This is a genomic window from Rhizobium aethiopicum, assembly GCF_014197535.1.
GTDB lineage: Bacteria > Pseudomonadota > Alphaproteobacteria > Rhizobiales > Rhizobiaceae > Rhizobium > Rhizobium aethiopicum_A.
The window spans coordinates 165,056-390,544 of sequence record NZ_JACIFV010000001.1 but is presented as its reverse complement, the minus strand read 5'-3'; the positions used below and the strand labels follow the sequence as shown (position 1 = coordinate 390,544).

220 protein-coding genes, 8 tRNA genes, 4 pseudogenes and 1 riboswitch (2 of these 233 only partly in view) are annotated in these 225,489 nt (G+C 60.9%); of the genes and pseudogenes, 155 read left to right on the top strand and 77 right to left on the bottom strand.

The features are described from left to right. Both GGD53_RS02030 and GGD53_RS02025 read right to left on the bottom strand, forming a co-directional pair. Positions 1–56, bottom strand: the 5' end (the start) of a protein-coding gene (locus GGD53_RS02030) for a cupin domain-containing protein (RefSeq protein ID WP_184453084.1). 448 nt of this gene lie to the left of the window's left edge; only the first 56 of its 504 coding nucleotides appear in the window; its start codon is at positions 54–56; its stop codon lies beyond the left edge, outside the window. Positions 57–225: 169 nt separating this feature from the next. Further along, the gene (locus tag GGD53_RS02025; protein WP_184453082.1) at positions 226–585 is read right to left on the bottom strand and encodes a hypothetical protein; all 360 of its coding nucleotides are present in this window, start codon (positions 583–585) and stop codon (positions 226–228) included. A 345-nt stretch (positions 586–930) separates the two neighbouring features. On the opposite strand from GGD53_RS02025, the gene GGD53_RS02020 reads away from it, so the two are divergent. From GGD53_RS02020 to GGD53_RS02010, 3 genes are all read left to right on the top strand, one after another. After that, complete coding sequence (locus GGD53_RS02020; protein WP_184453080.1) at positions 931–1,386, top strand: 6,7-dimethyl-8-ribityllumazine synthase; 456 nt, start codon at positions 931–933, stop codon at positions 1,384–1,386. 3 nt (positions 1,387–1,389) lie between these two features. Then, entirely contained in the window at positions 1,390–1,872 is a 483-nt protein-coding gene (gene nusB / locus GGD53_RS02015; RefSeq protein WP_064706868.1) for a transcription antitermination factor NusB, read from the top strand. A gap of 197 nt (positions 1,873–2,069) precedes the next feature. Beyond that, positions 2,070–4,208, top strand: a complete 2,139-nt coding sequence (locus GGD53_RS02010) for a sodium-translocating pyrophosphatase (RefSeq protein ID WP_184453078.1) — start codon at positions 2,070–2,072, stop codon at positions 4,206–4,208. A gap of 101 nt (positions 4,209–4,309) precedes the next feature. On the opposite strand, the gene GGD53_RS02005 is transcribed toward GGD53_RS02010, so the two are convergent. Next, positions 4,310–4,843 (bottom strand): outer membrane protein assembly factor BamE, encoded by a 534-nt coding sequence (locus GGD53_RS02005; protein WP_184453076.1) that lies wholly within the window; start codon positions 4,841–4,843, stop codon positions 4,310–4,312. A 176-nt stretch (positions 4,844–5,019) separates the two neighbouring features. Between GGD53_RS02005 and GGD53_RS02000 the strand changes: the two genes are divergently transcribed. The 6 genes from GGD53_RS02000 to GGD53_RS01975 all read left to right on the top strand — a co-directional run bounded on the left by GGD53_RS02000 (position 5,020) and on the right by GGD53_RS01975 (position 9,450). Continuing rightward, the gene (locus GGD53_RS02000; RefSeq protein WP_184453074.1) at positions 5,020–5,610 is read left to right on the top strand and encodes a ubiquinol-cytochrome C chaperone family protein; all 591 of its coding nucleotides are present in this window, start codon (positions 5,020–5,022) and stop codon (positions 5,608–5,610) included. Between the two features lie 11 nt (positions 5,611–5,621). Next, positions 5,622–6,176 carry a YceD family protein gene (locus GGD53_RS01995; RefSeq protein ID WP_184453071.1) on the top strand — a complete coding sequence of 185 codons (555 nt, stop codon included), beginning with the start codon at positions 5,622–5,624 and terminating at the stop codon, positions 6,174–6,176. A gap of 99 nt (positions 6,177–6,275) precedes the next feature. Next, a complete protein-coding gene (gene plsX / locus GGD53_RS01990) occupies positions 6,276–7,322 on the top strand; it encodes a phosphate acyltransferase PlsX (RefSeq protein WP_184453069.1) in 1,047 nt (348 codons plus the stop codon). 20 nt (positions 7,323–7,342) lie between these two features. Then, the gene (locus GGD53_RS01985) at positions 7,343–8,314 is read left to right on the top strand and encodes a beta-ketoacyl-ACP synthase III (RefSeq protein ID WP_184453504.1); all 972 of its coding nucleotides are present in this window, start codon (positions 7,343–7,345) and stop codon (positions 8,312–8,314) included. A 105-nt stretch (positions 8,315–8,419) separates the two neighbouring features. Continuing rightward, positions 8,420–8,758 (top strand): integration host factor subunit alpha, encoded by a 339-nt coding sequence (locus GGD53_RS01980; protein WP_184453067.1) that lies wholly within the window; start codon positions 8,420–8,422, stop codon positions 8,756–8,758. Between the two features lie 149 nt (positions 8,759–8,907). After that, a complete protein-coding gene (locus GGD53_RS01975; protein ID WP_011424865.1) occupies positions 8,908–9,450 on the top strand; it encodes a MerR family transcriptional regulator in 543 nt (180 codons plus the stop codon). Here GGD53_RS01975 and GGD53_RS01970 read toward each other — a convergent pair whose 3' ends face one another. Continuing rightward, a complete protein-coding gene (locus GGD53_RS01970; protein WP_184453065.1) occupies positions 9,451–9,798 on the bottom strand; it encodes a response regulator in 348 nt (115 codons plus the stop codon). A gap of 269 nt (positions 9,799–10,067) precedes the next feature. Between GGD53_RS01970 and GGD53_RS01965 the strand changes: the two genes are divergently transcribed. Then, a complete protein-coding gene (locus GGD53_RS01965) occupies positions 10,068–11,714 on the top strand; it encodes an ATP-binding protein (protein ID WP_184453062.1) in 1,647 nt (548 codons plus the stop codon). Positions 11,715–11,750: 36 nt separating this feature from the next. Here GGD53_RS01965 and GGD53_RS01960 read toward each other — a convergent pair whose 3' ends face one another. After that, positions 11,751–12,065: a DUF1236 domain-containing protein gene (locus tag GGD53_RS01960; RefSeq protein ID WP_184453060.1), complete on the bottom strand. Its 315-nt coding sequence runs from the start codon at positions 12,063–12,065 to the stop codon at positions 11,751–11,753. A gap of 321 nt (positions 12,066–12,386) precedes the next feature. On the opposite strand from GGD53_RS01960, the gene bcsN reads away from it, so the two are divergent. The 6 genes from bcsN (at position 12,387) to GGD53_RS01930 (ending at position 22,187) form a co-directional block, all read left to right on the top strand. Beyond that, complete coding sequence (gene bcsN / locus GGD53_RS01955) at positions 12,387–13,367, top strand: cellulose biosynthesis protein BcsN (RefSeq protein WP_184453502.1); 981 nt, start codon at positions 12,387–12,389, stop codon at positions 13,365–13,367. 53 nt (positions 13,368–13,420) lie between these two features. Continuing rightward, positions 13,421–15,613 (top strand): UDP-forming cellulose synthase catalytic subunit, encoded by a 2,193-nt coding sequence (gene bcsA / locus GGD53_RS01950; protein WP_184453058.1) that lies wholly within the window; start codon positions 13,421–13,423, stop codon positions 15,611–15,613. Beyond that, complete coding sequence (locus GGD53_RS01945; RefSeq protein ID WP_184453056.1) at positions 15,610–18,042, top strand: cellulose biosynthesis cyclic di-GMP-binding regulatory protein BcsB; 2,433 nt, start codon at positions 15,610–15,612, stop codon at positions 18,040–18,042. The genes bcsA and GGD53_RS01945 overlap by 4 nt, the downstream gene beginning before the upstream one ends. Then, positions 18,039–19,085 carry a glycosyl hydrolase family 8 gene (locus GGD53_RS01940; protein ID WP_184453054.1) on the top strand — a complete coding sequence of 349 codons (1,047 nt, stop codon included), beginning with the start codon at positions 18,039–18,041 and terminating at the stop codon, positions 19,083–19,085. Before GGD53_RS01945 ends, GGD53_RS01940 begins: the two co-directional genes overlap by 4 nt. Next, entirely contained in the window at positions 19,082–21,442 is a 2,361-nt protein-coding gene (locus GGD53_RS01935; RefSeq protein WP_184453052.1) for a cellulose synthase, read from the top strand. The genes GGD53_RS01940 and GGD53_RS01935 overlap by 4 nt, the downstream gene beginning before the upstream one ends. 76 nt (positions 21,443–21,518) lie before the next feature. Further along, on the top strand, positions 21,519–22,187 hold the full coding sequence (locus tag GGD53_RS01930; protein WP_184453500.1) for an HAD-IA family hydrolase: 669 nt from the start codon (positions 21,519–21,521) through the stop codon (positions 22,185–22,187). A gap of 71 nt (positions 22,188–22,258) precedes the next feature. Here the strand turns inward: GGD53_RS01930 and GGD53_RS01925 are convergent, their stop codons facing one another. Next, positions 22,259–22,639, bottom strand: coding sequence for a hypothetical protein (locus GGD53_RS01925; RefSeq protein WP_064801724.1), 381 nt, complete (start codon positions 22,637–22,639; stop codon positions 22,259–22,261). A 526-nt stretch (positions 22,640–23,165) separates the two neighbouring features. Here GGD53_RS01925 and GGD53_RS01920 point away from each other — a divergent pair. Continuing rightward, positions 23,166–23,242 (top strand) — tRNA-Pro (locus GGD53_RS01920). A gap of 81 nt (positions 23,243–23,323) precedes the next feature. Here GGD53_RS01920 and GGD53_RS01915 read toward each other — a convergent pair. Continuing rightward, positions 23,324–23,956, bottom strand: coding sequence for a class I SAM-dependent methyltransferase (locus tag GGD53_RS01915; RefSeq protein ID WP_064801727.1), 633 nt, complete (start codon positions 23,954–23,956; stop codon positions 23,324–23,326). 536 nt (positions 23,957–24,492) lie between these two features. On the opposite strand from GGD53_RS01915, the gene GGD53_RS01910 reads away from it, so the two are divergent. Together GGD53_RS01910 and GGD53_RS01905 are read left to right on the top strand one after the other, a co-directional pair. After that, on the top strand, positions 24,493–24,714 hold the full coding sequence (locus GGD53_RS01910) for a hypothetical protein (RefSeq protein WP_184453050.1): 222 nt from the start codon (positions 24,493–24,495) through the stop codon (positions 24,712–24,714). A 248-nt stretch (positions 24,715–24,962) separates the two neighbouring features. Further along, the gene (locus GGD53_RS01905; RefSeq protein WP_184453048.1) at positions 24,963–25,175 is read left to right on the top strand and encodes a hypothetical protein; all 213 of its coding nucleotides are present in this window, start codon (positions 24,963–24,965) and stop codon (positions 25,173–25,175) included. Positions 25,176–25,229: 54 nt separating this feature from the next. On the opposite strand, the gene GGD53_RS01900 is transcribed toward GGD53_RS01905, so the two are convergent. After that, entirely contained in the window at positions 25,230–25,523 is a 294-nt protein-coding gene (locus GGD53_RS01900) for a helix-turn-helix domain-containing protein (RefSeq protein WP_184453046.1), read from the bottom strand. Between the two features lie 70 nt (positions 25,524–25,593). Then, entirely contained in the window at positions 25,594–26,775 is a 1,182-nt protein-coding gene (locus tag GGD53_RS01895; protein WP_184453044.1) for an ROK family transcriptional regulator, read from the bottom strand. A gap of 359 nt (positions 26,776–27,134) precedes the next feature. Here GGD53_RS01895 and GGD53_RS01890 point away from each other — a divergent pair, with 359 nt between their 5' ends. Further along, a complete protein-coding gene (locus GGD53_RS01890) occupies positions 27,135–28,892 on the top strand; it encodes a glycogen debranching protein (RefSeq protein WP_184453042.1) in 1,758 nt (585 codons plus the stop codon). 32 nt (positions 28,893–28,924) lie between these two features. On the opposite strand, the gene GGD53_RS01885 is transcribed toward GGD53_RS01890, so the two are convergent. Then, on the bottom strand, positions 28,925–29,527 hold the full coding sequence (locus tag GGD53_RS01885) for a GNAT family N-acetyltransferase (RefSeq protein ID WP_184453497.1): 603 nt from the start codon (positions 29,525–29,527) through the stop codon (positions 28,925–28,927). A gap of 169 nt (positions 29,528–29,696) precedes the next feature. On the opposite strand from GGD53_RS01885, the gene GGD53_RS01880 reads away from it, so the two are divergent. From GGD53_RS01880 to GGD53_RS01870, 3 genes are all read left to right on the top strand, one after another. After that, a complete protein-coding gene (locus GGD53_RS01880; protein WP_184453040.1) occupies positions 29,697–31,043 on the top strand; it encodes an extracellular solute-binding protein in 1,347 nt (448 codons plus the stop codon). Between the two features lie 125 nt (positions 31,044–31,168). Continuing rightward, the gene (locus GGD53_RS01875) at positions 31,169–32,062 is read left to right on the top strand and encodes a carbohydrate ABC transporter permease (RefSeq protein ID WP_184453038.1); all 894 of its coding nucleotides are present in this window, start codon (positions 31,169–31,171) and stop codon (positions 32,060–32,062) included. Next, positions 32,062–32,895 (top strand): carbohydrate ABC transporter permease, encoded by an 834-nt coding sequence (locus GGD53_RS01870; RefSeq protein WP_184453036.1) that lies wholly within the window; start codon positions 32,062–32,064, stop codon positions 32,893–32,895. The genes GGD53_RS01875 and GGD53_RS01870 overlap by 1 nt, the downstream gene beginning before the upstream one ends. A 27-nt stretch (positions 32,896–32,922) precedes the next feature. On the opposite strand, the gene GGD53_RS01865 is transcribed toward GGD53_RS01870, so the two are convergent. Genes GGD53_RS01865 through GGD53_RS01850 form a run of 4 tightly spaced genes read right to left on the bottom strand, consistent with a single transcriptional unit; the run spans position 32,923 to position 37,531 of the window. After that, positions 32,923–34,167, bottom strand: coding sequence for an O-antigen ligase family protein (locus GGD53_RS01865; protein WP_184453034.1), 1,245 nt, complete (start codon positions 34,165–34,167; stop codon positions 32,923–32,925). Then, positions 34,164–35,726, bottom strand: a complete 1,563-nt coding sequence (locus GGD53_RS01860; RefSeq protein WP_184453032.1) for an undecaprenyl-phosphate glucose phosphotransferase — start codon at positions 35,724–35,726, stop codon at positions 34,164–34,166. Before GGD53_RS01860 ends, GGD53_RS01865 begins: the two co-directional genes overlap by 4 nt. A gap of 56 nt (positions 35,727–35,782) precedes the next feature. Further along, positions 35,783–36,952, bottom strand: a complete 1,170-nt coding sequence (locus GGD53_RS01855; protein WP_184453030.1) for a glycosyltransferase — start codon at positions 36,950–36,952, stop codon at positions 35,783–35,785. 3 nt (positions 36,953–36,955) lie between these two features. Further along, entirely contained in the window at positions 36,956–37,531 is a 576-nt protein-coding gene (locus GGD53_RS01850) for a polysaccharide biosynthesis/export family protein (RefSeq protein ID WP_085777743.1), read from the bottom strand. 188 nt (positions 37,532–37,719) lie between these two features. Between GGD53_RS01850 and GGD53_RS01845 the strand changes: the two genes are divergently transcribed. Next, entirely contained in the window at positions 37,720–39,891 is a 2,172-nt protein-coding gene (locus GGD53_RS01845; protein ID WP_184453028.1) for a GumC family protein, read from the top strand. A gap of 61 nt (positions 39,892–39,952) precedes the next feature. Here the strand turns inward: GGD53_RS01845 and GGD53_RS01840 are convergent, their stop codons facing one another. Both GGD53_RS01840 and GGD53_RS01835 read right to left on the bottom strand, forming a co-directional pair. Beyond that, positions 39,953–41,194, bottom strand: a complete 1,242-nt coding sequence (locus GGD53_RS01840; RefSeq protein WP_184453026.1) for a GNAT family N-acetyltransferase — start codon at positions 41,192–41,194, stop codon at positions 39,953–39,955. 118 nt (positions 41,195–41,312) lie between these two features. Continuing rightward, a complete protein-coding gene (locus GGD53_RS01835; protein WP_003573983.1) occupies positions 41,313–41,522 on the bottom strand; it encodes a DUF2842 domain-containing protein in 210 nt (69 codons plus the stop codon). 115 nt (positions 41,523–41,637) lie between these two features. Here GGD53_RS01835 and GGD53_RS01830 point away from each other — a divergent pair, with 115 nt between their 5' ends. Beyond that, complete coding sequence (locus tag GGD53_RS01830; RefSeq protein ID WP_184453024.1) at positions 41,638–42,741, top strand: COX15/CtaA family protein; 1,104 nt, start codon at positions 41,638–41,640, stop codon at positions 42,739–42,741. 20 nt (positions 42,742–42,761) lie between these two features. On the opposite strand, the gene GGD53_RS01825 is transcribed toward GGD53_RS01830, so the two are convergent. The 7 genes from GGD53_RS01825 to GGD53_RS01795 all read right to left on the bottom strand — a co-directional run bounded on the left by GGD53_RS01825 (position 42,762) and on the right by GGD53_RS01795 (position 49,375). Then, positions 42,762–43,553 carry a sulfite exporter TauE/SafE family protein gene (locus GGD53_RS01825; RefSeq protein WP_184453022.1) on the bottom strand — a complete coding sequence of 264 codons (792 nt, stop codon included), beginning with the start codon at positions 43,551–43,553 and terminating at the stop codon, positions 42,762–42,764. Between the two features lie 4 nt (positions 43,554–43,557). Further along, positions 43,558–44,490 carry an N-acetyl-gamma-glutamyl-phosphate reductase gene (gene argC / locus GGD53_RS01820; protein ID WP_184453020.1) on the bottom strand — a complete coding sequence of 311 codons (933 nt, stop codon included), beginning with the start codon at positions 44,488–44,490 and terminating at the stop codon, positions 43,558–43,560. A 61-nt stretch (positions 44,491–44,551) separates the two neighbouring features. After that, positions 44,552–45,514 carry an agmatinase gene (gene speB / locus GGD53_RS01815; RefSeq protein ID WP_184453018.1) on the bottom strand — a complete coding sequence of 321 codons (963 nt, stop codon included), beginning with the start codon at positions 45,512–45,514 and terminating at the stop codon, positions 44,552–44,554. Between the two features lie 235 nt (positions 45,515–45,749). After that, on the bottom strand, positions 45,750–46,940 hold the full coding sequence (gene cml / locus GGD53_RS01810) for a CmlA/FloR family chloramphenicol efflux MFS transporter (RefSeq protein WP_184453016.1): 1,191 nt from the start codon (positions 46,938–46,940) through the stop codon (positions 45,750–45,752). A 308-nt stretch (positions 46,941–47,248) separates the two neighbouring features. Then, positions 47,249–47,716: a 30S ribosomal protein S9 gene (gene rpsI, locus GGD53_RS01805; protein WP_047616469.1), complete on the bottom strand. Its 468-nt coding sequence runs from the start codon at positions 47,714–47,716 to the stop codon at positions 47,249–47,251. 2 nt (positions 47,717–47,718) lie between these two features. Next, complete coding sequence (gene rplM / locus GGD53_RS01800) at positions 47,719–48,183, bottom strand: 50S ribosomal protein L13 (protein ID WP_012483399.1); 465 nt, start codon at positions 48,181–48,183, stop codon at positions 47,719–47,721. Between the two features lie 292 nt (positions 48,184–48,475). Beyond that, complete coding sequence (locus GGD53_RS01795) at positions 48,476–49,375, bottom strand: LysR family transcriptional regulator (protein ID WP_184453014.1); 900 nt, start codon at positions 49,373–49,375, stop codon at positions 48,476–48,478. A 72-nt stretch (positions 49,376–49,447) separates the two neighbouring features. Between GGD53_RS01795 and GGD53_RS01790 the strand changes: the two genes are divergently transcribed. Both GGD53_RS01790 and GGD53_RS01785 read left to right on the top strand, forming a co-directional pair. Beyond that, the gene (locus GGD53_RS01790; protein WP_184453012.1) at positions 49,448–49,678 is read left to right on the top strand and encodes a DUF1127 domain-containing protein; all 231 of its coding nucleotides are present in this window, start codon (positions 49,448–49,450) and stop codon (positions 49,676–49,678) included. Between the two features lie 82 nt (positions 49,679–49,760). Beyond that, complete coding sequence (locus GGD53_RS01785) at positions 49,761–50,588, top strand: enoyl-CoA hydratase (RefSeq protein WP_184453010.1); 828 nt, start codon at positions 49,761–49,763, stop codon at positions 50,586–50,588. Here the strand turns inward: GGD53_RS01785 and GGD53_RS01780 are convergent, their stop codons facing one another. Both GGD53_RS01780 and GGD53_RS01775 read right to left on the bottom strand, forming a co-directional pair. Next, a complete protein-coding gene (locus GGD53_RS01780; RefSeq protein ID WP_184453008.1) occupies positions 50,589–51,425 on the bottom strand; it encodes an EamA family transporter in 837 nt (278 codons plus the stop codon). 472 nt (positions 51,426–51,897) lie between these two features. Further along, complete coding sequence (locus tag GGD53_RS01775) at positions 51,898–52,221, bottom strand: hypothetical protein (protein ID WP_184453006.1); 324 nt, start codon at positions 52,219–52,221, stop codon at positions 51,898–51,900. Positions 52,222–52,337: 116 nt separating this feature from the next. Between GGD53_RS01775 and GGD53_RS01770 the strand changes: the two genes are divergently transcribed. Further along, positions 52,338–52,766, top strand: a complete 429-nt coding sequence (locus tag GGD53_RS01770; protein ID WP_184453004.1) for a CoA-binding protein — start codon at positions 52,338–52,340, stop codon at positions 52,764–52,766. Between the two features lie 119 nt (positions 52,767–52,885). Continuing rightward, entirely contained in the window at positions 52,886–54,169 is a 1,284-nt protein-coding gene (locus GGD53_RS01765) for an O-acetylhomoserine aminocarboxypropyltransferase (RefSeq protein WP_184453002.1), read from the top strand. 330 nt (positions 54,170–54,499) lie between these two features. Here the strand turns inward: GGD53_RS01765 and GGD53_RS01760 are convergent, their stop codons facing one another. Next, positions 54,500–54,802 carry a DUF982 domain-containing protein gene (locus GGD53_RS01760; protein WP_184453000.1) on the bottom strand — a complete coding sequence of 101 codons (303 nt, stop codon included), beginning with the start codon at positions 54,800–54,802 and terminating at the stop codon, positions 54,500–54,502. Between the two features lie 390 nt (positions 54,803–55,192). Between GGD53_RS01760 and GGD53_RS01755 the strand changes: the two genes are divergently transcribed. The 7 genes from GGD53_RS01755 to GGD53_RS01725 all read left to right on the top strand — a co-directional run bounded on the left by GGD53_RS01755 (position 55,193) and on the right by GGD53_RS01725 (position 62,144). After that, positions 55,193–55,510 carry a hypothetical protein gene (locus tag GGD53_RS01755; protein WP_184452998.1) on the top strand — a complete coding sequence of 106 codons (318 nt, stop codon included), beginning with the start codon at positions 55,193–55,195 and terminating at the stop codon, positions 55,508–55,510. 540 nt (positions 55,511–56,050) lie between these two features. Then, on the top strand, positions 56,051–56,245 hold the full coding sequence (locus tag GGD53_RS31560; RefSeq protein ID WP_246717682.1) for a hypothetical protein: 195 nt from the start codon (positions 56,051–56,053) through the stop codon (positions 56,243–56,245). Between the two features lie 1,338 nt (positions 56,246–57,583). Then, entirely contained in the window at positions 57,584–58,102 is a 519-nt protein-coding gene (locus tag GGD53_RS01745) for an AAA family ATPase (protein WP_184452994.1), read from the top strand. A gap of 86 nt (positions 58,103–58,188) precedes the next feature. Beyond that, entirely contained in the window at positions 58,189–58,566 is a 378-nt protein-coding gene (locus tag GGD53_RS01740) for a VOC family protein (protein WP_184453495.1), read from the top strand. A 289-nt stretch (positions 58,567–58,855) separates the two neighbouring features. Further along, positions 58,856–59,167 carry a DUF982 domain-containing protein gene (locus GGD53_RS01735; RefSeq protein ID WP_184452992.1) on the top strand — a complete coding sequence of 104 codons (312 nt, stop codon included), beginning with the start codon at positions 58,856–58,858 and terminating at the stop codon, positions 59,165–59,167. Between the two features lie 265 nt (positions 59,168–59,432). Continuing rightward, positions 59,433–59,783: a cupin domain-containing protein gene (locus GGD53_RS01730; protein ID WP_184452990.1), complete on the top strand. Its 351-nt coding sequence runs from the start codon at positions 59,433–59,435 to the stop codon at positions 59,781–59,783. A 231-nt stretch (positions 59,784–60,014) separates the two neighbouring features. Further along, entirely contained in the window at positions 60,015–62,144 is a 2,130-nt protein-coding gene (locus GGD53_RS01725; RefSeq protein WP_184452988.1) for a bifunctional diguanylate cyclase/phosphodiesterase, read from the top strand. A 61-nt stretch (positions 62,145–62,205) separates the two neighbouring features. Here GGD53_RS01725 and GGD53_RS01720 read toward each other — a convergent pair whose 3' ends face one another. Together GGD53_RS01720 and GGD53_RS01715 are read right to left on the bottom strand one after the other, a co-directional pair. Then, positions 62,206–63,450 carry a cytochrome P450 gene (locus GGD53_RS01720; RefSeq protein WP_184452986.1) on the bottom strand — a complete coding sequence of 415 codons (1,245 nt, stop codon included), beginning with the start codon at positions 63,448–63,450 and terminating at the stop codon, positions 62,206–62,208. A gap of 146 nt (positions 63,451–63,596) precedes the next feature. Then, positions 63,597–64,850, bottom strand: a complete 1,254-nt coding sequence (locus GGD53_RS01715; RefSeq protein WP_184452984.1) for a diguanylate cyclase — start codon at positions 64,848–64,850, stop codon at positions 63,597–63,599. 396 nt (positions 64,851–65,246) lie between these two features. Here GGD53_RS01715 and clpP point away from each other — a divergent pair, with 396 nt between their 5' ends. The 6 genes and pseudogenes from clpP to GGD53_RS01685 form a co-directional block, all read left to right on the top strand. Continuing rightward, positions 65,247–65,876, top strand: a complete 630-nt coding sequence (gene clpP, locus GGD53_RS01710; RefSeq protein WP_038688182.1) for an ATP-dependent Clp endopeptidase proteolytic subunit ClpP — start codon at positions 65,247–65,249, stop codon at positions 65,874–65,876. 302 nt (positions 65,877–66,178) lie between these two features. Continuing rightward, a complete protein-coding gene (clpX, locus tag GGD53_RS01705) occupies positions 66,179–67,456 on the top strand; it encodes an ATP-dependent Clp protease ATP-binding subunit ClpX (RefSeq protein WP_004680013.1) in 1,278 nt (425 codons plus the stop codon). Between the two features lie 403 nt (positions 67,457–67,859). Next, the gene (lon, locus tag GGD53_RS01700) at positions 67,860–70,277 is read left to right on the top strand and encodes an endopeptidase La (RefSeq protein WP_085777766.1); all 2,418 of its coding nucleotides are present in this window, start codon (positions 67,860–67,862) and stop codon (positions 70,275–70,277) included. A 206-nt stretch (positions 70,278–70,483) separates the two neighbouring features. Then, complete coding sequence (gene hupB / locus GGD53_RS01695) at positions 70,484–70,759, top strand: DNA-binding protein HupB (protein WP_003558438.1); 276 nt, start codon at positions 70,484–70,486, stop codon at positions 70,757–70,759. Between the two features lie 117 nt (positions 70,760–70,876). Further along, a riboswitch (FMN riboswitch) is annotated at positions 70,877–71,028 on the top strand. 80 nt (positions 71,029–71,108) lie between these two features. Further along, the gene (locus GGD53_RS01690) at positions 71,109–72,017 is read left to right on the top strand and encodes a DMT family transporter (RefSeq protein ID WP_432443120.1); all 909 of its coding nucleotides are present in this window, start codon (positions 71,109–71,111) and stop codon (positions 72,015–72,017) included. 93 nt (positions 72,018–72,110) lie between these two features. Beyond that, positions 72,111–72,645 (top strand): annotated as a pseudogene (locus GGD53_RS01685) (esterase-like activity of phytase family protein); the annotation flags it as partial. A gap of 299 nt (positions 72,646–72,944) precedes the next feature. On the opposite strand, the gene GGD53_RS01680 reads toward GGD53_RS01685, so the two are convergent. Further along, the gene (locus GGD53_RS01680) at positions 72,945–73,844 is read right to left on the bottom strand and encodes a LysR family transcriptional regulator (protein ID WP_184452980.1); all 900 of its coding nucleotides are present in this window, start codon (positions 73,842–73,844) and stop codon (positions 72,945–72,947) included. Between the two features lie 104 nt (positions 73,845–73,948). Here GGD53_RS01680 and GGD53_RS01675 point away from each other — a divergent pair, with 104 nt between their 5' ends. Beyond that, the gene (locus GGD53_RS01675; protein ID WP_184452978.1) at positions 73,949–74,938 is read left to right on the top strand and encodes a zinc-dependent alcohol dehydrogenase family protein; all 990 of its coding nucleotides are present in this window, start codon (positions 73,949–73,951) and stop codon (positions 74,936–74,938) included. A 71-nt stretch (positions 74,939–75,009) separates the two neighbouring features. On the opposite strand, the gene GGD53_RS01670 is transcribed toward GGD53_RS01675, so the two are convergent. After that, entirely contained in the window at positions 75,010–75,996 is a 987-nt protein-coding gene (locus GGD53_RS01670) for an aldo/keto reductase (protein WP_184452975.1), read from the bottom strand. 145 nt (positions 75,997–76,141) lie between these two features. Here GGD53_RS01670 and GGD53_RS01665 point away from each other — a divergent pair. Further along, positions 76,142–76,543, top strand: a pseudogene (locus tag GGD53_RS01665) ((R)-mandelonitrile lyase). 5 nt (positions 76,544–76,548) lie between these two features. Here the strand turns inward: GGD53_RS01665 and GGD53_RS01660 are convergent. After that, positions 76,549–77,154 carry a class I SAM-dependent methyltransferase gene (locus GGD53_RS01660; protein ID WP_184452972.1) on the bottom strand — a complete coding sequence of 202 codons (606 nt, stop codon included), beginning with the start codon at positions 77,152–77,154 and terminating at the stop codon, positions 76,549–76,551. A 162-nt stretch (positions 77,155–77,316) separates the two neighbouring features. Between GGD53_RS01660 and GGD53_RS01655 the strand changes: the two genes are divergently transcribed. Next, complete coding sequence (locus GGD53_RS01655; protein WP_184452970.1) at positions 77,317–77,670, top strand: hypothetical protein; 354 nt, start codon at positions 77,317–77,319, stop codon at positions 77,668–77,670. Positions 77,671–77,800: 130 nt separating this feature from the next. Next, entirely contained in the window at positions 77,801–78,349 is a 549-nt protein-coding gene (locus tag GGD53_RS01650; protein ID WP_184452968.1) for a glutathione peroxidase, read from the top strand. A 24-nt stretch (positions 78,350–78,373) separates the two neighbouring features. Here the strand turns inward: GGD53_RS01650 and GGD53_RS32225 are convergent, their stop codons facing one another. Together GGD53_RS32225 and GGD53_RS01645 are read right to left on the bottom strand one after the other, a co-directional pair. Continuing rightward, complete coding sequence (locus GGD53_RS32225; protein WP_348647394.1) at positions 78,374–78,586, bottom strand: hypothetical protein; 213 nt, start codon at positions 78,584–78,586, stop codon at positions 78,374–78,376. 284 nt (positions 78,587–78,870) lie between these two features. Next, a tRNA-Val gene (locus GGD53_RS01645) sits at positions 78,871–78,946 on the bottom strand. A gap of 413 nt (positions 78,947–79,359) precedes the next feature. Between GGD53_RS01645 and GGD53_RS01640 the strand changes: the two genes are divergently transcribed. The 25 genes from GGD53_RS01640 (at position 79,360) to GGD53_RS01520 (ending at position 103,260) form a co-directional block, all read left to right on the top strand. Further along, positions 79,360–79,436 (top strand) — tRNA-Asp (locus GGD53_RS01640). A gap of 51 nt (positions 79,437–79,487) precedes the next feature. Then, positions 79,488–79,564, top strand: a tRNA-Asp gene (locus GGD53_RS01635). A 247-nt stretch (positions 79,565–79,811) separates the two neighbouring features. After that, positions 79,812–80,177 carry an NADH-quinone oxidoreductase subunit A gene (locus GGD53_RS01630; protein WP_010055493.1) on the top strand — a complete coding sequence of 122 codons (366 nt, stop codon included), beginning with the start codon at positions 79,812–79,814 and terminating at the stop codon, positions 80,175–80,177. After that, on the top strand, positions 80,168–80,752 hold the full coding sequence (locus tag GGD53_RS01625; RefSeq protein ID WP_064801815.1) for a NuoB/complex I 20 kDa subunit family protein: 585 nt from the start codon (positions 80,168–80,170) through the stop codon (positions 80,750–80,752). The genes GGD53_RS01630 and GGD53_RS01625 overlap by 10 nt, the downstream gene beginning before the upstream one ends. A gap of 18 nt (positions 80,753–80,770) precedes the next feature. Further along, positions 80,771–81,373: an NADH-quinone oxidoreductase subunit C gene (locus tag GGD53_RS01620; RefSeq protein ID WP_184452966.1), complete on the top strand. Its 603-nt coding sequence runs from the start codon at positions 80,771–80,773 to the stop codon at positions 81,371–81,373. Between the two features lie 66 nt (positions 81,374–81,439). Continuing rightward, positions 81,440–82,630 (top strand): NADH-quinone oxidoreductase subunit D, encoded by a 1,191-nt coding sequence (locus GGD53_RS01615; protein ID WP_097598371.1) that lies wholly within the window; start codon positions 81,440–81,442, stop codon positions 82,628–82,630. After that, entirely contained in the window at positions 82,630–82,902 is a 273-nt protein-coding gene (locus GGD53_RS01610; protein WP_184452964.1) for a hypothetical protein, read from the top strand. Before GGD53_RS01615 ends, GGD53_RS01610 begins: the two co-directional genes overlap by 1 nt. A 16-nt stretch (positions 82,903–82,918) precedes the next feature. Further along, entirely contained in the window at positions 82,919–84,082 is a 1,164-nt protein-coding gene (locus tag GGD53_RS01605; protein ID WP_184452962.1) for an NADH-quinone oxidoreductase subunit E, read from the top strand. 10 nt (positions 84,083–84,092) lie between these two features. After that, entirely contained in the window at positions 84,093–85,397 is a 1,305-nt protein-coding gene (nuoF, locus tag GGD53_RS01600) for an NADH-quinone oxidoreductase subunit NuoF (RefSeq protein ID WP_003558451.1), read from the top strand. A gap of 2 nt (positions 85,398–85,399) precedes the next feature. Further along, the gene (locus tag GGD53_RS01595) at positions 85,400–86,077 is read left to right on the top strand and encodes a 5' DNA nuclease (RefSeq protein ID WP_184452960.1); all 678 of its coding nucleotides are present in this window, start codon (positions 85,400–85,402) and stop codon (positions 86,075–86,077) included. A gap of 223 nt (positions 86,078–86,300) precedes the next feature. After that, positions 86,301–88,382: an NADH-quinone oxidoreductase subunit NuoG gene (nuoG, locus tag GGD53_RS01590; RefSeq protein ID WP_184452958.1), complete on the top strand. Its 2,082-nt coding sequence runs from the start codon at positions 86,301–86,303 to the stop codon at positions 88,380–88,382. Positions 88,383–88,394: 12 nt separating this feature from the next. Continuing rightward, on the top strand, positions 88,395–89,438 hold the full coding sequence (gene nuoH / locus GGD53_RS01585) for an NADH-quinone oxidoreductase subunit NuoH (protein WP_064801830.1): 1,044 nt from the start codon (positions 88,395–88,397) through the stop codon (positions 89,436–89,438). 40 nt (positions 89,439–89,478) lie between these two features. Further along, complete coding sequence (nuoI, locus tag GGD53_RS01580) at positions 89,479–89,970, top strand: NADH-quinone oxidoreductase subunit NuoI (protein ID WP_004680064.1); 492 nt, start codon at positions 89,479–89,481, stop codon at positions 89,968–89,970. Between the two features lie 141 nt (positions 89,971–90,111). Continuing rightward, positions 90,112–90,726: an NADH-quinone oxidoreductase subunit J gene (locus GGD53_RS01575; protein WP_184452956.1), complete on the top strand. Its 615-nt coding sequence runs from the start codon at positions 90,112–90,114 to the stop codon at positions 90,724–90,726. A gap of 23 nt (positions 90,727–90,749) precedes the next feature. Then, entirely contained in the window at positions 90,750–91,058 is a 309-nt protein-coding gene (gene nuoK, locus GGD53_RS01570; protein WP_184452954.1) for an NADH-quinone oxidoreductase subunit NuoK, read from the top strand. Between the two features lie 7 nt (positions 91,059–91,065). Further along, entirely contained in the window at positions 91,066–93,066 is a 2,001-nt protein-coding gene (nuoL, locus tag GGD53_RS01565) for an NADH-quinone oxidoreductase subunit L (protein ID WP_184452952.1), read from the top strand. Beyond that, positions 93,066–94,577 carry an NADH-quinone oxidoreductase subunit M gene (locus GGD53_RS01560; protein WP_184452950.1) on the top strand — a complete coding sequence of 504 codons (1,512 nt, stop codon included), beginning with the start codon at positions 93,066–93,068 and terminating at the stop codon, positions 94,575–94,577. The genes nuoL and GGD53_RS01560 overlap by 1 nt, the downstream gene beginning before the upstream one ends. 18 nt (positions 94,578–94,595) lie before the next feature. Next, the gene (gene nuoN / locus GGD53_RS01555; RefSeq protein ID WP_184452948.1) at positions 94,596–96,041 is read left to right on the top strand and encodes an NADH-quinone oxidoreductase subunit NuoN; all 1,446 of its coding nucleotides are present in this window, start codon (positions 94,596–94,598) and stop codon (positions 96,039–96,041) included. Beyond that, positions 96,041–96,805, top strand: coding sequence for a biotin--[acetyl-CoA-carboxylase] ligase (locus GGD53_RS01550; RefSeq protein ID WP_184452946.1), 765 nt, complete (start codon positions 96,041–96,043; stop codon positions 96,803–96,805). The genes nuoN and GGD53_RS01550 overlap by 1 nt, the downstream gene beginning before the upstream one ends. A gap of 17 nt (positions 96,806–96,822) precedes the next feature. Next, positions 96,823–98,493, top strand: a complete 1,671-nt coding sequence (locus GGD53_RS01545; protein ID WP_184452944.1) for a ribonuclease J — start codon at positions 96,823–96,825, stop codon at positions 98,491–98,493. A gap of 2 nt (positions 98,494–98,495) precedes the next feature. Further along, positions 98,496–98,900 carry a methylmalonyl-CoA epimerase gene (gene mce, locus GGD53_RS01540; protein ID WP_184452942.1) on the top strand — a complete coding sequence of 135 codons (405 nt, stop codon included), beginning with the start codon at positions 98,496–98,498 and terminating at the stop codon, positions 98,898–98,900. A 154-nt stretch (positions 98,901–99,054) separates the two neighbouring features. Then, on the top strand, positions 99,055–99,330 hold the full coding sequence (locus tag GGD53_RS01535; RefSeq protein ID WP_184452940.1) for a DUF1467 family protein: 276 nt from the start codon (positions 99,055–99,057) through the stop codon (positions 99,328–99,330). Positions 99,331–99,919: 589 nt separating this feature from the next. After that, positions 99,920–101,242, top strand: coding sequence for a proline--tRNA ligase (gene proS, locus GGD53_RS01530; RefSeq protein ID WP_184452938.1), 1,323 nt, complete (start codon positions 99,920–99,922; stop codon positions 101,240–101,242). Between the two features lie 15 nt (positions 101,243–101,257). Further along, positions 101,258–102,562 (top strand): lipoprotein-releasing ABC transporter permease subunit, encoded by a 1,305-nt coding sequence (locus GGD53_RS01525; RefSeq protein WP_184452936.1) that lies wholly within the window; start codon positions 101,258–101,260, stop codon positions 102,560–102,562. Between the two features lie 14 nt (positions 102,563–102,576). Continuing rightward, complete coding sequence (locus GGD53_RS01520; RefSeq protein ID WP_184452934.1) at positions 102,577–103,260, top strand: ABC transporter ATP-binding protein; 684 nt, start codon at positions 102,577–102,579, stop codon at positions 103,258–103,260. Positions 103,261–103,270: 10 nt separating this feature from the next. Here GGD53_RS01520 and GGD53_RS01515 read toward each other — a convergent pair whose 3' ends face one another. Next, complete coding sequence (locus GGD53_RS01515; protein ID WP_184452932.1) at positions 103,271–103,735, bottom strand: DUF5680 domain-containing protein; 465 nt, start codon at positions 103,733–103,735, stop codon at positions 103,271–103,273. 515 nt (positions 103,736–104,250) lie between these two features. On the opposite strand from GGD53_RS01515, the gene dnaE reads away from it, so the two are divergent. Continuing rightward, entirely contained in the window at positions 104,251–107,748 is a 3,498-nt protein-coding gene (gene dnaE, locus GGD53_RS01510) for a DNA polymerase III subunit alpha (protein ID WP_184452930.1), read from the top strand. A gap of 58 nt (positions 107,749–107,806) precedes the next feature. On the opposite strand, the gene GGD53_RS01505 is transcribed toward dnaE, so the two are convergent. Both GGD53_RS01505 and GGD53_RS01500 read right to left on the bottom strand, forming a co-directional pair. Then, a complete protein-coding gene (locus tag GGD53_RS01505; RefSeq protein ID WP_184452928.1) occupies positions 107,807–109,063 on the bottom strand; it encodes a L,D-transpeptidase family protein in 1,257 nt (418 codons plus the stop codon). Positions 109,064–109,294: 231 nt separating this feature from the next. Further along, positions 109,295–110,587 (bottom strand): DNA polymerase IV, encoded by a 1,293-nt coding sequence (locus tag GGD53_RS01500; RefSeq protein ID WP_184452926.1) that lies wholly within the window; start codon positions 110,585–110,587, stop codon positions 109,295–109,297. Between the two features lie 76 nt (positions 110,588–110,663). Between GGD53_RS01500 and GGD53_RS01495 the strand changes: the two genes are divergently transcribed. Next, positions 110,664–111,251, top strand: a complete 588-nt coding sequence (locus GGD53_RS01495) for a GNAT family N-acetyltransferase (RefSeq protein WP_184452924.1) — start codon at positions 110,664–110,666, stop codon at positions 111,249–111,251. Here GGD53_RS01495 and GGD53_RS01490 read toward each other — a convergent pair. Further along, positions 111,226–111,900, bottom strand: coding sequence for a hypothetical protein (locus GGD53_RS01490; protein ID WP_184453493.1), 675 nt, complete (start codon positions 111,898–111,900; stop codon positions 111,226–111,228). The two genes, GGD53_RS01495 and GGD53_RS01490, sit on opposite strands and share 26 nt — an antisense overlap. Continuing rightward, positions 111,897–112,205 (bottom strand): DUF3572 domain-containing protein, encoded by a 309-nt coding sequence (locus GGD53_RS01485; RefSeq protein WP_184452921.1) that lies wholly within the window; start codon positions 112,203–112,205, stop codon positions 111,897–111,899. The genes GGD53_RS01490 and GGD53_RS01485 overlap by 4 nt, the downstream gene beginning before the upstream one ends. Positions 112,206–112,338: 133 nt before the next feature. On the opposite strand from GGD53_RS01485, the gene GGD53_RS01480 reads away from it, so the two are divergent. Continuing rightward, entirely contained in the window at positions 112,339–112,710 is a 372-nt protein-coding gene (locus GGD53_RS01480) for a response regulator (RefSeq protein ID WP_003547430.1), read from the top strand. Between the two features lie 18 nt (positions 112,711–112,728). After that, complete coding sequence (locus tag GGD53_RS01475; RefSeq protein ID WP_184452919.1) at positions 112,729–114,102, top strand: PleD family two-component system response regulator; 1,374 nt, start codon at positions 112,729–112,731, stop codon at positions 114,100–114,102. A gap of 745 nt (positions 114,103–114,847) precedes the next feature. Here GGD53_RS01475 and rpmG read toward each other — a convergent pair. From rpmG to GGD53_RS01430, 9 genes are all read right to left on the bottom strand, one after another. After that, positions 114,848–115,015: a 50S ribosomal protein L33 gene (gene rpmG / locus GGD53_RS01470; protein WP_003587245.1), complete on the bottom strand. Its 168-nt coding sequence runs from the start codon at positions 115,013–115,015 to the stop codon at positions 114,848–114,850. A 92-nt stretch (positions 115,016–115,107) separates the two neighbouring features. Beyond that, positions 115,108–116,292 (bottom strand): MFS transporter, encoded by a 1,185-nt coding sequence (locus tag GGD53_RS01465; RefSeq protein WP_184452917.1) that lies wholly within the window; start codon positions 116,290–116,292, stop codon positions 115,108–115,110. 250 nt (positions 116,293–116,542) lie between these two features. Further along, positions 116,543–116,995 carry a DUF983 domain-containing protein gene (locus GGD53_RS01460; RefSeq protein WP_184452915.1) on the bottom strand — a complete coding sequence of 151 codons (453 nt, stop codon included), beginning with the start codon at positions 116,993–116,995 and terminating at the stop codon, positions 116,543–116,545. A gap of 71 nt (positions 116,996–117,066) precedes the next feature. Next, positions 117,067–119,439, bottom strand: coding sequence for a ribonuclease R (rnr, locus tag GGD53_RS01455; RefSeq protein ID WP_184452913.1), 2,373 nt, complete (start codon positions 119,437–119,439; stop codon positions 117,067–117,069). A gap of 1 nt (position 119,440) precedes the next feature. Then, positions 119,441–122,095, bottom strand: a complete 2,655-nt coding sequence (gene topA / locus GGD53_RS01450; RefSeq protein WP_184452910.1) for a type I DNA topoisomerase — start codon at positions 122,093–122,095, stop codon at positions 119,441–119,443. 248 nt (positions 122,096–122,343) lie between these two features. Then, positions 122,344–123,486, bottom strand: a complete 1,143-nt coding sequence (gene dprA / locus GGD53_RS01445) for a DNA-processing protein DprA (RefSeq protein WP_184452908.1) — start codon at positions 123,484–123,486, stop codon at positions 122,344–122,346. Continuing rightward, the gene (plsY, locus tag GGD53_RS01440) at positions 123,486–124,106 is read right to left on the bottom strand and encodes a glycerol-3-phosphate 1-O-acyltransferase PlsY (protein WP_184452906.1); all 621 of its coding nucleotides are present in this window, start codon (positions 124,104–124,106) and stop codon (positions 123,486–123,488) included. Before plsY ends, dprA begins: the two co-directional genes overlap by 1 nt. Positions 124,107–124,182: 76 nt before the next feature. Further along, positions 124,183–125,472, bottom strand: a complete 1,290-nt coding sequence (locus GGD53_RS01435) for a dihydroorotase (RefSeq protein ID WP_184452904.1) — start codon at positions 125,470–125,472, stop codon at positions 124,183–124,185. Beyond that, positions 125,469–126,425, bottom strand: coding sequence for an aspartate carbamoyltransferase catalytic subunit (locus GGD53_RS01430; protein WP_184452902.1), 957 nt, complete (start codon positions 126,423–126,425; stop codon positions 125,469–125,471). Before GGD53_RS01430 ends, GGD53_RS01435 begins: the two co-directional genes overlap by 4 nt. 178 nt (positions 126,426–126,603) lie before the next feature. Here GGD53_RS01430 and GGD53_RS01425 point away from each other — a divergent pair, with 178 nt between their 5' ends. Beyond that, positions 126,604–128,262, top strand: coding sequence for an acyl-CoA dehydrogenase family protein (locus GGD53_RS01425; protein WP_184452900.1), 1,659 nt, complete (start codon positions 126,604–126,606; stop codon positions 128,260–128,262). Here GGD53_RS01425 and GGD53_RS01420 read toward each other — a convergent pair. Beyond that, a complete protein-coding gene (locus GGD53_RS01420; protein WP_184452898.1) occupies positions 128,244–128,462 on the bottom strand; it encodes a type II toxin-antitoxin system VapB family antitoxin in 219 nt (72 codons plus the stop codon). The genes GGD53_RS01425 and GGD53_RS01420 overlap by 19 nt on opposite strands. A 135-nt stretch (positions 128,463–128,597) precedes the next feature. Next, positions 128,598–131,471 (bottom strand): Rne/Rng family ribonuclease, encoded by a 2,874-nt coding sequence (locus GGD53_RS01415; protein WP_184452896.1) that lies wholly within the window; start codon positions 131,469–131,471, stop codon positions 128,598–128,600. Between the two features lie 622 nt (positions 131,472–132,093). Between GGD53_RS01415 and GGD53_RS01410 the strand changes: the two genes are divergently transcribed. The 3 genes from GGD53_RS01410 to prfB all read left to right on the top strand — a co-directional run bounded on the left by GGD53_RS01410 (position 132,094) and on the right by prfB (position 137,409). Next, positions 132,094–133,353 (top strand): N-acetylmuramoyl-L-alanine amidase, encoded by a 1,260-nt coding sequence (locus tag GGD53_RS01410; protein WP_184452894.1) that lies wholly within the window; start codon positions 132,094–132,096, stop codon positions 133,351–133,353. A gap of 363 nt (positions 133,354–133,716) precedes the next feature. Beyond that, positions 133,717–136,176, top strand: a complete 2,460-nt coding sequence (locus GGD53_RS01405; protein WP_184452892.1) for a penicillin-binding protein 1A — start codon at positions 133,717–133,719, stop codon at positions 136,174–136,176. Between the two features lie 101 nt (positions 136,177–136,277). Further along, a protein-coding gene (prfB, locus tag GGD53_RS01400; protein ID WP_164517776.1) for a peptide chain release factor 2 occupies positions 136,278–137,409 on the top strand; the annotation gives its coding sequence in 2 pieces (ribosomal slippage) (positions 136,278–136,346 and positions 136,348–137,409; 1,131 coding nt in all). Between the two features lie 50 nt (positions 137,410–137,459). Here prfB and GGD53_RS01395 read toward each other — a convergent pair. Genes GGD53_RS01395 through GGD53_RS01385 form a run of 3 tightly spaced genes read right to left on the bottom strand, consistent with a single transcriptional unit; the run spans position 137,460 to position 139,793 of the window. Continuing rightward, entirely contained in the window at positions 137,460–138,479 is a 1,020-nt protein-coding gene (locus GGD53_RS01395; RefSeq protein WP_184453491.1) for an alpha/beta hydrolase family protein, read from the bottom strand. 32 nt (positions 138,480–138,511) lie between these two features. After that, the gene (locus GGD53_RS01390) at positions 138,512–139,015 is read right to left on the bottom strand and encodes a hypothetical protein (protein WP_184453489.1); all 504 of its coding nucleotides are present in this window, start codon (positions 139,013–139,015) and stop codon (positions 138,512–138,514) included. 4 nt (positions 139,016–139,019) lie between these two features. Continuing rightward, the gene (locus tag GGD53_RS01385; RefSeq protein ID WP_011424966.1) at positions 139,020–139,793 is read right to left on the bottom strand and encodes an NAD kinase; all 774 of its coding nucleotides are present in this window, start codon (positions 139,791–139,793) and stop codon (positions 139,020–139,022) included. A gap of 157 nt (positions 139,794–139,950) precedes the next feature. On the opposite strand from GGD53_RS01385, the gene GGD53_RS01380 reads away from it, so the two are divergent. Continuing rightward, positions 139,951–140,026 (top strand) — tRNA-Thr (locus tag GGD53_RS01380). A gap of 206 nt (positions 140,027–140,232) precedes the next feature. After that, a complete protein-coding gene (locus GGD53_RS01375; protein ID WP_184452890.1) occupies positions 140,233–140,556 on the top strand; it encodes a hypothetical protein in 324 nt (107 codons plus the stop codon). A gap of 55 nt (positions 140,557–140,611) precedes the next feature. Here GGD53_RS01375 and GGD53_RS01370 read toward each other — a convergent pair whose 3' ends face one another. From GGD53_RS01370 to rlmB, 3 genes are all read right to left on the bottom strand, one after another. Beyond that, complete coding sequence (locus GGD53_RS01370; protein ID WP_184452888.1) at positions 140,612–140,770, bottom strand: hypothetical protein; 159 nt, start codon at positions 140,768–140,770, stop codon at positions 140,612–140,614. Positions 140,771–140,895: 125 nt separating this feature from the next. Further along, positions 140,896–141,588, bottom strand: a complete 693-nt coding sequence (locus GGD53_RS01365; protein ID WP_184452886.1) for an AprI/Inh family metalloprotease inhibitor — start codon at positions 141,586–141,588, stop codon at positions 140,896–140,898. A gap of 63 nt (positions 141,589–141,651) precedes the next feature. Next, a complete protein-coding gene (gene rlmB, locus GGD53_RS01360) occupies positions 141,652–142,542 on the bottom strand; it encodes a 23S rRNA (guanosine(2251)-2'-O)-methyltransferase RlmB (RefSeq protein WP_184452884.1) in 891 nt (296 codons plus the stop codon). 203 nt (positions 142,543–142,745) lie between these two features. Here rlmB and GGD53_RS01355 point away from each other — a divergent pair. The 14 genes from GGD53_RS01355 to rpoC all read left to right on the top strand — a co-directional run bounded on the left by GGD53_RS01355 (position 142,746) and on the right by rpoC (position 158,428). Further along, positions 142,746–142,830, top strand: a tRNA-Tyr gene (locus tag GGD53_RS01355). Positions 142,831–142,854: 24 nt separating this feature from the next. After that, a tRNA-Gly gene (locus GGD53_RS01350) sits at positions 142,855–142,928 on the top strand. 339 nt (positions 142,929–143,267) lie between these two features. After that, positions 143,268–144,443, top strand: coding sequence for an elongation factor Tu (tuf, locus tag GGD53_RS01345; RefSeq protein WP_184452874.1), 1,176 nt, complete (start codon positions 143,268–143,270; stop codon positions 144,441–144,443). 202 nt (positions 144,444–144,645) lie between these two features. Continuing rightward, positions 144,646–144,780 (top strand): hypothetical protein, encoded by a 135-nt coding sequence (locus GGD53_RS32095; protein WP_257784632.1) that lies wholly within the window; start codon positions 144,646–144,648, stop codon positions 144,778–144,780. A 174-nt stretch (positions 144,781–144,954) separates the two neighbouring features. After that, entirely contained in the window at positions 144,955–145,848 is an 894-nt protein-coding gene (locus GGD53_RS01340) for an NAD-dependent epimerase/dehydratase family protein (protein WP_184452882.1), read from the top strand. 166 nt (positions 145,849–146,014) lie between these two features. Next, positions 146,015–146,090, top strand: a tRNA-Trp gene (locus tag GGD53_RS01335). 193 nt (positions 146,091–146,283) lie between these two features. Next, on the top strand, positions 146,284–146,484 hold the full coding sequence (gene secE, locus GGD53_RS01330) for a preprotein translocase subunit SecE (RefSeq protein ID WP_003547514.1): 201 nt from the start codon (positions 146,284–146,286) through the stop codon (positions 146,482–146,484). A 17-nt stretch (positions 146,485–146,501) separates the two neighbouring features. After that, positions 146,502–147,032 carry a transcription termination/antitermination protein NusG gene (nusG, locus tag GGD53_RS01325; RefSeq protein WP_007791989.1) on the top strand — a complete coding sequence of 177 codons (531 nt, stop codon included), beginning with the start codon at positions 146,502–146,504 and terminating at the stop codon, positions 147,030–147,032. A 175-nt stretch (positions 147,033–147,207) separates the two neighbouring features. Next, the gene (rplK, locus tag GGD53_RS01320) at positions 147,208–147,639 is read left to right on the top strand and encodes a 50S ribosomal protein L11 (RefSeq protein ID WP_003547518.1); all 432 of its coding nucleotides are present in this window, start codon (positions 147,208–147,210) and stop codon (positions 147,637–147,639) included. Between the two features lie 4 nt (positions 147,640–147,643). Beyond that, the gene (rplA, locus tag GGD53_RS01315; protein WP_184452880.1) at positions 147,644–148,345 is read left to right on the top strand and encodes a 50S ribosomal protein L1; all 702 of its coding nucleotides are present in this window, start codon (positions 147,644–147,646) and stop codon (positions 148,343–148,345) included. Between the two features lie 329 nt (positions 148,346–148,674). Continuing rightward, positions 148,675–149,193 carry a 50S ribosomal protein L10 gene (gene rplJ, locus GGD53_RS01310; RefSeq protein ID WP_064801896.1) on the top strand — a complete coding sequence of 173 codons (519 nt, stop codon included), beginning with the start codon at positions 148,675–148,677 and terminating at the stop codon, positions 149,191–149,193. 58 nt (positions 149,194–149,251) lie between these two features. Continuing rightward, complete coding sequence (gene rplL / locus GGD53_RS01305; RefSeq protein ID WP_064801898.1) at positions 149,252–149,632, top strand: 50S ribosomal protein L7/L12; 381 nt, start codon at positions 149,252–149,254, stop codon at positions 149,630–149,632. 259 nt (positions 149,633–149,891) lie between these two features. Next, positions 149,892–154,031 carry a DNA-directed RNA polymerase subunit beta gene (gene rpoB / locus GGD53_RS01300; RefSeq protein ID WP_184452878.1) on the top strand — a complete coding sequence of 1,380 codons (4,140 nt, stop codon included), beginning with the start codon at positions 149,892–149,894 and terminating at the stop codon, positions 154,029–154,031. Between the two features lie 188 nt (positions 154,032–154,219). Next, positions 154,220–158,428 (top strand): DNA-directed RNA polymerase subunit beta', encoded by a 4,209-nt coding sequence (rpoC, locus tag GGD53_RS01295; protein ID WP_064801902.1) that lies wholly within the window; start codon positions 154,220–154,222, stop codon positions 158,426–158,428. A gap of 100 nt (positions 158,429–158,528) precedes the next feature. Here the strand turns inward: rpoC and GGD53_RS01290 are convergent, their stop codons facing one another. After that, a complete protein-coding gene (locus GGD53_RS01290) occupies positions 158,529–158,822 on the bottom strand; it encodes a hypothetical protein (RefSeq protein WP_064801904.1) in 294 nt (97 codons plus the stop codon). A gap of 496 nt (positions 158,823–159,318) precedes the next feature. Here GGD53_RS01290 and rpsL point away from each other — a divergent pair, with 496 nt between their 5' ends. The 32 genes from rpsL to GGD53_RS01130 all read left to right on the top strand — a co-directional run bounded on the left by rpsL (position 159,319) and on the right by GGD53_RS01130 (position 179,235). Beyond that, positions 159,319–159,690, top strand: coding sequence for a 30S ribosomal protein S12 (gene rpsL / locus GGD53_RS01285; protein ID WP_003547537.1), 372 nt, complete (start codon positions 159,319–159,321; stop codon positions 159,688–159,690). 78 nt (positions 159,691–159,768) lie between these two features. Then, positions 159,769–160,239: a 30S ribosomal protein S7 gene (gene rpsG / locus GGD53_RS01280; RefSeq protein WP_004669085.1), complete on the top strand. Its 471-nt coding sequence runs from the start codon at positions 159,769–159,771 to the stop codon at positions 160,237–160,239. A gap of 29 nt (positions 160,240–160,268) precedes the next feature. Next, positions 160,269–162,368, top strand: a complete 2,100-nt coding sequence (fusA, locus tag GGD53_RS01275) for an elongation factor G (protein WP_184452876.1) — start codon at positions 160,269–160,271, stop codon at positions 162,366–162,368. A 68-nt stretch (positions 162,369–162,436) separates the two neighbouring features. Continuing rightward, positions 162,437–163,612 carry an elongation factor Tu gene (gene tuf / locus GGD53_RS01270; protein ID WP_184452874.1) on the top strand — a complete coding sequence of 392 codons (1,176 nt, stop codon included), beginning with the start codon at positions 162,437–162,439 and terminating at the stop codon, positions 163,610–163,612. A 306-nt stretch (positions 163,613–163,918) separates the two neighbouring features. Further along, complete coding sequence (gene rpsJ / locus GGD53_RS01265) at positions 163,919–164,227, top strand: 30S ribosomal protein S10 (RefSeq protein ID WP_003547547.1); 309 nt, start codon at positions 163,919–163,921, stop codon at positions 164,225–164,227. A gap of 33 nt (positions 164,228–164,260) precedes the next feature. Further along, a complete protein-coding gene (gene rplC / locus GGD53_RS01260) occupies positions 164,261–164,902 on the top strand; it encodes a 50S ribosomal protein L3 (protein WP_004674916.1) in 642 nt (213 codons plus the stop codon). Positions 164,903–164,915: 13 nt separating this feature from the next. Next, positions 164,916–165,536 carry a 50S ribosomal protein L4 gene (gene rplD / locus GGD53_RS01255; protein ID WP_010028977.1) on the top strand — a complete coding sequence of 207 codons (621 nt, stop codon included), beginning with the start codon at positions 164,916–164,918 and terminating at the stop codon, positions 165,534–165,536. Then, positions 165,533–165,826: a 50S ribosomal protein L23 gene (locus GGD53_RS01250; RefSeq protein WP_003547550.1), complete on the top strand. Its 294-nt coding sequence runs from the start codon at positions 165,533–165,535 to the stop codon at positions 165,824–165,826. Before rplD ends, GGD53_RS01250 begins: the two co-directional genes overlap by 4 nt. Positions 165,827–165,837: 11 nt before the next feature. Continuing rightward, positions 165,838–166,674: a 50S ribosomal protein L2 gene (gene rplB, locus GGD53_RS01245; RefSeq protein WP_184452872.1), complete on the top strand. Its 837-nt coding sequence runs from the start codon at positions 165,838–165,840 to the stop codon at positions 166,672–166,674. 15 nt (positions 166,675–166,689) lie between these two features. Continuing rightward, entirely contained in the window at positions 166,690–166,968 is a 279-nt protein-coding gene (gene rpsS / locus GGD53_RS01240; protein WP_007531666.1) for a 30S ribosomal protein S19, read from the top strand. Between the two features lie 2 nt (positions 166,969–166,970). Next, on the top strand, positions 166,971–167,360 hold the full coding sequence (gene rplV, locus GGD53_RS01235; RefSeq protein ID WP_064801907.1) for a 50S ribosomal protein L22: 390 nt from the start codon (positions 166,971–166,973) through the stop codon (positions 167,358–167,360). Then, positions 167,360–168,094 (top strand): 30S ribosomal protein S3, encoded by a 735-nt coding sequence (rpsC, locus tag GGD53_RS01230; RefSeq protein ID WP_003573793.1) that lies wholly within the window; start codon positions 167,360–167,362, stop codon positions 168,092–168,094. The genes rplV and rpsC overlap by 1 nt, the downstream gene beginning before the upstream one ends. Before the next feature lie 38 nt (positions 168,095–168,132). Next, the gene (gene rplP / locus GGD53_RS01225) at positions 168,133–168,546 is read left to right on the top strand and encodes a 50S ribosomal protein L16 (protein ID WP_003573792.1); all 414 of its coding nucleotides are present in this window, start codon (positions 168,133–168,135) and stop codon (positions 168,544–168,546) included. A gap of 12 nt (positions 168,547–168,558) precedes the next feature. After that, positions 168,559–168,759 carry a 50S ribosomal protein L29 gene (gene rpmC / locus GGD53_RS01220; RefSeq protein WP_008521335.1) on the top strand — a complete coding sequence of 67 codons (201 nt, stop codon included), beginning with the start codon at positions 168,559–168,561 and terminating at the stop codon, positions 168,757–168,759. A gap of 12 nt (positions 168,760–168,771) precedes the next feature. Then, a complete protein-coding gene (gene rpsQ, locus GGD53_RS01215) occupies positions 168,772–169,011 on the top strand; it encodes a 30S ribosomal protein S17 (protein WP_004674926.1) in 240 nt (79 codons plus the stop codon). Between the two features lie 261 nt (positions 169,012–169,272). Beyond that, a complete protein-coding gene (gene rplN, locus GGD53_RS01210; RefSeq protein WP_003573790.1) occupies positions 169,273–169,641 on the top strand; it encodes a 50S ribosomal protein L14 in 369 nt (122 codons plus the stop codon). Between the two features lie 12 nt (positions 169,642–169,653). Further along, a complete protein-coding gene (gene rplX / locus GGD53_RS01205) occupies positions 169,654–169,962 on the top strand; it encodes a 50S ribosomal protein L24 (protein ID WP_004674929.1) in 309 nt (102 codons plus the stop codon). Then, positions 169,955–170,512, top strand: coding sequence for a 50S ribosomal protein L5 (gene rplE, locus GGD53_RS01200; RefSeq protein ID WP_011424985.1), 558 nt, complete (start codon positions 169,955–169,957; stop codon positions 170,510–170,512). Before rplX ends, rplE begins: the two co-directional genes overlap by 8 nt. Positions 170,513–170,544: 32 nt before the next feature. After that, complete coding sequence (gene rpsN, locus GGD53_RS01195) at positions 170,545–170,850, top strand: 30S ribosomal protein S14 (RefSeq protein WP_018115514.1); 306 nt, start codon at positions 170,545–170,547, stop codon at positions 170,848–170,850. 12 nt (positions 170,851–170,862) lie between these two features. After that, complete coding sequence (gene rpsH / locus GGD53_RS01190; RefSeq protein ID WP_004674934.1) at positions 170,863–171,261, top strand: 30S ribosomal protein S8; 399 nt, start codon at positions 170,863–170,865, stop codon at positions 171,259–171,261. A gap of 42 nt (positions 171,262–171,303) precedes the next feature. Then, positions 171,304–171,837 (top strand): 50S ribosomal protein L6, encoded by a 534-nt coding sequence (gene rplF, locus GGD53_RS01185; RefSeq protein WP_184452870.1) that lies wholly within the window; start codon positions 171,304–171,306, stop codon positions 171,835–171,837. A 12-nt stretch (positions 171,838–171,849) separates the two neighbouring features. Beyond that, positions 171,850–172,212, top strand: coding sequence for a 50S ribosomal protein L18 (rplR, locus tag GGD53_RS01180; RefSeq protein WP_011424987.1), 363 nt, complete (start codon positions 171,850–171,852; stop codon positions 172,210–172,212). Between the two features lie 133 nt (positions 172,213–172,345). Beyond that, entirely contained in the window at positions 172,346–172,915 is a 570-nt protein-coding gene (gene rpsE / locus GGD53_RS01175) for a 30S ribosomal protein S5 (RefSeq protein ID WP_003573784.1), read from the top strand. A gap of 13 nt (positions 172,916–172,928) precedes the next feature. Further along, a complete protein-coding gene (rpmD, locus tag GGD53_RS01170) occupies positions 172,929–173,138 on the top strand; it encodes a 50S ribosomal protein L30 (RefSeq protein ID WP_011424988.1) in 210 nt (69 codons plus the stop codon). A gap of 16 nt (positions 173,139–173,154) precedes the next feature. Next, positions 173,155–173,631: a 50S ribosomal protein L15 gene (gene rplO / locus GGD53_RS01165; RefSeq protein WP_064801911.1), complete on the top strand. Its 477-nt coding sequence runs from the start codon at positions 173,155–173,157 to the stop codon at positions 173,629–173,631. A 233-nt stretch (positions 173,632–173,864) separates the two neighbouring features. Beyond that, positions 173,865–175,205 (top strand): preprotein translocase subunit SecY, encoded by a 1,341-nt coding sequence (gene secY, locus GGD53_RS01160; RefSeq protein ID WP_085777822.1) that lies wholly within the window; start codon positions 173,865–173,867, stop codon positions 175,203–175,205. Then, positions 175,202–175,852, top strand: coding sequence for an adenylate kinase (locus GGD53_RS01155; RefSeq protein WP_184452867.1), 651 nt, complete (start codon positions 175,202–175,204; stop codon positions 175,850–175,852). The genes secY and GGD53_RS01155 overlap by 4 nt, the downstream gene beginning before the upstream one ends. Positions 175,853–176,074: 222 nt before the next feature. Further along, positions 176,075–176,443 carry a 30S ribosomal protein S13 gene (gene rpsM / locus GGD53_RS01150; protein WP_008521297.1) on the top strand — a complete coding sequence of 123 codons (369 nt, stop codon included), beginning with the start codon at positions 176,075–176,077 and terminating at the stop codon, positions 176,441–176,443. 133 nt (positions 176,444–176,576) lie between these two features. Further along, positions 176,577–176,966, top strand: a complete 390-nt coding sequence (gene rpsK / locus GGD53_RS01145) for a 30S ribosomal protein S11 (protein WP_003547577.1) — start codon at positions 176,577–176,579, stop codon at positions 176,964–176,966. A gap of 97 nt (positions 176,967–177,063) precedes the next feature. Further along, positions 177,064–178,074 (top strand): DNA-directed RNA polymerase subunit alpha, encoded by a 1,011-nt coding sequence (locus GGD53_RS01140; RefSeq protein WP_003547579.1) that lies wholly within the window; start codon positions 177,064–177,066, stop codon positions 178,072–178,074. A 176-nt stretch (positions 178,075–178,250) separates the two neighbouring features. Continuing rightward, positions 178,251–178,673 carry a 50S ribosomal protein L17 gene (gene rplQ, locus GGD53_RS01135; RefSeq protein ID WP_007626063.1) on the top strand — a complete coding sequence of 141 codons (423 nt, stop codon included), beginning with the start codon at positions 178,251–178,253 and terminating at the stop codon, positions 178,671–178,673. 160 nt (positions 178,674–178,833) lie between these two features. Beyond that, positions 178,834–179,235, top strand: coding sequence for a DUF2809 domain-containing protein (locus GGD53_RS01130; protein ID WP_184452865.1), 402 nt, complete (start codon positions 178,834–178,836; stop codon positions 179,233–179,235). Positions 179,236–179,244: 9 nt separating this feature from the next. Here GGD53_RS01130 and msrQ read toward each other — a convergent pair whose 3' ends face one another. Together msrQ and msrP are read right to left on the bottom strand one after the other, a co-directional pair. After that, positions 179,245–179,901: a protein-methionine-sulfoxide reductase heme-binding subunit MsrQ gene (gene msrQ, locus GGD53_RS01125; RefSeq protein WP_184452863.1), complete on the bottom strand. Its 657-nt coding sequence runs from the start codon at positions 179,899–179,901 to the stop codon at positions 179,245–179,247. Next, on the bottom strand, positions 179,901–180,848 hold the full coding sequence (msrP, locus tag GGD53_RS01120; RefSeq protein WP_184452861.1) for a protein-methionine-sulfoxide reductase catalytic subunit MsrP: 948 nt from the start codon (positions 180,846–180,848) through the stop codon (positions 179,901–179,903). Before msrP ends, msrQ begins: the two co-directional genes overlap by 1 nt. 340 nt (positions 180,849–181,188) lie before the next feature. Between msrP and ilvD the strand changes: the two genes are divergently transcribed. Continuing rightward, positions 181,189–183,027: a dihydroxy-acid dehydratase gene (gene ilvD / locus GGD53_RS01115; protein WP_184452859.1), complete on the top strand. Its 1,839-nt coding sequence runs from the start codon at positions 181,189–181,191 to the stop codon at positions 183,025–183,027. Between the two features lie 56 nt (positions 183,028–183,083). Here ilvD and GGD53_RS01110 read toward each other — a convergent pair whose 3' ends face one another. Together GGD53_RS01110 and GGD53_RS01105 are read right to left on the bottom strand one after the other, a co-directional pair. Then, a complete protein-coding gene (locus tag GGD53_RS01110; protein WP_086005019.1) occupies positions 183,084–183,434 on the bottom strand; it encodes a lysozyme inhibitor LprI family protein in 351 nt (116 codons plus the stop codon). A gap of 19 nt (positions 183,435–183,453) precedes the next feature. Next, on the bottom strand, positions 183,454–183,834 hold the full coding sequence (locus GGD53_RS01105; RefSeq protein ID WP_184452857.1) for a YkvA family protein: 381 nt from the start codon (positions 183,832–183,834) through the stop codon (positions 183,454–183,456). Positions 183,835–183,967: 133 nt separating this feature from the next. Here GGD53_RS01105 and GGD53_RS01100 point away from each other — a divergent pair, with 133 nt between their 5' ends. Both GGD53_RS01100 and GGD53_RS01095 read left to right on the top strand, forming a co-directional pair. Then, positions 183,968–185,371: a DegQ family serine endoprotease gene (locus GGD53_RS01100; protein WP_184452855.1), complete on the top strand. Its 1,404-nt coding sequence runs from the start codon at positions 183,968–183,970 to the stop codon at positions 185,369–185,371. Then, positions 185,368–186,684, top strand: a complete 1,317-nt coding sequence (locus GGD53_RS01095; RefSeq protein ID WP_184452853.1) for a replication-associated recombination protein A — start codon at positions 185,368–185,370, stop codon at positions 186,682–186,684. Before GGD53_RS01100 ends, GGD53_RS01095 begins: the two co-directional genes overlap by 4 nt. 12 nt (positions 186,685–186,696) lie before the next feature. Here GGD53_RS01095 and GGD53_RS01090 read toward each other — a convergent pair whose 3' ends face one another. From GGD53_RS01090 to GGD53_RS01080, 3 genes and pseudogenes are all read right to left on the bottom strand, one after another. Continuing rightward, positions 186,697–187,008 carry a DUF1883 domain-containing protein gene (locus GGD53_RS01090; protein ID WP_064801929.1) on the bottom strand — a complete coding sequence of 104 codons (312 nt, stop codon included), beginning with the start codon at positions 187,006–187,008 and terminating at the stop codon, positions 186,697–186,699. A gap of 85 nt (positions 187,009–187,093) precedes the next feature. Next, on the bottom strand, positions 187,094–188,098 hold the full coding sequence (locus GGD53_RS01085; RefSeq protein ID WP_184452851.1) for a ketopantoate reductase family protein: 1,005 nt from the start codon (positions 188,096–188,098) through the stop codon (positions 187,094–187,096). 154 nt (positions 188,099–188,252) lie between these two features. Continuing rightward, positions 188,253–188,954 (bottom strand): annotated as a pseudogene (locus tag GGD53_RS01080) (SDR family NAD(P)-dependent oxidoreductase); the annotation flags it as partial. Between GGD53_RS01080 and GGD53_RS01075 the strand changes: the two are divergent. Then, a pseudogene (locus GGD53_RS01075) lies at positions 188,949–189,764 on the top strand (LysR family transcriptional regulator); the annotation flags it as partial. The pseudogenes GGD53_RS01080 and GGD53_RS01075 sit on opposite strands and share 6 nt — an antisense overlap. 12 nt (positions 189,765–189,776) lie before the next feature. On the opposite strand, the gene GGD53_RS01070 reads toward GGD53_RS01075, so the two are convergent. After that, positions 189,777–190,340 (bottom strand): nucleoside 2-deoxyribosyltransferase, encoded by a 564-nt coding sequence (locus GGD53_RS01070; protein ID WP_184452849.1) that lies wholly within the window; start codon positions 190,338–190,340, stop codon positions 189,777–189,779. Positions 190,341–190,692: 352 nt separating this feature from the next. On the opposite strand from GGD53_RS01070, the gene GGD53_RS01065 reads away from it, so the two are divergent. Beyond that, positions 190,693–191,667, top strand: a complete 975-nt coding sequence (locus GGD53_RS01065; protein WP_184453487.1) for an alpha/beta hydrolase — start codon at positions 190,693–190,695, stop codon at positions 191,665–191,667. A gap of 33 nt (positions 191,668–191,700) precedes the next feature. On the opposite strand, the gene GGD53_RS01060 is transcribed toward GGD53_RS01065, so the two are convergent. Next, on the bottom strand, positions 191,701–192,324 hold the full coding sequence (locus tag GGD53_RS01060) for a carboxymuconolactone decarboxylase family protein (RefSeq protein ID WP_184452847.1): 624 nt from the start codon (positions 192,322–192,324) through the stop codon (positions 191,701–191,703). A 118-nt stretch (positions 192,325–192,442) separates the two neighbouring features. Beyond that, the gene (locus tag GGD53_RS01055) at positions 192,443–193,975 is read right to left on the bottom strand and encodes a PAS-domain containing protein (protein ID WP_184452845.1); all 1,533 of its coding nucleotides are present in this window, start codon (positions 193,973–193,975) and stop codon (positions 192,443–192,445) included. Between the two features lie 391 nt (positions 193,976–194,366). On the opposite strand from GGD53_RS01055, the gene GGD53_RS01050 reads away from it, so the two are divergent. The 12 genes from GGD53_RS01050 (at position 194,367) to GGD53_RS00995 (ending at position 210,376) form a co-directional block, all read left to right on the top strand. Beyond that, a complete protein-coding gene (locus GGD53_RS01050; protein WP_184452843.1) occupies positions 194,367–195,416 on the top strand; it encodes a substrate-binding domain-containing protein in 1,050 nt (349 codons plus the stop codon). 28 nt (positions 195,417–195,444) lie between these two features. Beyond that, positions 195,445–197,058, top strand: a complete 1,614-nt coding sequence (locus tag GGD53_RS01045; RefSeq protein ID WP_184452841.1) for an acyl CoA:acetate/3-ketoacid CoA transferase — start codon at positions 195,445–195,447, stop codon at positions 197,056–197,058. Beyond that, the gene (locus GGD53_RS01040; protein WP_184452839.1) at positions 197,051–197,830 is read left to right on the top strand and encodes an enoyl-CoA hydratase/isomerase family protein; all 780 of its coding nucleotides are present in this window, start codon (positions 197,051–197,053) and stop codon (positions 197,828–197,830) included. Before GGD53_RS01045 ends, GGD53_RS01040 begins: the two co-directional genes overlap by 8 nt. After that, positions 197,830–199,338 carry an aldehyde dehydrogenase family protein gene (locus GGD53_RS01035; protein WP_184452837.1) on the top strand — a complete coding sequence of 503 codons (1,509 nt, stop codon included), beginning with the start codon at positions 197,830–197,832 and terminating at the stop codon, positions 199,336–199,338. The genes GGD53_RS01040 and GGD53_RS01035 overlap by 1 nt, the downstream gene beginning before the upstream one ends. Positions 199,339–199,436: 98 nt before the next feature. Further along, positions 199,437–200,696, top strand: a complete 1,260-nt coding sequence (locus GGD53_RS01030; protein ID WP_184452835.1) for an ABC transporter substrate-binding protein — start codon at positions 199,437–199,439, stop codon at positions 200,694–200,696. 137 nt (positions 200,697–200,833) lie between these two features. Then, positions 200,834–201,787 carry a carbohydrate ABC transporter permease gene (locus tag GGD53_RS01025; RefSeq protein ID WP_184452833.1) on the top strand — a complete coding sequence of 318 codons (954 nt, stop codon included), beginning with the start codon at positions 200,834–200,836 and terminating at the stop codon, positions 201,785–201,787. Beyond that, positions 201,784–202,761, top strand: a complete 978-nt coding sequence (locus GGD53_RS01020; RefSeq protein WP_184452831.1) for a carbohydrate ABC transporter permease — start codon at positions 201,784–201,786, stop codon at positions 202,759–202,761. Before GGD53_RS01025 ends, GGD53_RS01020 begins: the two co-directional genes overlap by 4 nt. 3 nt (positions 202,762–202,764) lie before the next feature. Then, on the top strand, positions 202,765–203,880 hold the full coding sequence (locus tag GGD53_RS01015) for an ABC transporter ATP-binding protein (RefSeq protein ID WP_184452829.1): 1,116 nt from the start codon (positions 202,765–202,767) through the stop codon (positions 203,878–203,880). Positions 203,881–203,895: 15 nt separating this feature from the next. Beyond that, on the top strand, positions 203,896–205,434 hold the full coding sequence (locus GGD53_RS01010; RefSeq protein ID WP_184452827.1) for a GMC oxidoreductase: 1,539 nt from the start codon (positions 203,896–203,898) through the stop codon (positions 205,432–205,434). Between the two features lie 9 nt (positions 205,435–205,443). Further along, a complete protein-coding gene (locus GGD53_RS01005; RefSeq protein WP_184452825.1) occupies positions 205,444–207,099 on the top strand; it encodes a GMC family oxidoreductase in 1,656 nt (551 codons plus the stop codon). A gap of 12 nt (positions 207,100–207,111) precedes the next feature. Then, positions 207,112–208,281: a Gfo/Idh/MocA family protein gene (locus tag GGD53_RS01000; RefSeq protein WP_184452823.1), complete on the top strand. Its 1,170-nt coding sequence runs from the start codon at positions 207,112–207,114 to the stop codon at positions 208,279–208,281. Between the two features lie 13 nt (positions 208,282–208,294). Continuing rightward, complete coding sequence (locus GGD53_RS00995) at positions 208,295–210,376, top strand: FAD-binding protein (protein WP_184452820.1); 2,082 nt, start codon at positions 208,295–208,297, stop codon at positions 210,374–210,376. A gap of 18 nt (positions 210,377–210,394) precedes the next feature. Here the strand turns inward: GGD53_RS00995 and GGD53_RS00990 are convergent, their stop codons facing one another. The 5 genes from GGD53_RS00990 to GGD53_RS00970 form a co-directional block, all read right to left on the bottom strand. Then, complete coding sequence (locus tag GGD53_RS00990; RefSeq protein WP_064801965.1) at positions 210,395–210,577, bottom strand: hypothetical protein; 183 nt, start codon at positions 210,575–210,577, stop codon at positions 210,395–210,397. Positions 210,578–210,582: 5 nt separating this feature from the next. Next, positions 210,583–210,813, bottom strand: a complete 231-nt coding sequence (locus GGD53_RS00985) for a hypothetical protein (RefSeq protein WP_184452818.1) — start codon at positions 210,811–210,813, stop codon at positions 210,583–210,585. Between the two features lie 65 nt (positions 210,814–210,878). Continuing rightward, entirely contained in the window at positions 210,879–211,670 is a 792-nt protein-coding gene (gene xth, locus GGD53_RS00980; RefSeq protein WP_184452816.1) for an exodeoxyribonuclease III, read from the bottom strand. A 131-nt stretch (positions 211,671–211,801) separates the two neighbouring features. Further along, complete coding sequence (locus tag GGD53_RS00975; RefSeq protein WP_184453485.1) at positions 211,802–212,203, bottom strand: GFA family protein; 402 nt, start codon at positions 212,201–212,203, stop codon at positions 211,802–211,804. Between the two features lie 9 nt (positions 212,204–212,212). Continuing rightward, positions 212,213–212,698 (bottom strand): hypothetical protein, encoded by a 486-nt coding sequence (locus tag GGD53_RS00970; protein WP_184452815.1) that lies wholly within the window; start codon positions 212,696–212,698, stop codon positions 212,213–212,215. A 301-nt stretch (positions 212,699–212,999) separates the two neighbouring features. Here GGD53_RS00970 and GGD53_RS00965 point away from each other — a divergent pair, with 301 nt between their 5' ends. Continuing rightward, on the top strand, positions 213,000–213,506 hold the full coding sequence (locus tag GGD53_RS00965; RefSeq protein ID WP_184453483.1) for a hypothetical protein: 507 nt from the start codon (positions 213,000–213,002) through the stop codon (positions 213,504–213,506). Positions 213,507–213,554: 48 nt separating this feature from the next. Here GGD53_RS00965 and GGD53_RS00960 read toward each other — a convergent pair whose 3' ends face one another. The 3 genes from GGD53_RS00960 to GGD53_RS00950 form a co-directional block, all read right to left on the bottom strand. Next, positions 213,555–214,178, bottom strand: coding sequence for a LuxR C-terminal-related transcriptional regulator (locus GGD53_RS00960; protein ID WP_184452813.1), 624 nt, complete (start codon positions 214,176–214,178; stop codon positions 213,555–213,557). Positions 214,179–214,180: 2 nt separating this feature from the next. Next, entirely contained in the window at positions 214,181–215,569 is a 1,389-nt protein-coding gene (locus GGD53_RS00955; protein WP_184452811.1) for a sensor histidine kinase, read from the bottom strand. Between the two features lie 61 nt (positions 215,570–215,630). Then, positions 215,631–215,807: a hypothetical protein gene (locus tag GGD53_RS00950; protein ID WP_176439481.1), complete on the bottom strand. Its 177-nt coding sequence runs from the start codon at positions 215,805–215,807 to the stop codon at positions 215,631–215,633. A gap of 159 nt (positions 215,808–215,966) precedes the next feature. Here GGD53_RS00950 and GGD53_RS00945 point away from each other — a divergent pair, with 159 nt between their 5' ends. Next, complete coding sequence (locus GGD53_RS00945) at positions 215,967–216,818, top strand: methyltransferase domain-containing protein (protein ID WP_184452809.1); 852 nt, start codon at positions 215,967–215,969, stop codon at positions 216,816–216,818. Between the two features lie 97 nt (positions 216,819–216,915). On the opposite strand, the gene GGD53_RS00940 is transcribed toward GGD53_RS00945, so the two are convergent. Next, positions 216,916–217,188, bottom strand: coding sequence for a hypothetical protein (locus GGD53_RS00940; RefSeq protein WP_184452807.1), 273 nt, complete (start codon positions 217,186–217,188; stop codon positions 216,916–216,918). A 192-nt stretch (positions 217,189–217,380) separates the two neighbouring features. On the opposite strand from GGD53_RS00940, the gene GGD53_RS00935 reads away from it, so the two are divergent. The 6 genes from GGD53_RS00935 to GGD53_RS00910 all read left to right on the top strand — a co-directional run bounded on the left by GGD53_RS00935 (position 217,381) and on the right by GGD53_RS00910 (position 221,098). Continuing rightward, positions 217,381–217,779: a DUF1236 domain-containing protein gene (locus GGD53_RS00935; RefSeq protein ID WP_184452805.1), complete on the top strand. Its 399-nt coding sequence runs from the start codon at positions 217,381–217,383 to the stop codon at positions 217,777–217,779. A gap of 105 nt (positions 217,780–217,884) precedes the next feature. Further along, positions 217,885–218,046, top strand: coding sequence for a hypothetical protein (locus tag GGD53_RS00930; RefSeq protein ID WP_184452803.1), 162 nt, complete (start codon positions 217,885–217,887; stop codon positions 218,044–218,046). Further along, positions 218,046–218,627 (top strand): BA14K family protein, encoded by a 582-nt coding sequence (locus GGD53_RS00925; protein WP_184452801.1) that lies wholly within the window; start codon positions 218,046–218,048, stop codon positions 218,625–218,627. The genes GGD53_RS00930 and GGD53_RS00925 overlap by 1 nt, the downstream gene beginning before the upstream one ends. Positions 218,628–218,741: 114 nt before the next feature. Beyond that, positions 218,742–219,056 (top strand): hypothetical protein, encoded by a 315-nt coding sequence (locus GGD53_RS00920; RefSeq protein WP_184452799.1) that lies wholly within the window; start codon positions 218,742–218,744, stop codon positions 219,054–219,056. 63 nt (positions 219,057–219,119) lie between these two features. Next, a complete protein-coding gene (locus GGD53_RS00915; RefSeq protein WP_184452797.1) occupies positions 219,120–220,004 on the top strand; it encodes a hypothetical protein in 885 nt (294 codons plus the stop codon). Positions 220,005–220,105: 101 nt separating this feature from the next. After that, a complete protein-coding gene (locus GGD53_RS00910) occupies positions 220,106–221,098 on the top strand; it encodes a L,D-transpeptidase family protein (RefSeq protein WP_184452795.1) in 993 nt (330 codons plus the stop codon). 45 nt (positions 221,099–221,143) lie between these two features. On the opposite strand, the gene GGD53_RS00905 is transcribed toward GGD53_RS00910, so the two are convergent. Beyond that, positions 221,144–221,935: a phenylalanine 4-monooxygenase gene (locus GGD53_RS00905; RefSeq protein WP_184452793.1), complete on the bottom strand. Its 792-nt coding sequence runs from the start codon at positions 221,933–221,935 to the stop codon at positions 221,144–221,146. Between the two features lie 123 nt (positions 221,936–222,058). On the opposite strand from GGD53_RS00905, the gene GGD53_RS00900 reads away from it, so the two are divergent. Next, positions 222,059–222,520: an Lrp/AsnC family transcriptional regulator gene (locus GGD53_RS00900; RefSeq protein WP_184453481.1), complete on the top strand. Its 462-nt coding sequence runs from the start codon at positions 222,059–222,061 to the stop codon at positions 222,518–222,520. A 3-nt stretch (positions 222,521–222,523) separates the two neighbouring features. Here the strand turns inward: GGD53_RS00900 and GGD53_RS00895 are convergent, their stop codons facing one another. Further along, complete coding sequence (locus tag GGD53_RS00895) at positions 222,524–223,024, bottom strand: Lrp/AsnC family transcriptional regulator (protein WP_064801992.1); 501 nt, start codon at positions 223,022–223,024, stop codon at positions 222,524–222,526. 131 nt (positions 223,025–223,155) lie between these two features. On the opposite strand from GGD53_RS00895, the gene hppD reads away from it, so the two are divergent. Together hppD and hmgA are read left to right on the top strand one after the other, a co-directional pair. Beyond that, on the top strand, positions 223,156–224,265 hold the full coding sequence (gene hppD / locus GGD53_RS00890; RefSeq protein WP_184452791.1) for a 4-hydroxyphenylpyruvate dioxygenase: 1,110 nt from the start codon (positions 223,156–223,158) through the stop codon (positions 224,263–224,265). Between the two features lie 39 nt (positions 224,266–224,304). Beyond that, on the top strand, positions 224,305–225,489 hold the 5' portion of the coding sequence (hmgA, locus tag GGD53_RS00885; protein WP_184452789.1) for a homogentisate 1,2-dioxygenase. 177 nt of this gene lie beyond the right edge of the window; only the first 1,185 of its 1,362 coding nucleotides appear in the window; the start codon lies at positions 224,305–224,307; its stop codon lies beyond the right edge, outside the window.

Sequence of the window (225,489 nt, the reverse complement as noted above, 5' to 3'; positions counted from 1 at the left end):
CAGTGGTCGAGCTTGAGATCAGCGATATTGATGACTGCTTTCGATTCCGCCGCCATGATGTCCTCCTGTTGCAGGAAGAGAAGCTATCATCTTGCCGGAAAATTCAATGGCGATCGCGCGCTGACCCGGGAAAATCCTCGGCATGGGCGGAGAGGAGAACGCCGCCCATGCTTCGAGCGCCGCGCTTCGGATGGATGCGCCGGACGCTCTGTTGTTGTCGTGACCTCAGCGGACGTAGAAGGTCACGCTTCCGTCCGCCGCCTGTTCGGCATTGACGATGTTGCGGACATCGACGCCCTCATTGTTCAGACGGTGGGCAAGCGATCTGTTGGCATCGATCGAGGCCTGGATGCCGCGTATGGCCTGGCCGGAGCGTTCCGGGGCCGAGCGCGGACCTGTCGTCTCGTCGTCGAGATTGTGCCAGTTGCGGACCTGCTCGACATTGAAGTCATTGCCCCGGAAGGTCCTGAGCGTCTGCTCTATGCCCTGCGCGGAGTTCATTCCGAAGCTCTCGGCCCGGCTGACGCCGGCAAATGCGAGGGAGGAGAGGGCTGCGGCGATGGTGATTGTGACAACGCGGTTCATGATTTAATCCTTTCATCTGCTTTGACGGTCGGCTGTCGTGCAGGGGATCGTCTGCGTCACGAGATGGAATTGGCGCTGCCGCTTTCGCGATTCAATGGGTTAAGTGACTGAAAACGCATTAAAAATTCTTCATGAAAACGGCCTTCGAATTGCCGTTTTCCGCGCTTCCGGAAAAGCGGATTTCGAGGGCGTGGCCGGCTCGGCAAGGATGGTGCGGTTATCCCTTTGTCGATATTTCCTCTTTCGCAGTTGCGGCACCGGCCGAAAGTGCTTGCCATTCCGATGAAGGCATGTTTTGACCGCGGGCTGTCGAGTGGAAAAAGTGCCGCCAACCGAAGGTAAACAATGTCGAGAGAGACCGCTCCCCATATTTTGATCGTCGAGGCCCGCTTCTATGACGACATGGCCGACGCACTGCTCGAAGGCGCGACCTTTGCCCTCGAGCAAGCCGGCGCCACCTATGAGGTCGTCACCGTTCCCGGCGCGTTGGAAATTCCGGCAGCGATTGCCATGGCGCTCGATGGGGACGACAATGGCGGCACGCATTATGACGGCTATGTCGCTCTCGGCATGGTCATTCGCGGCGAGACCTATCATTTCGATATCGTATCGAACGAATCCTCGCGCGCTCTGATGGATCTAGCGGTCAGCGAATCCCTTGCCATCGGCAACGGCATTCTGACCGTGGAAAATGGCGAACAGGCTTGGGCGCGCGCCCGCCGTTCGGACAAGGACAAGGGCGGGTTTGCCGCTCGTGCGGCGCTGACGATGATCGCGCTGAAGCAGAAACTGGGTGCATAACGAATGAACGACGACAAGACGGAACGGCCGGTCAAGACTGCGAACCAGCGGGGCGCTGCCCGCCTGGCGGCCGTTCAGGCGCTTTATCAGATGGATGTCGGTGGCACCGGCGTTCTGGAAATCGTCGCCGAATACGAGGCGCACCGCCTCGGCCAGGAACTCGACGGCGCGACCTATCTGAAGGCCGATGCCGCCTGGTTCCGCTCCATCGTCTCCGGCGTCGTGCGTGATCAGGTCCGTCTCGATCCGCTGATTGCTGCAGCGCTGCAGGATGATTGGGCGCTGTCGCGCCTCGATAGCACGGTGCGCGCCATCCTGCGTGCCGGCGTTTTCGAACTCCTCGATCGCAAAGACGTACCGGTGGCGGTCATCGTCACCGAATATGTCGAGATCGCTCGAGCCTTTTTCGATGACGACGAGCCGAAGCTCGTCAATGCCGTGCTCGACCGCATCGCCAAGCAGGTCCGCGGTGAGGCGAAGAAGTAACTCTTTATCCGCCGAACAATCTCCCTACGTCTTTCTTCGTACCGCAATGGTTTTCGGCCTTTGCGGGCTTGACGCCACGTGATCGACCACGCAATCTCCGCACCGCTTAGCTGTGCATTTCTGTGGAGAGGAAGGCGAGTCGGCGGCGTATCTGCCGGAGAAGGAGTGAGCTCCGGCCTATGGGAGGAAAGAGCGAAATGACCATTCTTTTGTGCGTAATCGCATGCGGTCTGCTCTCGGTGGTCTATGCCGCCTGGGCAACCCGGTCGGTGCTTGCCGCTGATCAGGGCAATAGCCGCATGCAGGAGATCGCGGGCTATATCCGCGAGGGCGCCCAAGCCTACCTGACACGTCAGTATAGAACCATTGCGCTTGTCGGCGTCGTTGTTTTCATCGCAGCCTGGCTGCTTCTCTCCGCCACCGCCGCCATCGGTTTCCTGATCGGCGCCGTACTGTCCGGTGCTGCCGGTTTCATCGGCATGCACGTCTCCGTCCGCGCCAACGTGCGCACCGCCCAGGCGGCGTCCGCCAGCCTTTCCGCCGGCCTCGACATCGCCTTCAAGTCTGGCGCGATCACCGGCATGCTGGTGGCGGGCCTCGCGCTGCTCGGTGTCTCCATCTATTATACGATATTGACCGTCGGGCTCGGACATGAGACCGGCTCGCGCGAAGTCATCGACGCGCTGGTGGCGCTCGGCTTCGGCGCCTCGCTGATCTCGATCTTCGCCCGTCTCGGCGGCGGCATCTTCACCAAAGGCGCCGATGTCGGCGGTGACCTCGTCGGCAAGGTGGAGGCCGGTATCCCCGAAGACGATCCGCGCAACCCGGCGACGATCGCCGATAATGTCGGCGACAATGTCGGCGACTGCGCCGGCATGGCCGCCGACCTTTTCGAGACCTATGCGGTCTCCGTTGTCGCCACCATGGTCCTCGCAGCGATCTTCTTTGCCGGCGCGCCGATCCTCCAGTCTGCGATGATCTATCCGCTGGCGATCTGCGGCGCCTGCATCATCACCTCGATCATCGGCACCTTCTTCGTCAAGCTCGGCTCGAACGGCTCGATCATGGGTGCGCTGTACAAGGGTCTCATCGTTACCGGCCTGCTGTCGATTGTCGGCCTCGGCGCCGCCACCTCGCTGACCGTCGGCTGGGGCTCGCTTGGCACGGTCGCCGGCGCCGACGTCACCGGTACGAACCTCTTCGTCTGCGGTCTCGTCGGCCTCGTCGTCACCGCCTTGATCGTAGTTATCACCGAATATTATACCGGCACCGGCAAACGCCCCGTCGTTTCGATCGCCCAGTCTTCGGTGACCGGTCACGGCACCAACGTCATCCAGGGTCTTGCGGTCTCGCTGGAATCGACCGCCCTGCCGGCCATCGTCATCGTCGGCGGCATTCTCGCCACCTATCAGCTCGGCGGCCTCTTCGGCACCGGCATCGCCGTCACCGCCATGCTCGGTCTTGCCGGCATGATCGTTGCGCTGGATGCTTTCGGCCCAGTTACCGACAATGCCGGCGGCATCGCCGAAATGTCGCATCTGCCGCCGGAAGTGCGCAAGTCGACTGACGCGCTCGACGCCGTCGGCAACACCACCAAAGCGGTCACCAAGGGTTACGCGATCGGTTCTGCCGGTCTCGGCGCGCTGGTGCTCTTTGCCGCCTACGCCAACGACCTGCAATATTTTGCGGCCCACGGCGACCAATATCCCTACTTCGCCAATATCGGCACGATCTCCTTCGAGTTGTCGAACCCTTACGTCGTCGCGGGCCTGCTTTTCGGCGGCCTGATTCCCTATCTATTCGGCGGCATCGCCATGACAGCCGTCGGCCGCGCCGCCGGTTCGATCGTCGAGGAGGTTCGCCGGCAGTTCAAGATGAAGCCCGGTATCATGCAGGGCACGGAAAAGCCGGATTACGGCAAGGCCGTCGACCTGCTGACCAAGGCCGCCATCCGCGAGATGATCGTACCTTCGCTGCTGCCGGTGCTTGCCCCCATCGTCGTCTATTTCGGCGTGCTTCTGATCTCCGGCTCCAAGGCCTCGGCCTTTGCCGCCCTCGGCGCATCGCTGCTCGGCGTCATCATCAACGGCCTCTTCGTCGCCATCTCGATGACCTCGGGCGGGGGCGCCTGGGACAATGCCAAGAAGAGCTTCGAGGATGGTTTCGTCGACAAGGACGGCGTGCGTCACATGAAGGGCTCGGATGCGCACAAGGCCTCCGTCACCGGTGATACCGTCGGCGATCCCTACAAAGATACCGCCGGCCCCGCCGTCAACCCGGCGATCAAGATCACCAACATCGTCGCGCTGCTGTTGCTCGCCGTTCTCGCGGGTTGATGCAGATCGCAAAAGCGCCGCGGGCCGCCGCGGCGCCAAAATGCGCCCATTGAAAACCCGCCGGATCGCTCCGGCGGGTTTTTCGTTGAAGGCATGTCCGATCAGCGCAGGCTGCTCGGATTCTGCGGTGTGCCGCCGGCGCCGCCGCCGAACAGGCTTCGGGCAGCACTTGCTGCGCTGCCGCCGGAGAGCATCTGCTGCAGGAAGGTGAGTTCCTTGCCGCCGGTCGGCGTGACCCGCGCGATGGTATCGAAGACCTTGCCGTCCTGGAGTGTGTAGTTGGCGCGGCGGGTGACGACGCCGTCCTTGTCGAAATAGATGGCCAGAACGGTCTGGTCGACGACCTTCAGCTTCTGGAAGGCGACGGCGCGCGTGCGCCGCTGCGAAATATAATAGAAGACCTCGCCGTCGAAGGTCGCCGTCGTCGATGGCGTGCCGAGCGAAAGCAGGACCTGTTCGCGGCTGGAACCTTCCGGAACGAGATTGAGCGACTGCTGATCGACGACATAGCCGCCGTTGAGCACGGTGCCGGTCTGGCAGCCTGAAAGAGCTGATGTGGAGGCGATTATGAAGGCAATGGCCGCGCTGCTGAAGAGTTTCATGTCAGCCTTGAAATACCGTTTCTTCAACGACATCTACTCCCTTGGGTGTCGATAGCAGCCATTTTGGGCCTTGCACGCTTTCCTCCTGCAAAACCATTGTGGCCATTCCGGGTCGAGTTTCCCGAATTCGCTTCGAAGGCGTCGTCCCGAAGCTGGCCACGAACGGCATTGCAATTCGCGCCTGCTTCGGTAAACCAGCTTTCGAAATCATGCAACAAGGCCGGACGCCAGCCGGCGTGAAGAATGAGGCATTTCCGGAAAAAACAATGATCTTCGGGCTCTTCCGCAAGAAAAACAACAATCAGGTGATCGTCGACAGGCAATATGCGGCGCTGACCGCAGCCGCGCGCATGCCCGATCTCTATGAGCGGCTCAATGTACCGGATACGGTCATGGGCCGCTTCGAAATGCTGTCGATCGTGATGATTCTGTTTTTTCGCCGCACGCGCGCCTCGGCCGTCAGCGGCCAGGAGATTGCCCAGGAGATCGTCGATGCCTTCTTTCAGGACATCGACTATTCGATCCGCGAGCTCGGCATCGGCGACAACAGCGTGCCGAAACGCATGAAGAAGCTCGCCGGCATGTTCTACGGCCGGCTCGAAACCTATTCGAAGGCGATGGACGCCGGTGATGCCGAAGCGCTGGCTCTTGCATTAGCGCGCAATATCTACCCGGAAACCGAGACACCGGCCGATATGTCCGGCCTGTGCAGCTGGATGATGGCCGCAGAATCTCATCTGTCCGCCGTTCCGGAAGATCTGATCGCCAGCGGTTCGGCAACGCTGCCGCCGGTCGCCTGAATGAGGAAACGATGAAGAACGATCGGGACGATGTTCCCTTCTCCTATCACGTCAAGGTCGGCCACATCTCGGCCAATCCCGTCGAGGTTCATATCGAGGCCGATGCCAGCGAGTTGAAGGCGCTTGCCGAGGCCTGGAGCGTCGTCTCCGTCGACGATCTCAGCGCCGATCTGCAGATCGCCCGCTGGAAGCGCGACGGCGTGCGTGTCAAGGGCCGCGTACAGGCGAAGATCGTCCAGTCCTGCGTCGTGACGCTGGAACCGGTCGAAGCCGTGATCGACGAAAGTTTCGAGCAGATCTTCGTGCCTGAGGGTTCCAAGCTTGCCCGCCAGCCCGGCAACGACGCTGGCGAGATGCTGCTCGATCCCGATGGTCCCGATCTGCCCGAGACCTTTGTCGGCGACACGATCGATGCCGGCGAGGTGGTTACCGAATTCGCCGCGCTCGCGATCGATCCCTATCCCCGCAAGGAGGGTGTCGAGTTCAAGGGCCATATCGAGGATAGCGGCGAAAACGACAAAAAGCCCTCCGCTTTCGCGGTCCTCAAGGACTGGAAAAAGGACTGAAGCACCTCTGGCATTTGACATAATTCAGTTGTATGCGACGCCAAAACCGGTATTTTGGCCGAAATTTCGCCCCTCGGCGAAAAGAAGGATCAGGGACGCGTGATCAGAATATCTCTCGACCTCATGGGTGGCGACTTTGGTCCCCAGGTTGTCATCCCCGGCGCCGCCAAGGCGCTGGACCGGCATCCGGATATTTCCTTCGTTTTCTACGGTCTTAAGGAACAGTGCGATCCCTTTCTCGCCAAGTTCCCGAAACTCAAGGAAAAATCGGTCTTTCACGACTGTGAGCTTGCTGTCAGCATGGAAGAGAAGCCGAGCCAGGCGCTGCGCCGCGGCCGCTATGTCTCCACCATGTGGCGCTCGATCGAGGCGGTGAAGACGGGCGATGCCGATGTCGCCGTCTCGGCCGGCAACACCGGCGCGCTGATGGCGATGGCGAAATTCTGTCTTCGCACGATGGCCAACATCGAGCGCCCGGCGATCGCGGCGATCTGGCCGACGATGAAGGGCGAGAGCATCGTGCTCGATGTCGGTGCGACGATCGGCGCCGATGCACAGCAACTGATGGATTTTGCGCTGATGGGCGGCGCCATGGCGCGCGCGCTTTTCGAGATAGAACGCCCGACGATCGGCCTTCTGAACGTTGGTGTCGAAGAGGTGAAAGGCCAGGAAGAGGTCAAGGAGGCCGGCCGGCTGTTGCGTGAGGCGAATATCGATTCGCTCGAATATTCCGGTTTCGTCGAGGGTAACGACCTCGGCAAGGGCACGGTCGACGTCGTCGTCACCGAAGGCTTCTCCGGCAATATCGCGCTCAAGACCGCTGAAGGCACCGCCAAGCAGATCGCCGAATATCTGCGTGCCGCCATGTCGCGCACACTGCTCGCCCGGATCGGCTATCTATTCGCCAAGAGCGCCTTCGATATGCTCCGTGAGAAGCTCGACCCGAGCAAGGTCAATGGCGGCGTGTTTCTCGGGCTGAACGGCATCGTCATCAAGAGCCATGGCGGGGCCAATGCCGAAGGCATCGCTGCTGCCATTGAGGTCGGCTACGACATGGCTAAGAACGGCCTCAATCAGAAAATAGAAAACGATCTTAAGAAATATCATGCCAAGCGGCTGCCTCCCATAGGCCCGGAAGCGGCATGAGCTATGGGGTTCAATCGAACATGATCCGTTCAGTGGTTCGCGGATTCGGAGCCGCACTTCCGAAGCGCGTGATGACCAATCGTGATATGGAGGCCATCGTCGATACGTCGGACGAATGGATCGTCCAGCGCACCGGCATCCGCCAGCGTTACGTGGCCGGCGACGACGAGACGACGGCCTCGCTCGGCGAAGCCGCCGCGCGTGCGGCGCTTGCCAATGGCGGCCTGACGCCCGCCGATATCGATCTTATCATCTGTGCCACCTCGACGCCGGACAACACCTTTCCGGCAACCTCGGTCAACATCCAGAACCGTCTCGGCATGAGCCACGGTTTTGCCTTCGACGTCCAGGCCGTCTGCACCGGCTTCGTCTATGCGGTCACGACCGCCGACGCCTATATTCGCGGCGGCCTTGCAAAGCGCGTTCTCGTCATCGGTGCCGAGACTTTTTCGCGCATTCTCGACTGGAACGACCGCACCACCTGTGTGCTTTTCGGCGATGGCGCCGGCGCGATCGTGCTCGAGGCGGCAGAAGGTGAGGGCACGTCTGCCGATCGCGGCGTGCTGACCGCGCATCTGCGCTCCGACGGTTCGCACAAGGACAAGCTTTATGTCGATGGCGGACCGTCGACGACGGGCAGCGTCGGCAAGCTGCGAATGGAAGGCCGCGAAGTCTTCAAATATGCTGTAGGCATGATCACCGACGTCATTCAGGCCGCTTTCGATTCGACCGGAACAACTGCCGAAGACCTCGACTGGCTGGTGCCGCACCAGGCCAATCGACGCATCATTGACGGTTCGGCGAAGAAGCTGAACATCGATGCGGGCAAGGTCGTCGTCACCGTCGACCTGCATGGCAATACCTCGGCCGCCTCGATCCCGCTCGCGCTTGCGACAGCCGCCGGCGACGGCCGCATTAAGAAGGGCGACCTCGTGATGCTCGAAGCGATGGGTGGCGGCTTCACCTGGGGCGCTGTTTTGCTGCGCTGGTAAGCGCGAATCCTAAAAAACTGGCGGCGAACAAGAGCTTGACCGTGAGGCGCAAGACAAATACTCTTCGTTCGCTTTCAAAAAATATTTTGTAATGGGCGGGGAACCATGACCGGAAAAACAGTGACGCGAGCAGACCTGGCGGAATCCGTTTTCCGCAAGGTTGGTCTTTCCCGGACCGAATCCGCTGAACTTGTGGAAACTGTCATCGACGAAATCTGCAACGCCATTGTGCGTGGTGAAACCGTCAAGCTTTCCTCCTTCGCCACCTTCCAGGTTCGCGATAAGAACGAGCGGATCGGCCGCAATCCGAAGACCGGCGAGGAGGTTCCGATCTCTCCGCGCCGGGTGATGACCTTCAAGGCTTCGAACGTGCTGAAGACGCGCATCCTTAAGGCGCATGTCTCCCGCAAGATCAAGCTGAAGCCGCAGAATCCGGCTCTCTGAGATCGGACTTCCTCCTCTCGGAGCGGTGTTTTTTCTCGCTCTGGCCGATCCCCTGTGCGCAACGTCGAGACATGACTTGAATTGTCGACGCCAAACCTTTGAAATATGGTGAGTCGCCGTTGGATTGAGCCTGCGAGGTTGCGTAGCATATGACGTTGGACAAGAGCCCCGATGCCTTTCGCACCATCAGCGAAGTCGCAGACGATCTTGATCTGCCGCAGCATGTGCTGCGCTTTTGGGAGACACGGTTTCCCCAGATAAAGCCGATGAAGCGCGGCGGCGGCCGTCGTTACTATCGGCCCGAGGACGTCGACCTCCTCAAGGGCATCCGGCATTTGCTCTATGATCACGGCTATACGATCAAGGGCGTGCAGAAGCTTCTGAAGACCAACGGCAACAAGTTCGTCATCTCGGTCGGCCACGGCGATCTCGCCAGTGTCGAGGCGCTTGCCTCGGGTGCGCAGGAGGCGGGCGCCGGGGAACCACGTGTCGGCATGGCCGAGGAGGACCAGATTGTCGGCCGGGCCAAGCCGCCGATCACCCGCCGGTTCTTCAATTTCGTCGCCGGCGACGACGAGCAGCCGGAAGTCTCGATCGGCAAATCGAGCGTCGGCAAGGAAGACAGGGCGCTGCTCCAGGAGGCGCTCTACGACCTTCTGGAATGCAAGCGTCTGCTCGATCAGGTTCGCTGATTACGTTCCGCAAAGCTGCTTCATCGCCTGTTCGAGCTCGCTGAGCTGGAACGGCTTTCGCAGCACCGGGAGCGCGCTGGGGCTGCTGCCTTCCGGGGCGCTGCCATATCCCGTTGCGTAGAGATAGGGCTTGCCGCGTTCGTCAAGCAGCTTTGCGACCGGCAGCGAGCTCCGGCCTGCGAGGGAAACATCGAGGATTGCAGCATCGAATTCTGCGTCCCTGGCCGTTGCGAGCGCCCGTTCCAGATCCGGCGCGCTCGCACAAACCCGATAGCCAAGATCGCTCAGCATGTCCTCGAGCAACATGGCGATCAGCGCATCGTCCTCGACGATGAATATGTCTTTCATGATCCCGTCCCCCATTCCCCTGCCGGGCACGAAGATTTATGTGGACCGCTCGCGAAGCTCGTCAAGACGCCACGCGCAGTGGTGGAAAACTTGTCGCACAAAACAGTGCAGCCGTTTTGAGACGCCGATGTGTGTAAACATAAAAATCCAAGGTGCGGCAAGCGAATCTGAAAGATCGCGTCGCGCTTTGGAAACAGCATATTGCCCGGCGAAATTCGATGTGCAAAACCTGGGATGCCGTTTCCGCGACGGCCGAGAAGGGGTGTAGAATGGATTTGTTGAGTGCCACGGATTGGCTGCGTCACAGGCCGGGCTATACCTATCCGCTGGCCGTTGCCTTCGTCGGTCTGACCTTTCTTCTAAGACTTGCCGCCAGTGATTATCTCTCCGGGTTTCCTTTCCTGAGCTTCCTTCCGGCGATCTTGCTTGCAAGTTTCATCGGCGGCGCCGGGCCGGGCTTCGTAGCGGCCATGCTCGCCGGTTTCCTCGTCCAGCAGTTTTTCGTCGAGCCGCACGATGCCTTCTGGCCGGTGAGCGCCGGTCAATGGATCGGCCTTGCGACCTTTCTCATCAATGCCGTGATCATCATCGGACTGATGGAGACGATTATTGTCGCCCAGGGCAGGCAGAGTCGACTCCGCAGCGAACTCAACAGCTTCAACGCGCGCCTTGAGGAAACGGTGGTGCAGCGCACTGCCGAACTCAGGCATGAGATGGAAGAGAACGCCGCCGCCCAGGCGCAGGTGCGCCAGTTGCAGAAGATGGAGACGATCGGTCAGCTCACTGGCGGCGTCGCCCATGATTTCAACAATATGTTGGCGATCATCATCGGCAATCTCGATCTCGCCCAGCGGCGGATGACCGGACACGAGGATCCGCGCCTGCTGAACTCCCTTCAGAACGCCAGAGACGGCGCCCAGCGAGCCGCGGTATTGACCGCACGTCTTCTCGCCTTCTCACGTCAGCAGCCGCTGGCCCCGGAGGTGATCGACGTCAACAAGCTGGTCGGCGGCATGTCGGAGTTGCTACGGCGCACGCTCGGCGAACATATCCGAATCGAGACCGTACTTGCCGGTGGCCTCTGGCCGACTTTCGCCGATCTCAGCCAACTCGAAAACGCCATGCTGAACCTTGCCGTCAATGCGCGCGACGCCATGCCCGGCGGCGGTCATCTGACGATCGAGACCGCCAATACCGAGCTTGACGAGCGATATTCGCGCATGCATTCGGAGGTCGAGGCGGGCCAGTATGTAATGATCAGCATCACTGACACCGGCATCGGCATGTCGGCCGATGTAATCGACCGAGCCTTCGACCCGTTTTACACCACCAAAGGACCCGGCAAGGGAACCGGTCTCGGGCTGAGCCAAGTCTACGGCTACATCAAACAGAGCGGCGGCCACATCAAGATCTATTCGGAGATCGACCGGGGAACGACGGTGAAGATCTATCTGCCGCGTCATGTCGGCAAGGCGGATGCTCGCTTGGCCGCCGTCGGCGCCCAGCCGATTCCTCAGGGAAGCGTTAACGATACTATCCTGGTGGTGGAGGACGATGAACATGTCCGCACCATGACCGCCGAAAGCCTCCACGAACTCGGTTACAGCGTGTTGCAGGCGGCAAGCGGCGTGGAGGCGCTTCTCCTTTTGGAGGAGAACCCCGACGTCGATCTGATCTTCACCGACATTGTGATGCCGCAGATGAGCGGACGTCAGCTTGCTGATGCCGTTCAAGAAAAATGGCCGGCGATCCGAATTCTTTACACCACGGGTTACACGCGCAACGCCATCGTACACAATGGCGTGCTCGACCACGGCGTCTCGCTGCTCGCCAAGCCATTCAGCCTGGAGCAACTCGCCCACAAGATCCGTGAACTCTTGAACGTGCCGGTGAGCGCGGCAGATGAGGGGACGTGAAGTCGTGCAGGACTATGCGTCTCCAGCCCCAATCCCTTATTCGAGAACCTGGATCACGCGGTGCGTCTTCGGCTCGACGATCACGCGCCGCTCGTTGACGACGGTGTAGGCATAGCCGTCGACATTGGGCACGGTATGGACTTCAATTGTATCCGGCAGCGTCGCGCCGACCGTGATTTCGCCGTCATAGACGACGGATGGCGTGTTTTGCTCCATGACATAGGTGCGCACCTCGCCGGGCAGGACGACGGAACCAGTTGGTGCGGGATCGGTGACAACCACCGTGCTCTGTGCAAAGGCGGCCGAGCAGATGGTCAGCATGGCGACCGTAGCCAGCGTGATCTTGCGCATGGGATGTTCTCCTTTTTGAACTCTGAACATCAAGGCAACGCCGGCCATACCGCATAGTTCCGCTGCTACCGCCTTGATGTCGTGGCAGAGGTCGGCGCGCCGATTGTTTGTTGCTAAACCGGTTTATGCACCATACGGTTGATCTGTCCGAATCACGTTCAACGCGAGTCGTCTGGTGGCACCAGGGTCGGGCTCTTTACTCTTCGTTAACCATGTCGGCGATTTATGTCAGGTGAACGGCCGGGTGGCCGTTGATTCGACGGTCCGTCGCGTTTCGGTCTGCGAATGGATATCTGGAAAGACGATTACGGCGGCTCGCGCATGCGCTTAGGGAAGACGATATCGCTGCTGGCGGTGGCGGGTCTGATGGCCGGCTGCACGTCAACAGGCGGTGTGCGACAGCCTTCCGGACCGGAGACCGTGGCGCCTGAAAAGGCGCTGGTCCTGCCGCCGCCGGGCGGGCCGTCGATTGTCAACGTCGTCGAGCGCAAGCGCGGCAATGGCGTCGAGCAGACGATCTCGCTGTTCACCTCATCTTCCGTACCCGGCCAGAATTTTCTGAAAGCCGAGTTCTTCGGCGCTTCCGGGGCCAATCCGGGAATGGGCAATGCCAGCTTCAGCATGATCAACGAGAGCGGCATTGCTCGCGAGGTGGCCCGTTCGGCTCCCGGCGTGCCGATGGCGACATCGGCGACCTTCCTGCAGAACGCCTATGGCCCCTTCGGCTATGCTTCCGGCCGCAGCCGCGTCGGCGATACCTGCATCTATGCCTGGCAGCAGATCCGCTCGAGCGCGGCCGCCAATACCCAGGCCCGCAATTTCGGCATGATCCAGCTGCGCCTGCGCCTGTGCGATGCCCGCGCCACCGAGCGCCAGCTGCTCGGCATCGTCTACGGCTATACCATCACCGGCACCTTCGACGGCCCGACCTGGAATCCGTACGGTAACCCGCCCCCAGCCAGCGCGGCGCTCGGTCGTACCGGTGAACCGATCTATCCCGATGAGAGCGGATATCGCGCCAGCCCGATGCCGATCGGCTATGAGCCGGCGCCTGCCGTAGTCCGCCTGCCGCGGACAGCTCCGGTTCGCAGCGCCCCAAGCCAGCAACCGGCGCAGGACGCCGCACCCTTGCCGACGCCGATCGGCCCGCGAGTGCCGCTGCCGAGCGAGGCGCCACAGACGAGTGCTGCGCCGGATCCGGCCGCCGCGCCGCTGGAACAATCGGCAAGAGCGATCGGCGTCACGGTGCCCTCGCCGGACTGCATAGGCGACGCGGCTATGAGGGCCGTCTGCCGGAGATAGAGTATGCCCCGGGGTAACAGACGGTGCCCCGGCGCAATTTCGAAGGAACGTCGATGCGCAAAGCCCGCAGTGTCTTCATATGGGCCGTTGTTTCGCTCTGCATGATCGTGCTGATCACTCTGCCGGTTAATCTGCAGACCCAGCTCATCACCAGCATTGCGGTCGTCACGGTGATGGCGCTCATTAAGATTCTGAAGGGCGAGGGGACATGGCGCCTGGTGGCGCTTGCCTTCGGAACGTCGATCGTGCTGCGCTACGTCTATTGGCGCACCACCAACACCCTGCCGCCGCTGAACCAGCCTGAGAATTTCATTCCCGGCTTGCTGCTCTATCTTGCCGAAATGTACAGCGTCGCGATGCTGGCGCTCAGCCTTTTCATCGTCGCGACACCGCTTCCGTCGCGCCCATCGCGAGCCGCCAATCCCGGGCGTTTGCCCCATGTCGATGTGTTCGTGCCTTCCTATAACGAGGATGCCGGCCTTCTCGGAAACACGCTGGCTGCCGCCAAGGCGATGGACTATCCGGCCGACAAGCTGCATGTCTGGCTGCTCGACGACGGCGGCACCCTGCAGAAGCGCAATTCCGGCAAGTTGCTTGAGGCTCAGGCGGCGGCGGCCCGCCATGTCGAGCTGAAGCAGCTCTGCCAGGATCTCGACGTCACTTATCTCACGCGCGACCGCAACGAGCATGCCAAGGCCGGCAATCTCAACAACGGCATGAAACATTCGACCGGCGAACTCATCGCCGTCTTCGACGCGGACCACGCGCCGGCTCGCGATTTCCTGCTCGAGACAGTCGGCTACTTCGAAGACGACCCGAAGCTCTTTCTCGTCCAGACCCCGCATTTCTTCATTAATCCTGATCCGCTCGAACGCAATCTGCGCACTTTCGAAAAAATGCCGAGCGAGAATGAGATGTTCTACGGCATCATCCAGCGCGGCCTCGATAAATGGAATGCCGCCTTTTTCTGCGGCTCGGCTGCAGTCTTGAGCCGCAAGGCGCTCGAATCCCAGAACGGCTTTTCCGGTATCAGCATTACCGAGGATTGCGAGACGGCGCTGGCTCTCCATGGCAGCGGCTGGAACAGCCTCTATGTCGACAAGCCGCTGATCGCCGGGCTGCAACCGGCCACCTTCGCAAGCTTCATCGGCCAGCGCAGCCGCTGGGCGCAGGGCATGATGCAGATCCTGCGCTTCCGCTTCCCGCTTCTGAAGCGCGGCCTGTCGATCCCGCAGCGCCTGTGCTACATGTCATCCACGCTTTTCTGGCTCTTCCCGTTCCCACGTACGATCTTCCTGTTTGCGCCGCTCTTCTACCTGTTCTTCGACCTGGAAATCTTCACGGCCTCCGGCGGCGAATTCCTTGCTTATACGCTTGCCTATATGCTCGTGAATTTGATGATGCAGAACTACCTCTACGGATCCTTCCGCTGGCCCTGGATTTCCGAACTTTACGAATATGTCCAGACCGTGCATCTGCTGCCGGCCGTCGTCTCGGTCATGCTCAATCCGCGGAAGCCGACCTTCAAGGTTACCGCCAAGGATGAATCGATCGCCGTCAGCCGCCTGTCTGAGATCAGCCGTCCCTTCTTCGTGATCTTTGCGGTGCAGATCATTGCGCTCGTCATCACCTTCTACAGGATTTATGCCGAGCCCTATAAGGCCGACGTCACGCTTGTCGTCGGCGGGTGGAACATCATCAACCTGATCATGGCCGGCTGCGCGCTCGGCGTCGTGTCGGAACGTGGCGAGCGCGCTTTGTCCCGCCGCGTCCGCGTCAACCGGCGCTGCGAGTTTTGCGCCAACGGCAAGTGGTATGCGGCCTCGATTGAGGATGTCTCCGTCCACGGCGCAAGGCTGCATATCTTCAACAAGCATCTCGATGAGTTGCTCGTCGGCGCCCCCGGCGAGATGCGCTTCCGGCCCTATAGCGGCGCAGATCTGGAAACCCTGCCGCTGATCGTCCGCAACATCGAGCCATCAGGCGATATCAGCAATGTCGGCTGCCAATACGTGCCGAAAAGCGCGCTTGATCATCGCCTGATCGCCGATCTGATGTTTGCCAATTCCGATCAGTGGACCCAGTTCCAGGAATCGCGCCGCCGCAATCCGGGCCTCATCCGCGGCACCATCTGGTTTCTTGGCCTGTCGCTCTATCAGACCAGCCGCGGCCTGGTTTACCTCTTCCGCAGCATGCGGCCGGAGCGGGAGGCGCAGCAGCGGGCGGCAAAGGTCAATGCCGGATGAGAAAGATCGTCGCCGCCGCGCTTCTCCTGTTGCATGCCCCCGCTGTCACCCAGGCGCAGACGGCGCCATTCGACATGTCCGGCGAGCGGCCGCCCGACGCGTCCACCGCCCCGAGATTGACGCCGCCCGTTCCGCCCGCAGCGACGGCGCCGGTACCTGTCATGCCACCCATTTCCGTAACGCCCGCGCCCGCTCCTGCGCCGATCACTGTTGTGCCGCAGCCGGCAGCGCCGGCGCCTCAGTCTGGCGCGGCGGCGAATGCCGCTTCGCAGCCGCGCCACCGCGATAGCAGGCGTTATCTCGTGCCATTTTCGAAATTCAGTCTCAGCGGCGAATATGACCGCCGGTCATGGTCTGTCTATCTGACTCCCGAGCAGGCGGCCGCCAAGGCAAGTTTCACCTTCGCCTATCAGAATTCGATCGTCGTCGCGCCGGAAGCCTCCGCGCTGACCGTCTATCTCAACAATCGTCCGATCGGTCAGCAGCGGGTCAGCTCGGCGGACGGCTCATCCGCCGTCACTTTCGAAGTTCCCCCCGGCCTGTTGCAGCCGGGCGCCAATCTTGTGACCTTCCAGGCAGAGCAGCGCCATCGCACCGACTGCAGCATCCAGTCCACCTATGAATTATGGTCGAATATCGATCCGGCCGGAACCTATCTGAGCTTTGCCGGCGGGAATGCCGCGGAGCTTTCGAGTGCCGACGCGATCCGCGCCATCGGCGTCGATGGCGCCGGCAGCACGGAGTTCGATATCGTCGTCCCGGCGCTGGAGCAGCCGGGGACGACCAAGCCGTTGTTGCGGCTGGCACAGGGTCTGTCGGTGCTGAGCAGCATGCCGAACCAGATATTCGCCTTCAGCACCGCCTCGCTTCCGGCCGCCGGTCCTGGCAAGCTCGGTGTGCTCGTCGGGACCGCCGCGGAACTGCGGCCGTTCTTTCCCGACCTGCCGCCCGGGGCCGAAAGCGCACCGCTCGCGGCTTTCGTGACCGACCCGCGCAACGGCTCGCCGCTGCTTCTGATCAGCGGCCCCTCCTGGCAAGCCGTCTCCTCGGCGATCGATACGATCGTTTCGCCGACTGACAGGTCCGCGGATGTCCGCCGCGATGCGCTGACCACCGAGCGCTGGAGCGCGCCGAATGCGCCGCTGGTCTTTTCCGACACCAGCATTGCCCTCTCGCAACTCGGCGTGAAGACCACGGAATTTTCCGGCCGGCGGTTCCGCACCAGCTTCAATGTCGCCGTGCCGGCCGATTTTTATGCCAACGCCTATGGCGAGGCGAAGGTGCTGCTCGATGCCGCCTATACCGATAACGTGCTGCCCGGCAGCCATATCGATATTTACGTCAACGACAACATCGCCTCCACCGTGCCGCTTACTTCGACCACCGGCGGCATTCTCCGTCATCTGCCGATCCGCGTGACGATGCGCCACTTCAAACCCGGCCTCAATACGATTGGGATCGAGACGATCCTGATGACGAAGGACGATGCCGCTTGCGCTCCAGGTGCTACCGCCGGCGCCAATCCCCGATTTGCCCTGTTCGATACCTCCGAAGTGCACATTCCGGATTTTGCCCGCGTCGGGCAGCGTCCGAACCTGGCCGCCATTTCCGGCACGGCCTATCCCTATGGCCGGGCGACGGAACCGACGCCGCTGTTCATCGATCGCGTCGATGCCGATACGCTTTCGGCCGCGGCTACGCTGCTCGGTCAGATGGCGGTGATGGCCGGCCATCCGATCGCCGTCGAAACCGTGGCGTCACCGAATACAATCGGCGATCGGGACGCCATCTTCATCGGCTCGATTTCGCAGATGCCGGCAACCGCGCTGACGCAAGCCAACATCTCGACGGCGAGCCAAGCCTCGTGGCGTCCGGTGGCCGACACGCAGCCAGGCGTCGTCGATACCGGCACGGCCTTCGAGGAGTGGAATTCCAAGGTGAGCGGCGGTATCTTGCGCAGCCGCATCACTGCCTTCCGTGAATGGCTGGGGCGCAATTTCGACATCACCCGCAGTTCGCTGCAGTTCATCCCCGGGGCCGAGACGGTCTTCACCCCCTCCAACGCCGACACGCTCGTGGTTGCGCAAGGCTCCAGCCCCCTGGGAGAGGGTTCGTGGACCGTGGTGGCGGCACCCTCGGCAAAGGATCTGCGCGAAGGGCTCGAAGTGCTGACCGGTCAGTTGAACTGGCCGCAGATATCAGGCCATATCACCACCTATTCGAGCAAGACGGGCAAGATCGATGCGGTGCCCGTCACCCGCTTCGATTTCGTCCCATCCACGCCGTGGTCGATCGCCAATTACCGCTTGATCGCCGCCAATTGGTTGTCGACGAATATCCTCTCCTATGCTTCGCTGCTCGTCGTCTTCGTGCTGCTGATCGGCGTCGCTACCTCGCGCATGCTCAAAACGCTGGGCCGGTCCAAATGAGGTGGTGGCGCGTGCTTCTGCTTGCGGCGACGGCTGCATTCGCCCCTGCAAGCCCGTCCGCCGCCGCGCAGCCGGCGATGATCAATGCCGATGCGTGGTCCGCCTACAAGGCGAAATTTCTCGATGCGACCGGCCGGATCATCGATAACGGCAACGGCAATATCAGCCATAGCGAAGGGCAGGGCTATGGCATGCTGCTCGCTTATCTCTCGGCGAGCCCCGCGGATTTCGAGCAGATCTGGTATTTTACCCGCACCGAGCTGCTGTTGCGCGACGATGGCTTGGCCGTCTGGAAATGGGATCCCAACGTCAAGCCGCACGTGTCCGACACCAATAATGCCACGGATGGCGACATACTGATCGCCTATGCCCTGGCGCTTGCCGGCACCGCATGGAAGCGCAACGACTATATCCTCGCCGCCTCCCGCATGGCGCAGGCGCTGCTTGCGAAAGCCGTCGTCCGCTCGGCGGGCCGGACGCTGCTGATGCCGGGCAGCGAAGGTTTTGGCGCTGCCGATCGTGACGACGGCCCTGTCGTCAATCCTTCCTATTGGATTTACGAGGCAATGCCCGTCATGGCAGCGCTTGCTCCCTCCGATGCCTGGAAAAAGCTGTCGGACGACGGCGTGGCGCTGTTGAAGACGATGCAGTTCGGTCCGCGCAAGCTTCCTGCCGAATGGGTCAGTCTCAGCGGTCCGCCTCGGCCAGCAGAGGGTTTCGACGCCGAATTTGCCTACAATGCCCTTCGCATTCCGCTTTATCTCGCGCGCGGCGGCATCACAGACAAGGCGCTGTTGAACCACCTGAAAATGGGGATGTCGCAGAATGGCATTCCGGCCACGATCGATCTGACCACCGGCCGGCCGAAGACCGTGTTGCCGGACCCGGGTTATAGAATTGTTAACGATGTTGTGGCCTGTGTAATCGACGGGACGAGGCTGCCGCTCTCGGCTCTGCAATTCGCACCCACGCTCTATTATCCGTCCACGCTTCAACTGCTGGGGCTGGCCTATATCGGGGAGAAGCATCCGGAGTGTCTGTGAAAGCTTCTCTCGTGGCGATGTCAGCGGCAGTCGTGGTGGCGACCCTCGTCACCGGATTGAAGGATCGTGCGGCCCTGCAGCAAAAGCTCAGCCTTGGCTCCGCAGACAGGCCGGCGCCGGAACTGTTGATGATGGGCCGCATCAAGCCGGACGACGCTCCCGCGGGCAATCCCGAATTCAATGCCGAGAGCGTCGCCGACCGGATCGAAGCGATCACTTCGTCGCCGCCACCGGCACGGAGCAGCGATGAGCCGAATGCCGCTGCAGAGCAGCCGGCAGCACCGCAACGCGATGCGCCTCAGACAGCTGCGGAGCCGGCCCCGCTCGCGCCGCCGACCGTTTCCGACCCGCCGGCGCCTCAAAAGGCCGCGGCGCCCGCGCCGCCTGCCGTCGATGAAAGCGCGCTTCGCTATTTTGCCAGCCGCGGCGACAAAGTCCGCCTGCAGGCCGAAATCTCCCGGCTTCAGGCGCTTTATCCGAATTGGGTTCCGCCGGCCGATCCGCTCGCCGTGCCGCAAAACGGCGACAAGCAGCTCGAGGCCATGTGGAAGCTTTATTCCGATGGCCGCTATGCCGAGTTGCGCAAAGCGATCGCTGACCGTCAGGCCACCGACGCCGGATGGCAGCCGCCGGCCGATTTGCTCGAGCGGCTTGGTGTCGCCGAGGCCCGCTCCCGCCTCATCAACGCTTCGGATCTCAAGCAATATGCGACCGTGGTCGATATCGCCGCGGCGACTCCGAGCCTGCTCACCTGCAGCGAGGTCGACGTGCTCTGGCGTGTCGCCGAGGCCTTCATCCGGACGGAGAGGGCGCAGCGCGGGCAGGATGCTTATGCCTATATCCTGAAGAACTGCACCGACGCTGCCGAACGGCAGGCGACGGTCGAAAAAGCCTCGACGCTGCTTGCCTATCAGCCGATGCAGGCGCTGCTAGCGCTGGAAAAGCCCGCTGTCGACGGCAGCAGGGAATTCGATGCAATCCGCGACGACCTTGCCCGACGCTTCGTCGCTGAAAGCAATGACGATCCGAAGCTCGCCATCGCGCCGAATTATATCGCTCACCTCGAAAAGCTCGCCGAAAGCCAGGGACTGGCCTCCGATGCGCTGCTGCTCGGCTGGCACCACCTTCGCCGCAACAATCCTGCCGTTGCCGAAAAGTGGTTTCGTGCCGCCCGCGACAGGGAGGATACGGCCGCCGCCTCGCAGGGGCTGGCGCTGGTGCTGATCGCCCGCAAGGTGCCTCAGGAAGCCGAGGACGTGATGTTCCGCTGGCGCGCCGATTCCGATGATGCGACCGCGACCTATCTTGCCGCCACCGCCAATCTGATGGCGCTGCAACCGCCGGCCGATCTGACCGAGGACGTGCTTCATCGGATCGCAGCCGAAGTCATCACCCGGAAATATGTGCCGACGGCGCAGCAGTTCGGCTGGTATGCCCGCTCCCTCAACCAGTTCCAGACCGCCGCGCGCTGGTTCGAAACCGCGCTTGCCTGGAAACCGGACGACGAACCGTCCGCCTACGGCCTTGCCGTCACGCGTGAGCAGCTGAACGACCGCAAGGGCGTCCTCGACCTCCAGCGCGGCTGGGCCGGCCGGTCGGCGCGAATCGCCAATCTTCAGGACACTTCCTTGCCGGCATCGAGCGCCGATACGCAGTCTGCAAAGGCGCCGCTCGCGCCGCAGCAGCCGGTAGAGCCGCCGCAGCGTCCGGCCGCTTCCACGGCGCCGCTTCCGGCCGAGCCGCCGACTGTGCGGCAGCCGGAACCGGAAGTCGCCATCCGCGCCGCAAGGCCGGCGATGCCTTCGGTGACTGTCGAGCGGGGTCCGCGCCAGGCGCGGGGCTGCTCGACGACCATCGACGCGGGACGACTCGGGCCGGGCGAGGCGCTGTCGCGCGGCTGGTGCCTGATGGATATCAACCGGCCGATGGAGGCGGTCTCGGCCTTCGAGACGGCGTTACAGAGCCCGATCCGCAAGATCCGCGAAGACGCAGCCTATGGTCAAAGTCTCGCCTATCTGCGCGCCGGTCTTTCCAGCAATGCCGCCGTTGCGGCAACCAAGGCGCCGCAGAGCCGCCAGCGCGCTGCCGAACTGCAGGTGGCGATCCTCGCCGATCGCGCCCTGTCGGCCTTCGACGCGGGGCGTTACCGTGAAACCCTCATCTATCTCGACCAGCGCGCCCAGGTGCAGCAGGAGCGCATCGATCTGATGGTTCTGCGCGGCTACTGCTATCTCAATCTGAAAATGTACGATGACGCGATGCGGATCTTCGAAGCCGCCGCTGCGACCGGCAGTCGCGACGCCGCACGTGGTCTGGCCGATGTTCGCAACGTCACGCATCCTGATGTCAACGACTGACGTTGACGCCGTCGCCGCTCTCGGCTACTCGCCTGCCGGAGAGGCCGCGCTGCCTCGCGCTCGCAAGGAAACACCCGTGCCCGGTCACCACGACGTCCTCGACAGATCCTATGACGCCTTCCTCTTCGATATGGACGGAACGCTGCTGAATTCCATTGCCGTCGTCGAGCGCGTCTGGAGCGAATGGGCAAGACGCCATGGTTTTGAGCCGGAGGTTTTCCTGAAAACGATCCACGGCATCCGTGCCTCCGACGTGATCCGTGGCCTCGGCTTGCCGGGTGTCGATCCGGTGCACGAGGCGGATCTGCTGCTGGCCGACGAGATGGAGGACGTCTCCGGCATCGTCGAAATTCCCGATGCCGTCCGCTTCCTCAACGCCATCCCCGACGGCAGATGGGCGATCGTCACTTCCGCGCCGATCGAACTCGCCAGGCGTCGCATGGCTGCAGCCGGTATTCCGATGCCGAAGGTGATGGTCAGCGGTCGGGAGGTCGGAGCCGGCAAGCCCAGCCCCGAGGGTTATCTGCTCGGTGCAAGCCGCCTCGGCGTCGACCCGGCAAACTGCCTGGTCTTCGAAGATGCCGTTGCCGGCATTCTTGCCGGCGAGGCCGCCGGCGCCGACGTCACCGTCATCACCGAAACCCACGCCACGCCTTTCGAAACCCCGCATTTTTCGATTGCCAACTATCGGGCGTGGCAGCCTCGCCAGACCGCCGAAGGTCGGCTGAAGGTCGTCGCAATCTGAACGTTATCGGGCGCACTGCTTCCTTCGCGAAACGCTTCATCTCCACCCATCATGCCGAGCACGGCGCCATCCTATTTCTCAGCGCGGTTGAGGAGAATGCGCATTTCGTCGAAGCGGCGCTTGCGGTCACCGTCATCGGCGTTCGGTGAATAGCACGTGCTCGACACGCAGAAGCGCGCCAGGTTGTGCGGCTTGTCGGCCTTGTCGAACTCGCATTCGAATATGTCGGTCATTTCGGCCGGCGCGGTTCCCTGCCGCGTCGAATACGACATGCGGACACCCGGCGGCTTCAACTCGGGAAAGGATTGCACGGTGCCGATAGCGAGCTGATCGGTCATGAAGAAGCTCTTTGCCACGGATTTGCAGGTATCCTCGAGCTCAGGCGACTGCGCCATCGCATCAGCGGGTAGGGCGAACGCGGCAAAGGCAAATAATATGATCGGCTTACGCACTGCGGCTTCCTCCACTGTCTCTGTCGATTGAGGTAGAGCGGTGAGACCAAAAGCAAATGGTAGTCTGCCTGCGGTGAATCCAACAACCCAGCCATGTCCGCTTGTGGTGACAGCGGACTTCAGTCTCTGTTTCGCGATTGCGTTCCAACATCAAGTGTCTGTTGGCGATCAGGATATTGGGAGAGGCAGAAGCGCAAAGATGGCGGTAGTCAAAGCCATCGCTGATGAAAAGAAAGCTGCAATCGCCAAAGGTCGGGCGCAGATTTGCAAATGAGAACGCTTCTACTGCAGACGACGAGACTCCGGTCATTGAAGGCTGAGCACGCCTTGCGATTCAAATCGAAAGGATGGTCAACCGAATTCGCTCTCGGAATGCATCGGAAACAGCGCGTGGGACTTTCGTGGGACTGTTTGCGCCGATCTGTGCTTTTCGACGCCTTCCGTTCTATTTTTATTCCACGACCATCATTTTCCCCTTGCGCTATGAGGGCCGATTTCATAAAGCAATCAAGCCGTTTCGGCAGGTCGGGGCGTAGCGCAGCCCGGTAGCGCACTTGACTGGGGGTCAAGGGGTCGCTGGTTCGAGTCCAGTCGCCCCGACCATTTATCCCCTTGAAATCCCAGTCAGAACATCACGTTAACGGTGAATGCAGCGCGTGCGTGGCTTCGGTAGAGAACGGGTCGTCAGTGCGGTTTCTGCGCGATTGCAATCATCGATTTTGCCAGAAGCGGAATTCTCCCGACATATTCGAAGTCGACGTCTTCGAAACCTGTGTCGAGCAGCAGCGTGCTCAGTGTCCCCGGAGACCAGAATTTGATGTGGCCGTGATCTTTGAGCGGCATGAAATGGTCATCCATCTTTCCGCTTACCGCCAAAGCCAGATTTTTCCAGTAACCGTGAAAAGGCGTCGACACGACCGCGATGCCCCCCGGTTTCACCAGATCGTACATGGTCGCCGAGAAAGCCTTCGGGTCGTAAACATGCTCCACGACCTCTATGCTGATCACCGCATCGAAGGTCCCGTAGCGGCTGGAAAGATCGTCGTAGCCGGAACCGATTTCCAGCGGAAGATCGGGATGGACCGCTTTCGCTTTCGCAATACCGTCCTCCGACGGATCGACGCCGACGACGTCGTAGCCTTTCTCCACAAGCACCGAGGCAGCGCCGCCGGTGCCGCAGCCGAGATCAAAGACCGCCGTTTCGTTTGCCTCGTGGAAACTGTTTTCAAGAACGTCGACAACGGCCGGCAGGATATAGGAATGAGCGGTCGTCGGCTTGGCGTGAACGTAGGTAGTAGCGTCCAGTTCGATAGACATTTTACCTCCTGAAAAAATTGAACGCGCCGAGGCAATGGTACGGCGGACTTTGACGGCAGTGTGGTGCCGTTATGGTAATAAGGTGATCACGCCGGTAGGCATTCGCCGCTTCCTCCGATGCCCAACGGCCGAACCGCTTTAAGCTCCTCTTCACCACGACGCGATTGATGGTCATGCTCGCGCCGGGAATACCTCGAAGCTGATTGACAGGGTGGCGCGAAGATGCTGAAAACGGCCGGGCTTCGGGTCTATGCCATTGGGCAGAGAAATTGTCAGTGTATCGATTTTGACCATTTGAAGTAAATCATCCAATGAAATACTCCCTTAACGGGAGTAATTGAAAAATAATTCTTCTAGATATTTTTGAGAATCCATCAATAGTACGGACTGATGTTTGATTATTTTGTTAAGGTTATACAGAATTTTACGCTGAATAGTCTGGTTTTAAATTTCAGAGAACCTTTTTGGTGCTTCGCATTTTTGCGAATATGTGTAGATTAGGATTGTTCCTCTCAGAGATGGCCTGGTGCGAGCGCATGGCGGATATGAACCAGAACCTAACTTGCAGGCAGGCCCTTGCCGATGCTTTCCAAGCTCTGTCGGACGAGGCGGTCAAGGCCGGCTGGCCAGAGGGCGACGTTGCCCTCGCGCTTGCCGAACTTGCCGAGGAACGAGTGATCGAGCTGACCGCCACGGTGATCATGGAAGGCTTCATCGATCCGCCGTTCATCGCCGCTGGCGGCCGCCGCAACGGCTGAAGCATGTTGCGGTAACGCCAGATCAGGATGAACCCGAACGGCGGATCTGAAAGATCGCAACACGCCGGAGCCGGTTCGGATCCCTGCTGCAAAATGCGCCAGACGTGCGGAAGGAAATTTTGTTCCGCAGGAGTTTGCGCAGTTGCTAAAGTTCGGACCCTCACGCATAATAACTTCATTGCCGGTTGCGGAGGGCGGCCGGCGATGCAAGCGTGTAGGCGTTTGCCCTCGGAGGGAAGTGCGGCGTGATGTTACGGTCATCAATTCATCCGCATGATTTACCGCTCTTTTCGGAAGATCTCGATCTGCTTTCGCAAGTGCTCGACAAGGTCTGCAACGAACGCGGCCTGGTCAGAACGACGCCGGAGGCCGAGAGGATCGGTGCGGTTATCATTCAGCTTTACAGACAGGGCGTGAGAGACGGCGGCAAACTCGCCGACCTTGCCAAGACCTATCTCTGACACGCGGTTCCCGCAATATAGGATGGGACCGCGAAACCTGACAGACGGATCTGGTCAGTCGTCATTGGCGGCATTGAGATTTTCCGGCCGGATGCCGTCATCGGTTGATATGCGTGCCCGCAACCGGATGCCGGGGCCGCCTTCATCTTGATTGCCGCTCGAAAGGAAGATAATGCCATGCGCCTCGAGCGTGCTGCGCACGTCGAACAGCGCATGCGGCTCACCCTCAAATTCGCCCTTTTCCAACGCCGTCACGGTCTCGACCGGCAGGCCGCTTGCGGCGGCGAGCTCTTCGATGCTCATTCCGATCATGGCGCGCGCGCCGCGTATCTGCGTTGCTGTGATCATGGTGCAAAATCTAGCGCATTTGCCGCGCTTCGCAAGTGGCGCAGCGGCTGATTGCGAGCTGCTGCGATCTTCAAGCGTCCTGCAATTTTACACCGAACAGATCGTCATGCATGCGCTCGACGGCGATACCCATGCCTCCCATGAGAGCGGCGCGGTTGCCGAAGCGGCTGATCTCGATGCGCGGCGGGTAGGGGGTGCAACGCGGCAGAAAAGCGCGGATGGCATTTACGAGCTCCGGCCTTGCACCGATACTGCCGCCGGTGATCACCAGTTCCGGGTCGAGAGTTGCTCCGATGGCGGCAATAGCGATCGCCACCAGCCTCGCCGTCTCTTCGATTGCGGCGATGGCGCTCGTTTCGCCTGCATTGAACGCAGCGAAGAGGTCGGCCACGGTAGAGGCGTTGCGCCCGCCGAAACCGGTATAGCGCCGCAGCATGGCGACGCTGCCGACCGCGCTCTCGAAGGTTCCCAGCGTAAAACCGCCTGGATCAAAAGCATCGCCGCCGAGTGGAAGATAGGCAATTTCGCCGGCTGCGCCGCGCGCGCCGCGCAACAGCGCGCCATTGGCGATAATGCCCATGCCGACGCCCGTCCCAAGAGCCACGAAAGCAAAATTGCCGACCTCGACGCCGTGTCCCCGCCATCTCTCTCCTTGCGCGGCGAGGTTGACGTCATTTTCGATGATCACCGGTATGCCCATCTTGTCGCTGAACGCTTGCCGCAGATCCATTGCGTCGACGCCGGGAATGTTCGGCGCGACGTTGATATGTCCAGTAGCCGGATCGAGGACGCCGGGACTGCCGAGAACGACGAGGCGCAGCTTGTCGGCAGTCGTGCCCGCCGCAAGCGCGAGTTGAGTGATCAGGTCGCTGAACTGGCTAACGAGATGCGGTCCGCCGCGTGGGTCGGTGGGTACGTTGGTTTCCGCAACGACGTTACCCAACAGATCGCAGATAGCCGCAGCGATCTTGGTGCCTCCGAGATCGATGGAGACCGCGAGGCCCGCGCTTGCGTTGATTTCATAGATGATCGCATTCCGGCCGGGGCGACCATCGGTCTGCCCGACAGGTTTCAGCCACCCATCATCCTCAAGATCGCGCACGACATCGGAAATCGTCTGTTTCGACAAGCCGGTCAGCTTGGCAATATCGGCGCGAGAGATCTTCCCCTTGGCTAACACGGTCCGGATCACCGTGTTGGTCGAGATTTTTCTGGCGATGGGAGTCTGTACGATAGACGACGTCGTTGCCATCCGGCTGCTCGTTCCAATTAGTTCGAGGTGTATCCCTAATGTAAGGTCGGTCCGATTCTCAACCACGGCGAAATGATGGGTTTAGTCCTCAACCCTCATCTCCATAGTCGAGTTCAGTACACGGAAGCTGACAATTTGTCTACGTCCTTGACAAAAGAGGAGCCGCCTGTAGGCTGGGATCAACGCGTAATCAAATGCGCGATTGAAAGAGGGTCGAGGACAAGTATGCACCGTACATATTGTCTGGGTCGGCGCGCACGCGCCAAGATCGCCCGAAGAGGAATCGGCTCAGGCTGGTTCGGCTGTCTCTCCGTTTCGCATTCTGCGGGTTCCTCAACGCGGCTGTCGGGGACCTGTCTATGATAAAGCCTTCGACCGACGGGCAGCTTTCAGCCGACGCCAGTGTCTTGCTGCCTATAATGGCGCCACGCCTTCAGGCGGATGTTCATCCGGACGGATATGCCGATCTTGCCCTTTGGGGTGCCGGCAGCCTGGGGCGTGTGCGGTTTTCTCCGATCACCGGCCCCTATATCTACGCTCCGAACCGGCTCGTCTCGAAACAGGGCGGCGTTTTTGTCGCGCAGTCGCTGCCGGTGATGCTGATCAGTGGAGTGAGCCTGCAGGGCGTCTATCCAGCGCGCCGTTGCGCCTGGTGGCACGAGCCGGATGGGCGAGACGCGAAAGCGAAGGTGTCCCGCAGCGCTGATCGGCAGATTTTCGAAATGGGCTGGGGCGCCCTTATCGTGGAGGCTCGAGATTCCGATCTGCGGATTGCCGGCGGCGCCTCGAGAGACGAAGCCGAGAGAGCGCTCGATCTCACCAGTGAAGCCATTATCACCGAAGCCGCGGAATATGTGGCGCGTTGCGATGTGATGCCTGAGGCCGACCCGCTGATGCGCAGCATGGTCAGCCAGGGCATACATGCGGCCCTTTCCAGCATAAGGCGCGACGAAAATGGCGCCTTCGCCGGCCTTGCCGCCGGGCAGGCCTATAGCGCTCCGGCGCGGACCTATTACCGCGACGGCTATTGGACGATGCAGCCTCTTCTGACGCTTGCTCCGGAGGCGGTGCGCGACGAGATCCGGCTGCTCGCCAAGGGAATCCAGCCCGACGGAGAGGCCCCGAGCGGCGTTATTCTGACGGGACCGGCGCAATCAGATGCCTGGCAGCGCTTCGTCGCCGACTGCAAGGCCAATCCCAAAAACCACAAAAGAGCGGTTCCGGAGTACCATAACCGTCCGCAGGATTGGTGGAGCGACCACTTCGACAGTCCGCTTTTCTTCATTCTGTTTCTGGATGACTATTTCGGCGTTACGAAAGACGCGGCCGAAGTGCAGCTTCATTGGCCGACAGTGAGGGCGATCATGGATCGCTATATCAGTCTGGCCGGTCCCGACAGCGTTCTGCCGCTGAAGCCGCGCAACGACCGAGATTGGGCCGACAATGTCTTCCGTGACGGCCTTGTCTCCTACGATCTCGGCCTCTTCGTCGGCGCGATGGATGCGGTGGCGAGACTGGGCGAGGGGCACGATCCGAGCCTTGCCGGACATGCGCGCAAGACCGCAATACTTGCTCGCCGGGAAATCGAAGCCAAGCTCTTCGTGCCGGCAACGGGAGGATATCTCGACTACGGAACGCCTGGCTCTTTTGTCGAGGATCATGTGGCTCTCGACAGTCTGACCTTATCGCGATTTAGTGCTATTTCAGAGGAGAGGGCTGTCGGCCTCCTGAGAGCGTTTGAAACCAGGCTGGAAACGCGTCACAATCAGGAGCAGCCCTATGGCAGTTGGGGTGTGATGTGCGCCTATCCGCCATTCAAGCGGCAAAGCGATTTGCGATCCAAGACCGCCTTTCCCTACCGCTACCATAACGGCTCGGACTGGCCTTATTGGGACGGCGCCTATGCCGAAGAACGCCTGCGTCTCGGACTTGGAGGCGCCCGCTACGCGCTGACACGCTGGTGGGAAACCTGCCTCGACAATGGCTGGATCGGTGCGGTGGAATATTTCTCGCCGCCTTACGGGCGCGGGTCGCTGCTTCAGGGCTGGAGCGCCATGCCGGCGGCGGTGGTTCTGAAATATGGGCTGGACGCCGCAAATGCGGAGCCGATGTCATGAACTCTACGGCGTCGTCGGCTCTAGCCGAATCCCTAGTCGATCCGCATTGCGAAGGCGACGCCGCCATCCCGTTCGAATTCCGAAAAGCCGAGGTGGCGGTAGAAGCCTCTGGCGCGTTCGTTGTTCGGATCGACGCCGAGATGTACGGCTCCGACCCCATGATTCCTAAACGCCTGAAGCTCGGTGCTGATCATCCTGCGTCCCCAGCCGGCTGCCTGACGCCCGGGAAGAATATTGATGTGGAGATGCGCGGGGTACTGGTCTTGAAGCCACGCCGTTCCGCTGCGGGGATTGTGAATTCGCTCGATCACGTCGGCGTCGCGAGGACGGGCGGGCGTCAGGCCCGCGATCTCCCGGCGCACGAACGGCCACCAGTTTGCCTGCAAGTCTCTGTCGAACGCGCTGGTATCCGGCGTGCCGACGACATAGCCGACCGGGCGGTCGTCCTGAACAAGAACAAAGGCGAAGTCTTTGGCGAATTTGAGATAGGGTACCGACCAGATGTAGCCCGGCAGATGCGGGTCGCTGTAAAGCGCGCTCGCATCGTGTCCGCCATTCGCGGTTTTCAGGCAGATGTCGAAAAGGGCGTCGATATCCGCATCAATCGCCGGACGGATGAAGCAATTGGTGTCCATCACGTTGCCACCTCCTGCGTGGCGCTTTGTCATTTCAGGCCGCGAGAAAGGCTGATGCATTGACGATTACCTCAGATTCGCCAGCCCGGCAAAGCTCTGAGGGAAGAAAACGTTCGGCCGGTGCGTGGCGCCCGGCCTGAACGGGGAGTGGAGAATAAACCGAATAAAGGTGGAACAGAGGAGAAGTAGCGTGAAATCGATCAACATTCTGTCGGCAAGCCAATGGAAAGCAGCTGTCGCGCTGACCGGCGCGGCGCTTGTAAGCTTCAGCCTTTCGGCGGCGGCGCGCGCTGACGATCTGGCTGTATGGGACGACCAGACCTATGAAGGTCAGAGTGCGGTCATCGAGCAATTGAACAAGGACTTCGAGGCTGCGCATCCCGGCGTTACGATCAAACGTACCGCCCGCACCTTCGATGACATGAAGTTGACGCTGAAGCTTGCGGTTTCGGCAGGGAACGGCCCGGTCGTCACGAAAGTCAACCAGGGCGCCGGCGACATGGGCGCAATGGTCAAGGAAGGGCTGCTCCTGCCGGTTGACGACTACATCAAGAAATACAGCTGGGATAAGCGGCAGTCTGATTCCGTGCTGGCGCGAGATCGCTGGGATGGGCCAAAGTTTGGCGTCGGTAAGACCTACGGCATATCAGGCCTCGCCGAGATCGTTGGCCTCTACTACAACAAGAAGATCCTCGACGATGCCGGCATAGCGCTGCCGAAGACCTTCGAGGAACTCCTGGCCGATCTCGACAAGCTGAAGGAAAAGGGCGTTGCGCCCTTCATGATGGGCAGCGCAAAGCAGCATCTCGCCCTCCACATGATTGGCGCCATCGATCAAGCCCATATCGACGCAAGCAATCGCGCCGAGCTTGATGATCTGATCTACGGCAGGGGCGGCTCCTGGAACACCAAGGGCAACATCGAATCCGCAAAACTGGTGCAGAAGTGGGCGCAGGGCGGCTATTTCTATCCGGGTTTCGAGGGCATTTCGGGTGACGACGCCGTCCAGCTCTTCATATCGGGGCAGGGCGCCTTCCTGATCTCGGGAACATGGTATTTCGGTGATATGCAGCACAACCAGGATATCGGCTTCATGGCCATTCCTGCCCCGAAAGGCAGCACCAAGCCGCTGAGCGTCGGAGGCGTGGATCTTGCCTGGGCAATAACAAGCCTTGCCAAAGACCAGAAAACGCAGGACCTGGCCGGTGAATATATCGACTACATGGTCTCGGAAAAAGCTGCCGAAGCCTGGGCAAATGCCAGCTATCTTCCGGCAACGTCGCTTGCGGCGGATGCGAAGCCAAAGCTCACGCCGCTGCTGAGTTCCGGCATCGAGATGTGGAAGACGCTCAACGCCAACGACGCTCTCGGCCACTATCCCGATTGGTCGAGCCCGACGATGCTGAAGACAATCGACGATAACACGCCGCTTCTCCTGTCCGGCAAGATCACGCCTGAAGCCTTTGTCGACGCTATGGACAAGGATTATCAGGCTTACCTGAAGGGTCAAAAATAAATGGCGCGGACGCAGGCCGCGACCGTTCGCGGCCTGCGTCTCGTCGACATCATCTCAAGAAAATCAGCACCGCGTCTCAGGCTTGCTGCACGACGACGATAGCTTTGGCTTCATGGAGTACCGGAATGAAGCGCTCCCCACTTGATGGCTCCGAACATACCAATTGGATCTATCTATTCCCCGGATTGCTGCTATACGCGGCCTTTGTTTTCGGGCCGATTGTCGCGGCTTTGGGGTTGAGCCTGACCAGTTGGGACGGCTTGACCGTGCCCAAGTGGGTTGGCTTCGGCAATTACGTCGATCTCTTTTCCGATGATCGTTTTTACATCGCCTTGCGCAACAATGCCGAGCTGATGATTTTTTACTGCGTCCTACCGCTCGGGCTTGGCATAGGTCTTGCCGCCTGCGTCTGGAATCTGAAGCAACGGGAACAGCTCGCCCTGCGGACATTCCTGTTCCTCCCATATATCATGCCGACTGCCGTGTTGGGCATCATCTGGGCATGGCTCTACAATCCTGCATTCGGCCCGTTCAACCAGTTTCTGAGAGCGGTGGGCTTGGGCATGTTCGCACTCCCTTGGCTGGGAGATTTCAACTTCGTGCTTCCCGCCGTCGGGATCGTTGCGACCTGGTATTTCTTCGGTTTTTGCATGGTGATCTTCCTCACGGGAATTCAGCGCATCGATCCCTCGCTCTTTGATGCTGCGAAAGTCGATGGCGCTTCGGCGCGAAAGACATTTTTCTGGATAACGCTGCCGCTTCTCATGCCGGAGATCAGGGTGGTTTTGCTGCTGACGGTCATCGCGTCGATCAAAAGTTTCGACCTGATTTTTACAATGACCCGCGGCGGGCCCGCCAACGCCACGCTCGTGCCGAACATCTACATGTATCAGCTCGGTTTCGAGCTCAATCGGTTCGGCGCGGCAGCGGCCATCGCCATTGTCGGCGCGGCCCTGACATTCATCATCAACTATGCAATTCACCGGTTTGTCGGCTCGCAGAACAAAGGGGTGGCGTGATGAGGCGTTCGTCCAATATCCCCGTTACCACGGTCCCTCTTCGCATTCTCCTCTGGCTTCTCGCATTCGTCACGATCACGCCATTCCTGCTTCTGCTGCTGACGTCAATAAAGAGCAAGGCCGACGTCCTGAAGGGTGCGTTCGCCTTGCCGGCATATCCGCACTTCGAAAATTACCTTGATGCCTGGAATGCCGGGCATTTCAACATTTACTTCTGGAATTCGATTATTGTCGTCATACCCGTTGTCGCCGCGAGCGTCTTTCTGGGCCTGCTGACGGGTTTCGCCTTCGCTTTTCTGTCTTTCCCGCTCAGGCGTATGCTGTTTGCCATCCTGACGCTCGGCATGATGGTGCCGGCAGAGGCTTTCATCATCCCGCTTTATTATGAAATGCGGTATCTGGGGTGGATCAATACCTATGCCGCCGTGATCGTGCCGCAGATCGCGATGTCGATCCCATTCTCGACGATCTTCCTCGCCAGCGCGATGCAGCAATTGCCCGAAGAGATTCTCGAAGCGGCGGTCCTCGACGGCGCCGGGCGCTTCTATATCCTTCGCAAGATCGTCGTACCCCTGATGGTGCCGGCAATGTCGACGCTGGCGCTGTTCCTGTTCATCTGGACCTGGAATGAGTTTCTGATTCCCTTCATTCTGGTGAACGACGATGCCTATCGGACGCTGCCCCTCGGCATGCTGTTTTTCCAGGGGCGCTACACCGTCAACACGCCGGTTCTGACCGCCGGGGCGGTGATCGTCATTGCCCCGCTCATCCTGACCTATCTCATTTTCCAGCGGCGGTTCATCGCCGGCTTGACGGCCGGGACGACGAAATAGGCAGCCCAAGCCATCGGCGGCAAGGCTTCAAGCCGCTCCGACGAGATTTCGGCCGCGCCTGTGACGCGCTTCCAGCGCCGCGCAGCCCCAGACCGTGCCGAAGAGCAGATAGACATGCCGCCAGTGGTCGATGTCGATGACATTGCCGATCGCCGCATGGCCGAGAACGGAGATCCAGGCAATCATCAGGAAGGGTTGCCACGGCCGGTCGTGAAGCAGGTTCCGGAAACCCAGGATGAGCGTCCAAAGGAGCATTCCGACATAGCTGACGAAGCCGATCCAGCCATAGGAGGTGAGCGACTTCAGCCAGATATTATGCTCGTCCTCGGGAAACATCGTGCCGAACACGAGCGGACCGATGCCGAGCGGGCGCTCCATCATCATGGTAAAACCGATCCTGTGGCGCTCGAAGCGACCGAGATGTTCGCCGTCATACTGCTGCACGAGCTGGGCGCGTGTCGAAAACAACTCTGCGACCTTCGGAATCTGCAGCGCCACGAGCAGCGATGCGACCAGCATGATGATAGCCGCCAGTGACAGGATCAGCACGCGCAAGCGGAAGGCGCCGCTGCGCTCCTTCAGCAGCATGATGAAAATCAAGAGCACCACGCCGAGCGCAAAGAGACCCCAGGCGGCGCGGGAAAAGGAGAGAAAGATGCCGAGGGCAATCACGAGAAGGGCGGCTGCCTTCAATGGCGATTTCTTCAGATCGCCGACCAGAATGCCGTGGATGAGATGGAGCGACGGCGGCACCAGGAAGGGGCCGAAGACGTTCGGATCCTGGAACGCGCCTTTGGCGCGGTCATAGAGAGTGAACAGTTCCGAGCCCGGAAAGGCGTGGAAATAGCCGAGCACGCCAAGCGCCGACGTGACGACGGCAGCCAGGGTCCAGGCGTTGAAGATCAGCGGCAGCCGCTTATGGCTGTCCTCGATGATCGCCCCGTAGAAAACCGCGGTCAGCGCCAGGAAGATCGAGACGGCGATATACATCGGCGCCGTCGCAAGATCCTTCATCTGCGTCAGCGACAGCATGCCGCCGATATTGAAAGTGAGCAGCAGCGCAAGCAACGGCGCGACGCTGCGCGAAATCCTGAGACCAAGGATGAACCAGAGGCCGATCAGCCCCGCCATCCAGAGTTCATAGGGCGCCGGCTCATCGATGACGAAGCCGGAGAGGAAAACGCCGAAGGCGACGAAGGCCGAGCCGATCAGCCGCAGCGTTGTCCGCCGCGGCTGGGCGACACGCGAATATGTCGCCTCGATCGTGCTCAATAGGCATTTTCCGTGTTGAACAGCCGGACCGGAGTCAGGAATAGGATTTTGAGATCGAACCAGAGCGACCAGTTCTCGATATAATAGAGGTCGTAGGCCGTGCGGAACTTGATCTTCTCGTCATTGTCGACCTCGCCGCGCCAGCCGTTGATCTGCGCCCAACCGGTCACACCAGGCTTGACGCGATGGCGGGCGAAATAACCTTCGACGACATCAGCGAAGGCGCGGTCGCGCGCCTGGGCAAGAACCGCATGCGGACGCGGACCGACCAGCGAGAGGTCTCCCCGCAGCACGTTGAAAAGCTGCGGCAGCTCGTCGATCGAGGTCTTGCGGATGAACCTTCCGACACGGGTGACGCGCGGATCGCCCTTGGTCACCGCGGCCTTGCCTGAGGGGTCGGCCATATTGGTGTACATCGAGCGGAACTTGAAGACGTTGATGACTTCGTTGTTGAAGCCGTGACGCTTCTGCATGAAGAAGACAGGACCTTCCGAGGTCGCCTTGATGGCGATCGCGGTTGCAGCCATCAGCGGCCAGAGCAGCGCAAGCGCGACCAGGGTGAAGAAGATGTCGAAGCCGCGTTTGGCGACGGAGTCCCAGTCGCGGATAGGCACCTTGAAAATGTCGAGCATCGGCACAGCGCCGACATGCGAATAGGCGCGTGGCCGGAAGCGCAGCCGGTTGGCATGCGCCGCAAGCCGAATATCGACCGGCAGGATCCAGAGCTTCTTGAGGAGATCGAAGATGCGCGCCTCAGCCGAAAGCGGCAGGGCGATGATCAGCATGTCGATGCGCGTCAGCCGCACGAATTCGACGAGTTCCGCCACGGTGCCGAGCTTCGGGTAACCGGCGACCATGATCGGCGAGCGCTTCTCGCCGCGGTCGTCGAAGATGCCGCAAATCCGGATGTCGTTGTCGGCCTGCTGTTCGAGGATGCGAATCAGCTCCTTGGCCGGTTCGCCGCCGCCGACGATGACGGCGCGCCGCTCCATGATGCCGTTGCGCGCCCAGTTGCGGATGCCGTACGCGACGAGGAAACGCTCGGTCGCGAGAAAGAGCACGCCGGCGGCGAACCACGGGACATAGGCATCGACCATCGCCCATGTTGTGCCACGAATGAGCGCGAACAGGCCGATGGTCAGCACAAGCGCGATCGTCCAGGAGGCGAGAATGCGGGGCATCAGCCGCAGCTTCGCCCGGAGCGCGGGAATGGTGTACGTGTCGGCAAGCTGCAGGGCGACGACGGTCGCGGCTGAAGCGATCGCCGCCATGCCGACCCGCACCAGCAGAGGATCGCTGCCGTCGCCCGGCCAGAAGTAGTGGACGATCAGGGCAATCGAAAACAGTGCCAGGAATTCCAGCAGCCGCAATTGGCCGATTATAATGACGGGCGAACGGGTGCCGTCGCGGAACTGTTCGGCAATCTGCCGGGCATAGGGGTTGATTTCGATCGGTTCGGCGGAGTGCGCCTGACCTGCGTTGCGGTGCGCCTCGATCTCGGAAATTTGCTTGCGCAGCGCTTCCACGTCGAATTGATCGCTTTTTTCCAATTTGTTCATGGGGTTTTGTCGCTCGTTGTCAGCAAGCGAAATACCAGAAAGCCCCTAAGAAATATTTACGGGGTAACGAACACTGCTTGTTCGGCGGCGGGACCGACGAGCTCATGGTATAATTGCAGGACATCCCGCGCCATCACGGTCGAGGAAAACACGGCCTTTACTGCCTCATGCGACGGCATTGTTCTGGCGTGCCAGCCGGGCGTGCTGAGCGCTTCCGCCATGACGCGGGCGAGATCGTCGGAATTGCCGGGCTCGACAAGAGCCGGACTGTCCTTGCCGAGCACCTCGGGAATGCCGCCGACGCGGCTGGCGATGATCGTCTTGCCGGCCCCCAACCCTTCGAGCACGATATAGGGCATGGCTTCGGCGCGAGAGGGGACGACGAGATTTTGCGCCATGGCAAAGGCCTCGTGGATGCGCATTGCCGGCAACATGCCGATCCGTTTGCCGAGGCCGCGTTCGATCATCATCTCGCGGTAGCGATCGCGGTCAGGTCCGTCGCCGATCATCAGCGCCGAAAGCGGCCTGCCAAGCAGTCGCTCGGTCTTGGCGAAGGCATCGACAAACAGATCGGGACCCTTGAGGTCCCGAAGCATCCCGACATAGATGAAATGCACAGCATCCGACCGGGTGTGGATCGGCTCGAATTCACGCTCTCCGATGCCGTTATAGATCAGTTTCGTCTTCGTCCGCGGCATGCCCACCTTGCGGGCATAGGTGTCGCGCTCGTATTCACAGATGAAAACCAGCGCATCGGTGAAGTATTCCTGCAGGCGCTCCATCCTGAGGACGAACTGTCCTGTGAATGAGGAGCGCGAATAATGCAGGCTTCCGCCATGCGCGGTATAGAGGCGGGCTACGCGATACCTGTTCACCCGCAGGGCTGAGCCGGCAAGTCGCGCGAGCACGCCGCCCTTGGCGCCGTGCCCGTGCAGCACGTCCGGCCGCAAACTTTTAATCTTCTTGTACGTATCCCACATCGTCGCGATATCGGAGGGGCTGACCGAGCGGCGGATCGGCACGCGCGTCAGGCCGAGAGACAGATATGGACGGATATCATCGAACAATCTGTCCTCGTGCTCGCCGCCGGTCGAGCTGTCGCAGAGAATGCCGATGTGATGACCGGCCTTGCTATGTTCCTCAACCAGATCGCGGACATGGCGGAAAATCCCGCCGACCGGCGATCTGAAGCAGTGCAGAATGCGGAGCGGCCTCTCTCTTGCCATTGCTCAAAAGAGCCGTTCGCGAACGTAGATCGTGTCGCCGGCGATGATCGGGCCGGATATGTTGATGCGGCCGGTCAGCACCTGTCCGTTTATCTTGCGGGTGACGTCGACCATGCTCTGATTGGCGCGACTGGAGAAGCCGCCGGCAACCGCGATGGCGTTCTGCACGGTCATGCCCGGAACATAGGCATATTGGCCGGGTTGGCCGACTTCGCCCATGATGAAAATCGAGCGGTAGCGGTCGACGTCGATGGTGACATCGGGATCGCGAAGATAGCCCTGCTGCAGTTTCTGAGCGATCTGCCCTGAAAGTTGCTGCAGGGTTCGGCCGCGGGCAGGGACCTGACCGATAAGGGGGAAGGCGATATAACCGGCCTGATCGACGGTGTAGGTATTGGTCAGGCTCTGCTGGTCGAACACGGTGATGCGCAGCCGGTCTCCGCTATCAAGCGTATAGGGCTGGATGGTCGCCTCGTTGAAGGCTTTCGGAGCCGGCTTATACGTCGTGCAGCCGCCCAATGCTGCCGTTATGGCTGCAAGGCTCAGGGCCAAAAGGATTTTGGGCGGGGCGACAGACATCCGCTTGTGCTCACAGAAAATGAACTTGGTGCAGCTGTTATCGATCCGTTAGGGTTAATGCCCGGTAAAAGGCACATGGCAATTCCCCAATTCTTTGCCGATCTCCTCTATTTCTTGGCGAGATCGAATTAACCGTTGCGTTACCATGGTCGTTTACGCTTGCGGCACCTTTGTTGTGGAGTAAGAGCATGTCCGGCGTAGTGCGTGATCAGGATGTGGATATCGACCTCGGCCAGTTGGTTCGCGCCGTCTGGGCGCGCCGGCTCAGGATTCTGACGATCACGCTCGCGGCAGCCGGCGTCGCCTTTGCCGGCGCCAAGATCATCTCGCCGCAATATCGCAGCGAAACACGCATCCTCATTGAACCGCGCGCGCCAGCCTTCGCCAGCACCCAGCAGGCGAACGAAGCTGGCGGGCCGCTGATGGACGAGCTGAACATCGCGAGCCAAGTGCAACTCCTGCAATCGGCCGATCTCCTCAAGAAGGTGATCAACGACCTGAAGCTCTACAATCTGCCGGAATTCGACGATGCCGCCAACGGCTCGGCGATGAGCAGCATCCTGGTGAAGCTGCATCTGAAGAAGAACCCGATGGAGAATCCGCCGGAAGAACGGGTAATCGACGCTTTCGTCGAGCGGCTGCAGGTCTATCAGGTGCCGGGTTCGCGCGTCATCGGCATCAATTTCACGTCGAAGGATCCGAAGCTCGCAGCCGCCATCCCGAACGCTATGGCGAATGTCTACCTTTCCACCCAGAGCGGCGCCAAGCTCGCCTCCAATTCGGAAGCGACGCGCTGGCTTGAGCCGGAGATCGAAAACCTGCGGCAGAAGGTCGGCGAGGCCGAGAAGAAGGTGGCGGAATATCGCACCAACCACGGTCTGCTGCAAACGAACGGCACGACCACATTCCCCGCCCAGCAGCTTAATGACATCTCCGCAGAACTCACCCGCGTGCGGGGCGACAAGGCCAATGCCGAGGCGAGGGCGCAGGCGGTGCGCAATGCGCTGTCATCGGGTGAAGCCTCCGATACGTTGCCTGACATCATGTCTTCCCAGGCGATCCAGCGGCTGAAGGCGACGGAATCGGGCCTGCAGTCGCAAATATCAGATCTGCAGACCAGCCTTCTCAACAGTCATCCCCGGCTGAAGAGCCTGCGCGCCCAGCTCTCCGATATTCGCGGCCAAATCCGTCAAGAGACGCAGAAGATTTTGGCAAGCATCGAAAACGAGGCGAAGGTTGCCGATCTCCGCGCAAGCGAGCTCGAGCGCCAAAAGGACGCGGTTCAGGCCAACAGCGCCCGTGCCGGCGAAGACGAGGTTGGCCTCAACGCGCTGGAGCGCGAGGCAAACGCTCAGCGCCAGCTGCTCGAAACCTATCTGGTACGTTACCGCGAGGCCGCCTCGCGCGCCGACAGCAATTCCAGCCCGGCGGACGCCCGTATCGTTTCTCGGGCCATCGAACCGGTCGATCCTTATTTCCCGAAGGTGGTGCCCATCGTTGTCGTCGCGGCCGTCGCGACGCTGATCCTGAGCGCCATCGTCACCATGCTCGCCGAACTCTTCAGCGGCCGGGCGCTTCGTGCCGTCGATGTGTCCCGTGACAGGTTCGAGGCGGAAACGGTCGCCGAAGACAAGAATGTGCCGCAGGCCGCCCCGGGTGTCGCTGCCGTCAGAAGGCCCGTCCAGCCGAGTATGCTCGCTGTTGTCACGGAGGATGACGGAAAGGACGTGATCGAAGAAACGGCGGCCGCCGAAGAGGCGCCGGAGGACGACAATGAATTTTCCATTGCCTCGGTTGCGGACTACCTCACGGGCAGCCGCGCGCCGCTGGCAATTGCCATATCCCCAACTGGTGACAATGGCTCGGCGGCGACGGTTGCGTTGGCGCGCATGCTCGCCGATGCCGGCCGCCGCGTCATTCTGATTGATATGACCGGCTCCGGTTATCCCACAGAACTGATGGCCGAGAACCTGATCGCGGCTGGCATCACCGACCTGCTGTGCGGCGAAGCCGCCTTCGGCGACACGATCCATGGCGATCGCCTTTCCGATGCTCATCTGATCCCGCAGGGTCAGAGCGACGTGCGCCGCGCCATGCGCGGTGTCGACCGGCTGTCGCTGCTGCTCGATGCGCTCGCCGCCGCCTATGACCTGGTGGTGGTCGAATGCGGTGCGGCCGATGTTGCCGGCGTCTCGCGGCTGACGCGCAGCCGGGATGTCGAGATCGTCCTCTCCCTTCCGGAGATGGACGAGACTATCTTTGTGACCTTGATGACGGAATTCCAGACTGCGGGCTATGAGCGCGTCGTGCTGATGTCGGGCGGCGAAGGGGCCGAGCAGGCGCTCGGCCAGGCCGCCTGAAGATGTCGCGCAAAAGTGTGCAGCGGTTCTGCGAAGAACGACATACGCAAGACAAAGACGCTCAGCCGATCCGTGCGCGGATGTTCTGGGCGAATTTATAGAGCTTCGGGCGCGCCTTGATATGCGCCTTGCCCCGGGTAACGATCCGGTGTGCCGCGCCGGCGGCAAGGCCAAATGGTGAAACCGGCAGCACCACGTCGTAATGAGCGGTCTCGACCGGCGCCCAGGATCGTTTGTAGGTCTGATCGCCGAGGCCAAAATCGAATAGCGCGACGCCACTGCCGTGCAGTCCCGAAATGATTTGCCAATAGAGGAATTCGCCGGGGCTGGTATCGGGCACAAGATCTTCATCGATCGCCCCGAACTGGCAGATGACGTGATCGCCCTTGCGCGAAATGCCCGAGATCGCAGCGATCCGGTCCTTGTTCTCGCCCTTCAGCCGCAGCGCATGCATCTGCAGGCCGAAATACTGTCTTGCATCATCCCGCTTGTCGATGAGGCCGTGCAGGAAGATCTGCGTTTCCCGATCGGCGAAGACGTCGGGGAGGCCGAGGTCGGCGAAGCGGATACTCTTCAGGTGGAAGAAGATATCGAGCAGGCGGTGCTGTTCTTCCGATGTTTCCGGGATGACATATTCGACGCCGCCGGCCGCGTCCAGGCGCCTTGATTGAACGCGGAATTTCTTACGCCGGCTCTTGGCGTTGAGCTGCTTCAGCGTCTCCTCGAAATTGGAGAGGAACGGCAATTGATAGGCGTGGTTCTGGTTCTGCACCATCGGCAGTCCGGTGAGCGGGGTCTGCCGCCCGCGCCATTCCAGCGGAAGGTTTTGCAGCAGCAGCAGATCGGCATGGCCCTTCAAGACCTGCCGAAGCTGCCCCGCGAACTTCTCCGCGTCGATGCTGCCGCCGCTTTCGGCAAAATTGCCGGAGAACAGACCGGTATTGATATTGCTGTGGTCGGCCGCGATGAACTTGGCGACGGCCAATCCGCGGGACGTGACGATCTCGATCGGCAGAATGAAGGCCGTCTCCCCGGCATAAGTGCCCTTGAGGATCGCCAGCGGCCGCCGAAAGCCTTTGACCCAGGCGGCGCACCAATCATAGCTCTGATGAAGTGAGTGGAGATCGTCGGTCTCCAGAGCCCGCCAATCATCCTCCAGCGGCTGCATCGCGTCGAATACCGAGATGTCGATTTTTGCCATGGCAAGTTTCATGCTCACCTGGCGTAGGCGTGAAATCGCCATATCGGGCAGCGCGCCATCATCGGACGGCTGTTCATCAACATCGAGCTTTTGCGTCTGCACGGGAACTCTCCGGTCAAAATGCTGAACGGGAAGGTAGGTGTGCAGGACGTATATTTGGTTTAACCGCCGCCCATCGGCGAGGTTTTCCGCCGATCACGGTTATTCGGCCGTTAATGGCCTATTGCTGCCGCGGTCCGGCCATCCACTTGATGATCACCATTGCCGGCAATACCCAAAGCAGGCCGGTCAGCAGGAAGTAGAGCAGGTGCCCCCACCAGGGGGCGTTGCCGAGCGTCGCCACCGCGATCGTGTTCGCCACCAGCGCATAGACGAGCACAAGCACGATGATAAGGATCGTGCCGATGAATTTGCGGAGACGGACGGGCATTGTTTATCTCTTGTCTGAGGTAGCGCGGAGCGGCGCGACGGCATGCCGCAAAGCTTCGGGGCTTGTTTTGCATGAGCCGGTGAGGCAAATCAACTGCCGGATAGAAGGAGACATCATGGCCGTCGCGAACCCCACCATGGAACAGGCGATCCTGAGCGAAGTACGCAAGCAGCACCGCAACCGCCGCGCCTTGCGGCTATGGCTCGGCGTCGTGCTTTTGGCGCTCTTCTGTCTCGTGCTCGTCGGAGGGGCAACGCGGCTGACCAATTCCGGCTTGTCGATCACCGAGTGGAAGCCGATCCATGGCGTCATTCCGCCGCTGTCGGCCGTGGAATGGGAAGAGGAGTTCCGCCTCTACCAGCGCATTCCCGAATTTCAGCAATTGAACAGTTCCATGACCGTCGACGAGTTCAAGGGCATCTTCTGGTGGGAATGGGCGCACCGGCTGATCGCCCGTGGCATCGGCATGATCTTCGCGCTGCCGCTCCTTTATTTCTGGCTCACGGGGCGGATCGAGAAACGCCTGCGCTGGCCGCTGGTCGGCATCCTGGCGCTCGGCGGCCTGCAGGGTTTCATCGGCTGGTGGATGGTATCGTCAGGGCTGTCTGCCCGCACCGACGTCAGTCAGTACCGGCTGGCAACGCATCTCGTCATGGCCTGCCTGATCTTTGCCGGCTGCATGTGGATCATGCGCGGGCTGTCGCCGCACTCCAACGATCCGGCGCCGGCACGCAGTTCGCGCGGCTTCGCTGCGACAATCGCTGTTTTCGCGCTGTTCCAGATCTATCTCGGTGCCCTGGTGGCGGGACTCGACGCCGGTTTTTCCTACAATACCTGGCCACTGATGGATGGCGCCGTCATTCCCTCCGATCTGCTCATTCAGCAGCCCTTCTGGATCAATGCCTTCGAGAACCCGAAAACCGTGCAGTTCATCCATCGCATCGGCGCCTATACGCTCTTCGCGCTGACCTTGATCAACATGGTGATCGCCCTTCGCGCCGCACCCTGGACCACCCATGCCCGCCGCGCCGTCCTGCTTTTCGCGCTGGTGACCGCTCAGGCGGCAATCGGCATTGCCACGCTACTGATGCAGGTGCCGCTTCACTGGGGGCTGCTGCATCAGGCCGGCGCGCTTGTTGTATTTGGATTCGCCGTCGCCAACTGGCGCGGCTTTTATGGCGAATACCCGCACGAGACGATGATCACCGAGCGCGATTGAAGCGACAAGCCTTATTCGTTCTAACGCAGCACGCCGTCGAGCAGCGGCATGCCGATAATGGCAGCCGCCGCGATCAGCACGTAGCAGGCGATGCGGAAGGTCCGTTCCTCGGCAAGCCCGAACAGTTTCGAGCCGCCATAGAGACCGAGCGCATAACTCGGCAGGACGACGACGGTGAGCGCGAAGACGGCGGGCACGAACAGTCCGCCGATATAATAGCTGATGGCGCTGAACACCGACGAGATCGAGAAATACAGCACGACATTCGCTCTGACACGCGCGAAGTCGGTCTTGCCGCCGAGCCAATAGGCGACGACAGGCGGTCCGCCGAGCTGCGCGGCGCCGCTGAAAAGTCCGGCGATCAAGCCGACGCCGCTGCTGAGCGGCGCTGACGGCGCGCCGTGGTAGCGCCATCCCGATACGAGAAGCGCGAGCAGAGAGATGGCGATGATCGTGATGCTCCAGCGCAGCAGCGTCGGGTCGAGCAGCGCCAGCAGCGCCGTGCCGGCCGGGACGCCGAGCGCCGCACCCGCGGCCATGACGAAGACTTCGGATCGGTTGGCGTCGCGCCAGGCGGGTGGGATCATGCCCAGTGTGGCGATGCCGTCGATGACGAGCAGGATCGGCGAGACCAGCTTCGGCCCGACGATGGCGCCGCCGAGCGGGACGAAGATCAACGCTGCGCCGAAGCCGGAAAAGCCACGAGCTAGCCCGGCGATCAAGGCAAACGCCATCAGCGCATAAATGCCGTGGCCGGGTAGGGCGGCGGCAAACCACGCCTGCATGTCGGCGACAAGCCTATCCAGCATCATGGCCTCAGCTGGCGAGCATCAGGTCCATGTTCTGCACGGCAGCACCCGAAGCGCCCTTGCCGAGGTTGTCGAGCAGCGCCACCAGATTGACCTGGGAACCACCCGGCGTACCGAAGACGAAGAGCTTCATCGTGTCCTTGCCCTCGAGCTCGACGGCGTTGACGCGGGGGAGCGCCTTGCTTTCGGCGAGCGGCACGACGGTCACGATGTCCTGTCCGGCATAATGGGCAACCAGTGCCGCGTGAATGCTTTCCATCGTCGCGCCCTCGGCGAGATGGTCGAGATGCAGCGGCACCTGCACGATCATGCCCTGTGCGAATTTGCCGACCGACGGCGAGAAGATCGGGGCTCGGTCGAGCAAGCCGTGCACGGTCATTTCGGGCACATGTTTGTGTGTTAGCGGCAGGCCATAGAGGAAATGTGGCGCGGTGATCGCATCCGGATGATCCGGGTTTTCCATCTGCGCAATCATCTGCTTGCCGCCGCCGGTATAACCGGAGACCGCGTTAACCGCCACCGGATAGCCATCCGGCAGAATGCCGGCGGCGCGGAGCGGCCGGATGAGGCCGATCGCGCCCGTGGGATAACAGCCGGGGTTCGAGACAAAGCGGGCGGAAGCGATTTTCTCGGCCTGCTCCTTGTCCATTTCGGCAAAGCCGTAGGCCCAGCTGGGATTGACGCGAAATGCCGTGGAGGTGTCGATAACGCGGACGTTATTATTGGCCGAGACCATCTGAACCGCTTCCTTCGACGCGTCATCGGGCAGGCACAGGATGGCGATATCGGCGCCGTTCAGCATGTCCTCGCGCATGGCGGCATTGCGCCGCTCGGCCTCGGGAATGGACAGAAGCTCGACATCGCGGCGGCCGGCCATGCGCGTGCGGATCTGCAGACCCGTTGTGCCGTGTTCGCCATCGATGAAGATTTTCGGTGCCATGTTAGACCTGCGCTTTCAATGGGTTCTGAGGATTTCCGGATTCAATTCGAACGATGATAAATCAGCCTTGTGACACCGCAATGGCGCGTCGCTCGGCACGAAGGCCAAGCATATACATTGCCACCGTTGCCCCCGCAATGGCGGTGATATCGGCATGGTCGTAAGGCGGCGACACTTCGACCACGTCGGCGCCGCGGATATCGAGTTGGTGCAGACGCTGCAGCACCGAGAGGATCTTGGCGCTCGACGGTCCGCCGGCAACTGGCGTGCCGGTACCCGGCGCAAAGGCCGGATCCAGGCAATCGATATCGAAGGTGAGATAGGCGGGGGCGCCGCGCGTATGAGAGATGATTGCCGAGGCGATGTCGCCGGCATTCATGTCTTCGACCTGATGACCATAGAGAATATTGATGCCGCAATCCTCCGGCGCATGGGTGCGGATGCCGATCTGGATCGAGCGGTCAGGATCGATGATGCCCTCGCGCACGGCCCGCGCCACGAAGGAGCCGTGGTCGATACGCCGCTCTTCGTCGAACCAGGTGTCCTGGTGAGCGTCGAACTGCACGAGTGCAAGAGGCCCGTGTTTTGCCGCATGAGCTTTTAGCAGCGGCCATGTGAGGTAGTGATCGCCGCCGAGTGTCAGCAGAAAGGCGCCGCTGTCGAGGATCGCGTTTGCCTGGCGTTCGATGGCACCAGGTGTGTCCTGATGATTGCCGTAGTCGAGCAGGCAATCGCCATAGTCGATCACCGCCATGTCGGCAAACAGTTCGCGGTTGAAGGGATATTGCGCATCATTGTCGAATATCGCCGAGGCGCGCCGGATCGCCTGCGGGCCGAAGCGCGTGCCCGGCCTGTTCGATGTGGCGGCGTCGAAGGGGATGCCCCAGACGGCGACATCGACGCCGGTAAGCTCCTTGGTGAAGCGGCGGCGCATGAAGGACAGCGCGCCGGCAAAGGTGGGATCGCTGGCGGCCGAAGTGAGGGTGGTCGCCGTGAAGGCATGATCGATGGTCTTGTTCGCCAAGGGGGGCTCCTTCTCTGTGGGCGCTAACGTAGTCGCGTTCGATGTCACCCTATATTGCCTAGCCACCGGTCACGACCAAACCGCCTGATCGCGTCCGCCCGATCCTGCCCCGAAAGGAACGGATGTTTCCTTTCGGGGCAGGTAAGGGGTAGGCGAGGTGCGCCGAGATTTCAAGCGATGGCTCGCTTGACGACCGCTCTGCGTTTTAAGCTGCCGCCATTCCTCGGCAAATTCCTCAGACGGCCTTCCGCGCTAGCTGGCGCAATCCGGCCAGCGTTATCAGCGCTGCTGCGCCGGTATAGGCTGCGAGCGGCCAGGCCGTGTTCCCGTCGAGCAGAACCACGAACAATGTGCCTGCAACAGCGACCAGCAGGCCTTCGACGCAGAAGTAGAGCGCCACGGCTGTTCCCGCGGTATTGCCGAAAGCAGCAAGCGCACCATTGGCCGTGACGGCTGTCGCAAAGACAATGCCGATCGCGATGATCCACATCGGCAGGATGAGGCCGATAAGCGGTGCCTGCAGAAACATCTCTCCTGTGGCAAGCAATACCGCGCCGATAAGCAGCATCGCCATGCCTCTTGCGAGACTGCCTGCGACGCCCCAGCGTGTGACGAAGCGGCTGGCAAAGCGCGTTGTCACGATCATCACCAAGGCCACCGAGGCAAAGATGAAGCTGAAGGTGATGCCGGAAAAGCCGGCCCGATCGATCAGGATGCGGGGTGCGGTCGAGAAGAAGACGAAGAAGGCTCCCATCGCCGCGCTGAAGCCGGTCGTGTAGATCCAGAAGGGCAAGCTCGCGAGGATCGGGCGTATGGCGATGGTTGTCGCCGTCGTAGCGGGGCGGGTTTCATGCCACCGCATGCCGGCATTGAGAATGGCGACGATCGACAGCAGGCCGATGACGAGAAAGATGGCTCGCCAGCCATAGTGGTCGGCAATCACCGCGCCGACGATTGGCCCGAACGCAGGCACAAGCGATAGCAGGGAACCGAGCAGGCTATAGATCACGCTGCTTTCCGGCCGTTCGGCGTAGACGTCGCGCACTGTTGCGAAGGTGGCGACAAGAGCCGCTGAGGCGCCGATCGCCTGCAACAATCGCAAGGCCACGAAGAGGAGTGCGGATGAGGCCCCGGCAAGCAGAAGGGAGGCAAGGGCAAAGAGTGCCGCACCAGCGAGAAGAACGGGCCGTCGCCCGACGATATCGGAGACCGGACCAAAGACAATCTGGCCGACGCCGAGCACAAGCATGTAGAGGCTGAGGGTCAACTGGATGACTTCAGGCGAAGTGCCGAGCGCCTGGGGCATCGTCGGCACGACCGGGAGATAGATGTCCATGGCAAGCGACGCCAGGATGTCGAAAGGAGCCATCAGCAACAAGCTTGCCGGCAAGGAATAATTCCACGACGGAATTTTCGGATAAGACATGGGTAAGATCCGCTCAAATGATTTTCATTCGGCGGCGATCTGTCTTTCATCAGTATCGGATTTGCTGGGACAGATGCCGCAACAACAGCGCAAAGTTGTTGCGGCTTAGTTGTCTGCGGACTTGGTTGTTCCCATGATGCGACCTTGATTGGGGCTCCGCTCGTTCGCGAAGCGTTTGGTCGAATTTCTACCAGCAGAACCGGAGTGCGGCAATGGCGACCGGCGAGGCGATGCCGGGATTCATCGAATGCCCAAACAAAAAGGCCGGGTTTCCCCGGCCTTCGTAAATTCCCGTCTGTCCGAAGCGATTAACGCTTGGAGAACTGGAACGAGCGGCGGGCCTTCGCCTTGCCGTACTTCTTGCGTTCGACGACGCGGCTGTCGCGGGTCAGGAAGCCGCCCTTCTTCAGCACCGAGCGCAGGCCCGGTTCGAAGTAGGTCAGCGCCTTGGACAGTCCGTGGCGAACAGCACCGGCCTGGCCGGAGAGGCCGCCGCCGGCAACGGTTGCGACGATGTCGAACTGGCCGTCACGGGCAGCCGCGACGATCGGCTGGCGCAGGATCATCTGCAGCACCGGACGGGCGAAATATTCCGCGAATTCCTTGCCGTTGATGATGATCTTGCCGGAGCCCGGCTTGACCCAGACTCGGGCGACGGCGTTCTTGCGCTTGCCGGTGGCGTAGGAGCGGCCGAGCGAATCGACCTTGCGGACGTGGGCCGGAGCAGCAGCTTCGGAAGCCGTGCCGAGATCCTTCAGGGAGGAGAGGTCAGCCATGATCAGGCGCTCCTTACGTTCTTTTTGTTGAGCGCGGCAACGTCGAGGGCGACCGGCTGCTGGGCTTCATGGGGATGGTTGGAGCCGGCGTAGACGCGCAGGTTCTTCATCTGGCGACGGCCGAGCGGGCCGCGCGGAACCATGCGTTCGACGGCCTTTTCGAGGACGCGCTCGGGGAAGCGGCCTTCGATGATCTGGCGTGCGGTGCGTTCCTTGATGCCGCCGGCATAGCCGGTGTGCCAGTAGTAGACCTTGTCGGAATACTTCTTGCCGGTGAAAACGACCTTGTCGGCATTGATGACGATGACGTTGTCGCCGTCGTCAACGTGGGGCGTGAAGGTTGCCTTATGCTTGCCGCGCAGGCGCATAGCAATGATGGAAGCGAGACGGCCAACGACCAGCCCTTCGGCGTCGATGATCACCCACTTCTTCTCCACCTCTGCAGGCTTCTGTGAGAAGGTTGCCATAGTGAATACTCTCTTTTAGGACCCTTGGCCCGAGGGCTTTAAGGGCGTTTCTTGTTGCTTGGATTGGCAAGCGCGAACCTGCCAAAAAGAAAGCAGCCCGGACAGGCTGCGTTCTGGCGCGGTGTATAAAGGCAATGTGACACAGGGTCAATATCGGCCTTCGCGACGATCGGAAAAAAGAACAAATGAAAACAAGTGGTTAGCTGTGTGGTGTTGTGATACCTCACATTCGGGCTGAATATTTGCCCCGTTTAATGTTTTTAGCGTTGCCCGTCTGGGATCGAAACCATCGCTAATCCTCAAAGGCACGCAGGCATTTTATCATTTCACGAAGGCCGCGTGTCAGATGTTTGTCCCGGCGAAGAACGATGCCCAGGCGGCGTGTCAGCTTCGGCCGCAGCGACGATGTCGTCAGGAGACCGGCGCGGTCGCGTTTCACCGCCAGCCCCGGCAGGATTGACCAGCCGAGTCCGACGGCCACCAGTTCCTTGATCGCCTCGATACTGCCGAACTCCATCGCCGGTCGGATCCTCGTATCCGGGGCGGCCAGCCAGGCGTCGATTGCCCGCCTCGTATTGCCGCCCTCGTAAAGCAGCAGCGTCCTGTCGCGCATGAAGGCGGCGTCCGGCCCACCCTTGGGCACCGGGCTGCCCGCAGGGGCGACAGCCAGCAATTCCTCCTCGTAAAAGGGTTCGATCTCGAAGTTCCGTCCCGATGCCGGCAGGGCCACGACGGCGATGTCGAGACTGTTGGCTTCCAGATTGCGCAGAATATCGTCGGCATTGCCGATCGAGACGGTGATTTCGAGGCCGGGCATGGACTGCCGGGCGGCGGCGATGGCGCGGGGAAGCAGATGGATCGATGCCGTGCCGCCGCTGCCGATGCGCACCCGGCCGCTGGAGCTATCCCGGTGGGGCATCATCGCTTCTTCCGCCGCGGCTGCCTGCTGAAGCAGACGCCTTGCATGCGAAAGCAGGTCGATGCCCGCCGCGGTCGGTTGCGCCTGCCGCCCGACGCGCTCGATCAGCCTGACGCCGAGCCGCTGTTCGAGCCCCTTGATCTGCAGGCTGACGGCCGGCTGCGTCACGCCTTCCTTGTCGGCCGCAGCCGTAAAGCTCCCGAGGTCGGTGACATTGATGAAGGTTGCGAGCTGATCGAGATTGAGGAGCATGCCAAAGAAATCCTTATGCATATGATAATATCCATAAGCTTCTTTCGCTGCGCCTTCCAGCGCATCTTTCGTCCATCAGGAAAGGATGAAGAGATGACCGTGGAATTCGACGAAAGCTTAGAGATACCGCTCAGCGCCCTTCGGCTGAAACGCCGCGAGACGGCGCGCTGGGGCAGGCGGCTGCTGGCGGCCATCGAGTGCCGGCTCGAAAAGCGTCGCAGCCGCCGCAAGCTTTCGGAACTCACCGTTGACGAGCTTCGCGATATCGGTCTGACCCCTGCGCAGGCGAGGGCAGAGAGATCGAAATCATGGTTCTGGTTTTGACCGCGACGGCGGATCCTGCTCGAAATTGGCGGCGCCTTGTGGCAGAACGGATGTGTGGAAATCGAGCGCAGGGAGCAGCATCATGGCCGAAATCGTATCCTTCCGAAAGGAAACGGACGGGACGGATGGATTGTTGCTCCGCTCGTTGCGCGACGGCGTGCTGCGGCTCGTGCTTAACGACCCGCCGGCCAATGTGCTTTCGATCGCGCTTCTCGAAGCGCTGATGGCTGAGCTCGAAAAGGCGGAGGCGGATTTGGATGTGCGCGTCGTCGTCATCGCCTCCACCGGCGTCGTCTTTTCCGCCGGCCATGACCTCAAGGAACTCACGGCCCATCGCGTCGACGAAGATCAGGGCGCCGCTTTCTTCGAGAAAAGCTTCCGGCTTTGCGCCGATTTGATGCTGAAGATCGCGCATCTGCCAAAACCTGTCATCGCCGAGGTCGATGGGCTTGCAACGGCTGCGGGCTGTCAACTCGTCGCCTCGTGCGATCTGGCGATCTGCACCGACACTTCGACGTTCTGCACGCCGGGCGTCAATATCGGCCTGTTCTGTTCGACGCCGATGGTGGCCGTTTCCCGTGCCGCGCACCGCAAGCAGGCGATGGAGATGCTCTTGACCGGCGAGACGATCGATGCCTCGACCGCCAAGGATTTCGGCCTCGTCAACCGCATCGTGCCGAAGCAATATCTGGCACAGGTCGTTTCCAAATATGCCGCCGTGATTGCCGGCAAATCGCCGCTGATCCTGAAAATCGGCAAGGAAGCGTTTTATCGGCAGCTCGAACTGCCAGTGGAGGCGGCCTATGACTATGCCGCCAGGGTGATGGTGGAAAACATGCTGACTCAGGACGCGCAGGAAGGGATCGGCGCCTTTCTCGGCAAGCGTAAGCCGGAATGGAAGGGCGAATGATCAGGCGAGTTTCAGAACCAGCACGCCGATCGCGATGACGACCCCGGCGACGTAACGCCAGATGCCGGCTTTTTCCTTGAAGACGGCAACGGAAAGCACCAGCGCAAAGAGGATCGAAGTTTCCCGCAGTGCGGCAACGGTCGCCACCGGCGCCTTTGTCATCGCCCAAAGTGCCAGTCCATAGGATGCAATCGATCCCGCGCCGCCGATCAGGCCGCGCCACCAGTTGCGGCGAACGTGATGCAGCACCATCAAGCTGCCGCGCTGCGACGCCGCCCAGGCAAACAGCAGTATCGGCGGCAGCAGCGACATCCACAACGTATAGGAAACCGCATTGCCTGAAAGACGTGCGCCGATGCCGTCGACATAAGTGTAGCTGGCGATGACGAAAGCATTCGCAATGGAGAAGGCGACCGCATGGCCGCTGCTGCGCCGAGCTTCCAAGGCGAGCGTCAGGACGCCGGCTGAAATCGTCATGATCCCGGCAAGAGCGGCGCCGGAAAGATTTTCGCGCAGGACGACACCGCTTGTTGCGGCGACCAGCAACGGCGCGCAACCGCGCATCAGCGGATAGACGAGGCCGATATCACCGGCTCGGTAGGCGGCGGCAACCAGCTGGAAATAGGCGAACTGCAGGATGGCCGAGGCGCCGATGAACGGCCAGGCCGCGCTTTGCGGCAACGGCAGAAATGCCAGAAACGGCAACGCGGACACTGCGCCGCCGGCCGAAATCAACGCCGCATCCAGGGATTTATCGCTTCCCGCTTTGACGATCGCGTTCCATGTCGCATGCAGCAGCGCACCGAACAGAACGAGCAGGATGACGTCGAGAGGCAAGGGATAAATCCGGTGCTGCGGAGGAAGGCCAAGCGCCTCGCCTCGACGGGGCAGAATTCTGGAAAGACAACTGATATTTGCACGAAAATGCATTGCCGCGGTGCGGATGCGTTTTCGGGTTCAATATCATCCTTTCAGTATGCAAACAATGGCGGGGCCTGACGACAAGTTTTACGTGCGCGCGATATGCGTTCAATCCACGCGATCTCCTCAACTATGAGATGTTTCTAATGGACGAGAGAACGCATCGTGATCTTATGGGGAACCGAAGGAGAAAACGGCTGGGGGAAATCCGGAGCGGTTCTTTCTATGCTGCTGAAATACAGATATTATTCTATAACTTTGACATACACGAAAAAAGAAGCTTTAGATTGTATATTCTCGGAGAAATCGCAGCGCGCGATTGAACTCTAAGCCTGTTTGCAAGCGCGAAAGGCGAACGGTGCCTGCAGGGCGCGCGGCGGCGGCGACGTCAGAGCTGATGATGCGGAATGACGAGCATCCCGTCAAGGTTGTCTATGCTCTGGCAATTCAGAACCGGGCAGCGGGGATCATCCTTTGCCGGGATATGAGTCCATTCCGCATAATCGGTTGCGTCGCAATAATTGCTGTTGCGGACGTAGCGATCATAAAGCGGCAGCCCGCGGGGAGATTGGTAGCGGAAGATGACGGCGCCCTGATTGTGGATGGCCGCCCGCACGTTGGCGCAGCTCATGGTGAGCGGATTGTAGCGCGAGATCGCCGCTGCCGATGATGCGGCGAGCACAAGCATGACGGCAAGAGCAATTTTTCTCATTGAATCATCCTCAGGGCCATTCAACTCCTATATACGCAAAACACGTGCAGCCGGTTTTGCCGAAATGCAAAAAATGCCGGCGGGCTCAAAGGCATTCCCGGAATGGAGAAACGGAAATGGATCACGACGCCTACACGGATGATTATCTCGCCGGAATCCTGCAGTCGGTAAAGACCATCGCGCTGACCGGTGCCTCGCCCAATCCGGCCCGGCCGAGCAACGGCGTCATGGGCTATCTGCTGTCGCGCGGCTATGAGGTCATTCCCGTCAATCCGGGGCAGGCGGGCAAACAGATCCAGGGCCGCACCGTCTACGCCCGGCTTGCCGACGTTCCGGTGCCGATCGATATGGTCGATGTCTTTCGCGCTGCCGAATATCTCGATGGGGTCGTTGAGGAGGCGTTGGCGCTAAGGCCGTTGCCGAAGGTGATCTGGGCTCAGCTTGGCGTCCGCGACGATGCCGCGGCGGCAAAGGCGGAGGCTGCCGGCATTAAAGTGGTGATGAACCGCTGCCCGGCGATCGAATATCCTCGTCTCATTGCCTGAGCAGGGCTGCCCTGAGACGGATTTTCCACCGAACGCCAAAGGGTTGAAACGGATCGCGATTAACTTTCGTAGGCGACAAGCTATGATCCTGCCCCGTGAGCAACAATTCGGAGGGCGACATGGCCAAGAACGATCCTGGATTCAACACCTTGGCGGTCCACGCAGGCGCACAGCCCGACCCGGCGACCGGCGCACGGGTGACGCCGATCTACCAGACGACCGCTTTCGTCTTCAACGATTCCGATCACGCCGCCGCCCTCTTCGGCCTGCAGGCCTTCGGTAATATCTACACCCGCATCATGAACCCGACGCAGGCCGTGCTCGAGGAGCGCGTCGCCGCGCTGGAGGGCGGCACGGCGGCCCTTGCCGTCGCCTCCGGCCATGCGGCGCAGATGATCGTCTTCCACACCATCATGCGCCCGGGCGAAAATTTCATCGCCGCCCGCAAGCTCTATGGCGGCTCGATCAATCAGTTCGGCCATGCTTTCGAGAATTTCGGCTGGCAGGTGCGCTGGGCCGATTCCGCCGATCCGGCGAGCTTCGAAAGCCAGATCGACGACAAGACCCGCGGCATCTTTATCGAAAGCCTTGCCAATCCGGGCGGCACCTTCGTCGATATCGCCGCCATTGCCGACGTCGCGCATCGCTGCGGCCTGCCGCTGATCGTCGACAATACGATGGCAACACCCTATCTCATCCGTCCGATCGAGCACGGCGCCGATATCGTCGTGCACTCGCTGACGAAATTTCTCGGCGGCCACGGCAACTCCATGGGCGGCCTTGTCGTCGACGGCGGCACCTTCGACTGGTCGAAGTCAGGCAATTACCCGATGCTGTCGAGCCCGCGCCCGGAATATAACGGCATGGTTCTGCACGCGACTTTCGGCAATTTCGCCTTCGCGATCGCTGCCCGCGTGCTCGGCCTGCGCGACCTTGGCCCGGCGATTTCGCCCTTCAATGCCTTCCTGATCCTGACCGGCATCGAGACCCTGCCGCTCAGAATGCAGCGCCACAGCGACAATGCCACCGCCGTCGCCCGGTGGCTGAAGGCGCACAGCAAGATCGCCTGGGTGAATTATGCCGGTCTCGAAGACGATCCGAACCATGCCCTGCAGCAGCGTTATTCGCCGAAGGGCGCGGGCTCCGTCTTCACCTTCGGTGTCCGGGGCGGTTATGAGGCTGGCAAGACGCTGGTGGAAGGACTTGAGCTCTTCTCCCATCTTGCCAATGTCGGCGACACCCGCTCGCTCGTCATTCATCCGGCCTCGACAACGCATCGGCAGCTGAGCGACGAGCAGAAGATCGCCGCCGGTGCCGGAGCCGACGTAGTGCGCCTTTCCATCGGCATCGAGGACGTCAGGGACATCATCGCTGATCTTGAGCAGGCGCTCTCGAAGATCTGATTGTCCTTCGCAGCAGATGTCTGCAATTTCGCAGACTACGTTTGTCTAATGCAGCCATAGGATCAGCGTCCGATTCGAACAGACTCGGGCGTTAATTTCGTTTTGGAAGGGCGGAAAAATGCGAAAAAGTGGAGCAGTATACCCCTATACGTATCCCTCGGGAAAACAAAGGAGCCTTGCACCTGCGGCTTCTGTCCGTTGCGAAAACTCGACTGCAAGGGACAGAGCACCTTCGCCATCCTCTCGATTTTCGACAGTCTGAGCGGCTGCAATGCGGACGGCTCTCATTTCTTACGTTCTGATATCGACCTAGCATCATCGATGATCAGGTCAAAAGGAGCGACTCGCAACCACCCGCTCCTTTTGCTCGCTGTGAACGACGGTCAGAGCAGCGATGCCGGCTTCATCGGCCGCACGCAGGAACGCGTCCCAAAATTGCTCCGGAGCGATCTGACCGCTGATCGCATCGACGCAAGCCTTGACAGCAGTAACATATTCTTCGCCGTCATCGGAAGGCCAGTCCTTGAGCAGCATATATGCCGCGTCGCCGAGGGTGCGGACGATCCTGTGAGCTGGCTGGCCGCGAAGAGCCAGCCCGACGGGCGTGAATGCAGAGGTTGCGTCCCAGTCCATTGTCCTCAACCCGCTCAAGGCAGGGATTGTAATCCCGAAGTCTAATATACGCGTGTATTCCAAATTCGTAATTGACGATTGGTTACCCACCGTGACTTGGTGTGAAGGTATGCCGCTGGAAAGGAGTGGGCGCTCTAGGATGTCGGAGCGCCCCAAGCTGCATCGGCTATTGTTGCGATGATGGCCGATGGCAGACGCTCTGATGACGGGATTGGCCAGGTTTTGCAACGCAATCCTCATGCCTCGCCTTCGACTAGTTCCTGTCAGCCATTCTTCCTTCGGTGTAATTGCAACTTTACTATTTCTCCTGTGCCGACATTTGCGGCGTCGAAAGTTGTCCGCCTCTCTTGCCGACTACCGTTTAGCAGCTGTTAAAGGATTCGCCTTGGTATGCTGATGTTGTTCTTTATCCTTTTTGTTTTGCCGTACATCGTCGGTTTCGTCGCGCTCGCGTTCTGGCGACAGGGGTGGACGCTTATGACGGCAACTGTCGCAATGGTTGTTGTCTATTTGTTTTCCAGAGGAACAGGGGATGGCCCTGGCGCGTTTGCGGCGGATGCCTTTCCAGCTGTCCTCGGGGTTGGAATTGCAGCCGGGCTAATAACCAGCGTCATTGCCATGACGTCGAACTATCGAACTGGCTACATCGTGGCGACAATGTTCCCTCTCGGATATATCGCTGGTTATACCGTAATCAGGTACTTCTGAAGCCGTCAGGACTATCGCTACTGTCTGGAAGGGTTACCTGGCGGACCATCGCTCCTAGTATTCAGCGATTAACCCCCACGAGGCTTGGTGCTTGTGCACTATCGTTCGTACATGGCGTTCAAACAATACCTTCCAGCCAAATTACGGCCCCGTCGCCAAAGCTTCGGCCCCTGGCGGTCTTTCGACGATGCGGCCGGACGAACGTACATCATTTGTTACTTCGCACATGCGGTAATTGTCATACGATTCAAAACGCTAAATAATCACAAAAATCAGTTGCTTGCTCGAAGTTCTCGACTACGTTTTTTATAGAAGAGTTCCGAAATAACCGGCCCTCGCCAGCGATACTCAGCGGTGGTTTGACCTTGCTTGAGGGAGGATGATGACGTTGTTTGTCCGACTTCGTTTCTTCGCAATGGTGCAGCGAATGCGTGATCTCGTCTCGATCCGATACCGACCTACGACGGCATCTGACGCGTCGTAACCCTTTCTTCCACTTTTCTAAGATGGTGCTCCCGTGTGGCGCGCCTGAGGTTTGTTATGCAAAAGCAAGCTGTCGTATTCAATGGTCAGGAAGTCGGGATCGCGGTCCCTGTCGAAAACCGCCTCAAATTCATCGCTGTCCGCTTCAATGTCATCGACCTGGACAACAGGCTCTTCGACACGGTTATCGAAATCCGGCGCGCCATTACAGAGCATCTCGCCTCCAGCGGTCGTGCGATCAGCTCGCACTGAGTGGCATAAACTCTGATCACCATCCCGAAGCGGGACTTCGAACGCCTTCAAGTACGCTTTCCCGAACGACGAAGGCGGAAGCGTCGAGATCACATTGACCTCGGAAGGAGCAGACATCCTGCTCACCGTGGCTGACACCGTGGCAGGGTGCCCGCCGACCTTGGCGACGGGATCGGATCGAAACTCGCCAAGCTGATGGCGGCGCAGTTCAACGGCGAGGTGATAAGGCATCCCTCGGACGGACGGCAGGCTTTGTTCGATTGTGTCGAATATGGTTGTCGGGGCAGGGATTCGAACCCCGCGTCACAGCTCGAAAGCTGGAAGCAACCTCGGATACCCGAGGGATGGGGAGAGCGCCGCGCTCCAATTACGCTTACGCCCGACTGAAGCATAAACCTCCGAGCCTTGCGATTGTTCCTAATGGGATATTCTGCTGCGAAGATGATTGTAAGCTTCCTGCGCATATCGCCCCAGGCTATCGAACAACGCCAATATACAATTCAGCCTCCGATGCATAAAGAGCGACGGCGTCGTCAATACTAATGGTGCATAACGCCGTCGATACAGTTGATTTCTGATGTATGGGCGAATAGCCTCAGCTTATTCGTCAGGCGGGCCAGACGAATCAGAACATGAGGCAGACGAAACTGCCCGAAGAATCTCCAAGCGGCAACCAAGCCGCCCGCCATTCCCTACTAGGAACCGAGCTTACTTCGTTCACGGCGCGCTCATGGCGGTTTGGAGATGACAATGAAATTCGCCCTCGTAGAAGGAATCCGTCAAGAAGCGACGACCGGCACCCGTGGAACTTGTCCCGGATGCGGTTCACCGACGCTCGCCAAGTGCGGTCTCAAGCGCTTGCATCACCGGGCGCATGTCAGCAACCTCTGTTCGTCAGCGACAAGCAGATCGGCTTTCCTATCTGCACCTTCGTGAGGCTACGCTGGTTGATCCATTGTTGGCGGAAGGAAATTGGAGCTCGGGTTCCCAAGGCGGCCGGCGCAACCTCCTGACCCCGGCACCAGCTTCGCTCCAGCGGACAAGCGCATGATATTCTTGGTCGCAATGTAGGCTTTTCTCTGGTTGCAAAACTGAACATAGGTATGCTGCGAAAGCCCTCGAGCTGAGCAATAGTATGCTGCGAAGGTGTTGAACGTATGCTGCGAACGCGCATGAAAAATCCAACAATTTCAATCGTGGCACATACAAACGTTTGCTGCGAAGGACACTGATTGTCGTTCGCGGCAGACGTTGTAATTTCGCAGACGACCATTGTCGAAATACAACCAGCGGCCACCTTGCGGATGCCTTCCGCTGGCCGCCATTGCGGGAACAGTCATGCCACTCGTCATTCTCACCGGTGCATCGGGAGCCGGGAAAACTACCATTGCCGAAGCTATCGCCCGCCGGCATGGGCAAGAGATCGACGTCTTTTACAAGGACAGCATCGGCGTTCCGCCTGTGCAAGAGATGGTTGATCAATTCGGCTCCGTCGAAGGATGGCAGAGAGCGGCCACTTTCGCATGGATGTCGCGACTGTCGCCGCTCCTGGCAGAAGGGCGTAGCATCCTATTCGAGGGGCAGTCGCGTTTTTCCTTTCTGGCCGAAGCCGCCGAAGGTGCCGGGATCGGTGCGCATTCCTGTATTCTGATCGATTGCGACGACGACACCCGAGCCAGGCGCCTTTCGGTTGATCGAGGCCAACCTGAGTTGGCAAATCCGGATATGATGAACTGGGCCGCCTTCCTACGCCATGAAGCAGCGGCATACAGATGCGAAATTCTCGACACATCGAACCTGACGCTGGAACAGGGAGTTGAACGAGTCCTTCGCGAATTGCGGCGGCAGCGTGTTTGATCCGGGCCAGGCAGTTGAAGTTTGGCCAGTGCGGCGTTCGTCCGCTTCTTCTGGTAAGCATAGAATTCATGCAGAGGGAGGTCCAGTTGCACCTGCCTTTGGAGTTGTTTGTCCAAACGCCTCGGACATCGATTGATTTCTACCAGCGAGTCCTGGGCTTTGAAGTCGAGGGCTCGACGAGCACGGAATATACGATGTTGAGAAACGGCGACGCCGTCATCGCGATCAATTCGCGAAGCGTCCTTTCGAGCGATCATCCATTACGCGGCGCAATCGGCGACAGGGTCGGCCTCGGCGTCGAGATCGTCCTGAAGGTCGCTGATGTCGAGGATGCCCATCGCAAGGCGGACGAGAGCGGCTGGCCAATTTCCGCTCTCGCGATGCAGCCCTGGGGACTGCGCGACTTTCGTCTTGTCGATCCTGACGGCTATTATGTCAGAGTGACCAGCACCCATAGGAACTGACTGGTTCGTCATGGCGGCTATGGGCTTCGTGCCAAACTCTGAGCGGCTGCGCCTCCGTGGCCACCAGTTGCAAATCGGTCGTATCGGTTGCTGCCCTCGTGATCGGCGCGACCCATATCGCCCGCGTCTCAGGGCGTTCGGACAGGAGGTCCTTGAGTCCCTTTCTTTAGCCTCCGCTACTTCACGTTGAAGCAGTTTTATCGCTCAGTTTTCAATTCCAAATTTCAGAAAACAAGCGTATGTTGCACGGTTAGGATTGCAGTAACCATGCCTTGAGGGGTCGGGGACGATGTGCTGGGATACATCATCGGCATTCACGCCGGTCGCGCTTGCTTTGCGCGGTCCGGCAACACGCAAGATCGTCCGGACGCTCGGCGATGCGGCGCATCTCCTGATCAATGATTGGCCTTCTGATGACGGCGAGGAATACGTCGCTGCCGTAAAAGCCTGTGTCGATGCAATTACCGGGAAAATTAGCCCGGAACGATTCCGTGAGGCGCTTCTGCTTGCAGCCGATGAAGCGGGTATCGCTGCTCTGACAGTCGTCCCCGTCGGAGTGACAGAGCGGCGACCGGACCTGCGCTCGGCCGTGCCAAGATAGCCCCCATTTCAAGCGGCTCCTTATCAGCCTGGCATTGCGTCAGATGCGGCCGCGGCCAAGGCAGGCAAAACTCTCACAAACTGAAAGCACTGCCGTCAATTCTAACCGCCATCTTCACAAATGTCGCTCAAGGTGATGGGAGAAGGGGCTCCTGGAGTTCCCAAGCGCGGTCAATGCCCTGTGTGACGAGAGACAAATTGAAAAATTTCAAACAATCGCGCGCAGACCCTTGCCGCTTACGACACTGATAGCGGAGAAGTCCACGATGGCCGTAACGAATTTCATCACCTTCAACATCGATGGCGTCGAACCCGAGTTCGGCGCCCCGGAGCCCGCTCGGATCATCTCCGGTGATCCGCAATTTCGCACCTGGAATCTGGAGGAGGGAGACGGCGGCCTCTATTCCGGCATCTGGGAGGCGACAGCCGGCAAGTGGCGGATCGTTTACGAGGAGTGGGAATATTTCAGCCTGCTGTCAGGCCATTCGATCGTCACGGAGGACGGCGGTGAGCCGGTGCATTTGAAGGCGGGCGACCGGATGATCTTGAGGCCGGGCTTCAAGGGAACCTGGGAAGTCATTGAAACGACTCGCAAGGACTATGTAATCAAGGTCTGAACAGCGGCTGCGAGCCGGCTTTGGCGATGGCGGTCTGTCCCGGTTTGCGGCGATTATTGTGCGTTTCCCCCGAAATACCGCATCTCTTTCGCGGATAGACGGCATTTGATCTTTCCCATTAAGGAGACCTACATCGTCAAGTGCTAGACCTTATCTGCAGCGCATTGCGGACATGATGTCTCCTGCCGTCACCACAGACATGGTCTCACAGTTCATCTTTTCGGGATTGGCATGTCGTCGAATCTTGCGGGTAGGCACGTTCGAACCCAAACGTCTTCCATCATTGCGACAACCGTTTTCTTCCTCGTCGTCGCGCTCGTCTTGACCGGCCTCATGGCGCATGTCGTCGCCACGATGACGCGGTCGGCGAACGAAATCGACGATGCCAGGGCCATTCGCGCCTCCCGCGCGGCGATCGCAGCCTTTGTCAGCCGCCTGAGCGCGACGACGACGGATAACGCCGTATGGGATGATGCCTATAAGGCGATCGCATCTCCCGGCGCCGCGGATTGGGCTTATGAGAACTGGGGTAAAACCAGCGAGGATTATCCGCTCTATGACGGCGCCATCGTGACCGGTCCCGACCGCTCGTCGATCGTCTCCGCCTATGCCAAAGGCAAGCCCTTCCAGCCGAGCGCCTTTTTCGGCGAAGCCTTCTACCGGCAGATCAATACGGCCACCGATTTCGGACAGGCGCCGGTGATCAATTTCATTAAGACGGAAACGGGCATCGCCCTCATCGCGTCACAGCCGATCCAGCCTTATCGAGCGGAAGGCGAGCTTCCGACGAAGCTCAGCGTGCTGAGCTTCTACAAGCAATTCAACTCGGACGTTCTCAGCACGCTTTCGAACGAACACGAACTCGAGGGCTTGCGCCTTGCCGCCGCGCCCGAGCCGGGTCTGCTGAACACACCGATCACGGATATGAAGGGTGGCGTGATCGGCCATCTCGTCTGGCCAAGCAAAGCGCCGGGAAGCGCCGTGTTCCGACAGGTCTACCCTTTCGTTGCAGCCGCCATCATCATCCTCGTGCTGTTCCTGGCCGGCGTTCTGCTAGTGGGCGCAGCCGAAGCGCGGCGTCTTCGTCAACTGGCGCAAGCAGCGATTTTCGAAGCGAACCACGACAGTCTGAGCGGCCTCCTGAACAGGCATGGGCTTCTCACCCTGCTGGAGGACCTGGAAGGCTCGGACCTTTTGCCGCCTCGGCTCTACCTGGTCGATCTCGATGGTTTCAAGGCGGTCAATGACGCCTGGGGGCATGCGGTCGGGGATGATCTGATCCGGATCGTCTCGAACGCGCTGATCGCCTGCCACCCCGAAGTCGTTGCCGTGGCTCGGTTGGGGGGCGACGAGTTCGCTCTGGTGCAGGTCGGAACGGCCGCGCGTCAGGAGATAGAAGAGACGATTCTGGCGCTGTTTGCCGAACCTTTCAAAATCGATGGACGAACGATCGAGGTCGGTGCGAGCATCGGCGCTGCTGCGCGTGACGCAGACATCGAGGCTCTGGAGCTTTTACGCAGGGCTGATATGGCGCTCTACCGCGCCAAGGAAAATGGCAGAGGCCGGGCGATCGAATACGACCCCGAGCTGGATCGGGAGCGCCAAAGGGTCGCCGAACTGGAAACTCTGTTGAAAAACGCCATCGGCAATGGTGCGATCGAAGCCGTTTTCCAACCTCTCGTTTCTGCGACGACGGGCGTTGTCACCGGTCTTGAAGCGCTGGCCCGCTGGCGGACTGCGACAGGAAATATCAGTCCGGAGATTTTCATTCCGCTTGCCGAAAGATGCGGCCTCATTGATGCGCTCGGCGGTCACATGCTGAAAACATCGATCGAGCACGCCAAGAATTGGCCTGGTCTGGCGTTGTCCGTCAACGTTTCGCCGGTCCAGCTTTGCAATCCGGAATTTGCCGCCGAAGTCATATCCCTCCTGCAGGAACTCGATTTCGATCCGAGGCGCCTGACATTGGAAATCACCGAAGGCGTCCTCATGACCAATCCGGATCAGGCGCGTCGATCGATAGATCACCTCAAGCAGGTCGGTATCAAATTCGCGCTCGACGACTTCGGCTGCGGCTATGCAAGCATCGGTGCATTGCGGCAGTTCGGCTTCGATCGGATGAAGATCGACCGCTCACTGGTCTCCGCTCTCGACCAGGCCTCGAATGGCGCCGATGTTCTCAAGGCGACTATCTCTTTGGCAACCGCTCTGCAAATTCCCGTTACCGCCGAAGGCATCGAGAATATCCGCCAGGCAGCGGTCTTGCGCGAGGCCGGCTGTGACCAGCTGCAAGGCTATTTGATCGGAAAACCCATGTCGGCGCTTGATATAACCAGCCTGCTTCACGAACAGGCAGCGTAATGCCGCGAGATCGCGCCGGCACACTGCGCAGAGCTTCCGCTGATCTGCCGTCCTGAGCGGATCACCACCGGAGATCCAGCCGGTCGAGCCCGTGGAAATGATAGACGTCCTTTACGACGGGCGTCTTCGCCAGCCTGAGGCCGGCAAGCCGTTCGAACAGGATCGGCAGCATGACGTTGAGCTCCAGCCGCGCCAGCGGTGCGCCGATGCAGAAATGGATGCCGGCGCCGAAGGAGAGGTTCGGCGCCTCGTTGCGGTCGGGGCGGAAGGCGAGGGGATCGGTGAATTTCGCCGGGTCGAGATTGGCGGCGGCGAGGATGAGGCTTACCTTGTCGCCGCGCTTGAAGGAAACGCCGTCGATCTCCGCGGGCTCGAGCGCCCAGCGCTGGAAGATGTGGACGGGCGCGCAGATGCGCAGGGTTTCCTCGACGGTGCGCTCCGTCGCCGCTTCGTCCCGGAAGAGTTCTGCCGGATCGCAGCCGCTGTCGAGGATGGTGTGCACGGAGTTGCCGATCTGGTGCACGGTCGCTTCATGGCCGGCATTCAGCAGCACGATCGTCGTTGAAATGAGCTCTTCTTCGGTGAGGTATTGGCCCTTGTGCTCTGTGTGGATCATGTGGGTCAACAGGTCATCGCGCGGCTCGGCCCGGCGTTCTGCGATTATCCCCCTGACATAATCGGAAAATTCTCTGGCCGCCCGTTCGGCCTCTTCTTCTTGCCGGCGGGTGCGGCCGAACATGTACATGCGGACATAGGCATGCGACCAGGCGAGCAGCTGCGGCCCCATCTCTTCGGGGATGCCGATCATCCGGGCGATCATCGTCACCGGGATGATGTCGGCAAAGGCCGAGAGCAGCTCGACCTCGCCCTTGTCCGCGAAGCCGTCGATCAGCCGGTTGGCAAGCTCGGCGAGCTCCGGCTTCATCTTTTCGACATGGCGGGAGACGAAGGCGCGGTTGACGAGCGTGCGCAGCCGCGTGTGCTCCGGCGGTTCGAGCTCGAGCAGGGAATAACGTTCCGAGAGATCGAAACTTTCAAGATGCGCCATCGGCTCCGCAAGGCCGAGCTCCTCGCGGCTGGCGATGTGCAGGATCTGCCGGCCGAAGCGGCGGTCGCGCAGCAACCCGTTCACATGGTCGTAACCGGTGAAGAACCACTGTTTCTGCTCGGTCCAGTAGAAGGTCGGACAATGGGCGTGAAGCGTGGCGTAGACGGCATTCGGGTTGCCGTAGAAGGCCGGCTTGCGGGCGTCCAGCGAGACGTGGCGGAGGGCGGGGTCGATCGAGAGAAACGGCGGTATCGTCATGAACCGAAGGCTTAGCGGATTTGCCGGCCCTCGAAAAGATGTGGGTGAGGAGTGTTCGGCCGGAACCAGGCGCGCCCGATCGGACGCGCCAATGGCTTTAAGATCCGTGTCAAACCTAGGGATTGATTCTGCTTTTTGACTTACGGCTAGCCGGCCCGTGACAGCGCGCCCATGCGCCGCAGCGCCTCGACCTGGTCGTCGACCGTCGGCACGAGCTCGCCAGCGGTGGTGCTCGGCGTGGCCGGCGCCGGGGCCGCCGCTTCCTCTTCGCCGAAGGTGACCGTGCAATTGCGGCCGGCGGCCTTGGCCGCATAGAGCGCCCGGTCGGCGGCTGAGATCAGCTTGTCGATATTGGCTTCGATCGAGGAGGCGAGTGCGATACCGATGCTGACCGTGACCGGAACGATCGCTTCGCCGGTGCTGACGGGAAGGCGGCAGAATTCGGTGCGGATCGCTTCGGCGATCGCCTCGGCTTCCGTCTGGTCGGCGACGGCCGCGAAGGCGGCGAATTCTTCGCCGCCCATGCGGCCGAAGATGTTGTTTGGAATATATTGCCGGGCCATGCGTGCGAAAGCGGTAAGCACGGCGTCGCCGGACTGATGGCCGAAGCGGTCGTTGACGCGCTTGAAATGGTCGAGGTCGAAAAGGATCACTGCGACCTGCCGCTGCTCGCCATGGGCTCTCTCCTGGATGGACTCGAAATAGCCGAGCAGGCCACGGCGGTTGAGCACGCCGGTCAGGGAATCGGTCAGCGTCATTACGCGCAGATGCCGTTCGGAGCGCTCCATCACCAGTCGGCAGGTGAGCGCGAAGGCGATGGTGAGCAGGAAGGCGCTTGCCATGGCCGAGACGCCGCCGAGATTGGTCGCCTCGATATCGCTTGGCAGCGTCACCGCCATCGTCAGCGCCGAGCCGAAACACAGGCCGCCCTGGATGACGAACACGCCCATCAGCTTGATGCGGGTGCGCTCGCGGCGCATGTCGCCGGCGGCGACCGCCATGGCCAATGCCGTGGCGCCCGTCGCCGAAGCGAGATTATAGAGCACGACGCGGTTGGAATAATCGGTGTTGACCCAGGGCAGAAAGACCCCGGCCAGCCAGATTGCCGGTGGCAGCAGAGCCCACCATTCGATCTTCTTGCGGTCGAGTGCGAGAAAGCCTGCCACCCAGGCGCTCTGGCCGAGCAGCGCGATGGCATTGCCCACCTCGATGGAAAGCAGACTGGGGATTTCGCTGCGCAACGAGATCGTCGCAAAGCCGATGGCGGTCAGAAAGAAGCCGAGGCCCCAATAAAGATAGGCTTCGTTTCTGACATTGTGGCGCCAGGCGACGAAAAGCACCAAAGCGAGCGTCATGGCCTCCGAACACCAGATGGCGAGACCTGTAGCGATATTGAACACGGCAGCAACCCCTTGCCCGTCGACCTTGTCTGTTGGCCCGCATCCTTGCGGAGGAAGCTCGCCAGTTCCTTAATGTCGTTGCACTGCGGCATGATTTTCGGCCGGTATCTAGCGATAGGCTTTCCGTTGGGTAAACGTGCGTGAGCGCTGCCGAATGGAGTAACCTTTCCTTCATCCTGTCGTGGAGAAAAGCGGGGGGAGACGCCATCGAGGGCTCGCGGCCAACAGGCGTTTGCGAGAAAGAGGCTGCCGGCGTCGAATCCTCGCCGTCTTGCCCCGCCTTCTTAACGTTATCCCAAGGCGTGTCTTGAAGAGGAGGGCAGGGACACTCTATGTAGGGATAAGACATTTTCTTTGATTCCCGGCCTGCCGGCATGACGTTGACAAAGGACGCACATGAGAAACCCAGTTGATACCGCAATGGCCCTGGTGCCGATGGTCGTGGAACAGACCAACCGCGGTGAACGCTCCTACGACATCTATTCCCGTCTGTTGAAGGAACGCATCATCTTCCTGACCGGCGCCGTCGAGGATCATATGGCGACGCTCGTCTGCGCCCAGCTTCTCTTCCTCGAGGCGGAAAACCCGAAGAAGGAAATCGCTCTCTACATCAATTCGCCGGGTGGCGTCGTCACCGCCGGCATGGCGATCTACGACACGATGCAGTTCATCAAACCTGCTGTGTCGACGCTCTGCATCGGCCAGGCCGCGTCCATGGGTTCGCTGCTGTTGGCGGCCGGCCATAAGGACATGCGCTTCGCCACCCCGAATTCCCGCATCATGGTTCATCAGCCCTCGGGCGGCTTCCAGGGCCAGGCCTCGGACATCGAGCGCCACGCCCGCGATATCCTCAAGATGAAGCGCCGGCTGAACGAGGTCTATGTCAAGCACACCGGCCGCAGCTACGAGGAAGTTGAAAAGACGCTCGATCGTGACCATTTCATGGATGCGGACGAGGCCCAGGGTTGGGGCGTGATCGACAAGGTTCTGACGTCACGCCTCGAGATGGAAGGCGAGCAGGCCTAGTAATTAATTGGGATGGTGTTTTCCTCGCCACAGTTCTATCTCATTTGTGATCGAACAAGGCTTTCAACTGGCGACGAAGACGCTAATAGTAACTATTAATGCTATGTTGAATTTTTATGACATAGCATTCGGCATTCGAAGGGGAATTCGTTGCCGCCGGAACCCGGACATGGTTGATTGGGACCGGTTCGTAGCCCCTGAAGCCCTTCTCGGCAAAGGCTCCGGAAACGGAGTGCCGCCAGGAGCTGATAGAGTGGACCGCGATTTCGCCTTGAAATGCGGCGTGCTGGAAGGAAAGTGATATGAGCAAGGTCAGCGGCAGCAACGGCGGCGACTCCAAGAACACCCTCTATTGTTCGTTCTGCGGAAAGAGCCAGCACGAAGTCCGGAAACTGATTGCCGGACCGACCGTCTTCATCTGCGATGAATGCGTCGAATTGTGCATGGACATCATCCGCGAGGAGAACAAGTCCTCGATGGTCAAGTCCCGCGACGGCGTTCCGACGCCCCAGGACATCATTAAGGTCCTCGATGAATACGTCATCGGCCAGCGGCAGGCAAAGAAGATCCTGTCGGTCGCCGTTCACAACCATTACAAGCGCCTGGCGCACGCCTCCAAGAACGGCGAAGTCGAACTGGCGAAGTCGAACATCATGCTCGTCGGCCCCACAGGCTGTGGCAAGACCTATCTGGCCCAGACGCTCGCCCGCATCATCGACGTTCCCTTCACCATGGCGGATGCGACGACGCTGACCGAAGCCGGTTATGTCGGCGAGGACGTCGAAAACATCATCCTGAAGCTCCTGCAGGCCGCCGACTACAACGTCGAGCGCGCGCAGCGCGGCATCGTCTACATCGATGAAGTCGACAAGATTTCGCGCAAGTCTGACAATCCGTCGATCACCCGCGACGTCTCGGGCGAGGGCGTGCAGCAGGCGCTCTTGAAGATCATGGAAGGCACGGTTGCATCCGTTCCGCCGCAGGGTGGCCGCAAGCACCCGCAGCAGGAATTCCTGCAGGTCGACACGACGAACATCCTGTTCATCTGTGGCGGCGCCTTCGCCGGTCTCGACAAGATTATCTCCGCCCGCGGCGAGAAGACCTCGATCGGCTTCGGTGCGACCGTCAAGGCCCAGGACGACCGCCGCGTCGGCGAAGTCCTGCGCGAACTGGAGCCGGAAGATCTGGTCAAGTTCGGCCTCATTCCCGAGTTCATCGGCCGTCTGCCGGTTCTGGCGACGCTCGAGGACCTCGATGAGGACGCGCTGATTCAGATCCTGTCCGAGCCGAAGAACGCGCTGATCAAGCAGTATCAGCGGCTGTTCGAGATGGAAGATGTGGAACTGACTTTCCACGAAGATGCGCTGCGCGAAATCGCCCGCAAGGCGATCGTGCGCAAGACCGGCGCCCGCGGCCTTCGTTCGATCATGGAAAAGATCCTGCTCGACACGATGTTCGAACTGCCGACGCTGGAAGGCGTGCGCGAGGTCGTCATCTCGGAGGAAGTGGTGCGCGGCTCGGCTCGTCCGCTCTACATCTATGCCGATCGTCAGGAAGAAAAAGCCAACGCTTCCGCGTAATCTTATGGTTTTCACACCATTATTTTAAGGGGCTTGCCATGGGCGAGCCCCTTTCTATTTGAAAAACCATGCGAGGCGCTGTTAGTATTTTGGTGGTGGGAACTGGAGCTTGCCTTTGCCGATGTTGCGCAAGGGGCGGTGCTTGGCAATGATGCAGTGATTCCGTGAGTGTATTGCTGGCGTTGTATTTAGCCGGGTCGGAAGTGGTAAGCGCCGGTCCAGCCACGCGTTTCATAGTGCTGGTGTTCCGTTGTAACGAAGCTGTCATATCCGGGGAACGCGGGCGTTAGCGTGGCTTGAAAAGCGTAGTCAGAACCTCCACTTGTAGGCCAAGTGAGAGTGCCGGCCGATCCCAAGCGGCCGTGCAGAGAGCCCGGCAACGGGACGATGGAAAGGATAAAAAATGACGAAGAAAACGTCTGTAGCGAGCAGCACTGCCTACCCTGTTCTGCCTTTGCGTGACATCGTGGTTTTCCCGCATATGATCGTGCCGCTGTTTGTCGGACGGGAAAAGTCGATCCGTGCGCTCGAAGAGGTCATGGGCTCGGACAAGCAGATCATGCTGGTGACGCAGATCAACGCCAGCGACGATGATCCGGACCCTTCGGCGATCCATAATGTCGGCACCGTGGCAAACGTGCTGCAGCTGCTGAAGCTTCCTGACGGCACCGTCAAGGTTCTGGTCGAAGGCCGCGCCCGCGCCGAGATCGACACCTATACGAGCCGTGAGGATTTCTATGAGGCGCTCGGCCATGTGCTCGAGGAGCCGCATGACGATCCGGTCGAACTGGAAGCCTTGTCGCGCTCGGTCGTTTCCGAATTCGAAAGCTATGTGAAGCTCAACAAGAAAATTTCGCCCGAAGTGGTCGGCGCCGCCAGCCAGATCGACGACTATTCCAAGCTCGCCGATACGGTCGCCTCGCATCTGTCGATCAAGATCACCGAGAAGCAGGAGATGCTGGAGACGACCAGCGTCAAGCAGCGTCTCGAAAAGGCCCTCGGCTTCATGGAAGGCGAGATTTCGGTCCTGCAGGTCGAAAAGCGCATCCGCTCGCGCGTCAAGCGCCAGATGGAGAAGACCCAGCGCGAATACTATCTCAATGAGCAGATGAAGGCGATCCAGAAGGAGCTCGGCGACGGCGAGGAAGGCCGCGACGAGATGAGCGAACTGGAAGAGCGCATCTCCAAGACCAAGCTGTCCAAGGAGGCCCGTGAAAAGGCCGAGGCGGAGCTGAAGAAGCTGCGCCAGATGAGCCCGATGTCGGCCGAAGCCACCGTCGTGCGCAATTATCTGGATTGGCTGCTCGGTATCCCGTGGGGCAAGAAGTCGAAGATCAAGGCCGACCTCAACAATGCCGAGAAGATCCTCGAGGCCGATCACTTCGGTCTCGACAAGGTCAAGGAGCGCATTGTCGAATATCTCGCCGTGCAGGCCCGCGCCACCAAGATCAAGGGCCCGATTCTCTGCCTCGTCGGCCCTCCGGGCGTCGGCAAGACCTCGCTCGCCCAGTCGATCGCCAAGGCGACCGGCCGCGAGTATGTCCGCATGGCGCTCGGCGGCGTTCGCGACGAAGCCGAAATCCGCGGTCACCGCCGCACCTATATCGGCTCGATGCCCGGCAAGGTCATCCAGTCGATGAAGAAGGCGAAGAAGTCCAACCCGCTCTTCCTGCTCGACGAAATCGACAAGATGGGCATGGATTTCCGCGGCGATCCGTCTTCGGCCCTGCTCGAAGTGCTCGATCCGGCGCAGAACTCGACCTTCATGGACCACTATCTGGAAGTCGAATACGACCTGTCGGATGTGATGTTCATCACGACGGCGAATACGCTGAACATTCCTGCGCCTTTGATGGACCGCATGGAAATCATCCGTATCGCCGGCTACACCGAGGACGAGAAGCGTGAGATCGCCAAGCGGCACCTGCTGCCGAAAGCTATCAAGGAACATGCGTTGCAGCCGGAAGAATTCTCGGTCAGCGACGACGCCCTGATGGCGATCAGCCAGCAGTACACCCGCGAGGCCGGTGTCCGCAGCTTCGAACGCGAATTGATGAAGCTCGCCCGCAAGGCGGTCACCGAGATCATCAAGGGCAAGACGAAGTCCGTTCACGTGACGGCCGCCAACATCGCCGACTATCTCGGCGTCCCGCGCTTCCGCCATGGCGAAGCCGAGGGCGAGGATCAGGTCGGCGTCGTGACCGGTCTTGCCTGGACGGAAGTCGGCGGCGAACTACTGACCATCGAAGGCGTGATGATGCCGGGCAAGGGCCGCATGACGGTTACGGGCAATCTGAAGGACGTCATGAAGGAATCGATCTCGGCGGCGGCCTCTTATGTCCGCTCGCGCGCTGTCGATTTCGGCATCGAACCGCCGATGTTCGAAAAGAACGACATCCACGTGCACGTGCCGGAAGGGGCGACGCCGAAGGATGGCCCGTCGGCCGGTGTCGCCATGGCAACCGCCATCGTTTCGATCATGACTGGCATCCCGGTGAACAAGCATGTGGCCATGACCGGTGAAATCACCCTTCGCGGCCGGGTGCTGCCGATCGGCGGTCTCAAGGAAAAGCTGCTGGCAGCGCTTCGCGGCGGCATCAAGAAGGTGCTGATTCCGGAGGAAAACGCCAAGGATCTGGCGGAGATTCCGGACAACGTGAAGAACAGCATGGAGATCATCCCGGTGTCCCGCATGGGCGAGGTGATCAAGCATGCGCTGATCCGGCGGCCGGAGCCGATCGAGTGGGATGGCACGGTGGAAACGCCTGTCATCACGTCGGTCGAAGGCCTTGATGATACGGGCGCAACCATCGCGCATTGAGTGGCATTTGCCACATTTGTGCCCCAATGGCGCAAAAGACGCGAAAAGGCTGGCGGAAACGCCAGCCTTTTTTGTGAAAACGTCATGGAGACGCTTGCTTTTCCTTGATTTGCAGGGCTTTTGGGTTCCCGGCGGGCCTGATGAAACCTAATCTGCGCCTAGCTTAGATTTGAGTCGTTTCATACCATTTAGAAAGGGGTGGAAACATGAACAAGAATGAACTCGTGTCCGCAGTCGCCGAAAAGGCAGGACTGACGAAGTCTGACGCGGCTTCCGCTGTTGACGCGGTTTTTGACGTTGTCCAGGCCGAACTCAAGAACAAGGGCGACATCCGCCTCGCTGGTTTCGGCAGCTTCACCGTTTCTCATCGCGCTGCAACGAAGGGCCGTAACCCGTCGACCGGCGCTGAAGTCGATATCCCGGCTCGCAACGTGCCGAAGTTCACGCCCGGCAAGGGCCTGAAGGACGCCGTCAACGGCTGATTTGATCTTCCGCCGGCCGTAAACGAGAACGGCTGAGCAGGATTTCGAGGGGTTCGGCACTGCCGGACCCCTTTTGTTTTGCCGCTTGCCGCAGGCAGCGCTTTGTTTTACGAACGATTCTGTTCTCAGGGCGGGGTGAAAGTCCCCACCGGCGGTAAGGGCTGCGGCCCGAGCCCGCGAGCGCCTTCCGAAGCTTTGGCCGGGGAGGGGTCAGCAGATCCGGTGTGATTCCGGAGCCGACGGTATAGTCCGGATGAAAGAGAATGAGCATGACCGCAAGCTGGCAGGGGACTGCCCGCCTCCGCGTATCGTCGCTCATGCGTCCTGATTTGTGTTGGTCCCTATTCGGATGGAAGACATGAATCAGAATTCCCTTGCAGTCTCGCGATCTCGCACCATTGCCGGCGCCGTTTTCATGGTGCTTGGAGGCGTCGCCTTCTCGCTGCTCAACGTCGTCACCCAATGGCTGACCATGAAGCTCGCCTTTCCGCCAGCCTCCGCAGCCTTTTGGCAATATGCCTTCGCCTTCCTCTTCTCCATGCCCTTCCTGCGCAAATCCGGCCTTGCGGCCATGCGGACGGACTATCCGTTGCGGCACGTCGTGCGCGTCGTCTTTGCCGCGCTCGGTGTCGAGGCCTGGGTTTCCGGTCTTGCCTCAGTGCCGATCTGGCAGGCGATCGCGCTGGTCATGACCTCACCCTTCTTCATCATTCTCGGCGCCCGCCTGTTCCTCGGTGAGCGCGTCGGCCCGGCCCGCTGGGCAGCGACCGGTGTCGGCTTTGCCGGCGCGATGATCATCCTCCAGCCATGGTCGGACAGCTTCACTTGGGCAGCGCTCCTGCCGATACTCTCGGCGCTGCTCTGGGGTGCCTCGTCGCTCATCACCAAGAGCCTGACCGGTATCGAGAGGCCGGAGACCATCACCGTCTGGCTGTTGGTGCTGCTGACGCCGATCAACGGCGGTCTGGCGCTTGCCGCGGGCTTCGCAGTGCCGACAGGCACGACACTCGCGCTCTTCCTCCTGGCGGGCCTCCTGACGGTGGTGGCGCAATATCTACTGACCCTTGCCTATGCCAGCGCCGACGCCGCCTATGTCCAGCCCTTCGATGATCTGAAGCTGCCGCTCAACGTTCTCGCCGGTTGGCTGTTCTTCGGTTATGCGCCCGCCGGCTATCTGTGGTTGGGCGCTGCACTCATTCTTTCCGCATCGCTCTTCATCATGAGGAATGAGATGCGGCGGGAAAGGCAGGCAGCCTGACGCCGACCCTCTGAAATCTTGCCGGCTGTCATGTCTCTGTCATGGCAGTCCCGCAAAACCCCTCTGTTCGATCTTTCGACATTGGGGGTCTCCATGACAATTTCATCCCGCAAGGCAGCGCTTGCTGCCGTGCTTCTCGCATCTGTTGCCTTTCCCGCTGCGGCCGAGCCGGTCTTCAACCGCATCGCCTCCTTCCCGGGTCGCCCAGAACCTGCCTGGTGACAAGGACAAGCTGTCGGTGACATCTGCAGAAATCATCACCGCGACCGACGACGGCAACACCCTGATCTATAGCGACAGCCCGCTCGGTGCGATCGGCTTCATCGACATCACCAGCGCCAAGGCCCCGAAAGCCGCCGGCGCGCTGATGATGGATGGCGAGCCGACATCGGTCACCTCGAGCGCCGGCAAGGCGCTGGTTGCCGTCAATACCTCCGAAAGCAAGGCCAAGCCCTCCGGCCGCCTCGCAATCGTCGACGTGGCGACGACGAAGATCGAGAACACCTGCGATCTCGGCGGCCAGCCGGATTCCACCGCCCTCAACAAGGAAAAGACGTTTGGTGCCATCGCGACCGAAAACGAGCGCGATGAAAACGTCAATGATGGGAAGATCCCGCAGATGCCGGCCAAGCTCGGGGGCGAACTGCCGGTTGCGAAGAAGACCGAAGCGCACGATTTCCTCGGCGAACTGAAGACGGCGACCAACGGCTATGTGCTCGACAAGCTCGAAGGCTTCGCCTTCGACGCATCGGGCAAGCCTTACGCTGTCACCGATAATGACGGTATGAGCGACTCGTCCGGGGAAACCCTGTTCTTCCCGGTCAACTTGACCGCCACGAACGGAGTTCGCGTTCCCATCATACTTAAAGGCCGGGTTTTGCTCCCGGCCTTTTTCTTTGGCCGATTCGCCCCTGAACGGCCGATGGCCTACGTCATGAATTTGGGCAAGACAGCCGCCAATGCGTCGACCGCAAGACGAGTCCTGAGCGGCAGGTGCGATGTCTGTAGCCACAGCGCATGACAATCATACGGGAATTCCGGCTCGTCCGGCAGCACCACCACCAGCATCCCTGCCTGCACACGGTCCCGGATAAGCCAGGAGGGCAGCCAAGCGAGCCCCATGCCTGCCGTTGCCGCATCGGCAATGGCATCGAGATCATCGAGCCTCAAACGGCTCTTGGGCCTGATTTCAATCGGTGGCTCTTCGCCGCGTGGAAAAAGCCACGGACGGAACCGGGCGGAGCGGGCATAGACGATAGCATCGTGCCCGCCGAGATCCTTGAGCTGCTCAGGTCTGCCGTGGTCATCGAGATAGGTCGGCGAGGCGCAGACCACCATGCGCTGGCGCGCGACACGGCGTGCAATGACGCCCGATCTATCCTCCAACTCGCCGGTGCGGATCGCGAGATCGTAGCCGCCCTCCGCGAGGTCGACGACAGGATCGCTGAGCGATAGATCAAGTTCGAGGTTCGGATGCCGCTGAGCGAGTTCGATTAGGATCGGGACCACGCAGCGCCGACCGAAATGAACGGGCATGGTGACGCGCAGCCTTCCGCAGGGTTCGGAAAGATGATCGACTGCAAGCGCATCCGCAGCCTCGGTCTCCGCAAGGATCATCCGGCAGCGCTCGTAATAGGCGCGTCCGAAATCCGTCAGGCTCTGGCGCCGCGTCGTCCGGTTGATGAGGCTCACACCCAGGCGCTCCTCGAGAAAGCGGATATGCTTGCCGACCATCGGTCCGGACAGGCCAAGGGCCGCGGCGGCCGCTGCGAATGAGCCCAGATCGACGGCCTTCACGAAGACGGCCATGCTGGTGAGACGATCCATATTGCAAACTCTTGGTTTCTTCTGTCTTACCTGCGGGCCAATTTATCTTCTGGAGGCGGCTTGGCATAGATCATTCGGTTCAATCATTTTGGAGTTGATATCGAATGCCACGCGTAATCCGCTTTCATGAGCTTGGCGGTCCCGAGGTTCTCCGCATCGAGAATGTAGTGATTCCCGCGCCCCAGCCGGGGTTGGTTCAGATCCGTGTCAAGGCGCTGGGCATCAATCGCGCTGAAGCTTTGTTGCGGTCAGGCGCCTATATCGAAACTGCGCCGCTGCCCTCGGGCCTCGGCCTCGAAGCGGCCGGTATCGTCGAGGCGGTGGGCGAGGGGGTGGATGGTTTTATGCCGGGCGACCGCGTTAGCATCATCCCGCCCATCTCTATGGTCCAGTGGCCGGCTTATGGGGAACTCATAACTTTTCCCGCCGAATTTGTCGTCAGGCATCCGCCGACGCTGTCCTGGGAGGCGGCCGCTGCCGTCTGGATGCCGTTTTTGACGGCCTACGGCGCACTCATCGACACTGCCGGGTTGAGCAAAGGTGATTTCGTCGCCGTTACCGCTGCCTCGAGCAGCGTGGGACTTGCTGCGATCCAGATTGCCAACAAGGTCGGTGCGACGCCGATCGCGATTACCAGGACCTCCGTAAAGCGTAAGGCATTGCACGATGCCGGTGCTGCGCATGTCCTCGCTTCACAGGAGGAAGATCTGGAAACGAAGCTGAAGGCCGTCGCCGGCCGGGATGGCGTGCGGGTCGTCTTCGATGCCGTCGCCGGCCCCATCTTCGAACCGCTGAGCGCGGCAATGTCATCGGGCGGCATTCTCATCGAATATGGCGGATTGAATCAGGAGCCGACGCCGTTTCCGCTTTCTGCGGTGCTCGGCAAAGGCCTGACGCTACGCGGTTATCTCGTCCATGAGATCCTCCGCGATCCGGCGCGGCTGCAGGCTGCAAAGACCTTTATTTTCGAAGGGCTCGCGTCCGGCGCGCTGGAGCCTGTCATATCAAGGACATTCCCTTTCGAGCAGATCGTCGAGGCGCACCGCTTCTTGGAATCGAACGAGCAGTTCGGCAAGATTGTCGTGACGGTCTGATCCGGTCCTTCTTGGGATGATGTCTCAGGCCCGGCCAGGCGGCCAGCCGGGCTTGAACGGTCCATCAGGGCTTACCAGCGCTGATGCACATGCGGCGCGATCAGCCGCTCGTAGATTTCACGCGTCGTCGCCATGACATCCGCTGAAAGCGGCGCAAGGTCGGCGGCAGCCGCGTTGGCTCTCGCCTGTTCGGCATTGCGGGCGCCGGGGATGACGACGGTGACCGCATCGCTCATCAGGATCCAGCGCAGCGCCAAGGCGGCCATGGTGGCGCCGGCCGGCACCAGCTTGCGTACTTCCTCGACCGCCTGCAGCCCGACCTCGAAGGGTACGCCCGCAAAGGTCTCGCCGACATCGAAAGCTTCGCCGTGGCGGTTGAAATTGCGGTGGTCGTCGCTGGCAAACTGCGTCTCGCGGCTGATCTTGCCGGAGAGAAGGCCGCTTGCGAGCGGCACGCGGGCGATGATCGCCACGTTCCTGCGGCGCGCCTCGGCGAAGAACAGATGGTCGGGGCGTTGGCGGAAGATGTTGTAGATGATCTGGATGCTGACGACGCCGGGATATTCGATCGCCTTCAGGCCGTCCTCGACCTTTTCGACGCTGACGCCATAACCCTTGATCTTGCCGGCTTTCTGCAGCGTGTCGAGGCTCTCGAAGACCTCGGGCTGGTAAAGCACCTCGCGCGGCGGGCAGTGCAACTGCACGAGGTCGAGACTGTCGACCGCAAGATTCTCCAGGCTGCGGTCGATGAAGCCTTCGAGATTGGCCTTGGTATAACCTTCCGCGACATGCGGGTTGAGGCGGCGGCCTGCCTTGGTCGCGACCATCGGGCGCTCGTCGCCGCGCGTCTTCAAGACATCGGCAATGATCTTTTCCGAGCGGCCGTCGCCGTAAACATCCGCCGTGTCGATGAACGTCATACCGGCATCGAGCGCGGCATTCAGCGCCGCCCGCCCGTCTGCCTCGCTGATATCGCCCCAGGAGCCGCCGATCTGCCAGGCGCCGAAGCCGACATTGGTGACGGTGAAAGGCATGCGGCCAAAAGCATGGTGTTTCATGAACATCTCCCCAGGTTATGAAAGTGGCACTGGCCTATCAGGCGGGCAACTGTGCGGCAATTGCCGATCCGGTCTTGATCGCTCGCCTCAATCAAATATCGTCCAGAGACAAGGCTTCAACGCTATTGGATGGAAAGGAACGATCATGGAGATCAAACCCGTCGGCTCCAGCCCCTCGACGAAACCGCCGGCCGACTATTTTACCGGCGCCGTTCGCCAGGATCCGCTGATCGAGCCGCCGGCGCCGGCCCGGGTGAGGGCAACCTCCGTCACCTTCGAACCGGGCGCCCGCACGGCTTGGCACACGCATCCGCTCGGCTAGACGCTGGTCGTCACCTCGGGCAAGGGCCTCGCCCAGAGCTGGGGCGGGGACATCCGCGAGATCCGCACCGGCGACACCGTCTGGTTTGCGCCGGGCGAAAAACACTGGCACGGCGCCGGCCCGGACACGGCGATGACGCATATTGCCATTCACGAGGCATTGGACGGCAGTCATGTCGACTGGATGGAAAAGGTCAGCGACGATCAATATTCCGGCAAGGCGTGAGCTGATCAGAGGCGCTTCAGGCAGTAGGAAAAATGCGCGTGTGATTCGACCGTCAGGAATTCGAATTGCCAGCCATAATCCTTGCAGAATTTCGTAACCGCCTCGACGACACCGTAGACGATCGGTTTGACCGTGTTGCCTGTGCAGAAATCGTGGCCGGCAATGCGTCCTGTCCGCTTCACCTTCTTCTCGCAGAGCAGGAGCTCCTGCCAGGTGAGCTCGAAAGAATGGTCGGTGTCGATATAGGCCCAGTCGAGGAAGTCGTCCTCGAATTCGGCGAGCTTGTCGAGCGATGTGCCTTGCATCAGGTGCAGCCGGCCGGCCTCGATCTCGGCGGCGAAATTCGTGTGAATCGCGTCGATCCCGGAGCTGTAGCGATCCATCGACCACGGATCGATGAGATAAAGCTGCGCCGGGCGATTCTTTTCCAGGATCTCCGCCGTATATTCGCCGAAGGCTGCACCCACTTCGACGCCGATGCCGCCATTTGGGATCCGGTAGAGCAGTTCGCCGCGATCAGGCAGCAGGCGGGCATGTTCCATATGATGGGCGCTGAGCGGGGTGCGCGGCATGCTTGCCCGCAGCGCCTGCCTTTCTTCACGTGTCTTCATCTCTGATCTCGGGATTGGGGCGGCTGACGGCCCTGATGCGGTATGACGGGAACGTAGGAGCAGCCGAGGCGGATGACAACCGCATGACAGGAATTTGCTTCTTTCGAACAAATCGCTAAGTTTCACCTGTGGACTGACGAGAGCCCCGGGAGGAGCGATTTCATGAGACGCATGTGGCCTGAAGAATTCAACGCCATCATCAACGGAGCCGAGGAGGTGACGTTGGAAGCACCCGCCGAGGCCGGCGAAGCGCCGCTGCACCGTAAGGCGCTGAAGGCCCGCATCACCATGGGAGATTACGAGCGGATCTGGCCGCTCGCCGAGATGCGCTTCCGGCTTGGCGAAAAAGATGGCAAGGCCATCACCCTGATCACCACCAATCCTCATTACCACCCCTGGCACCCGAAGGACGGCGGCAGCGTGGAATCCGTGTCGGACAGCGGCCGCCACTACAAGACGGATTATCTCGTCGTGCACTTCCTGCTGGACGACGTGAAGGAAACATCCCCCGCCTGATAGGCGAAGGCCGGTGCCGCCGCAACGCGGTCCCGGCCTCTTCTAACGCCGAATTGATTCTGACGCGGATGACAACGACGGCGATATCGCTAAGTTCGGCGAAAATGTTCCCATCAAACTGGAGGTTCCCGTGACGGGCAATGTGCTGGATATCCCGGTCAAGACTGTGGATGGTCGTGACATCACGCTGAACGAATACAAGGGCAGGGTGCTTCTGATCGTCAATGTCGCCTCGAAATGCGGGCTGACCCCGCAATATGAGGGGCTTGAAAGACTCTATGGCGAAAAGCGCGAGCGCGGCTTCGTCATCGCCGCTTTCCCCGCCAATGACTTCAAGGGCCAGGAGCCCGGCACCGACGCCGAGATTCTCGATTTCTGCACCACCACTTACGACGTCACCTTCCCGATCTTCTCGAAGATTTCGGTCAAGGGCGAGGCCCAGCACCCGCTCTACCGGCAGTTGACCAAATCGGGCGTGAAGACGACGGGCGAGGGTCCGATGCGCGAACGCCTGAATGCCCACGGCATATCAGGCGGCGACGAGGACGACATTCTCTGGAATTTCGAAAAATTCCTGATCGGCCGCGACGGCAAAATCGCCGCCCGCTTCGCGCCCGATGTGACGGCAGATGATTCGCGGCTGGTTTCCGCGGTGGATCAAGAACTGGCGAAGGGATGATTTGCTAGGAGCCCAGCAGGATCTTCAGATCCCGAGCACGGTCACAAGCGGGGGCGTAAAGTCCTTGAAACCCAGTCTCGGCTGGTCGCACCTTCTGTCAAACTTTGTCTTCGGTACCTGGCGCTGGCAATTCGGATTCGTTTTGAACGCGTATCCGGGCAGGCTGACATATGTGGCGCTTGGCGCGCCAAGGGCGATCGCGATGCACAGCGTCAATGCGGAGCATAGAGTTCTCATGGCACCCCCCGGCACCGTAAGCCTTCAACTGCGGAGACTTCCGGGCGACGAATAATCTCACTTTTGCCCGCCCCCATCCATTCGCCCAATAGGAGGTGGCGTGGCGGCCGGGGGTAGTCCGATTTGGTGGAGCACTGGCTTTCAGGGGGCGGCGCATCTGGAGCTGTCGGGCGCCTCGATTGGATCGGCTGCGCAACTGGAATTGCAAATATGGTGACGAAGCAATGCCGGCGTTCGTCTGCGAAGCCTCGGCGTTATTCAGCTGCTTGGCACTTTGGAAAAAATGGTGGGCGATGAGAGACTCGAACTCCCGACATCCTCGGTGTAAACGAGGCGCTCTACCAACTGAGCTAATCGCCCATCGCTGGCGAAGCCGTATCGGCCTGCTGCGTTGGTGGCCGTGATCTATGCGGATCGCGGCAAAACCGCAAGAGTGTTTGTGAAGAATTTTTGATTTTTTTGGCGGTCGTCTGCTGGTCTGTGCTGCCGATCGCGCTCGGTCGGCCTGTGGATAAAGGGGAGGGCAGGCAGCGGACTTATCCGTTTTGCCTGCGCCGTCGGCTCCGATCGTGCCTCAGTGCCGCTGCGGAGGTTGGAATTGCCGGCTTTCCGTTCTTCCTGCAGCGGCTCTGCCGAAACAATTCAGCGACTGTCATGGTTTTGTCTCCAAACCTGCTTGACACTAAAAGGCGAACCCCGTAGTTAGCCGCTCATCGAAACGGCCAGCCGTTTTGGTGAGGGTGCGAAGGCATCCGGATTGCTTGAAATGAAGTGCGGGTGTAGCTCAGTCGGTTAGAGTGCCGGCCTGTCACGCCGGAGGTCGCGGGTTCGAGCCCCGTCACTCGCGCCATTTCAAAGCAGGCGTTCAAGCGCTGCCGTCCGGCTCTTCCGTCCATCATGCGCGGGTGTAGCTCAGTCGGTTAGAGTGCCGGCCTGTCACGCCGGAGGTCGCGGGTTCGAGCCCCGTCACTCGCGCCATTCTCTTCCGAAAGCCATGCAGTTTCCAAGGGTCAGGCATGCAGCTTGAATCGACTTCTGCGGATTTGTCGCGACATCGTTGCATCTGCTTGATAATGTCCGCGCGCGACGCGTCGAATTGCCTCTGTAAAAGTCTTGCGCCGGGGCGTCGCCTGCGCTAACCACGGCTTGTTGCAACGCACGTTCGCTTGTCGGGCAATTGCCCAAATGCGCCGCCTGGCGCCTCCGGCAAGCAAGGATGAACATGATGACTGAACTGCTCAGTTCCTATATTCCGATCGCTATCTTCATCGCCATCGCGCTCGTTATCGGCCTGGCGCTGCTCATTGCGCCGTTCGCCGTGGCTTTCAAAGCGCCCGATTCGGAAAAGCTCTCCGCTTACGAATGCGGCTTCAATGCCTTCGACGACGCCCGCATGAAGTTCGACATCCGCTTCTATCTCGTGTCGATCCTCTTCATCATCTTCGACCTCGAGGTCGCCTTCCTCTTCCCCTGGGCCGTTTCCTTCGGCGCCATCGGCTGGTTCGGCTTCTGGTCCATGATGGTCTTCCTCCTCGTGCTGACCATCGGCTTTATCTATGAATGGAAGAAGGGAGCCCTGGAATGGGAGTGACCCCTGTGAGCAATCAGCCGCTCGTCGCGCCGCAACCGAAGGGGATCATCGATCCGTCGACCGGCAAGCCGATCGGCAGCAACGACGCGTTTTTCGGCGAGATCAATAACGAGCTCGCCGACAAGGGTTTCCTCGTCACCTCGACGGACGAACTGATCAACTGGGCTCGCACCGGCTCCCTGATGTGGATGACCTTCGGTCTTGCCTGCTGCGCCGTCGAAATGATGCAGCTCTCCATGCCGCGTTACGACGTCGAGCGCTTTGGTTTTGCGCCGCGCGCTTCGCCGCGCCAGTCCGACGTGATGATCGTCGCCGGCACGCTGACTAACAAGATGGCGCCAGCTCTGCGCAAGGTCTACGACCAGATGCCCGAGCCGCGTTATGTCATCTCGATGGGCTCCTGCGCCAATGGCGGCGGCTACTATCACTATTCCTATTCCGTGGTGCGCGGCTGCGACCGCGTCGTGCCGATCGACATCTATGTGCCGGGCTGTCCCCCCACGGCGGAGGCACTGCTCTACGGCGTGCTTCTGCTGCAGAAGAAGATCCGGCGCACCGGCACGATCGAACGCTAAGGGTTAAGGACAAGGCATATGAGTGAAGCCCTGACTGAGCTTGCCTCCTATCTTGGCGAAGCGCGCGGCAACCTGATCGCCGCTTCGCAGATGAAGTATGGCGAGCTGACGCTGACGGCGACGGGTGAAAACCTGATCCCGCTGCTGACCTTCCTGCGTGACGACGCCAAATGCGGTTTCGTCAACCTGATCGACATCTGCGGCGTCGACTGGCCGCAGCGCGAACTGCGTTTCGACGTCGTCTATCATCTGCTGTCGCCGAAGAAGAACCTGCGCATCCGCGTCAAGGTCGCGACCGACGAGGATACGCCGGTTCCGTCCGCCTGCGCCGTCTATCCCGGCGCCGACTGGTTCGAGCGTGAGACCTGGGACATGTACGGTGTGCTGTTCACCGGCCATCCGGACCTGCGCCGCATCCTGACCGACTACGGTTTCGAAGGCCACCCGCTGCGCAAGGACTTTCCGACGACCGGTTTCGTTGAAGTTCGCTATGACGATGCGGCGAAGCGCGTCGTCTACGAGCCGGTGGAACTGAAACAGGAATTCCGCAACTTCGACTTCATGTCGCCATGGGAAGGCACGGAATATGTGCTTCCTGGCGACGAAAAAGCGAAACAATAGTTCAAGGCGGCTGGCGGGCTCTGCGCCCGTCATTCACTGGTTATCTGAGAACGCGAGCCCATCGCCATGACCGAACATAACGTCCGTAACTTCAACATCAATTTCGGACCGCAGCATCCGGCGGCGCACGGCGTTCTTCGTCTTGTCCTGGAGCTTGACGGCGAAATTGTGGAGCGGGTCGATCCGCATATCGGCCTGCTGCACCGCGGCACCGAGAAGCTGATCGAGACCAAGACCTATCTTCAGGCCGTGCCCTATTTCGATCGCCTCGACTATGTCGCGCCGATGAACCAGGAGCATGCCTATGCGCTGGCCGTCGAAAAGCTGCTCGGCATCCAGATCCCGATCCGTGGCCAGCTGATCCGCGTGCTCTACTCGGAAATCGGCCGCATCCTCTCGCATCTCTTGAACGTCACGACGCAGGCCATGGACGTCGGCGCGCTGACACCGCCGCTCTGGGGCTTCGAAGAGCGCGAAAAGCTGATGGTGTTCTATGAACGCGCCAGCGGTTCGCGCATGCATGCGGCTTATTTCCGTCCGGGCGGCGTCCACCAGGATCTGCCGGAAAAGCTCGTGCAGGACATCGGCGACTGGTGCGATCCCTTCCTGAAGGCGCTCGATGACATCGACGATCTTTTGACCGGCAACCGTATCTTCAAGCAGCGCAACGTCGATATCGGCGTCGTCTCTCTGGAAGATTGCTGGGCCTGGGGCTTCTCCGGCGTCATGGTGCGTGGTTCGGGCGCTGCCTGGGACCTGCGTCGCGCCCAGCCTTACGAATGTTATTCCGATCTCGAATTCGACATCCCGATCGGCAAGAACGGCGACAATTACGACCGCTACCTGATCCGCATGATCGAGATGCGCCAATCGGTCCGCATCATGAAGCAGTGCGTCAATCGCCTGCTCTCGGATGCCAAGACCGGTCCTTTCTCGTCGATCGACGGTAAGGTCGTGCCGCCGAAGCGCGGCGAGATGAAGCGCTCGATGGAAGCGCTGATCCACCATTTCAAGCTCTACACCGAAGGCTACCATGTGCCGGCCGGCGAGGTTTATGCCGCCGTCGAGGCGCCGAAGGGCGAGTTCGGCGTCTATCTCGTCTCCGACGGCTCGAACAAGCCGTATCGCTGCAAGATCCGCGCTCCGGGTTACGCCCATCTGCAGGCGATGGACTTCATGTGCCGCGGCCACCAGCTTGCCGATGTCGCTGCTGTCCTTGGCTCGCTCGATATCGTCTTCGGCGAGGTGGACCGCTGATGCAGCTTCTGCCGCTGGCCGTCGCAATTCTTCTTGCGGCATCCGAGGTTTCGGCCCAGGAGGCCGACACCCTCGGCACGCCGCTGGGTCATAAGGAAGTGACGCCGCCGGGGCAGCAATCGTCCATGGGCGAGCTTTTGTCCAAGGGCTATCAGATCAAGGCCGCCGTTCCGAACGGCGGAAAATTCGTCGTATTTATGCAGAAAGACCAGTCGGCCTATGCCTGCGAAATGCAGTCTTTGACCGCTTCGCGGTGTGGAACCCTAAACTGACAAGGCGTGAGGAAGAATGTCCGTTCGTCGATTAGCCGAAGATCAATTTCAGCCTGCCGCATTCGCTTTCAGCGATGAAAATGCGGTCTGGGCGGACAAGACGATCCAGAAATACCCCGCCGGCCGCCAGCAATCGGCGGTCATTCCGCTGCTGATGCGGGCGCAGGAACAGGACGGCTGGGTCACGCGCGCGGCGATCGAAAAGATCGCCGACATGCTCGACATGGCCTATATCAGAGTGCTTGAGGTCGCGACCTTCTACACGCAGTTCCAGCTGCATCCCGTCGGCACGCGCGCCCACGTCCAGGTCTGCGGCACGACGCCCTGCATGCTGCGCGGTTCGGAAGCGCTGATGTCGGTCTGCAAGAGCAAGATCCACGCGCACCCCTTCGAACGCAATGCCGAAGGCACGCTCTCCTGGGAAGAGGTCGAATGTCTTGGCGCCTGCGTCAACGCCCCGATGGTGATGATTGGCAAGGACACCTACGAGGATCTGACGCCCGAACGTCTCGAAGAGATCATCGAAACCTTTGCCGCCGGCAATGGCGCGAGCATCAAGCCGGGCACCCAGATCGACCGGATATTCTCAGCACCTGAAGGCGGCCCGACCTCGCTGACGACGGAAGAGCCGAAGGCAAGGACACGCGCCAAGAAGACCGATGCCGAAAGCGTGTCGGCGCCGACCGACGGCGCGCCGATCCCGCCCTCCGAGGCCGGCCGCCCGAAGAGCACCGATGCCGAGACCAATGCGACCTTGAAGACGCCGGCAACGGCGCCGAAGGCAGCTGCGAAAAACGCCAAGGCAGCCGAGCAGCAGCCGGTTTCCGGCACGGCGCCTGCCGAGCCGGCGCCCGCTGCCGCCAAGGCGGAAGCCGCCCCGGCGGCCAAGCCAAGCCTGACCGACAAGAACCGTCCGGCCGGCATCGAAAAGCCCGCAGCACCGGATGACCTGAAGATGATCTCCGGCGTCGGTCCGAAGATCGAGGCGACATTGAATGAAATCGGCATCTTCACCTTCTCGCAGGTCGCAGGCTGGAAGAAGGCCGAGCGCGAATGGGTCGATGGCTACCTGAATTTCCGCGGCCGCATCGAGCGTGACGACTGGGTCAAGCAGGCCAAGGCGCTCGCCAAGGGCGGCGAAGCGGAATATATCAAGGTCTTCGGCAAGAAGCCGCGGTAAGAGGTGAAGCATGTTACAAGATAAAGACCGCATCTTTACCAACATCTACGGCCTCAAGGACAAGTCCCTGAAGGGCGCGATGAGCCGCGGCCATTGGGATGGCACCAAGCAGATCCTCGAAAAAGGCCGCGACTGGATCATCAACGAGATGAAGGCCTCTGGCCTTCGCGGCCGCGGCGGCGCCGGCTTCCCCACGGGCCTCAAATGGTCCTTCATGCCGAAGGAAAGCGACGGCCGCCCGCATTACCTCGTCGTCAATGCCGACGAATCGGAGCCCGGCACCTGCAAGGACCGCGACATCATGCGCCACGATCCGCACACGCTGATCGAGGGCTGCGTCGTTGCGAGTTTCGCCATGGGCGCCAATGCCGCCTACATCTATGTGCGCGGCGAATATATCCGCGAGCGCGAAGCGCTGCAGGCGGCGATCGACGAATGTTATGATTACGGCCTGCTCGGCAAGAACAACAAACTCGGCTGGGACATGGACATCTTCGTCCATCACGGCGCCGGCGCATATATCTGCGGCGAGGAAACCGCGCTGCTCGAAAGCCTGGAAGGCAAGAAGGGCCAGCCACGCCTGAAGCCGCCGTTCCCTGCCAATATGGGCCTCTACGGCTGCCCGACGACCGTCAACAACGTCGAATCGATCGCCGTCGCGCCGACGATCTTGCGCCGCGGCGCCGGTTGGTTCTCCGCCATCGGTCGTCCGAACAATGTCGGCACCAAGCTGTTCATGCTCTCCGGCCACGTCAACAAGCCGTGCACGGTCGAAGAGGAAATGGGCATCACCTTCCGCGAGCTGGTCGACCGCCATGCCGGCGGCATCCGCGGCGGTTGGGACAATCTGCTCGCCGTCATTCCGGGCGGCGCATCCTGCCCGATCGTTCCGGCCAAGGACATCATCGACTGCCCGATGGATTTCGACGGCCTGCGCGGCGTCGGTTCCTCCTTCGGCACGGCCGCCGCGATCGTCATGGACAAGTCCACCGACGTCATCAAGGCGATCGCCCGCATCTCCGCCTTCTTCAAGCATGAGAGCTGCGGCCAGTGCACGCCCTGCCGTGAAGGCACCGGCTGGATGTGGCGCGTGATGGAGCGCATGGCCAAGGGCAATGCCCAGAAGCGCGAAATCGACATGCTGTTTCAGGTGACGAAGCAGATCGAAGGTCACACCATCTGCGCCCTCGGCGACGCCGCCGCATGGCCGGTGCAGGGCCTGATCCGTAACTTCCGTCCCGAGATCGAAAAGCGCATCGACCAGTATACGGCAAGTGCGCTGGACCACGGCGCGGTTCTGGAGGCGGCTGAATAATCATGGCGGCATCGAAGAGTGGAAAGAAGGAAGGGACCGCCGATTTCGCGGCCGGCTTCGGCCGTCTTGCCGCCGAGATGCTGGAAAACGCCCAGGCAATGCCTGTGCATCCGCTGATGGCGCACCCTGCCGCAGCCTTTGCCGCCGCAACGGCAATCGGCTTTGGCTTCTCGACGCAGATGGCGGGCGCCTTTTTCGGAGCCTTCCAGGGCGCTCTGGAAACCACCGGCAAGCTCGCGGCCGCCCTCGATGACACGCCGCCGGACGAACCGGCGCCCGCAGTCGATATCCGGCCGGAGAACATCCGCCCGGCCGTCAGGGCTTTCAGCAAGCCCGTGGCCGACAAGCCGGCGGTCGAGAGGAAGGCTGTGCCGACGCTGACAGTCGTCAAGTCGGCGAGCGAGCCGACCCCGGCAAGCCAGCCAAAGCCCGACGTGAAGGTGAAACCAGTTCAGCGGGCTGCAAAGGCTGACGATCTCAAGCTGATTGCCGGCATCGGTCCGAAGCTGGAGCAGGTGTTGAACACCAAAGGCATTCGAGGCTTCGCCGAGATAGCCGCCTGGACCGACGACGATATCGCCCGGCTCGACGCCGAGCTCGGCCTTAGCGGCCGCATCGCGCGCGACGACTGGATTGGTCAGGCGAAGGTTCTGGCGGGGCGGGGCCGCAGAAGGAAATGAACTGTCCGGCCGTGCAAACCGGCCGGAGATAGGGCGGATCGGCGCAGAGGCGGGGGCCTCACGCTGCAGATGCCGGTGCGGGTTCCGCGTCTGGAACGCGCGACAGACAATTTGGGCGACATCAGATGCCGGCAGGACGAAAGATCCGGCTCGGCAAAGAGAATGTTGCAAAAACAGGTTTGTTTGCCGTCATCAGGCAAACGGGAAACAGGACTGAGCGACGATGGCAAAACTGAAGATTGACGGCAACGAGATCGAAGTTCCGGATCATTTCACGCTATTGCAGGCGTGTGAGGATGCCGGCGCCGAAGTTCCGCGCTTCTGCTTCCACGAGCGCCTGTCGGTTGCCGGCAACTGCCGCATGTGCCTTGTCGAGGTGAAGGGCGGCCCGCCGAAGCCGCAGGCTTCCTGCGCCATGAGCGTGCGCGACATCCGCGGCGGCCCGAACGGCGAACTGCCGGAGGTCTTCACCAACACGCCGATGGTCAAGAAGGCCCGCGAAGGCGTGATGGAGTTCCTGCTGATCAATCATCCGCTTGATTGCCCGATCTGCGACCAGGGCGGCGAATGCGACCTGCAGGATCAGGCGATGGCCTTCGGCATCGACACCTCCCGCTACCAGGAAGACAAGCGCGCCGTCGAGGACAAATATATCGGCCCGCTTGTCAAGACGGTGATGAACCGCTGCATTCATTGCACGCGCTGCGTCCGCTTTACCACCGAGGTCGCCGGTATTTCCGAACTCGGCCTGATCGGTCGCGGCGAGGATGCCGAGATCACCACCTATCTCGAACAGGCGATGACCTCCGAACTGCAGGGCAACGTCGTCGACCTCTGCCCGGTCGGCGCGCTCACCTCCAAGCCCTTCGCCTTCACGGCGCGCCCCTGGGAATTGAACAAGACCGAATCGATCGACGTCATGGATGCCGTCGGTTCGGCGATTCGCGTCGACACCCGTGGCCGTGAGGTCATGCGCATCCTGCCGCGTGTCAACGAGGCGATCAACGAAGAATGGATTTCCGACAAGAGCCGCTTCATCTGGGACGGCCTAAAGACGCAGCGCCTCGACCGGCCTTACGTCCGTCGCGACGGCCGCCTGCAGCCGGCGAGCTGGGCCGAGGCCTTCGGCGCCATCAAGGCTGCTGTGAGCGCCACTTCAGGTGAGAAGATCGGCGCGATCGCTGGCGATCTCGCTTCCGTCGAGGAAATGTATGCGCTCTCCGAACTGGTCAAGTCTCTGGGCTCTGCCAATCTCGACTGTCGTCAGGATGGGGCGGCACTCGATCCGTCGCTCGGCCGTGCAAGCTACCTCTTCAACCCGACGATTGCAGGCATCGACCAGGCCGACGCGCTGCTGATCATCGGCGCCAATCCGCGTTTCGAGGCGGCTATCCTCAACGCCCGCATTCGCAAGCGCTGGCGCCGCGGCAAGTTCCCGATCGGCGTGATCGGTGAGCCCGGCGAACTGCGTTACAGCTATGACTATCTCGGCGGTGGTCCCGACACACTGAAGGATCTGGTCGACGGCGGTCATGCCTTCGCTGATGTTCTGAAGAATGCCGCCAAGCCGATGATCATCATCGGCCAGGGCGCGCTGTCGCGCAGCGACGGTGCCGGCGTTCTCGCAAGCGCCGCCAGGCTTGCCGGTTCGGTCGGCGCGGTCGTCGAAGGCTGGAACGGCTTTGCCGTCCTCCACACCGCCGCTTCGCGCGTCGGCGGCCTCGACCTCGGCTTCGTACCCGGTGCCAAAGGTGTCAGCGCCGCCGAGATGCTGACGGCAATGGACGTGCTCTTCCTGCTTGGCGCCGACGAACTCGACTTCACCGCCAAGAAGGCCAAGCTCACCGTCTATATCGGCTCGCACGGCGATAACGGCGCCCACCATGCCGACGTCATCCTGCCGGCCGCAGCCTATACCGAAAAGTCCGGCACCTGGGTCAATACCGAAGGCCGCGTCCAGATGGGCAACCGCGCAGGCTTTGCGCCGGGCGATGCCCGCGAGGACTGGGCGATCATCCGCGCCCTGTCCGACGTGCTCGGTAAGAAGCTTCCCTTCGATTCGCTGAGCGAGTTGCGTGGCCGGCTCTATGCCGCTTTCCCGCATTTCGCCGCCATCGACGAGATCGCCGAAACCGATAGCGCCCAAATTGCCGCAGTCGCGAAAAAAGCCGGCAAGATGAACAAGTCAGGGTTTGCGTCGCCGGTCAAAGACTTCTATTTGACGAACCCGATAGCGCGCGCCTCGGCTGTCATGGCCGAGTGCTCGGCATTGGCCCGCAACAACTTCAAAGTCGCGGCAGAGTAAGGGCAGGAACTCATGGATTCTTTCTTCTCAACCTATGTCTGGCCGGGGATCATCATGATCGGTCAGTCGCTGCTGCTTCTCGTCTGCCTGCTCGTCTTCATCGCTTATGTGCTGCTTGCCGATCGCAAGATCTGGGCGGCCGTGCAGCTGCGCCGCGGTCCGAACGTCGTCGGTCCCTTCGGCCTGTTCCAGTCCTTCGCCGACCTTCTGAAATTCGTCTTCAAGGAGCCGATCATTCCGGCTGGCGCCAACAAGGCGGTGTTCCTGCTCGCTCCGCTGGTGACGGTGCTTCTGGCGCTGTCGACCTGGGCGGTGGTGCCGCTCGCCGACGGCTGGGTGATCGCCAACATCAATGTCGGTATCCTCTATATCTTTGCGATCTCCTCGCTCGAAGTCTATGGCATCATCATGGGCGGTTGGGCGTCGAACTCGAAATATCCGTTCCTCGGCGCGCTGCGCTCGGCCGCACAGATGGTGTCCTATGAAGTCTCCATCGGCTTCGTCATTGTCACCGTTCTGCTCTGCGTCGGATCGCTCAACCTGACCGACATCGTCAATGCGCAGCACAATGGCCTCGGCACCATGCTCGGCCTACCGGCCTCGTTCCTCGACTGGCACTGGCTGTCGCTGTTCCCGATGTTCATCGTCTTCTTCATCTCAGCGCTTGCCGAGACGAACCGTCCGCCTTTCGACCTGCCGGAAGCCGAATCGGAACTGGTTGCCGGCTTCATGGTCGAATACGGTTCCTCGCCATACATGATGTTCATGCTTGGGGAATATGCGGCCGTCTGCCTGATGTGCTCGCTGACGACGATCCTCTTCCTCGGCGGTTGGCTGCCTCCGGTCGATATCTGGATCCTCAACTGGGTCCCCGGCATCATCTGGTTCATGCTGAAGGCCTGCTTCGTGTTCTTCATGTTCGCGATGGTCAAAGCCTTCGTCCCGCGCTACCGCTACGACCAGCTCATGCGCCTCGGCTGGAAGGTCTTCCTGCCGCTGTCGCTCGCCATGGTCATCATCGTTGCATTCGTGCTGAAACTGATGGGATGGGCATAATGATCCCAGCTCTCGTTTCCGGCAAAATTGGAGGTTGAAGATGGCAAGCTTGTCCAGCTCCATCAACTCGCTGTTCCTCAAGGAATTCTTCGGCGCGTTCTTTCTGTCGATGCGCTATTTCTTCCGCCAGAAGGCGACCATCAATTACCCCTTCGAAAAGGGCCCGGTCTCCCCGCGCTTCCGCGGCGAGCATGCGCTGCGCCGTTATCCGAACGGCGAGGAACGCTGCATCGCCTGCAAGCTCTGCGAGGCGATCTGTCCTGCCCAGGCGATCACCATCGAGGCCGGTCCGCGCCGCAACGACGGCACACGCCGCACCGTGCGCTACGACATCGATATGGTGAAGTGCATCTATTGCGGCTTCTGCCAGGAAGCCTGCCCGGTCGACGCGATCGTCGAAGGTCCGAATTTCGAATTTGCGACGGAAACCCGCGAAGAGCTCTATTTCGACAAGGCGCGCCTTCTGGATAACGGGGACCGGTGGGAGCGTGAAATCGCCCGCAACATTGCGATCGACTCGCCGTACCGCTGATTGAGATCTGAAATGCCGCGATGGAGCTGCTCGCTCCCGTCGCGGTCAATATGCACAGGAGCTTTGCCGGCGAGTGCCGCGAAGCTCCATCGGGCAGGGAAAACTCCCGGCTGCCCGGGGGAAGATGAAAAAGGCACCAACATGGGTCTGCAGGCTCTATTTTTCTACCTTTTCGCCTTTGTCGCGGTGGCGTCGGCGTTCATGGTCATCTGGGCGAAGAACCCGGTTCACTCGGTTCTGTTCCTGATCCTGGTGTTCTTCAACGCGGCCGGCCTGTTCCTGCTGCTCGGCGCCGAGTTCCTGGCGATGATCCTGCTCGTCGTCTATGTCGGCGCCGTCGCCGTCCTCTTCCTCTTCGTAGTGATGATGCTCGACATCGACTTCACCGAATTGAGGGCAGGCGTGCTCGAATATGCGCCGATCGGCGGGTTGATCGGGATCATCCTGGCGGCCGAGTTGATCGTCGTCATCGGCGGCAGCGTCATCTCGCCTGAGATCGCCAAATCAGTCGCCATGCCGATCCCGGCGCTCACCGAGCGCACGAATACGGCCGCTCTCGGCGACGTGCTTTACACCAACTACGTCTATTTCTTCCAGATTGCCGGCCTGGTGCTGCTGGTCGCCATGATCGGCGCGATCGTGCTGACGCTGAGGCATCGCACCAACATCAAGCGGCAGAATATTTCCAGGCAGGTTGCCCGCACGCCCGCCACCGCCGTCGAGGTGGTTACGGTCAAGCCGGGGCAGGGCGTCTAAAGGCAGGTCAAGGAACAAAGAACATGGTCATCGGACTTTCCCACTACCTGACGGTCAGCGCCATCCTCTTCACGCTCGGCGTTTTCGGTATCTTCCTGAACCGGAAGAACGTCATCGTCATCCTGATGTCGGTCGAACTGATCCTGCTTGCCGTCAACATCAACATGGTCGCCTTCTCTCACTTCCTGAACGACATTGTCGGTCAGGTCTTCGCGCTGCTCATTCTGACGGTTGCGGCTGCCGAAGCGGCGATCGGTCTTGCAATTCTCGTTGTCTTCTACCGCAACCGCGGCTCGATCGCGGTCGAAGACGTCAATATGATGAAGGGCTGAGTGGCTCATGTTCCTCTATAAGGCTATTGTCTTTCTTCCCTTGATCGGCGCGATCGTCGCCGGCCTTTTCGGCCGCGCCATTGGCGCCAAGGCTTCGGAATATGTCACCAGCGGCCTGATGATCATCGCTGGCATCCTCTCCTGGATCGTCTTCTTCAACGTCGGCATGGGCCATCTCGAAGGCGGGCCGATCAGGGTCGAGGTGCTGCGCTGGATCCAGTCCGGCGGCATTGACGTCTCCTGGTCGCTGCGCGTGGATACGCTCACCTCAGTCATGCTGATCGTGGTCAACACGGTCTCGACGCTGGTGCATATCTATTCGATCGGCTACATGCATACCGATCCGCATCGCCCGCGCTTCTTTGCCTATCTCTCGCTCTTCACCTTCGCCATGCTGATGCTGGTGACGGCCGACAATCTTGCCCAGATGTTCTTCGGCTGGGAAGGCGTCGGTCTCGCCTCCTATCTGCTGATCGGCTTCTGGTTCAAGAAACCGTCGGCGACAGCCGCGGCAATGAAGGCATTCATCGTCAACCGCGTCGGCGACTTCGGTTTCGTGCTCGGCATTGCCGGCGTCTTCGTGCTGTTCGGTTCAATCAACCTCGATACGATCTTCGCCAATGCATCGAACTTCGCCCCGCATGAAGGCGGCGGCGAGGCGAGCGAAGTGATCCTCAACCTCTTCGGCATGCAGCTCGACAAGGCGCATGCGCTGACCGGCATCTGCCTGCTGCTGTTCATGGGCGCCATGGGCAAGTCGGCGCAGTTCCTGCTGCACACCTGGCTGCCGGACGCGATGGAAGGCCCGACCCCGGTCTCGGCCCTCATCCATGCCGCCACCATGGTCACCGCCGGCGTCTTCCTCGTCGCCCGCATGTCGCCGCTCTTCGAACTGTCGCCGGACGCACTGACCGTCGTTACCGTGATCGGCGCGATCACCGCCTTCTTCGCGGCAACCGTCGGCCTGGTCCAGAACGACATCAAGCGCGTCATCGCCTATTCCACCTGCTCGCAGCTCGGCTACATGTTCGTGGCGCTGGGGGTAGGGGCCTACGGCGCAGCGATCTTCCATCTGTTCACGCACGCCTTCTTCAAGGCGCTGCTCTTCCTGTGCGCCGGCTCGGTCATCCATGCCGTCGATGGCGAGCAGGACATGCGCTACATGGGTGGCCTGTATCCTCACATCAAAGTTACCGCCGGCCTCATGATCATCGGCACGCTGGCGATCACCGGCGTTGGCATCCCCTTCACGCCGTTCGGCCTTGCCGGCTTCTTCTCCAAGGACGTGATCATCGAGGCGACCTATGCATCGCACTCGCCGGTCGCGGGCTTCGCCTTCTCGCTTCTGGTCATTGCGGCTCTTTTCACGAGCTTCTATTCCTGGCGCCTGATCTTCATGACCTTCTTCGGCAAGCCGCGCGCATCGCATGAGGTCATGCACCACGTCCATGAGTCGCCGCAAGTTATGCTGGTGCCGCTCTATCTACTCGCAGTTGGAGCGGTTTTGGCCGGCTACTTCTTCGAGGGCCGGTTCTACGGCGAGGAATATGCCGAGTTCTGGAAGGGCGCGCTCTTTACCGGCGCCGAAAACGAACTCGTCGAAGAATTCCACCACGTGCCGGCGCTCGTGGGCTTGAGCCCCTTCATCGCCATGGTGCTCGGCTTCGTCATTGCCTGGTACATGTATATCCGCTCGCCGCAGACGCCGCGCGTCCTCGCCAAGCAGCATCGGGTGCTCTACCACTTCCTGCTCAACAAGTGGTATTTCGACGAACTTTACGACTTCCTCTTCGTCCGCACGGCGAGGGCGCTTGGCCGTTTCCTGTGGAAGAAGGGTGACGTCGGCGTCATCGATACCTATGGCCCGAATGGTGTGGCCGCCCGCGTCGTCGCCGTCACCGACCGCGTCGTCCGCCTGCAGACCGGTTACCTCTATCACTATGCCTTCGCCATGCTGATCGGCATTGCGGCGCTTGTTACCTGGATGATGCTCGGGAGTTCCTTCTGATGACCGATTGGCCTATTCTTTCAACGGTCACCTTCCTGCCGCTCGCCGGCGTGGTGCTCCTGCTCTTGATGAATGGCGACAGCGAAAGCGGCCGAAAGAACGTGCTGGGGATCTCGCTGTTCACCACCGTCTTCACCTTCATCGTCTCGCTCGTCATCTGGATCGGCTTCGACAATGCCAATCCCGGCTTCCAGATGGTCGAAAAGCATGACTGGCTCGGCACCGGCATTGGCTACCACGTCGGCGTCGACGGCATCTCGATGCTGTTCGTCATCCTGACGACCTTCCTCATGCCCTTCTGCGTGCTGGCCAGCTGGCTCTCGATCGAAAAGCGCCTGAAGGAATACATGATCGCCTTCCTCATCCTGGAAACGATGATGGTGGGGGTTTTCGTCTCGCTCGATATCGTGCTCTTCTACGTCTTCTTCGAAGCGGGCCTCATCCCGATGTTCCTGATTATCGGCGTCTGGGGCGGAAGAGATCGTGTCTATGCGAGCTACAAGTTCTTCCTCTACACGCTGCTCGGCTCGGTGCTGATGCTGCTCGCCATCATGGCGATGTACTGGCAGGCCGGCACGACCGATATTACCGCGCTGCTCGCCTACAAGTTCCCGCCGGCGCTGCAGACCTGGCTCTGGCTTGCCTTCTTTGCCTCCTTCGCGGTGAAGATGCCGATGTGGCCGGTTCATACCTGGCTTCCGGATGCGCACGTTCAGGCGCCGACGGCGGGCTCGGTGATCCTGGCCGGCGTGCTCCTGAAGCTCGGCGGCTACGGTCTCATCCGCTTCTCGCTCGGCATGTTCCCCGTCGCCTCCGACTATTTCGCGCCGCTGGTCTTCGCCATGTCGGTCATCGCCATCATCTACACCTCGCTGGTGGCGATGATGCAGGATGATATCAAGAAGCTGATCGCCTATTCCTCCGTGGCGCACATGGGCTACGTGACCATGGGCATCTTCGCCGCCAACATGCAGGGTGTTCAGGGGTCGATCTTCCAGATGCTGTCGCACGGCATTGTCTCCGGCGCGCTCTTCCTCTGCGTCGGCGTCGTCTATGACCGTACCCACACCCGCGAGATCAACGCTTATGGCGGCCTCGTCAACAACATGCCGAAATATGCCGTGGCGATGATGGTCTTCACCATGGCCAATGTCGGACTTCCCGGCACGTCGGGCTTCATCGGCGAATTCCTGACGCTGATCGGCGTCTTCCGCGTCAACACCTGGGTCGCGCTCTTTGCCGCCACCGGCGTCATTCTCTCGGCCGCCTATGCGCTCTGGCTCTATCGCCGCGTAATCTTCGGCGCCCTGGAGAAGGAAAAGCTGAAGGCGCTGCTCGATCTTTCCAGACGCGAACAGCTGATCCTCTATCCGCTGGTAGCGCTGACCATTTTCTTCGGCGTTTATCCGGCTCCGGTCTTCGATGCGACGGCCGCCTCGGTGGATCTGCTGGTCAACAACTACACGGCCGCCGTGCACGCAGCGCAGAACGTTGCGCTGTCTATGAAATGATGACGGGACTTATCGGACATGACCGCTGAAACAATTCTCCTCAGTCTGCATCTTTCCGCGCCGGAGCTCATCCTCGCGGTCGGCGCCCTGGTCCTGTTGATGGTCGGCGTCTTCTCAGGCGAGCGGTCGGGCCTTGTCGTCACCGGCCTCGCCATCGTCCTGCTGCTCGCATCCGGCCTGTGGCTGCTCTTCGTGCCGGCGGAAGGCCTCGCCTTCGGCGGCGTCTACATGGCTGACGGCTTCTCGCGCTTCATGAAGCTGGTGGCGCTCATCGGTTCGCTGGTCGCCCTGTTCATGACGATGGGGCACGCCCGCGAAAATCAGCTCGACAAGTTCGAGTTCCCGGTTCTGCTGGTGCTTGCGACCCTCGGCATCCTGCTGATGATCTCGGCCAACGACCTGATTTCGCTCTATCTTGCGCTGGAACTGCAGTCGCTGGCGCTTTATGTCGTCGCCGCGATCAACCGCGACAGCCTGAAGTCGACCGAAGCCGGCCTGAAATATTTCGTGCTCGGCGCGCTGTCCTCCGGCATGCTGCTCTACGGCATGTCGCTGGTCTACGGCTTCACCGGCCATACCCATTTCGCCGAGATCGCCCAGGCGCTTTCGGTCGAGGGCGCGCGTTCGCTCGGCCTCGTCTTCGGCTTGGTCTTCATCCTCGCCGGCATCGCCTTCAAGATCTCGGCCGTTCCCTTCCACATGTGGACGCCGGACGTTTATGAAGGCGCGCCGACGCCGGTCACCGCCTTCCTTGCCGCAGCCCCTAAGGTTGCCGCCATGGCGATGATGACACGCATGGTTATCACCGCTTTCCAGCCGGTTCTGGCCGACTGGCAGCAGGTCGTCGTCTTCATCTCGATCGCCTCGATGCTGCTCGGCTCGTTCGCCGCGATCGGCCAGAAGAACATCAAGCGACTGATGGCCTATTCTTCGATCGGCCACATGGGTTATGCGCTGGTCGGCCTTGCCGCCGGCAACCAGACCGGTGTTTCCGGTGTCATGCTTTACATGGTCATTTACATGATCATGACGCTCGGCACCTTTGCGATCATCATGTCGATGCGCCGCAAGGACGGCACCGTCGTCGAAAACGTCGACGATCTCGCCGGCCTTTCCACAACCAACCCGTTCATGGCTGTGGTGCTGACGGCGCTGATGTTCTCGCTCGCGGGCATTCCGCCGCTCGCCGGTTTTTTTGCCAAGTACTTCGTCTTTGTTGCTGCGATCGAAGCCAAGCTTTATGCGCTTGCCATCATCGGCGTTCTCGCCTCGGTCGTCGGCGCTTACTATTATCTGCGCGTCATCAAGCTGATGTGGTTCGATGAGGCGACCGGCGAATTCGCCCGTGTCTCTTCTTCCCTGCGGCTGGTCTTCGGTCTCTCCGGTCTCTTCGTCACCGCCTATGTGCTCATCGGCGGCCCGATCGGTGGCGCGGCAGAGCTTGCCGCCGCGACGCTCTTCTGATGGCCTCCGACGGACGACGCCGGATATCGCTCGGCGATATCAGGCATGAGGCTCTGTCGGAAACATCGTCCACCAATAGCGAATGCCTCGCCCGAGCCCGGGCGGGGGATCCCGGCAATCTCTGGGTGACGGCCGAAAGGCAGACCGGCGGCCGCGGCCGTCGCGGCAGGCTCTGGGTTTCCGAACGCGGCAATCTCTACGCGTCTCTTCTGCTGATCGACCCGGCGCCGATGGAGCGCCTCGGCTCGCTGCCGCTGGCGGTTGCCGTTGCCGTTCACCAGGCCATCCGCAGCGTACTGCCGCCTGGCGGCGAACCGCTTGAGGTCAAATGGCCGAACGATATTCTCATCGGCAGAAAAAAGACCTGCGGCATCCTGGTCGAAGGCGAAGGGCTGCCGGATGGCCGTTATGCGCTGATCGTCGGCATCGGCATCAATGTCTCGGTCATGCCGGACAATCCGCTTTATCCCGTCACCTGCCTGCGCCAGCATGCGAGCGCGGCTTCGCCGGAGGAACTCTTCGCTCATCTCTTCGCGGCGATGGCGGATGTGCTCGAAATTTGGGATCAGGGCCGCGGCATTGCCGAGATCACTGCGCGCTGGCGCGCCATCGCCTGTGGCGTCGGGGAAAAGATCACGGTCAATTTACCGGACCGGTCGATTTCCGGACAATTCGCCGGGATTGATGATAATGGCTTGTTGATGCTCGATACCGGCGCTGGCAGGATCATGTCTATTGCCGCCGGTGATGTGTTTTTTGGATAGCGGAAAAAACGAAAATTATGGCGAAACAGGACGAATTGGTATTCCTGCCTTTGGGTGGCGTAGGCGAGATCGGGATGAATCTTGCCCTTTACGGCTACGGCCCGCCCGAGCATCGCCAGTGGATCATGGTCGATTGCGGCGTCACTTTTCCCGGACCTGACCTGCCGGGCGTCGATCTCGTACTGCCCGATATCCGCTTCCTCGCCAGCGAGCGCAAGAACCTCAAGGCGATCATCATCACCCATGCCCATGAAGACCATTACGGGGCGCTTGCCGACCTCTGGCCGGGCCTCAACGTTCCGGTTTTCGCTTCGGCCTTTACATCGGGCTTGCTTGAAGCCAAACGCAACTTCGAGAAGGCGACGATCGGCGAAGTGCCGGTGACGCCGTTCAAGGCGGGCGATACGATCAATGTCGGCCCCTTCAGCATCGAAGGTGTGGCCGTCAACCATTCGATCCCCGAGCCGATGTCGCTGATGATCCGCACGCCGGCCGGCAACATCATCCATACGGGGGACTGGAAAATCGATCACGAGCCTTCGCTCGGGCCCCTGACCGATGAGACTCGCTTCCGCCAGCTCGGCGACGAGGGCGTGCTGGCGCTGATGTGCGATTCCACCAATGCCCTGCGCGACGGTGTTTCGCCCTCCGAGAAGGATGTGTCGGAAAGCCTGCGCAAAATCATCGAGGATGCCGAGGGCCGGGTGGCGATCACGACCTTCTCGTCGAATGTCGGGCGTATTCGCACCGTAGCCGAGGCTGCCGAGGCGGCCGGCCGCGAAGTGCTGTTGCTCGGCAGCTCGCTGAAGCGCGTCGTCGATGTCGCTAGCGATATCGGCCTGATGGAAGGCGTCAAACCTTTCATCTCCGAGGAGGAGTACGGCTATATCCCGCGCGACAAGGTCGTCGTCATCCTGACCGGCAGCCAGGGCGAAGCGCGGGCAGCTCTTGCCAAGCTCTCCCGTGACGAGATGCGCAACGTGGCCTTTGCGGCAGGCGATATTGTCGTCTTTTCCTCGCGTGCCATTCCCGGCAACGAGAAGGCGATCCAGGATATCAAGAACGGCCTCGTCGAACAGGGCGTGCATATCATCACCGATACCGAGGCACTCGTCCACGTCTCCGGCCATCCGCGCCGCAACGAGTTGCAGAGGATGTATGAGTGGACCCGGCCGAAAATCGTCGTGCCGGTGCATGGCGAGGCGACGCATCTGACGGCGCATAAGGAGCTGGCCGAGCAATCCGGCATCGCGATCGTGCCGCGGGTGCGCAACGGCGATATCCTGCGGCTGGCGCCAGGGCCGGTCGAGGTGATCGGCGAAGCACCGCATGGCCGTATCTACAAGGACGGCCTCCTGATCGGCGATTTCGACGAAATGGGCATCGGCGAGCGCAAGAAACTCTCCTATGTCGGCCATGTCGCGGTCAACGTCGTGCTCGACGCGCGTTATGACATTCTCGGCGATCCCGATCTCGTCTCGATCGGCCTGCCGGTTTATGACGACGAAGGCGAGGAGATGGAAGACACGCTCTACGATGCGGCGATCAGCGCCATCGAAAGCATTCCTCGCGCCCGCCGCAAGGATATCGACATGCTGCAGGAGGCCGTGCGCCGTGCCATCCGCGCGGCCGCAAATCACGCCTGGGGCAAAAAGCCCATTGTCACCGCCTTCGTCACCAAGGTCTGACCATGCTTGGCCGGGTAAACCACATCGCCATCGCTGTCCCCGACCTCGCATCGGCGACGGCCGCCTACCGCGACACGCTGGGGGCCGCCGTATCGCAGCCGCAGCCTCTGCCGGAACACGGGGTCACCGTCGTCTTCGTCGAATTGCCGAACACCAAGGTCGAATTGCTGCAGCCGCTCGGGCAGGACTCGCCGATCGCAGCCTTCCTCGAAAAGAACCCGTCCGGCGGCATGCATCATATCTGTTACGAGGTGGACGATATCATCCTCGCCCGTGACCGGCTGGTCGCCGCCGGCGCGCGGGTGCTTGGCGATATCAAGCCGAAGACCGGCGCGCATGGCAAGCCGGTGCTCTTTCTGCACCCCAAGGATTTCTTCGGCACGCTGATCGAACTCGAACAAGCCTAAACCAAATACAATCGGCACTGCGGCAGAGTGACCGGCAGGCGGCGAAATCTGTCGTTCGCTTTGAATTGGACGCTATTCCGCCGTATAAGTGCGCCAGCTCCAAGCGGCACTTCGCTTCACGCGTTCTGTCGGCAAGACACCACCGGGAAAGATAATGCTCCAGACCTTCCTTCAGGGATTCGCCGTCTACTTCATCATCTGGTGGATGACGCTGTTCGCCGTTCTGCCGATCGGCCTGCGCACCCAGGCGGACGACAACGATATCGTGCTCGGCACGGTGCCAAGCGCACCCACCCGCTTTCGTGCCGCCTTCGTCTTTTCGCTGACGACGCTGATCTCGGCGCTGATCTATGGCATCTGGTATGTCTGCGACACCTATTTTGGCTGGGGCTTTGACGCCCTTCCACAACTCGGGCCTAGCTTCTATTGAGATAGCTTTTGCTCAAACTTTGAGCATATGCAAATCTTATCATGGAAATCCAGCTCGCATATTGGCGTCTGGTGTTGCGTTTAGAGAGCTCGCCTAACGGAATGAGAGGACTCACCTTACGGAAGCCGTCTGGAGTTTGAACGGGAGGAGAGGGCAAAAAACCAAAAAAAAACAAGGCTAAAAGCCTTGTTTTAAGTATCGCGTGATCTGTAACCGTTGCCGGGGCTGCGACGAGCGCGCCTAAGATCTGATCCTCCCAAGACTTGACCGCGAAATGGCAAGAATTAACTTCCTTGCCTGTTTTGTGAGCTAAAGCTAGCTCAAACATTGGGCTTTGTCATTAGCTTTTTTTGCATTTTTGCTACACACCAGCAAAATTTTTCTGTTGACAAGATTTTCGTTCAAGTCCTTATAAACACGCGCTTTTTCACGCCCTTTCATTTTGCGGGTGCGAACTAACGTGTCCGGGAGGCGACCGACAGCAGTTGCGGGTTTCCTTCCCCCCGCGAAGCGGCTATGAACGCTCCCACATTCACAATGTATCTTCGATTCCGCTCGCCAGCGGGATCTCAACTGCTCCGGAATCGCCATGCGTCTGTCTCGCTACTTCATGCCCATCCTTAAGGAAAACCCCAAGGAGGCGGAAATCGTCTCTCATCGGTTGATGCTGCGCGCCGGCATGATCCGCCAGCAGTCTCAGGGCATCTATTCCTGGTTGCCGCTCGGCAAGCGAGTGCTTGACAAGGTCAACGCCATCATCCGCGAGGAGCAGAACCGCGCCGGCGCCATCGAGCTTTCGATGCCGACCCTGCAGTCGGCCGAGCTGTGGCAGGAAAGCGGCCGTTATGATGCCTATGGCAAGGAGATGCTGCGCATCAAGGATCGCCAGGACCGGCCGATGCTCTATGGTCCCACCAACGAGGAGATGGTGACGGACATTTTCCGCTCCTCGGTGAAATCCTACAAGGATTTGCCGCTCAACCTCTATCACATCCAGCTGAAATTCCGCGATGAGATCCGGCCGCGCTTCGGTACCATGCGCTCGCGCGAATTCATGATGAAGGACGCTTATTCCTTCGATCTGACGCGCGAAGGGGCGGAGCATTCCTATAATAAGATGTTCGCCGCCTATCTCAGAACCTTCGATCGGCTTGGCCTTCGCGCCATCCCTATGCGCGCGGATACCGGCCCGATCGGCGGCAATCTCAGCCATGAATTCATCATCCTCGCCGATACCGGCGAATCCGAAGTCTTCTGCCATAAGGACTTCGTCGGTTTCGATATTCCCGGCGAAAACACTGATTTCGACAGCGTCGAAGGCCTGAAGGCGATCTTCGACAAGTGGACCTCGCTCTACGCGGCCACCTCGGAAATGCACGACGAGGCTGCCTTCAACGCCGTTCCCGAAGCCGAGCGCCTTTCCGCCCGCGGCATCGAGGTTGGCCATATCTTCTACTTCGGCACGAAATATTCCGAGCCGATGGGCGCGAAAGTCCAGGGGCCCGACGGCAAGGAACACTTCGTCCACATGGGTTCCTACGGTATCGGTCCGACACGCCTTGTTCCCGCCATCATCGAAGCATCGCATGATGACAACGGAATCATCTGGCCGGCATCGGTCGCACCCTTCGATGTCGTCGTCATCAACATGAAGGCGGGCGATGAGGCCTGCGACGATACTTGTGAGCTGATCTACGCCGCGCTGAGAAAGGCCGGCAAGGATGTGCTCTATGACGACACCGACGACCGGGCCGGCACGAAGTTCGCGACCGCCGACCTGATCGGCGTACCTGTCCAGATCATCGCCGGCCCGCGTGCGGTCGCGAACGGCGAGGTCGAAGTGAAGGACCGCAAGACCGGCGCTCGTGAAACGATGACCATCGAAGCGGCGATCAACAGGTTCGTGGCTTAAGGAAACGGAGGCGAAATGGCAGAGGCAGCAGTGGACCGGAGTTCAAAATCCGGCTTGGGTCCGGCTGGCAAGCCATTTTCCACCTTTGAGCGCCTCGTGGCGTGGCGTTATCTGCGCGCCCGCCGCAAGGAGGCCTTCATTTCGGTGATTGCCGGCTTCTCCTTCGTCGGCATCATGCTCGGCGTTGCGACGCTGATCATCGTCATGGCCGTCATGAACGGCTTTCGCACCGAACTCGTCTCGCGCATCCTCGGCATCAACGGTCATATGATCGTGCAGCCGGTCGACGGCCCCTTCACCGATTATGCCGACCTCACCAGCAGGTTCGCCGCCGTGCCCGGCGTCAAGATGGCGTTGCCCTTGGTGGAAGGCCAGGTGCTTGCCTCCGCCCAGGCCGGCGGCAGCACCGGCGCTTTGGTGCGTGGCGTCCGCGCTGAAGACCTGACCAAGCTCAAAGCGATCTCTAATAACATCAAGTCCGGCGACATGGTGGGCTTTGCCTCGGGTGAAGGCGTGCTGATCGGCACCCGCATGGCCGATCAGATGGGTCTGCGCGTCGGCGATCTCATCACCCTGACCTCGCCGGAAGGCGACATCACACCGATGGGCGTCAATCCGCGAGTCAAATCCTACAAGATCTCCGGCCTGTTCGAGATCGGCATGTCGGAATATGACTCGTCGATCATCTTCATGCCGCTCGAGGAAGCGCAGCTTTACTTCAATGCCGCCGGGCTGGTGCAGTCGATCGAGCTCTTCGTCGATCACCCCGACGATATCGACGCCCTGAAGCCCAAGGTGGAGGAGGCGGCCGGCCGCCAGATCAACCTCACCGACTGGCGCCAGCGCAACCAGACCTTCTTCTCCGCACTCCAGGTCGAGCGCAACGTCATGTTCATGATCCTGACGCTGATCGTGCTCGTGGCGGCGCTCAACATCATCTCCGGCCTCATCATGCTGGTGAAGGACAAGGGCAGCGATATCGCCATCCTGCGCACCATGGGAGCCAGCGCCGGCGCCATCATGCGCATCTTCTTCATGACCGGGGCGGCGATCGGTATCGTCGGCACCCTTGCCGGCGTGCTGCTCGGCGTTCTCGTCTGCGTGAATATCGAATCCATTCGCCAGTTCTTCTCCTGGATCTCCGGCACCGTGATTTTCAATCCGCAGGTCTATTTCCTCAGCCAGCTGCCGGCCGAGATGGATATCAGCGAAACGATCTCGGTGGTCATCATGGCGCTCAGCCTCTCCTTCATCGCCACCATCTTCCCGGCATGGCGCGCCTCCAGGCTCGATCCGGTGCAGGCCCTGCGCTACGAATAAGGAATGCCGCATTCATGAATCGAAACGTCGTCCTCAATCTTACCGGCGTCGAGCGCCATTACGGGCAGGGCGATACGCTGCTCACGATCCTGAAGGGAGCGGATTTTTCGCTGTCGAAAGGGGAGATTGTCGCCCTTGTCGCCCCCTCCGGCACCGGCAAGTCGACGCTGCTGCATGTCGCCGGCCTGCTCGAGCATCCCGACGGCGGCGAGGTTACCATCAACGGTCATGCCTGCGATGGCCTTTCCGATGAGAAGCGCACGGCGATTCGCCGCCGCGAGATCGGCTTCGTCTATCAATTCCACCATCTCCTGCCGGAATTTTCGGCGCTTGAGAACATCATGATGCCGCAGCTGATCGCCGGTCTGTCCTGGAAGGAAGCCCGGGAGCGAGCCGGCCAGCTTCTCGATTATATGCGCATCGGCCATCGCGGTTCGCATCGCCCGGCTGAACTTTCCGGAGGCGAACAGCAGCGCGTCGCGATCGCCCGTGCCGTCGCCAATGCGCCGACGCTGCTGCTTGCCGACGAGCCGACCGGCAATCTGGATCCGGAAACGGCAAGTTACGTCTTCGATGCGCTGGAGGCGCTGGTGCGCCAATCCGGCCTTGCTGCCCTCATCGCCACCCACAATCACGAACTCGCCGGCCGCATGGATCGGCGCGTCACGATCTCCGATGGCAAGGTCGTAGAGTTTTAGTCTAAGGCGATTACGGGGTCACAAGCCCGCCACGGTAATCGAGCACATAGGCCTTCCGGCCGGCGACCATGATGTATTCATGGCCGCTGAATCGCTCGCAGCCACCTTCGCTGCGGTCGACATAGCGGCCGAACGGATGATTGAATTCCATTCCGCCGAGAAAGCGGCCCTCCCGATACATTGCCGACAGCGCCGCCTTGATCACCGTTCCGGCGGCTCTGCCGTCGATGAGATCGGACGCGACGACGCAGCCGAAATAATTCATCGCCCAGACGGGTTCGCCGGCAAACCAAACCACTTCCTGTCCGGCGAAATCGGTGCCGCCGAAATAGCTGTCGAGATAACGCCAGTCGCCGCTGAAGTAGCCGATATCATGGGCACCCAGCCGGCAGGGCGGGCGAGGCACGCCGCCGCCGACATAGGTCGCGGCTTTCGCCTCTACGATGAAGTCGCTCAGCATTGCGGTGTCGATCATTATCATCTTCCTCCCAGCCTCACTGATACGGATATAGCAGAACATTGAGAACAAAAGAAGAACAAAAGAGCGAGCATTGCTCGATCGCCTTGGGGCAGGTGCATCAGACATCGGATGCGCTGTACGGATCCGTTCGACAGGCGATGCCGAGCCGGTCGCGCAAAGCATGTTCAAAGCCAGCGCCGAGGCGGGGCTCGATTCGCAGCCGGGAATCGGCATTTTTCAAACGCAAGCGCGGAGGAAAAGATTCCTGTTGACATAGGAACATAGATGGAACAAATTGAAAACATAACGAGTAAAGGAGAGCCAGATGACTGACATGATCCGTGATATCGCAGCATTCACCTCCATCGCAATGTTCGTTGCCAGCTTCTCGCTTATCGTCATCGCGATCTAAAGTTTTCAGGGGATCGCATGGCAGTCATGCGGTTCGCACGCGGGTCTTCGTCTGGACATCATCGCCCTCAATGCCGACAATGCATCCGATTCATTTCGGCTGACTGGGAAGGCATATCATGGCGGAGACGGAAAAGGGTTCAATGGGTGAGGCGACCGGCGGCACGCCGGGCTTCATCCACCTGAGGGTCCACTCCGCCTATTCGCTTCTCGAGGGCGCGCTGCCTCTGAAGAAGATCCTCTATAAGGCGACCGGCGACAGTCAGCCGGCGATCGCCATTACCGACACCAACAATCTCTTCGTCGCCCTTGAATTCTCCCAGAAGGCAATGGACGAGGGCCTGCAGCCGATCATCGGCTGCCAGGTCTCGATCGACATGGAAGACGGATTGGAAAGCGAAAAGCGCGGCGGTCAGCCGGCCCTGATCAAGCTGCCGTCGATCGTTCTTCTTGCCGCGACGGAGGCTGGTTACGAAAGGCTGGTCGATCTCGTCAGCCGCGCCTATCTCGGCGGCGATAGCAACCAGGCCATTCATATCAGAGCCTCTTGGCTGGAAGAGGCAGGCACGGAAGGGCTGATCGCCTTGACCGGCGCTCTGACCGGGCCGGTCGACGCGGCTGTCAGGGAAGGCCATTCCGCCCAGGCGGAAGCCCGGCTGCTCACGTTGAAGCGTCTCTTCGGCGACAGGCTCTATGTCGAGTTGCAGCGGCACGGCACCTACGACAAGCGACATGAGCAAAAGATCGTCGGGCTTGCCTATGCCCACGATCTTCCGCTGGTCGCCACCAACGAAGCCTTCTTTCCGACCCGCGACGATTACGACGCCCATGACGCGCTGATGGCGGTCGCCCACAACGCCATCGTCTCCGACGACAGCCGCTTTCGCCTGACGCCGGATCATTATCTGAAAAGCCGGGCCGAGATGGCCAAGCTCTTCGCCGACCTGCCGGAAGCGCTTGAGAATACGATCGAGATCGCCAGGCGCTGCTCCTTCGTGTTGAAGACCCGAAAGCCGATTCTGCCGCGTTTCACGGGCGCCACCGACGAGGCCGAGGAGGCCGAACGCGCCGAGGCGGGCGAATTGCGCCGTCAGGCTGTGGAAGGGCTGGACATGCGGCTTTCGACACTCGGCATGTCGCCCGGTTATGAGGAAAAGGATTATCGCGAGCGGCTGGAGTTCGAGCTCGGCGTCATCGAGCGCATGCGCTTCCCGGGTTACTTCCTGATCGTTTCCGACTTCATCAAATGGGCCAAGCAGCATGATATTCCAGTCGGTCCCGGTCGTGGCTCGGGCGCCGGTTCGCTGGTCGCCTATGCCTTGACGATCACCGATGTCGACCCGCTGCGCTTCTCGCTGCTGTTCGAGCGCTTCCTCAATCCGGAACGCGTCTCGATGCCTGACTTCGACATCGACTTCTGCCAGGACCGCCGCGAAGAGGTGATCCGCTACGTCCAGGCCAAGTACGGCCGCGAGCAGGTGGCGCAGATCATCACCTTCGGTTCGCTGCAGGCGCGCGCCGCACTTCGCGACGTCGGACGCGTGCTGGAAATGCCTTACGGCCAGGTCGACAAGATCTGCAAACTCGTGCCGAACAATCCGGCCAATCCGACGCCGCTCTCCAAGGCGATCGAAGAGGAGCCGAAGCTGCAGGAGGAGGCGGCGAAGGAACCGGTGGTCGCGCGGCTGCTCGACATCGCCCAGAAGATCGAAGGGCTTTATCGCCACGCCTCGACGCATGCCGCCGGCATCGTCATCGGTGACCGGCCGCTGTCCAAGCTGGTGCCGATGTATCGCGATCCGCGCTCCGACATGCCCGTCACCCAGTTCAACATGAAATGGGTGGAGCAGGCCGGCCTCGTCAAGTTCGACTTCCTCGGTCTGAAGACGCTGACCGTGCTGAAGGTCGCCGTCGATTTCGTCGCCAAGCGCGGCATCAAAGTCGATCTTGCGGCCATTCCTCTCGACGACAAACTCACCTACGAGATGCTGTCGCGCGGCGAGACGGTCGGCGTGTTCCAGGTGGAAAGTGCGGGCATGCGCAAGGCGCTGATCGGCATGAAGCCGGACTGCATCGAGGACATCATCGCGCTGGTGGCACTTTACCGCCCCGGCCCGATGGAGAACATCCCGACTTACAATGCCCGCAAGCACGGCGATGAAGAGCTGGAATCGATCCATCCGATGATCGACCACCTGCTCAAGGAAACGCAGGGCGTCATCGTCTACCAGGAACAGGTGATGCAGATCGCCCAGGTCCTGTCGGGCTATTCGCTTGGCGAAGCCGACCTTCTGCGCCGCGCCATGGGTAAGAAGATCAAGGCGGAGATGGACCAGCAGCGCGAACGCTTCGTCGTCGGCGCCGTCAAGAACGGCGTATCGAAGCCGCAAGCCGACAACATCTTCGAACTCTTGGCGAAGTTCGCAAACTACGGCTTCAACAAGTCGCACGCCGCCGCCTACGCCATCGTCTCCTACCAGACGGCCTACATGAAGGCGCATTATCCGGTCGAATTCCTCGCCGCCTCGATGACGCTCGACATGTCCAATACGGAAAAGGTCAATGATTTCCGTCAGGACGCCAAGCGGCTCGGCATCGAGGTGATCGCGCCTTCGGTGCAGACCTCCTTCCGCCATTTCGAGACCGGCGACAATCGTATCTACTATGCGCTGGCCGCCCTCAAAGGCGTCGGCGAATCCGCCGTCGACCACATCGTCGAGGTGCGTGGCGACAAGCCTTTTGCCAGCATCGAGGATTTCTGCCTGCGCATCGATCCGCGCCAGGTGAACCGCCGCGTGCTCGAAAGCCTGATCTATGCCGGCGCCTTCGATTGTTTCGGCACCGACCGAGCCCAGCTTGCCGCCGGCCTCGACCGCATCCTCGGTTATGCCCAGCGCGCGCAGGAAAACAAGCTGAGCGGCCAATCGGACATTTTCGGCAGCGCATTAAACTCAGGCCCGGAGAAGATCTCCTTGCCGCCCTATTCACCCTGGCTGGCTTCTGAGCGGCTGCTTAAGGAATTCCAGGTGCTGGGCTTCTATCTCACAGCCCACCCGCTCGATTCCTACAACAACATCCTGCAGAAGATGCGTGTGCAGACCTTTGCCGAGTTTTCTCAGGCGATCAAGCAGGGGGCTGCCAATGCGCGCCTTGCCGGAACCGTCATCTCCAAGCAGGAGCGTAAGACCCGCACCGGCAACAAGATGGGCATCATTGTCTTTTCCGATTCCTCGGGCCAGTTCGAGGCGGTGCTGTTTTCTGAGATGCTGAACCAGTATCGCGACGTGCTCGAGTCCGGGAAATCCTTCCTGCTGACCGCGACCGGTGAGGAGCGACCGGAGGGTATCGGCCTTCGCATCCAGACGATCCAATCGCTGGAGGAAAAGTCGCTGCAGATGCAGAAGGCGCTGCGCGTCTATGTCAGAGATTCCGGGCCACTGAAAATGGTTGCCGGCCATCTGAACGCCAAGGGCGACGGTCTGGTTTCCTTCATTGTCATCAAGGAAGAGGGCAAACGCGAGGTGGAAGTGGCGCTGCCGGAGAAATACCGCATCACGCCGGAGATTGCTGCCGCCCTTCGCGCCGCCCCCGGCGTCGTCGACGTCGAGCTTGTCTGATCAACCCGATTGATCCTGATCAACCCAGTTGATCCTGATCAACACCGGGTGACAGTCATCACCCCCGGGTGATCGTGATGAAATCCGTGCCTTCGCCGGTTTCGCGGCCAAGGCCGGTATCGGAGATCGTCAACGTCGAGCCGGGCGCGATCAGCGCGTCGATCCTGCGGCGTGTTTCGTCGGGGATCGTGATGCGGCTGAGCGAACGGGCGATCGGTCTGCCTGTGACGATCGAGCTTTCCTGATTGGTGATCCCGAGCCGCTTCATCGTCTCGCGGGAGAGATTGTTCTCGAGCGTGATGCCTAGCCAATCCGCCGTGCCGGCCTGTTCATCGACGGCATGCAGCGTAAAGAAATGCGTGCCGAGCGCCAGTCCCGGATCGGCGATCGTTACCGGCGCTTCGAAGATTGGCTTGAAGGCCTGCCGCACCATAATGACGCCGTTCGGCGGCTCGCCCTTGCCGGTTGCGGCATAGACGGATTTGAGCAACGCGTCGGAGACCAGGCTGCTGTCGCCGGCAAATTCCGCCGGCCGCAGCATCTTGAAGGCGTTGATCGCCTGCACGGTCGACGGACCGAGCAGGCCGTCCGGATCGCCGGCGGAAAAGCCGAGCTGATTGAGTAGCGTCTGGATGTCGATCACCGTCTCGCGCAGCGTGCGTCGCGTGACCAGCATGCTGATCGGCTCGGATGGCGGCCGGATCTCCGGCGCGGTAACCGGCGACACCGCCGGCATCGGCATCGCGGCGCTGTCGTTCATGGCCACCTGCACCGGTGTCCCGGGACTGACGGCTATGGACGGCCGCAGTTCGACATCCGAAAGCAGCGGCATCGCTGCCGGCGCATCGGGGCGGAAAAGGTTCGGATGGTCGATCGGCTGCGGCACCAATTCGTCGTCGCTGATGATGACGGGAATGCCGGGCTCGGTCATTCGGTAGAGCATTTTTGCGAAGGCGCCGGGCATGCGCACGCAGCCGTGCGAGGCCGGATAACGCGGCACGGAATTGGATTCGTGCAGCGCGATGCCGGACCAGGTCAGCCGTTGCATGAATGGCATCGGGGCGGCCGAATAGAGGTTGGATTCGTGGTATTTCTGCTTTTCGAGCACCGAGAAGATGCCGCTCGGTGTCGTATGGCCGTTCTTGCCGGTCGAGACCTTCGAGGTCGCGACGACCTCGGTGCCGTCATAAACCGCAAGCGACTGCTTGTTCTTCGAGACGAAGATCTGCAGCGTGCGTGCATCCGCGGCAAGAGCAGGGTGCACGAGTGCGGTGGCCGACAGCAAGCCCAGGCCGAAGACGAGACGCGAAAACATGATACCCAACCATACGCAATACTGGTTCGGCACATTACGGGACGAAGTTTAAGGAAGATTTTAAAACCCGGACTCGTCGGCTCGCCCGGAGCGGTGCAGCGCTTCCGCGATAACGACACGCATAAGATAAAAGGCAAGCATGTCGCATGAATCAAAGTTTGAGTTGTCTATCTTAAGGCATTGTTTTTCGAATGCATTTCGAAAGCCGCGGTACGCTTTACGCGAGATGTTCTAGTGATCGCGCTTGCTGCTGCCGAAGGTGTAGCCGGTCTCGACCGTGTTCTTGCCGAACTTGTCGCGCAGCTTGTCCATCGCCGCTTCGGCCGCTGCCCGCCGGCCTGACTGCCGGTCGATCAGGTCGGGCGGATCGGCGCGAGCGGCATCGCCGAGATCGGTGACGCCGATGCCGATCAGGCGGAATTTCGTCCCGTCCGTTTCCTTTTCGAGAAGCTCGAGCCCGATGCGGAAGATCCTGTCGGCAAGCTGGGTCGGGTCCTCGAGCTTGCGGTTGCGGGTGCGCGTCTTGAAGTCGGCGCTCTTCATTTTCAGCACCACGGTCTGGCCGGCGATATCGTTTTTCTTCAGCCGCCAGGAAACCTTTTCGGAAAGGTTGCGCAGGATCGGCACCAGATCGTCGTGGCGCGAGATGTCGTCGAAGAAGGTCGTTTCGGCCGAAACGCTCTTGGCGGCGTCGTTGAGATGCACCTCGCGGTCGTCGATGCCGCGCGACAGCCGGGCGAGCCGCTGGCCGATGCTGCCGTAGCGGCGCATCAGGTCGTTCTCCTCCATTTGCTGCAGCTGGCCGATGGTGCGGATGCCGTCCGCCTCCAGCGTCGCGGCAAAGGCCTTGCCGACGCCCCAGATGGTGGTGACGGGACGCGGCGCCAGAAATTCCACCGCTTCTTCACGGCCGATGACGGAAAAGCCGCGCGGCTTCTGCAGGTCGGAAGCGACCTTGGCGAGGAATTTGCAATAGGAAAGCCCGACCGAAACGGTAATGCCGATCTCCTTTTCGATGCGGCGAGCGAATTTGGCGAGCGTACGCGCCGGTGGATCGTGATGCAGCCTCTCCGTGCCGCCCAGTTCCAGGAAGGCTTCGTCGATCGAAAGTGGCTGCACCAGCGGCGTCAGATCCTGCATCAGCGCGCGCACCTGGCGCCCAACCTGGACATATTTCTCCATGTCCGGGCGTATGACGATGGCCTGAGGGCATGCCTCCAGCGCCTTGAACATCGGCATCGCCGAACGCACGCCGTGGATGCGGGCGATATAGCAGGCAGTGGAGACGACACCGCGTTTGCCGCCGCCGATGATGACCGGCTTATCGGCAAGTTCTGGATTGTCACGCTTCTCGACCGCCGCGTAGAAGGCGTCGCAATCGATATGGGCAAGTGTCAGTCGATAGAGTTCGCGATGGCGCACCAGGCGCGGGCTGCCGCAGGATAGGCAACGGCGCGCCTCGCCCTTCTGCTCGGCAAGGCAGTCGCGACAGAAGCCGGGTGTCTTGTCAGGCGCGGGCATCATGGTGAGAACAAAGGTTGAACGGCGCGACACTACGCCTTAAGCTTATGAGTCACAAGAGAGGACGGGAGCTTTGCCTTTGGATAAAGATCTTCGTTTCGAGCCGGTGACGGCAGACCGATGGGGCGACTTCGAGACCCTGTTCGGCCCGCAGGGGGCTTTTTATAATTGCTGGTGTGTCGCGCTGCGCTTGCCGCATGCGGTGAGGACGACGATGACGGCCGACGAGCGCAAGACGCATATGCGCGAACGGATCGGGGCGGGGCCGCCGCCGGGGATCCTCTGTTATGCCGATGGCGGACCGGTCGCCTGGGTGCAGGTCGGGCCGCGCCACGACGTGCCGCAGTTCAATTCACCGCGCACCGTCTCGCGGCCGCTGGAGGAGGAGGATGCGCGTGATCCCTCTATCTGGGCAGTCAGCTGCTTCTTCCTGCTGCCGAAACTGCGCGGCAGGGGATTAAGTCATCGCCTGCTCGTCGGCGCGATCGATCATGCCCGGCGCCAGGGCGCGCGACTGCTCGAAGCCTGTCCGATCGATCATGTGAAGCAGTCGAAATCGGTGACGCTCTGCATCGGCTCGACGGCAATCTTCGACGCAGCCGGTTTCGAGACGATTGCCAGACGCAAGGACGGCCGTCCGCTCATGCGGCTGGAACTGCGCGGTTGACGGTACCGGAAAGGAAATGGGCCGCGATCAGCTCGGCCGCATGCGCCCAATCTGTGGCGCGGGTGATGTCGTCGGCTGCCGCCGGCGCGAAACGATGGACGGGCGAGTCCGGCATCAGGTGAATGAGCAGGCAATCGGCCATGTGTTCCCTGACCGAATGCAGATTGTGCGCCATATCGTCTATGAAAGCGACGGGAAAGGAGCGGCTGGCATGCAGTGCATGGACGATCGGCCCCTTGGGTTGCTCGCTGGCAAGCAGCGGAAAGAGCAGGCCGGCGCTGTCCAGCAGGCGGCGGCGCTGATCCTGGAACCGTGGCGGCATCGCCGTCAGGAAAAGGATATCGGCGTCCTGCGAAAGCCGGCCGAGCGTTTCGACGACGCGGTCGACCGGCGTCTGCCACAATTCCTGCGCTTCGAAAAAATCTTCGATCAGCCGGCTGACCTGCCGGCCCTCGATCTCCGTGCCGTCCGCTTTCGAGACAATGTTGCCGTGGAGCCGGAACGATCGCGGCAGGAATTCGTGACCCAGGCTTTGGAGAAAAAGCTGGAAGGGGTCGATGAACCGCAGCACGACATCGTCGACGTCGCAGACGATCAGCGGCCGCTCGCCGAGGCGGATGTGCGAAATATCGAGCTCTGTCACGCTCAGTATTCTCCCGAATCGAGCCCCGGCGAAGAGAAATGCCGCCAGGCGGCGGTTATCGTCTCCGGGCTGAGGCCGCTCGCCGAGCAGAAGGCCATCGCCGTCGGTTCGTGGTTCATCAGGAAGTCCATCATGCCTGACAGGAACCCCGGATCGTTGACCGCGTTGCGCACTTGCTCGGGCGCCACGCCGGTGAGTGCGAGGAAGCGGCCGAACATGTCGGGATCGGCGGCAAGCCAGCCGAGCACGGCGATCGCCGTCTCGTGCGGGTCGGCCGCCTGTTGTTTCGAAGTCTTGAAGTTGCTTTGCATTTCGAGGGGTAAGTTACCTTTTCTTCAACCAAATACCGGTAGCGTGCACTATCGGTTTCACGGAGCTATTCATCCGCATGTGCCTTTCTCATGGGACGAACCGCTGCGCGAACGGACGTAGGGACAGCTTGTCATGCCCAAACAGGTGATGATTGTAGAAGATAACGAGCTCAACATGAAGCTCTTTCGCGACCTCATCGAGGCGTCCGGCTATACCACCATCCAGACGAGAAATGGCATGGAGGCGCTCGATCTGGCGCGCAAGCATCGTCCCGACCTCATCCTGATGGATATCCAGCTTCCCGAGGTCTCCGGCCTCGAAGTCACGAAATGGCTGAAGGAAGATGACGAGCTGCACGTCATTCCAGTCATCGCCGTCACGGCTTTCGCCATGAAGGGCGATGAGGAGCGGATCCGCCAGGGCGGCTGCGAAGCCTATGTTTCCAAACCGATCTCGGTTCCGAAATTCATCGAGACGATCAAGACCTATCTGGGCGATGCCTGACGCATCGGAAAGACGCTTATGACCGCGCGAATACTGGTGGTTGACGATATTCCGGCCAACGTGAAGCTGCTTGAAGCGCGGCTGCTCGCGGAGTATTTCGACGTGATGACCGCTGCCGACGGTCACGAAGCGCTGGCAATCTGCGAGCGCAACCAGGTCGACCTGATCCTGCTCGACATCATGATGCCCGGTATCGATGGTTTCGAGGTCTGCGAGCGGCTGAAGGCCAGTCAGAAGACCGCCCATATTCCGGTCGTCATGGTCACCGCACTCGACCAGCCGGCCGATCGCGTACGCGGTCTGAAGGCCGGCGCCGACGATTTTCTCACCAAGCCGGTCAACGATCTGCAGTTGATCTCGCGGGTGAAGAGCCTCCTGCGGCTGAAGACGTTGAGTGACGAGCTGCGCATCCGCGCCGACACCGCTCATACGATGGGCATGGGCGATCTGATGCGGGCAGGCGAAGGCCGTGGCGACGAGGCCGGCCAGGTGTTGTTGGTCGATGGCCGCGCCAATTCGCAAGAGCGCATCGTCAGGGCGTTGAAGCCCGTCGCCGATGTGCTTGCGCTCTCCGATCCGCAGGCAGCCCTCTTCGAGGCGGCCGAAAACACGTTCGATCTCGTCATCGTCAATGCCAATTTCGACGATTACGACCCGCTTCGCCTCTGCTCGCAACTTCGCTCGCTGGAGCGCACACGCTTCCTGCCAATCCTGATCATCACCGAGCAGGGGGCTGACGACATGGTCGTTCGCGCGCTTGATCTCGGCGTCAACGACTACATCATCCGGCCCGTCGATCCCAACGAGCTCGTCGCCCGCAGCCTGACGCAGATCCGTCGCAAGCGTTATAACGACCGCTTGCGCGCCAGCGTCAAGCAGACGATCGAGCTTGCCGTGACCGATCCGCTGACTGGCCTTTACAACAGACGTTATCTCGACAATCACCTGAACGTGCTCTTCAACCGGTCGATGGCGCGGGGGCGGCCGCTTTCGGTGCTGATCACCGATATCGACCGTTTCAAGCAGGTGAACGACACGTATGGCCATGATGGTGGCGACGAAGTGCTGCGCGAATTCGCAAACCGCGTCCGTTCGACCATCCGCGGCGCCGATCTCGCCTGCCGTTACGGTGGGGAGGAATTCGTCGTGGTGATGCCGGACACCTCGCCGGAAGTTGCCGCCGCCGTCGCCGAGCGCCTGCGCGCGGCTGTCGAAAGCGCTCCCTTCCTGCTGAAGCGCTCAAGTGAAGCCCTGAGCGTCACCGCGTCCTTCGGCATCGCCTCGCGCATTGGCGCGGTGCTGACCCCGGACCAGCTGATGAAGCAGGCCGATCTTGCTCTTTACGAGGCCAAGAATACCGGCCGCAATCGCGTGGTCGCAGCGGCTGCCTGACGAATCACTTGGGTGCCATACGCGCCATTTGCGGGTTTTCCACTGCGGTAAGCGATTTATTACCGATTTTTAACCTTCGCCTGTGCGACTCGGGCCCAAATTTTGCAGCCCGGTAGCCCAAAATGGACTCCCGGCGTTGCTGTGGATATGGTGCGGCGCGACAGTCTCCGGAATGCCGGAGCCTAGCCCGAAATGAAATGAAGACTATAAAAAACGCCCGCCGCCAACAGGGTCAAATAAAGCGTGGCGACATCACCTCACGTAAGGGGAGGGGCTGCTTAAGTTATCAAGTTATATTGTCGAACTTCTTCGAGCCCGTCGTCATTAGGCTTAGCCGTCAAGTTGGAGCCGTCGAATCTTTGTATGTTCCAAAACTGGACTTTTAACCATAGAATCAAGCTCGGAAAATTCATCATTAAGAATTTGTTGATTTTCTTTCATTTCTGCGCAAATTATCGCTCATAAAAGAAGCGCTCCCGCAGAGGAGCTGTCGATACCCCATGATGCTCAGGTCCGCCGCATCTCCTGGGTCGTGGGGTCGGTCGGCTAGTAGGCAAGTCATAACGGTTCCTCGTGCCGTTTTGCATGCTGGCCGACCCCCTTTCAAGAAAACGCCGCCACTTCCCGAAGATGGAAGGGCGGCGTTTGTCTGTTTGCGCTATCATTTTCCAAGGCCATCCTGCGGGCAATAAAAAACGCGCAACCCAGAGGCGCGCGCTTTTTTTAAATCCCTCAGGCCAAGTGATTACTTGATCTTGGTTTCCTTGAACTCGACATGCTTCTTCGCAATCGGGTCATACTTCGTCTTCGTCATCTTGTCCGTCATCGTACGGCTGTTCTTCGTCGTGACGTAGAAGAAACCGGTGTCGGCTGTCGACAGCAGCTTGATCTTGATTGTTGTAGCCTTGGCCATGGTCGTCCTGCCTTTAAGAAAATGAAAGCCGTGGAAGCCGGAAGGGCTCCACGGCAAATTCTGGCGCGAAACTACGAATCCCGCCCGAAAAGTCAAGTCCGTTTTCGAACGAACATCAATCTGATGCCGGAAAGTAGGGCATAAAGACCGAAGAAGGCGGCAATCGCCCAGGCAAAACCATTGTTTCCGGCGACGTCGATTGCTGCGCCGATCACCTGTGGCCCAGCCACGGTTCCCATCGCATAACAGAAGACGAATGCGGCATTGGCGGCAGCCAGATCGGAGCCCGTCAGCCGCGAACCGAGATGGCTGAGCCCGACCGTGTAGAGGCCGGAGACGCAGCCGCCCCAGAAGAGCAGCATCCCGGCCATCAGCAGCCAGTTGTTGACAAGGATCGGCAGCGTCATCGAGCCGATAAAGCCCATCAGCGCCATCCCTGCCAGAAGCGGTCGCTTGTCGCGGATACGGTCGGAGAGTAGGCCGAGAGGAATCTGGAAGATGACGTTGCCGACGCCCATCATGGTGAGCAGCAGCGCCGCCTGCGATTCGGTGAATTGGGCGCGCACGGCAAAAATCGGGAAAAGTGACAGCCCGCCAGCTTCGACCGCGCCGAAGATGAAGACGGCCGCCGTCGCTGTCGGCACCAGCAGGACGTAGCGCATGAAATGCAGCTCCGGTTTTTCCTCGAGCACCGGGCTTTCGTCACGGGCGATGAAAATCGGAATGGCGGCAAGCAGGATGGCGCCCGCGCCGACCAGGAAGGGAAAGATGCCGTCGCTGCCGAGTATCGAAAAGAGCAGGGGGCCTGCGGCGAATCCGAGGGAAAGCACGGTCGCATAAATGCCGAGCACAAAGCCGCGCTTGGATGGCGGCGAGGCGGCGTTGATCCAGAATTCGGAGAGGATGAACAGCGTCGTCGTTGCGCCATGGAAGGCGAAACGCAGCGGAAACCACATCCAGAAATCCTCGGCATAATAGAAACCGAGCGCACTCAGCGCCGAAATCAGCACCGCCCAGAGCATCGTCGGCGCAACGCCGTATTTGTGAGCGAGCTTGGTGGTAACGGGTGCCGCGGCCATCGCCGAGATCCCGGCCATCGCCGTGTTGAGCCCGATCAAAGTGGATGAGATGCCGCGTTTTTCGAGGATGATGCTGAGAAGCGGGAGTCCGAGACCGATTGCTATGCCGACGGCTGAAATGGACGAGATGGCTGCCACCAGAGAAGGCCAATGGATTTCTTCGACATCGCCCGGTGTGCCGGTTCTCGGCTGAGACATTTATCCATCCTTAGAAAGCTGCGCGAGCGAATCGACCTCTCGCCTCACATAGAAGGGACACAGATGTGCCAAATCCAGGTGACGGGCGGCGTTTCGCAGTATTTCCGATGTGATCTGCGGAATGTAAAGCCTGTTCAGACAAGAAAAGCTTACCGTGTCAAGTCGTTGAAGATCGTTGACTCCCGCGTGTCGGTGGTGGTCGGTGGAGCGCTGGCACTACACGCTAAATATGTCTGGAAGGTGAAGGCGCTCAATCCGGCCGCCGTGGAAGCTCGTAATCATCGGGACTGTCGCTCTCGCCGCCGAAACCATGCATGCGCAACGCCCATTGCAGGCCGATGACGCCGCCCTTGATCGGCTGGATCGAGGCGAGCGCGGCGATGACCGTGATCGGCGCCCATATGGCAAGATGGACCCATACCGGCAACACGAAGGTCAGATCGGTCAGCATGTAGCCGCCGACGAGGACGTGGCCGAGGACCAGGATGACGATATAGGGCGGCAGGTCGTCGGAGCGATGGTGATGCATCGCCTCGCCGCAGGCGGCGCAATGATCGACCGGTTTCAGGAAGGCGCGGAAGAGCTTGCCGTTGCCGCAGGCCGGGCAGCGGTTCATCAGACCGCGCATGATGGAACGTCCGAGCGGGCGCTCGGCCTCGGGTCCATCGCCGTAGCGGACGACCGGATCGCTCGGTGTGTTCATTGCATCTTCCTCTTTCAGGCAAAAAGCATGAAGCGCCGCAATGGGACCACTGCTGCTTTCGGCACAGCGGCTTAGCTGCGTCCGCGCGGGGGACGCGTTCCCGGTTTCTTGCGAACCTGGCCCCTGTCGCGGCGGCCGGCCTTATGGAAGGAACGCACCGCCGCCGGCATCTCGCGTCCTTCGCTCAGCATCTCGAAACGCAACGCCCCGGCAAGCGGGATTGCCTCCGCAAGCTTCACTATGACGCTGTCGCCAAGACGATAGCCGAGGCCCGTCTTTTCACCCGACAGTGCCTGATGCGCCTCGTCATAGATGAAATAATCGGTGCCGAGCGTAGATATAGGAACGAAACCGTCGGCGCCATAGTCCGGCAAGGTGATAAAGAGCCCGGATTTCGTAACTCCGGAGACGCGGCCGGCAAACTCCTCGCCGACGCGGGTGCTCAAATGATGGGCGATCAGCCGGTCGATGGTCTCGCGCTCGGCTGCCATCGCCCGGCGCTCGAAGGTCGAGATCTCGGCGGCGATATCGTCGAGCGAGGCTTCTTCGTCGGGGGTGATGCCGCCTTCGCCGAAGCCGAGCGAACCGACCAGCGCCCGATGCACGATGAGATCGGCGTAGCGGCGGATCGGCGAGGTGAAGTGGGCGTATTTCATCAGATTGAGGCCGAAATGTCCGATATTCTCGGGACTGTAGATCGCCTGGCTTTGCGAGCGCAGCACCATCTCATTGACCATGGTCTGGTGCGCCGTGCCGTCCGCCTTGGCCAGAATGCCGTTGAAGCTGTTGGCGCGCATGTTGCCGCCCTTGGCGAGCGAGATGCCGAGTGTCGCCAGGAACTCGCGCAGCACTTCCTGCTTGGCAAGCGTCGGGCCGTCATGGATGCGGTAGACCAGCGGCTGGCGCTTCTTTTCAAGGGTTTCGGCGGCGCAGACATTCGCCTGGATCATCATCTCTTCGATCAGCTTGTGCGCATCGAGCCGCGGCGGCACGAAGACCCGGTCGACTGTGCCGTCTGATTTCAGCAGGATCTTGCGCTCCGGCATGTCGAGTTCCAGCGGCTGGCGCCGGTCGCGTCCGCGCTTCATCACTCCATAGGCGTGCCAGAGCGGTTTCAGGATCGGCTCGAGCATCGGTCCGGTCTTGTCGTCGGGATTTCCGTCGATTGCCGCCTGCGCCTGCTGATAGGAGAGCTTGGCGGCACTCTTCATCATGATGCGATGAAATGTATGGCCGATCTTGCGGCCTTCGCCCGAGAAGCTCATGCGCACGGTGAGCGCCGGGCGGTCAACGCCTTCCTTCAGCGAGCAGAGATCATTGGAGATGCGCTCGGGCAGCATCGGCACGACGCGATCGGGGAAATAGACGGAATTGCCGCGCTTCAGCGCTTCGCGGTCGAGCGGCGATTTGGGGCGGACATACCAGGAGACGTCGGCAATCGCGACGGTGACGATGACGCCGCCAGGATTGTCGGGCGAGGGGTCGAGCTCGGCGTAAACTGCGTCGTCATGGTCCTTGGCGTCGGCCGGATCGATGGTGATCAGCGGCACGTCGCGCCAATCTTCACGATGCGCCATCGTCGCTGGCTTTGCCGCTTCCGCCTCGGCGATCACGGCCGGCGGGAAGATATGCGGGATACCGTGCGCATGGATCGCGATCATCGAGATCGCCTTTTCCGAGCCGACCGAGCCGACAACCGAGAGAACCTTGGCGCGCGGCAGGCCGAAGCGGCCGAGGCGCGCGACTTCGATCTCCACCAGGTCGCCGTCTTTGGCGCCGCCGGTGAAGTCGGGGTCGATCACCATCTCTTCGCCGCGCCGTTCGATCGGCAACAGGCGGCCGCCACCGCCCGGCGCGCTGCGGAAAACGCCCATCGCCGCACCGCGGCGCCTGTCGATCACCTTGATGATACGCGCCGTATAAGCCGGGCCGCCGCGATCGACGGCCGGGAAGATCTTCGCCAGGATTCGGTCGCCGAGCCCGGCGACGGGCGCCTTGCCCTTACCTTGGCGGCCTGCGGGCGATTGCTGGCGGATGGCGACGGCAGGTGCCACACCCTGCTCCTCCGGCCATTCTGCCGGCCGGCCGATGAGGTCGCCGTCCTTGTCGCGCGTCGTGATATCGAGAACGGTGACGGGCGGAAGAGCGCCGGGACGAATGAGCGACTTGCGGCTCTTTTGCAGCATGCCTTCCTGTTCGAGCTCCTGCAGCATATGCTTGAGCTCGACGCGGCTGTCGCCTTTCAGCCCGAACGCCTTGGCGAGTTCACGCTTGGAAGCCTTCTGCGGATGATCGGCGATGAAACGCAGGATCACCTCGCGCGAGGGCAGCGTGCCATGGACGATGTTCAGCGGTTCGACGGCGGAAGCATCCCTGCCGGCGCGGCCGATCTTGCCCGGGCGCTTGCCCGCGAGGTTCGTTCTGTCGCGCGGTGTCCTGCTCACGTCAGCTCTTTTTCGATTTCGCGGGCGCCTTGGCCTTCGCTGCTTTCGGCTTGGCGGCCGTCTTGGTTGTCTTGGCTTCGGCGGCGGCCGCCTTCGGCTTGGCTTTCCCCCTGGCCGTTTTGCCGGCGGGAGCCTTGCCGGCCTTTTCCGTGATCAGCGCAAGCGCCTCCTCGGTGGTGATCGCTTGCGGATCCTTGCCCTTCGGCAGCGTGGCATTGACCTTGCCCCAGTTGACATAGGGGCCGTATTTGCCGTCGCGAACAGTAATGGCGCCGCCGTCGGGATGATCGCCCAGGGTCTTCAGCGCCGCCGGCGTACCGCGCGCGCCCCGGCCCGGCGCCTTGTTGGCTTTTTCGGCAATCAGCGTCACGGCGCGGTTGAGGCCGACGGAGAAGACATCCTCGACGGTTTCCAGATTGGCATAGGAACCGTCATGCAGGAGGAACGGCCCATAGCGGCCGATGCCCGACGAGATCATCTTGCCCGTTTCGGGGTGTTTGCCGATATCGCGCGGCAGCGAGATCAGCGCCATCGCCTTTTCATAGTCGATATCCTCAGGCTTCCAACCCGTCGGCAGCGAGGCGCGTTTGGCCTCCTTGCCGTCGCCGCGTTGGATATAGGGGCCGAAGCGGCCGGAACGGAGCGTCAGTTCCTCGCCAGTCGTCGGGTCGGTGCCGAGGCTCTTCGGTTCGTTGAGCGCGACACCCTCCGCTTCTCCGCCGTTTTCGGAGGAGAGCTGGCGGGTGTAGTTGCATTCCGGATAGTTCGAGCAGCCAACAAAGGCGCCGTATCTGCCAAGCTTCAGCGAAAGGTTGCCGGTGCCGCAGACCTGACAGATTCTGGGGTCGCCGCCATCCTCCCGTTTCGGGAAGACGAGCGGTGCCAGCGCCTCGTTCAGCGAATCGAGCACGTTGGTGACGCGCAGTTCCTTCGTGTCTTCGATTTGCGCGAAGAAATCCTTCCAGAAATCGCGCAGTACCTGCTTCCAGTTCAATTCGCCGGCGGAAATCCGGTCGAGCTTTTCCTCGAGGTCGGCGGTGAAATCATATTCGACATATTTGGTGAAGAAGCTTTCGAGGAAAGCCGTCACCAGCCGGCCCTTGGCCTGCGGGATGAGTTTACGCTTGTCGATCGTTACATAGTCGCGGTCGCGCAGTGTCGCCAATGTGGCGGCATAGGTCGAGGGACGGCCGATGCCGAGCTCTTCCATCTTCTTGATCAGCGAAGCTTCCGAATAGCGCGGCGGCGGCTCGGTGAAATGCTGGGTCGAATTGATCTTCTGCTTGGCGAGCGTCTCGCGCGCATTGATCTCCGGCAGGCGACCATCCTCGTCGCCGTCATCGCTCTGCTCGCCGTCCTCCTTCTGGTCGGTATAGGCGGCGATGAAGCCGTCGAAGCGGATGACCGAACCGACGGCGCGCAGGCCGGCCTTCTCGCCCTTGTTGTCGGCGGTGATTTCGGCCGTCGTGCGCTCGATCTCGGCCGAGGCCATCTGGCTGGCGATACCACGCTTCCAGATCAGTTCGTAGAGCCGGATCTGGTCGGCGTCGAGGAATTTGCGCACGCGGTCAGGAGAGCGGTAGAAATCGGTCGGGCGGATCGCCTCGTGCGCCTCCTGGGCGTTCTTCGCCTTGGTTGAGTAGAAGCGGGCCTTCTCAGGCAGGTAGCGTTCGCCGAACTGGTCGAGGATGGCACGCCGCGCTGCGTCTATTGCCTCCGGCGCCATCTGCACGCCGTCGGTTCGCATATAGGTGATGAGACCGACCGTCTCGCCGCCGATATCGACGCCCTCATAGAGCTTCTGGGCGATCTGCATCGTGCGCGAGGCGGAGAAGCCGAGATTGGAAGAGGCGGCCTGCTGCAGCGTGGAGGTAGTGAACGGCGGTCCCGGGTTGCGCTTGACCGGTTTGGCCTCGACCGTGTCGACGATATAGCTGGCGCCTTCGAGCAGGGCCTTCAGGCGGCCTGCATCCTCGCCGTTGCCGATCGCGCGCGGCTGCAGCCGCTTGCCGTGCGCCGAAACCAGCCTTGCCTCGAACTCGTCGCCGCGCGGCGTCTTCAGCAGCGCCGAGATATTCCAGTACTCTTCCGAAATGAAGCGCTCGATTTCGGATTCGCGATCGCAGACCAGACGAAGCGCGACCGACTGGACGCGGCCGGCCGAACGCGCGCCCGGCAGCTTGCGCCACAGCACCGGCGAAAGATTGAAGCCGACGAGATAGTCGAGCGCGCGGCGCGCGAGATAGGCGTCGACCAGCGGCACGTCGATATCGCGCGGATCGGCCATCGCATCGAGGACGGCCTTTTTGGTGATTGCGTTGAAGACGACGCGCTTGACGGACTTGCCGTTCAGCACCCGCTTCTTGTTCAGCATGTCGAGGACGTGCCAGGAAATCGCTTCTCCTTCGCGATCAGGGTCGGTCGCGAGAAACAGTCCGTCGGAGGACTTCACCGCGTCGGCGATGTCCTTCATCCGCTTGGCCGAAGCGCCGTCGACCTCCCAGAGCATTTCGAAATCCTGATCGGGAAGAACGGAGCCGTCCTTGGCAGGCAGATCGCGCACATGGCCGAAGGAGGCGAGCACTTTGTATCCCGAACCCAGATACTTATTGATCGTCTTGGCCTTGGCAGGCGATTCCACCACTACAACATTCATGATGATTCTCTAAAAAATAGCTACGCCGGCGTGGAAGCCAGCGCAACACGCAGCGCAACATTGGATACCGGCCCTCCGACATGGACAGGGAAATCGCTGCGGTCAAGGGGTTTGCAACAATTTTACCTCTTCCGCCCGTTGCAATCGAAGCGAGATTGCCGGCTTAAAGCAATTTTAAATTGCGGAATGGCGGTTTTCGACGCACCGTTCCGCAGTTCGCAAAGCCGCTCCCTCGTGCCGGGCAAGCTTCAATCGGAAAGCGAGACGAGACCGCCCTGATGCCGATGCAGCCTGCCTAATATATCGAGTTCCAGAAGGATGAGATAGACGGCGGAGGCCGGAAGGCCGGCGTGGCGGATGACATCGTCGATCTCGACAGGCGTCGGCCCGAGCGCGCCGATGATACGCATCCGATCCGAATCGCCGGGTGGCATCGTTATTGCCCGGCTCTCGCGTGCCGGCTCCTCGGCCATCGACAAAGGGAAGAGGTCGAGTTGCGCAAGCGGCGCCAGGGCTTCGATGACATCGGCAGGTTCGGTAACGATCGAGGCGCCATCCTTGAGCAGGCCATTGGTGCCGTGACAGCGCGGATCGAGCGGCGAGCCGGGCACCGCAAACACCAGGCGGCCGAACTCGCCGGCGAGGCGTGCCGTGATCAGCGAGCCCGAGCGCATCGCCGCTTCGATGATCACCACGCCGAGGGCGATGCCGGCAATCAGCCGGTTCCGGCGCGGGAAATCGCGGGCGCGGGGCTCCCAGCCGAAAGGCATTTCGCTCACCGCCAGGCCGTTGCCGGCGGTTATCTCTTCGATGAGACCGATATTCTCCGGCGGGTAGGGCTTGTCGAGGCCGCCGGCAAGGGCGGCGATCGTGCCCGTGCCGAGGCTTGCCCGATGCGCCGCCGTGTCAATGCCGCGCGCCAGGCCGGAGACCACCGTATAACCCGCCCGGCCGCAGTCGCGCGCCACCATCGCAGCGAATTTGGTGCCTGCGGCCGACGCGTTGCGGGAGCCGACGATGCCGACGGCCGGTCGTTTGGCGGCAGCAAGTGCGCCCTTGACGGCAAGAAGCGGCGGCGCGCCGTCGATCTGTTTCAGCGCCTGCGGATAGTCCGGCTCGCCGATCCCGACGAAGCGGGCGCCGAAACGATGCGCCGCTTCCAGTTCCCGGTGTGCCTCGGCCTCGCTGGCAATGCGGATGGCCCGTGTCGCGCCGCCGCGCGCCGAAAGCTCCGGCAGCGCCGCGAGGGCCGCCTCGGCCGAACCGAAATGATTGATGAGATCGCGAAAGGTTGCAGGGCCGACATTGTCGGAACGGATCAGGCGCAGCCAGGCGATCCTCTGCCTTTCGCTCAGCACCGTACCTGTTGATCCCGCGCTCGGCGCGTCCATTAACCCTTCGCCCCGATCTTGCTTTCCGTTCCGCCCATCAGGCGCGAAATATTCGCTTTGTGCTTCCAATAGGAGATGAGCGTCATGATCGCCATGACGGCCGCGACCTTTTCATTGCCCAGAATCAACATGGCAACCGGAATGACGAGCATGGCGACGAGGGCCGACAGCGAGGAATAGCGGGTGGTGACGGCGACCGCCAGCCAGATGGCGGCAAAGAGCACCACCATAATCGGCGCGACGCCGAGAAGCGTGCCGATATAGGTGGCGACACCCTTGCCGCCCTTGAAGCCGATCCAGACGGGGAAGAGATGGCCGATGAAGGCGAAGAAGCCGGCGATGATCGCGGCCTCCTCACCGAGGAAATAGCCGACGATCCAGGCTGCCGCCGATGCCTTCAAGGCGTCGAGCAGCAGGGTTGCCGCGGCGAGCTTGCGGTTTCCGGTTCTGAGCACATTGGTCGCGCCGATATTGCCGGAGCCGATGCTACGCACATCGCCAAGGCCGGCGGCGCGGGTGAGTATCAGGCCGAAGGGGATTGAGCCGAAGAGATAGCCGATGACGGCGGCCGCAAGTGCGATCGGCAGCGTGATCTGCCATGACATGAGATTGGATAACATGTTCCCCCTCAGCCCTCCGTGGCTATCCTCAAGTCCGGCCTTTTCCCCTCTGGGATGAACGGCGATGGTGTCGATTCTAAACTGCGTGGACAAGCTTTCCCGAAACGTAAGTCGCAACCGCTCGCCCGCTGAAGCGCGCATCCTCGAACGGCGTGTTTTTCGAGCGGGAGAGAAGCATGTCTTTGGCGACAAGCCAAGGCTCATCGAGATCGATCAGCGTGATATCGGCCGCAGCACCCGGCTTCAGCGTGCCGGCTTCAAGGCCGAAGATTTGTGCCGGGCGGGTGGACATGGCGTCGATCAGCCGCATCAGGCCGACTTGGCCGCCATGGTGAAGCCTGAGGGCCGCCGCCAGCATCGTTTCCAATCCGACTGCGCCATCGGCCGCCTCTGCGAACGGCAGGCGCTTCGTGTCGACGTCCTGCGGGTCGTGCGAGGAGACGATGATGTCGATCGCACCGTTGGCAAGCGCCTCGGCCATGGCGACCCGGTCGTCCTCCGGGCGCAACGGCGGATAGAGCTTGAAGAAGGTGCGGTATTCGCCGATGTCGTTCTCGTTGAGGGCCAGATTGTTGATCGAGATGCCCGAGGTCACCTTGGCGCCGCGGCTGCGGGCGCGTTCGATGGCCTCGACCGATTCAGGCACGGAGATCATCGCGGCGTGATAACGGCCGCGCGTCAGCTCTGCCACCCTAAGATCGCGTTCGAGTGGGATCAGCTCGGCTTCCTTCGGAATGCCGGAGAGCCCCAGCCAGCTGGCGAAAAGTCCCTCATGCATGACGCCATTGGCGCCGAGATATTTGTCGCGGGTCTCGCAGGAGATGACGGCGCCGAATTCGCGCGCATAGGTCATGATCCGGCGCAGCACCTGCGTGTTGTGGACGCTGGAATGGGCATCGGTGAAGGCGACGGCGCCCGCCTGCATCAACAGGCCGATCTCCGTCATCTCCTCGCCGGCAAGACCCTTGGTGAGGGCGGCCGCCGGATAGACGTTGACGGCGGCCGTGTCCCGCGCCGTCTTCTTGACGAATTCGACCAGCGCGATGTCGTCGATGACGGGATCGGTGTCCGGCATCATGATGACCGAGGTGATGCCGCCGGCTGCCGCCGCCCGGCTCGCCGAGGCGATCGTCTCACGGTGCTCGCCGCCGGGCTCGCCGATATGGACGCGCGCATCGACGAGGCCGGGCGTTGCCACGAGGCCGGTGCAGTCGCGCACGACGGCGCCTTCCGGCGCGCCCTGGTTCTGGGCCCCGCTGCCAGCAGCAAGAATCACGCCATTTTTGGCGATGATCGTTCCGATCTCGTCGAGATTGTGCGAGGGATCGACGATGCGGACATTCTTGAGGACGATCGAATTGCTCATGCCATCATTCCGTCGGTTCGGGGACCTTGGTTCTGCGAGACGAGCAGCGTCTCCATGACGGCCATGCGCACGGCGACCCCCATTTCCACTTGTTCGGCGATCACGCTCTGCGGACCATCGGCCACCTCGGAGGCGATCTCGACACCGCGGTTCATCGGCCCGGGGTGCATGACCAGCGCATCATCCTTCGCCGCTTTCAACGTTTCGGCGTCGAGTCCGTAGAAGTGATAATACTCGCGCACCGACGGCACGAAGGCGCCGGACATGCGTTCGCGCTGCAGCCGCAGCATCATCACGACGTCGGCGTCCTTCAATCCTTCCTTCATCGAGTGGAACACCTCGACACCCATCTCGGCGATGCCGGCGGGCAGGAGGGTGGCGGGCGCGACGACGCGCACGCGTGCGCCCATCGCGTTCAGCAGCAGGATATTGGAGCGCGCCACGCGCGAGTGCAGCACGTCGCCGCAGATCGCCACGACGATGCGCGAAAGCTTGCCCTTGGCGCGGCGGATCGTCAGCGCGTCGAGCAGCGCCTGGGTCGGATGTTCGTGCTGCCCGTCGCCGGCATTGACGACCGAGCAGGAGACTTTCTGGGCGAGAAGCGCGGCCGCACCGGCGCTTGAATGGCGGATCACCAGCACGTCCGGGCGCATCGCATTCAGCGTCATCGCCGTATCGATCAGCGTCTCGCCTTTTTTCACCGAGGAATTGCCGACCGACATGTTCATCACGTCGGCGCCAAGCCGCTTGCCGGCAAGCTCGAAGGAGGCCTGTGTGCGGGTCGATGCCTCGAAGAAGAGGTTGATCTGTGTCAGTCCGCGCAGCGTCGACGTCTTCTTCTCTCTCTGGCGGCTGATCTTGACGGCTTCGTCCGCCTTGTCGAGAAGATAGGTGATATCCTGCTCGGTGAGGCCCTTGATGCCGATGAGGTGGCGGTGGGGGAAAAAGACCATGACCCTGCCTCTTGCTGTCTCTTGCGGGTCTATAATGAGTGCCGCCCGCCGGGGCAAGCACGCGCTGTGGGCAAAGGCTTATGTCCCCATGCATTTTCGCCCAAATTCCGATAGAGCAGAATAAAGCGAATCATAACTTCCGGTTTTCCTTGCCGGGTTCTTGCACTAGAAGCGAACAATGACCTCCGCAAACCGGACTGACGACAAACTCGCAGAACTCAACCAGCCGAGCCTGTGGTCCGGCATCAATGCCTATCGATCCGATCCGCTGATTGTCGATCTGACGGCGGCCTTGCCGCGCGGCATCCGTGAAGACCTGGAAAATATCGGCCGCTACGTCACCTCGCCGGAGGCACAGGAGTTGGCGCGCATGGCAAACCAGGGGGCGCCACAGCTGCGCACCCATGGTCCGCGCGGCGAGCGTCTCGATGTCGTCGAGTTTCATCCCGCCTGGCACGCGCTGATGCGCCGCTCCATGTCGGTCGGCCTGCATTCCTCCGTTTGGGATCCACAGGCCGATATCGAGGCGAAGGACGCAGGCCACAGAGTCCGCGCCGCGCGGTTTTACCTGACGGCGCAGCTGGAATCCGGCCATCTCTGCCCGCTGACGATGACGAGCGCTTCGGTGGCCGCGCTGTCGGCGTCCCCTACGGTGCAGAAGGACTGGGCGCCGAAGATCCTGTCGCGCAAATATGATTCGTCCAACCGGCCCGCCATGCAGAAGTCTGCGGTGACGATCGGCATGGGCATGACCGAAAAGCAGGGCGGCACCGATGTCAGAGCCAACCGCAGCGCTGCCGAAAAGGTCAGCGAAGGCATCTACCGGCTCTCCGGCCACAAATGGTTCATGTCGGCTCCGATGAGCGATGCCTTCATCATGCTGGCGCAGACGAAGGAGGGCATGGGCTGCTTCCTCGTGCCGCGCCTGCTGGAGGACGGGTCGGCGAACGGACTGCAGTTCCAGCGACTGAAGGATAAGGTCGGCAACCGCTCCAACGCCTCTTCAGAGGTGGAGTTCACCGACACCTTCGGTTTTCTGCTCGGCGGCCCGGATGCCGGCATCCGCACCATCCTCGACATGGTGACGTTGACGCGGCTCGATTGCGCGCTGGCCTCCTCAGGCATCATGCGCGCCTCGCTGGCCGAGGCCGTGCATCACACGCGCGGCCGCAGCGTCTTCGGCAGGATGCTCGTCAACCAGCCGATCATGACGCGCGTGCTCGCCGACATGGCGCTCGATGTCGCAGCCGCCACCGCGCTGTCCTTCCGTCTTGCCGATGCTTTCGACAAGGCGCGCGGCAATGCCGAAGAAGCGGCCTATGCCCGCGTCATGACGCCGGTCGCCAAATACTGGTGCTGCAAGATCGCGCCCGCGCTGATCTATGAGGCGATGGAATGCATCGGCGGCAACGGTTACATCGAGGAGCGCCCGATCGCCCGCCATTACCGCGAGGCCCCCGTCAACGCCATCTGGGAAGGCTCCGGCAACGTGATGGCGCTGGATGTGCTGCGCGTGCTCAACCGTGGCAAGGACCTCTTCGAGACGGTCTTCGCAGGTCTTGCCCGCGACCTCGGCCCTGCCGGCAAGAAGACGATCGACGTATTACGCGCAGCAATCGCGCTTTGCGAACAGGACGAGGGCGCGGCGCGCCTGCTCGTCGAGCAGCTGGCACTTGCCGCCGGCGCGGCGGAACTCTATCGGCTCGGGGCAGGGCGCATCGCCGATGCCTTTATCGAGACACGCCTTGCCGGCGGCTGGCGCTCCACTTACGGCATGCTCGATTCCCGCTTCGACGCCAGCTACATCGTCGATCTGCTCTACCCGCCGGCGGCCTGATTGTCAGCGGGGGAATGACGTATCTCGTCGAGGTCGCCTTCCCAGCCGATCCCTGCGAGATCTGCGATCGCTTTTTTCTGACGGTGCTTGTCGACGAGGCTTCGCAAGGCCTGTTCGATCGTAGCCTTTTTCGTCGCCAATCCCGTGGCGGCCATTGCCACGTCGAGCAAGCCCCTATCGATATCCGGAGTCGTTCGCACGGTCGCGTCCCATGTGTGTGATCTCAACAATACACATACTCGCACTGCCTTGAAAATCGATGCTGAATGCCGCCATAAAAAATCCGGCCGCGTCGCCGCAGCCGGATCTCATCATTTACGTCCGAAAATCAGCGTTCAGAAGAAGCCACGGCGCTGCCACCAGCCGGCTTTCTTCGGCTTGCCTTCGTCGCTTTCGCCATTTTCGGTGCGGGTGGATTTCACCGTCGGCTCTGAGGAAGAAATATTGGATTCGCGGTTGGCGCGAACCGGCTTTGCTTCTTCCTGCGCGGGCGTTGCGAGATCGGCCGAGGCTTCGACCACCTCCGGCTCTGCTTCTACGGCTGGTGCCGCTTCCGCTACCGGTTCTTCGACCGGCGCTGCGGCGGGCTTCCGGCGGCCGCGGCCACGGGCAGGCTTTACTTCTTCGGCGACGACAGCCACGTCCTCGACGGCAGCCGTTGCAGCTTGGCTCTCGCTGGCCTGTTCGGCAACCGTCTCGACAATTGCGGCTTCACCGGGAGCGACGTCATCCGAAGTGCCGTCGTCTTCATCCTCGCTGCCGCTGTCTTCGCCGGCTTCATTCGCCGTCAGCTCGGAGCCGTCCTCCCGGTTGCGGCGACCGCCGCGCTTGCCGCGGCGACGGCGCTTGCGGCGCTGCGATTCCTCGGTTTCGGCGCGGCTCTCGGGTGCAGCAGCGGCGGTTTCGTCGCCGTCAGCGCCCTCGTCGTCGCCGTCTTCCTCTTCGTCGCCGGCTTCGCCTGCAGCGGCTGCTGGCTGCTCGGCATTGCCGTTGCGGCCACGACGGCGGCGGCGGCGCTTGCGCTTGCGGTTGCCTTCACCTTCGCCTTCCGAACGCGCCGCAGCGGGACGTTCGGTCGCGGCAGCCTTTTCCTCGAGTTCTTCGTCTTCGTCCTCGTCAGCCTCGATGACGATGTCGTCGTCCTCATCCTCGGGGATGGCTGCGAAATTGAAGAGGCTTTCGATCTTGACCGGGTTTTCCACGGGCTCGCCGCGGTCGATCGCGAAGTGCTGCGCGCCGACCGAACCGTCGGCATCGATGATGATCGCTACGCCAAAGCGCGCTTCGTAATCGACGATCGTCTGGCGCTTGTGGTTGAGCAGGTAGAGCGCGATGTCAGGCGTGGTGCGCACGGTGATGTTGTGCGTCGTGTTCTTGAGCAGATATTCCTCAATGCCACGCAGCACATGCAGGGCGACGGAGGACTGTGAACGGACGTGGCCGGTGCCGCCGCAATGCGAGCAGACCTGGGTCGTCGACTCGAGAACCGAAGCGCGGATGCGCTGACGCGACATTTCGAGCAGGCCGAAATGCGAGATCCGGCCGACCTGGATGCGGGCGCGGTCGTTCTTCAGGCATTCCTTCAGCTTCTTCTCGACGGCGCGGTTGTTGCGCTTCTCTTCCATGTCGATGAAGTCGATGACGATCAGGCCGGCAAGGTCGCGCAGGCGAAGCTGGCGGGCGATTTCTTCCGCGGCTTCGAGGTTCGTCTGCAGCGCGGTGTCCTCGATCGAGTGTTCGCGCGTCGAGCGGCCGGAGTTGACGTCGATCGAAACCAGCGCTTCCGTCTGGTTCATGATCAGGTAGCCGCCGGAACGCAGCGTCACCTGCGGCTGCAGCATGCGGTCGAGCTGGGCCTCGATGCCGGAGCGCGAGAAGATCGGGTGGATGTCGCGATAGGGCTGAACCACCTTGGCATGGCTCGGCATCAGCATCTTCATGAAGTCTTTCGCTTCACGATAGCCTTCTTCGCCGGCAACGATGATCTCGCCAATATCCTTGTTGTAGAGGTCGCGGATCGAGCGCTTGATCAGTGAGCCTTCTTCATAGACGAGGCAGGGAGCGGTCGACGCCAGCGTCAGCGTGCGGACGTTTTCCCACAGGCGCATCAGATATTCGAAATCGCGCTTGACCTCGACCTTGGTGCGGTTGGCACCGGCGGTGCGCAAGATCACGCCCATGCCTTGCGGCACTTCGAGCATGCGGGCGATTTCCTTCAGGCGCTTGCGGTCCTGCGGATTGGTGATCTTGCGGGAAATGCCGCCGCCGCGCGCCGTGTTCGGCATCAGAACCGAATAGCGGCCTGCAAGCGAGAGGTAGGTGGTGAGAGCGGCACCCTTGTTGCCGCGCTCTTCCTTGGCGACCTGAACCAGCAGGATCTGGCGGCGCTTGATGACTTCCTGGATGCGATACTGCTTGCGCGGCTTGCGCTGCACGCGGTCCGGCACCTCTTCCATTGCGTCTTCGGCGCCAACGGATTCGATGACTTCCTCTTCGCCGTGATCATCGTCGTCATCGTCGTCATCGTGGCGACGCTTGCTGGTGTCGATGTCCTCGGAGATGGCGTCGGTTTCCACCATCGCGGCCATCGTGCCGCCGGCAGGGGCGTCATCGTCGTTGTCGACACTCGAAGCGCCTTCCGCTTCGACGTCTGTCGGAACGGCATCTTCCGTCGCGGTTGTTTCGGCGACCTTCTTGCGGCTGCGGCGTGGTTTGGTCTTTTTGGCCGGGGCTTCTTCGGCGGCCTCGGGCGGAGCTACGATCTCCGGCGCTGCAGCAACCTCTTCGGTGGTTGCCTCGTCGGCTGCGACAACCGGCTCCGGCGCTTCCGCCGGCACGATGCCGACATCCGGCTGGTCCTGGGTCGAAAGGTCGACCATGGGCGCGGTTTCGACGTGCTCGACGTCTTCGTCGCGACGGTGCTCTTCGGCCTCGGCCCGAAGCAGCGCCTGACGGTCGGCGAGCGGTATCTGGTAATAGTCAGGATGGATTTCGGCGAAGGCCAGGAAGCCGTGCCGGTTACCGCCGTAATCGACGAAAGCGGCCTGCAGCGAGGGCTCGACCCTCGTTACCTTTGCAAGATAGATATTGCCGCGGATCTGCTTCTTGTGCTGCGACTCGAAGTCAAATTCTTCTATGCGGTTCCCGCGAACGACAACGACGCGCGTCTCTTCCTCGTGAGACGCATCGATAAGCATTTTGTCTGCCATGTAAGCTGTGCTCCTCGGCGTGGCCGCGAGAGCGCATTCCCGACTGCTGTTGAAACAGAAAGAATGCGGTCCACCGTGGCCGCGCCGGATAATGAAAGTCGCGCTTGACGCGAAGGGAAGAGCAGCAGCCAGACCGCAGCCGGAACCGTTTCGGTCCGGGGCCTGTACACTTCAGATAAAACCTGCTGCGAAACCATCAACAACCAAGCGTGATCGACAAATACGAAGACCCGGTTCGGGTCCGATGAGGTTGCTCCCTGAGAGCGTGGTGGCTGATCCACCAATGAAGTTCCGACAGAAGCCGGAAAATCAGGATCCAGTTCCCGGGTTGAAGCGCATGAGACGGCGGACGATGACCGATGTGGCGCCAGGTCCAGATCTGGCTGGCAGCCTTTGCGGCGACTCTATCCCGTCAACACTTCTACCCTAAAATGCGTTGTATGTTTTCTCTGTCACAATAGCAAGGGAAAAGCCAAATGTGCCATAATATTGATGGATTTCGAATCGCATAGAAACTGGGGGCAGGTGACCGCGATTCGGCAGGCGGCAAGGCGTTTCGCTCTCGGGCGTCCGTTCCGGCCAATCAGGTCCATCGCGGTTATAAATAGGGTGTGGCGGTTGATTGTTTAAGAGGGCTCGGATCGCGGCGCAGTCCGCAACGCGGCGATCGACATTCGCAAGGCGGGTTCAGACGGCGGTGCTCATTGCAGCTTGCCTCCTGCCTGGCCTCGCGGGTTCGGCCGAGACGAAGGATCCGCTGCTCGCTTATGGGGCGCGCATCATCGGCGATGACGCCAGGACGCGCATTGTCATCGATTTCGACCGCGAACCGCGTTTCTCCGTCCATTATATCGCCAATCCGGAGCGGATCGTCGTCGATCTGCCGGCCACCGCCTTCGGTTTCCCGGGGAAGGATTTGGCCGCTCGCGGCCTCTTCAAGGATATCCGCTACGGCAAGATGGATGAGGAGAGCGCCCGCATCGTGCTGACAGCGGCAAGGCCGGTGAAGCTCTCGCTCGCCAAGGTGCAGGCCGACGAGGCGGGCAGGGGTCATCGCCTGGTGCTCGACGCCGAAATGATCGATAAGGAGGCCTTTGCCGAACTGGTGAAGACACAATCGTGGGATGATCGGGCCGAGGCGGCTCAGACGACGAGCGCCATTCCGGCGCCAGAGAAAGCCACCCCCGGCGATTTCGTCATTGCCGTCGACGCCGGCCATGGCGGCATCGATACCGGCGCAATCGGCGTCGACACGAAGACCGAGGAAAAGCAGGTGACGCTTGCCTTCGCCAGGGCTCTGGCCGACCGGCTGAACAAGGAGCCTGGCATCAAGGCGTTCCTGACGCGCAGCGACGACGAGTTCCTGTCGCTTTCCCAGCGCGTGCTGATCGCCCGCCAGAACCATGCAGGCCTGTTCATTTCACTGCATGCCGATACGCTGAAACAGAAGGATATCCGCGGCGCGACGGTCTATACGATTTCGGACAAGGCCTCCGACAAGCTCGCAGCCGATCTTGCCGAGCGCGAAAACCTTTCCGACCAGATCGCCGGCAAGGAGGTAGTCGCCGAGCCCCCCGAGGTCGCCGACATCCTGCTCGATCTGACGCGGCGCGAGACGCAGGCCTTCTCGATCTCGCTGGCCGAGAGCGTGCTGAATTCCTTCAAGGACCAGGTCGGCACCATCAACAATCCCCACCGCCACGCCGGCTTCCGCGTGCTGCAGGCGCCCGACGTGCCGTCGATCCTGCTCGAGCTCGGGTTCCTGTCGAATGCCGAAGACGAAAAGCTGCTGCTCGACGAAACCTGGCGCACCAGGATCGCCGATCTCCTGACCGAGGCGGTGAAGCGATACCGCACCGGCGTCGTGGCGAATGGCGGCTGATGGACGCCGTTCAAAAAATCGCTAGCGGCTGCTGGAACGGCGGCAGCTTGAAAAACAGAGACTTAGCCTGCCTCGTCTGATTCAAATTCTGAGCAAGATGTTTCAATCAGGAACAGAACGGGCGTTGCTTGGATGTGACAGTCCTGATGAAACGCTGCCGCGGCGGTGATTGCGGCGGGCAGAGCCCTATTTTGCTCACATTCGCGCCGTTACTCCGGCTTATGTTTCCTAGCTTGAGGCGCGGAATCGGCTTGTGGCGGTAGCGCTCATGGAGTAAGCCGCGCGCAACGTGCAAATTGTCTCGATCTGTGCAATCGTTGCGTCTGCGCCGATTGCAGATCGAAGAGACCGGTAGCTGAAAATATGCTTAGACTTCTTGGATATTTCTTCGGAATGGCCTGCGTCCTGTTTCTGGTCGCGGCGGCGGGTATCGCCATCTATCTCGCCAATGTCGCCAGGGATCTTCCGGACTATGCCGTTCTGAACAGCTACGCGCCGCCGGTGACGACCCGCGTCCATGCCGGCAACGGCGCTCTGATGGCCGAATATGCCAAGGAAAAGCGTCTCTTCCTGCCGATCCAGGCCATTCCCGACCGTGTCAAGGCCGCTTTCCTATCAGCCGAGGACAAGAATTTCTACAACCATCCGGGCGTCGATCTCACCGGTCTCGGCCGCGCAATTCTCGTCAACCTGCAAAATTTCGGTTCCGGCCGCCGTCCCGTCGGCGCTTCCACGATCACCCAGCAGGTGGCTAAGAACTTCCTTTTGAGCTCGGACCAGACGATCGACCGCAAGATCAAGGAAGCAATCCTCTCTTTCCGTATCGAGCAGGCCTACAGCAAGGACAAGATTCTCGAACTCTACCTGAACGAGATTTTCTTCGGGATGAATTCCTATGGCATCGCCGGCGCAGCACTGACCTATTTCAATAAGTCGGTCACCGAACTGACCGTCGCCGAGGCCGCCTATCTGGCATCGCTGCCGAAGGGGCCGGCCAATTATCATCCTTTCCGCCATCCTGAGGCGGCGCTCGAGCGTCGCAACTGGGTTATCGATCGCATGGTCGAGAACGGCTATGTCAGCCAGAGCGACGGCGCGGAAGCCAAGAAGCAGCCGCTCGGCGTTACCGCCCGCAGCAACGGTCCGTCGCTCTTCGCGTCCGATTACTTCGCCGAAGCCGTACGCCGCCAGCTAATCGACCAATATGGCGAGAAGGTCCTCTATGAGGGCGGCCTTTCCGTGCGCACATCGCTCGATCCGCAGATGCAGCTCGCCGCCCGCAAGGCGCTGCAGGATGGCCTGGTGACCTATGACGAGCGCCGTGGTTTTCGTGGGGCCATCAAGCAGATCGACCCAAGCGGCGACTGGGGCAAGGCGCTTGCCGATATTCCCGCGCTATCCGACGTTCCGGAATGGCGGCTCGCCGTCGTGCTCGCCGTCTCCGACGACAACGTCGACATCGGCCTGCAGCCGGCCAAGGACGGGAGCGGCAAGGTTGCGGCGGACCGTCTGCGCGGCACCATCGACGCCAAGAACATGCAATGGGCCTATCGTTCGGCGGATGGCTCGCGCAAGACGGCGAAATCGCCGGCCGGTGTCCTGAGCCCGGGCGATGTCATCTATATCGAGAAGCTCGGTGACGACGCGTCGACCTCCTATCGCCTGCGTCAGCCGCCGAAGGTACAGGGCGGCCTCGTCGCCATGGATCCGAAGACCGGCCGCGTGCTCGCGATGGTCGGCGGCTTCTCCTATGGCCAGTCCGAATTCAATCGCGCCACTCAGGCGATGCGCCAGCCGGGCTCCTCCTTCAAGCCCTTCGTCTACGCAGCGGCGATGGACAATGGCTATACGCCGGCCTCCGTCATCATGGATGCGCCGATCGAGATCGTCTCGGGCGGCCAGGTCTGGAAGCCGGAAAACTACGGCGGCGAATTCGGTGGCCCGTCGACGCTACGCTCGGGCATTGAGCATTCGCGCAACCTGATGACGGTGCGCCTCGCCAACGATCTCGGCATGAATATCGTTGCCGAATATGCCGAACGCTTCGGTATCTACGATCACATGCTGCCGGTTCTCTCGATGTCGCTCGGCGCCGGCGACACGACAGTGCTGCGCATGGTCTCGGCCTATTCGGTCATTGCCAATGGCGGCAAGCAGATCAAGCCGACGCTGATCGACCGTATCCAGGACCGCTACGGCAAGACGATCTTCAAGCATGAGGAGCGCCTCTGCGAGGGCTGCAATGCCGGCGACTGGCAGAACCAGGAAGAGCCCAATGTAGTCGACAACCGCGAAACCGTCCTCGACCCGATGACCGCCTACCAGATCACCTCGATGATGCAGGGCGTCATCCAGCGCGGCACCGCCGCCGGCAAGATCGATCTCGGGGGCCGCGACGTCGCCGGAAAGACCGGCACCACCAATGACGAAAAGGATGCCTGGTTCGTCGGTTTCACCCCGGATCTCGTCGCCGGCCTTTATATGGGCTTCGATACTCCGGCCCCGCTTGGCCGCGGCGGTACCGGCGGCGGTCTCTCCGCCCCGATTTTCAACGAATTCATGCAGGCCGCCGTTAAGGACATGCCGGAATCGAAGTTCGTCATTCCGCAGGGCATGAACCTGATCCCGATCGACCGCAAGACCGGCATGGCCGCCGCCGACGGCGATCCGAACACGATCGTCGAAGCCTTCAAGCCCGGTACCGGACCCGCCGACAGCTTCTCCGTCATCGGCATGGACAGCACCATGGCGCCGGAGGAGATCCTGAAAACCTCGCCGCAGGCCAACCAGGCCGTTCAGACCGGCACGCCAGGCCTCTTCTGAGCCTCATCCAATTTTGGAAGCCCGCCCCGGCTCTTTACATCCGCGGCGGGCGTCTCTATGTCACCAGCACTTGAAGAAGACCGTTACAGAGAAGCAGGGAAATGCGAGCCGAAATCGAAAACGTAGTCGATGAAACCAAGCAGGCTATCACCCTGCTGAGGAGGCATCTTTGACTGGGACCAGGCGATAAGACGACTGGACTGGTTGAACAACAAGGCAGAGGATCCGAACCTCTGGAATGACGCTGCCGAAGCTCAGAAGCTGATGCGCGAGCGCCAGCAGCTCGATGACGGCGTTAGCGGCGTCCGGCAGCTGGAACAGCAGCTGAAAGACAATGTCGAGCTGGTCGAGCTTGGCGAGGAAGAAGGCGACGAAGGTGTCGTCAAGGAAGCCGAGGATGCCTTGAAGGCACTGAAGGCCGAGGCCGCGCGCCGCCAGGTGGAGGCGATGCTCTCCGGCGAGGCCGACAGCAACGACACCTATCTCGAAGTCCATTCCGGCGCCGGCGGCACCGAGAGCCAGGACTGGGCGAACATGCTGTTGCGCATGTACACCCGCTGGGCGGAACGCCAGCGCTTCAAGGTCGAGCTTCTCGAAGTCCATGACGGCGAAGAGGCGGGCATCAAGTCCGCGACCCTGCTAGTCAAGGGCCATAATGCCTATGGCTGGCTGAAGACGGAATCGGGCGTGCATCGTCTGGTGCGCATTTCCCCCTACGACAGCAATGCGCGCCGCCATACGTCCTTCTCGTCGATCTGGGTCTATCCGGTCGTCGACGACTCGATCAATATCGACATCAACGAAAGCGATTGCCGCATCGACACCTATCGTTCGTCGGGCGCCGGCGGCCAGCACGTCAACACGACAGACTCGGCCGTACGCATCACGCATATCCCGACCGGGATCGTGGTGGCCTGCCAGCAGGAACGTTCGCAGCACAAGAACCGCGCCAAGGCCTGGGAAATGCTGCGTGCCCGCATGTACGAAGCAGAGTTGAAGAAGCGGGAGGAGGCCGCGAGCGCCGAAGCCGCTTCCAAGACGGATATCGGCTGGGGTCACCAGATCCGCTCCTACGTGCTGCAACCCTACCAGCTGGTCAAGGACCTGCGCACCGGCGTTGCCAGCACCGCTCCAGACGATGTGCTCGACGGCGATCTGAACGAATTCATGGAAGCGGCCCTTGCCCACCGCATCAGCGGCGCCGCCGATGCGGTCGTCGAGGATGTCGACTGACAGTCAGCATCGTGGAAATCAGAAAGCCCTGGAGACGGGGCTTTCTTTGTTCAGCCTATCGCGCCGGCGTCGCCGTCATGAAACAGCGCTGCCGATAGAGCGGCAATCTCGTCATGAACCGCCCCGCGTTCGATGCCCGGCGGATCGGTGAAGAGCTCGGCGGCAAAGGCCATGCCGAGCCCCGTGCCCTCCGGCACAAAGATATAATGCCCGAGGCCGCCGCCGAAGATTTTCAGGGCGCTGCCGGTCAGCCGCTCATGCAGCCAGGAAGAACATTCCTCGGCTGGCGCCGCCTTGTCGGCATCGCCGACAAGGATAAGAGCGGGTGCCTCGACAGTTTTCAGGCTTTCTTCGCTGAAACCGAGAATGGAACGACCTGGTGCGCACAGGAGCGCCGCCGTGATCCGGTCGTCCCGGTAGCATTGCGACATGCGGGACCAAGACTCGCGAAACACCTCGCTGGTGCGGAGCAATGACGGGATATGATCGGCAAGGTCGGGAAATTCCCTTGGGCCGAGTGGACCACCCGGCTTCAGCCTTGACGGTTCGAACTGCGAGAATTGGGTGACAGCGCCGAGAAGCAGCATGACGCTATAGGCTCCGGCTGAAAATCCGGCCGCGAATACACGGTCTGCATCGATCCGACCCGCAAGATCGCCAAGCCAGTCATGTCGGCGGTCGAGCATCAAGCTCAGATCCGGCGCCCGTTCCCAGAGAGAGGCAAAACCTTCAGCGCGATAATCCTCACTGCCGGTATTGCCGTGATGGTCGACGCCGAGCGCTGCAAATCCGCGATTGACCAGGCGTCGCGCCAGCCATTCCAGTCCGGCCGCAGAACCGCCGGTGCCGTGTGACAGCAGGACGAGGGAATAAGGCCTGTCTGAAGGCCGAATCGGTGCATCGCGAGCGACCGCCGCCTTCCGAAACCAGCTTCTCTCCTGGATTTCGCATTCCCGCGCGTCATCGGCAGCCGGATACCATAGCGACCAGCGGACGGGCCTTGGGCCGGCTGCGTCCCAGTCCGGTCTCCGGTCGTCATAGAGGATGCCCTCGCGAAAGCCGAGTTTCATCTGCGTCGCCTGTGCGAACAGGGTCTCGCTGCTCAATTGGTCGCTTTCTCGATGGTGATGTCGCCCAGTTCGTCGATCAGCACGGTCCAGCCGTCCGGCTCGGCCGCCGGATCGGTCTTCAGATAGATCGTGGCGAAGAGGCCGGGTTGCTTGATGATGCCGCTCGAGTTTTCCGGGCGGATATCGGTCACGTAAGGCTTCAGGTCGCTGATCTCCTGCAGCTCGATGGTCGAGGCAATCGTCGGACCGGTCTCGGTCTGGGCAATCTGCTGAAGATAGACTTTCGACGTCCTGTCCGGCTGACGCACGGCAAAGAGCTTATAGTAACCATGGCGCTTTTCCCGGGAATCGGAAACGCTTTCGGCCTTGGTGGGCGCCCGCTCGACATCAGGTGCGTTGCCGTCGTCCTCCCAGTAGCCGGTGCTGGTCGCAAAAATCACAGAAGCCGGCAGGATGCCGTCCTGCGTGGGAACGGCGATCGCGGCCGAGCATCCGACGAGGAAAATCGTGGCCATCAATGTCAGGCGCATTGCCATCATCTCAATCCTTGAACTGCTCGGCGAGAATGCGGTCGGACCAGGAGCGGTCCGGATCGGAGAGGATACGCGCCGTCATATGCTCCGACTGGGCGATGCGGACATGCAGCACCGATTTGACTTCCGTATTGTCCGCCACCGCATTCACCGGCCGCTTCACCGGCTCGAGCACGTCGATATCGACAGTCACCTTGTTCGGAAGCAGGGCGCCCCTCCAGCGCCGCGGCCTGAAAGCGCTGACCGGCGTCATGGCGAGCAGTGGCGCCTCGAGCGGCAGGATGGGACCATGGGCGGAAAGATTATAGGCCGTCGATCCGGCAGGGGTGGCCACCATCAGCCCGTCGCAGATCAGCTCCTCCAGACGCACGCGCCCGTCGACCACGACCCTGAGATTGGCGGCCTGATAAGACTGGCGGAAAAGGTAGACTTCGTTGATGGCGAGCGCTGTCGAATTGGTACCGTCGGCATTGGCCGTCGTCATCTTCAACGGACGGAAGGCGTTTTCGACGGCGACGCAGATACGCTCCTGAAGCCGTTCCGTGCTGTAATCATTCATCAGAAAGCCGACCGAGCCGCGATTCATGCCGTAGACCAGCTTGCCCGAGTTCATGGTGCTGTGTAGCGTCTGCAGCATGAAGCCATCGCCACCCAGCGCGACGATGACATCAGCCTTATCCTGCGGCACGTCGCCATAGATGCGAATCAGCTCTTCGCGCGCTGCGAGCGCCTCCATCGTCGGCGAGGCGATAAAGGAAAGCGTCTGGAATGAACGGCCCATGCAATGCCCTTTGTGAAGCTGCTCTAGCTAAAGGATAAATGGCAGTTGCTACAAGGCCGTTTTGCACGACAAGGCGTTTTGGATACACGCCGACTTGTCCGCGCCGGCACGGATTTTTCTTTACAGGATCGCAGAATCTGTTAGTTGGGCAGCTATTGCCCTTGTAGCTCAGTTGGTAGAGCACCTGATTTGTAATCAGGGGGTCGCGGGTTCGAACCCTGCCGGGGGCACCAGCCTGCGCTCTGTTAGCTTCGGCTCGGCGAGCCGAAGAGAGCGGCCAAGCAAAGGCTGTCGCGCCGTAGTTCCGTTGGGAACAAGGCGGACCGGTTCCGATAATGCTCCGGCGCTTTTCCTTGATGAACCCTATCTGAAGGACTGCTTCAGCAGCAATTCAGCCGTGGTGGCGCAGTGTCTCCTCATCGTCAATGAGGAAGCAGCCATGAAGTTCGCGCATATTTTCCTGACCGCAGCCATTTCTCTCGGTGCGGCCTTTGCTGCCGTTGCGCCCGCCGCCGCCGCCATGTCTGTCGACCGGCCGCCGCTATCCGTGCGAAGCGACGTCGTCGAGATTCATGACAGCTGGCGACGCGACCGCTGGCGTGACGACCGTGACTGGCGGAGTGATCGTGATTGGCGGGATGGCCGCGATTGGCGCCGGTCCGAATGGCGCTATGAACGCCGCCATTGGCGGCCGTGGCGCTGGGAAGAGCGTCGCGAGTGGCGCCAATTTGATCGCGACATGCCGCGGTTCTATCGCAGCTGAGGATAGTCGTTCGGTTGGGGATTAACGCGCAATCGCCGTCCGCGTCTCTCTCGACCTATTGCACCGGCCCCGGCGTCGCGGGGCCGGGCGCCGTCGGCGACAGGGGGTCGGGCTGGTGGACGGGATGCGACGTGTCCACCCAGATGATGCTGAGGATGATTCCCACAAAGACCGCGATGAAGAGGATACCGAAAATCAGCGGTCGAATGGCCATGATGGGAATCGCTCCTTCTTGCTTGTGACCGTTCGTTAAGGATCGGTCGCCGCCAGATCATAATGCTCCAGAAGGTCATTCCAAGGCAAAAAGTGGATTTCTCCGGATCGAGCCCTGCGCCGCGATCAGTGGCGCACGAGCGAAAGCGGCTTGCCGCCTTCTTCGCTGGACTTATCGAAATTGCCGTCGGGGCGCATGTCGAAGCTGAGCGACGAGCCATCATGGCTCATCAGCGTCAGCCCGAAACCTTCGATATTCCAGACGGCGAGCTTGAGCCCGGCGACATTGGCGGCGCAGTCTCGGGAAAGCGATAAGGGTGCATGGCCGTCCGTATCGACAGTGCCGTCGAGTGTCACGCTGCAGAGATTTTCGCCGCCCGGTCTTTGCATCGTCCATGTCCCGGCAAGGCTCCTGAAGGTCGGCAGGCGATCGACACTTTCGGGTGCCGAGATCAGCAGGAGCGGTATTTCGTCTTCCGTCTTCATCGGCGAACCCTCGTTCTCGACGAAACGGGCGATGACCTTGCGCATCGCATCGATCAGAATGAGACCGCCATTGCCGTCGAAATTCCAGGCATAGGACTCGGCAAGCGCCGGCAGCGGCTTAGTGCAGGACTCCTGGCCGGAAAGCGAATAGCCGCCGATCGCTGTACCGGTTTCAAGCGTCATCCGGCATCCCGCGCGGCCGTCTTGCGGGGCAAAGAGATAAGTCCCGGCCTGCGCTTTGAGAATATCGGCATCGATCTCCTGTCCCCGGGCCAGGCCACAGGCAAGGAGGGCTGCTGCCGCAGCCGCGAGCCGGACGACGAAACGGATCATGACACTTCCCCCTTGGCGTGATGACTGCGGTCGTTTGAATTGAGCTGGTCGCCTGTTGCCCGCTTATGGCTTCAGATAGAGCCGCGCCGCGTAGAGCGCGATTGCCGCTGCATTCGAGACGTTCAGCGATTTGATCGCGCCGGGCATGTCGAGGCGGGCAAGCGCGTTGACGGTTTCGCGCGTCTTCTGCCTGAGCCCCTTGCCCTCCGAGCCGAGCACCAGCGCCACCTTGTCACCTGAGAAGGTGCCTTCGAGCGGCGCCGGCCCTTCCGAATCGAGGCCGATGGTGGAGAAGCCGAGCTTGTGCAATTCGCCGAGCGCGTCGGCGAGATTGGTGATCTGTATATAAGGTATCAGCTCCAGGGCGCCGGAGGCGGACTTGGCGAGCACACCTGACTCGGTCGGGCTATGTCTCTGGGTGGTGATAACGGCCCCGGCATTGAAGGCGACGGCCGAGCGCATGATCGCGCCGACATTGTGCGGATCGGTGACCTGGTCGAGCACCAGCAGGAGAGGGCTGTCCTTTAGCGCTTCGAGCCGGCGCACCGGTAGCGGCCGCGTTTCCAGCATGACGCCTTGATGGATCGCCTCGGGGCCGAGCACCTTGTCGATCTCGTGCGGCGAGACGATTTCGAAGGGAATACCGAGCGTCTCGACGTCGATTTCCAGACGCGTGAGCGCATTCTGCGTCGTAAACAGCTTGATCTTCTTGCGCTCCGGATTGTCGAGGGCGGCGCGCACCGTATGCAGGCCGTAGAGATATACCTGGTCGGGCGCGAGCGCCGGCGGCTTCCAGTCCTCAGCCCCACGCCGGCGCTTCTGTGGCTGGGGTGTCGGGATCTCGCCGCGTTCGCGCTTGGCGTCGCGGTGCGCGCGCCTCAGATTGGCGTAGTGCGTATCCTTGGCGGATGGGTCTGTCGCGGCCTTGCCGCCGGATTTATTGTCTTTGCTCATGCGGCTTTATAGCCATGGCGTTCGCTGCCGCATAGGCTTTCTTTCATGTGCCGGCTTTCGGCGGCGAATGAAATTTTTCGTGTTTTTTCCATTGTCATCGTGTTGACAGACGGAAATGCTCCGGTCATATACGCGGCGCAGACGACGGGCGGCAACGCTTCGAAGTCTGACGAACTTGGTCTTCAAGATCCGGACGAAAAACTGGAGAGATGCCCGAGTGGTTAAAGGGGACGGACTGTAAATCCGTTGGCTCAGCCTACGTTGGTTCAAATCCAACTCTCTCCACCATTCGTCATCGGATCTGACCATCCCGCGGGTATAGCTCAATGGTAGAGCAGCAGCCTTCCAAGCTGAATACGCGGGTTCGATTCCCGCTACCCGCTCCAGTCTTCCTTAAAGCCGGTTGATGCGATCGCAGTCGCGATCGTCGCGTGCGCTGTTTCCAGCCGTGGCGGGGACGCCGACCGCTGTTGCCGCAGGCGAGGGATGTCAATGCCGGCGGCCGCGGTTATCCTTGGCGATCCGTGCGATTTTCTCTGAGATTCCAGCGATTTTTGGAGGGGCCGCGGCGAATCGCCTTGCAGGCGGCGAATTGTCTCCCATATGCGCTGTCACGCCAAGATTAGCGTCTGCAATTAAGTCTTGCGCAATTTCGCCGAAAGCCTTAAACGGCGGCACTAAACCGGTTCGCCGGGGCCACCATTTCGTTCACAGGAAGCATTCAAATGGCAAAGAGTAAGTTTGAGCGCAACAAGCCGCACGTCAACATTGGCACGATCGGCCACGTTGACCACGGCAAGACGTCTCTGACGGCAGCGATCACGAAGTACTTCGGTGAGTTCAAGGCGTACGATCAGATCGACGCGGCTCCGGAAGAGAAGGCGCGCGGCATCACGATCTCGACGGCGCACGTTGAGTATGAGACGCCGAACCGTCACTACGCGCACGTCGACTGCCCCGGCCACGCCGACTACGTCAAGAACATGATCACCGGTGCGGCGCAGATGGACGGCGCGATCCTGGTTTGCTCGGCTGCTGACGGCCCGATGCCGCAGACGCGCGAACACATCCTGCTCGCCCGCCAGGTCGGCGTTCCGGCGATCGTTGTGTTCCTGAACAAGGTCGACCAGGTTGACGACGCCGAGCTTCTCGAGCTGGTCGAGCTCGAAGTTCGCGAACTTCTGTCGTCCTACGACTTCCCGGGCGACGACATTCCGGTCGTCAAGGGTTCGGCGCTTGCCGCTCTTGAAGATTCCGACAAGAAGATCGGCGAAGACGCCATCCGCGAACTGATGGCAGCGGTCGACGCCTACATCCCGACGCCTGAGCGTCCGGTTGACCAGCCGTTCCTGATGCCGATCGAAGACGTGTTCTCGATCTCGGGCCGTGGTACGGTCGTGACCGGCCGCGTCGAGCGTGGCATCGTCAAGGTCGGTGAAGAAGTCGAGATCGTCGGCATCCGTCCGACCTCGAAGACGACGGTGACCGGCGTTGAAATGTTCCGCAAGCTGCTCGATCAGGGCCAGGCCGGCGACAACATCGGCGCGCTGATCCGCGGTGTGAACCGTGACGGCGTCGAGCGTGGTCAGATCCTGTGCAAGCCGGGCTCGGTCAAGCCGCACAAGAAGTTCAAGGCAGAAGCCTACATCCTGACGAAGGAAGAGGGCGGCCGTCATACGCCGTTCTTCACCAACTACCGTCCGCAGTTCTACTTCCGCACGACGGACGTGACCGGCATCGTGACGCTGCCGGAAGGCACGGAAATGGTCATGCCGGGCGACAACGTCACGGTTGACGTCGAGCTGATCGTTCCGATCGCGATGGAAGAAAAGCTGCGCTTCGCTATCCGCGAAGGCGGCCGCACCGTCGGCGCCGGTATCGTTGCTTCGATCGTCGAGTAACCTTTCAGGTTATCCACAATCAGGAAAACCCCGCTGGAAACAGCGGGGTTTTTCGTTTTTGATGCATCTAAGCCGTTTAACAGGTGTTGTAAAAATATCGTTAAGAATGCCCGTCACAGTATTTTGTTCATCTCACGTTCAGAAAGCAGTTGTGATTGGCTCATTTTAGTCCAGACTCCTCATTGTAAAGAGGAGAGTCGGGATGATTCCAAAGGCCACATTCGTTGCGACGATATTCGCGATGTATGTTTTCACGATGTTTTTCATCGCTGCGATTCCGCAAGAGGTTGTTCAATCGGCCGGAGTGCAGATCAATGAGGTAAGCGTCGTCAAGTGACGAGCTTTCCAGTTCATCGCACGGGGCTGCGGTGACAGGGCAATAATGGCCAGGTGCTCCCGGATAGGGTGCTCCTGGCGCGGCGGGGTGAAACCCCTCGCAAGACGCTCGCTTGCTCTTCGCGCGGAAGCGTCTAACTATGCCTCCGGTTTTTATGATGCGGAGGACTTTTCCATGAAAAAGCGGATTCTGTTCACAGGCGGTTCCGGCAAGGCAGGTCGCCATGCCGTGCCATGGCTCGTCAATGCAGGGTATGAGGTTCACAACCTCGATCTCGTGCCTCTGGATAGCCCCGGCGTCACCAATCTCATCGCCGACATCACCGATAGCGGCCAGGTCTTCAACGCGCTGTCGATGCATCGCGATTTTCCCGATCTGGACGCGGGCAGGGGCGTTCAGCCCTTTGATGCGGTCGTGCATTTCGCCGCGATTCCGCGCATCCTGATCAAGCCGGACAACGAGACCTTCCGCATCAACGTGATGGGCACTTACAATGTCATCGAGGCGGCGGTGAAGCTCGGCATTCGGAAGATCATCGTCGCGTCGAGCGAAACGACTTACGGCGTCTGTTTCGCCGAAGGGCATCGCGACTTCCACCAGTTCCCGCTGGAGGAAGATTACGACGTCAATCCGATGGATTCCTACGGCCTTTCCAAGGTCGTCAACGAAAAGACGGCGCGCGCCTTTGCCGAACGGTCGGGTTTCGACATCTATGCGTTGCGCATCGGCAACGTTATCGAGCCTCATGAATATGAGAGGTTCCCGACCTATTTTGCCCATCCCGAGATGCGCAAGCGCATCACTTGGAGCTATATCGACGCTCGCGACCTCGGGCAGATCTGCCATCTCTGCATCGAGAAGGACGGGCTTGGCTACGAGGTCTTCAACGCCGCTAACGACACGGTTTCGGCCAATACGCCGTCGATGGAGCTGGCGAAGCGATTCTTCCCGAATGTGCCCTTCACCCGCGAGATCGGTGAATATGAGGGGCTGCTTTCCAACCGCAAGATTCGCGAGGTGTTGGGCTTCAAGGAAGAACACGACTGGCGGAAATATGTGAAGGTCTGAATGCTCTCCGGTTACGCGATCGAAAAGCGGACGCTCGCAAATGAGCAGAAGGCTTTGAAAATCGAAAATCGTGCTTGCCAATCCGCTGCGGCCGTCTTAAAGGGAGCGCCATGCATTTCGGCAGCGATTTGCGGGTCTTGGCCCGGGCGCTGAAGGACAGGCATGAAGGGGTATAGCTCAGTTGGTAGAGCGGCGGTCTCCAAAACCGCAGGTCGGGGGTTCGAGCCCCTCTGCCCCTGCCATCTTCCCTGATACGGACAGCGCGGCGTTGCTCGCGGCGTTCCGGCTGGGGATTGATCGGTGGCAACTAATTTCGTTAAACTTCGGTTTCCCTCTTGTGCATTCGGAAATCGGTGTTTATTTAGGGTTCAACAGACACGCGGTGCGTGGGGCTGATAGTTTCAGCTTTACGCGCCGTAATTGCGTGGGCAGTCGATGGCATCCAAATCCAATCCGTTTGCGTTTCTGCAGCAGGTTCGCTCCGAGACGTCCAAGGTCACATGGCCGTCGCGCCGCGAGACGATGATCTCGACGGTCATGGTGCTGGTGATGGTGGTTTTTGCCGCGCTGTTTTTCTTTGCCGCTGACCAGCTGATCGGCTGGGCCCTGAGCTTCGTGCTCAATACCGGCAACTGATACGGGTGGAGATGAAAATGGCGGCACGTTGGTACATCGTCCACGCGTACTCGAATTTTGAAAAGAAGGTGGCTGAAGACATCGAGAACAAGGCTCGCCAGAAGGGGCTTGAGCACCTGTTCGAGAAGATTCTTGTGCCGACCGAAAAGGTTGTGGAAGTGCGTCGCGGCCGCAAGGTCGACAGCGAGCGCAAGTTCTTCCCGGGCTATGTCCTGGTCCGCGCCAATCTGACGGACGAGGCTTACCACCTGATCAAGAATACGCCGAAGGTCACGGGTTTCCTCGGCTCCGACAATAAGCCCGTTCCGATTCCGGATTATGAAGCCGAGCGCATTCTCGGCCAGGTTCAGGAGGGCGTCGAGCGGCCGAAGGCGTCTGTTACCTTCGAGATTGGCGAGCAGGTCCGCGTTTCCGACGGTCCTTTCGCCTCGTTCAACGGCACGGTTCAGGACGTGGACGAAGAGCGTTCGCGTCTGAAGGTGGAAGTGTCGATCTTCGGCCGCGCTACGCCGGTTGAGCTGGAATACGCTCAGGTCGAGAAGGTCTGATTGCAGAATTGGGGGCTGGCCTTTGAGGCCTGTTCCCAGCGGACCTAGTCCGCATCCGCGTGGAAGGTGAGGGGTCTTAGCCGGACCCTAATGATCCGCACCACGCAACCGCAGCCGCCGGAGCAATCCGGCATCACGGGCCGGGCAGCCGGCCGTTCATGAAAGGCAGAGAGATATGGCTAAGAAAGTTGCAGGCCAGCTCAAGCTTCAGGTCAAGGCAGGATCGGCGAACCCGTCCCCGCCGATCGGCCCGGCGCTTGGCCAGCGTGGCATTAACATCATGGAATTCTGCAAGGCGTTCAACGCCGCCACGCAGGAAATGGAAAAGGGTATGCCGATTCCGGTCGTCATCACCTATTACCAGGACAAGTCCTTCACCTTCGCGATGAAGCAGCCGCCGGTCAGCTACTGGCTGAAGAAGGAAGCGAAGATCACGTCCGGTTCCAAGACGCCCGGCAAGGGCGCCAAGGCCGGCTCCCTCACCAAGGCTCAGATCAAGTCGATCGCAGAAGCCAAGATGAAGGATCTGAACGCAGCGGATATCGAAGGTGCAATGGCGATGATCGAGGGCTCTGCCCGCGCCATGGGCCTGGAAGTGGTGGGTTAAGATCATGGCTGGTAAGCGCACGCAGAAGATCAACGAAGGTGTTGATCCCACCAAGCTCTACGCTCTCTCCCTGGCCATCGGGATGGTTAAGGAACGGGCTGTCGCCAAGTTCGACGAAACCATCGAAGTCTCGATGAACCTCGGCGTTGACCCGCGCCATGCGGACCAGATGGTTCGCGGCGTCGTCAACCTGCCGAACGGCACCGGCCGTACGGTCCGCGTTGCCGTTTTCGCGCGCGGCGCCAAGGCTGATGAAGCCAAGGCTGCCGGTGCCGATATCGTCGGCGCTGAAGATCTCGTCGAAATTGTCCAGGGCGGCAAGATCGAATTCGATCGCTGCATCGCCACCCCCGACATGATGCCGCTCGTCGGCCGTCTCGGTAAGGTTCTTGGGCCCCGCGGCATGATGCCGAACCCGAAGGTTGGCACCGTCACCATGGACGTCGCCGGAGCCGTCAAGGCGTCCAAGGGCGGCGCCGTCGAGTTCCGCGTCGAAAAGGCTGGCATCGTTCACGCCGGTATCGGCAAGGCTTCTTTCGACGCCAAGGCTCTGGAAGAAAATATCCGCGCCTTTGCCGACGCCGTCATCAAGGCGAAGCCGGCGGGCGCCAAGGGCAACTACGTCAAGCGCGTGGCGATTTCCTCGACCATGGGCCCGGGCGTCAAGATCGAAGTCGGCTCGGTCACCGCAGCTCCGACTGCATAAGTCGATTGCTGGGCTTCGGCCCGGTCACTGAATTTCCGGCCTCGCAAGGGGCCGGAATATTCCGGAGAAATCCGGAATCCTGTCCGAGATTGCAGGTGGTTTTCCCTTAATCACTTCGCCTGCATGAGACGGGTAAGACCCGAATTGCATGAAGTTCACTTCTCGTAACTCGGTTCGAGCCTTGGATGCCTTGTGCCTCTTTAGCCTTAATTGGCGCGGGAGCGCGGGGGGACAGGATCCTCAAGCGTCGCTTGGGATCTCGCATGATCCCAGGAGGCAAAAGGCAACCCGGCGGGCCCGTTTTCGGTCCCGCCAACTGGAGATAGGCAGTGGAAAGAGCGGAAAAACGCGAATTCGTCACGGAACTGAACGAAGTCTTCAAGGCTTCGGGCTCAGTCGTCGTGGCCCACTATGCTGGTGCTACAGTCGCGCAGATGAACGATTTTCGTTCGAAGATGCGTGCAGCTGGCGGTACCGTCAAAGTCGCGAAGAACCGCCTGGCCAAAATTGCCCTTCAGGGTACGGAAGCGGAAGGGATTACCAATCTCTTCAAGGGTCAGACGCTGATTGCATACAGCACCGATCCGATCACCGCTCCGAAGGTCGTCATGGATTTCGCCAAGACCAACGACAAGATCGTTGTTCTGGGTGGCGCCATGGGAACAACCACGCTCAACGCCGATGCAGTCAAGTCGCTTGCGACCCTGCCTTCGCTCGATGAGCTGCGTGCGAAGCTGCTGGGCATGATCCAGACACCGGCTACCCGCATCGCTGGGGTTGTTGCAGCACCGGCAAGCCAGCTTGCCCGCGTGTTTGCGGCCTACGCCAAGAAGGACGAAGCCGCTTAAGGCGGTTTTTCGCTGTTTATAATCAACCGGTTCGAACCGAACAAAAGGAACTAGTAAAATGGCTGATCTCGCAAAGATCGTTGACGACCTCTCCTCGCTGACCGTTCTGGAAGCTGCAGAACTGTCGAAACTTCTCGAAGAAAAGTGGGGCGTTTCCGCTGCTGCTCCGGTAGCTGTTGCTGCCGCTGCTGGTGGTGCAGGCGCTGCTGCTCCGGCTGAAGAAGAAAAGACCGAGTTCGACGTCATCCTCACGGATGCCGGCGCCAACAAGATCAACGTCATCAAGGAAGTCCGCGCCATCACCGGCCTCGGCCTCAAGGAAGCCAAGGACCTCGTCGAAGGCGCTCCGAAGGCTGTCAAGGAAGCCGTTTCCAAGGCTGAAGCCGCTGACATCAAGAAGAAGCTTGAAGACGCAGGCGCAAAGGCCGACGTCAAGTAATCTTGAACTGCACGTGGGAGGCGGCATTTACTGCCTCCCATTTGCCGTTTTCCTGAACGAATTACCCAAAAGCCGCGTGAAAACGGCTTTTGGGTAATGGGTTCTTCAAGAGCATGGTCTCGAACCGAAGCGCCAAGGCAATCCGGCCTGGCTGTTTCGGGAGGTGGGACGAGGTTGAACTACTCATTGATCGGCGGGATCGACTGGCCATCGGTTCCCGTCCGTTGCAGGCCCGGATGCAATTTTTGAAGGAGCGACGATGGCTCAGACCCTTTCGTTCAATGGTCGCAGGCGCGTACGCAAGTTTTTTGGTAAGATCCCCGAAGTCGCAGAAATGCCGAACCTCATCGAGGTTCAGAAGGCGTCCTACGACCAGTTTCTGATGGTTGAAGAGCCGAAGGGCGGTCGCCCTGACGAAGGCCTTCAGGCCGTCTTCAAGTCCGTTTTCCCGATCACCGACTTCTCCGGCGCCTCGATGCTGGAGTTCGTGTCTTACGAATTCGAACCGCCGAAGTTCGACGTTGACGAGTGCCGCCAGCGCGACCTGACCTATGCCGCGCCGCTGAAGGTCACTCTCCGTCTCATCGTGTTCGATATCGACGAGGATACCGGCGCAAAGTCGATCAAGGACATCAAGGAACAGTCCGTGTACATGGGCGACATGCCGCTCATGACCAACAACGGCACGTTCATCGTCAATGGCACCGAGCGCGTCATCGTCTCGCAGATGCACCGTTCGCCGGGCGTCTTCTTCGACCATGACAAGGGCAAGAGCCATTCTTCCGGCAAGCTGCTCTTCGCCGCCCGCGTCATTCCCTATCGCGGCTCCTGGCTCGATATCGAATTCGACGCCAAGGACATCGTCTACGCTCGTATCGACCGCCGCCGTAAGATCCCCGTCACGTCGCTGCTGATGGCGCTCGGCATGGACGGCGAGGAAATCCTCGACACCTTCTACACGAAGTCGCTCTACAAGCGCGACGGCGAAGGCTGGCGCATTCCCTTCAAGCCGGAAACCCTGAAGGGCGCCAAGGCGATCACCGAGATGGTCGACGCTGATACCGGCGAAGTCGTCGTGGAAGCCGGCAAGAAGCTGACGCCGCGCCTGCTGCGCCAGCTCTCCGACAAGGGCCTGAAGGCGCTGAAGGCCGGCGACGACGACCTTTACGGCAACTACCTCGCCGAAGACATCGTCAACTACTCGACGGGTGAGATCTATCTCGAGGCCGGCGACGAAATCGACGAGAAGACGCTCGGCATCATCCTGTCGAACGGTTTCGACGAGATCCCGGTTCTCGGCATCGACCACATCAATGTCGGCGCCTATATCCGCAACACGCTTTCCGCTGACAAGAACGAGAACCGTCAGGACGCACTGTTCGACATCTATCGCGTCATGCGCCCGGGTGAACCGCCGACGATGGAATCGGCCGAAGCCATGTTCAACTCGCTGTTCTTCGATGCGGAGCGTTACGACCTCTCCGCCGTCGGCCGCGTCAAGATGAACATGCGCCTCGACCTCTCCGTCGAGGACACCGTTCGCATCCTGCGCAAGGACGACATCCTGGCCGTGGTCAAGATGCTGGTCGAGTTGCGCGACGGCAAGGGTGAGATCGACGACATCGACAACCTCGGCAACCGCCGCGTCCGCTCGGTCGGCGAGCTGATGGAGAACCAGTACCGTCTCGGCCTGCTCCGCATGGAGCGTGCGATCAAGGAACGCATGTCCTCGATCGAAATCGACACGGTCATGCCGCAGGACCTGATCAACGCCAAGCCGGCTGCCGCAGCCGTCCGCGAATTCTTCGGTTCCTCGCAGCTCTCGCAGTTCATGGACCAGGTCAACCCGCTCTCGGAAATCACCCACAAGCGCCGTCTTTCGGCCCTTGGTCCGGGCGGTCTGACCCGCGAGCGTGCCGGCTTCGAAGTTCGCGACGTGCATCCGACCCACTATGGCCGTATCTGCCCGATCGAAACGCCGGAAGGCCCGAACATCGGTCTGATCAACTCGCTTGCGACCTTTGCCCGCGTCAACAAATACGGCTTCATCGAAAGCCCGTACCGGCGCATCGTCGACGGCAAGGTGACGAACGACGTGCTCTACCTCTCCGCCATGGAAGAGGCCAAGTATTACGTCGCACAGGCCAACGCCGAGTTGAACGTTGACGGTTCCTTCGTCGACGAATTCGTCGTCTGCCGCCACGCGGGTGAAGTTATGCTCGCGCCCCGCGACAGCATGAACCTGATGGACGTTTCGCCGAAGCAGGTCGTTTCGGTCGCAGCGGCACTCATCCCGTTCCTGGAAAACGACGACGCCAACCGCGCCCTCATGGGCTCGAACATGCAGCGTCAGGCCGTGCCGCTGCTGCGTGCCGAAGCTCCGTTCGTCGGCACCGGAATGGAGCCGGTCGTCGCGCGTGACTCCGGTGCCGCCATCGGCGCCCGCCGCGGCGGCGTCGTCGACCAGGTCGACGCGACGCGTATCGTTATCCGCGCCACGGAAGACCTCGAAGCCGGCAAGTCCGGCGTCGATATCTACCGCCTGCAGAAGTTCCAACGTTCGAACCAGAACACCTGCGTCAACCAGCGTCCGCTGGTCACCGTCGGTGACGTCGTCAACCGCGGCGATATTCTCGCCGACGGCCCGTCGACCGATCTCGGCGACCTGGCGCTCGGCCGCAACGCGCTCGTCGCGTTCATGCCCTGGAACGGCTATAACTACGAAGACTCGATCCTGCTCTCCGAGCGCATCGTTGCCGACGACGTGTTCACCTCCATCCACATCGAGGAATTCGAAGTGATGGCGCGCGACACCAAACTCGGCCCGGAGGAAATCACCCGCGATATTCCGAACGTTTCGGAAGAAGCGCTGAAGAACCTCGACGAAGCCGGCATCGTCTACATCGGCGCCGAAGTTCAGCCGGGCGATATCCTCGTCGGCAAGATCACGCCGAAGGGCGAAAGCCCGATGACGCCGGAAGAAAAGCTTCTGCGCGCCATCTTCGGCGAAAAAGCCTCCGACGTGCGCGATACCTCCATGCGCATGCCGCCCGGCACCTACGGCACGATCGTTGAAGTTCGCGTCTTCAACCGCCATGGCGTAGAGAAGGACGAGCGCGCGATGGCGATCGAGCGCGAAGAGATCGAGCGGCTCGCCAAGGACCGCGACGACGAGCAGGCGATCCTCGACCGTAACGTCTACGGCCGTCTGATCGACATGCTGCGCGGCCAGGTCTCGATTGCCGGCCCGAAGGGCTTCAAGAAGGGCACCGAACTTTCGAACGCCGTCGTCTCCGAATATCCCCGCTCGCAGTGGTGGATGTTCGCCGTCGAGGACGAGAAGGTCCAGAGCGAACTCGAAGCCCTCCGCGGCCAGTACGACGAATCCAAGTCGCGCCTTGAACAGCGCTTCATGGACAAGGTCGAGAAGGTCCAGCGCGGCGATGAAATGCCTCCGGGCGTCATGAAGATGGTCAAGGTCTTCGTCGCCGTGAAGCGCAAGATCCAGCCGGGCGACAAGATGGCCGGCCGTCACGGGAACAAGGGCGTGGTCTCGCGCATTGTGCCTGTCGAGGACATGCCGTTCCTTGAAGACGGCACGCATGTCGACGTCGTTCTGAACCCGCTCGGCGTGCCTTCGCGCATGAACGTCGGCCAGATCCTGGAAACGCACCTGGGCTGGGCTTGCGCCGGCATGGGTCGCCAGATCGGCGAACTGATCGAAGCGTATAAAGCCAATGGCAACATCGAGCCACTGCGCAAGACTATTGGCGATGTCGTGGGCGACGGTCCCAAGGCCGAACAGGTCCAGGACTTTGACGATGAGTCCGTTCTGCGTCTCGCCGACCAGTGGAAGCGCGGTGTTTCGATCGCAACGCCGGTCTTCGACGGCGCTAACGAAGGTGACGTCAACGACATGCTGCGTCTGGCGGGTCTCAAGGACACCGGCCAGTCGACGCTCTATGACGGCCGTACCGGCGAGCAGTTCGACCGCCAGGTGACCGTGGGCTACATCTACATGCTGAAGCTCAACCACCTGGTCGACGACAAGATCCATGCCCGTTCGATCGGCCCTTACTCGCTCGTGACCCAGCAGCCGCTGGGCGGCAAGGCGCAGTTCGGCGGTCAGCGCTTCGGCGAAATGGAAGTCTGGGCCCTCGAAGCCTATGGCGCCGCCTATACGCTGCAGGAAATGCTGACGGTGAAGTCGGACGACGTCGCCGGCCGCACCAAGGTCTACGAAGCCATTGTCCGCGGAGACGACACGTTCGAAGCCGGTATTCCGGAAAGCTTTAACGTTCTCGTCAAGGAAATGCGCTCGCTGGGCCTCAGCGTCGAGCTCGAGAACACCAAGCTCGACGAAGCGCAGGCAACCCAGCTGCCGGACGCGGCCGAGTAAACATTGATAGGGCGTGCGCTGCCAATGCGGCGCACGCCGGTCCCGCCGGGAGCCGCATCCGTGTCGGCCCGGAAGGGAAGTTTCGCCGCATCTTGCGGTTATTCTCGTTTAAGCGAGGGAGGCGGCTCCCGGGAATTGCCGCCGGCCATCGCATTTTGAGGGCGCTTTAGCCCATGAAGGAGACAGGCATGAACCAAGAGGTCATGAATCTTTTCAATCCGCAGGTGCCTGCACAGAATTTCGATTCCATTCGGATTTCGATCGCGTCTCCGGAGAAGATCCTCTCCTGGTCCTACGGTGAGATCAAGAAGCCGGAAACCATCAACTACCGTACGTTCAAGCCGGAACGCGACGGTCTGTTCTGCGCGCGCATCTTCGGCCCGATCAAGGACTACGAATGCTTGTGCGGCAAGTACAAGCGCATGAAGTACAAGGGCATCATCTGCGAAAAGTGCGGCGTCGAAGTCACGCTGTCGCGCGTTCGCCGTGAGCGCATGGGCCATATCGAGCTCGCTGCTCCCGTTGCCCACATCTGGTTCCTGAAGTCGCTGCCGTCGCGCATCTCGACACTGCTCGACATGACGCTGAAGGATGTCGAGCGCGTTCTCTACTTTGAAAACTACATCGTCACCGAGCCGGGCCTGACCGCTCTCAAGGAGCACCAGCTCCTCTCGGAAGAAGAGTACATGCTCGCCGTCGACGAATACGGCGAAGACCAGTTCACCGCGATGATCGGCGCTGAGGCGATCTACGAGATGCTGGCCTCGATGAACCTCGAAAAGATCGCTGGCGATCTGCGCTCCGAGCTTGCCGACACCACGTCGGACCTCAAGCAGAAGAAGCTGATGAAGCGCCTGAAGATCGTCGAGAACTTCATGGAGTCAGGCAATCGTCCCGAATGGATGATCATGAAGGTCGTTCCGGTCATCCCGCCGGATCTGCGCCCGCTCGTTCCGCTCGACGGCGGCCGTTTCGCGACGTCGGATCTGAACGATCTCTATCGCCGCGTCATCAACCGCAACAACCGTCTGAAGCGCCTCATCGAACTGCGCGCTCCGGGCATCATCATCCGCAACGAAAAGCGCATGCTGCAGGAATCTGTCGACGCGCTCTTCGATAACGGCCGCCGCGGCCGCGTCATCACCGGCGCCAACAAGCGTCCGCTGAAGTCGCTGTCCGACATGCTGAAGGGTAAGCAGGGCCGCTTCCGTCAGAACCTGCTCGGCAAGCGCGTCGACTATTCCGGCCGTTCGGTCATCGTCACCGGTCCGGAATTGAAGCTGCATCAGTGCGGTCTTCCGAAGAAGATGGCGCTCGAACTCTTCAAGCCGTTCATCTATGCCCGCCTCGACGCCAAGGGTTACTCCTCGACCGTCAAGCAGGCCAAGAAGCTGGTCGAGAAGGAAAAGCCGGAGGTCTGGGATATCCTCGACGAGGTCATCCGCGAACATCCGGTTCTCCTGAACCGCGCACCGACGCTGCACCGCCTGGGCATCCAGGCCTTCGAACCCACCCTGGTCGAAGGCAAGGCCATCCAGCTGCACCCGCTCGTCTGCACGGCCTTCAACGCCGACTTCGACGGCGACCAGATGGCTGTTCACGTGCCGCTGTCGCTCGAAGCCCAGCTCGAAGCCCGCGTGCTGATGATGTCGACCAACAACATCCTGCACCCGGCAAACGGGGCGCCGATCATCGTTCCCTCGCAGGACATGGTTCTCGGCCTGTACTATCTCTCGATCCTGAACCAGAACGAGCCGGGCGAAGGCATGGCCTTCTCCGATCTCGGCGAGCTGCATCACGCGCTGGAAAACAAGGTCGTGACGCTGCACACCAAGATCCGCGGCCGCTTCAAGTCGATCGGCGAGGATGGCAAGCCCTACTCGAAGATCTATGAGACGACGCCCGGCCGTCTGCTCATCGGCGAACTGCTGCCGAAGAACGGCAAGGTGCCCTTCGACATCTGCAACCAGGAAATGACCAAGAAGAACATCTCCAAGATGATCGACACGGTCTACCGCCATTGCGGCCAGAAGGACACGGTCATCTTCTGCGACCGCATCATGCAGCTCGGCTTCGCCCATGCCTGCCGTGCCGGCATTTCGTTCGGCAAGGACGACATGGTCATTCCGGACACGAAGGCCAAGATCGTCAACGACACCGAAAATCTGGTGAAGGAATACGAGCAGCAGTACAATGACGGCCTCATCACCCAGGGTGAAAAGTACAACAAGGTTGTCGACGCCTGGGGCAAGGCGACCGAAAAGGTCGCCGAAGAGATGATGGCGCGCATCAAGGCGGTCGAATTCGACGAGAACACCGGCCGTCAGAAGCCGATGAACTCGATCTACATGATGAGCCACTCCGGCGCCCGCGGTTCTCCGAACCAGATGCGCCAGCTGGGCGGCATGCGCGGCCTGATGGCCAAGCCGTCGGGCGAAATCATCGAGACGCCGATCATCTCGAACTTCAAGGAAGGCCTGACCGTCAACGAGTACTTCAACTCGACGCACGGCGCCCGTAAGGGACTGGCAGACACCGCCTTGAAGACTGCAAACTCCGGTTACCTGACCCGCCGTCTCGTCGACGTCGCGCAGGATTGCATCGTCACGCACGTCGATTGCGGCACCGAAACCGGCCTGACCATGACCGCCATCGTCGATGCCGGCCAGGTCGTCGCCTCGCTCGGCGCCCGTATTCTCGGCCGCACGGCGCTCGACGACATCGATCATCCGGTGACGGGTGAGCGCATCGTCGATGCTGGCAAGATGATCCTCGAGCCGGATGTCATCGAAATCGAGAAGGCCGGTATCCAGTCGATCCGCATCCGCTCGGCGCTGACCTGCGAAATCCAGACGGGCGTCTGCTCGGTCTGCTACGGCCGCGACCTTGCGCGCGGTACGCCGGTCAACATGGGCGAAGCCGTCGGCGTCATCGCCGCTCAGTCGATCGGCGAGCCGGGAACCCAGCTCACCATGCGTACCTTCCACCTTGGCGGTACGGCAACCGTGGTCGACCAGTCGTTCCTGGAAGCCTCGTACGAGGGTACGGTGCAGATCAAGAACCGCAACGTGCTGCGCAACTCTGAAGGCAGCCTCGTTGCCATGGGCCGCAACATGACCGTCCAGATCCTGGACGAGCGTGGCGTCGAGCGCTCTTCGCAGCGTGTCGCCTACGGTTCGAAGCTGCATGTGGACGAAGGTGACAAGGTCAAGCGCGGCCAGCGTCTGGCGGAGTGGGATCCTTACACCCGTCCGATGATGACGGAAGTTGCCGGTACCGTTCAGTTCGAAGACCTCGTCGATGGTCTCTCGGTTCTGGAAGCGACCGACGAATCCACCGGCATCACCAAGCGTCAGGTCATCGACTGGCGTTCGACCCCGCGCGGCTCGGATCTCAAGCCGGCGATCGTCATCAAGGACGCCAGCGGCAATGTCGCGAAGCTGTCGCGTGGTGGTGACGCCCGCTTCCTGCTCTCGGTCGACGCCATCCTGTCGGTCGAGCCGGGCACGAAGGTCTCCCAGGGTGACGTTCTCGCCCGTTCGCCGCTCGAAAGCGCCAAGACCAAGGACATCACCGGCGGTCTGCCGCGTGTTGCCGAACTGTTCGAAGCTCGCCGTCCGAAGGATCACGCCATCATCGCAGAGATCGATGGTACGATCCGCCTCGGCCGCGACTACAAGAACAAGCGTCGCGTCATCATCGAGCCGGCGGAAGACGGTGTCGAGCCTGTCGAATACCTGATCCCGAAGGGCAAGCCCTTCCACCTTCAGGACGGCGACTATATCGAAAAGGGTGACTATATCCTCGACGGTAACCCGGCTCCGCACGACATCCTGGCGATCAAGGGCGTGGAGGCTCTTGCTTCCTATCTCGTCAACGAAATCCAGGAAGTCTACCGCCTGCAGGGCGTCGTCATCAACGACAAGCACATCGAGGTGATCGTCCGTCAGATGCTGCAGAAGGTGGAGATCACCGATGCCGGCGACTCGACCTACATCGTCGGCGACAACGTCGACCGGATCGAGCTGGAGGACGTCAACGACCACCTGATCGAACAGGGCAAGAAGCCCGCCAGCGGCGAGCCGGTTCTTCTCGGCATCACCAAGGCGTCGCTGCAGACCCCGTCCTTCATCTCGGCCGCGTCCTTCCAGGAAACGACCAAGGTGCTGACGGAAGCTGCAATCGCCGGCAAGACCGACGGTCTGCAGGGTCTGAAGGAAAACGTCATCGTCGGCCGCCTCATTCCGGCTGGCACCGGCGGCACCATGACCCAGATCCGCCGCATCGCCACGTCGCGCGACGAGCTCATCCTCGAAGAGCGCCGCAAAGGCACTGGTGCAGCCGTTGCCACCCCGATGCTGCAGGACATGGCCGAAAACGCCCCGGCTGCGGAATAATCCGCAGCTGAGGTCCACGAATTGAAAAACCGCCCGGAGCGATCCGGGCGGTTTTCGTTTGTGCTAGTCTTTGATTGATAGGGGAGGGAAGGCGTTCCCGTCAGTTGAACCGGATGATCGCGACCTCGCCATCGACCGCGCCCTGGTAGGCCGAGGCGTGCGGCTCTTCCGCCGGAATTTCGGTCAGCATGCCGATCTGGTCGAGATCGGCCTCGATGAAACCCTCCTCGGCAAGAGCGTTCAGGGCTTCGCGCACGGCGGTGTCGTCATCGGGCGCCTGCAGCAGGATGTGCAGGTCGATGCCTTCGCTGGCCTCGGACTCATAGCCTTTGCCGATGATGATGAAGATCATCGGCCCGTCGAAATTATTGTCGTTATCAGGTGTCGTGATCATCGCCTGTCCTCGGTTCCTGGAGATTCGCTTTGTCGAATCCGCTGAGAGGACCTAACGCCGCAATTGCTGATTCCTTAACTGCTTTTGCTGCAAGGCCCAAGTTTTTATCTTGGCGCACGTCCCTGAATGCGTCTAGAAGGATGAAAACAGGGCGTTCGGCCCGCATATCAAGGTGATGCGGCCAAGTTTATTTCTTAACCGGCCTTGACGGGAAGGGTGGAAACCAGTAGTACCCGGCCCATCAGATCCCATGTGAGGCTTGGCTGTTCGGGGCGACGCGCCCTGAAATTCACCTCAAACAAGGTTCTAAACGCACGTTGAAGTCATGATGCTGCACGCATGACGCAGTATTTTATGCGTCCTCTGCTCCTTGTGGTCCATCTGCGGAAGCGGATCGGGCCATATTTTGCGCATTGACGGAAAGCATGCGTCATTGCCGGAGACGGCGTGAGTTCAAGCCCGCAAGGGTACTGAGATAAACGTAAGGGATGGTTGAATGCCTACCGTAAACCAGCTGATCCGCAAGCCTCGCCAGGCGAACGTAAAGCGTAATAAGGTTCCCGCTCTCCAGGAGAACCCGCAGAAGCGCGGCGTTTGCACGCGCGTCTACACGACCACGCCGAAGAAGCCGAACTCGGCTCTGCGTAAGGTCGCAAAGATCCGCCTGACCAACGGCTTCGAAGTCATTGGTTACATCCCCGGCGAAGGTCACAACCTTCAGGAACACTCCGTCGTCATGATCCGCGGCGGCCGCGTCAAGGACCTTCCGGGTGTCCGTTATCACATCATCCGCGGCGTTCTCGATACCCAGGGTGTCAAGAACCGCAAGCAGCGTCGCTCCAAGTACGGTGCGAAGCGTCCGAAGTAATTCGGATTTTGAGTAATCCGGCGCTGCGCGAGGTCCTCCGCGTGATGAAGCGCCTTAACGGTTGAAGAGACGAAAAGTATGTCCAGACGTCATAAAGCAGAAAAGCGCGAGATCAATCCGGATCCGAAGTTCGGTGACCTCGTCGTGACCAAGTTCATGAATGCCATCATGCTCGATGGTAAGAAGTCCGTTGCTGAAAACATCGTCTACGGTGCGTTCGACGCCGTCCAGGGCAAGTCGAAGCAGGAGCCGCTTTCGGTTTTCCATTCTGCGCTCGACAACATTGCCCCGCACGTTGAAGTCCGCTCGCGCCGCGTCGGTGGTGCGACCTATCAGGTTCCGGTCGACGTCCGTCCGGAGCGCCGCCAGGCTCTCGCCATTCGCTGGCTGATTGCCGCTGCCCGCAAGCGCAACGAAACCACCATGATCGACCGTCTGTCCGGCGAACTGCTCGATGCGTCCAACAACCGCGGCTCCGCCGTCAAGAAGCGCGAAGACACGCACAAGATGGCTGACGCCAACCGCGCGTTCTCGCACTATCGCTGGTAATTCCGAACGGTATCGAAAGGCAGTCCACAATGGCTCGCGAATATAAGATCGAAGACTACCGCAATTTCGGTATCATGGCGCATATCGACGCCGGCAAGACCACGACCACCGAGCGTATCCTTTATTACACCGGCAAGTCGCACAAGATCGGCGAAGTCCACGACGGCGCAGCCACCATGGACTGGATGGAGCAGGAGCAGGAGCGTGGCATCACGATCACGTCCGCTGCCACCACGACCTTCTGGAAGGGCCGTGACGGCAAGATGCGCCGCTTCAACATCATCGACACTCCCGGCCACGTCGACTTCACCATCGAAGTCGAGCGTTCGCTGCGCGTTCTCGACGGCGCCATCGCGCTGCTCGACGCCAACGCCGGCGTGGAGCCGCAGACGGAAACCGTCTGGCGTCAGGCCGAGAAGTACAATGTTCCGCGGATGATCTTCTGCAACAAGATGGACAAGACGGGTGCGGACTTCTATCGCTCGGTCGAGATGATCAAGACCCGTCTCGGCGCAACGGCTGTCGTCATGCAGCTGCCGATCGGTGCGGAAACCGAATTCAAGGGCGTTATCGACCTCGTCGAAATGAACGCCCTGATCTGGCGTGACGAATCGCTCGGCGCCCAGTGGGACGTCGTCGAGATCCCGGAAGATCTGAAGGCCAAGGCTGAAGAATATCGCGAAAAGCTGATCGAGACCGTTGTCGAGATCGACGAAGCTGCGATGGAAGCCTACCTCGAAGGCAACATGCCCGACAACGATAAGATCCGCGAACTCGTTCGCCGCGGCACCATCGACGTCAAGTTCCATCCGATGTTCTGCGGCACTGCCTTCAAGAACAAGGGTGTGCAGCCGCTGCTCGACGCCGTCGTCGATTACCTGCCGTCGCCGCTCGACATTCCGGCGATCAAGGGCATCGACTTCAAGACCGAAGCCGACATCGAGCGTCATGCAGACGACGCCGAGCCGCTGTCGATGCTGGCGTTCAAGATCATGAACGATCCCTTCGTCGGTTCGCTCACCTTCGCACGCATCTACTCCGGCAAGCTCGAAAAGGGCTCTTCGGTTCTGAACACGGTCAAGGACAAGCGCGAGCGCGTCGGCCGCATGCTGCAGATGCACTCCAACTCGCGTGAAGACATCGAAGAAGCCTTTGCAGGCGACATCGTTGCTCTCGCCGGCCTCAAGGAAACCACCACCGGCGATACGCTCTGCGATCCGCTGAAGCCGGTTATCCTCGAGCGCATGGAATTCCCCGAGCCGGTCATCCAGATCGCCATCGAGCCGAAGTCCAAGGGCGACCAGGAAAAGATGGGCCTCGCGCTCAACCGCCTGGCAGCTGAAGACCCGTCCTTCCGCGTGAAGACGGACCAGGAATCCGGCCAGACGATCATTGCCGGCATGGGCGAACTGCATCTCGACATCATCGTTGACCGCATGCGCCGCGAGTTCAAGGTCGAAGCAAACGTCGGTGCGCCGCAGGTTGCTTACCGCGAAACCATCACGCGCCAGACCGAAGAAGACTACACGCACAAGAAGCAGACCGGTGGTACCGGCCAGTTCGCGCGCGTCAAGATCATCTTCGAACCGAACCCGGAAGGCGAAGACTTCAAGTTCGAATCCAAGATCGTCGGCGGCTCTGTTCCGAAGGAATACATCCCGGGCGTTCAGAAGGGCATCGAAAGCGTCCTGTCCTCCGGTCCGCTGGCTGGCTTCCCGATGCTCGGCGTCAAGGCGACGCTCATCGACGGCGCCTTCCACGACGTCGACTCCTCGGTCCTGGCGTTCGAAATCGCTTCCCGCGCTTGCTTCCGTGAAGCAGCGAAGAAGGCCGGCGCTCAGCTCCTCGAGCCGATGATGAAGGTCGAAGTCGTCACCCCGGAAGATTACGTCGGCGACGTTATCGGCGACCTCAACTCCCGCCGTGGCCAGATCCAGGGTCAGGAAAGCCGTGGCATCGCGGTTGTCATCAGCGCCAACGTTCCGCTGGCCAACATGTTTAAGTACGTCGACAACCTGCGTTCCATGTCGCAGGGCCGCGCTCAGTACACGATGACCTTCGACCACTACGCGCCGGTCCCGTCGAACGTCGCAACCGAAATCCAGGCAAAGTATTCCGGTCAGAAGTGACCGGAATACCAATTGACCGATAACAAGAATTAGCTCCCCTCGGGGACTAGCAAAACGGAGAGCCGAAAATGGCAAAGAGTAAGTTTGAGCGCAACAAGCCGCACGTCAACATTGGCACGATCGGCCACGTTGACCACGGCAAGACGTCTCTGACGGCAGCGATCACGAAGTACTTCGGTGAGTTCAAGGCGTACGACCAGATCGACGCGGCTCCGGAAGAGAAGGCGCGCGGCATCACGATCTCGACGGCGCACGTTGAGTATGAGACGCCGAACCGCCACTACGCGCACGTCGACTGCCCCGGCCACGCCGACTACGTCAAGAACATGATCACCGGTGCGGCGCAGATGGACGGCGCGATCCTGGTTTGCTCGGCTGCTGACGGCCCGATGCCGCAGACGCGCGAACACATCCTGCTCGCCCGCCAGGTCGGCGTTCCGGCGATCGTTGTGTTCCTGAACAAGGTCGACCAGGTTGACGACGCCGAGCTTCTCGAGCTGGTTGAGCTCGAAGTTCGCGAACTTCTGTCGTCCTACGACTTCCCGGGCGACGACATTCCGGTCGTCAAGGGTTCGGCGCTTGCCGCTCTTGAAGATTCCGACAAGAAGATCGGCGAAGACGCCATCCGCGAACTGATGGCAGCGGTCGACGCCTACATCCCGACGCCTGAGCGTCCGGTTGACCAGCCGTTCCTGATGCCGATCGAAGACGTGTTCTCGATCTCGGGCCGTGGTACGGTCGTGACCGGCCGTGTCGAGCGTGGCATCGTCAAGGTTGGTGAAGAAGTCGAGATCGTCGGCATCCGCCCGACTTCGAAGACGACGGTGACCGGCGTTGAAATGTTCCGCAAGCTGCTCGATCAGGGCCAGGCCGGCGACAACATCGGCGCGCTGATCCGCGGTGTGAACCGTGACGGCGTCGAGCGTGGTCAGATCCTGTGCAAGCCGGGCTCGGTCAAGCCGCACAAGAAGTTCAAGGCAGAAGCCTACATCCTGACGAAGGAAGAGGGCGGCCGTCATACGCCGTTCTTCACCAACTACCGTCCGCAGTTCTACTTCCGCACGACGGACGTTACCGGCATCGTGACGCTTCCGGAAGGCACGGAAATGGTCATGCCGGGCGACAACGTCACGGTCGACGTCGAGCTGATCGTTCCGATCGCGATGGAAGAAAAGCTGCGCTTCGCCATCCGCGAAGGCGGCCGCACCGTCGGCGCCGGTATCGTCGCTTCGATCGTCGAGTAATTCCTTCGGCCACTCCGGTGGGGTGGCCGATTCGATGACAATATTATGATACAGGCGGCGCAAGCCGCTTGCTTATTACAAAGAAATGTAGCAAATGGCGCGCGAGCGCGATTTGCGCGCCGCTTTGGATGACGAAGCGGTGACTGAACAAGCAAATAAGGTGGGCTAGAAGGCCCTGAAGACTGGATAGGGACGCCGGCATCGGCGCCCTCTCGATCTTTGAAACCGGTGGTCCGCCTTAGGAAGAAAGAACAACCCGTGTCTTGTTGAGAGACATGCGGAAAACAAACACAAGGATAACGTCGAATGAACGGCCAAAATATCCGCATTCGCCTGAAGGCGTTCGATCACCGGATTCTCGATGCTTCCACGCGCGAGATCGTGTCGACGGCGAAGCGCACCGGTGCAAGCGTCCGGGGCCCCGTTCCGCTTCCGACCCGTATCGAGAAGTTTACGGTCAACCGGTCCCCGCACATCGACAAGAAGAGCCGCGAACAGTTCGAGATGCGCACGCATAAGCGCCTGCTCGACATCGTAGACCCGACCCCGCAGACGGTAGACGCGCTGATGAAGCTCGATCTCGCCGCCGGTGTCGATGTTGAGATCAAGCTCTGAGCTTGCTCGAGCTGAGTTGGAAGGATTGAACCGATGCGTTCAGGTGTGATTGCACAAAAGGTGGGAATGACCCGCGTCTACAACGACGCCGGTGAGCATGTCCCGGTAACGGTACTGCGTATGGACGGCTGCCAGGTCGTTGCCACGCGCACTGTCGAAAAGAATGGCTATACCGCAGTTCAGCTCGGTGCCGGCCAGGCGAAGGTAAAGAACACGTCGAAGGCGATGCGCGGCAACTTTGCCGTTGCCAACGTAGAGCCGAAGGCCAAGCTCGCAGAATTCCGCGTGTCGGAAGACAATCTGCTGGAGATCGGCACGGAGCTCAAGGCGGGTCACTTTGCCGCCGGTCAGCTCGTTGATGTGACGGGTACGACCATCGGTAAGGGTTTTGCCGGCGCCATGAAGCGCCACGGTTTCGGCGGTCTGCGCGCCACGCACGGTGTGTCGGTTTCGCACCGTTCGCATGGTTCGACCGGCTCGCGCCAGGATCCGGGCAAGGTTTTCAAGAACAAGAAGATGGCTGGTCACATGGGCCAGACGCGCGTCACGACGCAGAACCTGGAAGTGGTTTCGACCGACGAAGATCGCGGTCTGATCCTGATCAAGGGTGCTGTTCCCGGTTCCAAGGGTGCCTGGATCATCGTGCGCGACGCCGTCAAGTCGGCCGCGAAGTAAGGGAGCCAGATCAATGGAATTGAACGTCAAGACCCTCGAGGGAAAAGACGCCGGGAAGGTCTCCCTTTCGGACGAGATTTTCGGCCTCGAGCCCCGCGAAGACATTCTCGCCCGCGTTATCCGCTGGCAGCTTGCCAAGAAGCAGCAGGGCACGCACAAGGCAAAGGGCCGCGCTGAAGTTTCGCGCACCGGCGCCAAGATGTACAAGCAGAAGGGTACGGGCCGCGCTCGTCACCATTCGGCTCGCGCTCCGCAGTTCCGCGGCGGCGGCAAGGCCCATGGCCCGGTCGTTCGCAGCCACGAGCACGACCTTCCGAAGAAGGTTCGCGCACTCGGCCTTCGCCATGCCCTTTCGGCCAAGATCAAGGCTGATGACGTCATCGTCATCGACAACCTTGTCGCAGCTGAAGCCAAGACCAAGGCTCTCGCGTCCGTTTTCGAGACGCTCGGCCTGACCAACGCCCTCTTCATCGGCGGCGCAGAGCTTGACGGCAACTTCAAGCTCGCAGCTCAGAACATCCCGAATATCGATGTTCTGCCGATCCAGGGCATCAACGTTTACGATATCGTGCGCCGCGGCAAGCTCGTGCTTTCCAAGGCTGCGGTTGAAGCGCTAGAGGAGCGATTCAAGTGACCGATCTTCGCCACTACGATGTGATCGTCTCTCCGGCGATCACCGAAAAGTCCACGCTGGTATCCGAAAACAACCAGGTTGTTTTCAATGTCGCCAAGCAGGCGACAAAGCCGGAAATCAAGGCTGCTGTCGAGGCGCTGTTCGGCGTCAAGGTTACGGCCGTCAACACTCTGCTGCGCAAGGGCAAAACCAAGCGGTTTCGCGGTTTCGTCGGCAAGCAGAAGGACGTGAAGAAGGCTGTCGTGACGCTGGCTGAAGGCCAGACGATCGACGTCTCCACCGGTCTCTGAGGAATAAAAAAATGGCATTGAAAACATTCAATCCGACGACCCCGAGCCAGCGTCAGCTGGTCATCGTGGACCGCTCCTCGCTCTACAAGGGCAAGCCGGTCAAGGCGCTGACGGAAGGTCTGACCAAGAGCGGCGGTCGTAACAACCTCGGCCGCATCACGGCTCGCTTCATCGGTGGCGGTCATAAGCGCAGCTACCGACTGGTCGACTTCAAGCGTCGCAAGTTCGATGTCGAAGGCACGGTCGAACGTATCGAATACGATCCGAACCGCACGGCTTTCATCGCGCTGGTGAGCTATTCGGATGGCGAGCAGGCCTACATCATCGCTCCGCAGCGTCTCGCTGCCGGCGACAAGGTCATCGCTTCGGAAAAGGCTGTCGACGTCAAGCCCGGCAACACCATGCCGCTGCAGTACATCCCGGTCGGCTCCATCATCCACAACGTGGAAATGAAGCCGGGCAAGGGCGGTCAGATCGCTCGTTCCGCCGGTTCCTATGCACAGCTCGTCGGCCGTGACCAGGGCATGGCGATCCTTCGCCTGAATTCCGGTGAACAGCGCCTCGTCAGCGGCATCTGCCTTGCTTCGATCGGCGCCGTTTCCAACCCGGACCACGCCAACATCAACGACGGCAAGGCCGGTCGTACCGTCTGGCGCGGCAAGCGTCCGCATAACCGCGGTGTCGTCATGAACCCGGTCGACCATCCGCACGGCGGTGGTGAAGGCCGCACCTCCGGTGGTCGCCATCCGGTGACACCGTGGGGCAAGCCGACCAAGGGCAAGCGCACCCGGTCGAACAAGTCGACCGATAAGATGATCATGCGCTCGCGTCATCAGCGCAAGAAGTAAGAGAGGAAGTCTCCAATGGCTCGTTCAGTATGGAAAGGTCCGTTCGTTGACGGCTATCTTCTCAAGAAGGCTGAGAAGGTTCGTGAAGGCGGACGTGCAGAAGTGATCAAGATCTGGAGCCGTCGCTCCACGATCCTGCCGCAGTTCGTCGGTCTTACCTTCGGCGTCTACAACGGCAGCAAACATGTCCCGGTCAGCGTCAATGAAGACATGGTCGGTCACAAATTCGGTGAATTCTCTCCGACCCGCACCTACTACGGTCACGGCGCGGACAAGAAGGCGAAGAGGAAGTAACAATGGGCAAGGCAAAAGCCGAACGCCGGCTGAAGGACAACGAGGCGCAAGCAGTCGCCCGCACGCTCCGCGTCAGCCCCCAGAAGCTCAACCTGGTTGCTGCGGCCATCCGCGGCAAGAAGGTCGAGCGTGCACTCGCTGAGCTGGAGTTCTCCCGCAAGCGCATCGCGGGCGCCGTCAGGAAGACGCTTGAATCCGCGATCGCCAACGCCGAGAACAACCACGATCTTGACGTCGACGCGCTTGTCGTCGCCGAGGCCTATGTCGGCAAATCGATCGTCATGAAGCGTTTCCACGCTCGTGGCCGCGGTCGCGCGTCGCGCATCGAAAAGCCCTTCGCGCACCTGACGATCGTCGTTCGTGAAGTGCAGGCAGCAGAGGAGGCCGCATAATGGGTCAGAAAATCAATCCGATCGGTTTCCGTCTCGGCATCAACCGTACTTGGGATAGCCGCTGGTTTGCGGACAATGCCGAGTACGGCCAGCTGCTGCACGAAGACCTCAAGATGCGCAAGTTCGTTATGAGCGAACTGAAGCAGGCAGGCATCTCGAAGGTGGTCATCGAGCGTCCGCACAAGAAGTGCCGCGTCACGATCCACTCGGCCCGTCCGGGCCTGATCATCGGCCGTAAGGGCGCCGACATCGACAAGCTCCGCAAGAAGCTGTCGGACATGACCAATTCGGAAACGCACCTCAACATCGTCGAAGTGCGCAAGCCCGAAGTCGACGCGACGCTGGTCGCTCAGTCGATCGCCCAGCAGCTCGAGCGCCGCGTGGCTTTCCGCCGCGCCATGAAGCGCGCCGTTCAGTCGGCAATGCGTCTTGGTGCCGAAGGCATCAAGATCACCTGCGCCGGCCGTCTCGGCGGTGCTGAAATCGCCCGTACTGAATGGTACCGCGAAGGTCGCGTGCCGCTGCACACGCTGCGCGCCGACATCGATTACGGCACGGCAGAAGCCGAAACCGCATTCGGTATCTGCGGCATCAAGGTCTGGATCTTCAAGGGCGAAATCCTTGAGCACGATCCGATGGCTTCCGAACGTCGCGCGCTGGAAGGCGACGCACAGGGTCCGGCAAGCCGCGAACGCGACCGTGGCGATCGTCGCCGCGAACGCGACAACGCGTAATTAGCGCTGGCGAAAGATAAGCTCGGAGAAGTAAGAAAATGTTGCAGCCAAAGCGTACTAAGTACCGCAAGCAGTTCAAGGGCCGCATCAAGGGCGTCGCCAAGGGCGGTTCTGACTTGGCATTCGGCGAATTCGGCCTGAAGGCTCAGGAGCCCAACCGCGTCAACGCACGCGAGATCGAAGCGGCTCGCCGCGCGATCACGCGTTACATGAAGCGCGCCGGCCGTGTATGGATCCGCGTGTTCCCGGACGTTCCGGTAACCGCAAAGCCGACCGAAGTCCGCATGGGTAAAGGTAAGGGCTCCGTTGAGTACTGGGCATGCAAGGTCAAGCCCGGTCGTATGATGTTCGAGATCGACGGCGTCAGCGAAGAGATCGCCCGCGAGGCGCTTCGCCTCGGCTCTGCCAAGCTCTCGGTCAAGACGCGCTTCGTACAGCGCATTGCAGAGTAAGGGATTGAGCTCATGAAAGCCTCAGACGTTCGCGCGCTCAGCGCCGACCAACTCAAGGACGAGCTTGCCAAGCTGAAGAAGGAGCAGTTCAACCTGCGCTTCCAGAAGGCGACCGGCCAGCTCGAAAAGTCCTCGCGCATCAACGAAGTCCGCAAGGACATCGCCCGCGTCAAAACCATTGCCCGCCAGAAGGCGGCAGAAGTTAAGGCCTAAAGGAAGAAAAACATGCCGAAGCGCATCCTGCAGGGCGTCGTCGTTGGCGACAAGAACGAGAAGACGGTAGTGGTCCGTGTTGAGCGTCGATTCGCTCACCCGCTGCTCCAGAAGACCGTTCGTCGTTCCAAGAAGTACAAGGCCCACGACGAAAACAACCAGTACAAGATCGGCGATACCGTATCCATCGAGGAATGCGCGCCGATCTCCAAGGACAAGCGCTGGACGGTGATTGCCGCCCAGGGCAAGTAACAGAATTTTGTGCGAGGCCTTGCGTCTCGCCGAAATATCTGTATGAAGCAGCGTCAGAACGCTCGAATGCCGGGCGTTCTTTTGCTTTGAGCGCACGGAAGGTCCCGTTCGGGAAACCACCCTGGCACGATCGACCCCGCGCTATTCAGCTATGCCGTGTTTTTGCCTGCCGTTACGGTAGGTTGGCCGGCGAACATTTTCATAAGCCGGGGTAGGGGGCTTAGGCCCAACCATTCCGGTAAACCAAGAAGGCGACCTGATATGATTCAGATGCAAACAAACCTCGACGTCGCGGATAATTCCGGCGCACGTCGTGTCATGTGCATCAAGGTGCTGGGCGGCTCGAAGCGCAAGTATGCCTCGATCGGCGACGTCATCGTCGTTTCGATCAAGGAAGCGATCCCGCGCGGCCGCGTGAAGAAGGGTGACGTGATGAAGGCGGTTGTCGTTCGCACCGCCAAGGATATCCGTCGTCCGGATGGCTCGGTCATCCGCTTCGACACCAACGCAGCAGTCCTCATCGACAACAAGAAAGAGCCGATCGGCACCCGTATCTTCGGACCGGTTCCGCGCGAACTTCGCGCCAAGAACCACATGAAGATCATCTCGCTGGCTCCCGAAGTACTGTAAGGAGCGGAAGCGATGCAAAAGATTCGTAAAGGCGACAAGGTCGTCATGCTCGCTGGCAAGGACAAGGGCCGCACCGGCGAAGTCGTTCAGGTCATGCCGAAGGAAGATCGTGCCGTCGTCCGTGGCGTCAACGTCGTAAAGCGCCACCAGCGCCAGACGCAGACCCAGGAAGCCGGCATCATCAACAAGGAAGCCCCGGTTCACCTGTCCAACATTGCAATCGTCGACAAGGACGGCAAGCCGACCCGCGTCGGTTTCAAGGTCGTTGACGGCAAGAAGGTCCGCGTGGCCAAGCGTTCTGGAGAAGTGATCGATGGCTGAGGCAAAATACGAGCCGCGGCTCAAGAAGGAATATGTCGAGCGCATCCGCAAGGCGATGCAGGAGAAGTTCTCCTACGCCAACGAGATGATGATCCCGAAGCTCGACAAGATCGTGATCAACATGGGCGTCGGTGAAGCGACCGCTGACTCGAAGAAGCCGACGGTTGCTGCCGCCGACCTCGCAGCGATCGCCGGTCAGAAGCCGGTCATCACCCGCGCACGCAACTCTATCGCAGGCTTCAAGGTCCGCGAAAACATGCCGATCGGCGCAAAGGTCACCCTGCGCGGCGCCCGCATGTACGAGTTCCTGGATCGCCTGGTCAACATCGCGCTCCCGCGCGTTCGCGACTTCCGCGGCCTGAACCCGAAGAGCTTTGACGGCCGTGGCAACTTCGCCATGGGCATCAAGGAGCACATTGTGTTCCCTGAAATCAACTACGACAAGGTTGATCAGATGTGGGGCATGGACATCATCGTTTGCACGACGGCGACGACCGACGACGAAGCACGGACTCTCCTGAAGGAGTTCAGCTTCCCGTTCCGTCAATAACCGTAACGACGAGCGTAGAAAAGGAACCTGACATGGCGAAGACAAGCGCAGTTGAAAAGAACAAGCGCCGCCGTAATACGGTCGCCAACCAGGCCGCAAAGCGGGCTGCGTTGAAGGCGATTATCATGAACCAGGCTCTTCCGATCGAAGAGCGGTTCAAGGCCTCGATCAAGCTGGCATCCCTGCCGCGCGATGGATCGAAGACCCGCATTCGCAACCGTTGCGAAGTATCGGGCCGTCCGCGCGCATACTACCGCAAACTGCGCATGTCGCGTATCGCGCTGCGTGAACTCGGCAATCTCGGCAAGGTGCCGGGCATCGTCAAGTCGAGCTGGTAAGGAGCAGGTTAGATGACAATGACTGATCCGTTGGGCGATATGCTCACCCGTATCCGCAACGGCGCTTCCCGCCGCAAGTCGTCGGTTTCGACGCCTGCGTCCAAGCTCCGTGCGCGTGTTCTCGATGTCCTGCAGTCCGAAGGCTACATCCGTGGCTATTCCGTTGTCGATTTCGGCAATGGCAAGTCGGAGCTCAACATCGAGCTGAAGTACTATGAAGGCGCATCGGTGATCCGTGAGATCGGCCGTGTGTCGAAGCCGGGCCGCCGGGTTTATGTCTCGGTCAAGTCCATTCCGCAGGTCGCGAACGGCCTCGGCATCACCATCCTTTCGACTCCGAAGGGTGTGATGGCCGATCACCAGGCTCGCGAACAGAACGTTGGTGGCGAGGTTCTTTGCTCGGTCTTCTAAGATCGGGCAGGGATCTCCATAGCGAACAGACAGGATTGAAACATGTCTCGTATCGGTAAGAAGCCCGTTCAGGTGCCTGCTGGGATTACGGCTACGGTCGAAGGCCAGAAGGTCACTGCAAAGGGCCCGAAGGGCGAGCTGTTTTTCGTTGCTAACGACGAAATCAGCCTCAAGCTCGAAAACAACGCGGTCGTCGTGACGCCCGTAAACCAGACCAAGGATGCACGTTCGAAGTGGGGCATGTCCCGCACGATGATCGAAGGCATCTTCAAGGGCGTCAAGGACGGCTTCGAGCGCAAGCTCGAAATCAACGGCGTCGGTTACCGCGCCTCGCTGCAGGGCAAGAACCTGCAGCTGGCTCTCGGTTTCAGCCATGACGTGATCTATGAACCGCCGGTCGGCATCACGATCGCCGTTCCGAAGCCGACTGAAATTGTTGTCTCCGGCATCAATAAGCAGCAGGTCGGTCAGGTCGCCGCCGAAATCCGCGAATATCGCGGTCCTGAGCCGTACAAGGGCAAGGGCGTCAAGTATGCCGACGAGCGGATCGTCCGCAAAGAAGGCAAGAAGAAGTAAGGATCACGCGAAATGGCTAGCAGGAAAGAAGCACTTGCACGTCGTGCCAACCGCGTGCGCCGTCATATCAAGTCGGTGGCCAATGGCCGTCCGCGCCTGTCGGTTCATCGCTCCTCGAAGAACATCTATGCCCAGATCATCGATGACGTGGCCGGCAAGACGCTTGCGTCCGCCTCCACCCTCGACAAGGATCTGCGCGGTTCTCTGAAGACCGGTGCCGATACCGCCGCCGCCGCCGCCGTGGGCAAGCTCGTCGCCGAGCGCGCCTCCAAGGCCGGTGTTACGGACGTCGTATTCGACCGTGGCGCCTTCATCTATCACGGCCGCATCAAGGCTCTCGCCGAAGCGGCCCGCGAAGGCGGTCTGACCTTCTGATCAGTTTCCGGCCGGCGCTGTCGCTCCGGCCGGAGTTTCGCCGGACCGCAGGCACTCCCCGGTAAGAAGGGGAGGCTGATGCGGTCCACATTCATTTGCCGATTGCACCCGGAAAAGAAAAAGGAAGAGGACAATGGCACAGGAAAGAAGGCCGCAGCGGGAAGACCGCCAGAGCCGTGAAGAGCGCGATAGCGAATTCGTCGACAAGCTGGTCGCGATCAACCGCGTCGCCAAGGTCGTCAAGGGCGGCCGTCGTTTTGGTTTCGCAGCACTCGTCGTCGTCGGCGACCAGAAGGGCCGCGTCGGCTTCGGCCATGGCAAGGCGCGCGAAGTGCCGGAAGCCATCCGCAAGGCAACCGAAGCCGCCAAGCGCGAGCTGATCTTCGTACCGCTGCGTGACGGCCGTACGCTGCATCACGACGTCCACGGCCGCCACGGCGCCGGCAAGGTTCTGCTGCGCTCCGCCAAGGTCGGTACCGGCATCATCGCCGGCGGTCCGATGCGCGCCGTATTCGAAACGCTCGGCATGCACGACGTCGTCGCCAAGTCGACCGGTTCGTCGAACCCCTACAACATGGTTCGCGCCACCTTCGACGCTCTGAAGCACCAGGTTCACCCGAAGGACATCGCAGCTCAGCGCGGCATCAAGTATGCAACGCTGCAGGCTCGTCGTAGCGCCTCCGGCAACGCCTCTGAAGAATAAGAGGAGCTGACCAATGGCCAAGGCTACCAAGAAGGCTGAAGCGAAGACTGTGACGATCGAACAGATCGGCAGCCCGATTCGCCGTCCGGACGTCCAGCAGCGCACGCTGATCGGTCTCGGACTGAACAAAATGCACCGTCGCCGCACGCTGGAGGATACTCCTTCCGTTCGCGGCATGATCCGTGCTGTCCAGCATCTCGTTCGCATCGTCGACGAGAAGTGAGACGGAGGAAACGCTCATGAAACTCAATGAAATCAAGGACAACGAAGGCTCGACCCACAGCCGCAAGCGCCTCGGCCGCGGTATCGGTTCGGGCTCCGGCAAGACGGCTGGTCGCGGTGTCAAGGGTCAGAAGTCCCGTTCCGGCGTCGCCATCAACGGCTTCGAAGGCGGCCAGATGCCGATCTATCGTCGCCTGCCGAAGCGCGGCTTCAACAACATTTTCGCTTCCGATTTTGTTGTCGTGTCGCTCGGCCGCATTCAGGCTGCGATCGACGCCGGCAAGCTCGATGCCAAGGCGACTGTTGACGCAGCTGCCCTGAAGGCTGCCGGCGTTATCCGCCGCGCCAAGGATGGCGTTCGCGTTCTCGCCGACGGCGAGCTCAAGGCCAAGATCACCATCGTCGTCGCAGGCGCTTCCAAGCCCGCCGTCGAGAAGATCGAAAAGGCCGGCGGCACAGTGACGCTGCTTTCGGCTCCGGCTGCAGCAGAATAATATCTGATGATATATCGCCCGGGGTGCTTCACACCGGGCGATTTTGCTCCCATATGTGGGCCTCACAAAAACTTGGCTGGCGCGCCCGCGTCATGCCGGTAAGACTGGAAAACAAGGGTGAGGCATGGGGTTGCGCTGCAATCCGTCCAAAGCCCGGTTTTGAATTATTTTCATACTGATTCCGGGGCCGGTATTTCCCCAGGGACGCCGGAATTGGTAGGGCGGAGAATCGCATGGCTTCTGCAGCGGAACAATTGGCATCCAACCTCAATTTTTCGACCTTTGCCAAAGCCGAGGATTTGAAGAAGCGTCTGTGGTTCACACTGGCAGCTCTCCTCGTGTATAGGCTCGGCACCCATATCCCGCTCCCGGGCCTCAATCCCGAAGCTTATGCCCAGGCGTTCCGCGGCCAGGCAGGCGGTATTCTCGGCCTTTTCAACATGTTCTCGGGCGGCGCCGTTCAGCGCATGGCGATCTTTGCGCTCGGTATCATGCCCTATATCTCCGCTTCGATCATCGTGCAGCTGATGACTTCGGTCGTGCCGACGCTTGAAAACCTGAAGAAGGAAGGCGAGCAGGGTCGCAAGATCATCAACCAGTACACCCGCTACGGCACCGTCATTCTGGGTGCGCTTCAGGCTTATGGCATTGCCGCCGGCCTTGAGAGCGGCCAGGGCCTTGTCGTCGATCCGGGCTGGTTCTTCCGGATTTCCACCGTTCTGACGCTGCTCGGCGGCACGATGTTCCTGATGTGGCTCGGCGAGCAGATCACCTCGCGCGGTATCGGCAACGGCATTTCGCTGATCATCTTCGCCGGTATCGCAGCCGGCCTTCCGAGCGCGCTTGCCGGCACGCTCGAACTCGGCCGCACCGGCGCGCTCTCGACCGGTCTCATCCTGCTCGTCATCATTGTCGCGATCGCCGTCATCGGTGTCATCGTCTTCGTAGAGCGCGCCCAGCGCCGGCTGCTGATCCAGTATCCGAAGCGCCAGGTCGGCAACCGTATGTTCCAGGGCGATACGTCGCATCTGCCGCTGAAGCTCAACACGTCGGGCGTGATCCCGGCGATTTTTGCCTCTTCGCTGCTGCTTCTGCCAGCGACGGTCGCGGGCTTTGCCAACACCACGGCGATGCCTGCCTGGGCGACGTCGATCGTTGCCGCCCTCGGCCATGGCCAGCCGCTCTACATGGTGCTCTACGCGGCGCTGATCGCCTTCTTCGCCTTCTTCTATACGGCCATCGTCTTCAATCCGAAGGACACGGCCGACAATCTGAAGAAGCATGGCGGCTTTATTCCCGGCATTCGTCCCGGTGAGCGCACCGCCGAATATATTGACTACGTGCTGACCCGAATCACGGTGATCGGCGCCATCTATCTCGTCTTCGTCTGCATCCTCCCGGAGATTTTGGTGTCGCAAACCGGCATTCCGTTATCCCTTGGTGGGACTTCGCTTTTGATCGTGGTTAGCGTAACTCTTGATACGGTTGCACAGATCCAGGGTCACCTGATCGCGCAGCAATACGAAGGCCTGATCAAGAAATCAAAGTTGCGAGGAGGAAAGAGGGGGCGATGAGACTTATCCTTTTGGGGCCGCCGGGCGCGGGCAAGGGAACCCAGGCCCAGCGGATCGTGGAAAAGCACGGCATTCCGCAGCTTTCCACGGGAGATATGCTGCGTGCGGCGGTCAACGCCGGCACGGAGGTCGGCAAGCGCGCCAAGGCGGTCATGGACGCCGGCAAGCTGGTCTCGGATGAGATCGTCATCGCCATCGTCTCCGAGCGAATCGATCAGCCCGATTGCGCCAACGGTTTCATTCTTGATGGCTTCCCCAGGACCCTTGTTCAGGCGGACGCTACGGAAGCGATGCTGAGAGCAAAGGGTCTCGATCTCTCTATCGTCATCGAATTCCGCGTCGACGACGCTGAGCTCGTCCGGCGCGTTGCCGGTCGCTACTCCTGTGCGCAGTGCGGTAGCGTCTATCACGACACGGACAAGGTCCCGGCCAATGAGGGTGTGTGCGACAAGTGCGGCTCTACCCACTTCAAGCGCCGTCCCGACGACAATCCGGAGACCATGACGGCCCGGCTGCAGGTCTACTACAAAGAGACCTCACCGCTGATCGGTTACTACCATGCCAAGGGCAAGCTCAGGTCTGTCGACGGCATGGCTGAAATCGATCAGGTGACTGCCGAGGTCGAAGCCATTCTTTCCAAGCTGTAAGGCTTGAAAATAAACTTGGCGGAAACGGTTGCTTTTCAGCAGTGATTCCGCTAAACACCGCGCCAACTCGCGACATTCCCTGCGATCGGCGCGGATTTCCCTGGGAAGTCCGGGTGCGGTCGTTTTGACATGTTACGGACATTAAATCTGAACGGGCGGTCCTGAGGGCCGCATAACGAAGCCCACTTGCCTGATGGCAACTGGAATGCAAGGAGAACAGGCGTGGCACGTATCGCTGGCGTCAACATCCCGACTGCAAAGCGCGTAGTCATCGCGCTGACCTACATTCACGGGATCGGTCCGAAATTCGCACAGGAAATCGTCGAGAAGGTCGGTATTCCGGCTGAACGTCGTGTGCATCAGCTGACGGACGCTGAAGTCCTTCAGATCCGCGAAGCCATCGACCGCGACTATCAGGTCGAGGGTGATCTTCGTCGCGAAACCGCGATGAACATCAAGCGTCTGATGGACCTCGGCTGCTACCGCGGCCTGCGTCATCGTCGCGGCCTTCCGGTCCGCGGTCAGCGCACGCACACCAATGCCCGCACCCGTAAGGGTCCGGCAAAGGCAATCGCTGGCAAGAAGAAGTAATTTCCGGGAAACCGGGGTGGGGAGGCTGGCGGTCCGCGCCGGCCTCTTTTGAGTTTGGAGCGGGACCATTTAGGCGCCGTTCCGGTGTAGCCGCTGGTATTACGGCGGTGAAGAGATCAACGAAAGGAATAGCATGGCTAAGGAAGCCGTCCGCGTTCGCCGTCGCGAGCGCAAGAATATCTCGTCGGGTGTCGCTCACGTCAACTCGACCTTCAACAACACGATGATCACCATCACTGATGCGCAGGGCAATGCGATCGCCTGGTCGTCGGCTGGCGCCAAGGGCTTCAAGGGCTCGCGCAAGTCGACCCCCTTCGCCGCCCAGATCGCCGCCGAAGACTGCGCCAAGAAGGCCCAGGAGCACGGCATGAAGTCGCTGGAAGTCGAAGTCTGCGGTCCGGGTTCGGGTCGTGAATCGGCTCTGCGCGCGCTCCAGGCTGCAGGTTTCATGATCACGTCCATCCGCGACGTGACCCCGATCCCGCACAATGGCTGCCGTCCGCGCAAGAAGCGCCGCGTCTGATCATCGCTCTCGTCACTGGTGAGCGCCTTGGCGCTCCCGGTGGTTTTCAAGCTCGGTTGCCACGATTGGATGGTGGCAACGAACGGAAGGCAAACTCATGATTCAGAAGAACTGGCAGGAACTGATCAAGCCGAACAAGGTGGAGTTCTCCTCGAGCTCGCGCACCAGGGCGACGCTTGTTGCTGAACCGCTGGAGCGCGGCTTCGGCCTGACCCTCGGCAATGCGCTTCGCCGCGTTCTGCTCTCCTCGCTGCGCGGCGCTGCCGTCACGGCGGTGCAGATCGATGGCGTGCTGCATGAATTCTCCTCGATTCCGGGCGTCCGCGAAGACGTCACGGATATCGTGCTCAACATCAAGGAAATCGCCATCAAGATGGATGGCGACGACGCAAAGCGCATGGTCGTGCGCAAACAGGGCCCGGGCGTTGTGACGGCTGGCGACATCCAGACGGTCGGCGATATCGAAATCCTCAACCCCGAGCATGTCATCTGCACGCTCGACGAGGGCGCCGAAATCCGCATGGAATTCACCGTCAACAACGGCAAGGGCTACGTTCCGGCCGAGCGCAATCGTGCGGAAGATGCTCCGATCGGTCTCATCCCGGTCGACAGCCTTTATTCGCCGGTCAAGAAGGTGTCCTACAAGGTTGAAAATACCCGCGAAGGACAGGTTCTCGACTACGACAAGCTGAACATGACCATCGAAACCGATGGCTCGATCACCGGCGAAGACGCCGTCGCTTTTGCGGCGCGCATCCTCCAGGATCAGCTTGGCGTCTTCGTCAACTTCGACGAGCCGCAGAAGGAAACCGAAGAGGAAGCAGTCACCGAGCTCGCTTTCAACCCGGCTCTCCTCAAGAAGGTGGACGAACTCGAACTGTCGGTCCGTTCGGCAAACTGCCTGAAGAACGACAACATCGTCTACATCGGCGACCTCATTCAGAAGACCGAAGCAGAAATGCTCCGCACGCCGAATTTTGGTCGCAAGTCGCTGAACGAAATCAAGGAAGTTCTCGCTTCCATGGGCCTGCACCTCGGCATGGAAGTGCCGGCATGGCCGCCCGAGAACATCGAAGATCTCGCCAAGCGTTACGAAGACCAGTACTGAGCGGCGTGAGGAAAAGTGTAAAGCGGTTTACCGCCCGCACGCCGATCGCAAGAACATAACAAAAGGCAGGCTCTTTCGGCTGCCTTTCCCCGTCAAACAGCAGGCCGATCGCCTGCATGTGCCAGGAAACGGCAGGCCCACCTAACGTAAGGGCACTGCATTAAAGGAGAATAGCAATGCGCCATGGTAAAGCCGGCCGCAAGCTGAATAGAACCGCAAGCCACCGCAAGGCGATGTTCGCCAATATGGCGGCTTCGCTGATTACCCACGAGCAGATCGTCACGACCCTGCCGAAGGCCAAGGAAATCCGTCCGATCGTCGAAAAGCTCGTCACGCTCGGCAAGCGCGGCGACCTGCACGCTCGCCGTCAGGCGATCTCGCAGATCCGCGATGCCGCCGTCGTCTCGAAGCTGTTCGACACGATCGCAACGCGTTACGCCACCCGCAACGGCGGCTACCTGCGCATTATGAAGGCCGGCTTCCGCCAGGGCGACAATGCCGCCATGGCCGTGATCGAGTTCGTCGACCGCGACACCTTCGCCAAGGGCGCAGCCGACAAGGCCCGCGTCGCTGCCGAAGAGCAGGCCGTCGCCGCTTAAGTCTTCCGCTCCTGCGGATAGAAACAGCCGGGCTCACAAAGCCCGGCTGTTTTCGTTTGTGCAGTGGTCATGGACGAAAATGTCAGCGCCGATCTGCGGCGGCAGACAGCACCTCTCGTAATTCGATATCAACGGGTTGATTGATATAGGCCAGGTCCAATTGCGCGAAATCATTCAAACCTACTCTCAAGCGCGGTTCCTTCGCCTCGCAGCTCTATTTGCGGTGATAGTGCTTGGGCTGGCGCTCAGACGGTTCGGATATGCGGTCGATCTGCCTTTCGTCGTCGTCAAATATGGTGGATCGGCGCTCTGGGGGGCGATGGTCTATCTGCTGGTGGCGCTCATCGTTGCACGGTCCCGGCCGGCTTTCCTTGCCATCATCGCGCTGTTCATCGCGATCTCAGTGGAATTGTTCCGGCTCTATCACACGCCATGGCTCGACACGTTTCGGCTGACCACGGCAGGCGCGCTGTTGCTTGGCCGGATATTCTCACTGTGGAATATCTTGGCCTATGCAATCGGCATCGCCGCGGCCTGTGCTTCTGATCCCGCGCGCCGTTGACAGCTGGCTTCAGGAAACCGACGCCGCCGCACGATTGCGTTGCCGCCCCTGGCTTTTCTTCCGACTGCGTGCGATCGGCCGCCAGGAGCGGTAAAGGATGAGCGCGATGATCAACCCCACATAAATAAACTGCTCGAGATTGAGGATCTTGGTCGAAAGCGCAAAATGCAGAGCCCCGGAGGCGGCAATGATGTAGACGAGGCGGTGCAGCCAGATCCAGCGATTGCCGAGGCGACGGATCGAGAAATTATTGGATGTCACCGCCAGGGGAATAAGCATCGCAAGGCCAGCCATGCCGAACATGATGAACGGGCGCTTCAGCACGTCGTTGATGACGGCCTGAATATCCATCGCCTGGTCGAGCACCATGTAAACGGTGAAATGCATCAGCGCGTAGTAAAAGGTCAAAAGGCCGAGAGCGCGGCGATAGCGGAGATAGTTCCAGCCGAACAACTCGCGGGCAGGGGACACTGCAAGCGTTGCGATCAGGAAGCGGATCGTCCAGATGCCAAGGAAGAGCTCGAAGGTCTTGACCGGATCGGCACCGAGCTGATCGGTTGCGCCGAGATAGAAGGTCCAGACGGCGGGCACGAGCCCGGCGATATAAAGCAGCCAGACGGAGGCAGGCTGCCAGCGCTTCGGGATGGCGAGCGACAGTTCGGCCATCAGAAATTCGCCTTCAGATCCATGCCGGCATAAAGGCTCGCCACCTCATCGGCATAGCCGTTGAAGGGCAGGGTGGGGTGGCGGCTGGCGCCGAAGAAGCCGCTTTGGCCGATGCGTCTTTCTGTGGCCTGGCTCCAGCGCGGATGGTCGACGGCAGGATTGACGTTGGCGTAGAAACCGTATTCCTGCGGATTGGTCACCTGCCAGGTGTTCTTCGGCTGCTGGTCGGTGAGCGTGATCCTGACGATCGACTTGATGCCCTTGAAGCCGTATTTCCACGGCACGACAAGGCGGATCGGCGCACCATTCTGGTTCGGCAGCGTTTCGCCATACAGTCCGACGGCAAGCAGCGTCAGCGCGTGGCGCGCCTCGTCCAGCCGCAGCCCCTCGACATAGGGCCAGTCGAGCGACTGAAAGAAGCCCTTCTGCCCCGGCATCTCCTCCGGCCGCACGACGGTTTCGAAGGCGACATATTTGGCGCTGCCGAGCGGTTCCACCTTGTCGAGCAGCGCTGACAGCGGAAACCCGTTCCATGGAATGACCATCGACCACGCCTCGACGCAACGCATCCGATAGGTGCGCTCCTCGATCGGGAATTCCTTCATCAGCGCCTCGACGTCGAAGGTGCCTGGCTTGTTGACCATGCCGTCGACCTTGACCGTCCAGGGCAGCGGCTTGAAATCGCCGGAGAGAGCGGCGGGGTCGCCCTTGTCGAGACCGAACTCATAGAAATTATTGTAAGTCGTGACGTCCTTGATCGGCGTCGTCTTCTCATCGACCTTGTACTTGCTCTCGACGGCGGAAAGGGCGGCCGCGCTCGCCTTGCCGGCGCCATAGAGCGCCATGGCGCCAAGCGTCGCTGCGCCCAGGAATTCACGGCGGCGCAGATAGACCTGGCGCGGAGTGATCTCCGACGACGCGATCTTCGGGTGGCGATAACTTGGCATGTCGAAAACCTCCAGGGCGGATATTCCGAATATAGTCCTTAAACGAACCGCCCGCATGTTCGGATCAATTTCTATGCCTTGAATATTGCTGACAGGAAGCCAATTTTTTGTGTTCGGCTGTGATGGAATAGGGGTGTAACCAAAGGCCCGCCGAACCGTATATATTCGAATGGCGCTCAACGCGCTTCTCCCGGCAGCGTACCGGATTTGGCCTTGCCGGTAGTGACAGCTCCCATCGATTGGATTAGGACAATTCCAAAAAGCGGCGTTCGCCCGGTCCGCAGGCTTCATTGCCGCCCCGGCTTCGCCTGATGTTTCCGACATGTCGAGGAAGACACCGATGCCAGCTTACCGTTCCAGAACCACGACCCACGGCCGCAACATGGCGGGCGCGCGCGGCCTTTGGCGCGCCACGGGCATGAAGGATTCGGATTTTGGCAAGCCGATCATCGCGGTGGTGAATTCTTTCACCCAGTTCGTGCCGGGCCACGTGCATCTGAAGGATCTCGGTCAGCTCGTCGCTCGCGAAATCGAGGCGGCCGGCGGCGTCGCCAAGGAATTCAACACGATTGCTGTCGACGACGGCATCGCAATGGGCCATGACGGCATGCTCTATTCGCTGCCTTCGCGCGAGTTGATCGCCGACAGTGTCGAATACATGGTCAATGCCCATTGCGCCGACGCCATGGTCTGCATTTCCAACTGCGATAAGATCACCCCCGGCATGCTGATGGCCTCGCTGCGCCTCAACATCCCCACTGTCTTCGTTTCCGGCGGTCCGATGGAAGCGGGCAAGGTCGTGCTGCACGGCAAGCAACACGCGCTTGACCTCGTCGATGCCATGGTCGCGGCTGCCGATGACAAGATCTCCGATGACGACGTCAAGGTCATCGAGCGTTCAGCCTGTCCGACCTGCGGTTCGTGCTCCGGCATGTTCACCGCAAACTCCATGAATTGCCTGACGGAGGCGCTTGGCCTGTCGCTGCCCGGCAACGGCTCGACGCTTGCCACCCATGCCGATCGTAAGCGCCTCTTCGTCGAGGCTGGCCACCTGATCGTCGATCTCGCCCGCCGCTATTACGAGCAGGACGACGTCAAGGCGCTGCCGCGCACCATCGCCTCCAAGCAGGCCTTCGAGAATGCCATGGCGCTCGATATCGCCATGGGCGGTTCGACCAACACGGTCCTGCACATCCTGGCCGCCGCCCATGAAGGTGAGGTTGACTTCACGATGGCCGATATTGATGCGCTGTCGCGCCGGGTGCCGTGTCTGTCGAAGGTCGCACCCGCTAAGAGCGACGTGCATATGGAAGATGTCCACCGCGCCGGCGGCATCATGTCGATCCTCGGCGAGCTCGACAAGGGCGGCCTGCTGAACCGCGATTGCCCGACCGTCCATGCCGAGACGCTCGGCGACGCGATCGACCGCTGGGACATCACCCGCACCACGAGCGACACCGTCCGCAACTTCTATCGCGCCGCTCCCGGCGGCATCCCGACCCAGGTTGCCTTCAGCCAGGAAGCTCGTTGGGACGAGCTCGACACCGATCGCCAGAACGGCGTCATCCGCTCAGTCGAACATCCCTTCTCCAAGGATGGCGGTCTTGCCGTGCTGAAAGGTAATCTCGCGGTCGACGGCTGCATCGTCAAGACGGCCGGCGTCGATGAATCGATCCTGAAATTCTCTGGCCCGGCCCGCGTCTTCGAAAGTCAGGATGCGTCGGTCAAGGCGATCCTCGCCAACGAGATCAAGGCCGGCGACGTCGTCGTCATCCGCTACGAAGGCCCGAAGGGCGGTCCCGGCATGCAGGAAATGCTCTATCCCACAAGCTACCTGAAGTCGAAAGGCCTCGGCAAGGCCTGCGCACTCATCACCGACGGCCGCTTCTCCGGCGGTACCTCGGGTCTCTCGATCGGCCATGTCTCGCCGGAAGCGGCGAATGGCGGCACGATCGGGCTGGTTCGCGAAGGCGACATGATCGATATCGATATCCCGAACCGCACGATCAGCCTGCGCGTCGGCGAGGCCGAACTCGCCGCCCGCCGCGCCGAGCAGGACAGCAAGGGCTGGCAGCCGACCGAGGTTCGCAAGCGCAACGTCACCACCGCGCTGAAGGCTTACGCTGCCTTCGCGACGAGCGCCGATCGCGGCGCCGTGCGGGATCTGAACGCTCGCTAGTCTCGAATCTATGACCCGCTGATTAAGTGTCAGCTGCTCTACCAAGCCGGCCGCTGTCAAAGCGGCCGGTTGATGTTTTTGTAGGTCTCGCCGAGCTGCTTCATCCGCTCGTCATAGGCAGCCTTGATACAGGCCGCGTCGGCCCCGCATTCCTGTCGCTTCTTCAGCCAGGCGGTCTGCTCGTCCTGCAATGTTCCGCGCGAGCCCATGGCCAGCAGCCCGGAGAGCAGCTCGAAGGTCGTTACCATCTTGACGTCGGCATCGTTGAGGGCGCGGTTGTCGCAGATCGCCTTTTCGTCCGGCTTCAATTCCTTCGCATCACAATCGAAGCTCGCCGACCATGCCGGATCCGATGGGAAAATCAGGATCGCCAAACCGAGCGCGGCCGACATTCGCCATGTCATCATCATCTTCCTTTACTGCCGATCAAATCAGCTTGCGCACTGCCAGAGCCAGAAAGATGATGCAGGCGAGCCAGACGACAAGGATGAAGATCAATCCTGCCCGGCCGGAGGGGCGCTCAATCCGCCTTGAGGCCTCCTCGCGAAGCGCAGCCATCACCTCTGCCGGCACAAGTCGCGTCGCCAGCAGGATGCCGAGCGGCACGATGACGAGATCGTCGAGATAGCCGAGCACAGGGATGAAATCGGGGATCAGATCGATCGGCGAAAGCGCATAGGCTGCGACAGCGCCGGCGACCGCTTTCGCATACCAGGGCACGCGAGGATCGCGGGCGGCAAGCCACAGCGCAACGATGTCACGCCTCAGTGACTTTGCCCAGATTTTGGCTTTTGATATCAGTTCCATGGCTGATTTTCCTGAATCAAATTCGCAGCGACTTCAAGGCATTCCCTTGCCTTATTCTTCCATGCTTCCGCCCTCTTTCCTTTCTAGCGTCGGACGCTACAACGTTGCTCAAGAGGATTCAAAAGGGATACCCATGAAAGGCCTGTTCAAGCGCGCCTCCGTTTCGCTGTTCGCTCTCATGCTCGTTCTGCCGGCTGCAGCCCAGGCGCAGACGGCAAAGACGGTGCCTGAGAGCCAGATGCAGATGCAGCTCTCCTTCGCGCCGCTCGTCAAGCAGACGTCGGGCGCAGTCGTCAACGTCTATGCGGAAAAGATCATCCAGCGTCAGTCGCCCTTTGCGGGCGATCCCTTCTTCGAGCAGTTTTTCGGCCAGCAGATGCCGAATCGATCCGAAAAGCAGTCCTCGCTCGGTTCCGGCGTCATCGTCGAGGCGAACGGCACCGTCGTCACCAATAACCACGTCGTCGAAGGCGCCGACGACATCAAGGTGGCGCTGCCGGATGGCCGCGAATTCCCCTGCAAGGTGGTGCTGCGCGACGACCGCGTCGACCTCGCCGTGCTGAAGATCGACACCAAGGAGAGCTTCCCGACGCTGCCGATCGGCAATTCCGATACCGTCGAGGTCGGCGATCTCGTACTGGCGATCGGCAATCCCTTCGGTGTCGGCCAGACGGTGACGAGCGGCATCGTCTCTGCGCTTGCCCGCAATCAGGTGGTCAAGAACGAGTTCGGCTTCTTCATCCAGACCGACGCGTCGATCAATCCCGGCAATTCCGGCGGCGCGCTGATGAACATGAAGGGCGAACTGATCGGCATCAATACGGCGATCTTCTCGCGCGGCGGCGGCTCGAACGGCATCGGCTTCGCTATTCCCGCTAATCTCGTCAAGGTCTTCCTCGCTTCCGCCGATGCCGGCGTCAAATCCTTCGAGCGGCCCTATGTCGGCGCGAGCTTCGATGCGGTGACGTCGGAAGTCGCCGAAGCCCTTGGACTCAACAAGGTGCGCGGCGCACTCGTCGTCAAGGTTTCGGAAGGCAGCCCGGCGGCCAAGGCCGGGCTGAAGGCCGGTCAGATCGTCACGTCGGTCAACGGCATCTCCGTCGAGCATCCGGACGCATTGCTCTATCGCCTGACGACAGCTGGCCTTGGCAGATCGGTCAATCTTACCGTCATGGACAACGGCCGCGAGGAGCAGTTATCGCTGGCGCTGGATCGCGCGCCGGAAACCTCGCCGCGCGACCAGCGCGTCATCGGCGGGCGCACACCCTTTACCGGCGCCGTCGTCGAAAACCTGTCGCCGCGTGTCGCAGACGAATTGCGTATGCCCTCGGAATCGGCGGGCGTCGTCGTTGCGGATGTCAAGGAGGATTCGCCGGCAGCCCGCCTTGGATTTGAGCCCAAGGATATCATCGTTTCGATCAACGGGACGGACGTGAAATCGACCAAAGAGCTCTCTGAGATCGCCGATAGCGACCCCGGCCTGTGGCGGGTCGAGATCGAGCGCGACGGCCAGCGGATCAGGCAGTTTTTCCGATGAGCAATGATCTCTTCGCGCCGCGTGTTCCGGAAGAGGTTGCCGCCAGGCGGCCGCTTGCGGACCGGTTGCGGCCGAAGACGCTTGCCGATGTCACCGGTCAGGAACATCTGACCGGTGAGGATGGCGTGCTGAAGAGGATGATCGAAAGTGGTTCGCTCGGATCGATGATCTTCTGGGGTCCGCCAGGCACCGGCAAAACGACGGTGGCGCGGCTGCTTTCCGGTGAAGCGGGGCTGGCCTTCGAGCAGATATCGGCGATCTTTTCCGGCGTCGCCGATCTGAAGAAAGTGTTCGAGGCGGCTCGCATGCGCCGCATGGACGGCCGCCAGACGCTGCTGTTCGTCGATGAGATCCATCGTTTCAACCGCGCCCAGCAGGACAGTTTCCTGCCGGTTATGGAGGACGGCACCGTCATCCTCGTCGGCGCCACTACCGAAAATCCCTCCTTCGAGCTCAACGCCGCTCTGTTGTCGCGCGCCCGCGTCCTCACCTTCAAGTCACACGACGAGGAGAGCCTGGAGGAATTGCTGACGCGCGCCGAGGCGATCGAGCAGAGGCCGCTGCCCCTAACCGGGGAGGCCCGCGCCAGCCTGATCCGCATGGCCGATGGTGACGGCCGCGCGGTGCTGACGCTTGCCGAAGAGGTCTGGCGCGCGGCGCGCGAGGGGGAGAGTTTCGACACTGAAGGCCTGACGCGTATCGTCCAGCGCCGTGCCCCGGTCTACGACAAGGCGCAGGATGGCCATTACAATCTGATTTCGGCGCTGCATAAGTCGGTGCGCGGCTCGGATCCGGATGCTGCGCTCTATTATCTCGCCCGCATGTTCGATGCCGGCGAGGATCCGCTCTATCTCGGCCGGCGTCTGGTGCGCATGGCGGTGGAGGATATCGGCCTTGCCGATCCGCAGGCACTGGTGATCTGCAACGCCGCCAAAGACGCCTATGACTATCTCGGATCGCCGGAGGGGGAGCTCGCGCTCGCCCAGGCCTGCGTCTATCTCGCCACTGCTCCGAAATCGAATGCCGTCTATACGGCCTTCAAGGCGGCAAGCCAGGCCGCGAAGCAGAACGGCTCGCTGTTGCCGCCCAAACATATCCTCAATGCGCCGACCAAGCTGATGAAGGGCGAGGGCTACGGCGAAGGTTATCGCTACGACCATGACGAGCCGGATGCCTTTTCCGGCCAGGATTATTTCCCGGAGAAAATGGGCCGCCAGACCTTCTACGATCCGCCGGAACGCGGTTTTGAACGCGACATCCGCAAGCGGCTGGAATGGTGGGCGAAGCTTCGCAAGGAGCGCAATCCGCGCTGACCCGTCTGAATGTCAGGAAGAACGCGGCGTCTTCTGATTGGGTGGCGCGGCGATCACCTTGACGGCAGATTCGGCAAGGCCGTGGTGGCCTTCCATATCGACGACGACGTGCCAGTGGCCGCTTTCCGGAACGGTGAGCTTGACCGGCGACTTCCGCGCCACGCCGCCGATATATTTGAAATCGAGAACCTCGGTAAAACGCTGGAAGTTCGGCGCCGTCATCAGACGAACATTGTTCACCGCATTCAGCGACACCTCGACGATCGTTCCGGCGCGTTGTTCCTTGAGATCGTAATGGGTGAAGCGGAAATTCGGTTTCGGCATCGGTCTCGCAGCGTCTGATAACTTGGCGAGATTTTATCAGCATGCCGGTTAACGAAAAGTTGGAAATCGGCCCCTTCAGCCGTTGTCAGTTGCCGCGCCGGTTTTCCCGATCCAGTTGCGTCACCAGCGCCAGGATCGTCTCCGATACCGGTGTCGGCACGGCGGTCAAGCGTCCAAGCGCCACCAGCATGCCCACAAGCGGGGTAATTTCGAGCGCCTTGCCGCCGATCAAATCCTGCAGCATCGAGGTTCGAACGCCGCCGATGTGGCGCGATTGCTCCAGCCGCTGCTCGACTGACATGGCGAAATCCGCGCCGACCGCGTCGCCGACGGCGCGCACTTCCTTCATGACCTTGCTGACCATATCCATGAGCGCCGGATCCGCCATGATGTCGGTCATCAGCGCCCGTGTTAGAGCACTGATCGGGTTGAAGGCGGCGTTGCCCATCAACTTGCTCCAGATTTCACTGCGGATGTCCGCCGTGGCCGTAATGCTGAGGCCGGCGCCGGTCAGCACCGCTGCTATGGCCGAAAGATCGGCAGACATTTCGCCGGAGGGCTCGCCAAGCACGAAGCGGCCGTTATGAGAAAGCCGGATCTCGCCCGGGCTGACAACTTCCGCACCTTGATAGGCGACGCAGCCAGCCACGCGGTCCGGCCCGATCAGCCGCCACAGCCTGCCGCCGGGATCGAGCTCATCAAATTGCAGCTCCGCATGTCCGCTCCTGGTATCGCGATGGAAATACCACCACGGAATGCCGTTGAGGATCATGACGACGCGGGTGCCTTGCTTGAGCAGACCGGCGATCCCTTCGGCGGCAGGCGGCAGCTGATGTCCCTTGAGGCCGGTGATGACGAGATCCTGCCGCGGCAATGTCTTCGGATCGTCGGTTGCCGTCACGCGCACCTTGAGCGGGGTTTCCGCATCGGCCTCGCGCAGGCTGATACCGTGGCTGCGGATCGCATCGAGATGCGCCCCACGCGCGACGACGGAGACGTCGACGTCGTTATCTTCCCTGCCTGCGAGCTTGGCGGCGATGGCGCCGCCAAGGGCGCCGGCGCCATAAATACAGATGGTCTTGATGGACATGTGTTGCCTCTTCACGGGTCACGGTCTGACTTACATCTAGGCCATCCCCAGCGAGAGGCGAATGCCAATTTGCCGCAAGGCGTTCTTTGCATCATCTCCACAGTGCTGCCGCCGCATGTTCAAATCCGAAGGCGGCGGCATTGGTCCTGGCTGCTCAGGCCCCAGCGGTTGCCTGGCTTGCAAAATCCGTGGAGATGGCAAGCTCGCGCCAGACGGCCAGCTCCTTTTCGACACTCGCATGCTGCGCCGCGATCATGGCGACCGTATCGCTGCCGAACGGCATGCGCAGCGGCGGTTTGGCCGAGTTGACCATCGCCATGATGCCGGCAGCGAGCTTGGCGGGGTTGCCGGGCTGGGCGTGATTGGCGTCGGCGGCGAAATTACGCATGTTTCCGGCCGGCGTGCCTTCGTAATCGGCGATCGAGGCCGGGCTTATTGCCAGCGAGCTGTCGGCGAGGAAGTCGGTACGGAAGAAGCCGGGCTCGACGATCGTCACCTTGATGCCGAAGGGTGCGAGTTCGGCGGCCATGGATTCCGACAGTCCCTCGACGGCGAATTTTGTCGAGCCGTAGACGCCCCAGCCGGGATAGCCGAAATAGCCGCCGATCGAGGAGAAATTCAGGATATGGCCGGAACGCTGACGACGCATATAGGGCAGCACGGCGCGTGTCACCTTCAGGAGACCGAAGACATTGGTGGCATAGATCCTTTCGATCTCTTCGGCTGAGGCTTCCTCGACGGCGCCGAGCAGGCCGTAGCCGGCATTGTTGGCGAGAACGTCGATGCGGCTGAAGCGGGCGATGCCGGCGGCCGCAGCCTCCTTCGCCTGCGTCTCGTTGGTGACGTCGAGGGCGACGAGCGGGGCGTCACGGCCTCTGCCGTCAGCCATGCCGTGCTCAATCTGGAAGACCGAATTGGTATCCGGCTGCTCAACCGTACGACACGCAGCGTTTCACTGACGGAGGCCGGCGATCTCCTGGTCTCACATCTCGCCCCGGCTTTCGGGGAGATGGCGGCCGCGCTCGATGCGCTGAACCGCTACCGCGATACGCCCTTCGGCAGGGTCAGGATCAACGTGCCGAATTCGATCGGTCCTTTCGTCATCGGCCGTGTCATCGCCCCGTTGATTGAGCGTAATCCCAATTTACAGCTGGAAATCAACGCGACCGACCGGCTGGTCGACATCGTCGAAGAAGGTTTTGATGCCGGCATCCGTTTCGGCGAACGTGTCACGGAAGGCATGATCGCCTTGCGCATCAAGCCGCGCATCCGCTTGGTCGTTGTCGGTTCACCTGCCTATTTCGAGAGGCGCCCGAGGCCGCGAACGCCTCACGATCTCAAGCGCCATCTTTGCATCCAGAACATGTTTCCCTCCGGTGCGCCTTATGCCTGGGAATTCGAGAAGGGCGGCCAAACGTTGAGTTTTCAGCCGACCGGACCGCTGTCGCTCGACGATCACGAACTGATGATGAAGGCTGCGCTCGGCGGCGTCGGTCTTGCCTATATCTGGGAGCCTCGCGTCGAAAAGGCCATTGCCGACGGCGAACTCATCCAGGTGCTCGATGACTGGTGTCAGCCGGAGGAACCGCTCTATCTCTACTATCCCAGCCGCCGCCACATGTCTGCGGGCTTCAGGGCGGTGATCGACGCGATCAGGGCGGACTAAAGGGCGCAATTCCTACCCACGCAGGCCAGCGATCGTCTGAAGCGCCTGAATATAAACCGCCAGGTCGCGTGCAGGATCCGCCGGCAGAGCGGTCGCACGGAATACCTTGCCTCCCGCCGCCTCGACGCCTCCGTCGATCATCAGATTGTCAGCCATACCGTGATTTTCGATAGCGACGCCGTCAGGCCCGCGCGGACGTCCGCTCGTCTCATCGATCTCCATTCCCGCATACCAGATCGAGCGGACGCGCAGCCCATAGTCGTCGGGGTGGTTGGTATAGGCGAAGACCGATTTGCCGAGAGCAATCATGAAGCCGATCTCGTAGACCGTACCCGGATCGGCGCTGACGCCGCGAAAGGGTGTGATGTTGGCGAGGCAGATTTCCGCCTTGCGCATGGCGACGTCATTGCGGGCGTAGATCTCTGCAGCCGTCCGCTTTATCGGCGTCTGGTTTTCGTCGCTGCCGGGACCGGTCGGTTCGAAGCCGAACTGACGCGCCAATCGGCGTTTCTCGGCCATGATGGGCAGCGCATCGGGAAGAAAGACTTCCGGGCCGGCAAGGTAAATGGTGGTCATCGGTATCCTTCATTCCTACGCGAGCCGAAGCATTGGAGTTAAGGGCAGGGCGGGAGCCTATTTCCGATGGAACCCTGGCAGATGGCAAGCCGCGCCGGCAACAATTGTCGATTTCTTCCAATGATAGTCCGGTCAGCCCGCAGCAGTCCGGCAGCTGCCGCGCCGGCCGGCATCAGCCTGCTCGTTGGAGAAAAAAGCGGAAGGTTGCGTTCGTCACCCTTTTGACTCCGCTGGGCGAAGCGGCCAAAGATACGGCCATCGGCAGCATCATCGGGAGAGATTGATGAAGGGGCGGATTTTGTCAAATGCTGATCGAAGAGCGCCGAAGCGGCTCGGATATCTGTTTCCCGCCTTGGCCGCGCTGATCCTGTCGGCACCGCTGGCGCTGGGAGAGGAAATCGGGCCGCAAAGCCAGTCCTCGCGTGCCCAGGTCGAAAAACTGCTCGGCCTGTGGAAGGAGCACTTTGCCGGCGCCGACAGCCTGCAAGAGCGCAGGGCTGCTTTCGCCAGGCTGATGGAAACGATGCCGGGGCCGACGCGCATCCAGGTCAGGCAGGTCGATGCCGACGGTGTGGATGGCGAGCTGATGTGGCCCGCCCGGCTTCATCACCCGATCGGAAAAAGGGTGATTCTCTACATCCATGGCGGCGGCTTTTCCGGCGGTTCCATCCGCACGCACGGCTTGTTCGCCGGCTCGCTCGCCAAGGCCTCATCCAGCGACGTGCTTCTGATCAATTATCGGCTGATGCCGGAATATACCTATCCCGCCCAGATCAACGACGCGCTGACGGCCTATCGCTGGCTTCTCGATAACGGTTATAGCAATGAGAACGTCGTCGTGGCAGGAGACGGCGCCGGTGGCAACATTGCGCTCGAGGCGGTGCTGCGGCAGAAGCAGGCGGCCAAACCCTTGCCGGCGGCCGTGATTGCGCTGAGCCCGATCACCGATCTTGCCGCGACGGGCGGATCGATGACGGCGAATGCGGGCAGCGACCCGCTGGTCGACAAGGCGTGGATCGAGACCTTGCGCAAGACCTATCTCGGCAGCCGGCCTGCAGCCGATCCTCAGGCCTCACCGCTTTATGCCGACATGACCGGATTCCCGCCGTTATTGCTGCAGGTCGGTTCCGGCGAAGCCCTGCTTGATGACACGCTGCGCCTTGCCGACAAAGCGCGCCGGGAGGGAGTAGATGTCACCACCGAGGTCTGGCCGGGCATGCCGCATCAGTGGCAGCTGTTTCCCGCGCTGCTCGATGATGCCGATCGCTCGAGCCAGACTATTGCCGAGTTTGCGATCCGGCATTTTGCCGACAAGCCGGAAGAGTAGGGGCCACGGCAGCTGGAGTCAGGCCACACCGCATCATTGCGATGCGCCGCCCGAGGGTGAAGGCGCCAGAGGCCGCTCGACCTCCCGGCCGACACTGAGCGCCTTTCGCACATTCGGCTCCAGCCGCTCGATATAGGCGTGATCGGGCGCCGCACCGAGCGCATCCAGCATTTTCGAGAAGAAACACCGGGCCGCTGTGGCGGCCGTAACGTCGAAGATTTCGGCGTCACTCAGCCCGTATTTCTTCAATCCGTCTATGTCCTGCTGCGTGACCGATGTCGCATCGCGCGCCACCTTGGCCGCAAAGGCCATGATCGCGCGTTCGCCGGCATCGATCGGCGCCTTTTCGGTCTCGTTGACAACTGCCGTCAGTCCGTCGCTGGTAAATCCCTCGCGCAGCAGCACCGAGCCGTGCGCCAGCATGCAATAGGAGGATTTAAGTTCCTTGGCCGCCGCCAGCGTCACCAGTTCGTAGCGCCTGAGGCTCATATGGCCGCGAATACTCGAAAGCAGCCCCGCCCAGCTCTCCATCACCTCCGGCCGGTGGCCGAAGGCACGATACATATTCGGCAGATAACCATAATTCGCCTCGGCCGACGCGTACATCGACGTCGTCCTCTCGCTGGCGGATGCATCCGGGGTGTGAATGAAAGCCATGGCATGGTCCTCCTCTATTGCGAGAAGGATAGGGTAGATATGCCGGACAGCAATCCTGCGCCGTCAGTTCGGGAACGAGCAATCGGCCTTACGGGACGCCACTTGAGGGCCTGAATGATCAGGCAACGTCGTTGCCCGCCAGAACGTCAACGGCTCTCCTGATTGGAAGAGTGACGGTGAAGGTGGATCCGCACCCTCTTGCACTTCGCACCTCTATCGAGCCTTGATGCAGTTCGATGATCTGCTTCACAAGATTGAGGCCGATACCTGTTCCGGCAATCCCGGTCGAGGTCCGTGCGCGGAAATAGCGCTGAAACAACCGGGGCACGTCTTCAGCATCGATCCCCACGCCGTCGTCGCTGATCGAAACCTTGATATTGCCCGTCTCCTCCCATGCCGCAACACGAATTTCGGAGGTTCCTGGCGCGTATTTCACCGCATTCGAGAGCAGATTGGTGAAGACCTGGCTTAAGCTGCGGGGATCAGCATCGATGAATTCCGGCAACCCGTCTATGTCGAGCACGAAGCCATGCGTCTTCGAGATCGCCGACTGCCGCTCGCAGCAGGTTCTGATCAACGCTCCCACCGCGCAGGCGTCATAACTGATATCGATCTTGCCGGTATCGAGGCGTCCGGCCGACAGGATGCTCTCCATGAGATCGACGATCCGGCTCACCGATGCACGGATCTGTTCGACCTTGTCGTTGAGAAATTCGGGCTCGACCGCGCCCCCTTTCCGCAGCAGCCGCTGGGCGGCAGCATCGATGATTGCAAGCGGGGTGCGGAATTCATGTGATGCCATCGCCACGAACTGGCGCTGCAATTCGTTGATGCTCCGCTCCTGGGCGAGCATCCGCTCAAGCTCGCGCGCCTGCCGTTCGACCTCCGCCGTTCGGTTTTGCACGGTAACTTCGAGCTGATCGTGATGGCGGCGCAGCGCTTCCGCAAGCCGCACGGTCTTCGTGACGTCCTCGTGGGTCGCCACGTACCCGCCGTTCTGCATCGGATTGTGGGTGATTTTGATGATGCGCCCGTCGGTGAGCGCGATGTTCTGGCTCGCCGGTGCGCCGAGTGCCGTCGCTTCGAAGACGACGTCAAAATAGGTGGCGGTATCGGCCGGACCATTTCCCTGCCGGCTTCGATAGGCGAGGATGTCCACCAGCGACGTTCCGGGCTGGGTCAGGAAATCCGGCAGATCGTACATCCGTGCATAGGATGCGTTGCACAATATCAGCTTCTTCGTCGCGTCGAACATGCACAGCCCATGCGGCATATTGCTGAGAGCTGCGTCGAACCGGTGATGCTGTTCGGTCAGATTGTCTTCTACGCGGATATGGGTCGAGATGTCTTCATAGCTGAGGATCCAGCCTCCCGCTCTCGACGGGGCGCAGGTTAAGGAGATCATCCGTCCGTCGGCCAGCGCAAACTGCGAGGTGTGCGGCCTGCCGGTCGTCAACCGTGAACAGGCCGTTGCACGGCAGTCGGCGGTGCCGGGCAGGCCGTCGATATTCATTCCTCTGCGCAGAGTGCCATCGGAAAGGCCGAGAATGTCGAGCGCGCGGGAATTGAAAGCCGTCACCGTATCGGCAGAATCAAGGAGAACAATGCCCTGCGGCAGGTTCTCCAAAATGGCTTCAAACGAATGCGGCATTTCCGGCCCCGCTTTAGATCTGGCACGTCGCCTATCCGTAGCATTAGCCACAAACGATAAAGTTTCGCTAATGCCTCTGGGCGGGAGTTCCTTGGGAGCAATTCCAGCAAAACTGCATCGCGATTCTGCGTCAGGCTATTGGATCCACGACATCTGCCGCGATTCATCCTCGTCAGAGATTTCGCAGGCTGGCCCGAGCTCGCAATATTGGGAAAAACCTGTCGGGTTGTTTCCACGATTTAAATCGTTCCAAAAATACAATCTCCGCCCGCGACGTGATGTAGAGAGAGAAATGTCGGTAAAAGGGCAGCTTTAATCGAAATGCCTCTTGACATATTTGGAACGTTCCAAATAAATAGGCGTCGGTCGACGATGACGTCGGGAGGGTGAAGTGACAAAGGCGCGGGTGACCGTCATCGACATTGCGAAGGCCGCTAACGTCTCCAAGTCGACGGTGTCGCTCGTGCTTCAGGGCTCCTCCCTGGTCAATGAGGCGACGCGTGCCAAGGTCAGTGCCGTGATGCGCGAGCTCGGATACGTCTATAATCGCGGCGCAGCCAATCTGCGGCAGGCCGGTTCCAAATCGAGGATCATCGGGGTCGTCGTGAACGACCTGACGAACAGCTTCTTTGCGGAGTTGGCGGTCGGCGTCGATATAGTCGTTCAGTCGGCCGGTTTCGTGCAGTTCCTGTCGAACACCGGCGAGAGCATCGACAGGCAGCGCGAGGTCGTCGCATCGATGCGTGAACATGGCATTTCCGGCCTGATCGTCTCGCCGGCGCGCGCCACCGATGCCGCCGACTTCAAGCCGCTGGTCGCGGCAGGCATTCCTGTCGTGGTCGTCGTCCGAAACCTGCCCGGCGCCAAGGTCTCGTCCATCGTCTCCGACAACCGGGCCGGCATGATGTCCGCCGTTCAGCATCTGGTGGGTCTCGGTCATAAGCGCATTGCATTTCTCGGCGGCTTTCCCGACACCGCTGTCTTCGATGATCGCCTTGCCGGTTACCGCGGCGGAATAGAGGCGGCCGGGCTCGGATACGACGAGGCACTCGTGATCTCGTCCGCCCCGTCCCGAGCGGGCGGCGTGGAGGCGATCGGAAAAGCGATCGCTATTGGCGACCGGCCCACTGCAGCCGTCTGCTTCAACGATGCCGTCGCTTTCGGAGTCTGCGACGGATTGCGTGCGCGTCGTCTGGAGCCTGGCGCCGACTTCGCTGTCGTCGGCTTCGACGACGTCATCGAGGCGCAGGCGGCAGTTCCCGCGCTGACGACGGTCTCGGTCGATCCGCAGGGCATCGGGCGCCGCGGCGCACAGATGCTCCTCAAGCAGATCAATGCCGGCAAGGCTGAAGCGGAGACGGTGACGACAGCCGTTCGGCTCGTCGTCCGCGAAAGTTGCGGCGGCGGCACAGCCGCGCCGGCGAGGGCCGGCAGAGCGTGAAATTGAAACAGGGTTCGAAGTGACGCCCATGAAGAAGCATCTCACACCAGCCGAAGCGGCCGCGCTGATCCCGGATGGCGCCGTGGTCACGGTGTCGTCGTCGAGCGGTCTCGGCTGTCCCGACCTGATGCTGAAGGCGATCGGCGAGCGTTTCGATGCGACCGGTCATCCCAGTCACATTACCACCCTTCACCCGATCGCTGCCGGCGATATGAGCGGCATCAAGGGCGTCGACTATATCGCGAGGAAAGGTCTGCTCAAGCGCATCATCGGCGGTTCCTATCCCTCGGGCCCGTCATCGGCCGAGCCGCCGTTGATCTGGCAGATGATCACCGATAACCAGATTCCGGCCTATAATATTCCCTCCGGCATATTGTTCGACATCCATCGCGAGGCCGCAGCCAAGCGACCTGGTGTGTTGACCAAGGTTGGCATCGACACCTTCGTCGATCCGCAGCGGCAGGGCTGCGCGATGAACGCTCTCGCTTCGGACGATCCGGTGGTCAAGCGGGTCAGCTTTGAGGGCGACGACTGGCTGTTCTTCCCCTCGATCGTCCCGCAGGTCGCCATCATTCGGGCCACCACCGCCGATGAACGCGGCAACCTCACCTATGAACATGAAGGCGCCTATCTCGGCGGCCTCGATCAGGCGCTTGCCGCCCGCAACAATGGCGGCATCGTCATCGCGCAGGTCAAGCGGATCACCACGGAAGGCTCGCTGAAACCGCATGACGTCCGGGTGCCGGGAATGCTGGTCGACTATGTGATCGTCGATCCCGATCAGAAGCAGACGACGCAGACGGGTTATGATCCCGCCATTTCGGGAGAGATCTTCCGGCCGCTCGATAGCTTCCGCGTTCCGGAATTCAATGTCCAGAAGGTCATCGCACGCCGTGTCGCGCAGGAGCTTGAGATCGGAAGCTGCGTCAATCTTGGCTTTGGCATCTCGGCCAACGTACCGCGGATCCTGCTGGAGGAGGGGCTGCACGGCGCCGTCACATGGGTCATCGAGCAGGGCGCGGTCGGCGGTGTGCCGCTGCTCGACTTCGCCTTCGGTTGTGCCTCCAACGCCGACGCCTATATGCCGTCTCCCTATCAGTTCACCTATTTCCAGGGCGCTGGTTTTGATGCGTCGCTCTTGTCCTTCCTCGAAATCGGCAAGGACGGATCGGTCAACGTCTCGAAGCTGTCGTTCCGGCCCCATGTCACGGCCGGCGCCGGAGGCTTCGTCGACATCACGGCGCGGGCGAAGAAGATCGTCTTCTCCGGCATGTTCAACGCCGGAGCGAAGCTTTCGATCGCCGACGGGACGCTTCTCATCGAGAAGGAAGGCAAGCTGAAGAAGCTGGTGAACGAGGTCGAACACGTCACCTTCAGCGGCAGGCGCGCAATCGAGCAGGGTCAGGACATCACCTATGTCACCGAGCGGTGCGTCATGAAGCTGACGCCTGAGGGCATCGTGTTGACCGAGATCGCGCCCGGCGTCGATCTGCAAACCCAAATCCTCGAGCAGTCCGAATTCCGGCTGATCGTCGCGCCCGACCTGAAGGTGATGGACGCCGCACTGTTCCGGGAGGCTGAGATCGGCCTCTCGCTTCCGGCAAAGAGGGCGCGGACATTGGAGGGCACCTTCAATGGCTAGCGGAACAGTCAAGATCGATATCGAAGGTCACGTGGCAACGCTGACGATGTCTCGTCCGGAGAAGTTGAACGCGCTCGATCTCGATATGCTGAAAGCCTTGGCGGAGGCGGCCGACGCGGTGGAGGCGAACCCGAATGTGCGCGCTGCCGTTCTCACCGGCGAAGGGAAAGGCTTTTCCGCCGGAGGCGATATCAAGGCCTGGGGCGGAATGCAGCCTCAGGAGTTCGGTCACGCCTGGGTTCGCCACGGTCATCGCATCTTCGAAAGACTGGCGACGCTCAGGATGCCGCTGGTCGCGGCCCTCAATGGCCACGCGCTGGGAGGCGGGCTCGAACTGGCCGGCGTTGCCGACATTCGCCTCGCAGAGGAACACATCAAGATTGGCCTGCCGGAGACCGGCCTCGGAATGGTGCCGGGCTGGTCCGGCACCCAGCGTCTCGTGCGCCGGTTTGGCGCGCAGGTCGTCCGGCGCATGGCGCTCGGCGGCGATATTTTTACCGCTGAGGAGGCGCGTCTGCTCGGGGTCGTCGACGCGGTGGTTCCAACGGGAAACGCGCTGGCGGCCGCCAGAGACTATGCTGAACGGATCGCTGCAAGGGGTCCCGCGGCCATCGAGATCGCAAAGTTGATGATTGCATCCGCGAACGGTGAAGACAATGGAACCGCGGTCGAAGCCCTGGGCTCGATCCTCGCCGCCAAGACTGGCGATCTGAAGGAAGGCGTCGCGTCGTTCAGCGAGAAGCGCCCGGCAACATTCAAGGGAGAATGGTAATGACGGTCCTCGTCAACCCCACCGCACTGAGCAACCACAAAGCGCGTGATTTCAGGATGCTCATCGACGGCAGATGGGAGGCCGGTGCCGCCGATCCGATCGAGCGTGTCGCTCCAAGCCATGGAGTCGTGGTCAGCCGTTTCCCGACCGGCAGCAGGAGCGATGCCGAGCGCGCCATCGCGGCCGCCCGCAAGGCCTTCGACCTCGGGCCGTGGCCGCGGATGACGGCTTCCGAACGGTCCGCCATCCTGCTCAAGGCTGCTGATCTGATCGCCGCACGTGCCGAAGAGCTCGCATTCCTCGATGCGATCGAGGCAGGAAAGCCGATTACGCAGGTGCGGGGTGAAATCGTCGGCTCCGTCGACATATGGCGGTACGCGGCGGCCCTTGCCCGTGACCTCCACGGCGAAAGCTACAACACGCTTGGCGACGGCACGCTCGGCGTCGTCCTGCGCGAGGCGATCGGGGTGGTGTCGATCATCACGCCCTGGAATTTCCCGTTCCTGATCGTCGGCCAGAAACTGCCCTTCGCCCTGGCCGCAGGCTGCACCACCGTCGTCAAACCCTCGGAACTGACATCGGGATCGACGCTCGCGCTCGGTGAAATCCTGCAGGAAGCAGGCGTGCCGGAGGGCGTCGTCAACATTGTCACTGGTACGGGACCTGAGGTCGGCGCGGTCATGACGTCCCATCCCGACGTCGATATGGTCTCCTTCACCGGCTCGACCGGTGTCGGAAAACTGACGATGTCGAATGCGGCGCAGACGCTGAAGAAGGTCTCGCTGGAACTCGGCGGCAAGAACCCGCAGATCGTATTCCCGGATGCCGATCTCGACGCCTTCATCGACGCTGCGGTCTTCGGTGCCTATTTCAATGCCGGCGAGTGCTGCAATGCCGGCTCACGGCTGGTCCTGCACAAATCGATCGCTGCCGACGTCGTCAAACGGATTGCGGAACTATCGAAGAATGTGAAGGTCGGTGACCCGCTCGATTCTTCGACGCAAGTCGGCGCGATCATCACACCGCAGCATCTGGAGAAGATCTCGGGCTATGTCGCCGGCGCCAGGAGCAGCGGCGCCCGGATTGCCCATGGCGGTGAGAAGCTCGACCTCGGCATGGGGCAGTTCATGTCGCCGACGATCCTCGAAGCTGTCACGCCTGACATGGCGGTGGCGCGCGAGGAAGTCTTTGGCCCTGTCCTGTCGGTCCTGACATTCGAAACGACTGCCGAAGCGATCCGGATTGCCAATTCCATCGACTACGGCCTGTCGGCCGGTGTCTGGAGCCGCGATTTCGATACCTGCCTGACCATCGGCCGATCGGTGCGGGCGGGCACGGTCTGGATGAACACCTTTATGGACGGCGCCTCGGAACTGCCCTTCGGCGGCTACAAGCAGAGCGGCCTTGGCCGGGAGCTCGGCCGCCACGCGGTCGAGGATTATACGGAGACCAAGACGCTGAACATGCATATCGGCAAGCGCACCAACTGGTGGATGCCGCGAACCTGAGGCTGGCTTCGCCGGCGACGAAACTACGCCTGAGGAGGGCGGGTGATCGGGTGCGGGAATGGTCCCGCATCTCCAAACGGGAACTGGGAGGTTCTTCGATGAATAAGTTCATGAGCTCGGCAGCGGTCGCTGTCGTGATGCTGGCTGGTTTGGGTGCGGCGCAGGCTGCTGACGTCAAGGAAGTGCAGATGCTGCACTGGTGGACGTCGGGCGGCGAGGCAGCGGCTTTGAACGTCCTGAAGGAGGATCTGTCGAAGGAAGGCTTTGCCTGGAAGGACGTCCCGGTTGCCGGCGGCGGCGGTGATGCGGCGATGACGGCGCTGAAGGCGATGGTGGCGGCCGGTACCTATCCGACGGCCTCGCAGATGCTCGGTTACACCGTGCTCGATTATGCCCAGGCGGGCGTCATGGGCGACCTGACCGAGACCGCCAAGAAGGAAGGCTGGGACAAGTCGGTGCCGGCCGCACTGCAGAAGTTCTCCGTCTATGACGGCAAGTGGGTCGCAGCCCCGGTCAACGTCCATTCGGTCAACTGGCTGTGGATCAACAAGGCGGTGATGGACAAGATCGGCGGCAGCCAGCCGAAGAGCTTCGACGATCTGATTGCGCTCCTCGACAAAGCCAAGGCCGCAGGCGTCATCCCCTTGGCGCTCGGCGGCCAGAACTGGCAGGAAGCGACGATGTTCGATTCGATCGTGCTGTCGACCGGCGGACCGGAGTTCTACAAGAAGGCCTTCAACGATCTCGATGAGGCGTCGCTGAAGTCGGACACGATGAAGAAGTCGTTCGACAACCTTGCGAAGATCGTCAAATATGTCGACCCGAACTTCTCCGGCCGCGACTGGAACCTGGCGACCGCCATGGTCATCAAGGGTGATGCGCTGGTGCAGGTGATGGGCGACTGGGCCAAGGGCGAATTCGTCGCCGCCAAGAAGACACCGGATAAAGACTTCCTCTGCTACCGCTTCCCCGGAACCGAAGGCAGCGTCATCTACAACTCCGACATGTTCGGCATGTTCAACGTTCCCGACGACCGCAAGGCCGCGCAGGTGGCGCTGGCGACGGCGACGCTGTCGAAGAGCTTCCAGTCGGCCTTCAACGTCGTCAAGGGTTCGGTTCCCGCCCGCACCGACGTTCCCGACACCGACTTCGACGCCTGCGGCAAGAAGGGCATCGCCGATCTGAAGGCCGCCAACGAGGGCGGCACGCTGTTCGGTTCGCTCGCCCAGGGTTACGGCGCGCCTCCGGCGATCGCCAATGCCTATAAGGACGTCGTCTCGAAGTTCGTCCACGGCCAGATCAAGAGCTCCGACGAAGCCGTCACCCAGCTCGTCCAGGCGATCGACGACGCCCGCTGAGACCGCTGCCGAGAACAAGGCTTCCCCGCGTCATCGCGGGGAAGCTTCAGCCCCTGACGGAGATGCAGGGGCGATCATGCGGGGACAGGCATGCGAGCCAGCCCCCCATGACGACATGCAGGGAGGAGATGACATCCATGAGCACAGTTGCGACCACCGATCCGGTTCTGACGCCGCGACAAGCGACGCGGGTCTCACTGCGCGGCCGGCTGCAGGATGCGCTGCCGAAGATCGTGCTGGCGCCGAGCTTCGTCATCACGCTCATCTTCGTCTATGGCTTCATCGTCTGGACGGCCTATCTCTCCTTCACCAATTCCAAGACCTTTCCCTCCTATGCGCTGACCGGGGCGCGCGCCTATCAGCGGCTGTGGCGCTGGACCTTCGAGAACGATCCGCCATCCTCCTGGTACACCTCGATCACCAACATGGCGATCTTCGGCTTCCTCTATGTCGGCATCTGCCTGGCGCTCGGCCTGCTGCTCGCCATCCTGCTCGACCAGAAGATCCGCGGCGAGGGGTTATTGCGGCCGATCTTCCTCTATCCGATGGCGCTCTCCTTCATCGTCACAGGCGTCGCCTGGAAGTGGTTCCTCGATCCCGGCCTCGGGCTCGAGCAGACGCTGCACCACTTCGGCTGGACGAGCTTCCACTTCGACTGGATCAAGAACAAGGACTTCGTCATCTATACCGTCGTCATCGCCGGTGTCTGGCAGGCGTCAGGCTTCGTCATGGCGATGTTCCTCGCCGGGCTGCGCGGCATCGACGGCGAGATCATGAAGGCGGCTCAGATCGACGGCGCCTCACCCTTCCAACTTTATCGCCGCATCGTCATTCCGCTGCTGCGGCCGATCTTCCTGTCGGCCTTCATCGTGCTCGCCCATATGGCGATCAAGTCCTACGACCTGGTGGTGGCGCTGACCTCGGGCGGGCCGGGCGGCTCGGCCTGGCTGCCGTCCAACTTCATGTATGAATATACCTTCAAGCGCAACGAGATGGCCGTCGGCTCGGCCAGCGCCATCATCATGCTGATGACGATCTCGGCGATCATCGTTCCCTATCTCTATTCCGAACTGAAGGAGAAGGCCCGATGAGCAGCCTCACCTCTCCGATCGGCACCTCCTCATCGGCAACGGCTGTGGCTGCGGCAGGAGCGGAGCGCGGCAACAGCGCCCGCTGGATCGGGCGCCTCGTCATCTACGGCCTGCTGGTGATCTTCGCCATCCTCTACCTGATGCCGCTCTTCGTCATGCTGACGACCTCGTTCAAGACGATGGACGAGATCCAGGGCGGCAACATGCTGGCGCTGCCTGAGGCGCCGACCTTCGATCCCTGGGTGAAGGCCTGGGGCGAGGCCTGCGTCGGGCTGACCTGCGCCGGCATCAAGGGCTACTTCTGGAACTCGATCAAGATGGTGGTGCCGGCGGTAGCGATCTCCACGATCATGGGGGCGCTCAACGGTTATATCCTGACCAAATGGCGCTTCCCCGGCCATACGCTGGTGTTCGGGCTGATGCTGTTTGCCTGCTTCATCCCGTTCCAGTCGGTGCTGTTGCCGATGGCGACGATCCTCGGCTCGCTCGGCCGCTTCGGCGTCACCCTGCAGAACGCCACCGGCTGGAACTTCGGCTTCGGCAATTCGACGGTCAATCTGGTCTTCGTCCATGTCGTCTACGGCCTCGGCTTCACCACGCTGTTCTTCCGCAATTTCTACGAGGCCTTTCCGACCGAACTGGTCAGAGCCGCCCAGGTCGATGGCGCGAGCTTCTTCCAGATCTTCCGCCGCATCATGCTGCCGAACTCGCTGCCGATCATCGTCGTCACCGTCATCTACCAGTTCACCAACATCTGGAACGACTTCCTGTTTGCCTCGGCCTATGCCGGCACCGGTGACTCCATGCCGATGACGGTGGCGCTCAACAACGTCGTCAACACCTCGATCGGGGTGGTCGAATACAATGTCAACATGGCGGCGGCGATGATCGCGGCCGTGCCGACGCTCATCGTCTATATCCTCGCCGGCCGCTATTTCGTGCGCGGCCTGATGGCGGGCGCAGTCAAAGGGTAAGTCATGGCCTTCCTGGAAATCTCCGGTCTCAGAAAGCGCTTCGGCGCCGTCGACATCCTCAAGGGGATCGATCTCGAACTCGAAAAGGGCGGCTTTCTCGTGCTGGTCGGCCCGTCCGGCTGCGGCAAGTCGACCCTGCTCAACACCATTGCCGGGCTGGAGACGATCACCGCGGGCGAGATCAGGATCGACGGCCGCGACATCAGCGGGTTGCATCCGTCCAAGCGCGACATCGCCATGGTGTTCCAGTCCTATGCGCTCTATCCGAACATGACGGTGGCTGGAAATATCGCCTTCGGCATGGAGATCCGCGGCATTCCCAAGGAGGAGCGGGCCAAGGCGATCAAACAGGTCTCCGACATGCTGCAGATCGGCCATCTGCTCGACCGCAAGCCTTCCCAGCTCTCCGGCGGCCAGCGCCAGCGCGTCGCCATGGGCCGGGCCTTGGTGCGCAATCCGCAGGTCTTCCTGTTCGACGAGCCGCTCTCCAATCTCGATGCCAAGCTGCGCGTCGACATGCGCACCGAGATCAAGCGGCTGCACCAGCGCATGGGCACCACCTTCGTCTATGTCACTCACGACCAGATCGAGGCGATGACGCTGGCGACCAAGATCGCCGTGCTGAAGGACGGGGTGCTGCAGCAGTTCGGCACGCCGGCCGAGATCTATAACAGCCCCGCCAATCTCTTCGTCGCCGACTTCATGGGCTCGCCGGCGATGAACCTGCTCAACGCCACCGTCGAGAACGGTGCCGCCGGGCTGGCGGTCTCGCTCGAACGGCCGAATGCCACGCCGCTCAGACTGCCTGTCGTCTCCGGCAATCACGGCCTGTCTGCCTATGCCGGCAAGCCGGTGATCTTCGGCATCCGTCCCGAAGCCTTGACCGATCCCGACGGCGCCGATCGCAAGGCGCGTTCGCTGACCGAGGACGATTGCCTGATCGAGGTCGTCGAACCGGCCGGCTCCGACACCTTCGCCGTCACCAAACTCGGCGGCAAATCCGTCGTCGCCCGCCTGCGCGCCGATGCCGGCATCGCCCCAGGCCAGAACACTCGCCTCGCCTTCAATCTCGACAAGGCCGTGTTCTTCGATCCGGAAACACAGGCGCGCATTGCGTAACGGGCAGGTGCTGACATGAGCGGTTCACCAGACATCCTCATCATCGGCTCGGGCGTCGGCGGCGCCACCGTCGCTGCCGGCCTGGCTGTATCAGGTGCTGAGATATTGGTCCTCGAAGCCGGCGATCATATCGCCGATCTTCCCGTCAATCGCGACCAGCGCGCCATCTTCCAGCGTGGACATTTCCGGCCGAAGGAAACCTGGTACGAAGCGGACGGCAGGGGCTTCAACCCGGGCAACTATTACAATGTCGGCGGCAATTCGAAATTCTACGGCGCCGTCTTGTCGCGCTATCGCAAAGAAGATTTCGACGTCATCGAACATCGGGAAGGCGTGTCGCCGGCCTGGCCTTTTCCCTATGAAGAGCTGGAGCCGTGGTATTCGAGGGCGGAGCTGATGTATCAGGTCCGCGGCAGTCTTGGCGAAGATCCGACCGAACCGCATCATTCGGTTGCCTACGAATTCCCGCCCGTGCCCGACGAGGCGCCGATCGCCGACATCAGGGCGCGCCTGAAGGCGAAAGGCCTGCATCCGTTTTCGCTGCCGCTCGGTCTGGATCTCGACGCCTGGCTCTCCAAGGCGCGTACGCCCTGGGATGCACATCCGAATTCACAGGACGGCAAGATGGATGCCGAGACCGCAGCCCTCGCGGTGGCGCTGAAACACGAGAACGTGCGACTTGAGACCAATGCACGGGTGATACGGCTCGACACAGGGGCGGGGAGCCGGATCGACCGGGTCACCTACGTCAAGGACGGACAGACGCTGACCGTCTCGCCCCGGATCATCATCCTTTCCGCCGGTGCGGTGCAGTCATCCGTGCTTTTGCTCCGTTCGAAAAACGACCGCTTCCCGAGGGGGCTCGCCAATTCTTCCGACCAGGTCGGTCGCAACTTCATGAACCACAACGCCTCGGCCGTGATAGCGGTGTCGCCGCGCTTCAGGAACACCGCCGTCTACCAGAAGACCTTCGCCTTCAACGACTTCTATCTCTCGGACGGTGAGGGTGGACCGCCGCTCGGCAATGTGCAGTTGCTGGGGCGTATTTCTGAAAAGGTCCTCAAGGGCTCTCTGCCACAGGCGCCGGAATGGCTTCTGCGTTTCATGACGGACCATGCCATCGACTTCTATGCGATGAGCGAGGACGTTCCGAATCCCGAAAGCCGCGTGATGGTCGATGGCGATCGGATCGTCCTCAAATGGCAGAGGACCAATTGGGACGCGCATCTTGCCCTCGTCGCCAAGCTGAAGGCGATCCTGCGGTCGATCGGTTTTCCGATCGTGCTCTCCAGAGCTTTCGACAAACGCACGCCGTCCCACCAGTGCGGAACGATCCGCATCGGAAACGACCCGGCAACGGCGCCACTGGATCCATACTGCCGGTCCTACGATCACGGCAATCTTTTCGTCGTCGACGCCGGTTTTCTGCCCACATCGGCTGCGGTCAATCCGGCACTTACCGTCGCCAGCCAAGCGCTCAGAGTTGCCCACCACATCGCATCGACGGACTTGCAGACACAGGCAGATCCATTGGCGCGCGCCGGCTTCAAATAGGACAGTAAAATGGGATTCGATTATATCATCACCGGTGCCGGTCCTGCGGGCTGCGTTCTTGCAAGCCGCCTCAGCGAAGATCCCGACGTCAAGGTACTGCTTCTGGAGGCCGGCGGAGGCGACTGGAATCCGCTTTTCCACATGCCCGCCGGATTCGCCAAGATGACGAAGGGCGTCGCCAGCTGGGGATGGGAAACCGTTCCCCAGAAGCACATGAAAGGCAGGGTGCTTCGCTATACCCAGGCAAAGATCATCGGCGGCGGCTCTTCGATCAACGCGCAGCTCTACACGCGCGGAAACGCGGCCGATTATGATCTCTGGGCCAGTGACGACGGCTGCGAGGGCTGGGACTACCGTTCGATCCTGCCCTATTTCAAACGTGCCGAGGACAATCAACGTTTCGCCGACGATTACCACGCCTATGGCGGTCCGCTGGGGGTCTCGATGCCGGCTGCACCGTTGCCGATCTGCGACGCCTATATCCGCGCGGGACAGGAGCTCGGCATACCCTATAATCACGACTTCAACGGCCGCCAGCAGGCCGGCGTCGGATTTTACCAGCTCACCCAGCGCAACCGCCGCCGGTCATCGGCATCGTTTGCCTATCTCTCGCCGATCAAAAACCGGAAGAATCTGACGATCCGGACGGGCGCGCGCGTCGTCCGCATCCTGCTGGAGGCAGGCCGCGCGGTTGGCGTCGAGATCGCGACCGAAAATGGTCTGGAGGTCGTGCGCGCCGAACGCGAAGTCTTGGTCTCGTCAGGCGCGATCGGATCGCCGAAGCTCCTGTTGCAGTCCGGCATAGGGCCAGCCGACCATTTGACTGCGGTGGGTGTCAAGCCTAGCCACGATCTGCCCGGCGTCGGCGGCAATCTTCAGGACCATCTTGACCTTTTCGTTATCGCCGAATGCACCGGCGATCATACCTATGACGGCGTCGCAAAACTCCACCGCACGCTTTGGGCGGGGATACAATATGTCCTTTTCCGCACCGGTCCGGTCGCCTCCTCACTCTTTGAAACCGGCGGCTTCTGGTATGCCGATCCCGACGCACGGTCGCCCGATATCCAGTTCCACCTCGGCCTGGGTTCCGGCATCGAAGCCGGCGTCGAGCGGCTCAAGAATGCCGGGGTCACGCTCAACTCGGCCTATCTGCATCCGCGCTCGCGAGGGACAGTGCGTCTCTCATCCGCCGATCCCGCTGCGGCTCCCTTGATCGATCCTAACTACTGGTCCGATCCTCACGACAGGAAGATGTCGCTGGAGGGGCTCAAGATCGCCCGCGAAATCATGCAGCAGGCGGCGCTGAAACCCTATGTCATGGCCGAAAGGCTGCCGGGACCGAAGGTCATGACCGACGAGCAGCTTTTCGACTATGGCTGCGCCAACGCCAAGACCGACCATCATCCGGTGGGCACCTGCAAGATGGGAACCGGGTCTGACGCGGTTGTCGGGCTCGATCTCAAGGTTCACGGCCTCGAAGGCCTGAGGGTTTGCGATTCCTCGGTCATGCCGCGCGTGCCGTCCTGCAACACCAACGCGCCGACGATCATGGTCGGTGAAAAAGGATCGGACCTCATCCGGGGCTTGGCCGCCCTGCCGTCGGCGATCTTCGCCTATGAACGCAATGATACCAGGCCACGAGCCCGCGCCGAGATCCGCTAAGGAGTGACGACAATGTCTGAAGTGAGAGTTGCAGTGCTTGGCGCCTCGGGCTGGATGGGAAAGGTCCACACGATGGCCTATCAGACCTTTCCGCATTTTTTCGGCGTGTCGGAGGGAACGGCGCGGATCGTGGCGCTTGTCGACAGCAACCCTGACGTAGCGCAGGATATCGGCAACAGGGCGCCGGGGGCCAAGATCTTTCAGGATTGGAAGCTGGCGGTCGCCGATCCCGAAGTCGATCTGATCGATATCTGTCTGCCCGATCATCTGCACTATCCGGTGGCCAAGGCGGCCCTGCTGGCCGGCAAGCATGTCTATTGCGAGAAGCCGCTGGCAAACACCGCCGATGAAGCGCGGGAGCTGGCCGAGATCGCTAGAGAGAAGGGTGTCATTACCCGTGTCGGACACGCCTTTCCCCGAAACCCCGTTCATGATCTGGCGAAAGAGATCATCGAATCCGGTGAAATCGGCGAGATCAAGCTGTTTCGCGGCTGCCAGCACGTCGACATGTATGGCGATCCCACAGCGCCGTTCATGTGGCGCGCCGATGGCAAGCTCGCGCCGACCGGGATCGTCGGCGACACCGGTTCGCACATCTTCAGCTTCATGGATTTCCTCGTCGGCCGCGTCAGCTCGCTGATCGCCGACAATCTCATTGTCACCCCGCGCCGGCCGATCGTCGAGGGCCTTGCCTATGGCGAGCAGGTGAAGCTCACAGGCAACGAGGTCTGGGCCGATATCACCAATCCCGACGCGACGAACCTGCTGTGCCGGTTTGCCAACGGCGCCGCCGGCATCGTCGACTTCAGCCGCGTCGCCACCGGCCGCAAGTTCATGCAGACCTACGAGATTTATGGAACGAAAGGCAGCATCGCCTATACCTATGACGAGATAAACCGACTGCGTTTTTACTCCAACGACGACAGCACCGGACGGCGGGGCTTCCGCGAGATCGACGTCGGTCCTGAGAATGCGACCTTCCGGGCTTTCCTTCCGCTGCCGAATTTCGGCATCGGCTATAATGAAAGCAAGATCATCGAGGTGGCGGAGGTGATCCGGTCGATCGTCGCAAACAGACCGATGTGGCCGACATTCGATACCGGCCACCACATCTGCCAGATCGTCGACGCCTGCATGGAGTCTTCCCGGCAGAGACGCTGGGTGGATATCCCGCTCAATTGATTGTGACGCGCCGATGACCATAGATGTTCCGCAGGAAATCCTTGACGCACTGACCGATGTCGATATGCCGCGGCTTCCGCCGGAGCCGCCTGCTTCCGGTCTAGCCCGCCTCGCCGGCATCGACGTGCCGATCTACCGAGCCGGCTGCGTCGTCGTCGGATCCGGCGCTGCGGGTCTGCGTGCGGCGGTGGAAATGAAGCGGCGCGGCGTCGATGTCGTCATCATCAGCCAAAGCGCATGGGGCGGAACCTCGGCCTGCTCTGGCTCCGACAAGCAAACCCTCCACACCGCGAACACGGCCGATCAGGGCGATAATTACCGGGCGATGGCCCGCGCCATCGGCGGCGGCGGCGCCATGGACGAGGACACGGCCTATGTCGAAGCGGTCGGCTCGTCACGGATGATGGCATCGCTGCAGTTCTTGGGGCTGCCGCTGCCCCAGGATCCGCTTGGCGGAACACTGAGATATCAGACCGACCATGACGAGGTCGGCCGCGCCACCAGCTGCGGCCCGCGCACCTCGCGGTTGATGGTCAAGGTGCTGGCGGAGGAGGCGATCCGGCTGGCCGTGCCGTTCTACAACCAGACCACCGCGGTCAAAATCCTCACCGAGGGCGAGGGGGCTGAGCGTCACGTCGCCGGCATGCTCGTCATGCGCGCCGGCGACCGTAGGCAGGAGAACCCGCTCGGCATCGCCTTGTTCGTGAGTGACGTGATCGTGCTCGCCGCCGGCGGCCCGGGCGAACTCTATCGCGACAGCGTCTATCCCAACGGCTGCTTCGGCTCTCTCGGACTGGCGCTCGAGGCAGGCGTCGAGCTCGTCAACCTAACCGAAAGCCAATTCGGTATCGGAACGCGCAGGGAGGGATTCCCGTGGAATCTGTCCGGCACATATGTCCAGGCGATCCCGCATATCTATTCGGTCGACGGCGAGGGCGCAGAACACCATTTCCTGGCGGGATACTATCGAAGTACCCAGGAGCTGGCGTCAAACGTCTTCCGTAAGGGTTATCAATGGCCGTTCCACGCGACCCGCATGCTTGATTTCGGCTCGAGCCTGGTCGATCTCGCCATTTACAGCGAGACCGCAGCGGGTCGGCGCGTCTTTATGGACTTCAATCGCAATCCTCCGCCCGTTCCCGGCGGCCTGCCATTCAGCCTGGAGAGGCTTGACGAGGACGTTCGCCTCTATCTCGGCAAGGCTGGCGCCGATCAGCAAATGCCGATCGATCGATTGAAGCATATGAACCCGCTCGCGATCGAGCTCTATCGCCGTTACAAGATCGATATTGCCGAAGAGCCGCTGGAGTTCGCGGTCAATAACCAGCACATGAACGGCGGCATCATGGTCGATAGCTGGGGCCGCACCAATCTGGGTGGCTGCTACGCGGTCGGGGAGGCGGCGGGCACACATGGGGTGACAAGGCCCGGTGGAGCGGCGCTGAATGCCGGGCAGGTCTTCGGAACCAGGGTGGCCGAACACATCGGCGCCGGCGGAGCAAAGCGGCCTGACGCGGGACGTGTACCGGAGGCCGCAGAGGCGGGCATCGTCAATCTCCTTTCCGCCCTGCTGAGTGAAAGCCCGCTCACCGTCAAAGCGGTCCGCTCGGCGGTACAGGCCCGCATGAGCGAGAAGGCGGGCATCATCTGCGATCAAAGGAGCGTCCGCCAGGCCTTGGTCGAAGCGCGGGCGCTGAACGCCGAAATCCGCGCCAATGGCCTCGCCTACGGCCGCGCGGCCGAAGCGGTCCGAGGTGTGCAATGGCGGCACATGGCGCTTGCTTCGGAAGCGGTGCTGAGCGCACTCGACTTTTTCATTGGCAGGGGCGGCGGCAGTCGGGGAGCACGCGCGATCTGCGATGCGGAGGGCGAATTCCTTCCGCAGGCGAGCGCCGGTCCACTGGAGGACTATCGTTTCCGTAGGGAAAGCGAAGCGCATCGCCAGGAGCAGATCGTCGTTCGGCTCGAAGGCGATGAGATCAGGCTTTCAATCCGTCCGAACCGCGAACTGGTTAAAGGCGCCAAATCCTTTTTCGAGCGGGACTGGCCCGCCTGGTTGACGGGCCGCATCTATGATCTGGACGGCGGCGAATGAGGCGATGCTGTCATCGCATCAATCAGGATTTGCGACCGCTGGCGGAACCCGGATGCGCTCCGTATCGTCAGAGCCTTCGGCGACGGCTTCCTCGCTTTTGCGCACATGCCTTGGCGGATCTTTCCCTTCGACCGGTTTCGGCGACAACTGGTCGTCGGCCTGAATTTCGTCGGTATTGAGATAGTTCTTGCTCTCGCCCATGACGATCACTTCCGGTTGGAGAACTGCGGGGCAGGAATGCGTCCCTTGTGATCGACGCGGCCTGTCTCAGGGTCGGAGCCGGGGACGCCGTCGCCCGCCTCGCGGCTGCTGCCCATGCTGACGGGAGGTTTGCGCCGGTCGTCGATATTTGCCTCGGGCAGCTCGTCGTCCTGAGTATCCTCGTTCAACGATTTCGGCGGAAGCTTGGCGGAATCGGGAATGGGTTTCGTGCGCATCGGACAATCTCCTTTGCAGGCAAACTCCGGCAGGCATCGCAGGTTCCCCGATATTCTGCGATCGCTTACACGGCTTCAGCTGCGGGAATATCGAGCTCTATCATGACGGGTGCGTGGTCGCTCGTATGCTCCCAGCCCCGCGGCTTGCGCCGGACGGTCGCCGATCGAAGCCACGGCGCCACCGTCGGGCTGAGCAGAAAGTGGTCGATCCGAAGCCCCGCGTCGCGCTCGAAACTGTTCCGCCAATATTTCCAGAAGGTGTAGATGCGCTCGTCCGGATGCAGATGCCTGATGGCATCCGTCCAGCCTTGGGAGACGAGCCGGGCATAGGCTTTGCGGACTTCGGGCCTGAAAAGCGCATCGTCTCGCCAGCGCTCCGGCTTGTAGACGTCGATCTCCGTCGGCATGACGTTGAAATCGCCGGCAAGGATGGAAGGGACCGCGATCTCGAGCAGTTCGGCGGCATAGGCGTGCAGGCGACGAAACCAGCGGAGCTTGTATTCGAACTTGGTGCTGGGAAAGGGATTGCCGTTCGGCAGATACAGGCATCCGATCAGCATGCCCTCGATGACGGCCTCGATATATCGGCTGTGGGTATCGTCAGGATCGCCCGGAAGACCGCGCCGGGTCAGGATCGGTATCTTGTCCTTTGCCAGGATGGCGACGCCGTTCCAGGATCGCTGTCCGTGCCAGACGGCGCCGTAGCCGGCCCGTTCGATCTCTTTTCGCGGAAATCTGGCGTCGTCGGTTTTCAATTCCTGAAGGCAAGCCACATCGGGGGCATCTTCCTTCAGCCAGCGCAGCAGGTTGTTCAGTCGCCCGTTGATCCCGTTGACATTGTAGGTTGCGATTTTCATGAGAGCTCATGCCGAGGTGTGCTGGCCATGATACAAAAGCCGGACGCGATCTTCCAGGTTCACTTAACGTGAGGTCTCGTTTCGTCGCATTTCATTGCCGCAAGACCGCCGCATATTTTGCGCGGCATGCATCAGAAACGCTCCTGCGTTTCCTCTTCCGGTAGTCCGCGCCCGCAGTCGGCCCAGTCAAGCCGGCTCTCCACGCCGTAATGACCTGCCGGGCGAATCCTGTCGGGGCGATCAAGCGAGCCGACTGTCACGCGGATCAGTTCGTCGCCGTCATACTGAAGGAAGAGCGGCGTTCCGCATTTGCCGCAAAAGCCGCGTGTCGCAATGGGCGAGGATCGGTAAACGGCAGGGGAAGATTCCGTCCAGACGAAATCTTCAAGCTTGGCCTGGACAAGAACCGCGAAAGGACCGCCGGTCGCTTTCTTGCACATGTCGCAATGGCAATATCCGGAATGCGGCGGATCGCCGGTGAATTCGTATCGGCAGGATCCGCATAGGCAGCCGCCGGTCCATTGGCTTGCCATCATGGCCCCTCAACGCGTCGCGCCGAACACGAAGGCGATGCCGGCGACGATCGCTGCGGCCGTCAGCGGCTGCCGACGTATCCGATCCTCGATGTCCTGGACGAAACTCCTAGCTTCCGCCTTTGCCAGCCTGGCTGTTCCGGACGCCAACTCCGACGCGGACTCCGCCATCCGACCGACTTCTTTCTGAAGCGCACGCAGTTCCTCGCGGTCGGCATCGAATCTGTTCGAGGCGTGGGAAGTCTGCAGGGCCTGGTCGACCAGCGGATACTCCTGGTCGAGCGCGGTCGGATCAGGCTCCCGCTTCACCCGCTCAGCCGCTTCGACATCGCTGCGGCCGACGGGAATGGAGGTATGGGTGGCGGAAACAGGATCAGAAGCGGGAAACGTGTCTTCGATCGCTTTGTCGAGTTCGCCCTTTCGGGACTGTTTTCGCTGCTCTGCCTGCTCTTTTCGCAGGGACTGGACGGCGGGTGAATCATTCGGGTTCGGCATCGCGGTTTCCTCTGTTGCACTTTGATAAACAAAGCGGTGACGAGGAAAGAAGTTCCAGAAAAATGCGTCTGCGCCTCATCCAGCAACACCATGGCGACAATGTCGACAATATACGCGCCGAGGCAGTATTTGTGATGACATCGCTCGTATTTTTGGGGGCGCATCCACTGCATGCCGGACCAAAGTCCTGCCTTTTCTTAGTACCTAGGTCCGGTTGCATTTAGCCTTCAGAAAGGCGAAAATTCTCAAGGCGTCCAATAGGCGTAGGAACGGCGAAGAACGGATGAACAAGGCAATGGCATTGACTATCTCGAAACGGGGTTTTTTGAGATTGGGCGGCTGCGCTGCCGTCGCCCTCGTGGCTGCCGCATCGCCTGTGACCCTCAATCTCGATGGCTCCCTTCGCGTTCTGACGGTGAAACACGCAGCGGCAAAAGACGGCAATAACGGCGGCGGCGGCGGAAACGGCAACGGCAACGGCGGCGGAAACGGCAACGGTGGAGGGGGCGGCAATGGGGGAGGCAATGGCAACGGGGGCGGAAACGGCGGTAGTGGTTCCGGCAACAGCGCAGGTGGAAGCTCCAACAGCAACGCCGGATCCTCTTCCTCCTCGGCCTCGTCGTCGACAGGATCGAAGGCCAGAGCGACCGAAGGCACCGATGGGTCGATCAACGTTCGCCACGCGAACGGCATCACCGAAAGCCTGCGCAGTGGCCGCTATATCATGAAGGACTCGAAAGGCAGGACGATCATAAGCCGGCAGGCGACGGCCGGCGACGCAAACCGGCTGAGCAATTTCCTTCGCTGAGGCAGAATGCGGAAAACGGCGCCGCAGAGATGCCGGGTCGACCCGGCGCTATCGCCGTTCGCGCCATTGCAGGGCCGCTTCGGTCCTGTTCGAGGCGCCGAGCTTGCTCAGGATCTGGGTCATATGGTGCTTCACGGTCTTTTCCTGCAGGTTGAGGCGCAGGCCGATATGCTTGTTTGACAGACCTTGGGCGACGAGATCCATCACCTCGCGCTCCCTTGGCGTCAGACTGTTCTTGTCGGAGTTTCCGTTTTGTAGCGAATTTTCCATCGCCTTCGCCGACATCGTCGGCGAGACATATCGCGCTCCGCTGAGGACGGTTTTAATCGCTTCGGCGAGACCGCGTGAACCGACACCTTTGAGAACGTAGCCCATCGCGCCCTGCTGTAGGGCTCCGAGCAGCGTGTCCACCTCCTCGGATACCGTCAACATCAGCACTTTCGTCGTCGGGCTCAGCGCCAGGACGTCGGCGATCGCAGCCAATCCGCCGCCGGGCATCGAGACATCGAGAAGCATCACGTCGGGGAGGTTGTTCGATGCGATCATGGCGGCGTCTTCGCTGCTGGCCCCTTCGCCAATGACCACGAAGTCGCTCATCTCCGACAAGCTGCGCGTTACACCCTCGCGAAAAAGCGGGTGGTCGTCCACGACGCCGACGGTGATTGGTGTCATCTCTATTCTCCAGCTTCCATAGGCTCGAAGGTCATGGTCACGGTCGTTCCTCCTTCACCCGTCTTGATATCGAAAGATCCCCCCAGGCTGTCGATGCGTTCGCGCAGCCCCACCAGGCCGAGGCTTGTCGGCCTCACCTCCGTCGGGTCGAACCCATCGCCACGATCACTGACCTCCACACAAACATGACCATTGTGCGACACGGCTTTCACGGTCTGCTGAACGCCGCCGCCGTGGCGATAGGCGTTGTTCAAGGCTTCCTGAACGAAGCGATAGATACAGATCTTTACGGCAGCGGCGAGCTCGGGTCCATCCTCGTCGATGATCGTTTCGACAACGGTTTCGGTCTTGTGCCGGTGTGCTTCGACAACCCGCAGCACGATATCGGTGATTGACGACTTTTCGATCTGCGGGAGCACCAGTCCGCTGCAGATATTGCGGATTTCCGTCATGGCCTCCGCGAGGCTCGAGCGTATCCAGGCCAGTTCCTTTTCGCGTGCTTCGGGTTCGGTGGATGCGTTGATCAATAAGTCGCTGTCCAGTCGCAGTGAAGCATAGGCAATGTGCTGTGCCGGGCCGTCGTGAAGATCGGCGCCAATGCTGCGCAGATATGTTTCGTTCAACGCCGCCACGCGCTGCGAAGCGCGTTGCAACCGCCGCTGGAGCCCGCGATTTTCCGCCAGCAGCGCAGACAATTCCTTGACCCGTTCTTTGAGATCCCTGCGCTGCGCTTCTATCGTGCGGCTTCCGCGAAACACCAGGGCGGAGAGAACGAGGAAAAAGACGCCTGTCAGAGCGGCGACTGCGCCCCAGCTCTGCAGCCTGGCGTGCGCCAGACTGTCGCCAAGGCCCTCCGCGGTCTCGTAGAATTCGAGCACAGCGACCGCCTGGCCGGACCACGGCTGGAGAACCGGATTGTAGATTTCCATCAGCGGCTTGCCGAGCGCGCGCTCGGCACCGCTTTCCGGGTCATCGGCAATCTCGTAGCGCGCAACGAGCGAGCCGGCGAATGCCTTCCGCAGCTTGGCGTTCAGGGGAAACTTCTGGCCCACCAGATCCTTGTCGTTCGAATAGAGGATGGTGCCGTCGTTTCGCCACAACCTGAATGAGACAAGGCGCCTGCCAAGCGCCCCCTGGCCAAGCGTTTCGTCGAGAGCCTGAGCGCTGCCTTCGTCCAGCAGCGATTCCGTTTGCATGTCGGGAAGCAGCGGCGCCACCACGCTGTCGACGTAAAGCGCCGTCGCCGCGCCGGAATTATGGATGACGGCGTCCTCGATCAGATGGGTGACAAGGATGCCCACGAGAAACATGGCGGCGATCGAGACCAAGCCACCCGCGATGAAAAATTGCGAGGCGAGTGAGCGGGCATTCCAGCGGCGCAGCCAATTCATTTTGATACCATGAGACTTTGCCGACTAACCTACAGCGTCTTTAGCGTTTTTCCAGACTGTATCAGGGTAGATTCCTGGTATCGAAGACCTCAGCGCCTCTGATGCTCTCGGTCAAATGAATGCTATCGCCTGACATGGCTGCGCCAAAGACATAGAGGAGACCGGCCAGAACGATGACGAGGGCAATGACGGAGGCGTTCCAGGCGTCGTTGACATGGGATCTGTTCCTTTGGGGCATAAGCGGATCTCCTTCCATGTCGTTCAAACGACGCGGTCAGGCGACCGTTCCGCTTCGGGGACTTCGGTCGAAGAGGCCTGGGACCAAGGTCCATCCCCGTGGACAACAGCAGATTCAGCCATATTTCAACCTCGATAGAGCTGTGTTGGGAGACGTGTGGTGACAGTTTCTGCGAACATCGATGACGGTGCAGATGCCGCATTGGTCGCGTCTCCCCCTCCGTTCGGGGCAGGCGTCGCCGATCTTTACCAAGCCCTTCTCGTGCCGATTCTCTTTGAGCCCTATGCGTTGGAAATGGCAATCGTCGCCGAACGGTCGAAGCCGGTCAGCGTGCTCGAAGTCGCGGCGGGAACCGGCGCCTTGACACGTGCTCTGCGGGCGAAGCTCGATCCGGCCGCCGAGATCGTTGCCACCGATCTCAGCCAGGCGATGATCGACGTCGGCGCACCATCTGTGACGATGTCGCGAACGCATTGGATGCACGCGGATGCGCAAGATCTGCCGTTCGCCCCTTTGATGTTCGATCTCGTCGTTTGCCAGTTCGGCGTCATGTTCTTTCCGGATAGGCCGAAGGCCTACGGCGAGGCGAAAAGAGTGTTGCGGAGTGGAGGCCATTTCCTGTTTTCGACGTGGGATTCGCTTGCTGCCAACGACTTCGCAAGATGTGTGGACGAATGTCTGACAGACCTCTTCCCGTCGGATCCTCCGGATTTCCTCAGGCGCTTGCCATATTCTTACTTCGACTCCAGCCCGATCAAGGCTGAAGTATCATCGGCGGGATTCGAGGCGGTTTCCTGCGAACGGCTCGAACTGACCTCTATCGCGGCCACAGCACAGGATGTCGCGACCGCTTTCTGCCGGGGCACGCCGCTCAGCGGCGAAATCGAATCGCGGGCGCCGGAGCGCATGGCGGAGATCGTTGATGAGGTGGCCGAGCGGGTCGCGTCCCGCTATGGCGTCCGTCCTTGCGGCAGCATGAGCGCCCTGGTCATCTCCGGCCAGGCAGCTTAACCTCTTCCGGCATCCTCTCGCGCGTCGATTGCCGGTGCCGGGGGGCTCGTGCGGACAATCATTGCCCTGGCGCCTGGATTAAACCTACGGTCGCCGATTAGGGGATGAGGCAGTAGTCTGAGTAGGGAGGGGCATGCATCGCGCCGATGACGTGCTGTTCGATCTCGACACAGGTTTCGTCATATTCCCGCACCAGCTTTAAATTGAACCGTCGTCTTCGAAGCCGATCACGCGCCTCGACTGCCATTTGATAGGCCTCGAAAAGCTCGAGTTGCCACGAGTCGCGCGCCTGCATGATCAGCGTTCGCATTTGCGGCAGACGCATGGCTAGGCGCCTGCGTCCAGCTTCCCGCCGGTTGGATCGTGTCATCTCCCTCGGTCTCCTGCCCAGGCCCGCGATGCGATGGCGTTCGGCTCGAGAATAGCGCGGCTGACGAATAATGAAATCCAGACCAAGGGCCGGGATGCCTCGGACCGAGGTCCGGGGCGTGGAACGACCTCGTTGCCAGCAAGTTGGTTTGGCAGCGGCAAGCAGGCCGCATTGAAAAGCAAGGAGGAAAAGATGCTCTTTAAGCTAATTGCAGGCGCGGCAACTGCCATGACCCTGATGTCAGGTGTCGCATTCGCCCAGTCCTCGACCGTCAATGGTGCGGCAGGTGGCGCAATCACCGGAGCTATCGTTGGTGGTCCGGCCGGTGCTGCCATCGGCGGCGTTGCCGGCGCAGTCGTCGGCACGGCGATCGATCCGCCGCCGCAAAAGGTCGTCACCTATGTCCGCGAGGCGCCGGCACCCTCGGCACGCGTGGTCGTAAAGGAAAAGGTGGTCGTCGGCCAGCCCCTGCCGGAAACGGTCGTCGTGACCCCCGTTCCGGACGATCCGAAATATGCCTACGCGGTGATCAATGACGAGCGTGTCATTGTCGAGCCGTCGTCCCGCAAGGTGATCCAGGTGATCAAGTAACCTGATCGTTCACGTGGCTCTGCCGCGTCTTCCAAATCATCTTCAGATCGGCCGCACGATGGACGGCAGCGTCTTCGTGCGGCCGCCGAGTCGAGGAGAGGGAACATGATTTATCCCGAAGAGAAATCCGCTGGTCTCGCCGTGCCGCTGATCGCCATCCTCTTGGCGATCGCCGGCATTCTCGCCGTGCTGGTCGCCACCGGCGGTCACAGCAGCGCCGCGGCGCGCGTCTGGGTTCCGCAGGCACAACAGCAGGAGGCGGGCTGATGAATGGCATTGCAAGCGTCGCCTTCGGCATCGCCAGCTCGATTGGCGCCTGCATGGCAGCGGCCTCCGTTGCCTCGCATGTGGTGGCGGATTCGGGACCGCCCGCGCTCACGGACCTTGCCGCCCCCGATCTATGGACGACGAGTCCTGTGAAGGTCGATCCACGTCGGCAGCATTATGAGCGAATTCCGCCTGTCTATTCCAGCTATGTCACCGAGGCTGCGGCGACCGTCGCGCCAAGGATGGCTTCGCAACCCGCTCGTCCGTCGACAGAACTGCAGGCACCGCAGCCAAAATTCGCCGCCGAGCACCTTGCCTGGTGCGCCAAGCGCTACCGTTCCTTCGATCCTGCGACCAACAGCTACCGATCCTATAGGGGCGAGATCCGCGAATGCTCTTCGCCGTTCCAGCAAAATATCGCCGCAAGCCCTGAGGACGGCGGCATGAAAGTCAATGCCCAGGCGGCGGCCCGATGCGCCGCCCGCTACAGATCGTACCGACCGGAAGACAACACCTATCAGCCATGGGATGGTCCGCGCCGCAATTGCGACATGTCGGATCTGGTCGCGACGAGCAATTAACCATGGCCGGGCAGCGCGTACAAAATGGTACCGTGCTGGCTAGCCAGACTAAAGTCCGTGTTGTAATCGCATCGGTTGTGATATCCGGTTGTATTTGAGGGGCGGAGAGCGGGGATGGCGACGACGCTGATAGCAGAAATCCACCAGGCGCAGACAAAGCTTCCGTTCTTGAGCAGGGCGGAGCGAGGTGCCCTTATCGTTCGCATTCTTCGCGAGTTGAAGATACTCCGTCGCGAAGTTCTCGGAAATGTGTCGGCAGATCGCTGCGTTTGGATCGACAAACTGATCACGTCGGTTTCTTCGACAGTATCGGAAATCGTCACGATGCCGGACGCTGAGTTCAACCGTGTCTTGAACGAGTTCGAAAAGCTCATGGCAACGCTGCATAACATTTCGCACCCGCAGAAGCCGTCGAAAACGGTTCACTAGCGTCGATAAGGCGACGTACGGCCGCGCCGGAAACCGATCCCGGCGCGGAAGCGTTCTCCTCCTATGACCGAAACAAAATCGCCCGCTGCCCAGGACGAGACGTCGCCCCGTGACGATGAGCCGAAGCCAGGCGCAGAGGTTTCCTTCCCTTACGACAGGATGACCGTCGAGCAGTTCCGAAACCGCTTCCCGCGTGCCCGCTGGAACGATGTGCGAAAGGCCTGGTTCGTTCCCGGCCGAACCGCGTCCCGTCGCATCGGCCGATGGCTTGCCGAGCTGGAGGCGGAAGCCGACGCGCATGCGGATGCGAAGGGGCGCGATGCCTTCGCCTTTGATCCCATCGACAGTCCATATCTGGAACTCGGCAAGGCCAGTTTTCGAATCCGCACGCCCTATTCAAAAACTGTCGTCGACGAGCTTCGCGAGGTGCCGTTCTCGCGATGGGATGGCGATCTTCGAATATGGCACGTGCCCTTTCGATCCTATGAGGAACTGAGACGCAGATGGCCTGAGATCGAAACGGCGGCTCGCAGAAACGAACCGGAGGAGAGGCGACGGCGTGCCGACGAGCGGAAGGGAACCGAACGGGAGATGCGCAGCAGGCTTCGCGCAGCAGAACGCAAGCGCCGCCGTTACCCGCTTCCGGCCGAAGATCTGCCGCCGACAGGGCGTCCGGTGGCCACCTCGTATGGGATCGTCGTCTTCACAGAAATCACCGGCGAACTGGTCGATCCGGCTCTCGTTGCGGATTTTTATCCCGGGGTCACCGAGGATTATCTCTGGGGGTATTGGCGGGTGCCGACATTCGACGAACTTGTCCGCACATGGCCTGCGAAAACGCCTCCCCGTCGGGATGCCGAATGGTGGCAGCCGACGATCGAAGAACTGAGGCCCGCCCGCCGCGCCGCAAGATCACGCGAGGCCAGGAAACAAGCGAAGACGCCGTGACCGCGAGCCTGCTACCGGTCTCGCGGACTTGTAGCAGATGCTGCGTCGACGATGCCCGACCGGTGGTGGGAACAAATTCCCACATTGGCCATTTGTTGTCCATGAAAACAGCCCTGCCGATGTCGCTGCTCGCTCTGGCCCTCTCCGTTGGCGGCGCCCCGGCGCGAGAGCTTCTCCCCGAAACGATCAACGCCGCTTCCCTTGCCGACATCGGGAAAGGAAAGCTGTCGCCCGCCGATCCGGACCCGGCGGTCGTCCGCCTTCAAGTCCTGCTCGACCGTGCCGGCTCGTCTCCCGGCGTGATCGACGGCCTCTCCGGCGAGAACGTCGACAAGGCGGTGGCCGGCTTCGAGGCGATGAACAAGCTTCCGGTCGACGGCAGGCCGGATCCGGATGTCGCCTCCCGCTTGGAGGACAATTCGCCCATCGTCGAGAGCTATGTCGTCTCGCCGGAGGACGCCACGGGGCTCGTTGACAGAATCCCTGAGGATTACGGCGAGAAGGCAAAGATGCAGAGCCTCGGCTATACCAGCGTTGCGGAGAAGCTGTCCGAGCGCTTTCACATGGATCTCGATCTCTTGAATGCGCTCAACCCGGGTTCGCAGTTCGCGCCCGGCGACAAGGTGTGGGTCGTCAATCCCGGCCCTCCTAGGGAAGGCAAGGTCAAGAGCATCGAGGCGGACAAGAAGACAGGGCAGGTGCTGGCCTATGGCGAGGATGGCTCGCTGCTTGCCGTCTATCCCGCGACGATCGGCAGCGAGGACAATCCGGCGCCTTCAGGAAAGCACAAGGTCAAGGGCGTATCGAGAATGCCGGTCTACCGATATGATCCGAAGCGCAACTTCAAGCAGGGAAAGAACGACAAGGTCCTGACGATCCCGAAGGGGCCGAACGGTCCGGTCGGCAGCGTCTGGATCGACCTGACCGAGCCGACCTATGGCATACACGGGACGCCGGAGCCGAAGCTCATCGATAAGGTCGGCTCGCATGGCTGCGTACGGCTGACGAATTGGGACGCCGAAGAGCTGGCCGGCATGGTCAAGCCGGGCGTCCTGGTCGAATTCGTCAATCGCAGTCCCGCCGATCCGAAGTGAAACACCGGATCTGACGAGTAGCCACACGCTACCGCGACGTCAGGATTACGAAGCCTTGGCTTCGAAAGCCGGGGCGAAATCCCCCAACGATTTCGCCTTTAGGATCGCGCCGCCGATATCCTGCTCCACGATCGCCTCGAGATCGGCAAAGCTGTCGATGACATAGTAGATCGGCTGAAGGATATCGATGCGGTAGGGTGTCCGGAGCACGCTCATCAAATCGAACGGCCGGAACTCGCACGCCGTGCCTTCCGTTGCCGCCTTTGCTTCGCTCGGCGAGGAGACGATGCCGGCGCCGAAGCAGCGGCGGCCTTGCGGTGTGTTGATCAGGCCGAATTCGACGGTGAACCAGAAAATTCGGAACAGATGCCATGAATAGCCCTTGCCGAGGCTCATGGCGGTTTCACCGAAATGCCGGACGAAATTAGCATAGCTCTGGTTGGTCAGCAGCGGGCAATGGCCGAACACCTCGTGGAACAGATCCGGTTCCTCGATATAATCGATATGCTCGCGGCGGCGCAGGAAGGTCGCCAGTGGGAACTTGCCCTGCGACAGAAGTTCATAGAAGCGCGAAGGCGGAATGAGGGCCGGCACGCCTTCGACGCCGAAACCGGTGGTCTCATTCAGGCGTCTGTTCACATCGAGGAGCTGAGGCACTTTTTCCGGCTTGAGCCCCAGCAGTTTGACGCCGTCCAGATATTCCTGGCAAGCCTTGTCGGCCAAGAGCTTCATCTGACGCCGGTAGAGTTCGCCCCAGATCGCATCTTCTTCGGATGTATAGTCATAGAGGCCGTCCGGGCCGGGCAGTTTGGCGGTGTAGCTGCTTTCCTTGGTCATCGGCTGATCCTCCCGGGAATGGCGATATTTCTGCCATTATGCTCCGGGTTTGACGGATTTTCTTTTCTTTCATGCCGGCTATCGTCATAGTGGTGGGAGATATTTTCGAATGTGATGGCTGAAATGAAAGAAACTGGGAATTTCCGCCGCAAGCTTCTGCAGCTGATTCAGGCCGACGGCACTCTGTCCCTGGCGGAGCTGGCGGAAAGAGCCGGCATGTCGCAGAGCTCGGCCTGGCGGAAGATCCAGGAACTCGAGGCCGATGGCGTCATCCGCAAGCGCGTGACGCTGCTCGATCCCGGCAAACTCGATCTCAAGCTCTGCGTGATTGCCCACGTCACGCTGGAGGATCACCATGAGGAGGCGGTGGCTTCTTTCGCTTCAGTGGTGCTGGAGCGGCCGGAGATCATGGAGTGCTACGCCTTGTCGGGCGCCTTCGACTACATGCTGAAGATAAGGGCGAGGGACGTCGAAAGCTACGAAGCCTTCATGACCCGCTATCTGATGCGCAATCCGCATGTGCGCACCGTCGTATCGAGCTTCGTGCTGCGCGAGCTGAAATTCTCCACCGAACTGCCGCTCTGACCGTTATCGCGCGCTGTCGCCATGCCGGCTGCCCGGCATCATCACCGGATAGCCTTCGAACGTCTTCAGCGTGTCGAGCACGATTGAGGTTTTCACGTGCTGCACGGATTCGTGCGGCAGCAGAACATCGTTGACGAACTTCGACAGATCGGCGAGCCCACGGGTCGCCACCTTCAGGTGATAATCCATCTCGCCGGTCAGCGCATAGGCTTCGAGAACCTCGGGCAGACCGTTGATCAGTTGCGAAAATCGGCGGGCATTATCTCGGTTGTGGGTCGCAAGCGTGACGGAAATGACCACCAGCATATCAAGCCCCAGCTTCTCCCGATCGAGGTGGGCACGGTAGCTGCGAATATATCCCTCGGCTTCCAGTCTGGTGCGCCGGCGTGAGCATTGCGACGGTGAAAGCGCGATCCGCTCACCAAGCTCATTGTTCGTGAGCCTGCCATCCTTTTGAAGTTCCAGAAGGAGGCGCAGGTCCAGTTTGTCGAGAGGCTCATCCATTGCGCAAAATCTCCATAATGCTCACAGGTCGTGCATAAATTGTTCCTTTCGCAGCAAGAACGCAAGAACTTTGCACGTGTTTTGAGCCATAGTTTGCATAGAAAATGCAGTCTCCTCTGGAGGAAAAGAAAATGGGTCCGTTCCCGCATGATGCGCCTCCGTCGGAAATCACCGCCGACAATCCGGCCGGTACCGACGGCTTCGAATTCGTCGAGTTCGCTCACCCCGAGCCTGAGAAACTCAGGGAGCTCTTCACACGCATGGGCTATGTCGCGGTCGCCAGGCACAAGTCGAAAGACATCACCGTCTGGCGCCAGGGCGACATCAATTATGTCGTGAATGCCGAGCCCGGCAGCCATGCCGCTGGTTTTGTCGCAAAACATGGCCCCTGCGCCCCTTCGATGGCTTGGCGCGTGGTCGATGCCAGGCACGCCTTCGATCACGCCGTGTCGAAAGGCGCCGTTCCCTATGAAGGAAATGACAAGGTGCTCGACGTTCCGGCGATTGTCGGCATCGGCGGTTCGCTGCTCTATTTCGTCGAGACCTATGGGGCAAAGGGATCGGCTTACGAGGCCGAGTTCGATTGGCTTGGCGAGCCCAATCCAAAGCCGCCCGGGATCGGCTTTTATTATCTCGACCATCTCACCCACAACGTCTTCCGCGGCAACATGGACAAGTGGTGGGATTTCTACCGCAATCTGTTCAATTTCAAGCAGATTCACTTCTTCGATATTGACGGCCGCATCACCGGTCTGGTCAGCCGCGCCATCACCTCGCCCTGCGGCAAGATCCGCATACCGCTGAATGAATCGAAGGACGACACCAGCCAGATCGAGGAATATCTGAAGAAGTACCGGGGCGAGGGCATCCAGCACATCGCCGTTGGCACGGAGGATATTTACGAAGCGACCGACCGGCTTGCCGATAACGGGTTGCGCTTCATGCCGGGGCCTCCCGAGACCTATTACGACATGTCCTATGAACGGGTGAACGGCCACAGCGAGCCGGTCGACCGCATGAAGAAGCACGGCATCCTGATCGACGGCGAAGGTGTGGTGAACGGCGGTATGACGAAAATCCTGCTGCAGATCTTCTCCAAAACGGTGATCGGTCCGATCTTCTTCGAATTCATTCAGCGCAAGGGCGACGAGGGCTTCGGCGAAGGCAACTTCCGTGCGCTGTTCGAGTCGATCGAGGCAGATCAGATCAAGCGTGGTGTCATCGGCACGGCAGCGGAGTAAACTCTACGGCGTAGTAGGGTTTTCGGGGAGGAGTTGAGCATGGACCAGACAACGATCCAGGCCGCCGATGCGGAAGCGGCGACGGCAAACAGACTGAAATATATGCCGGGCTTCGGCAACGACTTCGAGACGGAGTCGCTGCCTGGCGCCTTGCCGCAGGGCCAAAACAGTCCGCAGAAATGCAATTACGGCCTTTATGCCGAGCAGCTTTCCGGCTCGCCCTTTACCGCACCGCGCGGCACGAATGAGAGATCCTGGCTGTACCGCATTCGCCCGAGCGTGCGTCACACGCGCCGCTTCTCGAACGCCTCCTATCCGCTCTGGAAAACCGCGCCTTGTCTCGACGAGCATTCGCTGCCGCTCGGCCAGCTCCGTTGGGATCCCATCCCCGCGCCTGAGGAGAGGCTGAGCTTTCTGCAAGGGGTGCGGACGATGACGACGGCAGGCGATGCCGCGACCCAGGTCGGCATGTCGGCGCATGCCTATGTCTTCAATGAAGACATGGTCGACGATTACTTCTTCAACGCCGACGGCGAATTGCTGATCGTGCCGCAGCTCGGCGCCATCAGGGTGTTTACCGAAATGGGCATCATGGATGTCGAGCCACTGGAAATCTGCCTCATCCCCCGCGGCATGATGTTCAAGATTCTGAAGAGCGGTGAGCAGACGGTGTGGCGCGGCTATATCTGCGAGAATTACGGCGCGAAATTCACATTGCCGGACCGTGGGCCGATCGGCGCCAATTGCCTTGCCAACCCCCGCGATTTCAAGACCCCTGTCGCCGCCTTCGAGGACAAGGAAGCACCCTGCCGTGTCCATGTGAAATGGTGCGGCAAATTCTATGTCACCGAGATCGGCCACTCGCCGCTTGATGTGGTTGCCTGGCACGGCAATTACGCGCCTTACAAATATGACTTGCGAACGTTTTCGCCCGTGGGCGCGATCAGCTTCGATCATCCCGATCCATCGATCTTCTCGGTGCTGACGGCGCCCACCGAAGATGCCGGAACGGCGAATGTCGATTTCGTGATCTTTCCGCCGCGCTGGCTGGTCGCCGAACACACCTTCCGACCGCCCTGGTACCACCGCAACATCATGAGCGAGTTCATGGGCCTGATCCATGGCCAGTATGACGCCAAGGAGGAGGGTTTCGTGCCGGGCGGGATCAGCCTGCACAACATGATGCTGCCCCACGGGCCGGATGCGCTCGCCTTCGAAAAAGCA

Excerpts from the sequence above, each read along its gene's own strand:
- GGD53_RS02025 (WP_184453082.1), bottom strand. The coding sequence starts at position 585 with ATGAACCGCGTTGTCACAATCACCATCGCCGCAGCCCTCTCCTCCCTC.
- GGD53_RS02020 (WP_184453080.1), top strand. The coding sequence starts at position 931 with ATGTCGAGAGAGACCGCTCCCCATATTTTGATCGTCGAGGCCCGCTTC.
- nusB (WP_064706868.1), top strand. The coding sequence starts at position 1,390 with ATGAACGACGACAAGACGGAACGGCCGGTCAAGACTGCGAACCAGCGG.
- GGD53_RS02010 (WP_184453078.1), top strand. The coding sequence starts at position 2,070 with ATGACCATTCTTTTGTGCGTAATCGCATGCGGTCTGCTCTCGGTGGTC.
- GGD53_RS02005 (WP_184453076.1), bottom strand. The coding sequence starts at position 4,843 with ATGTCGTTGAAGAAACGGTATTTCAAGGCTGACATGAAACTCTTCAGC.
- GGD53_RS02000 (WP_184453074.1), top strand. The coding sequence starts at position 5,020 with ATGCAACAAGGCCGGACGCCAGCCGGCGTGAAGAATGAGGCATTTCCG.
- GGD53_RS01995 (WP_184453071.1), top strand. The coding sequence starts at position 5,622 with ATGAAGAACGATCGGGACGATGTTCCCTTCTCCTATCACGTCAAGGTC.
- GGD53_RS01985 (WP_184453504.1), top strand. The coding sequence starts at position 7,343 with ATGATCCGTTCAGTGGTTCGCGGATTCGGAGCCGCACTTCCGAAGCGC.
- GGD53_RS01980 (WP_184453067.1), top strand. The coding sequence starts at position 8,420 with ATGACCGGAAAAACAGTGACGCGAGCAGACCTGGCGGAATCCGTTTTC.
- GGD53_RS01975 (WP_011424865.1), top strand. The coding sequence starts at position 8,908 with ATGACGTTGGACAAGAGCCCCGATGCCTTTCGCACCATCAGCGAAGTC.
- GGD53_RS01970 (WP_184453065.1), bottom strand. The coding sequence starts at position 9,798 with ATGAAAGACATATTCATCGTCGAGGACGATGCGCTGATCGCCATGTTG.
- GGD53_RS01965 (WP_184453062.1), top strand. The coding sequence starts at position 10,068 with ATGGATTTGTTGAGTGCCACGGATTGGCTGCGTCACAGGCCGGGCTAT.
- GGD53_RS01960 (WP_184453060.1), bottom strand. The coding sequence starts at position 12,065 with ATGCGCAAGATCACGCTGGCTACGGTCGCCATGCTGACCATCTGCTCG.
- bcsN (WP_184453502.1), top strand. The coding sequence starts at position 12,387 with ATGCGCTTAGGGAAGACGATATCGCTGCTGGCGGTGGCGGGTCTGATG.
- bcsA (WP_184453058.1), top strand. The coding sequence starts at position 13,421 with ATGCGCAAAGCCCGCAGTGTCTTCATATGGGCCGTTGTTTCGCTCTGC.
- GGD53_RS01945 (WP_184453056.1), top strand. The coding sequence starts at position 15,610 with ATGAGAAAGATCGTCGCCGCCGCGCTTCTCCTGTTGCATGCCCCCGCT.
- GGD53_RS01940 (WP_184453054.1), top strand. The coding sequence starts at position 18,039 with ATGAGGTGGTGGCGCGTGCTTCTGCTTGCGGCGACGGCTGCATTCGCC.
- GGD53_RS01915 (WP_064801727.1), bottom strand. The coding sequence starts at position 23,956 with ATGTCTATCGAACTGGACGCTACTACCTACGTTCACGCCAAGCCGACG.
- GGD53_RS01910 (WP_184453050.1), top strand. The coding sequence starts at position 24,493 with ATGGCGGATATGAACCAGAACCTAACTTGCAGGCAGGCCCTTGCCGAT.
- GGD53_RS01905 (WP_184453048.1), top strand. The coding sequence starts at position 24,963 with ATGTTACGGTCATCAATTCATCCGCATGATTTACCGCTCTTTTCGGAA.
- GGD53_RS01900 (WP_184453046.1), bottom strand. The coding sequence starts at position 25,523 with ATGATCACAGCAACGCAGATACGCGGCGCGCGCGCCATGATCGGAATG.
- GGD53_RS01895 (WP_184453044.1), bottom strand. The coding sequence starts at position 26,775 with ATGGCAACGACGTCGTCTATCGTACAGACTCCCATCGCCAGAAAAATC.
- GGD53_RS01890 (WP_184453042.1), top strand. The coding sequence starts at position 27,135 with ATGATAAAGCCTTCGACCGACGGGCAGCTTTCAGCCGACGCCAGTGTC.
- GGD53_RS01885 (WP_184453497.1), bottom strand. The coding sequence starts at position 29,527 with ATGGACACCAATTGCTTCATCCGTCCGGCGATTGATGCGGATATCGAC.
- GGD53_RS01875 (WP_184453038.1), top strand. The coding sequence starts at position 31,169 with ATGAAGCGCTCCCCACTTGATGGCTCCGAACATACCAATTGGATCTAT.
- GGD53_RS01870 (WP_184453036.1), top strand. The coding sequence starts at position 32,062 with ATGAGGCGTTCGTCCAATATCCCCGTTACCACGGTCCCTCTTCGCATT.
- GGD53_RS01860 (WP_184453032.1), bottom strand. The coding sequence starts at position 35,726 with ATGAACAAATTGGAAAAAAGCGATCAATTCGACGTGGAAGCGCTGCGC.
- GGD53_RS01855 (WP_184453030.1), bottom strand. The coding sequence starts at position 36,952 with ATGGCAAGAGAGAGGCCGCTCCGCATTCTGCACTGCTTCAGATCGCCG.
- GGD53_RS01850 (WP_085777743.1), bottom strand. The coding sequence starts at position 37,531 with ATGTCTGTCGCCCCGCCCAAAATCCTTTTGGCCCTGAGCCTTGCAGCC.
- GGD53_RS01845 (WP_184453028.1), top strand. The coding sequence starts at position 37,720 with ATGTCCGGCGTAGTGCGTGATCAGGATGTGGATATCGACCTCGGCCAG.
- GGD53_RS01835 (WP_003573983.1), bottom strand. The coding sequence starts at position 41,522 with ATGCCCGTCCGTCTCCGCAAATTCATCGGCACGATCCTTATCATCGTG.
- GGD53_RS01830 (WP_184453024.1), top strand. The coding sequence starts at position 41,638 with ATGGCCGTCGCGAACCCCACCATGGAACAGGCGATCCTGAGCGAAGTA.
- GGD53_RS01825 (WP_184453022.1), bottom strand. The coding sequence starts at position 43,553 with ATGATGCTGGATAGGCTTGTCGCCGACATGCAGGCGTGGTTTGCCGCC.
- argC (WP_184453020.1), bottom strand. The coding sequence starts at position 44,490 with ATGGCACCGAAAATCTTCATCGATGGCGAACACGGCACAACGGGTCTG.
- cml (WP_184453016.1), bottom strand. The coding sequence starts at position 46,940 with ATGTCTTATCCGAAAATTCCGTCGTGGAATTATTCCTTGCCGGCAAGC.
- rpsI (WP_047616469.1), bottom strand. The coding sequence starts at position 47,716 with ATGGCTGACCTCTCCTCCCTGAAGGATCTCGGCACGGCTTCCGAAGCT.
- rplM (WP_012483399.1), bottom strand. The coding sequence starts at position 48,183 with ATGGCAACCTTCTCACAGAAGCCTGCAGAGGTGGAGAAGAAGTGGGTG.
- GGD53_RS01795 (WP_184453014.1), bottom strand. The coding sequence starts at position 49,375 with ATGCATAAGGATTTCTTTGGCATGCTCCTCAATCTCGATCAGCTCGCA.
- GGD53_RS01790 (WP_184453012.1), top strand. The coding sequence starts at position 49,448 with ATGACCGTGGAATTCGACGAAAGCTTAGAGATACCGCTCAGCGCCCTT.
- GGD53_RS01785 (WP_184453010.1), top strand. The coding sequence starts at position 49,761 with ATGGCCGAAATCGTATCCTTCCGAAAGGAAACGGACGGGACGGATGGA.
- GGD53_RS01775 (WP_184453006.1), bottom strand. The coding sequence starts at position 52,221 with ATGAGAAAAATTGCTCTTGCCGTCATGCTTGTGCTCGCCGCATCATCG.
- GGD53_RS01770 (WP_184453004.1), top strand. The coding sequence starts at position 52,338 with ATGGATCACGACGCCTACACGGATGATTATCTCGCCGGAATCCTGCAG.
- GGD53_RS01765 (WP_184453002.1), top strand. The coding sequence starts at position 52,886 with ATGGCCAAGAACGATCCTGGATTCAACACCTTGGCGGTCCACGCAGGC.
- GGD53_RS01760 (WP_184453000.1), bottom strand. The coding sequence starts at position 54,802 with ATGGACTGGGACGCAACCTCTGCATTCACGCCCGTCGGGCTGGCTCTT.
- GGD53_RS01755 (WP_184452998.1), top strand. The coding sequence starts at position 55,193 with ATGCTGATGTTGTTCTTTATCCTTTTTGTTTTGCCGTACATCGTCGGT.
- GGD53_RS31560 (WP_246717682.1), top strand. The coding sequence starts at position 56,051 with ATGCAAAAGCAAGCTGTCGTATTCAATGGTCAGGAAGTCGGGATCGCG.
- GGD53_RS01745 (WP_184452994.1), top strand. The coding sequence starts at position 57,584 with ATGCCACTCGTCATTCTCACCGGTGCATCGGGAGCCGGGAAAACTACC.
- GGD53_RS01735 (WP_184452992.1), top strand. The coding sequence starts at position 58,856 with ATGTGCTGGGATACATCATCGGCATTCACGCCGGTCGCGCTTGCTTTG.
- GGD53_RS01730 (WP_184452990.1), top strand. The coding sequence starts at position 59,433 with ATGGCCGTAACGAATTTCATCACCTTCAACATCGATGGCGTCGAACCC.
- GGD53_RS01725 (WP_184452988.1), top strand. The coding sequence starts at position 60,015 with ATGTCGTCGAATCTTGCGGGTAGGCACGTTCGAACCCAAACGTCTTCC.
- GGD53_RS01720 (WP_184452986.1), bottom strand. The coding sequence starts at position 63,450 with ATGACGATACCGCCGTTTCTCTCGATCGACCCCGCCCTCCGCCACGTC.
- clpP (WP_038688182.1), top strand. The coding sequence starts at position 65,247 with ATGAGAAACCCAGTTGATACCGCAATGGCCCTGGTGCCGATGGTCGTG.
- clpX (WP_004680013.1), top strand. The coding sequence starts at position 66,179 with ATGAGCAAGGTCAGCGGCAGCAACGGCGGCGACTCCAAGAACACCCTC.
- lon (WP_085777766.1), top strand. The coding sequence starts at position 67,860 with ATGACGAAGAAAACGTCTGTAGCGAGCAGCACTGCCTACCCTGTTCTG.
- hupB (WP_003558438.1), top strand. The coding sequence starts at position 70,484 with ATGAACAAGAATGAACTCGTGTCCGCAGTCGCCGAAAAGGCAGGACTG.
- GGD53_RS01690 (WP_432443120.1), top strand. The coding sequence starts at position 71,109 with ATGGAAGACATGAATCAGAATTCCCTTGCAGTCTCGCGATCTCGCACC.
- GGD53_RS01680 (WP_184452980.1), bottom strand. The coding sequence starts at position 73,844 with ATGGATCGTCTCACCAGCATGGCCGTCTTCGTGAAGGCCGTCGATCTG.
- GGD53_RS01675 (WP_184452978.1), top strand. The coding sequence starts at position 73,949 with ATGCCACGCGTAATCCGCTTTCATGAGCTTGGCGGTCCCGAGGTTCTC.
- GGD53_RS01670 (WP_184452975.1), bottom strand. The coding sequence starts at position 75,996 with ATGAAACACCATGCTTTTGGCCGCATGCCTTTCACCGTCACCAATGTC.
- GGD53_RS01660 (WP_184452972.1), bottom strand. The coding sequence starts at position 77,154 with ATGAAGACACGTGAAGAAAGGCAGGCGCTGCGGGCAAGCATGCCGCGC.
- GGD53_RS01655 (WP_184452970.1), top strand. The coding sequence starts at position 77,317 with ATGAGACGCATGTGGCCTGAAGAATTCAACGCCATCATCAACGGAGCC.
- GGD53_RS32225 (WP_348647394.1), bottom strand. The coding sequence starts at position 78,586 with ATGAGAACTCTATGCTCCGCATTGACGCTGTGCATCGCGATCGCCCTT.
- GGD53_RS01630 (WP_010055493.1), top strand. The coding sequence starts at position 79,812 with ATGACTGAACTGCTCAGTTCCTATATTCCGATCGCTATCTTCATCGCC.
- GGD53_RS01625 (WP_064801815.1), top strand. The coding sequence starts at position 80,168 with ATGGGAGTGACCCCTGTGAGCAATCAGCCGCTCGTCGCGCCGCAACCG.
- GGD53_RS01620 (WP_184452966.1), top strand. The coding sequence starts at position 80,771 with ATGAGTGAAGCCCTGACTGAGCTTGCCTCCTATCTTGGCGAAGCGCGC.
- GGD53_RS01615 (WP_097598371.1), top strand. The coding sequence starts at position 81,440 with ATGACCGAACATAACGTCCGTAACTTCAACATCAATTTCGGACCGCAG.
- GGD53_RS01610 (WP_184452964.1), top strand. The coding sequence starts at position 82,630 with ATGCAGCTTCTGCCGCTGGCCGTCGCAATTCTTCTTGCGGCATCCGAG.
- GGD53_RS01605 (WP_184452962.1), top strand. The coding sequence starts at position 82,919 with ATGTCCGTTCGTCGATTAGCCGAAGATCAATTTCAGCCTGCCGCATTC.
- nuoF (WP_003558451.1), top strand. The coding sequence starts at position 84,093 with ATGTTACAAGATAAAGACCGCATCTTTACCAACATCTACGGCCTCAAG.
- GGD53_RS01595 (WP_184452960.1), top strand. The coding sequence starts at position 85,400 with ATGGCGGCATCGAAGAGTGGAAAGAAGGAAGGGACCGCCGATTTCGCG.
- nuoG (WP_184452958.1), top strand. The coding sequence starts at position 86,301 with ATGGCAAAACTGAAGATTGACGGCAACGAGATCGAAGTTCCGGATCAT.
- nuoH (WP_064801830.1), top strand. The coding sequence starts at position 88,395 with ATGGATTCTTTCTTCTCAACCTATGTCTGGCCGGGGATCATCATGATC.
- nuoI (WP_004680064.1), top strand. The coding sequence starts at position 89,479 with ATGGCAAGCTTGTCCAGCTCCATCAACTCGCTGTTCCTCAAGGAATTC.
- GGD53_RS01575 (WP_184452956.1), top strand. The coding sequence starts at position 90,112 with ATGGGTCTGCAGGCTCTATTTTTCTACCTTTTCGCCTTTGTCGCGGTG.
- nuoK (WP_184452954.1), top strand. The coding sequence starts at position 90,750 with ATGGTCATCGGACTTTCCCACTACCTGACGGTCAGCGCCATCCTCTTC.
- nuoL (WP_184452952.1), top strand. The coding sequence starts at position 91,066 with ATGTTCCTCTATAAGGCTATTGTCTTTCTTCCCTTGATCGGCGCGATC.
- GGD53_RS01560 (WP_184452950.1), top strand. The coding sequence starts at position 93,066 with ATGACCGATTGGCCTATTCTTTCAACGGTCACCTTCCTGCCGCTCGCC.
- nuoN (WP_184452948.1), top strand. The coding sequence starts at position 94,596 with ATGACCGCTGAAACAATTCTCCTCAGTCTGCATCTTTCCGCGCCGGAG.
- GGD53_RS01550 (WP_184452946.1), top strand. The coding sequence starts at position 96,041 with ATGGCCTCCGACGGACGACGCCGGATATCGCTCGGCGATATCAGGCAT.
- GGD53_RS01545 (WP_184452944.1), top strand. The coding sequence starts at position 96,823 with ATGGCGAAACAGGACGAATTGGTATTCCTGCCTTTGGGTGGCGTAGGC.
- mce (WP_184452942.1), top strand. The coding sequence starts at position 98,496 with ATGCTTGGCCGGGTAAACCACATCGCCATCGCTGTCCCCGACCTCGCA.
- GGD53_RS01535 (WP_184452940.1), top strand. The coding sequence starts at position 99,055 with ATGCTCCAGACCTTCCTTCAGGGATTCGCCGTCTACTTCATCATCTGG.
- proS (WP_184452938.1), top strand. The coding sequence starts at position 99,920 with ATGCGTCTGTCTCGCTACTTCATGCCCATCCTTAAGGAAAACCCCAAG.
- GGD53_RS01525 (WP_184452936.1), top strand. The coding sequence starts at position 101,258 with ATGGCAGAGGCAGCAGTGGACCGGAGTTCAAAATCCGGCTTGGGTCCG.
- GGD53_RS01520 (WP_184452934.1), top strand. The coding sequence starts at position 102,577 with ATGAATCGAAACGTCGTCCTCAATCTTACCGGCGTCGAGCGCCATTAC.
- GGD53_RS01515 (WP_184452932.1), bottom strand. The coding sequence starts at position 103,735 with ATGATCGACACCGCAATGCTGAGCGACTTCATCGTAGAGGCGAAAGCC.
- dnaE (WP_184452930.1), top strand. The coding sequence starts at position 104,251 with ATGGCGGAGACGGAAAAGGGTTCAATGGGTGAGGCGACCGGCGGCACG.
- GGD53_RS01505 (WP_184452928.1), bottom strand. The coding sequence starts at position 109,063 with ATGTTTTCGCGTCTCGTCTTCGGCCTGGGCTTGCTGTCGGCCACCGCA.
- GGD53_RS01500 (WP_184452926.1), bottom strand. The coding sequence starts at position 110,587 with ATGATGCCCGCGCCTGACAAGACACCCGGCTTCTGTCGCGACTGCCTT.
- GGD53_RS01485 (WP_184452921.1), bottom strand. The coding sequence starts at position 112,205 with ATGCAAAGCAACTTCAAGACTTCGAAACAACAGGCGGCCGACCCGCAC.
- GGD53_RS01480 (WP_003547430.1), top strand. The coding sequence starts at position 112,339 with ATGCCCAAACAGGTGATGATTGTAGAAGATAACGAGCTCAACATGAAG.
- GGD53_RS01475 (WP_184452919.1), top strand. The coding sequence starts at position 112,729 with ATGACCGCGCGAATACTGGTGGTTGACGATATTCCGGCCAACGTGAAG.
- rpmG (WP_003587245.1), bottom strand. The coding sequence starts at position 115,015 with ATGGCCAAGGCTACAACAATCAAGATCAAGCTGCTGTCGACAGCCGAC.
- GGD53_RS01465 (WP_184452917.1), bottom strand. The coding sequence starts at position 116,292 with ATGTCTCAGCCGAGAACCGGCACACCGGGCGATGTCGAAGAAATCCAT.
- GGD53_RS01460 (WP_184452915.1), bottom strand. The coding sequence starts at position 116,995 with ATGAACACACCGAGCGATCCGGTCGTCCGCTACGGCGATGGACCCGAG.
- topA (WP_184452910.1), bottom strand. The coding sequence starts at position 122,095 with ATGAATGTTGTAGTGGTGGAATCGCCTGCCAAGGCCAAGACGATCAAT.
- dprA (WP_184452908.1), bottom strand. The coding sequence starts at position 123,486 with ATGGACGCGCCGAGCGCGGGATCAACAGGTACGGTGCTGAGCGAAAGG.
- plsY (WP_184452906.1), bottom strand. The coding sequence starts at position 124,106 with ATGTTATCCAATCTCATGTCATGGCAGATCACGCTGCCGATCGCACTT.
- GGD53_RS01435 (WP_184452904.1), bottom strand. The coding sequence starts at position 125,472 with ATGAGCAATTCGATCGTCCTCAAGAATGTCCGCATCGTCGATCCCTCG.
- GGD53_RS01430 (WP_184452902.1), bottom strand. The coding sequence starts at position 126,425 with ATGGTCTTTTTCCCCCACCGCCACCTCATCGGCATCAAGGGCCTCACC.
- GGD53_RS01425 (WP_184452900.1), top strand. The coding sequence starts at position 126,604 with ATGACCTCCGCAAACCGGACTGACGACAAACTCGCAGAACTCAACCAG.
- GGD53_RS01415 (WP_184452896.1), bottom strand. The coding sequence starts at position 131,471 with ATGGCAGACAAAATGCTTATCGATGCGTCTCACGAGGAAGAGACGCGC.
- GGD53_RS01405 (WP_184452892.1), top strand. The coding sequence starts at position 133,717 with ATGCTTAGACTTCTTGGATATTTCTTCGGAATGGCCTGCGTCCTGTTT.
- GGD53_RS01395 (WP_184453491.1), bottom strand. The coding sequence starts at position 138,479 with ATGAAACTCGGCTTTCGCGAGGGCATCCTCTATGACGACCGGAGACCG.
- GGD53_RS01390 (WP_184453489.1), bottom strand. The coding sequence starts at position 139,015 with ATGGCAATGCGCCTGACATTGATGGCCACGATTTTCCTCGTCGGATGC.
- GGD53_RS01385 (WP_011424966.1), bottom strand. The coding sequence starts at position 139,793 with ATGGGCCGTTCATTCCAGACGCTTTCCTTTATCGCCTCGCCGACGATG.
- GGD53_RS01375 (WP_184452890.1), top strand. The coding sequence starts at position 140,233 with ATGAAGTTCGCGCATATTTTCCTGACCGCAGCCATTTCTCTCGGTGCG.
- GGD53_RS01370 (WP_184452888.1), bottom strand. The coding sequence starts at position 140,770 with ATGGCCATTCGACCGCTGATTTTCGGTATCCTCTTCATCGCGGTCTTT.
- GGD53_RS01365 (WP_184452886.1), bottom strand. The coding sequence starts at position 141,588 with ATGATCCGTTTCGTCGTCCGGCTCGCGGCTGCGGCAGCAGCCCTCCTT.
- rlmB (WP_184452884.1), bottom strand. The coding sequence starts at position 142,542 with ATGAGCAAAGACAATAAATCCGGCGGCAAGGCCGCGACAGACCCATCC.
- tuf (WP_184452874.1), top strand. The coding sequence starts at position 143,268 with ATGGCAAAGAGTAAGTTTGAGCGCAACAAGCCGCACGTCAACATTGGC.
- GGD53_RS32095 (WP_257784632.1), top strand. The coding sequence starts at position 144,646 with ATGATTCCAAAGGCCACATTCGTTGCGACGATATTCGCGATGTATGTT.
- GGD53_RS01340 (WP_184452882.1), top strand. The coding sequence starts at position 144,955 with ATGAAAAAGCGGATTCTGTTCACAGGCGGTTCCGGCAAGGCAGGTCGC.
- secE (WP_003547514.1), top strand. The coding sequence starts at position 146,284 with ATGGCATCCAAATCCAATCCGTTTGCGTTTCTGCAGCAGGTTCGCTCC.
- nusG (WP_007791989.1), top strand. The coding sequence starts at position 146,502 with ATGGCGGCACGTTGGTACATCGTCCACGCGTACTCGAATTTTGAAAAG.
- rplK (WP_003547518.1), top strand. The coding sequence starts at position 147,208 with ATGGCTAAGAAAGTTGCAGGCCAGCTCAAGCTTCAGGTCAAGGCAGGA.
- rplA (WP_184452880.1), top strand. The coding sequence starts at position 147,644 with ATGGCTGGTAAGCGCACGCAGAAGATCAACGAAGGTGTTGATCCCACC.
- rplL (WP_064801898.1), top strand. The coding sequence starts at position 149,252 with ATGGCTGATCTCGCAAAGATCGTTGACGACCTCTCCTCGCTGACCGTT.
- rpoB (WP_184452878.1), top strand. The coding sequence starts at position 149,892 with ATGGCTCAGACCCTTTCGTTCAATGGTCGCAGGCGCGTACGCAAGTTT.
- rpoC (WP_064801902.1), top strand. The coding sequence starts at position 154,220 with ATGAACCAAGAGGTCATGAATCTTTTCAATCCGCAGGTGCCTGCACAG.
- GGD53_RS01290 (WP_064801904.1), bottom strand. The coding sequence starts at position 158,822 with ATGATCACGACACCTGATAACGACAATAATTTCGACGGGCCGATGATC.
- rpsL (WP_003547537.1), top strand. The coding sequence starts at position 159,319 with ATGCCTACCGTAAACCAGCTGATCCGCAAGCCTCGCCAGGCGAACGTA.
- rpsG (WP_004669085.1), top strand. The coding sequence starts at position 159,769 with ATGTCCAGACGTCATAAAGCAGAAAAGCGCGAGATCAATCCGGATCCG.
- fusA (WP_184452876.1), top strand. The coding sequence starts at position 160,269 with ATGGCTCGCGAATATAAGATCGAAGACTACCGCAATTTCGGTATCATG.
- tuf (WP_184452874.1), top strand. The coding sequence starts at position 162,437 with ATGGCAAAGAGTAAGTTTGAGCGCAACAAGCCGCACGTCAACATTGGC.
- rpsJ (WP_003547547.1), top strand. The coding sequence starts at position 163,919 with ATGAACGGCCAAAATATCCGCATTCGCCTGAAGGCGTTCGATCACCGG.
- rplC (WP_004674916.1), top strand. The coding sequence starts at position 164,261 with ATGCGTTCAGGTGTGATTGCACAAAAGGTGGGAATGACCCGCGTCTAC.
- rplD (WP_010028977.1), top strand. The coding sequence starts at position 164,916 with ATGGAATTGAACGTCAAGACCCTCGAGGGAAAAGACGCCGGGAAGGTC.
- rplB (WP_184452872.1), top strand. The coding sequence starts at position 165,838 with ATGGCATTGAAAACATTCAATCCGACGACCCCGAGCCAGCGTCAGCTG.
- rpsS (WP_007531666.1), top strand. The coding sequence starts at position 166,690 with ATGGCTCGTTCAGTATGGAAAGGTCCGTTCGTTGACGGCTATCTTCTC.
- rplV (WP_064801907.1), top strand. The coding sequence starts at position 166,971 with ATGGGCAAGGCAAAAGCCGAACGCCGGCTGAAGGACAACGAGGCGCAA.
- rpsC (WP_003573793.1), top strand. The coding sequence starts at position 167,360 with ATGGGTCAGAAAATCAATCCGATCGGTTTCCGTCTCGGCATCAACCGT.
- rplP (WP_003573792.1), top strand. The coding sequence starts at position 168,133 with ATGTTGCAGCCAAAGCGTACTAAGTACCGCAAGCAGTTCAAGGGCCGC.
- rpmC (WP_008521335.1), top strand. The coding sequence starts at position 168,559 with ATGAAAGCCTCAGACGTTCGCGCGCTCAGCGCCGACCAACTCAAGGAC.
- rpsQ (WP_004674926.1), top strand. The coding sequence starts at position 168,772 with ATGCCGAAGCGCATCCTGCAGGGCGTCGTCGTTGGCGACAAGAACGAG.
- rplN (WP_003573790.1), top strand. The coding sequence starts at position 169,273 with ATGATTCAGATGCAAACAAACCTCGACGTCGCGGATAATTCCGGCGCA.
- rplX (WP_004674929.1), top strand. The coding sequence starts at position 169,654 with ATGCAAAAGATTCGTAAAGGCGACAAGGTCGTCATGCTCGCTGGCAAG.
- rplE (WP_011424985.1), top strand. The coding sequence starts at position 169,955 with ATGGCTGAGGCAAAATACGAGCCGCGGCTCAAGAAGGAATATGTCGAG.
- rpsN (WP_018115514.1), top strand. The coding sequence starts at position 170,545 with ATGGCGAAGACAAGCGCAGTTGAAAAGAACAAGCGCCGCCGTAATACG.
- rpsH (WP_004674934.1), top strand. The coding sequence starts at position 170,863 with ATGACAATGACTGATCCGTTGGGCGATATGCTCACCCGTATCCGCAAC.
- rplF (WP_184452870.1), top strand. The coding sequence starts at position 171,304 with ATGTCTCGTATCGGTAAGAAGCCCGTTCAGGTGCCTGCTGGGATTACG.
- rplR (WP_011424987.1), top strand. The coding sequence starts at position 171,850 with ATGGCTAGCAGGAAAGAAGCACTTGCACGTCGTGCCAACCGCGTGCGC.
- rpsE (WP_003573784.1), top strand. The coding sequence starts at position 172,346 with ATGGCACAGGAAAGAAGGCCGCAGCGGGAAGACCGCCAGAGCCGTGAA.
- rpmD (WP_011424988.1), top strand. The coding sequence starts at position 172,929 with ATGGCCAAGGCTACCAAGAAGGCTGAAGCGAAGACTGTGACGATCGAA.
- rplO (WP_064801911.1), top strand. The coding sequence starts at position 173,155 with ATGAAACTCAATGAAATCAAGGACAACGAAGGCTCGACCCACAGCCGC.
- secY (WP_085777822.1), top strand. The coding sequence starts at position 173,865 with ATGGCTTCTGCAGCGGAACAATTGGCATCCAACCTCAATTTTTCGACC.
- GGD53_RS01155 (WP_184452867.1), top strand. The coding sequence starts at position 175,202 with ATGAGACTTATCCTTTTGGGGCCGCCGGGCGCGGGCAAGGGAACCCAG.
- rpsK (WP_003547577.1), top strand. The coding sequence starts at position 176,577 with ATGGCTAAGGAAGCCGTCCGCGTTCGCCGTCGCGAGCGCAAGAATATC.
- GGD53_RS01140 (WP_003547579.1), top strand. The coding sequence starts at position 177,064 with ATGATTCAGAAGAACTGGCAGGAACTGATCAAGCCGAACAAGGTGGAG.
- rplQ (WP_007626063.1), top strand. The coding sequence starts at position 178,251 with ATGCGCCATGGTAAAGCCGGCCGCAAGCTGAATAGAACCGCAAGCCAC.
- msrQ (WP_184452863.1), bottom strand. The coding sequence starts at position 179,901 with ATGGCCGAACTGTCGCTCGCCATCCCGAAGCGCTGGCAGCCTGCCTCC.
- msrP (WP_184452861.1), bottom strand. The coding sequence starts at position 180,848 with ATGCCAAGTTATCGCCACCCGAAGATCGCGTCGTCGGAGATCACTCCG.
- ilvD (WP_184452859.1), top strand. The coding sequence starts at position 181,189 with ATGCCAGCTTACCGTTCCAGAACCACGACCCACGGCCGCAACATGGCG.
- GGD53_RS01110 (WP_086005019.1), bottom strand. The coding sequence starts at position 183,434 with ATGATGACATGGCGAATGTCGGCCGCGCTCGGTTTGGCGATCCTGATT.
- GGD53_RS01105 (WP_184452857.1), bottom strand. The coding sequence starts at position 183,834 with ATGGAACTGATATCAAAAGCCAAAATCTGGGCAAAGTCACTGAGGCGT.
- GGD53_RS01100 (WP_184452855.1), top strand. The coding sequence starts at position 183,968 with ATGAAAGGCCTGTTCAAGCGCGCCTCCGTTTCGCTGTTCGCTCTCATG.
- GGD53_RS01095 (WP_184452853.1), top strand. The coding sequence starts at position 185,368 with ATGAGCAATGATCTCTTCGCGCCGCGTGTTCCGGAAGAGGTTGCCGCC.
- GGD53_RS01090 (WP_064801929.1), bottom strand. The coding sequence starts at position 187,008 with ATGCCGAAACCGAATTTCCGCTTCACCCATTACGATCTCAAGGAACAA.
- GGD53_RS01085 (WP_184452851.1), bottom strand. The coding sequence starts at position 188,098 with ATGTCCATCAAGACCATCTGTATTTATGGCGCCGGCGCCCTTGGCGGC.
- GGD53_RS01070 (WP_184452849.1), bottom strand. The coding sequence starts at position 190,340 with ATGACCACCATTTACCTTGCCGGCCCGGAAGTCTTTCTTCCCGATGCG.
- GGD53_RS01060 (WP_184452847.1), bottom strand. The coding sequence starts at position 192,324 with ATGGCTTTCATTCACACCCCGGATGCATCCGCCAGCGAGAGGACGACG.
- GGD53_RS01055 (WP_184452845.1), bottom strand. The coding sequence starts at position 193,975 with ATGCCGCATTCGTTTGAAGCCATTTTGGAGAACCTGCCGCAGGGCATT.
- GGD53_RS01045 (WP_184452841.1), top strand. The coding sequence starts at position 195,445 with ATGAAGAAGCATCTCACACCAGCCGAAGCGGCCGCGCTGATCCCGGAT.
- GGD53_RS01040 (WP_184452839.1), top strand. The coding sequence starts at position 197,051 with ATGGCTAGCGGAACAGTCAAGATCGATATCGAAGGTCACGTGGCAACG.
- GGD53_RS01035 (WP_184452837.1), top strand. The coding sequence starts at position 197,830 with ATGACGGTCCTCGTCAACCCCACCGCACTGAGCAACCACAAAGCGCGT.
- GGD53_RS01030 (WP_184452835.1), top strand. The coding sequence starts at position 199,437 with ATGAATAAGTTCATGAGCTCGGCAGCGGTCGCTGTCGTGATGCTGGCT.
- GGD53_RS01025 (WP_184452833.1), top strand. The coding sequence starts at position 200,834 with ATGAGCACAGTTGCGACCACCGATCCGGTTCTGACGCCGCGACAAGCG.
- GGD53_RS01020 (WP_184452831.1), top strand. The coding sequence starts at position 201,784 with ATGAGCAGCCTCACCTCTCCGATCGGCACCTCCTCATCGGCAACGGCT.
- GGD53_RS01015 (WP_184452829.1), top strand. The coding sequence starts at position 202,765 with ATGGCCTTCCTGGAAATCTCCGGTCTCAGAAAGCGCTTCGGCGCCGTC.
- GGD53_RS01010 (WP_184452827.1), top strand. The coding sequence starts at position 203,896 with ATGAGCGGTTCACCAGACATCCTCATCATCGGCTCGGGCGTCGGCGGC.
- GGD53_RS01005 (WP_184452825.1), top strand. The coding sequence starts at position 205,444 with ATGGGATTCGATTATATCATCACCGGTGCCGGTCCTGCGGGCTGCGTT.
- GGD53_RS01000 (WP_184452823.1), top strand. The coding sequence starts at position 207,112 with ATGTCTGAAGTGAGAGTTGCAGTGCTTGGCGCCTCGGGCTGGATGGGA.
- GGD53_RS00995 (WP_184452820.1), top strand. The coding sequence starts at position 208,295 with ATGACCATAGATGTTCCGCAGGAAATCCTTGACGCACTGACCGATGTC.
- GGD53_RS00990 (WP_064801965.1), bottom strand. The coding sequence starts at position 210,577 with ATGGGCGAGAGCAAGAACTATCTCAATACCGACGAAATTCAGGCCGAC.
- GGD53_RS00985 (WP_184452818.1), bottom strand. The coding sequence starts at position 210,813 with ATGCGCACGAAACCCATTCCCGATTCCGCCAAGCTTCCGCCGAAATCG.
- xth (WP_184452816.1), bottom strand. The coding sequence starts at position 211,670 with ATGAAAATCGCAACCTACAATGTCAACGGGATCAACGGGCGACTGAAC.
- GGD53_RS00975 (WP_184453485.1), bottom strand. The coding sequence starts at position 212,203 with ATGGCAAGCCAATGGACCGGCGGCTGCCTATGCGGATCCTGCCGATAC.
- GGD53_RS00970 (WP_184452815.1), bottom strand. The coding sequence starts at position 212,698 with ATGCCGAACCCGAATGATTCACCCGCCGTCCAGTCCCTGCGAAAAGAG.
- GGD53_RS00960 (WP_184452813.1), bottom strand. The coding sequence starts at position 214,178 with ATGACACCAATCACCGTCGGCGTCGTGGACGACCACCCGCTTTTTCGC.
- GGD53_RS00955 (WP_184452811.1), bottom strand. The coding sequence starts at position 215,569 with ATGAATTGGCTGCGCCGCTGGAATGCCCGCTCACTCGCCTCGCAATTT.
- GGD53_RS00950 (WP_176439481.1), bottom strand. The coding sequence starts at position 215,807 with ATGCCCCAAAGGAACAGATCCCATGTCAACGACGCCTGGAACGCCTCC.
- GGD53_RS00940 (WP_184452807.1), bottom strand. The coding sequence starts at position 217,188 with ATGACACGATCCAACCGGCGGGAAGCTGGACGCAGGCGCCTAGCCATG.
- GGD53_RS00935 (WP_184452805.1), top strand. The coding sequence starts at position 217,381 with ATGCTCTTTAAGCTAATTGCAGGCGCGGCAACTGCCATGACCCTGATG.
- GGD53_RS00930 (WP_184452803.1), top strand. The coding sequence starts at position 217,885 with ATGATTTATCCCGAAGAGAAATCCGCTGGTCTCGCCGTGCCGCTGATC.
- GGD53_RS00925 (WP_184452801.1), top strand. The coding sequence starts at position 218,046 with ATGAATGGCATTGCAAGCGTCGCCTTCGGCATCGCCAGCTCGATTGGC.
- GGD53_RS00920 (WP_184452799.1), top strand. The coding sequence starts at position 218,742 with ATGGCGACGACGCTGATAGCAGAAATCCACCAGGCGCAGACAAAGCTT.
- GGD53_RS00915 (WP_184452797.1), top strand. The coding sequence starts at position 219,120 with ATGACCGAAACAAAATCGCCCGCTGCCCAGGACGAGACGTCGCCCCGT.
- GGD53_RS00910 (WP_184452795.1), top strand. The coding sequence starts at position 220,106 with ATGAAAACAGCCCTGCCGATGTCGCTGCTCGCTCTGGCCCTCTCCGTT.
- GGD53_RS00905 (WP_184452793.1), bottom strand. The coding sequence starts at position 221,935 with ATGACCAAGGAAAGCAGCTACACCGCCAAACTGCCCGGCCCGGACGGC.
- GGD53_RS00900 (WP_184453481.1), top strand. The coding sequence starts at position 222,059 with ATGAAAGAAACTGGGAATTTCCGCCGCAAGCTTCTGCAGCTGATTCAG.
- GGD53_RS00895 (WP_064801992.1), bottom strand. The coding sequence starts at position 223,024 with ATGGATGAGCCTCTCGACAAACTGGACCTGCGCCTCCTTCTGGAACTT.
- hppD (WP_184452791.1), top strand. The coding sequence starts at position 223,156 with ATGGGTCCGTTCCCGCATGATGCGCCTCCGTCGGAAATCACCGCCGAC.